205 protein-coding genes, 5 tRNA genes and 1 pseudogene (2 of these 211 cut by a window edge) are annotated in these 226,039 nt (G+C 72.7%); 163 read left to right on the forward strand and 48 right to left on the reverse strand.

Features of this window, described 5'->3' with window-relative positions:
* Together ACIQTO_RS03405 and ACIQTO_RS03410 are read right to left on the reverse strand one after the other, a co-directional pair.
* Position 1, reverse strand: partial view of an MOSC domain-containing protein gene (locus ACIQTO_RS03405; protein ID WP_402382219.1) — a 1-nt sliver only. 707 nt of this gene lie to the left of the window's left edge; only 1 of the gene's 708 nt is visible here; only part of the start codon is in view: it crosses the left edge, with 1 base visible at position 1; its stop codon lies off the left edge, out of view.
* 59 nt (positions 2-60) lie between these two features.
* Positions 61-804: a cyclase family protein gene (locus tag ACIQTO_RS03410; protein WP_402382222.1), complete on the reverse strand. Its 744-nt coding sequence runs from the start codon at positions 802-804 to the stop codon at positions 61-63.
* 68 nt (positions 805-872) lie between these two features.
* Here ACIQTO_RS03410 and ACIQTO_RS03415 point away from each other — a divergent pair, with 68 nt between their 5' ends.
* From ACIQTO_RS03415 to ACIQTO_RS03440, 6 genes are all read left to right on the forward strand, one after another.
* Positions 873-1,526, forward strand: coding sequence for a UbiX family flavin prenyltransferase (locus tag ACIQTO_RS03415; protein ID WP_402382225.1), 654 nt, complete (start codon positions 873-875; stop codon positions 1,524-1,526).
* A gap of 141 nt (positions 1,527-1,667) precedes the next feature.
* Positions 1,668-2,129: an Lrp/AsnC family transcriptional regulator gene (locus ACIQTO_RS03420; RefSeq protein WP_329488232.1), complete on the forward strand. Its 462-nt coding sequence runs from the start codon at positions 1,668-1,670 to the stop codon at positions 2,127-2,129.
* 4 nt (positions 2,130-2,133) lie between these two features.
* Positions 2,134-3,096, forward strand: coding sequence for a threonine/serine dehydratase (locus ACIQTO_RS03425; protein ID WP_402382228.1), 963 nt, complete (start codon positions 2,134-2,136; stop codon positions 3,094-3,096).
* Positions 3,097-3,158: 62 nt separating this feature from the next.
* On the forward strand, positions 3,159-4,322 hold the full coding sequence (gene mqnE / locus ACIQTO_RS03430) for an aminofutalosine synthase MqnE (RefSeq protein WP_402382230.1): 1,164 nt from the start codon (positions 3,159-3,161) through the stop codon (positions 4,320-4,322).
* 125 nt (positions 4,323-4,447) lie between these two features.
* Positions 4,448-5,773 carry a L,D-transpeptidase family protein gene (locus ACIQTO_RS03435; protein WP_402382232.1) on the forward strand — a complete coding sequence of 442 codons (1,326 nt, stop codon included), beginning with the start codon at positions 4,448-4,450 and terminating at the stop codon, positions 5,771-5,773.
* A 118-nt stretch (positions 5,774-5,891) separates the two neighbouring features.
* The gene (locus ACIQTO_RS03440; protein WP_380571710.1) at positions 5,892-6,836 is read left to right on the forward strand and encodes a beta-ketoacyl-ACP synthase III; all 945 of its coding nucleotides are present in this window, start codon (positions 5,892-5,894) and stop codon (positions 6,834-6,836) included.
* A 291-nt stretch (positions 6,837-7,127) separates the two neighbouring features.
* Here ACIQTO_RS03440 and ACIQTO_RS03445 read toward each other — a convergent pair whose 3' ends face one another.
* Positions 7,128-7,775, reverse strand: coding sequence for a TetR family transcriptional regulator (locus tag ACIQTO_RS03445; RefSeq protein ID WP_380571712.1), 648 nt, complete (start codon positions 7,773-7,775; stop codon positions 7,128-7,130).
* A gap of 449 nt (positions 7,776-8,224) precedes the next feature.
* Here ACIQTO_RS03445 and ACIQTO_RS03450 point away from each other — a divergent pair, with 449 nt between their 5' ends.
* The gene (locus ACIQTO_RS03450; RefSeq protein WP_402382235.1) at positions 8,225-10,636 is read left to right on the forward strand and encodes a serine/threonine-protein kinase; all 2,412 of its coding nucleotides are present in this window, start codon (positions 8,225-8,227) and stop codon (positions 10,634-10,636) included.
* Between the two features lie 31 nt (positions 10,637-10,667).
* Here the strand turns inward: ACIQTO_RS03450 and galE are convergent, their stop codons facing one another.
* Positions 10,668-11,669 carry a UDP-glucose 4-epimerase GalE gene (gene galE, locus ACIQTO_RS03455; protein WP_402382238.1) on the reverse strand — a complete coding sequence of 334 codons (1,002 nt, stop codon included), beginning with the start codon at positions 11,667-11,669 and terminating at the stop codon, positions 10,668-10,670.
* 208 nt (positions 11,670-11,877) lie between these two features.
* Between galE and ACIQTO_RS03460 the strand changes: the two genes are divergently transcribed.
* Positions 11,878-13,026: a S1C family serine protease gene (locus ACIQTO_RS03460; protein ID WP_402382241.1), complete on the forward strand. Its 1,149-nt coding sequence runs from the start codon at positions 11,878-11,880 to the stop codon at positions 13,024-13,026.
* 178 nt (positions 13,027-13,204) lie between these two features.
* On the opposite strand, the gene ACIQTO_RS03465 is transcribed toward ACIQTO_RS03460, so the two are convergent.
* Positions 13,205-14,428 (reverse strand): sensor histidine kinase, encoded by a 1,224-nt coding sequence (locus tag ACIQTO_RS03465; RefSeq protein WP_402382244.1) that lies wholly within the window; start codon positions 14,426-14,428, stop codon positions 13,205-13,207.
* Positions 14,429-14,736: 308 nt separating this feature from the next.
* Between ACIQTO_RS03465 and ACIQTO_RS03470 the strand changes: the two genes are divergently transcribed.
* The 11 genes from ACIQTO_RS03470 (at position 14,737) to htpX (ending at position 25,928) form a co-directional block, all read left to right on the forward strand.
* Entirely contained in the window at positions 14,737-15,153 is a 417-nt protein-coding gene (locus ACIQTO_RS03470) for an NADH-quinone oxidoreductase subunit A (protein ID WP_380571722.1), read from the forward strand.
* Positions 15,144-15,788 carry an NADH-quinone oxidoreductase subunit B gene (locus ACIQTO_RS03475; protein WP_402382247.1) on the forward strand — a complete coding sequence of 215 codons (645 nt, stop codon included), beginning with the start codon at positions 15,144-15,146 and terminating at the stop codon, positions 15,786-15,788. Before ACIQTO_RS03470 ends, ACIQTO_RS03475 begins: the two co-directional genes overlap by 10 nt.
* Positions 15,785-16,969, forward strand: a complete 1,185-nt coding sequence (locus ACIQTO_RS03480) for an NADH-quinone oxidoreductase subunit C (RefSeq protein ID WP_402382249.1) — start codon at positions 15,785-15,787, stop codon at positions 16,967-16,969. Before ACIQTO_RS03475 ends, ACIQTO_RS03480 begins: the two co-directional genes overlap by 4 nt.
* Before the next feature lie 2 nt (positions 16,970-16,971).
* Complete coding sequence (gene nuoH, locus ACIQTO_RS03485; RefSeq protein ID WP_402382738.1) at positions 16,972-17,925, forward strand: NADH-quinone oxidoreductase subunit NuoH; 954 nt, start codon at positions 16,972-16,974, stop codon at positions 17,923-17,925.
* Positions 17,926-17,998: 73 nt separating this feature from the next.
* Positions 17,999-18,550, forward strand: a complete 552-nt coding sequence (locus tag ACIQTO_RS03490) for a NuoI/complex I 23 kDa subunit family protein (RefSeq protein ID WP_402382252.1) — start codon at positions 17,999-18,001, stop codon at positions 18,548-18,550.
* Positions 18,547-19,245 carry an NADH-quinone oxidoreductase subunit J gene (locus ACIQTO_RS03495; RefSeq protein WP_402382253.1) on the forward strand — a complete coding sequence of 233 codons (699 nt, stop codon included), beginning with the start codon at positions 18,547-18,549 and terminating at the stop codon, positions 19,243-19,245. The genes ACIQTO_RS03490 and ACIQTO_RS03495 overlap by 4 nt, the downstream gene beginning before the upstream one ends.
* Positions 19,245-19,616, forward strand: coding sequence for an NADH-quinone oxidoreductase subunit NuoK (gene nuoK, locus ACIQTO_RS03500; RefSeq protein WP_402382255.1), 372 nt, complete (start codon positions 19,245-19,247; stop codon positions 19,614-19,616). The genes ACIQTO_RS03495 and nuoK overlap by 1 nt, the downstream gene beginning before the upstream one ends.
* Entirely contained in the window at positions 19,613-21,637 is a 2,025-nt protein-coding gene (locus ACIQTO_RS03505) for an NADH-quinone oxidoreductase subunit L (RefSeq protein WP_402382258.1), read from the forward strand. The genes nuoK and ACIQTO_RS03505 overlap by 4 nt, the downstream gene beginning before the upstream one ends.
* A gap of 75 nt (positions 21,638-21,712) precedes the next feature.
* The gene (locus ACIQTO_RS03510; RefSeq protein WP_402382261.1) at positions 21,713-23,281 is read left to right on the forward strand and encodes a NuoM family protein; all 1,569 of its coding nucleotides are present in this window, start codon (positions 21,713-21,715) and stop codon (positions 23,279-23,281) included.
* Positions 23,282-23,334: 53 nt separating this feature from the next.
* A complete protein-coding gene (locus ACIQTO_RS03515) occupies positions 23,335-24,924 on the forward strand; it encodes an NADH-quinone oxidoreductase subunit N (RefSeq protein ID WP_402382741.1) in 1,590 nt (529 codons plus the stop codon).
* A gap of 140 nt (positions 24,925-25,064) precedes the next feature.
* Positions 25,065-25,928 carry a zinc metalloprotease HtpX gene (gene htpX / locus ACIQTO_RS03520; RefSeq protein ID WP_402382264.1) on the forward strand — a complete coding sequence of 288 codons (864 nt, stop codon included), beginning with the start codon at positions 25,065-25,067 and terminating at the stop codon, positions 25,926-25,928.
* A 27-nt stretch (positions 25,929-25,955) separates the two neighbouring features.
* Here the strand turns inward: htpX and ACIQTO_RS03525 are convergent, their stop codons facing one another.
* Entirely contained in the window at positions 25,956-27,428 is a 1,473-nt protein-coding gene (locus ACIQTO_RS03525; RefSeq protein ID WP_402382267.1) for a PLP-dependent aminotransferase family protein, read from the reverse strand.
* On the opposite strand from ACIQTO_RS03525, the gene ACIQTO_RS03530 reads away from it, so the two are divergent.
* On the forward strand, positions 27,427-28,344 hold the full coding sequence (locus ACIQTO_RS03530; protein WP_402382270.1) for a DMT family transporter: 918 nt from the start codon (positions 27,427-27,429) through the stop codon (positions 28,342-28,344). The two genes, ACIQTO_RS03525 and ACIQTO_RS03530, sit on opposite strands and share 2 nt — an antisense overlap.
* Before the next feature lie 109 nt (positions 28,345-28,453).
* Here the strand turns inward: ACIQTO_RS03530 and ACIQTO_RS03535 are convergent, their stop codons facing one another.
* Positions 28,454-28,927 carry a hypothetical protein gene (locus ACIQTO_RS03535; protein WP_402382273.1) on the reverse strand — a complete coding sequence of 158 codons (474 nt, stop codon included), beginning with the start codon at positions 28,925-28,927 and terminating at the stop codon, positions 28,454-28,456.
* 284 nt (positions 28,928-29,211) lie between these two features.
* Between ACIQTO_RS03535 and ctaD the strand changes: the two genes are divergently transcribed.
* The 4 genes from ctaD to ACIQTO_RS03555 all read left to right on the forward strand — a co-directional run bounded on the left by ctaD (position 29,212) and on the right by ACIQTO_RS03555 (position 32,962).
* Positions 29,212-30,906 carry a cytochrome c oxidase subunit I gene (ctaD, locus tag ACIQTO_RS03540; RefSeq protein WP_402382744.1) on the forward strand — a complete coding sequence of 565 codons (1,695 nt, stop codon included), beginning with the start codon at positions 29,212-29,214 and terminating at the stop codon, positions 30,904-30,906.
* An 89-nt stretch (positions 30,907-30,995) separates the two neighbouring features.
* Positions 30,996-31,421 carry a BlaI/MecI/CopY family transcriptional regulator gene (locus tag ACIQTO_RS03545; protein WP_380576243.1) on the forward strand — a complete coding sequence of 142 codons (426 nt, stop codon included), beginning with the start codon at positions 30,996-30,998 and terminating at the stop codon, positions 31,419-31,421.
* Positions 31,422-31,424: 3 nt separating this feature from the next.
* Complete coding sequence (locus ACIQTO_RS03550; RefSeq protein ID WP_402382276.1) at positions 31,425-32,414, forward strand: M56 family metallopeptidase; 990 nt, start codon at positions 31,425-31,427, stop codon at positions 32,412-32,414.
* A 146-nt stretch (positions 32,415-32,560) separates the two neighbouring features.
* Positions 32,561-32,962 (forward strand): YccF domain-containing protein, encoded by a 402-nt coding sequence (locus ACIQTO_RS03555; RefSeq protein ID WP_402382278.1) that lies wholly within the window; start codon positions 32,561-32,563, stop codon positions 32,960-32,962.
* An 18-nt stretch (positions 32,963-32,980) separates the two neighbouring features.
* On the opposite strand, the gene ACIQTO_RS03560 is transcribed toward ACIQTO_RS03555, so the two are convergent.
* Positions 32,981-33,991 carry an NADP-dependent oxidoreductase gene (locus tag ACIQTO_RS03560; RefSeq protein WP_402382281.1) on the reverse strand — a complete coding sequence of 337 codons (1,011 nt, stop codon included), beginning with the start codon at positions 33,989-33,991 and terminating at the stop codon, positions 32,981-32,983.
* A gap of 138 nt (positions 33,992-34,129) precedes the next feature.
* On the opposite strand from ACIQTO_RS03560, the gene ACIQTO_RS03565 reads away from it, so the two are divergent.
* Positions 34,130-35,095: a LysR family transcriptional regulator gene (locus ACIQTO_RS03565; RefSeq protein WP_402382284.1), complete on the forward strand. Its 966-nt coding sequence runs from the start codon at positions 34,130-34,132 to the stop codon at positions 35,093-35,095.
* On the opposite strand, the gene mug is transcribed toward ACIQTO_RS03565, so the two are convergent.
* The 7 genes from mug to ACIQTO_RS03600 form a co-directional block, all read right to left on the reverse strand.
* Positions 35,092-35,637 carry a G/U mismatch-specific DNA glycosylase gene (mug, locus tag ACIQTO_RS03570; RefSeq protein ID WP_402382747.1) on the reverse strand — a complete coding sequence of 182 codons (546 nt, stop codon included), beginning with the start codon at positions 35,635-35,637 and terminating at the stop codon, positions 35,092-35,094. The two genes, ACIQTO_RS03565 and mug, sit on opposite strands and share 4 nt — an antisense overlap.
* 90 nt (positions 35,638-35,727) lie before the next feature.
* Positions 35,728-36,732 carry a phosphatase PAP2 family protein gene (locus ACIQTO_RS03575; RefSeq protein ID WP_402382287.1) on the reverse strand — a complete coding sequence of 335 codons (1,005 nt, stop codon included), beginning with the start codon at positions 36,730-36,732 and terminating at the stop codon, positions 35,728-35,730.
* Between the two features lie 116 nt (positions 36,733-36,848).
* On the reverse strand, positions 36,849-37,967 hold the full coding sequence (locus tag ACIQTO_RS03580) for an aminopeptidase P family protein (protein ID WP_402382288.1): 1,119 nt from the start codon (positions 37,965-37,967) through the stop codon (positions 36,849-36,851).
* Between the two features lie 109 nt (positions 37,968-38,076).
* Entirely contained in the window at positions 38,077-39,429 is a 1,353-nt protein-coding gene (locus tag ACIQTO_RS03585) for a dipeptidase (RefSeq protein WP_402382291.1), read from the reverse strand.
* A gap of 105 nt (positions 39,430-39,534) precedes the next feature.
* Positions 39,535-39,972 carry a hypothetical protein gene (locus ACIQTO_RS03590; protein ID WP_402382294.1) on the reverse strand — a complete coding sequence of 146 codons (438 nt, stop codon included), beginning with the start codon at positions 39,970-39,972 and terminating at the stop codon, positions 39,535-39,537.
* Complete coding sequence (locus ACIQTO_RS03595) at positions 39,972-41,501, reverse strand: APC family permease (RefSeq protein ID WP_402382297.1); 1,530 nt, start codon at positions 41,499-41,501, stop codon at positions 39,972-39,974. The genes ACIQTO_RS03590 and ACIQTO_RS03595 overlap by 1 nt, the downstream gene beginning before the upstream one ends.
* Positions 41,502-41,738: 237 nt before the next feature.
* Positions 41,739-43,127, reverse strand: a complete 1,389-nt coding sequence (locus ACIQTO_RS03600) for an MFS transporter (protein ID WP_402382299.1) — start codon at positions 43,125-43,127, stop codon at positions 41,739-41,741.
* A gap of 113 nt (positions 43,128-43,240) precedes the next feature.
* On the opposite strand from ACIQTO_RS03600, the gene ACIQTO_RS03605 reads away from it, so the two are divergent.
* The 3 genes from ACIQTO_RS03605 (at position 43,241) to ACIQTO_RS03615 (ending at position 45,243) form a co-directional block, all read left to right on the forward strand.
* The gene (locus ACIQTO_RS03605; protein ID WP_402382301.1) at positions 43,241-43,948 is read left to right on the forward strand and encodes an ArsR/SmtB family transcription factor; all 708 of its coding nucleotides are present in this window, start codon (positions 43,241-43,243) and stop codon (positions 43,946-43,948) included.
* Between the two features lie 113 nt (positions 43,949-44,061).
* On the forward strand, positions 44,062-44,562 hold the full coding sequence (locus tag ACIQTO_RS03610) for a hypothetical protein (protein WP_402382304.1): 501 nt from the start codon (positions 44,062-44,064) through the stop codon (positions 44,560-44,562).
* A gap of 96 nt (positions 44,563-44,658) precedes the next feature.
* Complete coding sequence (locus ACIQTO_RS03615) at positions 44,659-45,243, forward strand: hypothetical protein (RefSeq protein WP_402382306.1); 585 nt, start codon at positions 44,659-44,661, stop codon at positions 45,241-45,243.
* Positions 45,244-45,317: 74 nt separating this feature from the next.
* Here ACIQTO_RS03615 and ACIQTO_RS03620 read toward each other — a convergent pair whose 3' ends face one another.
* Entirely contained in the window at positions 45,318-45,806 is a 489-nt protein-coding gene (locus ACIQTO_RS03620; protein WP_329488198.1) for a YajQ family cyclic di-GMP-binding protein, read from the reverse strand.
* 216 nt (positions 45,807-46,022) lie between these two features.
* On the opposite strand from ACIQTO_RS03620, the gene ACIQTO_RS03625 reads away from it, so the two are divergent.
* Positions 46,023-46,103, forward strand: a tRNA-Tyr gene (locus ACIQTO_RS03625).
* Between the two features lie 105 nt (positions 46,104-46,208).
* On the opposite strand, the gene ACIQTO_RS03630 is transcribed toward ACIQTO_RS03625, so the two are convergent.
* Positions 46,209-46,430, reverse strand: coding sequence for a hypothetical protein (locus ACIQTO_RS03630; RefSeq protein WP_402382308.1), 222 nt, complete (start codon positions 46,428-46,430; stop codon positions 46,209-46,211).
* 55 nt (positions 46,431-46,485) lie between these two features.
* Positions 46,486-47,178, reverse strand: coding sequence for an HAD family hydrolase (locus tag ACIQTO_RS03635; protein ID WP_402382310.1), 693 nt, complete (start codon positions 47,176-47,178; stop codon positions 46,486-46,488).
* Between the two features lie 387 nt (positions 47,179-47,565).
* Between ACIQTO_RS03635 and ACIQTO_RS03640 the strand changes: the two genes are divergently transcribed.
* The 8 genes from ACIQTO_RS03640 to ACIQTO_RS03675 all read left to right on the forward strand — a co-directional run bounded on the left by ACIQTO_RS03640 (position 47,566) and on the right by ACIQTO_RS03675 (position 60,002).
* Positions 47,566-49,398, forward strand: a complete 1,833-nt coding sequence (locus ACIQTO_RS03640) for an APC family permease (RefSeq protein ID WP_402382313.1) — start codon at positions 47,566-47,568, stop codon at positions 49,396-49,398.
* A gap of 367 nt (positions 49,399-49,765) precedes the next feature.
* Positions 49,766-51,760 (forward strand): APC family permease, encoded by a 1,995-nt coding sequence (locus ACIQTO_RS03645; protein WP_402382749.1) that lies wholly within the window; start codon positions 49,766-49,768, stop codon positions 51,758-51,760.
* A 405-nt stretch (positions 51,761-52,165) separates the two neighbouring features.
* Positions 52,166-52,255 (forward strand): K(+)-transporting ATPase subunit F, encoded by a 90-nt coding sequence (gene kdpF, locus ACIQTO_RS03650; protein ID WP_097237446.1) that lies wholly within the window; start codon positions 52,166-52,168, stop codon positions 52,253-52,255.
* 1 nt (position 52,256) lies between these two features.
* Complete coding sequence (gene kdpA, locus ACIQTO_RS03655; protein WP_402382316.1) at positions 52,257-53,918, forward strand: potassium-transporting ATPase subunit KdpA; 1,662 nt, start codon at positions 52,257-52,259, stop codon at positions 53,916-53,918.
* Complete coding sequence (gene kdpB, locus ACIQTO_RS03660; protein ID WP_402382318.1) at positions 53,918-56,032, forward strand: potassium-transporting ATPase subunit KdpB; 2,115 nt, start codon at positions 53,918-53,920, stop codon at positions 56,030-56,032. Before kdpA ends, kdpB begins: the two co-directional genes overlap by 1 nt.
* Positions 56,033-56,047: 15 nt before the next feature.
* Positions 56,048-56,683, forward strand: a complete 636-nt coding sequence (gene kdpC, locus ACIQTO_RS03665; protein ID WP_402382321.1) for a K(+)-transporting ATPase subunit C — start codon at positions 56,048-56,050, stop codon at positions 56,681-56,683.
* Between the two features lie 113 nt (positions 56,684-56,796).
* Complete coding sequence (locus ACIQTO_RS03670; RefSeq protein ID WP_402382323.1) at positions 56,797-59,331, forward strand: ATP-binding protein; 2,535 nt, start codon at positions 56,797-56,799, stop codon at positions 59,329-59,331.
* Positions 59,328-60,002: a response regulator gene (locus ACIQTO_RS03675; RefSeq protein ID WP_402382326.1), complete on the forward strand. Its 675-nt coding sequence runs from the start codon at positions 59,328-59,330 to the stop codon at positions 60,000-60,002. Before ACIQTO_RS03670 ends, ACIQTO_RS03675 begins: the two co-directional genes overlap by 4 nt.
* 307 nt (positions 60,003-60,309) lie before the next feature.
* On the opposite strand, the gene ACIQTO_RS03680 is transcribed toward ACIQTO_RS03675, so the two are convergent.
* The gene (locus tag ACIQTO_RS03680) at positions 60,310-61,581 is read right to left on the reverse strand and encodes a hydrolase (RefSeq protein WP_402382328.1); all 1,272 of its coding nucleotides are present in this window, start codon (positions 61,579-61,581) and stop codon (positions 60,310-60,312) included.
* A gap of 253 nt (positions 61,582-61,834) precedes the next feature.
* Here ACIQTO_RS03680 and ACIQTO_RS03685 point away from each other — a divergent pair.
* The 6 genes from ACIQTO_RS03685 to ACIQTO_RS03710 all read left to right on the forward strand — a co-directional run bounded on the left by ACIQTO_RS03685 (position 61,835) and on the right by ACIQTO_RS03710 (position 64,391).
* A tRNA-Thr gene (locus ACIQTO_RS03685) sits at positions 61,835-61,907 on the forward strand.
* Between the two features lie 43 nt (positions 61,908-61,950).
* Positions 61,951-62,023, forward strand: a tRNA-Met gene (locus ACIQTO_RS03690).
* 83 nt (positions 62,024-62,106) lie between these two features.
* A complete protein-coding gene (rpmG, locus tag ACIQTO_RS03695) occupies positions 62,107-62,271 on the forward strand; it encodes a 50S ribosomal protein L33 (RefSeq protein WP_006604855.1) in 165 nt (54 codons plus the stop codon).
* Positions 62,272-62,386: 115 nt separating this feature from the next.
* A complete protein-coding gene (locus ACIQTO_RS03700) occupies positions 62,387-62,845 on the forward strand; it encodes a MaoC family dehydratase N-terminal domain-containing protein (protein ID WP_402382331.1) in 459 nt (152 codons plus the stop codon).
* A 4-nt stretch (positions 62,846-62,849) separates the two neighbouring features.
* Positions 62,850-63,272, forward strand: coding sequence for a MaoC family dehydratase (locus ACIQTO_RS03705; RefSeq protein WP_402382334.1), 423 nt, complete (start codon positions 62,850-62,852; stop codon positions 63,270-63,272).
* 72 nt (positions 63,273-63,344) lie between these two features.
* Positions 63,345-64,391 (forward strand): UDP-N-acetylmuramate dehydrogenase, encoded by a 1,047-nt coding sequence (locus ACIQTO_RS03710; RefSeq protein ID WP_402382752.1) that lies wholly within the window; start codon positions 63,345-63,347, stop codon positions 64,389-64,391.
* Here ACIQTO_RS03710 and ACIQTO_RS03715 read toward each other — a convergent pair.
* Together ACIQTO_RS03715 and ACIQTO_RS03720 are read right to left on the reverse strand one after the other, a co-directional pair.
* Entirely contained in the window at positions 64,388-65,440 is a 1,053-nt protein-coding gene (locus tag ACIQTO_RS03715) for an adenosine deaminase (RefSeq protein WP_402382337.1), read from the reverse strand. The two genes, ACIQTO_RS03710 and ACIQTO_RS03715, sit on opposite strands and share 4 nt — an antisense overlap.
* A 95-nt stretch (positions 65,441-65,535) precedes the next feature.
* Complete coding sequence (locus ACIQTO_RS03720; protein WP_402382340.1) at positions 65,536-66,783, reverse strand: pyridoxal phosphate-dependent aminotransferase; 1,248 nt, start codon at positions 66,781-66,783, stop codon at positions 65,536-65,538.
* Positions 66,784-67,035: 252 nt separating this feature from the next.
* On the opposite strand from ACIQTO_RS03720, the gene ACIQTO_RS03725 reads away from it, so the two are divergent.
* From ACIQTO_RS03725 to ACIQTO_RS03830, 22 genes are all read left to right on the forward strand, one after another.
* Positions 67,036-67,108 (forward strand) — tRNA-Trp (locus ACIQTO_RS03725).
* A gap of 149 nt (positions 67,109-67,257) precedes the next feature.
* Positions 67,258-67,608: a preprotein translocase subunit SecE gene (secE, locus tag ACIQTO_RS03730; RefSeq protein WP_402382341.1), complete on the forward strand. Its 351-nt coding sequence runs from the start codon at positions 67,258-67,260 to the stop codon at positions 67,606-67,608.
* Between the two features lie 212 nt (positions 67,609-67,820).
* On the forward strand, positions 67,821-68,756 hold the full coding sequence (gene nusG / locus ACIQTO_RS03735) for a transcription termination/antitermination protein NusG (protein ID WP_402382344.1): 936 nt from the start codon (positions 67,821-67,823) through the stop codon (positions 68,754-68,756).
* A gap of 180 nt (positions 68,757-68,936) precedes the next feature.
* Positions 68,937-69,371 (forward strand): 50S ribosomal protein L11, encoded by a 435-nt coding sequence (gene rplK, locus ACIQTO_RS03740; protein WP_148644356.1) that lies wholly within the window; start codon positions 68,937-68,939, stop codon positions 69,369-69,371.
* Between the two features lie 76 nt (positions 69,372-69,447).
* Complete coding sequence (gene rplA, locus ACIQTO_RS03745; protein ID WP_402382347.1) at positions 69,448-70,170, forward strand: 50S ribosomal protein L1; 723 nt, start codon at positions 69,448-69,450, stop codon at positions 70,168-70,170.
* Between the two features lie 204 nt (positions 70,171-70,374).
* Positions 70,375-71,166 (forward strand): hypothetical protein, encoded by a 792-nt coding sequence (locus tag ACIQTO_RS03750; protein ID WP_402382350.1) that lies wholly within the window; start codon positions 70,375-70,377, stop codon positions 71,164-71,166.
* A 91-nt stretch (positions 71,167-71,257) separates the two neighbouring features.
* Positions 71,258-72,097: a hypothetical protein gene (locus tag ACIQTO_RS03755; RefSeq protein ID WP_402382353.1), complete on the forward strand. Its 840-nt coding sequence runs from the start codon at positions 71,258-71,260 to the stop codon at positions 72,095-72,097.
* 74 nt (positions 72,098-72,171) lie between these two features.
* Positions 72,172-73,119 carry a hypothetical protein gene (locus ACIQTO_RS03760; RefSeq protein WP_402382356.1) on the forward strand — a complete coding sequence of 316 codons (948 nt, stop codon included), beginning with the start codon at positions 72,172-72,174 and terminating at the stop codon, positions 73,117-73,119.
* A gap of 100 nt (positions 73,120-73,219) precedes the next feature.
* A complete protein-coding gene (locus ACIQTO_RS03765) occupies positions 73,220-74,080 on the forward strand; it encodes a hypothetical protein (RefSeq protein WP_402382358.1) in 861 nt (286 codons plus the stop codon).
* A gap of 384 nt (positions 74,081-74,464) precedes the next feature.
* The gene (gene rplJ / locus ACIQTO_RS03770) at positions 74,465-75,028 is read left to right on the forward strand and encodes a 50S ribosomal protein L10 (protein WP_359803449.1); all 564 of its coding nucleotides are present in this window, start codon (positions 74,465-74,467) and stop codon (positions 75,026-75,028) included.
* 90 nt (positions 75,029-75,118) lie between these two features.
* Complete coding sequence (rplL, locus tag ACIQTO_RS03775; RefSeq protein ID WP_402382360.1) at positions 75,119-75,499, forward strand: 50S ribosomal protein L7/L12; 381 nt, start codon at positions 75,119-75,121, stop codon at positions 75,497-75,499.
* Between the two features lie 808 nt (positions 75,500-76,307).
* Positions 76,308-79,784, forward strand: coding sequence for a DNA-directed RNA polymerase subunit beta (rpoB, locus tag ACIQTO_RS03780; RefSeq protein WP_380581801.1), 3,477 nt, complete (start codon positions 76,308-76,310; stop codon positions 79,782-79,784).
* A 103-nt stretch (positions 79,785-79,887) separates the two neighbouring features.
* Positions 79,888-83,781, forward strand: coding sequence for a DNA-directed RNA polymerase subunit beta' (locus ACIQTO_RS03785; RefSeq protein WP_402382362.1), 3,894 nt, complete (start codon positions 79,888-79,890; stop codon positions 83,779-83,781).
* Positions 83,782-84,004: 223 nt separating this feature from the next.
* A tRNA-Met gene (locus ACIQTO_RS03790) sits at positions 84,005-84,078 on the forward strand.
* Between the two features lie 171 nt (positions 84,079-84,249).
* Positions 84,250-84,921 carry a DUF4097 family beta strand repeat-containing protein gene (locus ACIQTO_RS03795; RefSeq protein ID WP_402382365.1) on the forward strand — a complete coding sequence of 224 codons (672 nt, stop codon included), beginning with the start codon at positions 84,250-84,252 and terminating at the stop codon, positions 84,919-84,921.
* 76 nt (positions 84,922-84,997) lie between these two features.
* Positions 84,998-86,200 (forward strand): sensor histidine kinase, encoded by a 1,203-nt coding sequence (locus tag ACIQTO_RS03800; protein WP_402382366.1) that lies wholly within the window; start codon positions 84,998-85,000, stop codon positions 86,198-86,200.
* Complete coding sequence (locus ACIQTO_RS03805) at positions 86,197-86,886, forward strand: response regulator (RefSeq protein ID WP_402382368.1); 690 nt, start codon at positions 86,197-86,199, stop codon at positions 86,884-86,886. The genes ACIQTO_RS03800 and ACIQTO_RS03805 overlap by 4 nt, the downstream gene beginning before the upstream one ends.
* A 154-nt stretch (positions 86,887-87,040) precedes the next feature.
* A complete protein-coding gene (locus tag ACIQTO_RS03810) occupies positions 87,041-87,649 on the forward strand; it encodes a hypothetical protein (protein WP_402382370.1) in 609 nt (202 codons plus the stop codon).
* A gap of 113 nt (positions 87,650-87,762) precedes the next feature.
* A complete protein-coding gene (locus tag ACIQTO_RS03815) occupies positions 87,763-88,503 on the forward strand; it encodes an SIR2 family NAD-dependent protein deacylase (RefSeq protein ID WP_402382373.1) in 741 nt (246 codons plus the stop codon).
* Between the two features lie 93 nt (positions 88,504-88,596).
* Positions 88,597-89,811 carry a cytochrome P450 gene (locus ACIQTO_RS03820; protein ID WP_402382376.1) on the forward strand — a complete coding sequence of 405 codons (1,215 nt, stop codon included), beginning with the start codon at positions 88,597-88,599 and terminating at the stop codon, positions 89,809-89,811.
* Between the two features lie 8 nt (positions 89,812-89,819).
* The gene (locus ACIQTO_RS03825; protein WP_402382378.1) at positions 89,820-90,815 is read left to right on the forward strand and encodes an ADP-ribosylglycohydrolase family protein; all 996 of its coding nucleotides are present in this window, start codon (positions 89,820-89,822) and stop codon (positions 90,813-90,815) included.
* Between the two features lie 86 nt (positions 90,816-90,901).
* The gene (locus ACIQTO_RS03830; RefSeq protein ID WP_402382380.1) at positions 90,902-92,239 is read left to right on the forward strand and encodes a serpin family protein; all 1,338 of its coding nucleotides are present in this window, start codon (positions 90,902-90,904) and stop codon (positions 92,237-92,239) included.
* Between the two features lie 46 nt (positions 92,240-92,285).
* Here the strand turns inward: ACIQTO_RS03830 and ACIQTO_RS03835 are convergent, their stop codons facing one another.
* The 4 genes from ACIQTO_RS03835 to ACIQTO_RS03850 form a co-directional block, all read right to left on the reverse strand.
* A complete protein-coding gene (locus ACIQTO_RS03835; protein WP_402382383.1) occupies positions 92,286-93,386 on the reverse strand; it encodes an ADP-ribosylglycohydrolase family protein in 1,101 nt (366 codons plus the stop codon).
* A 97-nt stretch (positions 93,387-93,483) separates the two neighbouring features.
* Positions 93,484-94,797 carry a DUF2786 domain-containing protein gene (locus ACIQTO_RS03840; RefSeq protein ID WP_402382386.1) on the reverse strand — a complete coding sequence of 438 codons (1,314 nt, stop codon included), beginning with the start codon at positions 94,795-94,797 and terminating at the stop codon, positions 93,484-93,486.
* A gap of 121 nt (positions 94,798-94,918) precedes the next feature.
* Entirely contained in the window at positions 94,919-96,565 is a 1,647-nt protein-coding gene (locus ACIQTO_RS03845; protein WP_402382389.1) for a transporter, read from the reverse strand.
* A complete protein-coding gene (locus ACIQTO_RS03850; RefSeq protein WP_380577802.1) occupies positions 96,562-97,368 on the reverse strand; it encodes an ABC transporter ATP-binding protein in 807 nt (268 codons plus the stop codon). Before ACIQTO_RS03850 ends, ACIQTO_RS03845 begins: the two co-directional genes overlap by 4 nt.
* A 239-nt stretch (positions 97,369-97,607) precedes the next feature.
* On the opposite strand from ACIQTO_RS03850, the gene ACIQTO_RS03855 reads away from it, so the two are divergent.
* The 9 genes from ACIQTO_RS03855 to ACIQTO_RS03895 all read left to right on the forward strand — a co-directional run bounded on the left by ACIQTO_RS03855 (position 97,608) and on the right by ACIQTO_RS03895 (position 108,724).
* Positions 97,608-98,207 carry a DUF1707 and DUF4190 domain-containing protein gene (locus ACIQTO_RS03855; protein ID WP_402382393.1) on the forward strand — a complete coding sequence of 200 codons (600 nt, stop codon included), beginning with the start codon at positions 97,608-97,610 and terminating at the stop codon, positions 98,205-98,207.
* Between the two features lie 448 nt (positions 98,208-98,655).
* A complete protein-coding gene (gene rpsL / locus ACIQTO_RS03860) occupies positions 98,656-99,027 on the forward strand; it encodes a 30S ribosomal protein S12 (RefSeq protein WP_014144289.1) in 372 nt (123 codons plus the stop codon).
* A 2-nt stretch (positions 99,028-99,029) separates the two neighbouring features.
* Complete coding sequence (rpsG, locus tag ACIQTO_RS03865) at positions 99,030-99,500, forward strand: 30S ribosomal protein S7 (protein WP_188306747.1); 471 nt, start codon at positions 99,030-99,032, stop codon at positions 99,498-99,500.
* Between the two features lie 39 nt (positions 99,501-99,539).
* Positions 99,540-101,645, forward strand: a complete 2,106-nt coding sequence (gene fusA / locus ACIQTO_RS03870) for an elongation factor G (protein ID WP_402382397.1) — start codon at positions 99,540-99,542, stop codon at positions 101,643-101,645.
* Positions 101,646-101,879: 234 nt separating this feature from the next.
* A complete protein-coding gene (gene tuf, locus ACIQTO_RS03875; protein WP_329885400.1) occupies positions 101,880-103,073 on the forward strand; it encodes an elongation factor Tu in 1,194 nt (397 codons plus the stop codon).
* A gap of 208 nt (positions 103,074-103,281) precedes the next feature.
* Positions 103,282-104,475, forward strand: coding sequence for an acyltransferase family protein (locus ACIQTO_RS03880; RefSeq protein WP_402382400.1), 1,194 nt, complete (start codon positions 103,282-103,284; stop codon positions 104,473-104,475).
* A 204-nt stretch (positions 104,476-104,679) separates the two neighbouring features.
* Complete coding sequence (locus tag ACIQTO_RS03885; protein ID WP_402382403.1) at positions 104,680-105,693, forward strand: glycosyltransferase; 1,014 nt, start codon at positions 104,680-104,682, stop codon at positions 105,691-105,693.
* Positions 105,694-105,788: 95 nt separating this feature from the next.
* Positions 105,789-108,227, forward strand: coding sequence for a hypothetical protein (locus tag ACIQTO_RS03890; RefSeq protein ID WP_402382406.1), 2,439 nt, complete (start codon positions 105,789-105,791; stop codon positions 108,225-108,227).
* A gap of 29 nt (positions 108,228-108,256) precedes the next feature.
* Positions 108,257-108,724, forward strand: a complete 468-nt coding sequence (locus tag ACIQTO_RS03895; protein WP_402382408.1) for a GtrA family protein — start codon at positions 108,257-108,259, stop codon at positions 108,722-108,724.
* On the opposite strand, the gene ACIQTO_RS03900 is transcribed toward ACIQTO_RS03895, so the two are convergent.
* The 5 genes from ACIQTO_RS03900 to rfbA all read right to left on the reverse strand — a co-directional run bounded on the left by ACIQTO_RS03900 (position 108,711) and on the right by rfbA (position 113,581).
* The gene (locus ACIQTO_RS03900) at positions 108,711-109,922 is read right to left on the reverse strand and encodes an acyltransferase family protein (RefSeq protein WP_402382411.1); all 1,212 of its coding nucleotides are present in this window, start codon (positions 109,920-109,922) and stop codon (positions 108,711-108,713) included. The genes ACIQTO_RS03895 and ACIQTO_RS03900 overlap by 14 nt on opposite strands.
* 111 nt (positions 109,923-110,033) lie before the next feature.
* Positions 110,034-110,990: an NAD-dependent epimerase/dehydratase family protein gene (locus tag ACIQTO_RS03905; RefSeq protein ID WP_402382413.1), complete on the reverse strand. Its 957-nt coding sequence runs from the start codon at positions 110,988-110,990 to the stop codon at positions 110,034-110,036.
* A 49-nt stretch (positions 110,991-111,039) separates the two neighbouring features.
* Positions 111,040-111,942: a glycosyltransferase family 2 protein gene (locus ACIQTO_RS03910; RefSeq protein WP_402382416.1), complete on the reverse strand. Its 903-nt coding sequence runs from the start codon at positions 111,940-111,942 to the stop codon at positions 111,040-111,042.
* A gap of 167 nt (positions 111,943-112,109) precedes the next feature.
* Positions 112,110-112,709, reverse strand: coding sequence for a dTDP-4-dehydrorhamnose 3,5-epimerase (rfbC, locus tag ACIQTO_RS03915; RefSeq protein ID WP_402382418.1), 600 nt, complete (start codon positions 112,707-112,709; stop codon positions 112,110-112,112).
* On the reverse strand, positions 112,706-113,581 hold the full coding sequence (gene rfbA, locus ACIQTO_RS03920) for a glucose-1-phosphate thymidylyltransferase RfbA (RefSeq protein WP_402382421.1): 876 nt from the start codon (positions 113,579-113,581) through the stop codon (positions 112,706-112,708). The genes rfbC and rfbA overlap by 4 nt, the downstream gene beginning before the upstream one ends.
* A gap of 81 nt (positions 113,582-113,662) precedes the next feature.
* Here rfbA and rfbB point away from each other — a divergent pair, with 81 nt between their 5' ends.
* The 41 genes from rfbB (at position 113,663) to glmM (ending at position 142,257) form a co-directional block, all read left to right on the forward strand.
* On the forward strand, positions 113,663-114,637 hold the full coding sequence (gene rfbB / locus ACIQTO_RS03925) for a dTDP-glucose 4,6-dehydratase (RefSeq protein WP_402382424.1): 975 nt from the start codon (positions 113,663-113,665) through the stop codon (positions 114,635-114,637).
* Positions 114,634-115,950 carry a hypothetical protein gene (locus ACIQTO_RS03930; RefSeq protein ID WP_402382427.1) on the forward strand — a complete coding sequence of 439 codons (1,317 nt, stop codon included), beginning with the start codon at positions 114,634-114,636 and terminating at the stop codon, positions 115,948-115,950. The genes rfbB and ACIQTO_RS03930 overlap by 4 nt, the downstream gene beginning before the upstream one ends.
* A gap of 110 nt (positions 115,951-116,060) precedes the next feature.
* A complete protein-coding gene (locus tag ACIQTO_RS03935) occupies positions 116,061-116,462 on the forward strand; it encodes a DUF2304 domain-containing protein (protein ID WP_380577787.1) in 402 nt (133 codons plus the stop codon).
* Positions 116,459-117,235 carry a glycosyltransferase family 2 protein gene (locus tag ACIQTO_RS03940; RefSeq protein WP_380577786.1) on the forward strand — a complete coding sequence of 259 codons (777 nt, stop codon included), beginning with the start codon at positions 116,459-116,461 and terminating at the stop codon, positions 117,233-117,235. The genes ACIQTO_RS03935 and ACIQTO_RS03940 overlap by 4 nt, the downstream gene beginning before the upstream one ends.
* A 206-nt stretch (positions 117,236-117,441) precedes the next feature.
* Complete coding sequence (locus ACIQTO_RS03945; protein ID WP_402382431.1) at positions 117,442-119,250, forward strand: hypothetical protein; 1,809 nt, start codon at positions 117,442-117,444, stop codon at positions 119,248-119,250.
* Between the two features lie 495 nt (positions 119,251-119,745).
* Complete coding sequence (rpsJ, locus tag ACIQTO_RS03950; RefSeq protein WP_012785157.1) at positions 119,746-120,054, forward strand: 30S ribosomal protein S10; 309 nt, start codon at positions 119,746-119,748, stop codon at positions 120,052-120,054.
* A 14-nt stretch (positions 120,055-120,068) separates the two neighbouring features.
* A complete protein-coding gene (gene rplC, locus ACIQTO_RS03955; RefSeq protein WP_402382434.1) occupies positions 120,069-120,716 on the forward strand; it encodes a 50S ribosomal protein L3 in 648 nt (215 codons plus the stop codon).
* Positions 120,717-120,720: 4 nt separating this feature from the next.
* On the forward strand, positions 120,721-121,398 hold the full coding sequence (rplD, locus tag ACIQTO_RS03960) for a 50S ribosomal protein L4 (protein WP_402382437.1): 678 nt from the start codon (positions 120,721-120,723) through the stop codon (positions 121,396-121,398).
* Positions 121,398-121,718: a 50S ribosomal protein L23 gene (rplW, locus tag ACIQTO_RS03965; RefSeq protein WP_063348967.1), complete on the forward strand. Its 321-nt coding sequence runs from the start codon at positions 121,398-121,400 to the stop codon at positions 121,716-121,718. The genes rplD and rplW overlap by 1 nt, the downstream gene beginning before the upstream one ends.
* Positions 121,719-121,761: 43 nt before the next feature.
* Entirely contained in the window at positions 121,762-122,598 is an 837-nt protein-coding gene (gene rplB / locus ACIQTO_RS03970) for a 50S ribosomal protein L2 (protein WP_360631633.1), read from the forward strand.
* Between the two features lie 11 nt (positions 122,599-122,609).
* A complete protein-coding gene (gene rpsS / locus ACIQTO_RS03975; RefSeq protein WP_030055821.1) occupies positions 122,610-122,891 on the forward strand; it encodes a 30S ribosomal protein S19 in 282 nt (93 codons plus the stop codon).
* Between the two features lie 50 nt (positions 122,892-122,941).
* Complete coding sequence (gene rplV, locus ACIQTO_RS03980) at positions 122,942-123,289, forward strand: 50S ribosomal protein L22 (RefSeq protein ID WP_360631630.1); 348 nt, start codon at positions 122,942-122,944, stop codon at positions 123,287-123,289.
* Positions 123,289-124,113 carry a 30S ribosomal protein S3 gene (gene rpsC, locus ACIQTO_RS03985; RefSeq protein ID WP_402382441.1) on the forward strand — a complete coding sequence of 275 codons (825 nt, stop codon included), beginning with the start codon at positions 123,289-123,291 and terminating at the stop codon, positions 124,111-124,113. The genes rplV and rpsC overlap by 1 nt, the downstream gene beginning before the upstream one ends.
* Before the next feature lie 5 nt (positions 124,114-124,118).
* Positions 124,119-124,538, forward strand: a complete 420-nt coding sequence (rplP, locus tag ACIQTO_RS03990) for a 50S ribosomal protein L16 (protein ID WP_030055824.1) — start codon at positions 124,119-124,121, stop codon at positions 124,536-124,538.
* The gene (gene rpmC / locus ACIQTO_RS03995) at positions 124,538-124,762 is read left to right on the forward strand and encodes a 50S ribosomal protein L29 (protein WP_063348970.1); all 225 of its coding nucleotides are present in this window, start codon (positions 124,538-124,540) and stop codon (positions 124,760-124,762) included. The genes rplP and rpmC overlap by 1 nt, the downstream gene beginning before the upstream one ends.
* Positions 124,762-125,034 (forward strand): 30S ribosomal protein S17, encoded by a 273-nt coding sequence (gene rpsQ / locus ACIQTO_RS04000; RefSeq protein WP_030055826.1) that lies wholly within the window; start codon positions 124,762-124,764, stop codon positions 125,032-125,034. Before rpmC ends, rpsQ begins: the two co-directional genes overlap by 1 nt.
* Positions 125,035-125,136: 102 nt before the next feature.
* Positions 125,137-125,508 (forward strand): 50S ribosomal protein L14, encoded by a 372-nt coding sequence (gene rplN, locus ACIQTO_RS04005; protein WP_030393301.1) that lies wholly within the window; start codon positions 125,137-125,139, stop codon positions 125,506-125,508.
* A gap of 15 nt (positions 125,509-125,523) precedes the next feature.
* Positions 125,524-125,835, forward strand: coding sequence for a 50S ribosomal protein L24 (gene rplX, locus ACIQTO_RS04010; RefSeq protein WP_402382755.1), 312 nt, complete (start codon positions 125,524-125,526; stop codon positions 125,833-125,835).
* Complete coding sequence (gene rplE / locus ACIQTO_RS04015; RefSeq protein ID WP_030300393.1) at positions 125,835-126,404, forward strand: 50S ribosomal protein L5; 570 nt, start codon at positions 125,835-125,837, stop codon at positions 126,402-126,404. Before rplX ends, rplE begins: the two co-directional genes overlap by 1 nt.
* 4 nt (positions 126,405-126,408) lie before the next feature.
* Positions 126,409-126,594 (forward strand): type Z 30S ribosomal protein S14, encoded by a 186-nt coding sequence (locus tag ACIQTO_RS04020; protein ID WP_030393303.1) that lies wholly within the window; start codon positions 126,409-126,411, stop codon positions 126,592-126,594.
* Between the two features lie 269 nt (positions 126,595-126,863).
* On the forward strand, positions 126,864-127,271 hold the full coding sequence (gene rpsH / locus ACIQTO_RS04025; protein ID WP_030232489.1) for a 30S ribosomal protein S8: 408 nt from the start codon (positions 126,864-126,866) through the stop codon (positions 127,269-127,271).
* Positions 127,272-127,293: 22 nt separating this feature from the next.
* Entirely contained in the window at positions 127,294-127,833 is a 540-nt protein-coding gene (gene rplF, locus ACIQTO_RS04030; protein ID WP_402382445.1) for a 50S ribosomal protein L6, read from the forward strand.
* Between the two features lie 3 nt (positions 127,834-127,836).
* Positions 127,837-128,220: a 50S ribosomal protein L18 gene (rplR, locus tag ACIQTO_RS04035; RefSeq protein WP_360631627.1), complete on the forward strand. Its 384-nt coding sequence runs from the start codon at positions 127,837-127,839 to the stop codon at positions 128,218-128,220.
* Positions 128,221-128,268: 48 nt separating this feature from the next.
* Complete coding sequence (rpsE, locus tag ACIQTO_RS04040; protein ID WP_030055834.1) at positions 128,269-128,892, forward strand: 30S ribosomal protein S5; 624 nt, start codon at positions 128,269-128,271, stop codon at positions 128,890-128,892.
* Positions 128,892-129,074 carry a 50S ribosomal protein L30 gene (gene rpmD, locus ACIQTO_RS04045; protein WP_030300409.1) on the forward strand — a complete coding sequence of 61 codons (183 nt, stop codon included), beginning with the start codon at positions 128,892-128,894 and terminating at the stop codon, positions 129,072-129,074. The genes rpsE and rpmD overlap by 1 nt, the downstream gene beginning before the upstream one ends.
* 2 nt (positions 129,075-129,076) lie before the next feature.
* Positions 129,077-129,529 (forward strand): 50S ribosomal protein L15, encoded by a 453-nt coding sequence (gene rplO / locus ACIQTO_RS04050; protein WP_402382448.1) that lies wholly within the window; start codon positions 129,077-129,079, stop codon positions 129,527-129,529.
* A 319-nt stretch (positions 129,530-129,848) separates the two neighbouring features.
* On the forward strand, positions 129,849-131,159 hold the full coding sequence (gene secY, locus ACIQTO_RS04055) for a preprotein translocase subunit SecY (protein ID WP_380577782.1): 1,311 nt from the start codon (positions 129,849-129,851) through the stop codon (positions 131,157-131,159).
* Positions 131,159-131,812, forward strand: coding sequence for an adenylate kinase (locus ACIQTO_RS04060; RefSeq protein WP_402382451.1), 654 nt, complete (start codon positions 131,159-131,161; stop codon positions 131,810-131,812). Before secY ends, ACIQTO_RS04060 begins: the two co-directional genes overlap by 1 nt.
* Before the next feature lie 131 nt (positions 131,813-131,943).
* Positions 131,944-132,783 (forward strand): type I methionyl aminopeptidase, encoded by an 840-nt coding sequence (gene map, locus ACIQTO_RS04065; RefSeq protein ID WP_402382454.1) that lies wholly within the window; start codon positions 131,944-131,946, stop codon positions 132,781-132,783.
* 138 nt (positions 132,784-132,921) lie between these two features.
* Positions 132,922-133,347 carry a large conductance mechanosensitive channel protein MscL gene (gene mscL, locus ACIQTO_RS04070; RefSeq protein WP_402382457.1) on the forward strand — a complete coding sequence of 142 codons (426 nt, stop codon included), beginning with the start codon at positions 132,922-132,924 and terminating at the stop codon, positions 133,345-133,347.
* A gap of 191 nt (positions 133,348-133,538) precedes the next feature.
* A complete protein-coding gene (gene infA / locus ACIQTO_RS04075) occupies positions 133,539-133,760 on the forward strand; it encodes a translation initiation factor IF-1 (protein WP_003956442.1) in 222 nt (73 codons plus the stop codon).
* Between the two features lie 33 nt (positions 133,761-133,793).
* Positions 133,794-133,907 carry a 50S ribosomal protein L36 gene (rpmJ, locus tag ACIQTO_RS04080; protein ID WP_003956441.1) on the forward strand — a complete coding sequence of 38 codons (114 nt, stop codon included), beginning with the start codon at positions 133,794-133,796 and terminating at the stop codon, positions 133,905-133,907.
* Positions 133,908-134,086: 179 nt separating this feature from the next.
* Entirely contained in the window at positions 134,087-134,467 is a 381-nt protein-coding gene (gene rpsM / locus ACIQTO_RS04085) for a 30S ribosomal protein S13 (protein ID WP_360631611.1), read from the forward strand.
* 72 nt (positions 134,468-134,539) lie between these two features.
* Positions 134,540-134,947, forward strand: a complete 408-nt coding sequence (gene rpsK / locus ACIQTO_RS04090) for a 30S ribosomal protein S11 (protein ID WP_035800872.1) — start codon at positions 134,540-134,542, stop codon at positions 134,945-134,947.
* Between the two features lie 130 nt (positions 134,948-135,077).
* Positions 135,078-136,100: a DNA-directed RNA polymerase subunit alpha gene (locus tag ACIQTO_RS04095; protein ID WP_030232516.1), complete on the forward strand. Its 1,023-nt coding sequence runs from the start codon at positions 135,078-135,080 to the stop codon at positions 136,098-136,100.
* A gap of 156 nt (positions 136,101-136,256) precedes the next feature.
* Positions 136,257-136,745 (forward strand): 50S ribosomal protein L17, encoded by a 489-nt coding sequence (rplQ, locus tag ACIQTO_RS04100; RefSeq protein ID WP_360631608.1) that lies wholly within the window; start codon positions 136,257-136,259, stop codon positions 136,743-136,745.
* 77 nt (positions 136,746-136,822) lie between these two features.
* The gene (gene truA / locus ACIQTO_RS04105; protein WP_402382462.1) at positions 136,823-137,734 is read left to right on the forward strand and encodes a tRNA pseudouridine(38-40) synthase TruA; all 912 of its coding nucleotides are present in this window, start codon (positions 136,823-136,825) and stop codon (positions 137,732-137,734) included.
* A 41-nt stretch (positions 137,735-137,775) separates the two neighbouring features.
* Entirely contained in the window at positions 137,776-139,449 is a 1,674-nt protein-coding gene (locus tag ACIQTO_RS04110; RefSeq protein ID WP_402382465.1) for an ABC-F family ATP-binding cassette domain-containing protein, read from the forward strand.
* Between the two features lie 274 nt (positions 139,450-139,723).
* Positions 139,724-140,167: a 50S ribosomal protein L13 gene (gene rplM, locus ACIQTO_RS04115; protein ID WP_014136251.1), complete on the forward strand. Its 444-nt coding sequence runs from the start codon at positions 139,724-139,726 to the stop codon at positions 140,165-140,167.
* A gap of 46 nt (positions 140,168-140,213) precedes the next feature.
* Positions 140,214-140,714, forward strand: coding sequence for a 30S ribosomal protein S9 (gene rpsI, locus ACIQTO_RS04120; protein WP_402382468.1), 501 nt, complete (start codon positions 140,214-140,216; stop codon positions 140,712-140,714).
* 178 nt (positions 140,715-140,892) lie between these two features.
* Positions 140,893-142,257, forward strand: a complete 1,365-nt coding sequence (gene glmM / locus ACIQTO_RS04125) for a phosphoglucosamine mutase (protein ID WP_402382471.1) — start codon at positions 140,893-140,895, stop codon at positions 142,255-142,257.
* Between the two features lie 71 nt (positions 142,258-142,328).
* Here the strand turns inward: glmM and coaA are convergent, their stop codons facing one another.
* Positions 142,329-143,324, reverse strand: a complete 996-nt coding sequence (gene coaA, locus ACIQTO_RS04130) for a type I pantothenate kinase (protein ID WP_380577774.1) — start codon at positions 143,322-143,324, stop codon at positions 142,329-142,331.
* Positions 143,325-143,423: 99 nt separating this feature from the next.
* On the opposite strand from coaA, the gene glmS reads away from it, so the two are divergent.
* Positions 143,424-145,280, forward strand: coding sequence for a glutamine--fructose-6-phosphate transaminase (isomerizing) (glmS, locus tag ACIQTO_RS04135; protein ID WP_402382474.1), 1,857 nt, complete (start codon positions 143,424-143,426; stop codon positions 145,278-145,280).
* Between the two features lie 37 nt (positions 145,281-145,317).
* Here the strand turns inward: glmS and ACIQTO_RS04140 are convergent, their stop codons facing one another.
* Positions 145,318-145,863, reverse strand: coding sequence for a Uma2 family endonuclease (locus ACIQTO_RS04140; RefSeq protein WP_402382758.1), 546 nt, complete (start codon positions 145,861-145,863; stop codon positions 145,318-145,320).
* Positions 145,864-146,002: 139 nt separating this feature from the next.
* Between ACIQTO_RS04140 and ACIQTO_RS04145 the strand changes: the two genes are divergently transcribed.
* From ACIQTO_RS04145 to ACIQTO_RS04170, 6 genes are all read left to right on the forward strand, one after another.
* Positions 146,003-146,374 carry a holo-ACP synthase gene (locus tag ACIQTO_RS04145; RefSeq protein ID WP_402382761.1) on the forward strand — a complete coding sequence of 124 codons (372 nt, stop codon included), beginning with the start codon at positions 146,003-146,005 and terminating at the stop codon, positions 146,372-146,374.
* Positions 146,375-146,395: 21 nt separating this feature from the next.
* A complete protein-coding gene (locus tag ACIQTO_RS04150; RefSeq protein WP_402382477.1) occupies positions 146,396-147,949 on the forward strand; it encodes an NAD(P)H-hydrate dehydratase in 1,554 nt (517 codons plus the stop codon).
* Between the two features lie 553 nt (positions 147,950-148,502).
* Entirely contained in the window at positions 148,503-149,717 is a 1,215-nt protein-coding gene (gene alr, locus ACIQTO_RS04155) for an alanine racemase (protein WP_402382480.1), read from the forward strand.
* Positions 149,714-151,141 carry an alpha/beta fold hydrolase gene (locus ACIQTO_RS04160; protein ID WP_402382482.1) on the forward strand — a complete coding sequence of 476 codons (1,428 nt, stop codon included), beginning with the start codon at positions 149,714-149,716 and terminating at the stop codon, positions 151,139-151,141. The genes alr and ACIQTO_RS04160 overlap by 4 nt, the downstream gene beginning before the upstream one ends.
* Before the next feature lie 116 nt (positions 151,142-151,257).
* A complete protein-coding gene (gene tsaE / locus ACIQTO_RS04165; protein ID WP_402382485.1) occupies positions 151,258-151,755 on the forward strand; it encodes a tRNA (adenosine(37)-N6)-threonylcarbamoyltransferase complex ATPase subunit type 1 TsaE in 498 nt (165 codons plus the stop codon).
* Positions 151,756-151,856: 101 nt separating this feature from the next.
* A complete protein-coding gene (locus tag ACIQTO_RS04170; protein ID WP_402382488.1) occupies positions 151,857-152,054 on the forward strand; it encodes a hypothetical protein in 198 nt (65 codons plus the stop codon).
* Between the two features lie 104 nt (positions 152,055-152,158).
* Here the strand turns inward: ACIQTO_RS04170 and ACIQTO_RS04175 are convergent, their stop codons facing one another.
* The gene (locus ACIQTO_RS04175) at positions 152,159-152,731 is read right to left on the reverse strand and encodes a hypothetical protein (RefSeq protein WP_402382763.1); all 573 of its coding nucleotides are present in this window, start codon (positions 152,729-152,731) and stop codon (positions 152,159-152,161) included.
* Positions 152,732-152,905: 174 nt separating this feature from the next.
* On the opposite strand from ACIQTO_RS04175, the gene tsaB reads away from it, so the two are divergent.
* From tsaB to ACIQTO_RS04200, 5 genes are all read left to right on the forward strand, one after another.
* On the forward strand, positions 152,906-153,562 hold the full coding sequence (gene tsaB / locus ACIQTO_RS04180; RefSeq protein ID WP_402382491.1) for a tRNA (adenosine(37)-N6)-threonylcarbamoyltransferase complex dimerization subunit type 1 TsaB: 657 nt from the start codon (positions 152,906-152,908) through the stop codon (positions 153,560-153,562).
* Positions 153,563-153,693: 131 nt separating this feature from the next.
* Complete coding sequence (gene rimI / locus ACIQTO_RS04185; protein WP_402382493.1) at positions 153,694-154,173, forward strand: ribosomal protein S18-alanine N-acetyltransferase; 480 nt, start codon at positions 153,694-153,696, stop codon at positions 154,171-154,173.
* Complete coding sequence (gene tsaD, locus ACIQTO_RS04190) at positions 154,166-155,254, forward strand: tRNA (adenosine(37)-N6)-threonylcarbamoyltransferase complex transferase subunit TsaD (protein ID WP_402382496.1); 1,089 nt, start codon at positions 154,166-154,168, stop codon at positions 155,252-155,254. The genes rimI and tsaD overlap by 8 nt, the downstream gene beginning before the upstream one ends.
* Positions 155,251-155,514, forward strand: coding sequence for a hypothetical protein (locus ACIQTO_RS04195; protein WP_380574526.1), 264 nt, complete (start codon positions 155,251-155,253; stop codon positions 155,512-155,514). The genes tsaD and ACIQTO_RS04195 overlap by 4 nt, the downstream gene beginning before the upstream one ends.
* Positions 155,515-155,642: 128 nt before the next feature.
* Positions 155,643-156,509: a polysaccharide deacetylase family protein gene (locus tag ACIQTO_RS04200; protein WP_402382499.1), complete on the forward strand. Its 867-nt coding sequence runs from the start codon at positions 155,643-155,645 to the stop codon at positions 156,507-156,509.
* Positions 156,510-156,518: 9 nt separating this feature from the next.
* Here the strand turns inward: ACIQTO_RS04200 and ACIQTO_RS04205 are convergent, their stop codons facing one another.
* Complete coding sequence (locus ACIQTO_RS04205; protein WP_402382502.1) at positions 156,519-157,694, reverse strand: SAM-dependent methyltransferase; 1,176 nt, start codon at positions 157,692-157,694, stop codon at positions 156,519-156,521.
* A gap of 363 nt (positions 157,695-158,057) precedes the next feature.
* Between ACIQTO_RS04205 and groES the strand changes: the two genes are divergently transcribed.
* The 3 genes from groES (at position 158,058) to ACIQTO_RS04220 (ending at position 161,268) form a co-directional block, all read left to right on the forward strand.
* Positions 158,058-158,363, forward strand: coding sequence for a co-chaperone GroES (gene groES / locus ACIQTO_RS04210; protein ID WP_014136232.1), 306 nt, complete (start codon positions 158,058-158,060; stop codon positions 158,361-158,363).
* Positions 158,364-158,495: 132 nt separating this feature from the next.
* Entirely contained in the window at positions 158,496-160,127 is a 1,632-nt protein-coding gene (gene groL / locus ACIQTO_RS04215) for a chaperonin GroEL (protein WP_402382504.1), read from the forward strand.
* A gap of 133 nt (positions 160,128-160,260) precedes the next feature.
* Positions 160,261-161,268: a LysR family transcriptional regulator gene (locus ACIQTO_RS04220; protein ID WP_402382507.1), complete on the forward strand. Its 1,008-nt coding sequence runs from the start codon at positions 160,261-160,263 to the stop codon at positions 161,266-161,268.
* A 79-nt stretch (positions 161,269-161,347) separates the two neighbouring features.
* Here the strand turns inward: ACIQTO_RS04220 and ACIQTO_RS04225 are convergent, their stop codons facing one another.
* Positions 161,348-161,674, reverse strand: coding sequence for a WhiB family transcriptional regulator (locus tag ACIQTO_RS04225; RefSeq protein WP_380574533.1), 327 nt, complete (start codon positions 161,672-161,674; stop codon positions 161,348-161,350).
* Between the two features lie 561 nt (positions 161,675-162,235).
* On the opposite strand from ACIQTO_RS04225, the gene ACIQTO_RS04230 reads away from it, so the two are divergent.
* The 4 genes from ACIQTO_RS04230 (at position 162,236) to ACIQTO_RS04245 (ending at position 167,086) form a co-directional block, all read left to right on the forward strand.
* Positions 162,236-162,847: a response regulator transcription factor gene (locus ACIQTO_RS04230; protein WP_014136228.1), complete on the forward strand. Its 612-nt coding sequence runs from the start codon at positions 162,236-162,238 to the stop codon at positions 162,845-162,847.
* Positions 162,848-163,335: 488 nt separating this feature from the next.
* Positions 163,336-163,920 carry an RNA polymerase sigma factor ShbA gene (shbA, locus tag ACIQTO_RS04235; protein ID WP_387889239.1) on the forward strand — a complete coding sequence of 195 codons (585 nt, stop codon included), beginning with the start codon at positions 163,336-163,338 and terminating at the stop codon, positions 163,918-163,920.
* A 259-nt stretch (positions 163,921-164,179) separates the two neighbouring features.
* Positions 164,180-165,682 (forward strand): IMP dehydrogenase, encoded by a 1,503-nt coding sequence (guaB, locus tag ACIQTO_RS04240; protein WP_380574534.1) that lies wholly within the window; start codon positions 164,180-164,182, stop codon positions 165,680-165,682.
* Between the two features lie 276 nt (positions 165,683-165,958).
* On the forward strand, positions 165,959-167,086 hold the full coding sequence (locus ACIQTO_RS04245) for a GuaB3 family IMP dehydrogenase-related protein (protein WP_380574535.1): 1,128 nt from the start codon (positions 165,959-165,961) through the stop codon (positions 167,084-167,086).
* 66 nt (positions 167,087-167,152) lie between these two features.
* Here the strand turns inward: ACIQTO_RS04245 and ACIQTO_RS04250 are convergent, their stop codons facing one another.
* The gene (locus ACIQTO_RS04250) at positions 167,153-167,728 is read right to left on the reverse strand and encodes a hypothetical protein (RefSeq protein ID WP_402382511.1); all 576 of its coding nucleotides are present in this window, start codon (positions 167,726-167,728) and stop codon (positions 167,153-167,155) included.
* Between the two features lie 252 nt (positions 167,729-167,980).
* Between ACIQTO_RS04250 and ACIQTO_RS04255 the strand changes: the two genes are divergently transcribed.
* Entirely contained in the window at positions 167,981-169,921 is a 1,941-nt protein-coding gene (locus ACIQTO_RS04255) for a protein kinase (protein WP_402382513.1), read from the forward strand.
* Between the two features lie 44 nt (positions 169,922-169,965).
* On the opposite strand, the gene ACIQTO_RS04260 is transcribed toward ACIQTO_RS04255, so the two are convergent.
* Positions 169,966-170,502 carry an SHOCT domain-containing protein gene (locus ACIQTO_RS04260; protein WP_402382516.1) on the reverse strand — a complete coding sequence of 179 codons (537 nt, stop codon included), beginning with the start codon at positions 170,500-170,502 and terminating at the stop codon, positions 169,966-169,968.
* 112 nt (positions 170,503-170,614) lie between these two features.
* Here ACIQTO_RS04260 and ACIQTO_RS04265 point away from each other — a divergent pair, with 112 nt between their 5' ends.
* The 8 genes and pseudogenes from ACIQTO_RS04265 to ACIQTO_RS04300 all read left to right on the forward strand — a co-directional run bounded on the left by ACIQTO_RS04265 (position 170,615) and on the right by ACIQTO_RS04300 (position 183,185).
* Positions 170,615-171,709 (forward strand): protein kinase, encoded by a 1,095-nt coding sequence (locus ACIQTO_RS04265; RefSeq protein ID WP_402382519.1) that lies wholly within the window; start codon positions 170,615-170,617, stop codon positions 171,707-171,709.
* Between the two features lie 158 nt (positions 171,710-171,867).
* Positions 171,868-173,622 carry a protein kinase gene (locus ACIQTO_RS04270; protein ID WP_402382522.1) on the forward strand — a complete coding sequence of 585 codons (1,755 nt, stop codon included), beginning with the start codon at positions 171,868-171,870 and terminating at the stop codon, positions 173,620-173,622.
* Positions 173,623-173,775: 153 nt separating this feature from the next.
* Positions 173,776-175,413 carry a succinic semialdehyde dehydrogenase gene (locus ACIQTO_RS04275; RefSeq protein WP_402382524.1) on the forward strand — a complete coding sequence of 546 codons (1,638 nt, stop codon included), beginning with the start codon at positions 173,776-173,778 and terminating at the stop codon, positions 175,411-175,413.
* Between the two features lie 111 nt (positions 175,414-175,524).
* Complete coding sequence (locus ACIQTO_RS04280; protein WP_402382527.1) at positions 175,525-177,327, forward strand: GMC oxidoreductase; 1,803 nt, start codon at positions 175,525-175,527, stop codon at positions 177,325-177,327.
* Positions 177,328-177,655: 328 nt separating this feature from the next.
* The gene (locus tag ACIQTO_RS04285) at positions 177,656-179,221 is read left to right on the forward strand and encodes a hypothetical protein (protein ID WP_402382530.1); all 1,566 of its coding nucleotides are present in this window, start codon (positions 177,656-177,658) and stop codon (positions 179,219-179,221) included.
* 1,101 nt (positions 179,222-180,322) lie between these two features.
* Entirely contained in the window at positions 180,323-181,918 is a 1,596-nt protein-coding gene (gene guaA, locus ACIQTO_RS04290) for a glutamine-hydrolyzing GMP synthase (RefSeq protein ID WP_402382533.1), read from the forward strand.
* Between the two features lie 226 nt (positions 181,919-182,144).
* Positions 182,145-182,702: pseudogene (locus ACIQTO_RS04295) on the forward strand (DoxX family protein); the annotation flags it as partial.
* A 204-nt stretch (positions 182,703-182,906) separates the two neighbouring features.
* On the forward strand, positions 182,907-183,185 hold the full coding sequence (locus tag ACIQTO_RS04300) for a Rieske (2Fe-2S) protein (RefSeq protein WP_402382767.1): 279 nt from the start codon (positions 182,907-182,909) through the stop codon (positions 183,183-183,185).
* A gap of 36 nt (positions 183,186-183,221) precedes the next feature.
* Here the strand turns inward: ACIQTO_RS04300 and ACIQTO_RS04305 are convergent, their stop codons facing one another.
* Together ACIQTO_RS04305 and ACIQTO_RS04310 are read right to left on the reverse strand one after the other, a co-directional pair.
* Positions 183,222-183,443: a hypothetical protein gene (locus ACIQTO_RS04305; protein WP_402382536.1), complete on the reverse strand. Its 222-nt coding sequence runs from the start codon at positions 183,441-183,443 to the stop codon at positions 183,222-183,224.
* Positions 183,440-184,879: a PspC domain-containing protein gene (locus ACIQTO_RS04310; protein WP_402382539.1), complete on the reverse strand. Its 1,440-nt coding sequence runs from the start codon at positions 184,877-184,879 to the stop codon at positions 183,440-183,442. Before ACIQTO_RS04310 ends, ACIQTO_RS04305 begins: the two co-directional genes overlap by 4 nt.
* Before the next feature lie 262 nt (positions 184,880-185,141).
* Here ACIQTO_RS04310 and ACIQTO_RS04315 point away from each other — a divergent pair, with 262 nt between their 5' ends.
* The 3 genes from ACIQTO_RS04315 (at position 185,142) to pcrA (ending at position 189,905) form a co-directional block, all read left to right on the forward strand.
* A complete protein-coding gene (locus ACIQTO_RS04315; protein ID WP_402382770.1) occupies positions 185,142-186,494 on the forward strand; it encodes a PspC domain-containing protein in 1,353 nt (450 codons plus the stop codon).
* Entirely contained in the window at positions 186,487-187,185 is a 699-nt protein-coding gene (locus tag ACIQTO_RS04320) for a LuxR C-terminal-related transcriptional regulator (RefSeq protein ID WP_380574549.1), read from the forward strand. The genes ACIQTO_RS04315 and ACIQTO_RS04320 overlap by 8 nt, the downstream gene beginning before the upstream one ends.
* Positions 187,186-187,268: 83 nt before the next feature.
* Positions 187,269-189,905 carry a DNA helicase PcrA gene (pcrA, locus tag ACIQTO_RS04325; RefSeq protein ID WP_402382542.1) on the forward strand — a complete coding sequence of 879 codons (2,637 nt, stop codon included), beginning with the start codon at positions 187,269-187,271 and terminating at the stop codon, positions 189,903-189,905.
* Positions 189,906-189,967: 62 nt separating this feature from the next.
* On the opposite strand, the gene ACIQTO_RS04330 is transcribed toward pcrA, so the two are convergent.
* Complete coding sequence (locus ACIQTO_RS04330) at positions 189,968-190,786, reverse strand: M23 family metallopeptidase (RefSeq protein WP_402382545.1); 819 nt, start codon at positions 190,784-190,786, stop codon at positions 189,968-189,970.
* 355 nt (positions 190,787-191,141) lie between these two features.
* Here ACIQTO_RS04330 and ACIQTO_RS04335 point away from each other — a divergent pair, with 355 nt between their 5' ends.
* Positions 191,142-191,549, forward strand: a complete 408-nt coding sequence (locus ACIQTO_RS04335; RefSeq protein ID WP_380574552.1) for a cobalamin B12-binding domain-containing protein — start codon at positions 191,142-191,144, stop codon at positions 191,547-191,549.
* A 282-nt stretch (positions 191,550-191,831) separates the two neighbouring features.
* On the opposite strand, the gene ACIQTO_RS04340 is transcribed toward ACIQTO_RS04335, so the two are convergent.
* Together ACIQTO_RS04340 and ACIQTO_RS04345 are read right to left on the reverse strand one after the other, a co-directional pair.
* On the reverse strand, positions 191,832-193,505 hold the full coding sequence (locus ACIQTO_RS04340) for a DUF5691 domain-containing protein (RefSeq protein WP_402382549.1): 1,674 nt from the start codon (positions 193,503-193,505) through the stop codon (positions 191,832-191,834).
* A gap of 137 nt (positions 193,506-193,642) precedes the next feature.
* Positions 193,643-194,956 carry an SWIM zinc finger family protein gene (locus ACIQTO_RS04345; RefSeq protein ID WP_402382552.1) on the reverse strand — a complete coding sequence of 438 codons (1,314 nt, stop codon included), beginning with the start codon at positions 194,954-194,956 and terminating at the stop codon, positions 193,643-193,645.
* Between the two features lie 179 nt (positions 194,957-195,135).
* Between ACIQTO_RS04345 and ACIQTO_RS04350 the strand changes: the two genes are divergently transcribed.
* From ACIQTO_RS04350 to sucD, 5 genes are all read left to right on the forward strand, one after another.
* Positions 195,136-196,218, forward strand: a complete 1,083-nt coding sequence (locus tag ACIQTO_RS04350; protein WP_402382555.1) for an AAA family ATPase — start codon at positions 195,136-195,138, stop codon at positions 196,216-196,218.
* A 77-nt stretch (positions 196,219-196,295) separates the two neighbouring features.
* Positions 196,296-198,614 carry a DUF5682 family protein gene (locus ACIQTO_RS04355; protein ID WP_402382558.1) on the forward strand — a complete coding sequence of 773 codons (2,319 nt, stop codon included), beginning with the start codon at positions 196,296-196,298 and terminating at the stop codon, positions 198,612-198,614.
* Between the two features lie 66 nt (positions 198,615-198,680).
* Entirely contained in the window at positions 198,681-199,862 is a 1,182-nt protein-coding gene (locus ACIQTO_RS04360; protein WP_402382561.1) for a VWA domain-containing protein, read from the forward strand.
* 338 nt (positions 199,863-200,200) lie between these two features.
* Positions 200,201-201,373: an ADP-forming succinate--CoA ligase subunit beta gene (gene sucC, locus ACIQTO_RS04365; protein ID WP_402382564.1), complete on the forward strand. Its 1,173-nt coding sequence runs from the start codon at positions 200,201-200,203 to the stop codon at positions 201,371-201,373.
* A 17-nt stretch (positions 201,374-201,390) separates the two neighbouring features.
* A complete protein-coding gene (gene sucD / locus ACIQTO_RS04370; protein ID WP_402382567.1) occupies positions 201,391-202,275 on the forward strand; it encodes a succinate--CoA ligase subunit alpha in 885 nt (294 codons plus the stop codon).
* A gap of 74 nt (positions 202,276-202,349) precedes the next feature.
* Here sucD and ACIQTO_RS04375 read toward each other — a convergent pair whose 3' ends face one another.
* Positions 202,350-204,326, reverse strand: coding sequence for a LuxR C-terminal-related transcriptional regulator (locus tag ACIQTO_RS04375; RefSeq protein ID WP_402382570.1), 1,977 nt, complete (start codon positions 204,324-204,326; stop codon positions 202,350-202,352).
* A gap of 135 nt (positions 204,327-204,461) precedes the next feature.
* Between ACIQTO_RS04375 and ACIQTO_RS04380 the strand changes: the two genes are divergently transcribed.
* Positions 204,462-206,096: a DUF6350 family protein gene (locus ACIQTO_RS04380; RefSeq protein WP_402382573.1), complete on the forward strand. Its 1,635-nt coding sequence runs from the start codon at positions 204,462-204,464 to the stop codon at positions 206,094-206,096.
* A gap of 25 nt (positions 206,097-206,121) precedes the next feature.
* On the opposite strand, the gene ACIQTO_RS04385 is transcribed toward ACIQTO_RS04380, so the two are convergent.
* Positions 206,122-206,793, reverse strand: a complete 672-nt coding sequence (locus tag ACIQTO_RS04385) for a hypothetical protein (protein WP_402382576.1) — start codon at positions 206,791-206,793, stop codon at positions 206,122-206,124.
* Between the two features lie 466 nt (positions 206,794-207,259).
* Here ACIQTO_RS04385 and purN point away from each other — a divergent pair, with 466 nt between their 5' ends.
* Entirely contained in the window at positions 207,260-207,919 is a 660-nt protein-coding gene (purN, locus tag ACIQTO_RS04390) for a phosphoribosylglycinamide formyltransferase (protein ID WP_402382579.1), read from the forward strand.
* Positions 207,916-209,496: a bifunctional phosphoribosylaminoimidazolecarboxamide formyltransferase/IMP cyclohydrolase gene (gene purH, locus ACIQTO_RS04395; RefSeq protein ID WP_402382582.1), complete on the forward strand. Its 1,581-nt coding sequence runs from the start codon at positions 207,916-207,918 to the stop codon at positions 209,494-209,496. The genes purN and purH overlap by 4 nt, the downstream gene beginning before the upstream one ends.
* A gap of 100 nt (positions 209,497-209,596) precedes the next feature.
* Here the strand turns inward: purH and ACIQTO_RS04400 are convergent, their stop codons facing one another.
* On the reverse strand, positions 209,597-210,343 hold the full coding sequence (locus tag ACIQTO_RS04400; protein WP_402382584.1) for an RDD family protein: 747 nt from the start codon (positions 210,341-210,343) through the stop codon (positions 209,597-209,599).
* A gap of 502 nt (positions 210,344-210,845) precedes the next feature.
* Here ACIQTO_RS04400 and ACIQTO_RS04405 point away from each other — a divergent pair.
* The 6 genes from ACIQTO_RS04405 to ACIQTO_RS04430 all read left to right on the forward strand — a co-directional run bounded on the left by ACIQTO_RS04405 (position 210,846) and on the right by ACIQTO_RS04430 (position 216,620).
* Positions 210,846-211,700, forward strand: coding sequence for a bifunctional methylenetetrahydrofolate dehydrogenase/methenyltetrahydrofolate cyclohydrolase (locus ACIQTO_RS04405; protein WP_387892687.1), 855 nt, complete (start codon positions 210,846-210,848; stop codon positions 211,698-211,700).
* Between the two features lie 112 nt (positions 211,701-211,812).
* Positions 211,813-212,238, forward strand: coding sequence for a DUF3017 domain-containing protein (locus ACIQTO_RS04410; protein ID WP_380574571.1), 426 nt, complete (start codon positions 211,813-211,815; stop codon positions 212,236-212,238).
* A 216-nt stretch (positions 212,239-212,454) separates the two neighbouring features.
* Complete coding sequence (locus ACIQTO_RS04415) at positions 212,455-213,447, forward strand: malate dehydrogenase (RefSeq protein WP_402382588.1); 993 nt, start codon at positions 212,455-212,457, stop codon at positions 213,445-213,447.
* A gap of 102 nt (positions 213,448-213,549) precedes the next feature.
* Positions 213,550-214,872: a hemolysin family protein gene (locus tag ACIQTO_RS04420; RefSeq protein ID WP_402382591.1), complete on the forward strand. Its 1,323-nt coding sequence runs from the start codon at positions 213,550-213,552 to the stop codon at positions 214,870-214,872.
* Between the two features lie 30 nt (positions 214,873-214,902).
* Positions 214,903-215,943 carry a tryptophan--tRNA ligase gene (gene trpS, locus ACIQTO_RS04425; protein WP_402382594.1) on the forward strand — a complete coding sequence of 347 codons (1,041 nt, stop codon included), beginning with the start codon at positions 214,903-214,905 and terminating at the stop codon, positions 215,941-215,943.
* Positions 215,940-216,620: a 2'-5' RNA ligase family protein gene (locus tag ACIQTO_RS04430; RefSeq protein ID WP_402382596.1), complete on the forward strand. Its 681-nt coding sequence runs from the start codon at positions 215,940-215,942 to the stop codon at positions 216,618-216,620. The genes trpS and ACIQTO_RS04430 overlap by 4 nt, the downstream gene beginning before the upstream one ends.
* A 61-nt stretch (positions 216,621-216,681) precedes the next feature.
* Here the strand turns inward: ACIQTO_RS04430 and ACIQTO_RS04435 are convergent, their stop codons facing one another.
* Positions 216,682-219,198, reverse strand: a complete 2,517-nt coding sequence (locus ACIQTO_RS04435) for a CDP-glycerol glycerophosphotransferase family protein (protein WP_402382599.1) — start codon at positions 219,196-219,198, stop codon at positions 216,682-216,684.
* 273 nt (positions 219,199-219,471) lie between these two features.
* Complete coding sequence (locus ACIQTO_RS04440) at positions 219,472-223,044, reverse strand: CDP-glycerol glycerophosphotransferase family protein (protein ID WP_402382602.1); 3,573 nt, start codon at positions 223,042-223,044, stop codon at positions 219,472-219,474.
* Positions 223,045-223,229: 185 nt separating this feature from the next.
* Between ACIQTO_RS04440 and ACIQTO_RS04445 the strand changes: the two genes are divergently transcribed.
* Together ACIQTO_RS04445 and ACIQTO_RS04450 are read left to right on the forward strand one after the other, a co-directional pair.
* The gene (locus tag ACIQTO_RS04445; RefSeq protein WP_402382605.1) at positions 223,230-224,228 is read left to right on the forward strand and encodes a glycosyltransferase family 2 protein; all 999 of its coding nucleotides are present in this window, start codon (positions 223,230-223,232) and stop codon (positions 224,226-224,228) included.
* Positions 224,229-224,355: 127 nt separating this feature from the next.
* On the forward strand, positions 224,356-225,315 hold the full coding sequence (locus ACIQTO_RS04450) for a YihY/virulence factor BrkB family protein (protein ID WP_402382608.1): 960 nt from the start codon (positions 224,356-224,358) through the stop codon (positions 225,313-225,315).
* A gap of 23 nt (positions 225,316-225,338) precedes the next feature.
* On the opposite strand, the gene ACIQTO_RS04455 is transcribed toward ACIQTO_RS04450, so the two are convergent.
* Positions 225,339-226,039 carry the 3' portion of a D-alanyl-D-alanine carboxypeptidase family protein gene (locus ACIQTO_RS04455; RefSeq protein WP_402382611.1) on the reverse strand. Its footprint extends 511 nt past the window's final position, so the window shows 701 of its 1,212 coding nt (coding positions 512-1,212); the start codon falls outside the window, past its right edge; it ends in the stop codon at positions 225,339-225,341.

Genomic DNA, 226,039 nt, shown 5'->3' on the forward strand with positions numbered 1-226,039 from the left:
TGGCGCGAAAGCGTAGCGGCGCCCGCCGGGGATGGTCTAGACCAAGTGCCCGACCAGCACTCACCCGAGGCGCGCCACCGCCCGCACCGGCGCGCCGTCGGCGGCCACCAGTCGCAGCGGGAACAGCGACACCTCCACCGGCAGGCCGGCCTGCTGGGCCGCCAGCAGCGCCCGCAGATCGGTCAGGTTCTCGGCGATCACGCCGCCGCCGGGCGCTCCGAGCAGCACCCGGTGCGCGGCCAGCGTCGGCTCCGGGGCCACCGGTTGGTCGTGTTCGTCGGTCAGGTCGGCCAGCAGTGCCGCCACCGCCGGGTCGCCCGGTCCCGGGTCCGGCGTGGGGTCGACGCTGAGCGCGTCCACCCCGACCGTCCGCACCCCGGCGGCGACGATCGCCTCGGCCGCCGCCGGGCTCAGGCTGGGGTGGGCCAGATAGGCGTCGGTGCCCCAGTGCCGGGCCCAGCCGGTGGCCAGCAGCAGGACGGTGCCCTCGCCGGCCCGCTCCAGCGCCGGGGCGAGCCGCTCGGGGGTCACCTCCGCCCGCGGCTCCAGCCCCCGCAGGTCGGCGACGACCGCCGGACCGGTGAACCGCTCCAGCGGCAGGCCGTCCAGGGTGGGCCAGGTGACGTCCACGTGGTACGGCGCGTCCACATGGGTGCCGGACTGCGAGCCGAGGTGCAGGGCCAGCACGTTGACCCCGGCGGTGGCCGTGGTGAGCGCGGGGGTCAGGACGACGGCCGGATCGCCGGGGTAGACCGGCATCGCGGTGGTCACCTGATGGGTGAGGTCGACGAGGGTCGCTGCCATGCCGCCCATCCTCGCAGGGGTGAACGCCGATGGGCCCGCCCCGGGGGCCGCCGTATAGAAAGGGGGCCATGGGAACAGAAAAGCGTCAGCCGTGGGTGGTCGGGGTCTCGGGCGCGTCCGGTACGCCGTACGCCGCCTCCGTGATCCGGGCGCTGCTCGCGGCCGGGGAGTCGGTGGACCTGGTGGTGAGCCGGGCCGCCCGGCTCACCATCCTGGACGAGACCGGCATCTCCTTCCGGGACGCGCACTGGCGCGCCGACCTCGCCGCCTGGCTGGGCGGCGAGGACGGTCTCGACGACGTCCGCCACTGGTCGGCCGGCGACTTCGCGGCCGGGCCGTCCAGCGGCTCGTACCCGGCCAAGGGCATGCTGGTCGTCCCCGCGACCACCGGCGCGGTGGCCGGGATCGCGCTCGGCCTGAGCAAGGACCTGCTCCAGCGGGCCGCCAGCGTCACCCTCAAGGAGCGCCGGCCGCTGGTGGTCTGCGTCCGCGAGGCGCCGCTCAACGGGGTGACGCTGAAGCACCTGGTCGAGCTGGACGCGCAGGGCGCCGTGGTGCTCCCCGCCTCGCCCGGTTTCTACGCCGGCGGCTCCACCGTCCGCGAACTGGTCGATTTCGTGGCCGGCCGGGTCCTGGACGCCGTCGGCGTTCCGCACACGCTGTACCGCCGCTGGGAGGGCGAGTTGGGCGCGGCAGCCCGCCCGGCCGGGCAGGGCGGGTGACGGCGGGAGACGGGGGGAGTGGGGCGACCGGGGGCAGGAGAGTATCTTCTCTGCGATATCCGGGTTGTTCCGCGCATGGCGCCTTTGAATCCGGATAATGATCTGTGGGTCTGGTGAGGTTCGGAAGGACGCGGACGGTATATGGACACGGTGGACAGACAGCTCATCCAGGCGCTCCGGGAGAACGGCCGCGCCTCCTACGCCGAGCTGGGCCGACTGGTGGGCCTCTCCGGCCCGAGCGTCACGGACCGGATCAACCGCCTGGAGCAGGCCGGGGTCATCACCGGCTACCGCGCGACGGTCAATCCGGCCTCGCTCGGCTTCGGCGTCACAGCCCTGATCGGCCTTCAGCTCACCGACGCGGCCGACCACGAGGACGTCGCGTTCCGGCTGAAGGACCTCGGCGAGGTCGAGGACTGCTGGTTCATCGCCGGTGACGACTCGTACATGCTCAAGGTCCGGGTCTCCGACGTGGAAGGCCTGGAATCGGTGGTCAAGCGGATCTCCGGCACGAAAGGCGTGGCCCGGACCCGCACGACCGTCGTACTCTCCACGAAGTGGGAGAACCGGGTGAGCGAACTCCCGATGGTCGAAGGCGAGTAACACGATGGCACTGGTCGGTCTGGAGGAGCTGCGCGCGGCCCGGCAGCGGATCGCCGGGGTGGCGGTGCGCACCCCGCTGGTCCCCGCCCCCTGGGCGGGCGACGGCGAACGCCGGCTCTGGCTCAAGCCGGAGAACCTCCAGCCGACCGGCGCCTTCAAGACCCGCGGTGCCTACAACCGCCTCGCCGCGCTCAGCGACCGGGAGCGGGCCCGCGGCGTGGTCGCCCAGTCCAGCGGCAACCACGCCCAGGCGGTGGCCTACGCGGCCGGACTGCTCGGGATCAAGGCCGTGATCGTGATGCCGGACACCTCGCCGGCGGTCAAGGTCGACGGCACCCGCGCGTTCGGCGCCGAGGTCCTGCTGGTCACGCCGGAGGAGCGGGACACCGTGCCCGCCGAGCTGGCCGAGCGGCACGGCTACGTCTGGGTACCGCCCTACGACGACCCGTTCATCATCGCGGGCCAGGGCACGGTCGGCCTGGAGATCGCCGAGGACGCCCCGGCCGAGCTGGACACCGTCCTGGTGCCGGTCAGCGGCGGCGGCCTGATCGCCGGGACGGCGGCCGCGCTCAAGCTCACCCGCCCGGGCATCCGGGTGGTCGGGGTCGAGCCCGAGCTGGCCGCCGACGCGCAGGCCAGCCTGCGGGCCGGCGAGCGGCTGTCCTGGCCGGTCGCCGACACCTACCGGACCATCGCGGACGGGCTGCGCACCCCCTCCGTCGGTGCGCTGCCCTTCCAGCACCTCACCGCGTACGTCGACGACATCGTCACCGTCACGGAGGACGAGATCCGCGCCACGGTGGCCCTGCTGGCCCGCCGCGGCCGGCTGGTCGCGGAGCCCTCCGGCGCGGTCGCCCCGGCGGCGTACTTCCACCGCGCGGCCGAGATCGGCGGCCAGACGGTCGCCGCCGTGGTCAGTGGCGGGAACATCGACCCGGCGCTGCTCGCGGAGCTGCTCGCGGCGTGACGGCGGCATAGGCGTACGCTCGTTCCGGCAACGATTCGAAGTCGGAGGAGGCGGGGCACCGCATGGACGCAGGGCTCAAGCGCGAGCTGGAGGCGAAGGTCTACGCGGGTGAGCGGCTGACCCGCGAGGACGGGATCGCGCTCTACGAGAGCGACGACCTGGCCTGGCTGGGCGGTCTGGCCCACCACGTGCGGACGCGGAAGAACGGCGATGTCGTTCACTTCAACGTCAACCGCCACCTCAACATGACCAATGTGTGCAACGCGTCCTGCGCGTACTGCTCGTTCCAGCGCAAGCCGGGCGAGAAGGACGCGTACACGATGCGCATCGAGGAGGCCGTCCGCCTGGCCAGGGCGATGGAGGTCGACTCCCTCACCGAGCTGCACATCGTCAACGGGCTGCACCCGACCCTGCCGTGGCGCTACTACCCGCGTTCGCTGCGGGAGCTGAAGGCGGCCCTGCCGAACGTCTCGCTGAAGGCGTTCACCGCGACCGAGATCCACTGGTTCGAGAAGATCAGCGGCCTGCCGGCCGACGAGATCCTGGACGAGCTGATCGACGCCGGCCTGGAGTCGCTGACCGGCGGCGGCGCGGAGATCTTCGACTGGGAGGTCCGTCAGCACATCGTCGACCACGACACCCACTGGGAGGACTGGTCGCGGATCCACCGCCTCGCCCACAGCAAGGGCCTCAAGACGCCGTCCACCATGCTGTACGGCCACATCGAGGAGCCCCGCCACCGGGTCGACCACGTGCTGCGGCTGCGCGAGCTGCAGGACGAGACCGGCGGTTTCCAGGTCTTCATCCCGCTGCGCTACCAGCACGACTTCCACGACTCCAAGGACGGCGTCGTGCGCAACAAGCTGATGGCGCGCACCGAGATGGCCACCGGCGCCGAGGCGCTGAAGACCTTCGCCGTCTCCCGGCTGCTGTTCGACAACGTGCCGCACGTCAAGGTCTTCTGGGTGATGCACGGTGTCACCACCGCGCAGCTGGCGCTCAGCCACGGCGCGGACGACATGGACGGCTCGGTGGTCGAGTACAAGATCACCCACGACGCGGACAACTTCGGCACCCCGAACAAGCTCGGCCGTGACGACCTGCTCGGTCTGATCAGGGACGCCGGTTTCCGCCCAGTGGAGCGCAACACCCGCTACGAGATCATCCGCGAGTACGACGGCCCGGACCTGACGCGCCGCGAGACCCCGCAGGCGATGCGTCTCTGACCGGCGCACGACCGATCGCTCCCGCCCCCCGGGCCGCCCGCCGGCCCGGGGGGCGGCGCTCTTCACCGGGTCCGCACAGCGTTCCGGGTTTCCCAACCGGCCCCGGGTTTGGCAGGATCAGCGCCATGTCCGGTTCCCATCGCGCCACCGCGTACCCGCCGTACGAGCCGATGCACGAGCCGGTGTACGAGGTGCCGCAGCAGTCCTACGGGGTCTACGAGCAGTCGTCGTACCAGGGCTGGGACGCCCCCGCGCCGGCCGGTACCGACCCGAACCAGCCGTTCCACGACGGCTCGGACCTCTACGCGCAGCAGGGCCAGGGCTACTACCCGGCCTACCCGGAGCAGCAGGGCCACCAGGCCCACCCGGACCAGCGGGGCGGCCAGGACTACCCGGCGCACCCGGAGCAGCGGGGCCACGGGAGCCGGCCGGAGGTCTACGCGCCGCAGGGCCACCCCGGGACCGAGGGCTACGACGCGTACGACCAGCCGTTCCGGCCGCTCGCCGAGCCGGCGCCGCCCGCCGCCGTACCGGTCCGGCCCGCGGCCCAGGCGCCCGCGACCGGCCCGGCCGGGTCCCGGGCGGCCGCCCGCGGCCACCGGCGCAAGCCCAAGAAGAAGCGCGGCGGCAAGGCCGTGACCGCCGGTACCGCGCTGCTGCTCGCGGCCGCCGCGGGCTGGTACACCGTCGGCCAGGACGCCGGCCCGGGCCAGGCCAGGGCCGACGGCCCCGGTCCGGAAGGCGTCTCCGCCCCGGACCAGCCCTCCCCGGCCGCCGCCGCGCCGGCCGCCCAGGCCGCGAACGACCGGCACACCGGGGCACCCGCCGCCGACCGCAGCGAGGCCCGCCCGGACGGCTCGGTGGCCGCGATACCGGGCCTGGGTGCCACCTTCACCGCGCAGATACCCGCCGAGACCACCCAGGTCGTGCTCGCCTCCGGGCAGGGCAAGGACGCCAACAAGACCGCCGTCACGCTCTGGACCCGTACCGCCGAGGGCCGCTGGCTGGCCGGCGAGACCTGGCAGGGGCACAACGCCAACAAGGGCTGGACGACCGACCACAACGAGGGCGACCTGCGCAGCCCGATCGGGGTCTTCACGCTCACCGACGCGGGCGGCCGCAAGGCCGACCCCGGCAGCCGGCTCCCGTACGACAAGGACGCCGACTTCGTGGTCTCCGGGAGGGGCTTCGCGGGCGAGCCGCTGGCCGGCTCCTTCGACTACGTGGTCGCGATCAACTACAACCGGGTGCCCGGCAACTCCCCGCTCGACCCGCGCCGTCCCAGCGGCTCGACCAAGGGCGGCGGCATCTGGATCCACGTCGACCACGGCGGCCCGACGCACGGCTGCGTGTCGGTGCCCGAGGACAAGATGGCCCAGCTGATCCGCACCCTGGACCCGGCCGCCCACCCGGTGATCGTGATGGGCGACTCGGACTCACTGGCCGTCTGAGCCGCGTCCACTCCCCAGGCGCCGCAACGGTCCTTGTCGGCCTCCTACAGCTTCCGGGGGCGGATCCTGTAGCCGGTCGCGCCCCGCTGACCAGCGGGTAACCCGGTTGAGTGGCTGTATGAGCGGTTCGCGCATTGTGGCACTCGGCCACTACCAGCCCCCCAAGGTCCTCACCAACGACGACCTGGCGGTGCTGGTCGACACCGACGACGAGTGGATCCGCAGCCGGGTGGGGATCCGGACCCGCCACATCGCCGAGGGCGAGAGCCTGGTCGATCTGGCCACCGAGGCGGCCCAGAAGGCGCTGGCCAACAGCGGCCGCTCGGCCGCCGACATCGACCTGGTCGTGGTCGCCACCTGTACCGCGGTCGAGCGCAGCCCCAACACGGCCGCCGCCGTGGCCGCCCGCCTCGGCGTGCGGGCGCCCGCCGCCTACGACATCAACACGGTCTGCTCGGGCTTCTCGTACGCGCTGGCCACCGCCGACCACGCGATCCGGGCCGGCGCGGCCCGCCGCGCGCTGGTGATCGGCGCGGAGCGGATGTCGGACACCATCGACTGGACCGACCGGACCACCTGTGTGATCTTCGGCGACGGCGCCGGCGCCGCGGTGGTGGAGGCCCAGGAGGAGGGCGCCGAGCCGGGCATCGGCCCGGTGGTCTGGGGCTCGGAGCCGGAGAAGAGCGACGCCGTGGTGATCACCGGCTGGGATCCGGTGATCAGTCAGCAGGGCCAGTCGGTGTTCCGCTGGGCCACCACGCAGATCGCCCCGCTGGCCCGGCAGACCTGCGAGAAGGCCGGAATCGACCCGTCCGAGCTCAAGGGCTTCGTGCCGCACCAGGCGAACCTGCGGATCATCGACGCGATCGCGGCCAAGCTGGGCGCCCCCGACGCGGTGGTCGCCCGGGACGTCGTGGTGTCCGGCAACACCTCGGCCGCCTCCATCCCGCTGGCCTTCTCCAAGATGGTCGAGCGGGGCGAGCTGTCGCCCGGTGACCCGGTGCTGCTGTTCGGCTTCGGCGGCGGTCTGGCGTACGCCGGGCAGGTCGTCCGCTGCCCCTAGCGGTCCCTGGCGGCCTTCAGCGGCCCCTGGGCGCCCCGGTGGCGCCCCCTGGCCCTCCCCGGCCCTCCCTGGCCCTCCCCGGGCCCCCGGGGCCTTCCGGAGGGTCCGGAACCCCCTCACACGCGCATGCCGGTGGGCGGGCACCCCGAACGGGTGCCCGCCCACCGGCATGTCTGGCGCGCTGCGGCACGTCGGCGGACCTCCCCCGAGGACACGGCCGCCGTCCGTCGTTCCCCGGTACAGGAGGCCGGGGCTGCGCGCGGAGCGGATGGGTGGGTAGGCGGGAACGGTCTACTTGGGCGGCTTCTTGCCGGTGACACCCAGGTACACCAGGGGAGCGAGGTTGGGCTTCAGGTCCTTGACCTTGACGCCCCACGAAGTGAACGCCTTCTGGTGCTCGGCCGCCGAGGCGAGCAGCGAGACCAGGGAGCCGGCGACGGCGGCCGGGTCGAGCGACTTGTCGGCCTGACCCTTCGCCTGGAGCTCCTTGACGGCCTCCGTGAGGGGCTTGGCGACCGCGTTGAGGACCGTCATGCGGATCTTGAAGAACCGCTTGTCCCCTTCGGCAGCACCCAGCGTGACCACGCGGAGAATGGCGTCGTTCTTGCGCCAGAAGGCGAGGAATCCGTCGACCAGTTCTTCCGAAGTGGCCGTGCCGGACTTCCCTGCCCAGGACTTTCCGGCCACCAGCTCTTTGAGGGTGTCGGAGTCCTTGGCCATTTCCTCGGCGATTTCGAGGACAGCGCCCTCGACATCCGGGAAGTACTGGTAGAAGGTCGCGGGGGAGGTACCCGCCATACGGGCGACGTCGATGACCTTGACGTCCCGATAGGGCGACGTGCTGAGCATCTCGCGGAGGCAGTCGAGCAGCTTCTGCCGCGTCTCCTGTCCGCGTCGCCCGGCGACGCGACCGTCGACGGTGCGAACTTGTCCTGTCATGCCGTCAGCTTACCGTGGCACGATCTTGGCGCGATTCGGTGATGCGACTATTACTCCGCACGGGGGGTTGCTATAGGGGCGTGAACGACTTCGGACGGATATTCATCGCGCTCCGGAGGCCCCTGTTGAAGCCCCCCCGTGTGCTTATGACCCCACAGCGTGACGGCCCCTCCGCTGAGGGGTGGTCGAGTGACAGAGCGTGACGAATTTGGGTCGGATCCGGGTGGGATCCGGGTGGGATCCGGGTCGGGGTGAGAAAGAGCCGCGGTGGTGCCGTGCGCAAGCCGCAGCCGGAGCGGACGTCAGAATCCGGCCGTTGTGGCGGCACTGACCGGACGGTGAGCCCGAGGAGGCTCTGGGCGGGGGAGGTTGGAGTTGACCGGGGCGGCATTGGAGAATCGGGTCCGGCACCCCGCGGCGGGTGCGGAAAACGGGGAGGTGGCAGCGGAGTGGACCAGCTGACGGCGCACGATCCGAGGCGGATCGGGCCCTTCGAGGTGCTGGGGCGGCTCGGCGCGGGCGGGATGGGCCTGGTCTACCTGGCGCGCTCCGCGTCCGGCCGGCGAGTGGCCATCAAGACCGTCCGGGGGGAGCTGGCCGAGGACGAGCTGTTCCGGGTCCGTTTCGCCCGGGAGATCGCGGCCGCCAAGACGGTCGGCGGCTTCTACACCGCCGCCGTGGTCGACGCCGACGCCGACGCCCGGGTGCCCTGGCTGGCCACCGCGTACGTCCCGGCGCCGTCCCTGGAGGACCTGGTCACCGAGTGCGGGCCGCTGCCGGCGGGGGCGGTGCGCTGGCTGGTGGCCGGCATCGCCGAGGCGCTGCAGTCCATCCACGCCGCCGGGCTGGTCCACCGCGACCTCAAGCCCTCCAACGTGCTGGTGGTCGAGGACGGCCCCCGGGTGATCGACTTCGGGATCGCCGCCGGCGTCTCCAGCACCCGGCTGACCATGACCAACGTCGCGGTCGGCACCCCGGCGTACATGTCGCCCGAGCAGGCCCGGGACAGCCGCGGCGTCACCGGTGCCAGCGACGTCTTCTCGCTCGGCTCGCTGCTGGTCTTCTGCGCCACCGGCCACCCGCCCTACCGGGGCGCCAATCCGGTCGAGACGGTGTTCCAGCTGCTGCGCGACCAGCCCGACCTCTCCGGCCTGCCGGCCGAGCTGGTCGACCTGGTCCGCGCCTGTATGCGGCCCTCCCCCGAGCACCGGCCCTCCCCGGCGCAGATCCAGGCCGAGCTGGCCCCGCACCTCTTCTCCCGGGACGACGCCTCGGGCGAGGCGGGGGACTGGCTGCCGGCCAACGCGCTGGAGCTGATCGAGCGCAAGCGCGGCCGCCGGGTACCGGCTCCGGCCCCGGCACCCGTCCCGGTGCCGCCGGTGCCCGGTCCGAGCGTGCCGCCGCTCTCCGCCCCGCCGCTGCCGGTACCGCACCAGCAGCAGCCCCCGCAGCCGCTCCCGCCGCACCGCCCCGTCGCGGACGACCCGCGCACCCGGCACCCCGCCGAGCGGTACGCGCCGCCCGCGCCGGGGCCGGTGCACGCCCTGCCGCCGGGCCCGTCCGGGCCGGACGCCGAGGCCGCCACCGAGAAGATCTCCGCCCCGCGCCGCCACCGCGCCCCGGTCGCCGGGGAGAGCGCCGCCGAGGTGCGGCTGACCGGGGCCTCGGTGCGGATAGGCCCGGGGCCGCGCGCCGAGGCCGCCGGGCCGGGGGCCGCGCCCGCCGAGACGGACTGGGTCCGCCGGATCACCCCGCCGCCGGTCCAGGCCGCCCGCTGGCGTCCCTGGCGGTTCCGGATGTCCAACGACGTCTGGGGCACCCCGGTGGTCGCCGACGGCACGCTCTTCGTCTCCAGCTTCGAGGTGCACGCCCTCGACGTCGCCTCCGGTCAGCGCCGCTACAAGACCCGGGACGTCGCCTGGGCGCTCGCGGTGGACGCCGGCCGGGTGCACGCCGCCGACGGCCCGCACCTGTACACGGTGGACGTCGCGGACGGCACCGAGCGCTGGCGCCACTCGCTGGACGGCTGGGTCTACTCGCTGGACGCCGCCGACGGCGTGCTCTGCTGCGGCGTCCGGGGCGGTGGGGTGCAGCTGCGCTCGGCGGCCGGCGGCGCCGAGCTGTGGCGCGCGGACGACGCCCAGCAGGACTACGAGAACCCGCAGTCCGGCCCGGCCCTGGTGGGCGGCTACGCGTACTACTACGGCGGCGGGCGGCTGCGGTGCGTCGATCCGCGCGGCGCGGGCCTGCGCTGGTCCGTCCCGGTCGGCGAGGACGTGCCCTCCCGCCCGGCCGAGCGGGCCGGCGTGCTGTACGTGACGGCCGGGACCAGGGTGTACGCGCTGGACGCGGCGAGCGGGGCCGAGCGCTGGCGGTTCGAGGCCCCGGTGGTGCTCTTCACCCCGCCGGCGCTGGACGCGGACGCGGTCTACGTCGCCGACTACCTCGGCACGGTCTACGCGCTGGACGCGGCGACCGGCCGGGACCGCTGGCGCGGCGCCACCGGCAGCCGGCAGGGGGCCGAGCCGGTGGTCGTCAGGGACGGCATGGTGCTGGTCGGCAGCGGCGAGGTGCTGTACGCGTTCGAGGCGGCCACCGGCCGGGAGCGCTGGCGCTACACCGCGCGGGGCGAGATCGTCGGCACCCCGGCGGTCGCCGACGGCCTGGTCCACCTGGGCAGCCGGGACCACTCGCTGCACACCCTGGACCTGGCCAGCGGTCAGCTGCGCTGGGAACTCGGCACCAAGGGCGAGCTGACGGGCTCGCCGGTGGCGGTCGGCGGGCGGGTCTTCGTCGGCAGCAAGGACCGCTGCGTCTACGCGCTGGACGCCTTCTACGGCACGGCGGTGCCCTCGCACTGACGGGCCGGGCCGGGGCGGTCCGCGGGTGGTACTACCGGCCGCGGGCCGGGGGACGGCGGGCCCCCGGGTGCCGGGCGCACCAGCCCTCCCAGGCGGAGGCCACCGTCTCCTCCACCCCGTACCGGGCGGTCCAGCCCAGCTCGCGGTGGATCAGCTCGGCGGAGGCGACCACCCGGGCCGGGTCGCCGGCGCGGCGCGGGGCGACCTCGCCGGTGGTGTCGTAGCCGGTGACCCGGCCGATCACGTCCAGCATCTCCTGGACGCTGACGCCCTCGCCGCGGCCGATGTTGAGGACCAACGAGGTCTCGCCGGGCGGGTCGGCGGCCAGTCGCCGGGCGGCCGCCACATGGGCCGAGGCGATGTCGGAGACGTGGATGAAGTCGCGGACGCAGGTGCCGTCCGGGGTGGGGTAGTCGGCGCCGAAGATCAGCGGGGCGCGGCCGGCGGTGAGCCGTTCGAAGACCATCGGGATCAGGTTGAAGACGCCCTCGTCGGAGAGTTCGGGCGAGGCGGCGCCGGCCACGTTGAAGTAGCGCAGCGAGACGGTGGAGATGCCGTGGGCCCGGCCGGCCGCGGCCACCAGCCACTCACCGGCCAGTTTGGTCTCGCCGTAGGGGTTCATCGGGACGCAGGGGGCCGCCTCGGTGACCAGCTCGACGTCGGGCATGCCGTAGACGGCGGCCGAGGAGGAGAAGAGGAAGCGCTCCACCCCGGCCTCGGTGACGGCCTCCAGCACGTTCTGCAGACCGGTGAGGTTCTCCCGGTAGTAGAAGAACGGCCGCTCCACCGACTCGCCGACCCGTTTCTTCGCGGCGAAGTGCAGCACGCCCCGGACGTCGTGCGAGCGCAGCGCGCCGTCCAGGGCGGCGCGGTCCAGGGTGGAGCCCTCGACCAGGGTGACGTCGTGCGGCAGCCGGGCGCGGTCGCCGGTACTGAGGTCGTCCAGCACCGCCACCCGCTCGCCGGCCTCGACCAGCTGGTGCGCCACGTGCCTGCCGATGTATCCGGCGCCACCGGTGAGCAACCAAGTCATGGCGTGAATCCTAGGCCGTCCCCGGTGACGGCGCGTCGGGGCGGCGATCCGGACATATCGGTGAAATGCTGACAAAGATCTCTGTGGTCCGAGCGCTCCCGCGCGAGGCCCGGTGGTCCCGCACGGATCTCGGGGGTCCCGCACGGATCTGGATGGCCGCACGGACCCCGATCGCCCCGCACGGCCGATGGAACCGGAGGCAGCCCAGGTGAACCGCAAGAAGGAACCCACCCGCCCGCTCCCGGCCGGGCCGCGTCCGACCGGACCCCGGGTGTCCGGCGGGCGGCTGCTCGCGCCCGGGGCGCTCGCCGTGCTGACCGCGCTGGCGGTGGCCGGGTGCAGCAGCGGGTCGTCCTCCTCCTCGTCGACCGCCTCCACCGCGGGCACCTCCTCGCCCTCGTCCTCGTCCAGCCGGCCGGCGAGCGGCAACCAGCTCCAGGACGACTACCAGAAGGTGATCGCCGACGTGCTGCCCTCGGTGGTGCAGATCACCACCGCGTCCGGCCTCGGCTCCGGGATCGTCTACGACGACAAGGGCGACGTCGTCACCAACGCGCACGTGGTGGGCAGTGCCACCACCTTCACCGTCACCCTGGCCAACAGCACCAAGGCCCTGGACGCCACGCTGGTCGCCTCCTACCCGGAGTCCGACCTCGCGGTGATCAGGCTGAGCAACCCGCCGGGCAGCCTCAAGCCGGCCGTCTTCGGGGACTCCGCCAAGGTCGAGCTGGGCCAGATCACCCTGGCGATGGGCAGCCCGCTGGGCCTGTCCAGCAGCGTCACCCAGGGCATCGTCTCGGCCACCGGCCGGACCGTCTCCGAGCCGCAGGGCGGCGGCTCGCCGGGCGCCACCATCGGCAACATGGTGCAGACCTCGGCGGCGATCAACCCGGGCAACAGCGGCGGCGCGCTGGTCAACCTGGACAGTCAGGTGATCGGCATCAACACGCTCGCCGCCACCGAGCCCGAGGCCAACGGCGCCGCCGCACCCGGTATCGGGTTCGCCATCCCGGCCTCCACCATCACCGGCATCGCCGACCAGCTGATCAAGGACGGCAAGGTCACCAACTCCGGCCGGGCCGCGCTCGGGATCAGCGCCCGGACGTACTTCGACCAGAACTTCCGGCCGGCCGGGGCGGTGGTGGTGACCGTCAGCGCCGGCGGTCCGGCCGCGGGGGCGGGGATCCAGCCCGGCGACGTGATCACCAAGGTCGGCGACGCGACCATCGACTCGCTGAACTCGCTCACCACCGCGCTCGCCTCACTCACCCCGGGCACCAAGACGACCGTCACCTACACCCGGGACGGCCAGAGCAAGACCGCCGACGTCACCCTCGGCACCCTGGAAACCCCCTAGCCCGCCGGACCCCCTGGTCTGCCCGGACCCCCGGCGGCGGCCGCCCGTACACCGCGCAAGGGTTCACGGGCGGCCGGCGGACGGGTGCGGGCCGGGACGTCGTCAACTGCCTCGACGACGTCCCGGCCCGCTGGTGCGTCGGGGGTGGCGCGGTGCGGCCGGTGCGGTGGGCCGCCGGTCAGCGGCGGGCGGCGCGGGTGTGCCAGGGGAGCTCGATGGTCACCGTGGTCGGCCCGCCGGCCGGGCTCTCCACCAGGAACACCCCGTCCACGGCCCGGATCCGCTCGGCCAGCCCGGCCAGGCCGCTGCCCGGGTAGGGGGCCGCGCCGCCCTTGCCGTCGTCCCGTACCAGCAGCATCAGCTGGTCGCCGGCCCGCCAGGCGTCCACCGTGGCGGAGCGGGCGCCGGCGTGTTTCGAGATGTTGGTCAGCAGCTCGCTGACGGTGAAGTAGGCGATGCCCTCGACCGCCGAGTCCGGGCGCTCCGCCGTGCCGTCCGCAGCCGTCAACTCGACGTGCACCTTCACCCCGTCCGGCACCGTGCAGCGGGCGGCCACCGCGGAGAGCGCGGCGTCCAGCCCCCGGTCGGTGAGCACCGCCGGGTGGATGCCCCGGGCCAGGTCGCGCAGCTCCTGCAGGGCCAGCTTCACCTCGCCGTGCGCGGCGCCGACCATCCTCGCCGCGGCCGCCACGTCCTCGGGCGTCTCGGTCTCGTTCAGCCGCTCCTTGGCCATGCCGAGGTCCATCGCCAGCGCCACCAGCCGGGCCTGCGCGCCGTCGTGCAGGTCGCGTTCGATCCGGCGCAGGTCGGCGGCGGCGGTGTCGACCACCGTGCCGCGGTCGTCCTCCAGCTCGCGCACCCGCTCGGAGAGCGCGCCCGGGTAGAGCAGGGTCTCCACCAGCATCCGGTCGATCGCCGCCTGGAAGCGGACCACCCAGGGCAGCACCGGCCAGCCGATGATCACGCAGATCAGCGTCACCGCGAAGCTCAGCAGGCCCCAGGGCAGCATCAGCACGTTGTAGAGGGCCGAGCGCCAGCTCAGCGGGTCGGTGAGGTAGGAGATCGCGTAGCCGGTGATACCCGGCCGCAGCCTGCGCACCGGCTCCGGCTCGCGCACCTCGGAACCCAGCACCGAGCGGGCCCGCCGGCGGGCGAACCGGCCGAGGCCCCGGCAGCCGGCCAGCCCGGCCGCCAGCAGCGGCAGGCCGATCACCGTGACGGAGAGCGCCAGGCCGATCGAGAGCAGCGCGACGGTGAAGACGAACCCCGCGATGCCGAGCGGCAGATTGAGCATCAGCTGCCCGGCCTGCCGCCACATCCGCGCGCCGTACAGCGGGGCGCGTTCCGTGCGCGCGTCCTGCTCCTTGATGGCATCCGCGGCGCGGCGGTGCAGAGGCTTCATGTGGATCTACCGTCCCTCGGGTCGAGCTGGTGGTCCAAGCTTCCCTGGTGAGGGGCGGGCGGGGCCATGGGGGTGATACGTCTCCCCGGCCGGGGGTTATCCCCACCCCGGGGCGACGGCGCTCGGGTGCCGGGGTGTCCGGGGGCCGTCCGCGGGTTGTCCATCGGCTGTCTTGCGGATCGGGCGGGATGCGGCACTCCACGGCCGTGCACTTAGACTCACGCATTGGCGATGGTTATGACCGTGTAAAGAGACGTCGTAGAACGGCCCCGAGGGCGGTTCTCACGGACGAGGTGGAGGCGAGGGGCATGGAGGGGCAGCCGGCAGCTGCCGTCGCGGCCGACCCGGCGGTCGGCAGCGGCTACTTCGACGCGTACGCCGCGATGGGCCTGCTCGCCGTCGTCGGCGTGCTCTTCGTCGCCGTGGCGTTCACCGCCAACCGCCTGCTGCGGCCGGTGGTGTACTCGCCGGAGAAACTCCTCGCCTACGAGTGCGGCGTGGACCCGGTGGGGGAGGACTGGGCGCACACCCAGGTCCGCTACTACGTCTACGCCTTCCTGTACGTGATCTTCGCGGTCGACGCGATCTACCTGTTCCCGTGGGCGACCGTCTTCGCCTCCGCCGGATACGGCGCCGGAACGCTGATCGAGATGTTCGTCTTCATCGGCTTCCTCGCGGTCGGGCTGCTCTACGCCTGGAAGAAGGGCGTTCTGGAATGGACGTGACCCCCCACCACTCGCACGCGCACGACGCCGCGGGCCCGGTCCCGCTCGGTCTGCCGGACCCGTCGCGCCCCGGTGCGGCCGTCGAGCGGAGCGGTCTCGGCCCGCTGGCCCGGCTCGCGCCGGACCCGGTCAAGGTCGTGCTCAACTGGGGCCGCCGCTACAGCCTCTGGTGCTTCAACTTCGGCCTGGCCTGCTGTGCGATCGAGTTCATCGCCGCCTCCATGGCCAAGCACGACTTCATCCGGATGGGTGTGATCCCGTTCGCGCCCGGCCCCCGGCAGGCCGATCTGATGATCGTCTCGGGGACGGTGACCGACAAGATGGCGCCCGCCGTGAAGCGCCTCTACGAGCAGATGCCCGAGCCGAAGTACGTCATCTCCTTCGGCGCCTGCTCCAACTCCGGCGGTCCCTACTGGGACTCCTACTCCGTCACCAAGGGCGTCGACCAGATCATCCCGGTCGACGTCTACGTGCCCGGCTGCCCGCCCCGGCCGGAGGCACTGCTCCAGGGCATCCTCAAGCTCCAGGAGAAGATCGCCGCCGAGTCGCTGCCCGACCGGTACGCGGCGCCCGCGAGCGCGCTGCGCCGCCCGCTGGTGGCCGGGCCCGGTCCGGCCGAAGGAGGCGTCTCATGAGCACCGCCGAGCAGGACGCGGCGTCGGTCGGCGAGTGGGCCACCGGCGCCGAGGCGTACGGGCTGGTCACCGTCGACGTGCCCGCCGAGCACTGGGTCGAGGCGCTCACCGCGGCCCGGGACGTGCTGGGCCTGCGGTTCTTCGACTGGCTGAGCGCCGTCGACGAGCTGGCCGAGGGCTTCTCGGTGGTCGCCCACCTGGCCGCCGCGGACGCCCCCGGGGTGCGGCACCTGGTGCTGCGCACCAAGGTGGCGCGGGACGCGGCCGCCCTGCCGACCGCCGTCGAGGTGTACGCGGGCGCCGGGTGGCACGAGCGCGAGACGCACGAGATGTTCGGCATCGACTTCCCCGGGCACCCCTACCTGGCCACCCTGCTGCTGCCGGACGGCTTCGAGGGGCACCCGCTGCGCAAGGAGTTCGTCCTCGCGGCCCGGGTCGCCAAGGCCTGGCCCGGCGCCAAGGAGCCGGGCGAGTCGGACCACGGCGACGGGCCGGCGCGGCGCAAGATGCAGCCGCCCGGGGTACCGGACCCGAACGAGTGGGGCCCGCTCAAGGGCACCCTGCCGCCGGTGGCCGAGCGGCCCGCGCGTGGTGCGCGGGCGGCCGGCGCGGCGGCCCGGACGCCCCGGGCGGGTGCCGCGGCGGCCGAGGGCGGGCCCGCCGTCCGGGCGGACCGGCCGCGGCGGACCAGGTCGGTCGACGCCGGCTCGGCGAGCCAGACGGCGGAGAGCGCGGCCGCTGCCGGGGGAGCGGCCGCCGAGGCCTCCGCCGAGGTGGCCGGGGACGCGCCGGTGACTCCGCCGGTGCGGGTGGACCGGCCGCGGCGGACCAGGTCGGTCACGGACGGTTCGGCGAGCCAGGCGTCCGCCGAGGCCTCCGACGAGCCGAAGACCGACGAGCCGAAGACCGAGCGGGCCGCGCCGGCCCGGACACAGTCCGCGGACGCCCCCTGGCACGCGCCGGTGCCCGCGCGCGGACCGGAGAGCGGACCCGGGGCCGGCGAGGGCGGTGCCCCCGAGGGCGGTGCCCCCGAGGGTGCCGACCGGCCGGAGGAGGCCGCGGGCGCCGGCGCCCCCGAGGAGGCCGCCGCCCCGGGCGGGGCGGCAGCGCCGAAGGACGCGCGGGACGAGGCGAAGGAGACGTCGGCCGGACCGGCCGACCAGGACGGAGACAGCACGTGAACCTGCTCGACACGCTGCTGCGCTGCGTCGCCACGCTGGTCGTCTTCCTCACCTTCCCCCTGGTCATCGGCCAGACCGAGCACAAGGTGATGGCGCACATGCAGGGCCGGCTCGGCCCGATGTACGCCGGCGGCTTCCACGGCTGGGCGCAGCTCGTCGCCGACGGCGTGAAGTTCGCGCAGAAGGAGGACATCGTCCCGGCCGGGGCGGACCGGAGGATCTTCCAGCTGGCGCCCGCCGTCTCGCTGCTGCCCTACCTGTTCGTGCTGCTCGCCATCCCGATCGGGCCGGACGGCTTCGTCGGCCAGGCGGTCGACGCCGGACTGTTCTTCGTGCTGGCCGTGATGGGCGTCGGCGTGATCGGCAAGCTGATGGCCGGCTGGGCCTCGGCGAACAAGTTCTCGCTGCTCGGCGGTCTGCGCACGGCCGCGCAGCTGATGTCCTACGAGCTGCCGATGGTGCTCGCCGCCGCCTCCGTGGCGATGGCGGCCGGGACGCTCTCGCTGCCGGGGATCCTGGACGCCTGGCAGTGGTACTGGATCCCGTGGCAGATCATCGGCGCCTTCGTCTTCTTCACGGCCGGCCTGGCCGAGCTGCAGCGCCCGCCGTTCGACATGCCGGTGGCCGACTCGGAGATCATCTTCGGCGCGTACACCGAGTACACCGGGCTGCGCTTCGCGCTCTTCCTGCTCTCCGAGTACGTCGGGATCCTGGTGGTCTCGGGGCTGACCGCGGTGCTCTTCCTGGGCGGCTGGCACGGCCCGCTGCCGGACCAGCTCGGCTGGCTCTGGACGATCCTGAAGACCTTCGCGCTGGCCTTCGTGGTGATCTGGCTGCGGGTCACCTACCCGCGGCTGCGCGAGGACCAGCTGATGCGCTTCGCGTGGCTCGTGCTGATCCCGCTCGCCCTCGTCCAGCTCGCCCTCACCGGCATCATCAAGGTGGCGATCTCTTGAGCGCGCGAAGCGTGCCCATCACCGAACGGCGCGCACGGGTGAACGCCCCTGCCGAGCGAAGCGAGGCGGGCGTATGAGCTTCCCCGGCTCCGGCCTGGCGAAGGGCCTGGCCGTCACCCTGCGGACGATGACGAAGAAGACCGTCACCGCGCAGTACCCCGAGGTGCAGCCCGCGCTGCCGCCGCGCTCGCGCGGCGTGATCGCGCTGCTGGAGGAGAACTGCACGGTCTGCATGCTCTGCGCCCGCGAGTGCCCGGACTGGTGCATCTACATCGACTCCCACAAGGAGACGCTGCCGGCCGCCGATCCGAACGCCCGCGCCCGCACCCGCAACGTGCTGGACCGGTTCGCGATCGACTTCTCGCTCTGCATGTACTGCGGGATCTGCATCGAGGTGTGCCCGTTCGACGCGTTGTTCTGGTCCCCGGAGTTCGAGTACGCGGAGACCGACATCCTGGAGCTGACCCACGAGCGGGACAAGCTCCGCGAGTGGATGTGGACCGTGCCGGCGCCGCCGGCGCTGGACCCGGCGGCCGAGGAGCCGAAGGAGATCGCCACCGCGCGCAAGGCCGCGGACAAGCTGGCCGCCGCCGCGGCGGCGCCGGAGGAGGGTGACCCGCGATGAGTGCCGCCCTGCTGACCGCGGCCGGGTCGCTGGACCCGGCCGCCCGTTCGTTCCTCTCCCCGACCGGGGTGGAGATCGTCTTCCTGCTGGTCGGTGTCGCCGTGCTGGGGTCGGCCGTGGTGGCCGTCACCACCAAGCAACTGGTGCACGCCGCGCTCTGGCTGGTGGTCGCGCTCGGCGGGCTGGCGGTGGAGTTCCTGCTGCTCACCGCCGAGTTCATCGCCTGGGTGCAGGTGCTGATCTACCTAGGCTCGGTGGTCGTCCTGGTGCTGTTCGGGCTGATGCTCACCCGGGCGCCGATCGGGCGCTCGCCGGACGCCGACTCGGGCAACCGCTGGGTCGCCCTGGTGGTGGCGCTGGCCTCGGCCGGGACCTTGGTGACGCTGGTCGTGGACGCCTTCCGGACTTCCTGGATCGACCTCGGCGCGGGCGGTGGCTCGGCGCGGGCGACCGGCACCAGCCTGTTCCGGACGTGGGTGCTGCCCTTCGAGGCGCTCTCGGTGCTGCTGCTGGCCGCCCTGGTCGGCGCGATCGTGCTGTCCCGCGGGGCCGGGCGGCGGGTGCCGTCGCCCCGGGCCGGCAAGCTGCGCGCGGGCCGGCCGGTGGGCTCCAACGGGACGGTCGCCGCCACCGCGCCGAAGGCCCCGGCGGCCCCCGTCGCTCCCGCTTCGACGACCTCGGCGGAGGAGAGCTGATGCATCTCGCCTACCCCGTCGTGCTCGCCGCGCTGCTGTTCAGCGTCGGTGTGTACGGCGTGCTCGCCCGGCGCAACGTCGTCCTGGTCCTGATGTCCGTCGAGCTGATGCTCAACGCCGTCAACCTCAACCTGGTCGCCTTCGACGCCTGGCTGCGGGACTCCCTGCACGCCGGCCAGGCGCTCACCCTGTTCACCATCACCATCGCCGCCGCCGAGATCGGTCTCGGACTCGCGATCGTCCTGCTGCTCTTCCGGGCCCGGGGCACCGCGGACATCGACCGGGCCACCGCGCTCGGTGATCCCGCCGAGTCCGCCGCCGAGGAGGCGCCGGCCGGTGCCGAGGCACTGAAGGGCCAGGCCGCCGCATGAACCTCGCCCTGCCCACCCTCGTCCCCGTGCTGCCCGCGCTCGGGGCGGCCGCCACGCTGGCCGTCGGCAAGCGCGCCCCGGGCCTGGCCCGGCCGCTGGCGATCGTGCCGGTCGCCGTCTCGGCCGTGCTCGCCCTGGTCGTCGCCCTCCAGCTGGGCACCGGCCAGGTGCTGGAGAGCTTCACCCGGCTCACCCCGACCGGCGGACCGGACATCACGCTCGGCTTCTACCTGGACGGCTACAGCTCGCTGATCTCCGTGCTGGTCGGCCTGGTCGCCACCTGTGTGCAGGTCTACTCGACCGCCTACCTCGAGGAAGACCCGCGCTACCCCTCGTACGCGGCGCTGGTCTCGTTGTTCACGGCGGCGATGTTCCTGGTCGTCTACTCGGGCGACCTGATCGTGCTGCTGGTCGGCTGGGAGGTCATGGGCATCTGCTCGTACTTCCTGATCGGCCACCACTGGGAGAGCGCCGACGCCCGGTCGGCCTCGCTGAAGGCCTTCCTGGTCACCAAGCTCGGCGACGTGCCGTTCCTGTTCGGCATCTTCCTGCTGGGTGCCGACGCCGGCAGCTTCCGCGTCCCGGACGTCCTGTCCGCCGCCACCGACGGGCGGCTCGGCCACCCGACGCTGATCGCGCTGCTGCTGCTGGCCGGCGTGGCCGGCAAGAGCGCGCAGTTCCCGCTGCACACCTGGCTCCCGGACGCGATGGCCGGTCCGACGCCGGTCTCCGCGCTGATCCACGCCGCCACCATGGTCGCGGCGGGCATCTACCTGGTGGCCCGGCTGCTGCCGGTCTTCCTGCTCTCCGGCGCGGCGCTGGTGGCGCTCGCGGTGATGGCCGCCGTGACGATGATCGGCTCGGCGCTCTGCGCGCTCGCCCAGGACGACCTCAAGCGGGTGCTCGCCTACTCGACCGTCGGACAGCTCGGCTACATGGCCGGTGCGCTGGCCGCCGGGGACCGCGAGGCCTCCGTCTTCCACCTGGTCAGCCACGGCGCGTTCAAGGCGCTGCTGTTCCTCGCGGCCGGTGTGGTGATCCACGCCGCGCACACCAACTCGATCTCCGCGATGTCCCGGATGCCGGGGCTGCGCAAGCGGGTGCCGGACGCCTACTGGACGATGGGCATCGCGCTCGTCGCCCTGATCGGGCTGCCGCCGTTCTCCGGCTTCTTCAGCAAGGAGGCGGTGCTGACCGCCGCCGAGCACGCCGCCAACGGCGAGGCGCTGACCAACGGCGTCGGCCCCGCCTCGGCGGTGCCGCAGGCGGCCGGCTGGATCGTGCTGATCTCGGCCGCGCTCACCGCCCTGCTCACCGCGGCGTACGCGGCGCGGCTGTTCCTGGTGGCGTTCCACAGCCCGGCCGTCGCCGGTGCCGCCGCGCTGCCGGACCACGAGGCCGGCGCGCCCTACTCGCCCGAGCCGGACGAGGCCGACCCGGCCACCGCCGAGCCGCCCGCGATGCGCTGGCCGCTCTGGGTGCTGGCGATCCCGACCATGGCCTTCGGCGTGACCAGCCTGCGCTCGGACTGGCTGCCCGCGCTGCTGGACGGCGGCTCGCTGCGGCCCTCGGCCGTCACCGCCGTGACCGGCACCGGCCTCGCCGTGGTCGGCGCGCTGCTGGCCTACGGGGCCTGGCGCTCCGCCACCGCGCGGCTCGGCGCCGGCCGGCCGGCCCCGGCAGCGGAGGGCAGGGTGCCCGAGCAGGCCGGCGCGCCGGCCGCCGAGGTGGTCGTCGCCGACCCCGGGCGCACGCTGCTCGGCCCGCTGTTCGGCCCGGCCCGGCACGGTTTCGGTGTCGACCGGCTCTACAGCGCGGTCTTCGTCCGACCGGTGACCGCCGCCGCGCGACTGGTCCGCTTCCTCGACCGGGAGGTCGTCGAGACGTATGTGCGGGGCGCCGGGACCGGGGCCCAGCTGCTCGGCCGGGTCGTCCGGCTCGCACAGACCGGCAACGCGCAGACCTACCTCAGCGCGCTGCTGGCCGGTGCCGTCCTGCTGGCCGTCCTGGTGGCGGTGTAGCCGGATGGACCAGAACCGGTTGAACCAGCAGAACCGCCGCCCAGCCCCGCCGACCGCAGCCCGTAGGAGCCCCCGATGAACGCAGTCCTCATCGCCCTCCTGGTGCTGCCGCTGGCCGGGGCCGCGCTGACCCTGGCGCCGGTGTTCGGCACCGACCGGGCCGCCGCCGACCGGCGGGCGCTGCGGCTGAACACCGTGGTGACCGGCGTCGGCCTGCTGCTCAGCGCCGCCCTCGCGGCGGGCTTCGACCACGACGAGCCCGGCCGGATGCAGGCCGTCACCGATGTGTCCTGGATCCCGGCCATCGGCGTGCGCTTCCACCTCGGCGTGGACGGCGTCTCGCTCCCGCTGATCGTGCTGACCTCGCTGCTCACCTTCCTCTGCGCGCTGTACTCGGAGAAGCGGCTGCCGTCGGGGGAGGGCGCCGACACCGGCCGCCCCTCGGCGCAGGCCTTCACCGGGCTCTTCCTCCTCCTCGAAGTCGGCATGCTCGCCACCTTCGCGGTGCTGGACCTCCTGCTCTTCTTCCTGGCCTTCGAGATCGTGCTGATCCCGATGTACTTCCTGATCGCCCGCTGGGGGACCGGGGCGAAGGTGCCGGCCGCCAACCGGTTCATCCTCTACACGCTGCTCGGCTCGGCCGTGATGCTGCTCGGCTTCCTGCTCGTCGGGACCAAGGCGGGCACCTTCGACATGCAGGCCCTGGCCGCCGCGCACGGCAGCGGTATGAGCCACACCACCCAGGTGGTCGCCGCCCTGGCGATCATGGTCGGGCTCGCGGTCAAGGCCCCCGCCTGGCCGCTGCACAGCTGGCTCCCGGACGCGCACACGGCGGCCCCGACCGTCGGCTCCGTGCTGCTCGCCGGTGTGCTGCTGAAGATGGGTACGTACGGTCTGGTCCGCGTCCTCCTCCCGGTCGTCCCGGACGGCACCGCGACGCTCGCCCCCTACCTGGGCGCGTTCGCCGCCGTCGGCATCGTCTACGGCTCGCTGGCCTGCCTCGCGCTCGCCCGCCCCGGCGCCAAGGGCGACCTCAAGCGCCTGATCGCCTACTCCTCCGTCGGACACATGGGCTTCGTCCTGCTGGGCATCGCCTCCCTCACCCCGGTGGGCGTCAACGGCGCGCTGTTCGCCAACATCGCGCACGGGCTGATCACCGGTCTGCTCTTCTTCGTGGTCGGTGCCCTGAAGGACCGCTACGGCACGGCGGACCTGGACACCCTGGCCGGTTCCACCGGCGCCGCCCTCTACGGGCGGGCACCGCGGATCGGCGCCCTGCTGGCCTTCGCCGCCGTCGCCAGTCTCGGACTGCCCGGGCTGGCCGGCTTCTGGGGCGAGCTGCTCGCGATGTTCGGCGCGTTCGACCCGGCCGAGGGCCTGTCCCGCCCGGCCTTCCTCACCTACATGGTCCTGGCCGGCCTGGGCACCCTCCTCACCGCCGCCTATCTGCTGATCGTGGTCAAACGCGTCTGCATGGGCGACCCGAAGCAGCCCGCCCCGGTGCCGGAGCTCGCCGACCTGCGCCCGTACGAGGCCGTCAGCTGGACGCCGCTGGCCGCCCTCACCCTGCTCGCCGGCCTCTGGCCCGCGCTCCTGCTCGGTCTCTCCGACCCGGCCGTCAAGTACCTCCTCGGGGGTGGCTGACCATGACCGGCACCGCACTCGGGGTCCAGCAGCTCAGCACGCAGCTCGGGACCATGACCGGCACCGCACTCGGACCTCACCCCACGGGGCAGCCCACTGTGACCTCCCTCGCCGTAGCCGACCCGGGCAGCCTGATCCAGTCCGTGGACTGGGTGGCCATCGCGCCGCCGCTGATCGCCGCGCTGGCCGCGCTGGCGGTGCTGATCACCGACCTCTTCCTGCCCGAGCGGCACAAGAAGCTGCTCGGCGGGCTGACCGTGGCCGGACTCGCCCTCGCCCTCCTCGCTCTCCTCCCGCTCACCGGGGGATCACCCCGCGCCACCTTCTGCGCGCAGAACGTCGCAGGCGTCACCGGCAACGCCGGCTGCTCGTACGTCGCGGACCACTTCGCCCTGGTCTTCCAGCTGCTCGCGCTCGGCGGCGCGCTGGTCGCGGCGCTGCTGTCGACGCACACCGTCGAGCACGAGGGCCTGCCGCGCGGCGAGTACTGGTTCCTGCTGCTCTCCAGCGCCACCGGCGCGGCCCTGCTGCCCGCCTCCCGCGACCTCGCCACCCTGGTGATCGCCCTGGAGGTGGCCTCGCTGCCGGCGTTCGCCCTGGTCGCGCTGCGCCGGGACGGCCGGGGCGCCGAGGCCGCGCTGAAGTTCTTCGTCTCCTCCGTCACCGCGACCGCCGTGATGCTGCTCGGCGTCGGCTTCGTCTACGCCGCGAGCGGCAGCCTGCACCTGGGCGCCGTCGCCGAGGGCCTGGCCCACGCGCCGGCCCAGCTGAAGCCGCTGGCCGAGGCCGGTGCGGTGCTCACCCTGGTCGGCTTCGCCTTCAAGGTCGCCGCCGTCCCGTTCCACTTCTGGGTGCCCGACACCTACGTCGGCGCCCCGCTGCCGGTGGCCGGCTACCTCTCGGTGGTCGGAAAGGCCGCCGGCCTGTCCGGCCTGGCCCTGGTCACCACGATCGCCTTCCGCCCGTACGCGCACACCTGGGGCCTGGTGCTCGCGGTGCTGGCGGCCGTCACCATGACGGCCGGCAACGTGGGCGCGCTGCGCCAGCGGTTCGACACCCGGTACAGCGCGGTGCGGCTGCTCGCCTGGTCCTCGGTGGGCCAGGCCGGGTACCTGCTGGTGCCGCTCGCCGCCGCCGGCTACGCGCCGTCCGGCGCGGACCAGCTCGGCGCGACCGCCGCGTACGCGCTGATCTACGGCGTGGTGAACCTGGGCGCCTTCGGGGTGGTCGCCGCCGTCGGGGGCCGGGCCGGGGCGAGTGTCGACGACTTCCGCGGGCTCTTCGCCCGGCGGCGCTGGACGGCGCTGGCGCTGGCCTTCTTCCTGCTCTGCCTGGCCGGGCTGCCGCCGGGCGTGATCGGCCTGTTCGGCAAGGTGGTGGTGTTCCGCTCCGCCGTGGACGCCGGCCTGGGTTGGCTGGCCGTGGTGATGGCCGCCAATGTGGTCGTCGCGCTGTACTACTACCTGCTCTGGACGGCGCGGTTGTTCGCGCCGGCGCGACCGGAGGGCGCGGTCACCGCCGTCGCCGAGCGCCGGCTGCCGGCCTCGCTGGCGGCCACCCTCGGGCTCACCGCCACCGCGGCCGTGGTGCTCTCGGCGGCCCCGCAGCTGGTCCTCCAGGTGGTCGGCGGCACGCTGTTCTGAGGTCGTCGGCCGGGGTCGGCGGGGGTGCGGTCCGGGTGTCGCGGTGGTCACAAGGGAACAAGGCCGACGGCCTCGCCCGTTGAGCGGGCAGAGGGACGAGGCAGAGAGGGCTTCCCCACCGCACCATTGGAGGGCCTGCCGTGCACCGCCGGCACAACGGACTGAGGACCGCCGCACTGCTCGGCGGCCTCTCGGCGCTGATCCTGGTGATCGGCAGCTTCTTCGGCCGCACCGGCTTCGTGATCGCCCTGCTGGTCGCGCTCGGGACCAACGCCTACGCGTACTGGAACAGCGACAAGCTCGCCCTGCGCGCCATGCGGGCCCGGCCGGTGAGCGAGATCGAGGCGCCGCGGCTGTACCGGATCGTCCGCGAGCTCTCCACCTCGGCCCGCCAGCCGATGCCCCGGCTGTACATCTCCCCGACCCCGGCCCCGAACGCCTTCGCCACCGGCCGCAACCCGCGCAACGCGGCGGTCTGCTGCACCGACGGCATCCTCCAGCTGCTGGACGAGCGGGAGCTGCGCGGCGTGCTGGGGCACGAGCTGAGCCACGTCTACAACCGGGACATCCTGATCTCGTCGGTCGCCGGGGCCCTCGCCTCGGTGGTGATGTTCCTGGTGAACTTCGCCTGGCTGGTGCCGTTCGGCCGGAGCGAGGACGACGACGGGCCGGGGCTCTTCGGGATGCTCGCGATCATGATCCTCGGGCCGTTGGCCGCCTCGCTGATCCAGCTGGCCGTCAGCCGCTCCCGGGAGTACCAGGCCGATGCCGACGGCGCCCGGATCACCGGCGACCCGCTCGCCCTGGCGAGCGCCCTGCGCAAGCTGGAGGCCGGTACCCGGCAGCTGCCGCTGCCGCCGGAGCCGCAGCTCCAGACCGCCAGCCACATGATGATCGCCAGCCCGTTCCGCCCGGGCGAGGCCGGTACCAAGCTGTTCTCGACCCACCCGCCGATGGCCGAGCGGATCGCCCGGCTGGAGCGGATGGCGGGCTACCGGGGCTGACGGCCCGGGGCACGGGCCGTCGGCGGCTCACCCGGTGAGCCCCTCGTAGGCCCGGCGCAGCCGGTGGACGCCCTCGGCGATCCGGGCGGCGCTGTCGACGGCGGCGTAGCTCAGCCGCAGGTGCGGCGCCGGCGGCTCGGCGGCGTAGTACGGGCGCCCGGCGGTGATCAGGACACCGGCGCTCAGCGCGGCGGCGGCCAGCGCGGCCTCGTCGGTGCCGTCCGGCAGCCGCAGCCAGAGGTGGTAGCCGCCGGGCCGGTGCGGGCCGAGCAGACCGGGGAGCTCACGGCGCACCGCGGCCACCGCGGTCGCGCGACGGTCGCGCAGCTCGGCGCCGAGGGTGCGGAGGTGACGCGCCCAGCCCGGGTCGGCGACCAGTTCCAGCGCCGCCTCCTGGAGCGGCCGGGGGACGAAGAAGCTGTCCACCACCTGGGTCGCCCGCAGCCGTTGCAGGGCCGGGCCGCGGGCGGTGAGCGCGCCGACCCGGAGGTTGGGCGAGGTGGCCTTGGTCAGCGAGCGCAGGTGGACCACCACCCCGTCCGGGTCGTCGGCGGCGAGCGGTCGGGGCAGCGCGGGGGCGTCGGTGTGGACCAGGCGGCGGGCGAAGTCGTCCTCGACGACGAACGCGCCGGCCGTCCGGGCGATCCGCAGCACCTCCGCGCGTCGCTCGGGGGAGAGCACCGCACCGGTCGGGTTCTGGAACAGCGGCTGGCAGACGAAGGCCCGGGCCCGGGTGGCGTCGAAGGCCGCCGCCAGCAGGTCGGTGCGCACGCCGTCCCCGTCCACCGGGACGGGGACCACCCGCGCGCCGGCCGCGCGGGCGACCGCGAGGATGCCGGGGTAGGTCGGCGACTCCACCAGGACCGGCGCGCCCGGGGCGACCAGGGAGCGCAGCGCGATCGTGAGCCCGCTCTGCCCGCCGGCCGTGACCAGGACGTCGCCCGCGCCGAGCGGCCCGCCGTTGCCGCCGATGTCCCGGGCGAACCAGGCGCGCAGCGCGGTCAGCCCGTCGACCGGCGGGCGGTCCCAGGCGCCGGGCCGCCGCCCGGCCCGGGCCAGCGCGGCGGCCAGCAGCCGCTCCGGCTGGAGCGTGGCGTGCGGGTAGCCGCCGTTGAGGTCGATCACGTCGGGCGGCGGGACGTTCAGGGTGGCGAACAGCGGGCCCGCGCCCTGGTCGCGCGGGCCGGCGTCGGCGCTCAGCGCGACCTCCTGCCAGGAGAGGTCGCCGGGCCGGGCGGCCGGCGCGGTGAGCGGTGAGCGGCCCGTGAAGCCGGCGCCGCCGTCCGCGAAGGCGGCGGCCCGGAAGACCCCGGCGCCCGGCCGGGAGACCACCAGGCCCTCCGCCGCCAGCACGGCGATCGCCCGGGAGACCGTCACCGGGCTGACCTGGTGGCGCTCCGTCAGGGCCCGGCTCGACGGCAGCTTCCGTCCTTCCGGGTAGCGCTCGACCTCCCGGCGCAGGCTGTCGGCGAGATCGGTCACACTGCTACGCTCGTTCATGACGGCACAAGATAGCGCTACTCGCCCGCTGACGATAGCAGCGCGGCGATCGGTGGCCCCCGGCAGCTCCGGTACCGCCCTGGCGGCCCTCGGCGTCCTCACCTTCTCCTTCAGCTTCCCCGCGACCTCCTGGGCGCTGGGCGGCTTCGGTCCGTGGACGGCGACGGGGCTGCGCGGCGCCCTGGCCGGCCTGCTCGCCGCGCTCTGCCTGGCGGCCGCCCGCGTCCCGCTCCCCGCGCGGCGGCACTGGCCCGGACTGCTGGTGGTCTCGGCCGGCTGCGTCCTGGGCTTCCCGCTGCTGACCACGCTGGCCCTGCGGACCTCCTCGACCGCGCACTCGGCGGTCGTCATCGGTGTGCTGCCGCTCGCCACCGCCGCGGTCTCGGCCCTGCGCACCGGCAAGCGCCCGTCCCGGACGTTCTGGTGCGCGGCGCTTGCCGGGGCGGCGGCGGTGCTCGCCTTCACCCTGCTGCAGAGCCACGGGCGGCCGACCACCGCGGACCTCTACCTCTTCGCCGCGCTGCTGGTCTGCGCCGCCGGGTACGCCGAGGGCGGGCGGATCTCGCGGGAGCTGCCGGGGTGGCAGGTGATCGCCTGGGCGGTGGTCGCGGCGCTGCCGGTCACCGTGCTGACCACCGCGCTGGCGCTGCCGGCCGAGCCGGCGCACCCGGGGGCGAAGGCGCTGGCCGGGCTGGCGTACACGGCGGCGGTGTCGCAGTTCGGCGGGTTCGTGCTCTGGTACCGGGGGATGGCGGCGATCGGGGTGCCGAGGGCCAGTCAGCTCCAGCTCGCCCAGCCGCTGCTGACGCTGGTCTGGGCGGTGCTGCTGCTGGCCGAGGACCTGCCGACGGCGGCGCCGGTCACCGCGGTGGTGGTGCTGGTCTGCATCGCGGTCACCCAGCGCGCCCGGGTCTGAGCGGCACCCCGGCGCGGACCCGGCGCGTACCCCGGCGACCCGCCGCGCCCGTACCGGTCAGGCGGTGCGGGCGCGGCGGCGGGCCGGTGGCCGGCCCGGTACGGCGGGGTCAGGCGACCTCGTCGACCGGCCGGTAGACACAGAGCGCCCAGATGATGAAGACGTCCAGGGCGATCACCACGATCGACCAGAGCGGGTAGTACGGCATGGCCAGGAAGCTGTCGACGGCGCTCACCGCGGTGAGGAACACACCCGCGTAGCGGGCCCAGGCGGCGCCCATCAGGACGAAGGCGCCGACCACCGCGACCAGCACGCCGACGACGATGTGGATCCAGCCCCACCCGGTCAGGTCGAACCGGAACACGTAGCGCGGGGTCGTGACGAAGACGTCGTCGTCGGAGACGGCCATGATGCCCCGCATCGCCTCCATGAAGCCGTTGATGAGCATCAGGACACCCGCGAACATCACCAGTCCGGGAGCCCAGTCGCTGAACTTGTTGACCGACGTCGGCGGTGGCGGCGCCCCGGTGCCGGAACGCCAGGGCGGGGGCTGGTCGGGGGTGGGCGACGACGGGCTGCTCATGGTTCCTCCTGGGCCGTAGCCGGGCCGGCGGCAGGGCGCGGCCGGCAGCCGAACAGGCGTACGGAAAGGGGTACGGACTTCGACCGTCCGCCGGGGCGGGGCGCCGGGCAACCGGGCCGCGCCTGTTCGGGTGACGCTCCCCGCGCGCCCCCGGCGGGCCGGGAGGGCGGCTGGTAGTGGTTGTCCGACTGCTGTCCGGGACCGGGCCGGCCGCCCCGGCGGGCCCGGCCGCGGCCCGCCCCGAGCACGGAAGGCGCCGCGTGACTCTTCTGCCGAAGGACGTCGTGGAGCAGGCCCCGCACCGGTCGCGCACACCGCGGTGGGACCGCCGGCGGGCGGCCGCCCGCCGGCGGCGCGGGCGGGCCCTGGTGGGCTGGCTGACCACCACCGACCACAAGCGGATCGGCACCCTCTACATCACCACCGCGTTCCTGTTCTTCCTGGCCGGCGGGCTGATGGCGATGCTGATGCGGATCGAGCTGGCCCGGCCGGGGCTGCAACTGCTCTCCAACGAGCAGTTCAACCAGCTCTTCACGATGCACGGCACGGTCATGCTGCTGATGTTCGCGACCCCGCTGTTCGCCGGTTTCGCGAACTGGATCATGCCGTTGCAGATCGGCGCGCCCGACGTGGCCTTCCCCCGGCTGAACGCCCTCGCCTACTGGCTGTACCTGTTCGGCTCGCTGATCGCGCTCTTCGCCTTCCTCACCCCGGACGGCGCGGCCGACTTCGGCTGGTTCGCCTACGCGCCGCTGAACAGCGTCGAGCACAGCCCGGGCCTGGGAGCGGACCTGTGGATCATGGGTCTGGCCCTCTCCGGCTTCGGGACGATCCTCGGCTCGGTCAACTTCATCACCACGATCGTCTGCTTCCGCGCCCCCGGGATGACGATGTTCCGGATGCCGATCTTCGTCTGGAACATCCTGCTGACGGCCGTCCTGGTGCTCTTCGCCTTCCCGGTGCTGGCCGCGGCGCTGCTCTGCCTGGAGTCGGACCGCAAGTTCGGCTCGCACGTCTTCGACGCCGCCAACGGCGGGGCGATGCTCTGGCAGCACCTGTTCTGGTTCTTCGGGCACCCGGAGGTCTACATCATCGCGCTGCCGTTCTTCGGCATCGTCACCGAGATCATCCCGGTCTTCAGCCGCAAGCCGGTCTTCGGCTACTCCGGCCTGATCGCCGCCACCATCGCCATCACCGGTCTGTCGATCACGGTCTGGGCGCACCACATGTTCGTCACCGGGCAGGTGCTGCTGCCGTTCTTCTCGATCATGACGATGCTGATCGCCGTCCCGACCGGGGTGAAGTTCTTCAACTGGATCGGCACCATGTGGAAGGGCTCGCTGAGCTTCGAGACCCCGATGCTCTGGACGGTCGGCTTCCTGGTCACCTTCCTCTTCGGCGGGCTGACGGGTGTGCTGCTGGCGGCGCCGCCGATCGACTTCCACGTCTCGGACTCGTACTTCGTCGTCGCCCACTTCCACTACGTGGTGTTCGGGACGGTCGTCTTCGCGATGTTCGCCGGCTTCCACTTCTGGTGGCCCAAGTTCACCGGCCGGATGCTGGACGAGCGGCTCGGCCGGATGCACTTCTGGACGCTCTTCGTCGGCTTCCACGCGACCTTCCTGGTGCAGCACTGGCTGGGCGCCGAGGGCATGCCGCGCCGCTACGCCGACTACCTGGCCTCGGACGGCTTCACCACGCTGAACACCGTCTCCAGCATCGGCTCCTTCCTGCTCGGCATCTCCACCCTGCCGTTCCTCTACAACGTCTGGCACACCGCGCGGTACGGCCGGAAGGTCTCCGAGGACGACCCGTGGGGCTACGGGCGGTCGCTGGAGTGGGCGACCTCCTGCCCGCCGCCCCGGCACAACTTCGTCACGCTGCCCCGGATCCGCTCGGAGTCCCCGGCGTTCGACCTGCACCACCCCGAGATCGCCGCGCTGGACCGGCGGGAGAACGCGCGTGAGCCGCTCGGCTGAGCGGGCCGGTGGGCGGCCGGCGCCCGCTCGTTAGGATGAGAACGCGTCCCGCCGGCTGCGGGGCGCGGCATCCGGAGGGAGTGGCCGTCATGGCAGAGGAGAGGCACGCCCCGGCGGCCGGGGACCCGCGGGCCCGGCGGCGCGGCCAGGGCGAGCTGGAGGCCCAGGTGCTGGCGGTCCTCCAGCGGGCGCCCGGCCCGGCCACCGCGGTGTGGGTGCAGGAGCGGCTGGACGGCGGTCTGGCCTACACCACCGTGATGACCATCCTGTCCCGGCTGCACGCCAAGAAGGCCGTCTCGCGGACCCGTTCGGGCCGCTCCTACCTCTGGCAGGCGTCCTCCGACGCGGCCGGGCTGGCCGCGCTGCGGATGCGCCGGATGCTCGACGGCGAACCGGACCGGGACGCCGTCCTGGCCAGCTTCGTCACCGCGCTGCTCCCGCACGACGAGGAGTTGCTGCGGACGCTGCTCGACAGCGCCGGTGCCGATCCGGCAGTGGCCGACCGCGAGAGCTGAACCGTGGGCGTCTTCGTCTTCCTCCCGCTCATCCTGCCGCTGACGGCGGTGCCGATCGCCCGGCTCGCCGAGCAGCACCTGCATCCGCGCGGGGCGGCCCGGCTGCTGACCGCGATCAGCGCGGTGATGGCGCTGTGCAGCGCCGTCTGCCTCGGCCTGACCGGGGTGGTGGGCACCGCCCAGATCCCGGGCAACCCGCTGCCGGACAGCTGGTCCGACCCGGAGGTGCGGGCGGCGCTGCCGTACCACGAGACGGTCGGGACGGCGGCGATCTGCGTCCTGGTCGTGGTGGCCGGAGCCTGCCTGCGCACGGTGGTGCGGCATCTGCGGATCCGGGCCCGGGCGCGCCGGGCCCTCGGCCGCGAACTGGGGGGCACGGCCGGGTACGGACTCGCCGCGGCGCCCGGGGGCGGGCTCGCGGAGGATCTCGCGGTACTGCCGGACGAGCGGCCGTACGCGTACGCGCTGCCCGGCTCGCCGGGGCGGGTGGTGGTCTCCACCGGGATGCTCGCCGGGCTGGCGGCCGACGAGCGGGAGGCGCTGCTCGCGCACGAGCGGGCGCACCTGGAGCACCGGCACCACCGCTATCTGCTGATCACTCAACTCGCGGGCTGCGTGAACCCCTTCCTGCGGCCGTTGCAGCAGGCGGTGGCGTACGGCGCGGAGCGGTGGGCGGACGAGGAGTCGGCCCAGGCGGTCGGCGACCGGCGGATCACGGCGCGGGCCGTGGCCCGGGCGGCGCTGGTCTCGCACCGGGCGCCGGCCCCCGGGTTCGCCGCCTTCGCCGCGCCGGGGGCCGCGCCCGGCCCGGTGCCGCGCCGGGTGGCCGCGCTGCTCGGCCCGGTGCCGTCCTCGCGGAACTGGCCGCCGGCGCACACCCGGGCGGGCCTCGCGGCGATGGTGGCGGCGATCGGTACGGCGGCGTCGGCGCTCTGCGCGCTCAACGCGGCGGTGGCGCTGCTGCTGGTGCTGAAGGCCGTCACCCCGCTGTAGCGCGCGCGGTTGCGCGGCAGTCCGTCACCGCGGGTACCCGCGCGACCCCGCCCCGCCCCCGGCCCGGCCGGTGCGGCGTAGACACGCCCCCCAGCGGGCATGGCAGGTCATAGGGGCCGGCCGTCCGTCGTGAGAGGGTGCCCACCATGAAGGTGATCGAGTTCGTCCTGAACGCCATCTGGTTGATCTTCTGCGGCATCTGGATGGCGATCGGCTATGTCATCGCCGGCATCATCTGCTGCGTCCTCATCATCACGATCCCCTTCGGCATCGCCTCGTTCCGGATCGCCGGCTTCGTGATCTGGCCGTTCGGGCGGACGACGGTGGAGAAGCCGGACGCCGGGGCGCCGTCCTGCGTCGGCAACGTGATCTGGCTGGTGTTCGCGGGGTGGTGGCTGGCGCTGGCGCACCTGGTCACGAGCATCCCGCTGTTCCTGACGATCATCGGGATCCCGTTCGGCTGGGCCAACCTGAAGATGATCCCGATCTCGCTGATGCCGCTGGGGCGCGAGGTCGTGCCGACGGACGAGCGGTTCGGCGGCCGCTGACCCGTCGCCGGAGGTCCGTCACGGCGCGTCGGTGAGCTGGACGATCATCTTGCCGGTGTTGGCGCCGCGCAGCATGCCCAGGAAGGCGTCGACCACGTTCTCGAAGCCCCGGACGACGGTCTCGTCCGGGACGACGGCGCCGGAGCGCAGGTGGGGGACGAGGAAGTCGTACAGCTCCGGCTTGGCGTCGAGGTGGTCGCGCACCAGGAAGCCCTCCAGACGCAGGCTCTTGCCGACCACGTCGAAGAGGTTGCGCGGCGCGGCCGGCGGCCGGCTCCGGTGGTTGTACTGGGCGACGGCGCCGCACCAGGCGATCCGGCCGTGGTCGCGCAGCGCGCCGATCGCGCCTTCGAGGTGGTCGCCGCCGACGTTGTCGAGGTAGACGTGCAGGCCGTCCGGGGCGGCCTCGTGGAGCCGGTCGGCGATCGGGCCGTCGTGGTAGTCGAACGCGGCGTCGAAGCCGAGCCGGTCGGTGAGGTGCCGCACCTTGGCGGCGGAGCCCGCGCTGCCGACGATCCGGCCGGCCCCGAGCAGCCGGGCGAGCTGTCCGGCCGCGCTGCCGACGCCACCGGCGGCCGCCGAGACGAAGACCGTCTCACCGGGCTGGAGCCGGGCGATCCTGGTCAGGCCGACCCAGGCGGAGAGCCCGGTGCCGCCCAGCACGCTCAGGTGGGCGCTGAGCGGCACGCCGGCGAAGCCGGGCAGGGCGGTGGCCCCGGCCGCGCCGACCACCGAGTGGGTGCGCCAGGCCCGGCGGTGGTGGACCAGCGTGCCGACGGGCAGGGCCGGGGTGCGGGACTCCACGACCCGGCCGAGGGTCCGCCCCTCCAGCGGGGCGTGGAGCTCCCAGCCGCCCTCGTCCATCTCCTCGCGCATGTACGGGTCGACCGACTGGTAGATGTTCTCGACCAGTACCTCGCCCTCGGCGAGCGGCGGGACGCTCTCCTCGACGAAGGCGAAGTCGTCGGCGGTGGGGGCGCCGGCCGGGCGGGCGACCTGGTGGACGGCGAGGGCGGTGGGGCGGGGCATCGGGCGCTCCGGAACGGTCGACGGGGTGGGCGGGATGTGATCACCGTAGGGAGGGCGGTGGTGTGCCGGGCAGGGGTCCGCGTCGATGGAACGGCCGGTTCCATGAGCGGGATCGATGGATGCCGGTAGATTCGCGGGATGACCGCCACCGTGCCGGGCCGCACCCCGGCCGCCGCCCCCGCCCGCGAGCGCGCCGCCGCGCCCGACCTCGCCCCGCAGGAGCTGCGGATCCTGGTCGCCGTCGAGGAGGAGAAGGGCTTCACCGCCGCGGCGACGCGCCTGGACACCACCCAGTCCGCCGTCTCGCACGCGGTCCGGGCCTGTGAGCGCAAGCTCGGCGCGGTGCTCTTCGAACGCGGCCGCCACGGCGCGCGCCCCACGGCCGCCGGCACCCGGGCGGTGGCCTACGCCCGGCGGATCCTGCGGCTGCTGGAGGCGATGGGCCCGGAGGTGCGCGGTGCCGCGGCGGGGGGCGCCGCCGGGGCGGTGACGGGGCCGCTGCGGATCGCCGCCTTCCGCAGCGTCGCCGCCCACCTGCTGCCGCCCGTGCTCGCCCGGCTCACCGCCCGGCACCCCGGGCTGACCCCGCGGGTGCGGATCGTGCGCGAGATCGGCCGCGGCACGGCCGGCGAGGTCGCGGACGGCCGCGCCGACCTGGGGCTCGCCACCCTGGACGCCGGTGGGCCGCCGGCCGTCCCCGGACTGGTCGCGGTCCGCCTGTTCGAGGAGGCGTACGCGCTGGCGCACCCACTGGGACACCCGGCCCCGCACGGCCTGCCGCTGGTCGACTGGGACGAGAACTGCGGCTCCTACACCCGGGACTGGTGGGACCGCCAGGACTGGATCCCGCCCGCGACCATCGACGTCGAGGACGACACCGTCGCCGTCTCGCTGGTCTCCCAGGGACTCGGCATGGCGATCATGCCCCGGACCGCCCTGCTCGGCGCGCCGCCCGGTCTCGCCGTCACCGACCTCGGCCCGCGTCCGCCCAGCCGGCACGTCGGGTACGTCACCACGGCCGAGCTGGCGGGCACCGCGGCCGTCCGGGCGCTGATCCGCGAACTGCGGGAACTGGCGCTGCCGGAGGGGCTGACGGCGGCCTAGGTCCTGTCCAGGGCCTCCCGCAGCTGCCGGAACTCCGCTGCCAGCGCGTCCAGGGTGTAGTGGGCGTTGAGCCCGCTCGGGTTGGGCAGCACCCAGACCTCGGTCTCCCCGAGGCCCTCCGGCTGCCGGCCGACCGCCGCCGTCCGCCGGCCGAAGGCCGTCCGGTAGGCGCCGATGCCGAGCACGGCCAGGGCGCGCGGGCGCAGCGCCAGGACACGCGCGGTGAGCGCCTCGCCGCCCTCGCGCAGTTCGTCGGAGGTGAGCTCGTCCGCCTTGGCGGTGGCGCGCGGGGCGACGTTGGTGATGCCGAGGCCGAGTTCGGGCAACTCGCCCTGCTCGTCCGGGCGGAACAGCCGCGGGGTGAAGCCGGACCGGTGCAGGGCGGGCCAGAACCGGTTGCCCGGCCGGGCGAAGTGATGGCCGGTGGCACCCGACCAGAGTCCGGGGTTGATGCCGCAGAACAGCACCCGCAGCCCGGGGGCGACGATGTCCGCGATGGTGCTGTCGCGGGCGGCGAGCAGCTGGTCCGGGGTGGGCTTCATGGGCGTCTCGGTCACCCGCCCAAGTCTGCCGGTGCGGGCCGCCGGCCCGGTACGGGGGTGGCGGGCGGCCCCCGTGCCGGGCCGGTCCGGCTACCCGGCCGCGGCGGCCGCCAGCAGCCTGGTCCGGCGCCGCTCGCGCAGCCGGGCCACGCCGTAGACCACCGCCGCCGCGTACGCCCAGCCCGCGAAGACGTCGACGATGAAGTGCTCCGCCCCGTAGACCAGGGCGAACGCCATGGCGAGCGGGTACCCGACCAGCAGCACCCGGAGCCACCGGGCGGCCGTCGGCCAGAAGAAGAACAGCAGCATCGCCGGGTAGGCGGAGTGCAACGACGGCATCGCGGCGACGTCGTTGGCGAACCGGCTGCCGTTCTCGAAGACCGACCCGGCCCGCGGCAGCCCGCTCTGGGTCAGCACGTCCGACACCACCCGGGTGAGCGCCGGCATGTGGCCCTCCTGCGCGGTGAGCCACGGCGGGTCGGCCGGAAAGAGGATGTACGTCGCGAAGCCGGCGAAGGTCAGCACGAGGTAGCAGGTGAGCAGGTGCCGGAACCGGTCGTGGCGGCGCCGCCAGAGCACGGCCAGCACCACGAAGATCATGAAGAAGTGCGACATGTAGACGGCGACCGCCGCGTAGTCGTACCAGTGCGGCGAGCCGGGGGTGTAGAGCCCGTACTGCAGCCGGACCGTCAGGGTCTCACCGAAGCCGAGCAGTTCGTCGGCCCACAGCTGCGGCCGCCAGTGCGGGGCCCACGGGGTGTGCGCGCCGTACCCGCGCAGCAGCGAGTACGCCCAGACGACGGCCATCACCGGCACCCAGTCGCGCAGCACCAGCAGGAAGCCGCGCGGCCCGTGGCCGCTGTGCACGGCGGCGGCCAGCAGGGCGCCGATCAGCCAGCAGAAGACCACGTCGTTGGAGTACGGCAGGCCGTAGGCGCGCACGTACCAGAGCAGTGCGACGAGGTAGAGCGGCCACGCCAGCAGCCGCAGCCGGGCCAGTGCGCCGGCGGGCGCTCCGGGCAGCGGCCGGGTCACCGGACGCAGCCGCCCGGCGCTCGCGGGTGGGGGCGGCGCCGGGCGGAGCAGTTTGGTCATGCCAGCCGAAGCTAGCAACGCATTCTTTGAGAACTCTTCACGCGAACGGCCTGTCGTCCAGCAAAGACTCAGAAAGACACCGGACAGCGGAACGCACGGCGGGCTCCGGACCGGATCTAGGAGACGGAACCCAACTCGTGGGGCGTGTTGTTCAGCCGCCGCCCGCCCTGCTCGGTCACCGTCACGATGTCCTCGATCCGCACCCCGAACCGGCCGGGCAGGTAGACGCCGGGCTCGATCGAGAAGCACATCCCGGGGACGAGCGGCTGCTCCTCGCCCTCGACCAGGTAGGGCGGTTCGTGCGTGGTGATGCCGATGCCGTGCCCGGTGCGGTGGATGAAGTACTCGCCGTACCCGGCCTCGGTGATCACCCGGCGGGCGATCCGGTCGATGTCCTGGCAGGTGACCCCGGGCCGGACGGCCTCGAACGCGGTCTGCTGCGCCTCGCGGACCACGTCGTGCACCTTCTGCACCTCGGCGGGGACGTCCGGGCCGACGTGCACGGTCCGGGTGGTGTCGGAGCCGTAGCCGTCCTTGAGACCGCCGAAGTCCAGGACGACGGTGTCACCGGGCCGGATGACCCGCTCGCCCGCCTCGTGGTGCGGGTTGGCGCCGTTCGGGCCGGAGCCGACCACGGTGAAGTCGACCTGGCTGTGCCCGTACTGGATCAGCAGGGCGCTGAGGTCGGCGGCCACGTCGGTCTCCGGCCGCCCGGCGAACCGCACCTCCAGGATGCCCCGGTAGGCGGCGTCGGCGGCCCCGCCGGCCGCGGCCAGGCGCTCCAGTTCGTCGGCGTCCTTGACCGCCCGGAGCATCGGCAGCGCCTCGGTGAGCGAGGTCCAGCCGGTGCCCGGCAGGGCGGCCTGGAGGCCGAGCAGGTGCATGGCCCAGGCGTTGTCCGAGACGCCGTAGCGGCCGGCCGGGTCCAGCAGCGGGACGGCGGTGGCGTACGGGCTCTCGCCGTCGGTCCAGTCGAGCAGTCGCAGGCCGGGGGCGCCGGTGGCCCGTTCGGCGTCCGGGCGCTCCAGCTTGGGGACGATCAGGGCGGGCTCGTTCCCGTCGGTGAGCAGCAGCGCGGTCAGCCGTTCGGTGATCGCGGTCGGTTGGTAGCCGCAGAGGTAGACCAGGTCGGGGCCGGGGGCGACGACCAGGCCGCTCAGTCCGGCGGCGGCCGCGGCGGCGGTGGCCCGGGCCATCCGGGCGGTGTAGTCCTCGGTGGTGAACGGTCGTGGCATGAGGGGTCCTCTCTGCGTCTGTCCCGTACCGGAATCGGTCCCGGTCCGGCGGCCGTCCGGGTCGGGCCGGCCGCCGGGCGCGGGCCGCTGTCGCGTGTTCCGAACTCCATCACGTCCGGGCGGAGTCGGCGTAGTGCCGGAGGAACAACGCCTCGACATGGGCCATGTGCTCGATCTCGCCGGGATCGACGCTCTCGTTGGGCGCGTGGATCAGGCAGCGCGGCTCCTCGACGCCCATCAGGATGATCTCCGCCTCCGGGTAGGTGCGGGCGAACACGTTGCAGAGCGGGATCGAGCCGCCCTGGCCGAGGAAGGAGATCGGCTTGCCGTAGGCCTCCCGCATGGCCTTGTCGAGCGCCGCGTACGCCGGCCCGCCGGTGGAGGCCTGGAACGGCGAACCGACGCTCTCCGGCTCGACCCCGACCTGCGCGCCCCACGGCACGGCGGCCCTCAGGTGCGCGGTGAGCGCGTCCTGGGCGGCCCGCGCGTCGGTGCCGGGCGGCACCCGCAGGCTGACCCGGGCGCGGGCGGTGGCCGGGATGGCGGCGGCCGAGCCGACCACCGGAGGGCAGTCGATGCCGAGCACGGTGACGGCGGGCCTGGCCCAGAGCCGGTCGGCGACGGTGCCGGAACCGGTCAGCCGGACGCCCTCCAGGACCCCGGCGTCGGTGCGGAACTGCTGTTCGTCGTAGCCGACCCCGCTCCAGCCGCCGGTGCAGTCCAGCCCGTCGATCCGGGTGCCGCCGTCGGCGTCGCGCAGCGAGTCGAGGGCGCGGATCAGCGCGGCCAGGGCGTCCGGCGCGGCGCCGCCGAACATGCCGGAGTGCATGTCGCCGGCGAGCGTCGAGACGCTGATCACCACATTGGTGACCCCGCGCAGCGAGGTGGTGGCGGTGGGCACGCCGACGGCGGCGTTCCCGGTGTCGCAGACCAGCAGCGCGTCGGCGTGCAACTCGCCCGCGTGCGGGGGCACGTAGGCCTCCAGTCCGCCGGTGCCCTGCTCCTCCGAACCCTCGGCGACGAACTTGATGCCGACCGGGAGGTCGTCACCGAGCGCCCGCAGCGCGGTGAGGTGCATGACGATGTTGCCCTTGCAGTCGGCGGTGCCGCGCCCGTACCAACGGCCGTCGCGCTCGGTCAGCTCGAACGGCGGGGAGGTCCAGGCGGCGTCGTCGAGCGGGGGCTGGACGTCGTAGTGGCAGTAGAGCAGGACGGTCGGCGCGCCGGGCGGCGGCGGGCGGTGGCCGATCACGGCGTGGCTGCCGTCCGGTGTCTCCTCCAGGTGGACGTCGCGCAGTCCGGCCTGGGTGAAGGCGGCGGCGACCCACTCGGCGGCCTCGCGGCACTTCTCCGGCGGGTACTGGCGGGGGTCGGCGACGGACGGGATGGCGACCAGCTCGGCCAGGTCGGCCTTGGCCCGGGGCATCAGGGCGGCGATCCGGCGGGCGAGTTCGTCGGTCATGGGTACGACTCCTGGGCGGTCGGTCGTTCGGCTGGGGTCGAGGGGGCGTGGGGCGACGGGTGAGGGGCGAGGGGTGGGGCGGTGGGGTGACGGCCGGGCGGGGCGTCAGTTCCGGACGGTGTCGTGGAGCTTGAGGTCGTCGATCTTCTCCTTGATGTCGGCCAGTTTGTCCGGGCAGTACACCGAGAGCACGATCGTCTCCGCGAGCACCACCTCGCGGTCGGAGAGCACCGGCCGCTGCCCGGGCCCGCCCGCGCCGTTGGACATGCCGTACGTCCACTGCGCCTGGGTCAGCGCGTTCGCCGGGTTCGCGCAGACGGCGCCGCCGTCCTCGCCCAGGGTGTGCACGATCTGGCTCTGGCTGGGCACCGGGTAACCGGCGGCGCCCAGGGCCTCGGAGAGCTGTTTGGCCTTGTCGTTGGCCTTGTTGGTGTTGTGCAGCTGGGAGTACGTCAGCAGGCCGGTTATCAGCATCCCGACCAGCAGGACGATCGCACCCAGGTAGATCCAGCGGTGGCGGGAGGCCATCATCGTGCCGGTCATCACGCACCTCCGGTGGCGTCGCGGCGCTCCGCGGCCTCCTGCGCGGCCAGTTCGGCCTGGGCCTCGGGGGAGCGCCAGGAGGGCTTGCGCAGTCGCAGGAACAGGTACGGGATCACCAGGCCGAGCAGCAGCAGGCCGCCGGCGACGATCGCGACGTACGACCAGACGCTGCCGCTGCCGAACTGCGAGGACGGCACGAATCCGATCGCCATCGCCGCCGCCGAGGCCAGGAAACCGGTCACGCAGACCAGGACCAGCGCCGGGGCGCGGTAGCCGCGCGGGTGGTCCGGCTGGGTGCGGCGCAGCCGGATCGCCGCGAGGAACATCAGCAGGTAGACGATCAGGTACACCTGCGTGGTGATCACGGAGAAGATCCAGTAGGCGCTGGAGACGTTCGGGATCAGCGCGTACGCGAGCGCGATGACCGTGGTGATCACACCCTGGGTGACCAGCAGGTTCTGCTGGATGCCCTCCTTGTTCAGCCGTTGCAGGAACGGCGGGAGGTACCCCTCCTGCCGGGAGATCATCAGCAGCCCCTTGGAGGGCCCGGCCAGCCAGGTCAGCATGCCGCCGAGGGCGGCGGCGACCAGCGCCACCGCGATCACCGGGGTGAGCCAGCCGATGTGGAAGTACTGGAAGAAGGCGTCGAAGGCCTGCATCACGCCGGCCGTCAGGCTCAGCTCGCTGGACGGCACCACCCAGCTGATCGCCAGCGCGGGCAGGATGAAGATCAGCAGGACCATCCCGGAGGCCGTGAACATCGACCGCGGGAACTCGCGGGCCGGGTTGCGCAGCGAGGAGACGTGCACCGCGTTCATCTCCATGCCGGAGTAGCTGAGGAAGTTGTTGACGATCAGCACCAGGCTCGCCAGGCCGGTCCACTGCGGGAACAGGTGCGCGGCGTTCATCGGGGCGGCCGAGCTGTTGCCCTGGCCGAGGAAGACCATGCCGAGCACCACCAGCAGCGTGCCGGGGATCAGGGTGCCGATCACCAGGCCCCAGGAGGAGAGACCGGCCACGGCCTTCGTCCCGCGCGAGGTGACCCAGACGCCGGTCCAGTACAGCACCATGATCACCACGGCGGTGTACGGGCCGTTGCTGGCCAGCGCCGGGTTGACCACGTAGGCGATGGTCGAGGCCACGTACGCGAGCAGGGACGGGTAGTAGAAGATCGTCATCGCGAACTGGCACCAGACGGCGAGGAAGCCGAGCGGCTTCGACAGGCCCTCCGACACCCAGCGGTAGACGCCGCCCTCCCAGCCGGAGGCCAGCTCGGCGGAGACCAGCGCGGTCGGCAGCAGGAAGACGATCGCGGGGACGAGGTAGAGGAAGATGCAGGCCAGGCCGTACACCGCCATGGTCGGGGCGGCCCGGAGGCTGGCCACCGAGGCGGTCGTCATCAGTGCCAGGGTCAGCCAGGACATCCGTGGTGCGCTGGCCATCCGCGCCGCGACCGCGCCACCGGTCGTGCGGGCGCCGTCCGCACCCGGGCTTCCCCGGCCGGGCGAGGGTGCCTCCATCGAACTCATGCGTCCTCCTCGGATGCGGCCCCGGGTGCGTTCGTGCCGGGAGATCCCCGGCACGTGGGCCGTACCCGGCCAGTTCACCCGGTTGCCGGGGGCGTCGCATGCGGCGTACGTCCGCCCGGGTGATCGACTGCCGGGGGTGCGCGACGGAGGTTTGGACGGCGCGGTGGTGGAGCGGTCCGCGCGGTGTGGTTCGGTCCGGCGACTGGGGCGCGGTCCGGGTGGGTTCCGCTGGGGGTCTCAGCCCGCGTCCGGCCGGGCCGCCTCCGGCCAGGCCGAGCGGCGCAGTGTCCGGCCGGCCGTCGCGGGCAGCAGGGCGGCGGTGAGCAGTCCGGCGATCGCGGCCAGTGCCGCGCCGGGGGAGAGGTGGTCGAGCAACAGGCCGCTGCCGAGCATCCCGGCGGGCATGCCGAGGGTGAGGAGCGTCATGGTCGCGGCGATCACCCGGCCGCGGAGCGCGTCCTCGACCTGGCGGAACACCAGGATGTCGATCATCACCCGCAGCGTCGGCACCCCCAGACCCACCACGAAGAGCCCGGCGAAGACGACCACCGGGCCGCCCGGCAGCAGCGGCACCAGGGTGACCGGGACGCAGAGCCAGGCCACCGCGAGCAGCAGCACCCCGGGCCCGGCGAGCCGGTGCAGCCGGGAGACCAGGAGGGCGCCGGCCAGGGCCCCGACCGCCTCGCCGGCCAGGGCCAGGCCGATCCCGCCGCTCGACGCGCCGTTGCCGCGCAGCAGGACCATCACCGGCAGCAGCATCGCGGCGCCCGCCAGGTTGGTCACCAGGAAGACGGCGAGGGTGGGCCGCAGCAGGGGGTCGGCGACCAGGTGGCGGAAGCCGGCCAACGCGCCGCCGTCGCCCGCCGGACGCCGCCGGGCGGTGGCCGCGCGGGCCCGGCCGGGTGCGGGAGCTGACGCGTCGCCGGGTGTCCCGCCCCGGCCCGCCGGGTCCTGGGGCCGGCCGGGGAAGCGCACCGTCAGCGCGGCGGCCAGCGACAGCGCCGAGGCGACGACCGTGCCGAGGAAGGGCGCCGCCCGGCCGATGCCGAACAGGTACCCGGCCAGGGGCGGCCCGATCAGCCCGGCGCCGCTCATCCGGGCCTCGTCCTGGGCCAGCGCCTGTCGCAACTGCTCGGGCGGGACGACCGAGCGCACCGCCAGCAGCCGGACCGGCCCGCTGTACGCGATGGTGGCGCCGACCACGACGGCGACCAGCAGCGCGTGCGGCACGGTGAGCCGGTCGAACGCCATCGCCGCCGGGACGCTCGCGGAGGCGAGCAGCCTGGCGGAGTCCGCGGCGATGAGGATCCGGCGGCGGTCGTACCGGTCGGCGACCGAGCCGCCGTGGACGCCGCACAGCACGGCCGTGCCGATCTGCAGGGCCCCGAAGGCGCCGGCGAGGGTGGACGAGCCGGTGAGCGCGAGCAGCAGCAGCGGGTAGGCGGTGTCGGTGATCTGGAGGCCGAGCGTCGCGGAGGCCTGGCCGGCCCAGAGGGCCTGGAAGCGCCAGTTGCGGCGCAGCGGTACCGGCTTCGGCGTCGGTGCCGCGGTGTCCGTTGCCGCCGTGTCCGTCGCGGGCGGCTCCGGTGCTGCCCCCGCCGGTGTCGGTGCCGTGTTCATCGCCATGTCCACCCCTTGCGTTCGCGCAATCATTTACGTCTTCGTGAATGGTTGCGTATGGATGAGCGTTGGCGCAAGGGTGATTGTCGGACCGAGTCCCGATCTGCCAGGGTGGGGGCGTGGTCGAAAACGCTGAGCAGGAGTCCGGTCGTGCCGACGAGTCCCCCGGGGGCGCCGTCGGGGAGTGGGTCAGGGAACGCCGGGTCGACGACGCGGCCACGCTGAAGGCGCTGGCCGACCCGCTGCGGCTGTCCATCCTCGGGGCCCTGATGGCGGCGACGGGCGGCGGACCGCTCACCGCCAAGGAGATCGCGGCCGCCCTCGGCGAGCCGCAGACCAAGCTGTACCGCCACATCAAGCAGCTGGAGAAGGCCGGACTGATCCGGGTCGCCGGCACCCGGCTCGTCTCCGGCATCGTCGAGAGCCGCTACGCCGCCGCGCAGGAGTCGGTGCGGCTCTCCCCGGAGATCTTCTCCGCGGACTCCCCGGCCCGCTCCGAGGCGTATGACGCGATGTTCGCCGCCATGGACAACGTCCGCGGTGACTTCGGCGCCCAACTGCTCGCCGGCCGGATCGACTTCAGTGCCCCGAAGGACGGTTCGGGCGGCCCGCCCGGTCTGTTCGCCCACTCGACGCTGCGGGTCAGCCCGGCCAGGCTGGTCCGGTTGCGCAGTCAACTCGCCGCAGTGTTCGACGAGTTGAACGAGGATGGGGTGAGTGACGCGGAGGACGCGGTGGACATCACCGTCTTCACCCTGCTCTACGGTCTCCGCGGCGGAGCGGGCGGGCCGGGTGAGCCCCTCCCAGGCGGTGCGCCCGCCGGGTGAGGGCCGCCCCCGGGGCCGCCCGGGTGCGGACCGGCACCGTCCGGTGGTACCCGTCCGGGTACGGAATGGTAAATGCCGGGCGCGGTGTCAGTGCGGTGGTTCAGGATGACTGAATGTCGTACGAACTTCAGGCGCTGATCGGTTCGGCGGAGCTGCTCGCGGTGGCCGCCGCCGAGGTCCCGGCCGCCCATCTCAGTCCGCTGGCCCAGGGGTTGGCCCTGATACCGGCCACCCCCGCCTTCCTGTCCGCGCTCCAGTTCGGCCGCGGTGAACCGGGGTTCGGCGGCGAGTCCGGGTTCGACTGGTTCCCGGACGGCCTCGAACGCCGGCTCGCCGCCTGGTCCAAGGCCGGTCCGATCGCCTGCGTCGAGGCCGACTACTTCGGCGGCAGCGGCACCCAGCGCGCCGCCGTCTGGGCCGACGGCCGGCTCGACCTCGGTCCGCTGGTCAGCGGCGAGTTCGAGCCCAGCCCGCCCGAGGGCAGCCCGATCTCCCGCGCCCTGCGGCGGATCGGCGCCCGAGTCGTGGACGCCCACCACCTCGACGAGTTCGAGGCGGTGGGCCTGCCCGCCCACCGCACGACGGACCGCTGGGCCGCCCCCGGCGGGGCCTGAACCGTTCGGCGTACGTGCGGTGGCTGGGTCAACTGGCTTGCCCCAACGTGTGAATCAGGCATCTCGCCTGATTCGCATCGAGAGGAAGCAACACCCATGCGTGCCACCTGGATGGCCGCCGCGCTGACCGGAGCCATCGTGCTGACCCCGGTCGCCACGGCGTCCGCCACCGCCGCCGGCCAAGAGGCAGCGGCCCCCCGAACGTCCCCCTTCTCCGCCGTCGTCCCGGGCCTGCCGGGCTTCCCGCCGGCCGTCGCCGTCCCGGCGGCCCCCGCGCGCCCGGCCGCCGACGCGCCGCTGCCCGTCGCGGTGCCCCCGGTCAGTGCGCCGGTGCCCGGCCTGCCCGCCGCGCCGGCCGCCCCGGACCTGTCCGCCGTCCCCGACCCGGGCGCGGTGCTCGGGACGGTCGGTGACCTCGTCGGCACCGTCACCGGACTGATCCCGTCCCTGCTGTCCGCCCTCCCGGACCACGGCCTCCAGCAGCTGCTCGCCTCGCTGCAGGCCGTCGTGCAGGGCCTGCTCGGCCAGCTGCCGACGCCGCCGGTGACCGTCCCGGCCCCGCCGGCCGCCCCCGGTGGCACCGCCCCGGCCCTGTCGGAGCAACTGGCCTCGCTCACGGCGCAGAGCCAGTCCCTCGCGGACGCCGCGGCCGCCCTGCGGCCCCGCCCCGCCGTCGGCTGACCCGCGTCCGGCCGACGGGAGAGGCCCCGGTCCCGAACCCGGGACCGGGGCCTCGCCGCGCACACCCCGCGGGGTCAGCGGTAGTTCACGTACTGCAGCGCGAAGTCGAGGTCCTTGCCCTTGAGCAGGGCCTGGACGGTCTGCAGGTCGTCGCGGCTCTTCGAGGTCACGCGGAGCTCGTCACCCTGGACCTGGGCCTTCACGCCCTTGGGGCCCTCGTCGCGGATGATCTTCGCGACCTTCTTGGCATCGTCCTGGGAGATGCCCTCCTTCACGTCCGCGAAGATCTTGTACTCCTTGCCGGACAGCTGCGGCTCCTTGGCGTCCAGCGCCTTCAGCGACAGGCCACGCTTGATGAACTTGCTCTGCAGCACGTCCAGAATGGCCTTCACCCGCTCCTCGCCGCTGGCCTTCATCTCGATCGTTTCGCCGGAGCGGCTGATCTCGGCGCCGACGTTCTTGAAGTCGAAGCGGGTGGCGATCTCACGCGAGGTCTGGTTGATCGCGTTGTCGACCTCCTGCCACTCGACCTTCGAGACGATGTCGAAACTGGAGTCGGCCATGGGTGTTGGTCTCCTTGATGCTCTGGCTTCACTGACACGGGCCGTCCCACCGGACGCCCGCTGCCCCAGCCTATCCAGCACCACCCCGCACCCGCCCCCGACAACCACGGCACGTCCCTTGATCATCATGTGACCGGCAAAGTGGCGGAGCACCCCCCGGCATCGGGTATCGTTTACGGAGTCGAACGGGGCAAGCCCCCGCGAGACACCGATCCTGGCTGGTTGCCCGAGCGGCCAAAGGGAGCAGACTGTAAATCTGCCGCGCAAGCTACGCAGGTTCGAACCCTGCACCAGCCACTGGATTACCAGATCGGCCCTGAACTGCGGAAACGCGGTTCGGGGCCGGTTCTGTTTTCCGGGCGCGCACGGCGCGCCGGCCCGGCCCGGGGTGCTGCCGGAGCGTCAGAAGAGCGTGGGTGCCGCCGGGGCGGGGGCGACCCCGGGGAGTGCGTCCTGCCAGGCGGTGGCCTGGGCGAGCGGGAGTGGCCGCATGCTCGCCTCGCAGAGGACGAGGGCACGGCGGTCCCGCTTGTGGTCGTGGATGACGCCGTAGCCGGCCCGGCGGGTGGGCATCAGGGCGACCGGTCGACCGCAGGCGGGGCACTGGACTCGGGGTGCGCGCATGGGGACAGCCTGCCCCAGAGGGCTGACAGCGGCGGACGGGTGGGTCCGGCCCGGCTCAGGGCGTCGCCAGGAGCAGGGCGGTGGCGGCGGGGGTGTCGGGGGCGGTGCGGGTGGGGGTGGGGTGGCCCGGGGGGAGTGGCGGGGGCGGGGTGGGGGTGATCCAGATGGAGCGGATGCCGGCGGCGTGGGCGCCCCGGAGGTCGGTGGCGGGGTTGTTGCCGACCATCCAGGTGTCGGGGGTCAGGGTGCGGCCGAGGCGGGTGGCGGCCAGCCGGAAGATCTCGGGGGCGGGCTTGCGGGCGCCGGCCTCCTGGGAGACGCAGACGGTGTCGACGGCGGGGAGCAGGCCGGTCCGGGCGAGTTTGGCGCGCTGGATGTCGGTGCAGCCGTTGGTGACGACGCCGATGGTCCAGCCGGCCTCGCGCAGGGCGGCGAGCGCGGCGGGGACGCCGGGGATCAGGTGGGTGCGGGCGGCCTCGCCGGCGACGTGCTCCTCCCAGAGGGTGTCGCCGGACCGCGGGAGGCCGTAGCGGGCGGCGATCCGGGCGAAGCCGGCGGGGGAGCGGTCGGCGCGCAGCAGTGTGAAGACGTCGGCGGCGGCGTCGGGCGGGAGGCCGTGGGTGGCGCAGAAGCCGGGGGTCCAGGCGTCCGCGCCGCCGTCACGTTCGACCAGGGTGTGGTCGAGGTCGATGAGGAGGAGCGGACCGGAGCCGGCCGGGCGATCCGGGGGCGGAGGGTGATGGATCATGCGCGGAGCGTAACGCAGGGGGAGGGGGTGCCACTATTGCGCATTGCTTGCAATTGCTGGATCCAGGCAGCAAAGTGGTCTCCGAGGGGTGGGGTGGGCCGTTCAGCCTCCCCGTCGAGAAGTTCCGGGCCCGCTCAGGCGCGCCGGGAGTCCTCCGTCCGAGCTGATCGTCTTCCCAACCGGCGCCCGCCGGGACATCGGCCCACCCACCCCCCGCCATCCCTCTCCGCCGAGCGGCCGCCCCTGACGCGCCGACGAGCGCCGGCGCGGCGTCAGCGAGGCGTCAAGGAGGCCCGGCGGCGCGTCAGGAACGCGTAGGGGGGCCGGTGGCGAGCGGTCCGGGGCCCGCAGGATCGGAGCAGTACCCGACTGCGGAGGTCCCGTCCGATGTCCAGCGCCACCACCCCGGTTGTCACCACCGAGCCCGAGCCCCCGGATACCGGCGCGGCCCCGGAGGACCGTCACCGGTTGACCGCGCTGGGCGGGCTGGCGGCGCTGTCCCTGGACGCGATGGCGTCGGTGGCGTACGGGCCCGAGTCGATCGTGCTGGTGCTCGCGGCGGCCGGGGCGTACGGGCTGGGCTTCACGCTGCCGGTGACGGCGGCGATCGCGGTGCTGCTGGCGGTGCTGGTGGCCTCCTACCGGCAGGTGATCGCGGCGTTCCCGGACGGCGGCGGCTCGTACGCGGTGGCCAAGGCGCACCTGGGGCGGCGGACCGCGCTGACGGCCGCGGCCTCGCTCGTCATCGACTACGTGCTGAACGTGGCGGTGTCGGTGACGGCGGGGGTGGCGGCGCTGACCTCGGCGGTGCCGGGCCTGTACGACGACCGGGTCTGGCTCTGCCTGGGCGTGCTCGCCCTGGTGACCGCGGTGAACCTGCGCGGGATCGCCGAGTCGGCGCGCTGGTTCCTGGCGCCGACCGCGGTGTTCGTGCTGTCGATCCTGGCGATCATCGTGGTCGGCCTGTTCCGGGACGCGCCGGCGAGCACCGTGGCCGCCACCGGGCACGCGTCCGTGCTGGCCGGCAACGCGACGGCGGTGGGCGCGCTGCTGCTGCTCAAGGCCTTCGCGGCCGGCTGCTCGGCGCTGACCGGCGTGGAGGCGGTGGCGAACGCCGTCCCGTCCTTCCGCACGCCGGGCGTGAAGCGCGCGCAGCGCACCGAGGTCGCCCTCGGCGCGCTGCTGGGCGTGATGCTGATCGGACTGGCCGTGCTGATCGGCCGCTTCCACCTCCAGCCGGTCGAGGGCGTCACCGTCCTCGCCCAGCTCGCGGACGCCTCGCTGGGCCACGGCGCGGGCTTCTACCTGGTCCAGTTCGCGACCGTCGTCCTGCTCGGGCTGGCCGCCAACACCTCCTTCGGCGGACTGCCCGTCCTGCTCCACCTGCTCGCCCGGGACAACCACCTGCCGCACGTCTTCGCGCTGCGCGCCGACCGCCAGGTCCACCGGCACGGCGTGCTGTTCCTCGCCGGGGTCTCGGCGGTGCTGCTGGTCGGTTCGGGCGGCGACGTCAACAGCCTGGTCCCGCTGTTCGCGATCGGGGTGTTCGTCGGTTTCACGGTCTGCCAGGTCGGCATGGTCCGCCACTGGTTCCTGGCGAGGCCGGCGCGCTGGCGGGCGAAGGCGGCCCTGAACGGCTTCGGCGCGCTGCTCACCGGGGTCGCCGCCGTGGTCGTCACCGGCACCAAGTTCACCGAGGGCGCCTGGGGCATCTGCCTGGCCCTGCCGTTGCTCGTGCTGCTCTTCGAGGCGATCCACCGCGGCTACGCCCGGATCGGCGAGCGTCTGGAACTCGGACGCGTCCCCGGCCCGCTCACCCCGCAGCGCAGCCTGGTCGTCGTCCCGGTGACCGCGATCACCCGCCTCACCCGGGACGCGCTGTCCGCCGCGCTCTCGCTCGGCGACGAGGTGATGGCCGTCACCGTGGTCCACGAACCCGCCGAGGCCGAGGCGCTGCGCCGGGACTGGGAGCTCTGGCAGCCGGGCGTGCCCCTGGTGGAGATCCCGGACGGCCACCGCCGGCTCGGGCCGCCGATCGCCGGCTTCGTCAACCGGCTCGCCACCGAGCACGCCTACGACCGCCTCACCGTGCTGATCCCCGAGGTCGAGCCGGTCCGGCCCTGGCAGCGCGCGCTGCAGAACCGGCGCGGCGCCGTGATCGACCGGGCCCTGCGCCGGCACACCGACGCGGTGGTCTGCCGGCTGCGGATGCGGATGTAGCGGGCCGCGAGGGCCGTGGCGGCAGCGGGCGGCGGCGGGAGCGGGTGCTGTCGGGAGCGGGCAGTTCGCGGCGATGCCGGATCCGACGCACCTGGCCTATTCGTGGACTATGTCGTAAATGTCCTATCCGATCGTCATATCTTGACGATGTCTTAACGGCCCCCCTTAACGCCCTCGAAACGCCTCCGATTCGCCCGGCACGCGTCGCACATAGCGGCTTCCACCTGCGGGAACATCCCTCCCGAAGGGCGTGTCGGGCGCTCGGGACACTCCGCTCGGGCCCATTGCGGGCCCGTTTCAGGCCCTTACGCTCGCCCATGTGTTCAACGTGCCCCAGGCGCTCAAGCGCCTAGTGATCGGCAAAGCCATGCGCAGCGAGGAGCTGGGCGAGACGCTGCTCCCCAAGCGGCTGGCGCTGCCGATCTTCGCTTCCGACCCGCTCTCCTCGGTCGCCTACGCGACCCAGGAGATCCTGCTGGTGCTCACCGTCGGTGGTACCGCGTTCCTCTACCTGACCCCGTGGGTCGCGGCCGGTGTGGTCGCGCTGATGGCGGTCGTGGTGATGTCGTACCGCCAGGTCGTGCACGCCTACCCGAGCGGCGGCGGCTCCTACGAGGTGGTGTCCCGCAACCTCGGCGCCAACTCGGGCCTGGTGGTGGCGGCTTCGCTGCTGGTCGACTACGTGATGACGGTCGCGGTGTCGGTGGCGTCGGGCGTCGACAACATCATCTCGGCGCTGCCCTCACTGGCCGACTACCGGGTCGAGCTGGCGGTCGGCTTCGTCGTGCTGCTGGCGGCGATGAACCTGCGCGGGGTGCGGGAGTCCGGCAAGGCCTTCGCCGCGCCGACGTACCTGTTCATCGGCGGCATGCTGCTGATGATCGTCACCGGCCTGGTCAAGGCGGTCTTCGGGGACACCCCGGTGGCGGCCAGCGCCTCGTACGGGATCCTGCCGGTGGACGGCAAGGACACCCTCGCCGGCCTCGGGCTGCTGATGCTGGGCCTGCGGGCGTTCGCCTCCGGCTGCACGGCGCTGACCGGCGTGGAGGCGATCTCCAACGGCGTCCCCGCCTTCCGGGCCCCCAAGTCGAGGAACGCCGCCGCCACGATGGCCGTGATGGGCACCACGGCCGTGGTCATGTTCGTCGGCATCACCGCGCTGGCGCTGATGTCCAAGGTCCACATCGCCGACGACGCCTGCACGCTGACCGGCTTCCCCGGGGACTGTCACACCGCGCCGCAGCAGACCGTGATCGCCCAGCTGGCGGCCGCGGTCTTCGGCGGCGACCAGAGCTTCCTCTTCTACTTCATCCAGGCCGTCACCGCGCTGGTGCTGATCCTGGCGGCCAACACCGCCTTCAACGGCTTCCCGCTGCTGGCCTCGATCCTGGCCGAGCACCGCTACCTGCCCCGGCAGATGCACACCCGCGGCGACCGCCTCGCCTTCTCCAACGGCATCATCGCGCTCGCGGTGGTGGCCGGCGGCCTGCTCTGGCTGTACGACGCGGACGTCACCAGCCTGATCCACCTCTACATCCTGGGCGTCTTCACCTCCTTCACGCTCTCCCAGATCGGCATGGTGAAGCACTGGAACCGCGTGCTGCGCACCGAGACCGACCCGGCCGTCCGCGGCTCGGCCCAGCGTTCGCGGGTGATCAACGCCTTCGGCGCGGTCACCACCGCGCTGGTCCTGGTCATCGTGCTGCTCACCAAGTTCACCCAGGGCGCCTGGCTGGCCGTGGTCGCGGCGGTCGTGCTCTGGGTGATGATGCGGGGCATCCGCCGGCACTACGACAGCGTCGCCGAGGAGCTGGCGGTGGACGACCCGCACGCCGATTCGGTGCGGCCCTCCAAGGTGCACGGGATCGTGCTGGTCTCCAAGCTGCACAAGCCCACGCTGCGGGCGCTCGGCTACGCCCAGGCGTTCCGGCCGGACTCGCTGGAGGCGCTGACCGTGGCGGTGGAGCAGGAGGCCACCGGCGAACTGGAGCGGCAGTGGCAGGACCTGGACGTCCAGGTGCCGCTGAAGGTGCTGGACTCGCCGTACCGGGAGATCACCCGGCCGGTGGTGGCGTACGTCCGCGAGTACCGCCGGACCAGCCCCCGGGACGCGGTGGCCGTGTTCATCCCCGAGTACGTGGTCGGGCACTGGTGGGAGCACCTGCTGCACAACCAGTCGGCGCTCTGGTTGAAGAGCAGGCTGCTGTTCACCTCGGGGGTGATGGTGATCAGCGTGCCGTGGCAGCTCACCTCCTCCAGCAAGGCGTACCACCCGTCCCGCCGGGCCCCCGGCGCGGTCCGCCGCGGTGAGCCGGCGGCGCGGTCGGAGTACGAGAAGCTGCCGGCGCCCGAGAACGCCTGAGAGCGCCTGAGGCCGAGCCGCCGAGAGCCCCGGACCCGCACCGGTCCGGGGCTCTCGGCGTACCCCGGCGAGCCGCCCCCGGGAGGCGTCCGGAGCCCGTCCGGCCCCGGCCCGGAGCCCGTCCGGAGCCCGTCCGTCCGCCACTCCGTCGAGCCGCCGTATGGAGCCCGTCAACAATCGAACGGCCGCCGTATGGAGGGCGTCAAGAACGCCGGTAACGGTCCGTAGGGGCGGTTGGCTGGCTCTTGCCGGCCCGCCGCCGGTGCCGCGTCGACCGCCCGTAGGGCCAGGCCGCGGCCACCTCCGAACCACTGTGGTGGAGCCCATGTCCGATCTCATCTACGTCGGTGTCACGGTCGCCGTGTTCGCCGTCATCGCCCTGATCGCGCGGGGGGTGGAGAAGCTGTGAGCGCCGAGAACATCGCAGGTCTCATCGTGGCCGTCGCTCTCGTCGGCTACCTCGTCGTCGCGCTGATCTACCCGGAGAAGTTCTGACATGAGCTCCACTCTCGCGGGCTGGCTGCAGGTCATCGCCCTGGTGGGCGCCCTGGCCCTGTGCTACCGGCCGCTGGGCGACCACATCGCCCGCATCCTGACCACCTCCAAGCACCTGAGAGCCGAGCGCGGCCTGTACAAGGTCATCGGGGTGGACGGTGACGCCGACCAGCGCTGGCCGGTCTACCTGCGCTCGGTGCTGGCCTTCTCGGCCGTCTCGGTGCTCTTCCTCTACGGCCTGATCCGCCTGCAGGGCCACCTGCTGCTGAGCCTCGGGGTCCCGCAGATGTCGGGGCACCAGGCGTGGAACACCGCGATCTCGTTCACCGCCAACACCAACTGGCAGTCCTACAGCGGTGAGTCCGCGATGGGGCACCTGGCGCAGATGGCGGGCCTGGCGGTGCAGAACTTCGTGTCCGCCGCGGTCGGCATCGCGATCGTCGCGGCGCTGATCCGGGGGTTCACCCGCAACCGGACGGACCGGGTGGGCAACTTCTGGGTCGACCTGACCCGGATCGTCCTGCGGCTGCTGCTGCCGATCTCGATCGTGTTCGCCCTGGTCCTGGTGGCGAACGGCGTGGTGCAGAACTTCCACGGCTTCCACGAGGTGGCGACCCTGGCGGGCGACCCGCAGTCGGTCCCGGGCGGGCCGGTGGCCTCGCAGGAGGTCATCAAGCTGCTGGGGACCAACGGCGGCGGCTTCTACAACGCCAACTCGGCGCACCCGTTCGAGAACCCCACCGGGTTCACCAATCTGCTGCAGGTCTTCCTGATCCTGCTGATCCCGTTCGCGCTGCCGCGCGCCTTCGGGAGGATGGTGGGCGACCACCGGCAGGGCTACGCGATCGTCGCGGTGATGGGCCTGTTCTGGATGGCCTCGGTCGCGCTGATCACCTTCTTCGAGTCGCAGCACTCCGGTGCGGCGATGCAGGCGGCCGGCGGGGCGATGGAGGGCAAGGAGCAGCGGTTCGGCATCGCGGCGTCCAGCCTGTTCGCGGCGTCGACGACGCTGACGTCGACGGGCGCGGTGAACTCCTTCCACGACTCGTACTCGCCGTTCGGCGGCGGGCTGACGATGTTCAACATGATGCTGGGCGAGATCGCGCCCGGCGGTACCGGCTCGGGCCTGTACGGGATGCTGGTGCTGGCGATCGTCGCGGTCTTCGTGGCCGGTCTGATGGTCGGCCGCACGCCGGAGTACCTGGGCAAGAAGCTGGGCGGGCGGGAGATGAAGTTCGCCTCCCTCTACATCCTGACCACGCCGACGATCGTGCTGATCGGTACGGGAGTGGCGATGGCGCTGCCCGGTGAGCGGGCCGGGATGCTCAACTCCGGTGCGCACGGCTTCTCCGAGGTCCTGTACGCGTTCACCTCGGCGTCGAACAACAACGGTTCGGCGTTCGCCGGCATCACGGTGAACACCGACTGGTACGACACGGCGCTGGGTCTGGCGATGGTGTTCGGCCGGTTCCTGCCGATGGTCTTCGTCCTGGCGCTGGCCGGCTCGCTCGCGCAGCAGCAGCCCGTCCCCGCCACCCCGGGCACCCTGCCCACCCACAAGCCGCTGTTCGTGGGCCTGCTGTCGGGCGTCGTCCTGATCGTCGTCGGCCTCACCTACTTCCCGGCCCTGGCTCTCGGGCCGATCGCGGAAGGTCTCTCCTGATGTCGTCCACCCTTACCGACAAGCCGGCCACGCAGCCGGAGGCGCCCGCCGCGCCGCACAGAGTCTCCGGCGGGCTGCTGGACCCGAAGCTGATCGTCGCCTCGCTGCCCGACGCGGTGCGGAAGCTCGACCCCCGGGTGATGGTCAAGAACCCGGTGATGTTCGTGGTCGAGGTCGGCTCGGTGGTCACCACCGTGGCCGCGATAGCGGACCCGAGCGTCTTCGCCTGGTCGATCACCGTGTGGCTCTGGCTGACCACGGTCTTCGCCAACCTGGCCGAGGCGGTGGCCGAGGGCCGGGGGAAGGCGCAGGCGGACACCCTGCGCAAGACCAAGACCGACACGATGGCGCGCCGCCTCACCGACTGGCCGAAGGGCCGGGCCGAGGAGGAGGTCGCCGGCACCGCGCTGCGGCTGGGCGACCACGTGGTGGTCGAGGCCGGGCAGACCATCCCCGGCGACGGTGACGTCGTCGAGGGTGTCGCCTCGGTCGACGAGTCGGCGATCACGGGTGAGTCCGCGCCGGTGATCCGCGAGTCGGGCGGTGACCGCAGCGCGGTGACCGGTGGCACCAAGGTGCTCTCGGACCGGATCGTGGTGAAGATCGCGTCGGAGCCCGGCAAGTCCTTCATCGACCGGATGATCGCCCTGGTCGAGGGCGCGGCCCGGCAGAAGACGCCGAACGAGATCGCGCTCAACATCCTGCTGGCCTCGCTGACGATCGTCTTCCTGATCGCGGTCGTCACGCTCCAGCCGATGGCCACCTACGCGGGTGCGCCGCAGTCGATGATCGTGCTGGTCGCCCTGATCGTGGCGCTCATCCCGACCACCATCGGCGCGCTGCTGTCGGCGATCGGCATCGCGGGCATGGACCGGCTGGTCCAGCGCAACGTGCTGGCGATGTCCGGCCGGGCCGTCGAGGCCGCCGGCGACGTCAACACCCTGCTGCTCGACAAGACCGGCACCATCACCCTCGGCAACCGCCAGGCCGCCGAGTTCCTCTCCGCCACCGGCGTCTCCACCGAGGAGCTCGCGGACGCCGCGCAGCTCTCCTCGCTGGCCGACGAGACCCCGGAGGGCCGCTCCATCGTCGTCCTCGCCAAGACCGGGTACGGTCTGCGGGCGCGCGCCCAGGGCGAGTTGGAGCACGCCACCTGGGTGCCGTTCACCGCGCAGACCCGGATGTCCGGTGTCGACCTCGACGAGGCCGACGGCGTGCACCAGGTGCGCAAGGGCGCGGCCGCCGCCGTCACCAACTGGGTCACCGACAACGGCGGCACGGTCACCGACGAGGTCTCCACCCTGGTGGACGGGATCTCCGCGGCCGGCGGCACGCCCCTGGTGGTGGCGACCAGGAAGGCCCCGGAGCCGGCCAAGGTCCTGGGGGTCATCCACCTCAAGGACGTGGTCAAGGAGGGCATGCGGGAGCGGTTCGACGAGCTGCGCCGGATGGGCATCAAGACCATCATGATCACGGGTGACAACCCGCTGACCGCCAGGGCGATCGCGGAGGAGGCGGGCGTGGACGACTTCCTCGCCGAGGCCACCCCCGAGGACAAGATGGCCCTGATCAAGAAGGAGCAGGCCGGCGGCAAGCTGGTCGCGATGACGGGGGACGGCACCAACGACGCCCCGGCGCTGGCCCAGGCCGACGTCGGTGTGGCGATGAACACCGGGACCATGGCGGCCAAGGAGGCCGGCAACATGGTCGACCTGGACTCCAACCCCACCAAGCTGATCGAGATCGTCGAGATCGGCAAGCAGCTCCTGATCACCCGCGGCGCGCTGACCACCTTCTCGATCGCCAACGACGTCGCGAAGTACTTCGCGATCATCCCGGCGATGTTCGCGGCGGTCTACCCGGGCCTGGACAAGCTCAACATCATGGGCCTGCACAGCCCGCAGTCCGCGATCACCTCGGCGATCGTCTTCAACGCCCTGGTCATCGTCGGCCTGATCCCGCTCGCCCTGCGCGGTGTCAAGTACCGTCCTTCCGACGCGAGTTCGCTGCTGCGTCGCAACATCGGGGTCTACGGCTTCGGTGGTCTGATCGTCCCCTTCGTCGGGATCAAGCTGATCGACCTCGTCGTCCAGTTCATCCCCGGCCTGAGCTGAGAGAGGAGAATCCGGATGTCCAAGCCCCTGCCCACCACCGTGCGCACGCACTTCACCGCCCTGCGGATGCTGCTGGTGATGACGGTGATCCTCGGCCTCGCCTACCCGCTGCTGGTCGCCGGCCTCGGCCAGGCCGTGTTCAGTGACAAGGCCAACGGCTCGATCGTGAAGACGGCCGACGGCAAGGAGGTCGGCTCCAGCCTGCTGGGCCAGAGCTACGACCTGCCGAAGAAGAACCCGGACGACGCCGCCGAGGCCGCCCTTCCGGACCCGAAGTGGTTCCAGCCCCGCCCCTCGGCCAACGGCTACGGCGGGACGGTCTCCGGCGCCTCCAACCTGGGGCCGAACAACGAGGACCTCACCACGGCGGTCGAGGACCGCCGCGCCGCCGTCGCCGCGTTCGACGGCGTCGACCCGGCGAGCGTGCCGGTGGACGCGGTCACCGCCTCCGGCTCCGGCCTCGACCCGCACATCTCGGTGGCCTACGCCAAGGAGCAGGTCGACCGGGTCGCCAAGGCCCGCGGAAACGTCTCGGCCGAGCAGCTGAACAAGCTGGTGGCGAAGTACACCGAGGACCGCTCGCTCGGCTTCCTCGGCCAACCGGGCGTCAACGTCGTCCTCCTCAACACCGCCTTGGCAGAGCAGAAGTGACGGCCGACCGGCCGGCTCCGTGAGACAGGCCGACCCGGGCCGGGGTGCCACCCCGTGCCCGGGTCGGCCGCCGTACGTCCCGACCCTCGTACGAAGACGAAAGAGCAGCGCCCATGGCCCGCGACCTCACTCCCGGCACCGGCCCCCGCCGCGGCCGGCTGAGGGTGTACCTCGGTTCCGCCCCCGGTGTCGGCAAGACCTACCGGATGCTGGACGAGGCCGGGCGCAGACAGGCCCGCGGCGCGGACGTCGTGGTCGGCTACATCGAGTGCCACGGCCGCCGCCACACCGAGTCCATGCTCGGCGCGCTGGAGGTCCTCCCCAGGGTCCGGCGCTCCTACCGGGACGCCGAGTTCGAGGAGATGGACCTCGACGCGGTGCTGCGGCGCGGGCCCACGGTGGTCCTGGTGGACGAGCTCGCGCACACCAACGTCCCCGGCGGCCGGCACGCCAAGCGCTGGCAGGACGTCGAGGAACTGCTGGACGCCGGGATCGACGTCATCACCACCGTCAACATCCAGCACCTGGAATCGCTGAACGACGTCGTCCAGAAGATCACCGGCATCCCCCAGCGCGAGACCGTCCCGGACGAGGTGGTCCGCCGGGCCGACCAGATCGAACTCGTCGACATGGCCCCCCAGGCGCTGCGCCGCCGGATGGCCCACGGCAACGTCTACAGGGCGGAGAAGGTGGACGCCGCGCTCTCGAACTACTTCCGGGTCGGCAACCTCACGGCCCTGCGCGAGCTCGCCCTGCTCTGGGTGGCCGGGCGGGTCGACGAGGGGCTGCGCGACTACCGGGCCAGCCACAACATCGACCGCGTCTGGGAGACCCGCGAGCGGGTGGTGGTCGCCCTCACCGGCGGCCCGGAGGGCGAGACGCTGATCCGCCGCGCCGCCCGGATCTCCGACCGCACCGCCGGCGGTGACCTGCTCGCCGTGCACGTCACCCGCAGCGACGGCCTGGCCGGCGCCTCCTCCGGCGCGCTCGCCCAGCAGCGCCAGCTGGTGGAGGCGCTGGGCGGCAGCTACCACGTGGTGGTCGGCGACGACATCCCCACCGCGCTGCTGGCCTTCGCCCGCGCCCACGACGCCACCCAGCTCGTGCTGGGCACCAGCCGGCGCGGCCGGATCACCCGGCTCCTGACCGGCCCGGGCATCGGCGAGACCACCGTGGACGCCTCCGAGGACATCGACGTCCACATGGTCACCCACGCGTTCACCGGACGCGGCCGGCTGCCCTCGCTCGGCCGCCGCCACTCCCGGCGCCGCACGGTCGCCGGGTTCGCCGCCGGGCTGGTGATGCCCTGGCTGCTCACCCTGGTCCTCTCCCAGTTCCACGAGGCGGTGAACCTGACCACCGACGCGCTGATCTTCCAACTCGGCGTGGTGGCGGTGGCGCTGCTCGGCGGCGCCACCTCGGCTTTGCTGGCCTCGCTGGTCGCCTCGGCGCTGCTGAACTACTTCTTCATCCCGCCCGTCCACACCCTGACCATCGGCGAGACCAACAACATCGTCGCCCTGGTGGTCTTCGCGGCCGTCGCCCTCACCGTCTCCACCGTGGTCGACCACGCGAGCCGGCTCACCACGCGGGCCGCCCGGGCCACCGCCGAGGCCGAGACCCTGTCCACCCTCGCCGGCAGCGTGCTGCGCGGCGCCGACGCCCTGCCCGCCCTGCTGGAGAAGTCCCGGACGGCCTTCGGCATGGACTCCGTCGCCCTGCTGGAACGCACCGGCGGCACGGTGCTGGCCCACTGCGACGGCGAGGGCGAGCCCGCCGGACCGGGGGAGACCACCGAGATCCCGGTCGGCGCCGACGCCCTGCTGGCGCTCACCGGTCGCCGGCTGCCCGCCGCCGACCAGCGCGTCCTCACCGCCTTCGCCGCCCACGTCGCCGCCGCCCTGGAACGCGACCGGCTCGCCGTGGTCGCCGCCGAGGTCGAACCGATCAAGGCCGCCGACCGGATGCGCACCGCCCTGCTCGCCGCCGTCAGCCACGACCTGCGCACCCCGCTGGCCGCCGCCCTCGCCTCGGTCGGCTCGCTGCGCAGCCCCGACGTCGAGTTCTCCGCCGAGGACCAGGCCGAACTCCTGGCCACCGCCGACGAGTCCCTGGTCAAACTCACCCGACTGGTGGACAACCTGCTCGACATGAGCCGCCTCCAGGCCGGGGCCCTCACCCTGCACCTCGCCGAGACCCACCTGGACGAGATCCTGCCCCGGGCGCTGGACACCCTCCCCGACCCGTACGCGCCGGTCCAGCCGCTCGACCTGGACACCGTGCCGGCGGTGCTGGTGGACCCACCGCTGCTGGAACGCGTGCTGGCCAACGTCATCGCCAACGCGCTGCGCCACAACGCCCCCGGCGCCCCCGTGCTGGTCGCCGCCAGCCACCACCGGGACCAGGTCGAGATCCGCGTCATCGACCGCGGCCCCGGCATCGCCCCCGGAGACCGCGACCGCGTCTTCCTGCCCTTCCAACGCCTCGGCGACACCGACAACACCACCGGCGTCGGCCTCGGACTCGCCCTCTCCCGCGGCCTCGCCGAGGCCATGGGCGGCAGCCTGGAGGTCGAGGACACCCCCGGCGGCGGCACCACCATGCTGCTCACCCTGCCCGCCGCCCACCCGGGAGGAGCGCCCGCATGAGCGAGATCCTGATCGTCGACGACGAACCGGCGCTGCTGCGCACCCTCCGGATCAATCTGAGCGCCCGCCAGTACGCCGTCCGGACGGCCGCCAGCGGCGGCGAGGCCCTGGACCGGGCCGCCCGCACCTCGCCCGACGCCGTCCTGCTCGACCTGGGGCTGCCCGACCTGGACGGCATGGACGTCATCCGGGGCCTGCGCAGCCATAGCGCGGTGCCGATCATCGTGCTCTCCGGCCGCACCGGCGCCGCCGACAAGGTGGGCGCCCTCGACGCCGGCGCCGACGACTACCTCACCAAGCCGTTCCTGATGGAGGAACTGCTCGCCCGGCTGCGTGCCGTCCTGCGCCGGCCACCGGGCGGCCGCGCCCCGGCCCCGCCGGTGATCGGCGCGCACACCGTGGACATCGCCGCCACCACCGTCACCGGCCCGGACGGGCCGGTCCGGCTCACCCCCACCGAGTGGCGCATCCTCGCCCTGCTGCTCGCCAACCCCGGCCGCCTGGTGCCCGGGCGGCAGATCCTGCGCGAGGTCTGGGGCCCGGCGCAGGAGGAGCGCGGCAACTACCTGCGGGTCTACCTGGCCGGGCTGCGCCGCAAGCTGGAACGCGATCCGGCCCGCCCGCGCCATCTGATCACCGAGCCCGGTATCGGCTACCGGTACGAGCCCTGAAGTCGTGAAGTCGTGAAGTCCTGACGCCCTGGCCTCCTGACCCCCTGGCCTCCCGCCGGGCCGGGCCGGCGTCAACGAGCCGTCAAGGGCGGCCCGCCGGGCGACAGGAGGGCGTCAAGGCCGGCCGGACCGGGCCGTCGGCGGGCGTAGCGTCAGCGGTGAGAGAGCGGCCCTGCTCCATGTGGGGGATGCCGGGGCCGCTCCGCCGCCCCGGCGGCCGACTGGTGGGGGAGGGGCGCGCGACCAACGACGCGCGCCCCTATCACCCGATCGGCCCCGTGCCGGCCCGCGGCCGCGAGCCCGGCGCTCACCCCCCGCCGGTGCTCCCCGACTGCCGCGGCAGCGCCAGCGCCACCGTGTCGGCGAACTCCCGGACGGCACTGGTCCGGCTGACGATCCGCCCGCTGTGCACCACCAGCCGGCTGTGCCCGCCGGCGAGCGCCCCCGCCAGGCTGTCCCCGCGCACCGCCAGCAGCTCCGCCGGGAACCCGGCGTCCACCCGGACCGGCGGCAGCCCGAGCGCCGCCCGGGCCTGGTTGGCCACCGCGTCGTAGGCCGCCTCCACGTCCAGCGCCCCGCTCGCCGCCAGCAGGTAGGCGGCCTCCAGCGGATCGGCCCGGCCCACCGGGTTGGCCGGGTCGCGCAGCGAGCCGCTGCCCGCCGAGAGCGGGACCCCGGCCCGCGCCAGCTCGCGCGCCAGCCCCGGTCGCGTCCCGGTGGCCCGGCCCTCCAGCCCGCTGCAGCAGCCGTTCTGCGGCAGGCAGACCACCCGGACGCCACTGCTGGCCAGCGCCGCCGAACCGCCCGGGGCCAGCGCCCCGCACGGGCCCAGCACCACCCGGGGCCGCAGCGGGGCGAGCGCGCCCGCCAGCCGGGCCAACTGCGCCGGGTCGGCCCCGGTGGTGTGCAGGTCCACCGGGCAGTCCGCCTCCCGGGCGGCCTCCAGCAGCACCTGGACGTACCCGGCCGGGTCCGGGTCCAGCTCCGGGCAGCCGCCGGCCGCGGTGGCGCCGAGCTTGAGCGCGTCGCGCAGCTGGGCCCGGCCGTCCGCGCCGGCCCGGCCGGTGAGCAGCCGCGGCATCGCCACCGCCTGCAGTTCGGCCAGACCGCGCAGCGCCTGCCGGGCGGTGAGCACCGCCTCCAGCCGGCGCAGCCCGTGCACGTCGCCGATCCGCACATGGGTGCGCTGCGCGGTGGCGCCGTACCCGAGCGAGGTGAGCGCGGCCTCGGTGACCCGGCGGGTGAGGTCGGCGGAGGTCTCCGGCGGAGGGGCGGGCAGCGCGGCGGAGAAGGCGACGTCGTAGTGCGCGTGCGCCTCGGCGGGGGCCGGCAGCAGCAGGTAGCCCCTGAGGTCGATCCGGGCGCCGGTGGTGGCCGTGGGGGCGCCGGGCAGGGCGGGCAGCGGGCCGAGGCTGCCGGTGGTGCCGACGGCCTGGATCCGGTCGCCGCTGATCCGCACGTCCACCACCCGGCCGTCGGCGAGCCGGGCGTCGGTGAGCAGCAGGACGGGGCCGTGCCCCAGCGGGTTGGCGGCCGGGCCGGATCCCGGCTGCGGCCCGTCGGAGGGTGCGCTGTCCATCGCCCGGTTCCTCCTCGCGCTGGCCCGTCCAGATCCCCGGCCCGTCCCGATCAATGAGCGACGAGCCTATGGGGCGGGGGCGCGGGGTGCGGGGAGGCGGGCAATAGTCGTATCGGGTCGGGCCGCGCCCCGTACGGGCCGCTCGAACGCCCGGCCTTCGATCGCTCGCCCGTGCACCTCGCCCACCTGCGGTCTTCGCGTCGGGATACGGATTTCACCTCTGGGCGCGGAACGTGTAATCTCTTCCTCGTTCGCCCCTATAGCTCAGTCGGTAGAGCGTCTCCATGGTAAGGAGAAGGTCTGCGGTTCGATTCCGCATGGGGGCTCTGGTGAGAAGGAGTCAGCTTCGGCTGTGCTCCGGATCACTGTGGCGGTGTAGCTCAGTTGGTAGAGCAAGCGGCTCATAATCGCTGTGTCACCGGTTCAAGTCCGGTCACCGCTACCCCGCGTAGTCGGTCGGGAGATCGCACTCCCGGTCGGCTACTCTTGTTGTGTTCTTATTCAATGTCCAAGGAAGGCACTCCCGTGGCTGCCACCGATGTCCGCCCGAAGATCACGCTGGCCTGCGTGGAGTGCAAGGAGCGGAACTACATCACCAAGAAGAACCGGCGTAACGACCCGGACCGTCTTGAGATGAAGAAGCACTGCCCCCGCTGCAACTCGCACACCGCGCACCGCGAGACCCGCTGACCCTGTCGCGTGTCCGCGGACCTGTGTGATCACAGGTCTACGACTCCGGGCCGTACCCCTCACAGGGTGCGGCCCGGAGTCTTTTCGTCATTCACCGTGCTCTTGAGGAGCTGCCATGGCGCTCGACCCCTCCTTCATCGGGCGGACCTACCCGCCCACCGAGCCGTACGAGGTCGGCCGGGAGAAGATCCGCGAGTTCGCCGTCGCCGTGGGTGACGCCAACCCGGCGTACACCGACCCGGAGGCCGCCAAGGCGTTCGGGCACCCGGACGTCATCGCCCCGCCGACCTTCCCCTTCGTCCTCACCTACCGGGCCGCCGGCCAGGTGGTCGAGGACCCGCAGCTGGGCCTGGACTACAGCCGGGTGGTGCACGGCGACCAGAAGTTCGCCTACACCCGCCCGGTGCGGGCCGGTGACCGGCTCTCGGTCGCGGTGAGCATCGACAACATCAAGTCGCTCGCGGGCAACGACGTGCTCACGGTGCGCGGCGAGGTGACGGACCAGAGCGGCGAGCACGTGGTGACGTCGGTCATGACCCTGGTGGCCCGGGCCGCCGACGAGGCGGGGGAGTAACACGATGGCGATCAGCTACGACGAGGTCGAGGTCGGCACCGAGCTCCCGGCACGGTCCTTCCCCGTGACCCGCGCCGCGTTGGTGCAGTACGCGGGCGCCTCCGGCGACTTCAACCCGATCCACTGGAACGAGAAGTTCGCGCTGGAGGTCGGCCTGCCCGACGTCATCGCGCACGGCATGTTCACCATGGCCGAGGCGATCCGGGTGGTCACCGACTGGGTCGGCGACCCGGGCGCGGTGGTCGAGTACGGCGTGCGCTTCACCCGGCCGGTGACGGTGCCCAACGACGGCGTCGGCTCCGTGATCGAGGTCACCGCCAAGGTCGCCAAGCTGCTCGACGACCGCAAGGCGCAGATCGACCTGCTGGCGACCTTCGGCGGCCAGAAGGTGCTGGGCATGTCCCGCGCCGTCGTCCGGCTGGCCTGAGGCCGCCGGGCGGTACCGGTGGAGGGCGGCGGGGAGGGGCGGACCGGCCCCTCCCCGTACGCTGGGGGCGTGCTGGTAGAACTCGACGCCCCCCTCGCCCCGCTGACCACCCTGCGGCTCGGCGGCCCCGCCCGCCGGCTGGTGACCGCGCAGACCGACGAGGACGTGATCGCCACCGTCCGGGAGGCCGACGCGGCCGGCGAGCCGCTGCTGGTCCTCGGCGGTGGCTCCAACCTGGTGATCGGCGACGCGGGCTTCGCCGGGACGGTGCTGCGGATCGCCACCACCGGCTTCGCGCTGGACGGCACCACCCTGGAGCTCGCCGCCGGCGAGGTCTGGGCCGACGCGGTGACCGACACCGTGCTGGAGCACGGCCTGGCCGGGATCGAGTTCCTGGCCGGCATCCCCGGCTCGGCCGGCGCCACGCCGGTCCAGAACGTCGGCGCGTACGGCCAGGAGGTCGCGCAGTCGATCACCGAGGTGGTCGCCTACGACCGCCGGGCCGACGAGGTGGTCACCCTCTCCAACGCCGAGTGCGGCTTCTCCTACCGGCACAGCCGCTTCAAGGCCGACCCGGACCGCTACGTCGTCCTGCGGGTCCGCTTCGGGCTGCGGGACGAGGGAGGGCTCTCCACCCCGGTCGCCTACGCCGAGACGGCCCGCCACCTGGGCGTCGAGCAGGGCGAGCGGGTCGACGTCCGCAGCGCCTGGAACGCCGTGCTGATGCTGCGCGCGGGCAAGGGCATGGTGCTCGACCCGGCCGACCACGACACCTGGTCGGCGGGCTCCTTCTTCACCAACCCGGTGCTGACCGCCGAGCAGTACGCCGCGTTCCTGGCGCTGGCCGCGGAGCGCGAGCTCACCGCCCCCGCCTACCCGGCGGCGGACGGCCGGACCAAGACCTCGGCGGCCTGGCTGATCGACCGGGCCGGCTACGGCAAGGGGTACGGCAGCGGCCCGGCCACCCTCTCCACCAAGCACACCCTGGCCCTGACCAACCGCGGCGCGGCCACCGCCGAGGACCTGCTGGCGCTGGCCCGCGAGATCCGGGACGGTGTCCGGGCGGCGTTCGGCGTGGAGCTGGTCAACGAGCCGGTGATGGTGGGCGTCCAGCTCTAGGCGGTCGCCGCGCCCGGGCCGCCGTCCCCGAGCCAGCCGTCGATGTCCGCCAGCAGTTCCTTCCGCACGCTGTCCGGCGCGCGCGAGCCGCGCACCGACTGCCGGGCCAGCTCGGCGAGTTCGGCGTCGGAGAAGCCGAGCACGTCGCGGGCCAGGTCGTACTGGGCGGCCAGCCGGGAGCCGAACAGCAGCGGGTCGTCGGCGCCCAGCGCCAGCGGGACGCCCGCGTCGAACAGCCGGCGCAGCGGGACGTCCTCGGCCCGCTCGTAGACGCCCAGCGAGACGTTGGAGGACGGGCAGACCTCGCAGGTGATCTGGCGGTCGGCCAGCCGCTGCATCAGCCGGGGGTCCTCGGCGGCGCGGACGCCGTGGCCGATCCGGCCCGCGCCCAGATCGTCCAGGCAGTCCCGGACCGACTCCGGCCCGGCCAGCTCGCCGCCGTGCGGGGCGGCCAGCAGTCCGCCCTTGCGGGCGATGTCGAAGGCCCGGTCGAAGTCCCGGGCGAGGCCGCGCCGCTCGTCGTTGGAGAGGCCGAAGCCGACCACGCCCCGGTCGGCGTAGCGGACGGCGAGCCGGGCCAGCGTCCGGGCGTCCATCGGGGACTTCATCCGGTTGGCCGCGACCAGCACCCGGATCCCCACCCCGGTCGCCTCGGCGGCGTGCTCCACCGCGTCCAGGATCAGTTCCAGGGCGGGGATCAGACCACCGAGCCGGGGCGCGTACGAGGTCGGGTCGACCTGGATCTCCAGCCAGCGCGATCCGTCCCGCCGTTCGTCCTCGGCGGTCTCCAGCACCAGCCGGCGGATGTCGGACTCGTCGTGCAGCACCGAGCGGGCGGTGTCGTAGAGGCGCTGGAAGCGGAACCAGCCGCGTTCGTCGGTCGCCCGCAGTCTGGGCGGCTCGGCGGAGCTCAGCGCCTCCGGCAGCCGGACGCCGTGCTTGTCGGCCAGCTCCAGCAGCGTGGCCGGGCGCATCGAGCCGGTGAAGTGCAGGTGGAGGTGGGCCTTGGGGAGGTCTCTGACGTCTCGCGGGTTCGGCAGGCGTTCCATTCGCCGATACTGCCGTATCGGGCCCCGATACGGGAACCGCCCCCTTCACGTCCCCCGAAGGGGTGAAAAGGGGGCGGTCACGGTGGATCGGGCCGTCAGGCGGCCGCCTCGCCGAGCAGCTTCTGGATCCGGCCGACGCCCTCGGCCAGGTCGGCGTCGCCCAGCGCGTAGGACAACCGCAGGTAGCCCGGGGTGCCGAAGGCCTCGCCGGGGACGACCGCGACCTCGACCTCGTCCAGGATCAGCGCGGCCAGCTCGGCGGAGCTCTGCGGGCGCTTGCCGCGGATCTCCTTGCCCAGCAGGCCCTTGACCGACGGGTAGACGTAGAACGCGCCCTCGGGCTCGGGGCAGATGACGCCCTCGATCTCGTTCAGCATCTTCACGATGGTCCGGCGGCGCCGGTCGAAGGCGGTGCGCATCTCGTGCACGGCGGAGAGGTCACCGCTGACGGCGGCGAGCGCGGCGCGCTGCGCGACGTTGGAGACGTTCGAGGTGGCGTGCGACTGCAGGTTGGTCGCGGCCTTGACGACGTCCTTGGGGCCGATCAGCCAGCCCACCCGCCAGCCGGTCATGGCGTAGGTCTTGGCCACGCCGTTGACCACGATGGTCTTGTCCGCGAGCTCGGGCAGCAGGGCCGGCAGCGAGGTGAACGTCGCGTCGCCGTAGACCAGGTGCTCGTAGATCTCGTCGGTCAGCACCCAGAGGCCGTGCTCCAGCGCCCACTCGCCGATGGCCCGGGCCTCGGCCTCGGTGTAGACCGCGCCGGTCGGGTTGGACGGCGAGACGAACAGCACCACCTTGGTGTTCTCGGTGCGGGCGGCCTCCAGCTGCTCGACCGAGACCTTGTAGCCGGTGGTCTCGTCGGCCACGACCTCCACCGGGACACCGCCGGCCAGCAGCACCGACTCCGGGTAGGTGGTCCAGTACGGGGCCGGGACGATGACCTCGTCGCCCGGGTCGAGGATCGCGGCGAAGGCCTCGTAGATCGCCTGCTTGCCGCCGTTGGTCACCAGCACCTGGGAGGCGTCCACCTGGTAGCCGGAGTCGCGCAGCGTCTTGGCGGCGATCGCGGCCTTCAGCTCCGGCAGGCCGCCGGCCGGGGTGTAGCGGTGGTTCTTGGGGTCGCGGCAGGCCTCGACGGCCGCCTCGACGATGTAGTCCGGGGTGGGGAAGTCCGGCTCGCCGGCGCCGAAGCCGATGACCGGCCGGCCGGCCGCCTTGAGGGCCTTGGCCTTGGCGTCCACGGCGAGGGTCGCGGACTCGGCGATCGCGCCGATCCGGGCGGAGACGCGGCGGTCGGCGGGGCGGACGGAACTGTCGGGCTGCGGGGTGGAAGCGCTCATGCCTGCATGGTCGCAGAACCGGGACGGACCGGGCATGGGGGTTTCACCATATGTACGGGCTCGTCCACATGGCGGCCCGGTGCGGTGCCGGTCTGTGGTCGGTCGTGAAAGAAGAGGTTCGACCAAACGCCCCTCGACCACGTACACTCACTCCTCGACGGCCACCGAGAAGCCACAGCTTCCACCGCCTGTGCAGACAGCGGCGGGAGATGCGGTAGGTTGGTGGTCGCTACAGGGGCCGAAAGGCACCGTAGGGCAATAGCTCAATTGGTAGAGCACCGGTCTCCAAAACCGGCGGTTGGGGGTTCAAGTCCCTCTTGCCCTGCTGCTTGATCCGTATTCAGCCCGTTCGCTCCACAGAGCGAGCGGGCTTGATGCGGAGAGGGCACCGAACAGCACCCTTTTAGCCGGCCGCTCGTGCCCTGTCGGGTACGCAGGTGATGCTCGGCAGGACCCGGATTCAGGTGAGGACGAGTGACGGAGACCACGGGCTCCACCGCAACGCCTGAGAGCGGCAACCCCGAGGGTGCCGACGGCGCCGACGAGGCCACGCCCGCCGAGGGCGGGGACAAGGGATCGCGCCGCGACCGCAAGGCGGGCCGCGCGGACAAGAAGTCCGGCAAGCGCGCCAAGAAGGGCGTCTTCGCCCGGCTCGCGCTCTTCTACCGCCAGATCATCGCGGAACTGCGCAAGGTCGTCTGGCCCTCCCGCAACGAGCTGGTCAACTACACCACCGTCGTGGTCGTGTTCGTCGTGGTCGTGATGGCGTTCGTCGCCGGCCTCGACTACGGATTCTCGAAGCTCAGCCTCTGGGTCTTCGGCTGACCGAGCGGTCCCACCTTCGAAACAGCTTCCCGACCCGGGCCGATTCTTCGGCCCGGGTCGAGCTGTCGGCGCCGGACGTACGAGGCCGCTACCGTTGACTCGGTACTGTTGAAGTCTCCGAGTCATCTCCTGGCGCCCGCGTGAAGCGGAGCGGCGCCGGAGCGGTCCCGGAGCGCGCCACCTTCACCATCTCCAGGAAAGAAGCAGCCACCGTGTCTGACTCCCCCCTGTACGACGCCGACGAGACCGTCCGCGAGGCGGATGTCGCCGCCGAGCTGGACGCGGCCGAGCTGGCTGACGAAGCCGAGGCCGCCGAGCAGATCGTGGACGCCGCGGACAGCGACGAGGACGAGGTCGCGGCGGACGACGAGGCCGAGGCCGGCGAGCCCGCCGAGGAGGCCGCGCTGCACGTGGAGTCCGACGAGGAGCTCGACGCCGAGGCCGCAGAGGACGCCGAGGGCGAGGACGAGGCTGCGGACGACGCCGAGGCTGCGGACGACGCCGAGGCCGCCGAGGCCGAGGAGGCCGAGGAGGCCGTCGAGGTCGACCCGGTCGCCAAGTTCCGCGAGGACCTGCGGTTCATGCCCGGCGAGTGGTACGTGATCCACACCTACGCCGGCTACGAGAACCGGGTGAAGCAGAACCTGGAGCAGCGCGCGGTCTCCCTCAACGTGGAGGAGTACATCTTCCAGGCCGAGGTGCCGCAGGAGGAGGTCGTCCAGATCAAGAACGGCGACCGCAAGACCATCCGCCAGAACAAGCTCCCCGGCTACGTCCTGGTGCGCATGGACCTCACCCCGGAGTCCTGGGGCGTCGTGCGCAACACCCCCGGTGTCACCGGCTTCGTCGGCAACGCCTACGACCCGTACCCGCTGACCCTGGACGAGGTCGTCAAGATGCTCGCCCCGGACGTCGAGCGCCAGGCGGCCAAGGAGGCCGGCAAGCCCTCCCCGGTCAAGCCGAGCGAGATCCAGGTCCTGGACTTCGAGGTCGGCGACTCGGTCACCGTCACCGACGGCCCCTTCGCCACCCTGCAGGCGACCATCAACGAGATCAACCCGGACTCGAAGAAGGTCAAGGGCCTGGTCGAGATCTTCGGTCGCGAGACCCCGGTCGAGCTGTCCTTCGACCAGATCCAGAAGAACTAGTACGGCCGGAAGAACGCGTACGAGTCTTCGACTTCGGGGTGGGGCCGCGGCCCCACCCCGAAGTCGTTTTGGTCCAGCGGCGCATCCGCGTTAGCCTGGTCCGATGTGTGTGTTGACGGTCGGGTGTCGCCCCGGCCCGGCACGCACCAGCAATCACCTCTCGGAAGGACCCGGAGAGAAATGCCTCCCAAGAAGAAGAAGGTCACGGGGCTTATCAAGCTCCAGATCAACGCCGGTGCGGCCAACCCGGCGCCGCCGGTCGGCCCCGCGCTGGGCCAGCACGGCGTCAACATCATGGAGTTCTGCAAGGCCTACAACGCCGCGACCGAGTCGCAGCGCGGCATGATCGTGCCGGTGGAGATCACGGTCTACGACGACCGTTCCTTCACCTTCATCACGAAGACGCCGCCGGCCGCGCGCCTCATCCTGAAGGCCGCGGGCGTGGACAAGGGCTCGGCCGAGCCGCACAAGACCAAGGTCGCCAAGCTCACGGCCGCCCAGGTCCGCGAGATCGCCACGGTCAAGCTCCCCGACCTGAACGCCAACGACCTGGACGCCGCGTCGAAGATCATCGCCGGCACCGCCCGGTCGATGGGCATCACGGTCGAGGGCTGATCACCCTTCTCGTCCATGTGGTAGGGCCTGCGCGGCCCGTCCATACCACGACTCCATTCCCCATTCAGGAGCAGCAGTGAAGCGCAGCAAGGCTCTGAAGGCCGCGGACGCACAGGTCGACCGCGAGCGCCTTTACGCCCCCCTCGAGGCCATCCGCCTCGCCAAGGCGACCAGCACCAGCAAGTTCGACGGCACCGTCGAGGTCGCCATGCGTCTGGGCGTCGACCCGCGCAAGGCCGACCAGATGGTCCGCAGCACCGTGATCCTCCCGCACGGCACCGGTAAGACCGCTCGGGTCCTGGTCTTCGCGACCGGCGAGCGTGCCGAGGCCGCGCGTGCTGCGGGCGCCGACATCGTCGGCTCCGACGAGCTCATCGACGAGGTCGCCAAGGGCCGCCTCGACTTCGACGCCGTCGTCGCCACCCCGGACCTCATGGGCAAGGTCGGCCGCCTGGGCCGCGTGCTCGGTCCCCGTGGCCTGATGCCGAACCCGAAGACCGGCACCGTGACCCCGGACGTGGCCAAGGCCGTGAACGAGATCAAGGGCGGCAAGATCGAGTTCCGCGTCGACAAGCACTCGAACCTGCACTTCATCATCGGTAAGGCCTCCTTCACCGACGAGCAGCTGGTCGAGAACTACGCCGCCGCGCTGGACGAGGTGCTCCGCGCCAAGCCGTCCGCGGCCAAGGGTCGTTACATCAAGAAGACCGCGATCAGCACCACGATCGGCCCCGGCATCCAGGTGGACCCGAACCGCACCCGCAACCTCCTGACCGAGGAGGACCCGGCCGCCTTCTGAGCCCTGAGCTCCGACCGGTAGCCGCGTCCTGGGCGCAGCAGTAGTCCGTACGACGGGCCCGTACCCCCTCACCGGGGGTGCGGGCCCGTCGTCGTGTCCGGATCGAGATCCGGGGGGTGGGGAACTCCCTGGCGGGTCGTCGTACGCTCGGCCGGTCCGATCATCCGATCGAGGCCTGACCGCAGCGACCCGCCGGAGTGTGCCGTGCCGCCCGCCCTTCGCCCCGCCGCCTGGGGGGCGGCCCTCCTGGTGCTCGCCAGCGGCCTCACCGCGTGCAGCCTGCTGGCCGTCTCGGGGGACCGCACCCCGCAGGGCACGCCGGCGACCGTCCGGGCGCCCAAGCAGGTGCTGCTCTCGGCCGTGCAGGCCCTGGACGACACCGGCGGCGCGCGGGTCGAGGTGGTCGAGGAGAGCCCGGCCGGCCGGCGCACCGCCACCGGCAAGGTGTTCTGGGGCGCCCGCGAGGGGGCCGAGCTGACCGTCACCGACGAGCGGGGGACCGGTCTGCTGCACAGCCAGGACGGCACGATCGACCTCGGCTACGAGGGGGCGCCGCCGCTCCGGGCCGAGCGGGCCGAGGCCGAGTCGCTCGACCCGCGCGCCGCGCCGGGCGCCGGCGGCTACGCGGGCGGCTGGATGAGCGGGCTGGTCTCCAACCCGGCCGACTCGGCGCACAGCATGGCGCTGGCCGGCCGGCTCACCTCGCTCGGCGGGGAACAGCTGGCCGGTGCCACGGTGGCGCACTACCGGGGCAGCGCGCCGGTGGCCGAGTTCTTCGGCGCCGACCAGGGCCTCACCCCCGCGCGGCTCGCGGTCGTGCTCGGGTACTACCGCGAACGCGGGGTCACCGCCATCGGCTACGACTTCTGGGTGGCCCCCGGCGACCGGCTGCTCCGGCTGCGGGCCACCGCCGAGGGCAGTGCCGGAACCGTGGTCACCACGACCGACGTCTCCGACCCCGGGACGAGCACCGAGAGCCCGGCTCCGGCCGGGTGACCGGGGCCGCCGATATGCGGTGGGGGAGGGCCCGGCGATCCATTAGAGTCCGCTGGGTATTTCCTGATGATCGGTCAATGGGGGGCTCTTCATGCGCGTTCTGCGCCTTGCATCCGCCGGTGCCGCGGCGGCCGTCCTGGCCGCCGGGCTGACGGCCTGCGGCAGCGGTGGTCACGGTGGTGGCGGGACGGCGGACGTCAAGGCCGTCGGGGACGCGATCGCCGGGAAGGCGGCGGACCTCGACCCCCGGGCGGCGCTGGCCGCGTCGGCCGCGGTGATGCAGCGGGCCGGCAACGGCTCCCTCACGCTGACCACCGACGGCGACACGCTGACCGGCGCCGGCGAGTGGCGGCAGCGGACCGTCGTCGACCTGGCCGGCGCGACCAGGACGAGCACCAAGGCGCGGGTGCTGGGCGACGAGGTCTACCTCGGCGGCGGCTCCGAGACGACGGCGGCCCTGGGCGGGCGGCACTGGGCCAGGATCGGCCCGAAGGACCCGGTCGTCGGCTCGATGTCCGTGATCTTCCTGACCATGGCGCAGCTGACCAACCCGGTCCTCCAGCTGGGCGCGGCCGCCCAGGGCGGCAAGGTCACCAAGATCGGTACCGAGACGGTGGCCGGGGCCCCGGCCACCCACTACCGCGCCGTCGAGGACGTCGCCGGGCTGGCCGACAGCCTGACCGCGCTCGGCGGCGACCAGCGCGCGGCCGTCAAGCAGACCCTCGACTCCGGCGGCAGCACGCTCACCGTGGACTTCTGGATCAACGCCGGTCAGCAGCTCGTCCAGCTCAGGGAGTACGGCGACAAGGCGGGTGAGGCCTCGGCCGTCACCGTCGCCTACACGGGCCTGGGCGCCGCGCCCAAGATCGAGGCGCCGGCTCCGGCCGACGTCGGCACGGGCGCCGACTTCGCCGGGCTCTTCCACAGCTGAGCCCACCGGGCTCCGCGTAGACCGGCTCATCACCCCGGGGCACGCCGTGCCCCGGGACCTTTCGGAGGGGAACCATGGCTGGAACCCGCAGGACCGCCGTCGCCGTCGTCGTGGCCGCGCTGGCACTGACCGCGACGGCCTGCGACAACAACGCGAAGTCCACCGGTGCCGCGTCCGCCGCGCCGACCACGGTCGCGGCCGCGCAGCCGACGTCCGCCGCGCCCAGCGCCACGCCGGAGCCGACCAAGGAGGCGCCGGTCAAGCTGACCCCGGCCGCCTACCTCAAGCTGGTCACCGAGAAGACCGGCGCGGTGAAGTCCGCCAAGGTCGCCGAGGAGATCCTGACCGGGGGTGCGACGATCACCGCGACCGGGACCATCGGCTGGTCCGACGGCCTCCAGGGCGATCTCTCGATGGACATGTCGCAGCTGCCGGTCGGGCAGCAGATGGCCAAGCTGACCGGCAGCAAGACCGTGCCGATCCGCTACCTCAAGGACGGCATGTACCTGCGGCTCGGCGGCGAGGTGGTCGAAGCGGTGGGCGGCCGCCACTGGCTGCACTACAGCTACGCCGACATGGCCGCGATGAACGGCGCCACCGCCGACCAGCTGAAGCAGGCCGACCCGGTCGAGGGCGTCCGGTCCCTGATCGCCTCCGGCAAGGTCGCCGAGGCCGGCCAGGAGACCGTGAACGGCAAGCCGGCGACGCACTACACCGGGCAGCTCGCCGTCGACGAGATGACCGCGGCGGCCGGCAGCGGGGTGACCGACGAGCAGCTCCAGGCGATGAAGAAGAAGCTGAAGACCGCCGGGATCAGCAGCGAGCAGATCGACGTCTGGGTCGACGCGGACAACCTGGTGGTCAAGCGGACCGAGCAGGCCGACACCAAGGCCGGCCCGTTCAAGGTCACCGTCACCTATTCGGACTACGGGACCGCCGTGTCCGCCACCGCGCCCGACCAGGCCGATGTGGTGGAGTTCGCCGAGATCGCCAAGCAGGCCAAGGGGGGCGCCGCCGGCTGACCGGGGTCCTGGTGGCAAGGTGGCCGGTACGGCGCGGCCGAGGACACGGCGGCCGATGACAGGCGGTCCCGCGCGGTGACCGGACGGAAGGGAAGGGGGCATGGCGGTGCGGCAGCGACTGGCGGCCATCACGGCCGCGGTGCTCCTGGCGAGCGGTCTCACGGCCTGCGGCGGTGACGGGGGCGCGGTGCCGGTGGCGTCCGGCAGCCCGGCGCCGACCGCCCTCTCCTCCACCAAGCCGGCCAAGCCCACCGACCGGTCGCCGCACGGCGTCCTGCTCTCCGCCCAGCTCGCCGCGCAGACCGCCCGCCGGGCCAAGGTCAGCTACCGGCTCGGGGCGGACGCCGGCTCCGGCCCGCTGTTCTGGCAGCCGAAGACGGCGCTCCAGGTCAAACGTTCCACCCCGGCCGAGGCCGAGCAGCTGATCGTCGTGGACACCGTGGCCTACCAGGGCGGTGACGCGGCCACCGCGGCCCGGCAGGGTGGCAAGCACTGGGAGCGGTTCTCCGTGCCGCCGGGCGCGGACGGCCACCGGGAGGTCCCGTACGCCGGGCTGATCGACCTGCTCAGCCCGGTCGAGGCGCTGGCCGCGGCGACCGCCGACGGCGTCGAGGCGCGGTACCTCGGCGAGGAGAAGTTCGATGACTCGGCGGTCGAGCACTACCGGGTCACCACCGACGCCGAGCGGTACGCGGCCGCCCAGGCCCAGCTGAGCCAGACCCGCCGGGACGGCCTGCGCGCCGCGCTGGCCCCCGGCGGGTCGGTCTCGCTGACCCTCGACCTGTGGCTCAACGACAAGGACCAGCTGGTCAGGCTGCAGCGGACCGGCACCGGGCCGAGCGGCCGGGTGGACGACGCGGTGCTCTACAGCGACTTCGCCGGCACCCTCTCGGTGCAGGCCCCGGCGGAGGCGGACACCGTCGACGCGGGCACCCGCGACATCTCCCCACTGGCCCGCTGAGGCCCGGCCCGCCGGGCTTCCGGGCCCCGCCCGGCCCGCCGCCGGGGCCCGGCGATGGGCGATTTGCCCCGGACGGCGGAGTCCGGCTAGTGTTACCGAAGCCAAAGACCGCTGGTTGTCACCGTGCGCTCGCAAGGGACGCGGAGGCCGAAGGATCTGCGATTCGTCGCAGGCAGCCCGCGCAGGATTGTTTGGAGCTTGGACTTCCGGGTCCCATGTGTTCGCACGTGGACCTGTCGAGGTCGAACTGAGCCCCGTGCGCCTGCGCACCGGGGCTCATCTGCTTTCCCGCAGGAGCTTTCCTTCCGTCCGGTGGTCCGAGGCTCGAATGGTCGACTTTCGCGGTCGGCCTGACTTCGACATCACGGAAGGAGGCGTAAGCCTATGGCTAGGCCCGACAAGGCTGCCGCCGTCGCCGAGATCACGGAGCAGTTCCGTGCCTCGAACGCGGCCGTGCTGACCGAGTACCGCGGTCTGACGGTGAAGCAGGTTAAGACCCTGCGTCGCTCGCTGGGTGACAACGCCCAGTACGCCGTGGTGAAGAACACGCTGACCAAGATTGCGGCCAACGAGGCCGGGATCACGGAGCTCGACGACCTGTTCGCCGGTCCGACGGCTGTCGCCTTCGTCACCGGTGACCCGGTGGAGTCGGCGAAGGCTCTGCGTGACTTCGCCAAGGAGAACCCCGCTCTCATCATCAAGGGCGGTGTCCTTGACGGTAAGGCGCTGACCGCCGATGAGATCAAGAAGCTCGCGGACCTCGAGTCCCGCGAGGTGCTGCTCGCCAAGCTGGCCGGCGCTCTGAAGGGCAAGCAGTCCCAGGCTGCCGCGCTCTTCCAGGCCCTGCCGTCGAAGCTCGTCCGCACTGTGGACGCGCTGCGCGACAAGGTCGAGCAGGGCGGTGCCGGTACGCCGGCTCCCGCCGCCGAGGACGAGGCCGCGGAGTAATTCCGCAGGCTCACGCCTCGCTGCGGGCCCGTACGCCCGCCAACCCGTACATACGGCACCACCTGCCGAATTAGTGGAAGGACGCCAATCATGGCGAAGCTGACCCAGGACGAGCTGCTCGCGCAGTTCGAGGAGCTCACCCTCATCGAGCTCGCCGCCTTCGTGAAGGCGTTCGAGGAGAAGTTCGACGTCACCGCTGCCGCTCCGGTCGCCGTTGCCGCCGCCGGTGGCCCGGCCGCCGTTGAGGCCGTCGAGGAGCAGGACGAGTTCGACGTCATCCTCGAGGGCGCGGGCGACAAGAAGATCCAGGTCATCAAGGAGGTGCGCACCCTGACCTCCCTCGGCCTGAAGGAGGCCAAGGACCTCGTTGACACCGCTGGTGCCAAGGTCCTGGAGAAGGTTGCCAAGGACGTTGCCGAGAAGGCCAAGGCTGCCCTCGAGGCCGCTGGCGCCAAGGTCACCGTCAAGTGACTCCTCCCCGGCCCTGAGGGCCGGGAGGCAGCCGCACGCCCTCACTGAGGGCGAAGGATGCCACGGGCCGGGCCGATCACCCTCACGGGTGGTCGGCCCGGCCTTTTCGCGTTCCCGGGCGCGGACGCCGGCCCGGGCGGCCCGGGGGGCGGGCCGCGGCAGGCTCCCCGGCGGGCCGGCGGGCCCCGTGGCGCGCCCCGGCCGGCCGGGGCGCGCGGGTATGGCCGAGAGCCCACTCGGCACTGTCGGTGCGGGCGGGTAGGGTGATCGCTGTCATCGAGAGTGGCCCCCACCACGGCTTCTGTAACGCCGGGAGGGCCGGCGGCGATGAACCGATCGAGGCCCGTGCCGGAGGCGGGCCCTTGACGAACCAGGCGCGGCGCGCGATTCTCGTGGCGCGAGTCCGCCCCGGTTGGTTCGCTGGTGGATGCATAACCAGCGGCTCCGGAGGGAAGTGACTCCACGTGAGTCGAAGTGGCCCGGCAGCGTCCGGGCCCGTGCAGTACCCGGTGGGCGTTCGCGTCCGCCGGCTACCGGGAGGAGTCTCCGATTCGGTTTCCGAATCAGAGCTGGACAGCAGTGTGCCGTTTGGCTACACTGTCCCTTTGCGCTGCCTGTTAGCTGCTCCGTGACTCGTCGCCCGGAGTTTGCGTTGCCCTGAAGGGGTCTGGCACCGCCTCCGCAAAACGGCTCTGACCTCGGGTTTCACCCCAGGCGGAGGCCAGTGGCGAGGGAGGTGGGACCAAACCTTTCCAGGCCCGGCCGGTACGCGCGCAGTGAGCTCCGAGCCCTCGGAAGGACCCCCCTCTTGGCCGCGCCGCGCAACGCCTCGAACAATTCCGCCGCATCCACCGCCCCGCTCCGCGTCTCGTTCGCGAAGATCAAGGAGCCCCTCGAGGTCCCGAACCTCCTGGCCCTGCAGACCGAGAGCTTTGACTGGCTGCTCGGCAACGCGGCCTGGAAGTCCCGGGTCGAGGCGGCCCTGGAGAGTGGTCAGGACGTCCCCACCAAGTCCGGTCTGGAGGAGATCTTCGAAGAGATCTCCCCGATCGAGGACTTCAGTGGGTCGATGTCGCTGACCTTCCGCGACCACCGTTTCGAGCCGCCGAAGAACTCCATTGACGAGTGCAAGGACCGCGACTTCACGTTCGCGGCCCCGCTCTTCGTCACGGCCGAGTTCACCAACAACGAGACCGGTGAGATCAAGTCTCAGACGGTCTTCATGGGCGATTTCCCGCTCATGACCCACAAGGGCACGTTCGTGATCAACGGCACCGAGCGTGTCGTCGTCTCGCAGCTCGTCCGCTCCCCGGGTGTGTACTTCGACTCCACCCTGGACAAGGTGTCCGACAAGGACATCTACTCCTGCAAGGTCATCCCCTCGCGTGGTGCCTGGCTGGAGATGGAGATCGACAAGCGCGACATGGTCGGCGTCCGCATCGACCGCAAGCGCAAGCAGTCCGTCACCGTGCTGCTCAAGGCGCTCGGCTGGACCAACGAGATGATTCTCGAGGAGTTCGGCGAGTACGAGTCGATGCGCGCCACCCTGGAGAAGGACCACACCCAGGGCCAGGACGACGCGCTGCTCGACATCTACCGCAAGCTGCGCCCGGGCGAGCCGCCCACGCGCGAGGCCGCGCAGACGCTTCTGGAGAACCTCTACTTCAACCCGAAGCGCTACGACCTCGCCAAGGTCGGCCGTTACAAGGTCAACCGCAAGCTGGGCAACGCCGAGTCGCTGGACTCCGGCGTGCTCACCGAGCCCGACATCATCGGTGCGATCAAGTACCTGGTGAAGCTGCACGCGGGCGAGACCGAGTGGCGTGACACCGAGGGCCGCGACATCGTGGTCGAGGTCGACGACATCGACCACTTCGGCAACCGTCGTCTGCGCAACGTCGGCGAGCTCATCCAGAACCAGGTCCGTACGGGTCTCGCCCGTATGGAGCGCGTCGTGCGCGAGCGCATGACCACCCAGGACGTCGAGGCGATCACGCCGCAGACCCTGATCAACATCCGGCCGGTCGTCGCCTCCATCAAGGAGTTCTTCGGCACCAGCCAGCTGTCGCAGTTCATGGACCAGACGAACCCGCTGTCGGGCCTGACCCACAAGCGTCGTCTGTCCGCCCTCGGCCCCGGTGGTCTCTCCCGTGAGCGCGCCGGCTTCGAGGTCCGTGACGTGCACCCCTCGCACTACGGGCGCATGTGTCCGATCGAGACCCCGGAAGGCCCGAACATCGGTCTGATCGGGTCGCTGGCCTCGTACGGCCGGGTCAACGCGTTCGGCTTCATCGAGACCCCGTACCGCAAGGTCATCGAGGGTGTCGTCACCGAGCAGGTCGACTACCTCACGGCCGACGAGGAGGACCGCTACGTCATCGCGCAGGCCAACGCCCCGCTGACGCCGGAGCTGACCTTCGCCGAGCCGCGTGTCCTGGTCCGCCGCCGTGGCGGCGAGATCGACTACATCCCGGGCACCGAGATCGACTACATGGACGTCTCGCCGCGCCAGATGGTGTCGGTCGCGACCGCCATGATCCCGTTCCTCGAGCACGACGACGCCAACCGCGCGCTCATGGGCTCGAACATGATGCGTCAGGCGGTGCCGCTGCTGAAGAGCGAGGCTCCGCTGGTCGGTACCGGCATGGAGTACCGCTGCGCCGTCGACGCCGCGGACGTCATCACCGCCGAGAAGGCCGGTGTCGTCCAGGAGGTCTCGGCCGACTACGTCACCGTGGCGAACGACGACGGCACGTACACCACGTACCGCGCCGCCAAGTTCACCCGCTCCAACCAGGGCACCGCCTTCAACCAGAAGGTGCTCGTCGACGAGGGCTCCCGGGTCGAGGTCAACCAGGTGCTGGCCGACGGCCCCTGCACCGACGAGGGCGAGATGGCCCTCGGCAAGAACCTGCTCGTGGCGTTCATGTCCTGGGAGGGTCACAACTACGAGGACGCGATCATCCTGTCGCAGCGCCTCGTGCAGGACGACGTCCTCTCCTCGATCCACATCGAGGAGCACGAGGTCGACGCCCGTGACACCAAGCTCGGCCCGGAGGAGATCACCCGGGACATCCCGAACGTCTCCGAGGAGGTCCTCGCGGACCTCGACGAGCGCGGCATCATCCGCATCGGCGCCGACGTCGTCACCGGCGACATCCTGGTCGGCAAGGTCACGCCCAAGGGCGAGACCGAGCTGACCCCGGAGGAGCGCCTGCTCCGCGCGATCTTCGGCGAGAAGGCCCGTGAGGTCCGCGACACCTCGCTGAAGGTGCCGCACGGTGAGTCCGGCAAGGTCATCGGCGTCCGCGTCTTCGACCGCGAAGAGGGCGACGAGCTGCCCCCGGGCGTCAACCAGCTGGTCCGCGTCTACGTGGCCCAGAAGCGCAAGATCACCAACGGTGACAAGCTCGCCGGCCGTCACGGCAACAAGGGCGTCATCTCGAAGATCCTGCCGGTCGAGGACATGCCGTTCCTGGAGGACGGCACCCCGGTCGACATCATCCTCAACCCGCTGGGTGTCCCGTCCCGAATGAACCCGGGACAGGTCCTGGAGATCCACCTCGGGTGGCTCGCCAAGCAGGGCTGGGACGTCTCCGGCCTCGCCGACGAGTGGGCCCAGCGCCTGCAGGCGATCGGCGCCGACACCGTCCAGGGCGGCACCAACCTCGCCACCCCGGTCTTCGACGGCGCCCGCGAGGACGAGATCACCGGCCTGCTGGACAACACCACCCTCACCCGTGACGGTGAGCGCCTGGTGAACTCCACCGGCAAGGCCCGGCTGTTCGACGGCCGCTCCGGCGAGCCGTTCCCCATGCCGGTCTCGGTCGGCTACATGTACATCCTCAAGCTGCACCACCTGGTCGACGACAAGCTGCACGCCCGTTCGACCGGCCCGTACTCGATGATCACCCAGCAGCCGCTCGGTGGTAAGGCGCAGTTCGGTGGTCAGCGCTTCGGTGAGATGGAGGTGTGGGCCCTCGAGGCGTACGGCGCCGCCTACGCCCTGCAGGAACTCCTCACCATCAAGTCCGACGACGTCCTCGGCCGCGTGAAGGTCTACGAGGCCATCGTCAAGGGCGAGAACATCCCCGAGCCCGGCATTCCCGAGTCCTTCAAGGTTCTCATCAAGGAAATGCAGTCGCTCTGCCTCAACGTGGAGGTGCTGTCCTCGGACGGCCAGTCCATCGAGATGCGGGACTCCGACGAGGACGTGTTCCGCGCCGCCGAGGAGCTCGGCATCGACCTGTCCCGGCGCGAGCCGAGCAGCGTCGAAGAGGTCTGACGGAGGCCGGGCCGGCTCTTGACCACGAAGAGCCGGCCCGCCCCCAGGCCCCCCTCAGACCACACGAACGACTCTCGACTTACGAAAGAGGGCTTGACGACCAGTGCTTGACGTCAACTTCTTCGACGAGCTCCGCATCGGCCTGGCCACCGCCGACGACATCCGCCAGTGGTCGCACGGCGAGGTCAAGAAGCCGGAGACCATCAACTACCGCACCCTGAAGCCGGAAAAGGACGGGCTCTTCTGCGAGAAGATCTTCGGCCCCACCCGGGACTGGGAGTGCTACTGCGGCAAGTACAAGCGCGTCCGCTTCAAGGGCATCATCTGTGAGCGCTGCGGCGTCGAGGTGACCCGCGCCAAGGTGCGCCGTGAGCGGATGGGCCACATCGAGCTGGCCGCCCCGGTCACCCACATCTGGTACTTCAAGGGTGTCCCGTCCCGCCTGGGCTACCTGCTCGACCTGGCGCCGAAGGACCTCGAGAAGGTCATCTACTTCGCCGCCTACATGATCACCTGGGTGGACGACGAGCGTCGCCAGCGCGACCTCCCGTCCCTGGAGGCGCACGTCTCGGTCGAGCGTCAGCAGATCGAGAACCGCCGCGACTCCGACCTCGAGGCCCGTGCCAAGAAGGCCGAGACCGACCTGGCCGAGCTGGAGGCCGAGGGCGCCAAGGCCGACGTGCGCCGCAAGGTGCGCGAGGGTGCCGAGCGCGAGATGAAGCAGCTGCGGGACCGTGCGCAGCGCGAGCTCGACCGCCTCGACGAGGTGTGGGCCCGCTTCAAGAACCTCAAGGTCCAGGACCTCGAGGGCGACGAGCTGCTCTACCGCGAGCTGCGCGACCGCTTCGGCACCTACTTCTCCGGCTCGATGGGCGCGGCGGCCCTCAAGGACCGCCTCGAGACCTTCGACCTGGCGGAGGAGTCCGAGCGCCTGCGCGAGATCATCCGCACCGGCAAGGGCCAGAAGAAGACCCGTGCGCTGAAGCGCCTCAAGGTCGTCTCCGCGTTCCTGCAGACCACCAACAAGCCCAACGGCATGGTGCTGGACTGCGTCCCGGTCATCCCGCCGGACCTGCGTCCGATGGTGCAGCTGGACGGTGGCCGCTTCGCGACCTCCGACCTGAACGACCTGTACCGCCGCGTGATCAACCGCAACAACCGCCTGAAGCGCCTTCTCGACCTCGGTGCCCCCGAGATCATCGTGAACAACGAGAAGCGCATGCTCCAGGAGGCCGTCGACGCGCTGTTCGACAACGGCCGTCGTGGTCGCCCGGTCACGGGCCCCGGCAACCGCCCGCTGAAGTCGCTCAGCGACATGCTGAAGGGCAAGCAGGGTCGTTTCCGTCAGAACCTGCTCGGCAAGCGAGTCGACTACTCGGCCCGTTCGGTCATCGTCGTCGGCCCGCAGCTCAAGCTGCACCAGTGCGGTCTGCCGAAGGCCATGGCGCTGGAGCTCTTCAAGCCGTTCGTGATGAAGCGCCTGGTGGACCTGAACCACGCGCAGAACATCAAGTCGGCCAAGCGCATGGTCGAGCGTGCCCGCCCGGTCGTGTGGGACGTGCTCGAAGAGGTCATCGCCGAGCACCCGGTGCTGCTGAACCGTGCGCCCACCCTGCACCGCCTCGGCATCCAGGCCTTCGAGCCGCAGCTGGTCGAGGGCAAGGCCATCCAGATCCACCCGCTCGTCTGCACCGCGTTCAACGCGGACTTCGACGGTGACCAGATGGCCGTCCACCTGCCGCTCTCCGCGGAGGCGCAGGCCGAGGCCCGCATCCTGATGCTGTCCTCGAACAACATCCTGAAGCCGGCCGACGGTCGCCCCGTCACCATGCCGACCCAGGACATGGTGCTCGGTCTGTTCTTCCTCACCTCGGACCGGCCGAAGGTCAAGGGTGACGGTCGCTCCTTCTCCTCGACCGCCGAGGCGGTCATGGCGTTCGACGCCAAGGAGCTGGACGTCCAGGCCGTCATCGACGTCCGCCTGCCGATCGGCACCGTCCCGCCCCGCGGCTGGACCCCGCCGGTCGACGAGGACGGTCAGCCGGCCTGGTTCGAGGGCGAGTCCTTCCGCCTGCGCACCACCCTGGGCCGCGCGCTCTTCAACGAGCTGCTGCCCGAGGACTACCCGTTCGTCGACTACGAGGTGGGCAAGAAGCAGCTCTCCGCGATCGTCAACGACCTGGCGGAGCGCTACCCCAAGGTCGTCGTCGCGGCGACCCTGGACAACCTGAAGGCGTCCGGCTTCCACTGGGCCACCCGCTCGGGTGTCACCGTCTCGATCTCGGACGTCGTCGTCCCGCCGCAGAAGGCCCAGATCCTCGAGGGCTACGAAGCGCAGGCCGAGAAGATCCAGAAGCAGTACGAGCGCGGTCTGATCACCAACGACGAGCGCAAGCAGGAGCTCATCGGCATCTGGACCCGGGCGACCAACGAGGTCGCCGAGGCGATGAACGCCAACTTCGAGAAGACCAACCCCATCTTCATGATGGTGGACTCGGGCGCTCGAGGAAACATGATGCAGATGCGCCAGATCGCCGGTATGCGTGGTCTGGTGTCGAACGCGAAGAACGAGACGATCGCCCGTCCCATCAAGGCGTCGTTCCGTGAGGGCCTCACCGTTCTCGAGTACTTCATCTCGACCCACGGTGCCCGTAAGGGTCTGGCCGACACCGCTCTTCGTACCGCCGACTCCGGCTACCTCACCCGTCGTCTGGTCGACGTCTCCCAGGACGTCATCATTCGCGAGGAGGACTGCGGCACCGAGCGCGGCCTGAAGCTGGCGATCGGCACCGTCGGTGCCGACGGCGTCCTGCGCAAGACGGACGACGTCGAGACCAGCGTCTACGCCCGCATGCTCGCCGAGGACATCACGGTGGACGGCAAGCTCCTCGCCACCGCGAACACCGACCTCGGTGACGTGCTGATCGACGAGCTGATCCGCCACGGCATCAGCGAGGTCAAGACCCGCTCGATCCTGACCTGTGAGTCGGCCGTCGGCACCTGTGCCTTCTGCTACGGCCGTTCGCTGGCCACCGGCAAGCTGGTCGACATCGGTGAGGCGGTCGGCATCATCGCCGCCCAGTCCATCGGTGAGCCCGGTACCCAGCTGACCATGCGTACCTTCCACACCGGTGGTGTGGCCGGTGACGACATCACGCAGGGTCTGCCGCGTGTCGTCGAGCTCTTCGAGGCCCGTACCCCCAAGGGTGTGGCCCCGATCTCGGAGGCGCAGGGCCGGGTCCGCATCGAGGACACCGAGAAGACCCGCAAGCTGGTCGTCACGCCGGACGACGGCACCGACGAGATCGCCTACCCGGTCTCGAAGCGTGTGAAGCTGCTCGTCAGCGAGGGCGAGGCGGTCGCGGTCGGCCAGAAGCTGACCATGGGTGCCACCAACCCGCACGACGTGCTGCGGATCATGGGCCAGCGTGCCGTCCAGATCCACCTGGTCGCCGAGGTCCAGAAGGTCTACAACTCGCAGGGTGTGTCGATCCACGACAAGCACATCGAGATCATCATCCGGCAGATGCTCCGCCGCGTGACGATCATCGAGTCGGGCGACGCCGAGCTGCTCCCGGGCGAGCTCGTCGAGCGCGGCCGCTTCGAGACCGAGAACCGTCGTGTGGTCTCCGAGGGCGGTCACCCCGCCTCCGGCCGTCCGCAGCTGATGGGTATCACCAAGGCCTCGCTGGCCACCGAGTCCTGGCTGTCGGCCGCCTCCTTCCAGGAGACGACCCGGGTCCTCACCGACGCGGCGATCCACGCCAAGTCGGACCCGCTGCTGGGCCTCAAGGAGAACGTCATCCTCGGTAAGCTCATCCCGGCCGGTACGGGTCTGCCCCGTTACCGCAACATCCGGGTCGAGCCGACCGAGGAGGCCAAGGCCGCGATGTACTCGGCCGTCGGCTACGACGACTACGACCTGTCGCCCTTCGGCGCCGGCTCCGGCCAGGCGGTCCCGCTGGACGACTACGACTACGGCCCGTACACCGGCTGAGTCCACGGTCACGAACCGCCGGGCGGTCACCCCTCACGGGGGTGGCCGCCCGGCGGCGTTCCCGGGGGCTCCTGGGCCCCGCAGGGGCCTTCCGGGGTGCCTCGCTGACCTCGGCCGCGCTTCGTCCGTGACCCCCGCCGGGCGGCTCCGCGGGGGTTTCGAGGGGCGGAAGGTCACCGGATTAGGTTCCCCGGCAGAAGTCGCGTAGAGTCGTGTTTACCGACGCGGGGTGGAGCAGCTCGGTAGCTCGCTGGGCTCATAACCCAGAGGTCGCAGGTTCAAATCCTGTCCCCGCTACAAATCGAAGGGCCCGGAGGCATTCAGCCTCCGGGCCCTTCGGCTTTCCCGGATCCTCGGGCTCCCCCGTACGGGGGAGTGGGCCGGACCGCCCGCGCGGGCGAGGCGCCGCCCGGGGTGACGGGGAAGGCTTCTCGGCGTCGGAGGAACGGACGTGGAGGGGAGCCGGCTGTGAAGCGGGTACTGGGTGCGATGGCGGTCACCGGAGCGGTGCTGCTCGGGACGGCCGGCTGTCTGCCGGGCGGGGACGACGAGCGGCGGGACGTCGGCTACGCCGTCGACGAGCCGGTGCGGGTGCTGGTGGTCGAGGCGCGGACCGGTGGGGTCACCGTCCGAGGGGGCGGGGAGGCGGTGAAGGTCACCGAGCACCAGAGCTACCGGGGCGCGGCACCGAGGAGCAGCCACGAGGTCAAGGACGGCACTCTGACGCTGCGCTACGACTGCGAGGACTGCGGGGTCGGCTACGAGGTGGACGTGCCCGCCGGGACGGTGGTGCGGGTCGGCACGGAGACCGGTGGCGTGCGGCTGACCGGGCTGGCGGCCGAGGTGGACGTGCGGGCGGGCACCGGCGGGGTGGAGGCGAGCGGGCTGACCTCGCCGGTAGTGCGGCTGCGCACCGGCACGGGTGGCATCGACGTCTCGTTCGCGGGGAGCCCGGACACGGTGGAGGTCCGGGCGGAGACCGGCGGGGTCCGGGTCCGGGTGCCGGCGGGGGAGGCGTACGCGGTGGACGCGAGCGCCGGGGCGGGCGGCGTCTCGGTGGAGGTGCCCCGCTGGCCGGGCGCGGCGCGCACCATCTCGGCGCGGACGGAGGCCGGCGGCGTGACGGTCAGCGGTGCCTGACGCACCGCTCCCCACGGTGCTGCCGGTAGGGCATGATCTTCTCCGCGGGGGAGGCTTCCCCGGGTACGGGGGGTACGTGGACGGGGACCGGTTCGCACCGGGGCGGGCCTGGCGGGCGCGGTTCGCCGGGGTGAGCCCCTATGTGCTGGACAGCCTGCTGGCGGCCGGTTCGGCCGGGATCTCGCTCTGGGCGGTGTACCACGACGACCGTGCCTGGCCCTGGTGGGTCCCGCTGCTGGCGCTGGGCACCGCGCTGCCGCTGCCCTGGCGGCGCCGGGCCCCGCTCGTCGTGATGGCCGTCAGCGGCGCGGTGTCGGCGGTGGTCTCGGTGGTGGCGCACCCGGTGATGCCGCAACTGCCGCTGTACGCGGTGATCACCGTCTACACGGTGGCCGACCGCGCGCGGGACCGGCAGCGCTGGGCGGTGCTGGCCGTGGTGGTGGCCGCCAACGTGGTGGGGACCCACTCGCCCGACGGCATGCTGTTCTCCCTGCTGACCTCGGTCGGCGCGTTCGTCTTCGGCTCGCTGGTGCGCGAGCTGCGCCGGCTGGCGCGGGCGGAGGCGGAGCGGGCCGAGGAGGCCGGCCGGCGGGCGGCCAGCGACGCGGCGCGCGCGGTGGCGCAGGAGCGGGGCCGGATCGCCCGGGAGATGCACGACATCCTGGCGCACGCGGTGTCGCTGATGGTGATCCAGGCGGAGGCCGGCCCGCTGGTGGTGCGCAAGGACCCGGAGCTGGCGATCAGGACCTTCGACACCATCGCCGACTCCGGCCGTGACGCCATGGTGCAGCTGCGGCGGGTGCTCGGGGTGCTGAAGGAGGACGGCGCTGCGCCGGAGCTGGCACCGCAGCCGCGGCTGGCCGAGCTCGCGGCCCTGGCCGAGCGGGTGCGCGGGGCGGGGCCGCGGGTGGAGCTGGAGCTGGACGACTCACCCGGTCCGGTGCCCGCGGACGTGCAGGCGGCCGCGTACCGGATCGTGCAGGAGGCGCTGACCAACACCGTGAAGCACTCCGGTGCGGACCGGGTGGCGGTGCGGGTGGTCCGCTCGGGCGAGGCGCTGGAGGTCGTGGTGTCCGACAACGGGCGCGGGGTGCGCCGGCGGGCGGACCGGACGGTGAGCGAGTGGTCCGGCGGGCGCGGGCTGGTCGGGATCCGGGAGCGGGCCGCGGCCTGCGGCGGGCGGGCCGAGGCCGGGCCCGGGCCGGAGGGGAAGGGTTTCCTGGTGAGCGCCCGGCTGCCGCTGGGCGAGTCGGTGATGAGGGAGGGGGTGGGCCGGTGAAACCGATCCGGGTGGTCGTCGCGGACGACCAGGAGCTGGTGCGGGCCGGGTTCGGGATGATCCTGGACGCGCAGCCGGACATCGAGGTGGTCGCGGAGGCCCGCGACGGCGCCGAGGCGGTCGAGGCGGTGCGTGAGCACGGTCCGGACGTGCTGCTGCTGGACGTCCGGATGCCGGTGATGGACGGTCTGGAGGCGGCCCGCCGGGTCTGCGCGGAGTACCCGGACACCAAGGTGATCATGCTGACCACCTTCGACATCGACGACTACGTGTTCGACGCGCTCTACGCGGGCGCGAGCGGGTTCCTGCTCAAGGACGTCCGCCGCGACGACCTGGCGCACGGCGTGCGGATGGTCGCCTCGGGCGAGGCGCTGCTGGCGCCCTCGGTGACCCGCCGGCTGATCGGCGAGTTCGCCGCCCGCCGGCCGGGCGGGGCCAGGCCGCCCGCGCAGGGCGTCCGGGCGCCGTCCCGGCTGCTGGAGCAGCTGACCGCCCGGGAGCGGGAGACGCTGCGGCTGCTGGCCCGCGGGCTCTCCAACGCGGAGATCGCCGCCGAGCTGGTGGTGAGCGAGCACACCGTGAAGACCCACGTCAGCAATGTGCTGGGCAAGCTCGGGCTGCGCGACCGGGTGCACGCGGTGGTGTTCGCGTACGAGGCGGGGGCGGTCGTCGCGGGCGAGGGCTGACACCCGGCCGCCCGGGGAGCGCGGCGGGGGCCTTCCGGGGGCCTCCCCCGCGCGGGGGAGGCGCCGGGTTCGCCGGTGCGGGCGATCCGCGACGAGGGCTCCGGTCGACAGCATCTGGGGTGTCGGAACCGCACTCGCAGACCGGAGCACACCCATGAACGCCGGCAAGCTCGACCGCCTCACCCCGTTCGCCGCCGTCGGCGGCCCCGCCCTGATGGCGCTGTACGGCGGCATCAGGCTGCTGGACGGCTCCCGGGAGCCCGGCCCGGGCTGGCTGGTCGGCCACACCCTGATGCTGGCCGGGCTGCTGCTGTTCGGTCCGGTGCTCGCCGCCCTGCGCGGGCTGCTCGCGCCACGGCGTACGGCCGGCCGGATCGCCGCCGACGTGACGACCGGGGTGGCCTTCACGGGCCTGGCGGCCTCGGTGGTCCAGATCTCGATCGACCTGTACGTGGGGGCGGTCGCCGCGGACAAGGCCGACCAGCACCGGATGTTCGAGAGTGTCCAGAGCCGGCCGGGGGTGCTGCCGGCCTTCTACTCGGTGGGGCCGATGCTGTTCTACGTCGGCCTGCTGGCGCTGCTGGTCGCCGCCTCGGCAGGTGCGACGCGGGCGCTGCGCTGGTGGAGCCCGGTGCTGATGCTGGTGGGGACGGCCATGACGGCCGTCGACCTGGCCCTGATCCCGCCGGCCGCCGTGCTCTACCTGGTGGCGCTGGCACCGTTGGCCGGGTTCGGCGGGGCGCGGCGCGCGGTCGCGGTCTGAACGGGCCGGGCCGGCCGCTCCCACGGGGGTGGGGCGGGCGGCCCGCTCGCCGGAGGGCCCGGCGCGGGATATTCGGTGGTGGCGCACCGTCCCGGGCCCGTAGCGTCCGGGGCATGACCGCCAAGCGTCCGCTGATCGCCGTTCTCACCGGTGCCGGTATCTCCACCGACTCCGGCATCCCCGACTACCGGGGGCCGAACGGCCTCTGGCAGCGCGACCCGCGGGCCCAACAACTCGTCACGATCGGCCCGTACCTGGCCGATCCCGAGGTCCGCCGGCAGGCCTGGCTGATGCGCCGGGACGCGGGCGCCCTGGCCGCCGAGCCGAACGCCGGACACCTCGCGCTGGTCGAGCTGGAGCGCAGCGGCCTGCCGGTGCGGGTGCTCACCCAGAACGTCGACGGCCTGCACCAGCGGGCCGGGACGTCCGCCCGCAAGGTGTTCGAACTGCACGGCACCGCGCGGGAGGTGGAGTGTGTGCGCTGTCATGTCGTCGGCCCGATGGCCGAGGCACTGGAGCGCGTCGCCGCCGGCGATCCGGACCCGGCCTGCCGGGAGTGCGACGGGGTGCTCAAGCCCCGCACGGTGATGTTCGGCCAGGCGCTGGACCCGGTGGTGCTCCAGCGGGCCGACGCCGTGGCCAGGGCCTGCGACCTGTTCATCGCCGTCGGCACCAGCCTCCAGGTGTACCCGGTGGCCGCCCTCCCGCAGATCGCGCTGGAGTCCGGTGCCCGGCTCATCGTCGTCAACGGCGAGCCCACGCCGTTCGACGAGGCGGCGGACGAGGTGGTCCGCGAGCCGATCTCCACCGCGCTCCCGGCCCTGGTCCGCCGGCTGGTGGCCGAGCACTCCTAGCCGTCCCGGGCCCGAGCGCCCGCCGACCGGACCGACCGCGTGCGTACGATGATCACCCCGGCTCCCCCTCGCATGGCCAGGAGTGATCGATCGATGACGACGACGGCGAAGTTCGACCCCTGGTCGGCGGCGTTCGTGGCCCACCCCTACGACGCGTACACCGAGCTGCGCGAGCACGCCCCGGTGACGTACTACGAGCCGACCGGCCAGTGGCTGGTCTCGCGCCACGAGGACGTCAGCGCGCTGCTGCGGGACCGGCGGCTGGGGCGGACGTACACCCACCGCTTCACCCACGAGGAGTTCGGCCGGCCCGCGCCCGATCCGGCGCACGAGCCGTTCCACACGCTCAACGACCACGGGCTGCTCGACCTGGAGGCGCCGGACCACACCCGGATCCGGCGGCTGGTCTCCAAGGCCTTCACCCCGCGCATGGTCGAGGGGCTGCGCCCGACCGTCCGGCGGCTCGCCGCGGACCTGGTGGACGGGCTGCTCGCGGCCGGCGGCGGCGACCTGATCGCCGCCGTCGCCGAGCCGCTGCCGGTCGCGGTGATCGCCGAGATGCTGGGCGTGCCCGAGAGCGACCGGCACCTCCTGCGGCCGTGGTCCGCCGACATCACCGGCATGTTCGAGCTCAACCCGACCGAGGAGGCCGCCCGCCGGGCGGTCACCGCGAGCACCGAGTTCTCGGACTACCTGCGCGCCCTGATCCGCGCGCGTCGGGCGCAGCCCGGCGGCGACCTGATCAGCGCGCTGATCCAGGCCCAGGAGGGCGCCGACGCGCTCAGCGAGCAGGAGATGATCTCCACCTGCGTGCTGCTGCTCAACGCCGGCCACGAGGCGACTGTCAACACCACCGGGAACGGCTGGTGGGCGCTGTTCCGCGACCCCGGCGAACTCGCCCGGCTGCGCGGCTCGGTGGACGAACTGCTGCCCACCGCCGTCGAGGAGCTGATGCGCTGGGACACCCCGCTGCAGATGTTCGAACGCTGGGTGCTGGAGGACATCGAGGTCCGCGGCGTCACCGTCCCGCGCGGCTCCGAGATCGCGCTGCTCTTCGGCTCCGCCAACCGGGACCCGGCCCGCTTCGCCGACCCCGACCGGCTCGACCTCGGCCGCACCGACAACCCGCACGTCACCTTCGGTGCCGGAATCCACTTCTGTCTCGGCGCCCCGCTCGCCAGACTGGAACTCACCGAGTCCTACGGCGCGCTGCTGCGCCGGGCGCCCGGCCTGCGGCTGGTCCGCGAGCCCGCGTGGCGTCCGGGGTACGTGATCCGGGGGCTGGAGGAACTGCTGGTCGAGATCTAGGGGGAGTCGTGGGCAAGGCGACGGGGGCACTGCTGGGCCTGGCGATCGGGGACGCGCTGGGCCACCGCACCGAGTTCGACGAGATCGAGCACATCGCCCAGTACTGCGAGGACTGGCGCCGGCTCCCGCTGCCGGAGAAGGCGCTGGTCACCGACGACACCCAGATGACGCTCGCCCTCGCGCGCGGCCTGCGCACCGCCCTGGAGCGCGGCCCGCTCGGCCCGCTGCGCCTGGAGCGGCCGGTGCGGGAGGAGTTCGTCGACTGGTGGCGCTCGCCGGAGAACAACCGGGCGCCCGGGATGACCTGCCTGCGCTCCTGCCGGCGGCTCAGCGACGGCCGCCGCTGGCAGGCGGCGAGCGACGTCGGCTCCAAGGGCTGCGGCGCCAACATGCGGGTCGCCCCGATCGGCCTGGTCAAGGAGCTGACCCCGCGCCAGCTCGCCGGCGCCGCCCAGCTGCAGTCCGCCCTCACCCACGGCCACCCGACCGCGCTCGCGGCCAGTGACCTCACCGCGTACGCCGTCCGCCGGCTCACCGAGGGCCTGGCGCCGTCCGCGCTGACCGCCGAGTTGCGGGCGTACGCGCTGGCCCACCGCACCCGGTACGACGACTTCTGGCTCGGTGACCTCGCGAAGCGCGCCCAGGACCCTTCGCCCGAGCACTTCACCGCCCGCGGCTGGGACGACTGCCTCGGTGTGCTCGACCGGCTGGACGCGGCGCTCGCCGAGCCCGACGTCGAGGCGGACCCGTGCCTGGCCACCGGCGAGGGCTGGATCGCCGAGGAGGCGCTCGCCACCGGCCTGCTCTGCTTCCTGCTGCTGCCGGACGACCCGGTCGCCGCCGTGCGCCGGGCCGCCTACTCCTCCGGGGACTCCGACTCCATCGCCTGCCTGACCGGTGCCTTCGCCGGCGCGCACCTGGGGGCCACGGCCTGGCCGGCGGACTGGGTCGAGCGGATCGAGCACCGGGACGAGCTGCTCGCGTTCGGCGCGCTCTGGGACTGACGGCGCCGCGGCACGGCGGGCGTCCGGCCGGGCGGGGAACCGGTCGGGGCGGGGAACCGGTCGGGAGGGTGCCGCGTCGAACCGCCATGACGAGCCGCACCCGCAGTCGCACCCGCCGCCGTCCGGCGGCCCCGCTCCTCGCCCCGCTCCTCGCCGCCGCGCTCGCCGCCCCGCTGCTCACCGGCTGCGGCAGCACCGGCGCCGCCGACCCGGTCGTCGTCCGGGCCTCCGCGCCCACCTCCGCCCTGCCCGCCGACCCGGCCCAGGTGTCGGCGACCGCCGCCGCGACCAGCGCCTTCGGCCTGGACCTGCTGCACACCCTCACCGCCGCGCCCGAAGGGACCGGCCGCAACCTCGTGCTCTCCCCGTCCGGCCTGGCCACCGTGCTCGCCATGGTGCTGCCCGGTGCCCGCGGCACCACCGCCGACGAACTCGCCAAGGCGCTGCGCACCGGGCTCACCCCGCGGCAGTACGCCCTCGCCACCGGCGCGCTCAACCGCACCGCCGCGCCCACCGACGGTCTGACCCTGCGCCAGGCGGACGACCTCTGGGTCCAGCAGGGCTTCCCGCTCGACCAGGACTACCTGGGCACCCTCGCCGCCGCCTTCGGCACCGGCGTGCACACCGCCGACTTCCGCGCGGACCCGGCGGGCGCCCGCCGGAGCGTCAACGCGTCGGTGGAGAAGGCGACCGAGGGCCGGATCAAGGACCTCTTCGGGGAGAAGGCGGTCAACCGGGACACCCGGCTGGTGCTCACCGACGCGCTCTACCTGAAGGCGAGGTGGGCCACCCCGTTCAAGCCCTCGCAGACCTCCGACCGGCCGTTCCACCTCCTGGACGGCTCGACCCCCGCCGTCCCCACCATGGCCGGCAGCGGCACCCTGCGCTACGCCGACGGCTCCGGCGGCATCCTCGGCCAGCCCTGGCAGGCGGTCGAACTGCCCTACGCGGACGGCGCTGTGGCGATGGACCTGCTGGTGCCCGCGCAGGGCGGGTTCGAAGCCTTCGCCAAGGACCTGGACCAGGCCCGGCTCACGATGATCCTGGACTCGCTCGCCGAGCGGTCGGTCGACCTCACCCTGCCGCGGTTCCACTTCGACACGGCCAACGAGCTGACGCCGGCCCTGCGCGCGCTCGGCGTCAACGCCGCCTTCGACGCCGCCGACCTCGGTGGCATCCCCGGACCGGGGGCGGCCGAGCGGCTGAGGATCAGCACGGTGGTGCAGAAGGCCACCGTCCAGGTGGACGAGGAGGGCACGGTGGCCGCCGCCGGCAGCGGTGTCGCCCTGGAGGCGGCCGCCGCGGCGGCCCCGAAGCGGGCCGTCGAGCTGCACATCGACCGGCCGTTCCTGTTCCTGATCAGGGACACCACGACCGGTCGGCCGCTCTTCCTCGGCCAGGTCACCGACCCGCGGGCGGGCTGACCGACCCGCGGCGGCCGACCCGCGGCGGCCGACCCGCGGCGGCCGGTCACCAGGCCGGGTAGCGCCCGCCGAGGGCGGGGTGGGTCGGCTCGCGGCTGCCGAACAGCACCAGCAGGTCGTCCGCCACCCGGAGCAGCGTCTCCCCGCCCTCGACGGCCTCGGCCCAGGCCGCCGGCAGCGCCGCCGCGCCGTACGCCGCGCCGACCAGGTTGCCGCAGACCGCGCCGGTGGAGTCGCTGTCCCCGGAGTGGTTCACCGACAGCAGCAGCGCCGTGCGGGCCGGGTCCGGCCCGGACGCGGCGGCCAGCAGGCAGTACACCGCGATCGCCAGGCACTCCTCGGCGATCCAGCCCAGCCCGACCCGCTCCACCGCCTCCGCCGAGGGCTCGGCCTCCTCGGCCACCCGCACCGCCCGGTGCAGCGCCAGGACGGTCTCCTTGGAGGCCGGCAGGTCCCGGGTCTGCTCGACGACCTGCCCCACCGCCGTCCACGGCTCGACGCCGTCCACCAGCCGCTCGACCAGCGACGCGAACGCGCCCGCCGCCAGATAGCCGGTCGGGTGCCCGTGGGTGAGCTGCGCGCACTGCGCGGCCAGCCCGAAGGACTGTTCGGCGCCCAGCCGGGCCAGTCCGAACGGTGCCGAGCGCATCACCGTGCCGCACCCCTTGGAGTGCGCGTTGATCGGCCCCGGCTGCCCGAACGGTGCCGGCGCCTGGAACTCCGGGTGGTACGACACCCCGCTCAGACAGGCGTTGCCCGGCGCCCGCCGCGCGTACAGGAACGGCTGCCGCAGCAGCCAGCCGTCGTACGGGCGGGGGAGCGGCCCCTGGTCCGGCGCGCCCTGCTGCTGCGTCAGCAGCCAGCGCCGGTAGGCGCCGTGGACGGCCTCCGGCACCGAGCCGCCACCGCCCGACCAGCCCCGGACGAAGCCGCGGATCAGCCCCTCGGCGGTGAACAGCGTCATCTGGGTGTCGTCGGTCACCTCGGCGATCCGGCCGCCGCCCGGCAGCCCGGTCACTCCGGCCGGGCCGTACCGCTCCCGGATCTGCTGCAGCTGCTGGAACTCCACCGGCCAGCCCAGGGCATCCCCGATGCCCCCGCCGAGCAGTGCCCCGCGCACCCGGTCCGCGTACCCCGACTCCGTCACCGTCGCTCCCCCTCGCTCCTGGGGCCCGTCCGGCCGGTCGGGCCGGGAGCGGCCGGACCGGCCGGACCGGCCCTGACGATGTCCGTTCTATCAGGCCCTAGCGCCTGATCTCCCCGGCCCGGCCGTGCAGCGCGGCCCGGTCGGCGGCCGCCCGGCCCGCCACCCAGCCCTCGCCGTCGCTCACCCGGACCCGCTGCGAGACCAGCTTCGGGAACATCCGCCCGACCTGCTCGTCGACCGCCTCGGTCCGGGCCGCCAGCGCCGGCAGCAGCCGGTCGTCCGGCACCAGCTGCTCCTCGGTGCCGTCCTCGCGCAGGTGCCGGCCGGCCGCCGCGTCGCTGGTGGCCCGCTCGGTCGCGGCGGTCAGCCGCTCACGGATCCGCGCCGCGTACGCGACCAGGAAGGAGTGCCGGAACGCCTTGGTGCGTGAGGCGCCGTCCAGGTGCTGGCGCGAACCGGCCTTGTTCATCGCGTGCGTCGCCTGCACCAGCAGCGAGGTGTACAGCAGCTCGACGCCGTCCAGATCGCCGTCGAAGCCGATGATGGTGCAGAAGCCGAACTCCTTGGCCCAGACCACGCGGCACCGGTTCGCCGCCGCCACCGCGTCCAGCAGCATCGTCTTCGGGACCTCGTAGGGATTGTCGACGCCGATCCGCAGCGCCGCCGGGCCGTCACGGTCCTCGCCGCCGACCGCCAGCAGCGCCTCGTCGATGCTGTGCTGGGCCATCAGCTGCTGGGCCTTGGCGGTCAGCGCCTCGGCCTCCTCCGGGAACTCGGTGGACTCGGCCTTCGCCAGCAGCGCCCGGATCCGGGACAGCATCCGCGGCTCGCCCGGCACCGGGCCCCGCGCCCGGCGCTCCGCACCGGGTGCCTTCCCGGCCTGACCGGGAGCCGGGCCCACCGGGGCGATCGGGGGCAGCCGGCCCCAGCTGCGCAGCAGCTCCAGGACGTTCGTGGCCAGCGCGAACCGGTCCAGCCGGTGCCGGTGGGCGAACGCCCCCAGGTACGCCTCGTCGCCCTCCCACCACACCTCGGTCTCCAGCTCGCGCAGCTGCTCCTGCCAGCGTCGGTCCGTCGCGGCCGCCGGGTGGCGCCGGTTCTCGGCGGCGATCAGGTCCACCGCGAGCGCCTGGTGCACCGGCTTCAGCTCCCGCCGCACCACCCGGGCCAGATCCGCCGGCCGCCAGCCCGCCGACCAGCACCGCCCGACCGCCGTGTCCGCGTACCCGAGCAGCGCCCGGCTCACCGCCGGCCACTGGCCCGGGGAGGCGGCCAGCAGCGAGGCCCCGGTGTCCAGCGCGAGGTCCAGGCCGTCGTCCGGTGCCGTCAGCACCGCCCGCACCGCCTGCTCCAGCAGCGGTCCGGCGCTCCCGTCCGCCCCGTCCCCGCCCTGTTGCCTGCGCTTGCCCACGGTGTCGCCTGCTCTCGTCGTGGCCGTCCCGCGGTCGGGGCGGCCTCCGCCCATGATGCCGGAGCGCCCGGCCCCGAGGACGGGGACCGGGCGCTCGCAGGGCTGCTCGACGGGGTGGCGGTCAGCGTTCGACGGCCTTGGCCAGGATCTCCGGGGCGCGCTCCAGCAGCCGGCCGGCGGCCAGCCGGATGCCGAGGAAGGCGATCAGCGCGCCGTACAGCGGGCCGAGCGGCAGTACCGGCCAGGCCGGACCGTCGGCGAGCAGCGCCCAGCCCAGGTAGCCGGTGACCGGCAGGCTGAGCAGCGCGGCGCCGAACATCGAGCCGAAGCTGTTGAGCACCACCAGCCCGCCCTGGCCGGGGGCGGCGTTGCGCATCGGGCTGTTGTCGGCCGGCATGGTGTACGGCGCCAGCACGCTGAGCACCGCGCCGATCGCGATGCCGCAGCCGAGCAGGCCGAGCGCCAGGCCGAGCGCCGGCGCCAGACCGGCCCAGTCGCCGGTGACCGCGGCCAGGAACAGTGCCAGCACCAGGGTGACCGGAATCGCGTAGGAGAGCACCGCGTACGCCCGGCCGCGCAGTTCCTCCCGGGCGTCGGCGGGGGTGAGCAGGGTGGCGGCGACCATCCAGAACGCCGAGCCGTCCATGCCGAACAGGTTGAGCATCTGCAGGCCGAGGAACATCCCGGTGGCGGCCACCAGGTAGACGCTCGACCAGCCCTGGACCACCGAGAGCACACAGATCACCAGCGTCATCCCGATGCTGGTGAACACGGCGGCCTTGGCCCGCGGCTCCCGCCAGGCGTACCGCAGGTGGCGCTGCATCACCGCGCCGGTCCGGCCCGCGGGCAGGAAGCCCCAGCCGCGCGAGGCCTGCACACCGCGCGCCACCTCCAGGGTGGAGGCGTCCGCGGTGACCATCAGCTGCTGGAGGCTGGCGTGCCACCAGCGCAGCAGCAGCACCAGCAGGGCGGCCGTCGAGGCCAGCTGGAGCAGGGCCAGCGCGTACCGCCCCTCGCCTGCGGTGCGGCCGGCGTCCACCGCGCCGACCGGCGGAACCCAGCGCAGCACCGAGGCGATCGGCTCCAGCGGGCTGAGGTCCAGTCCGTTCTTCCCGGGCTTGCCGAAGACGCTCTGCGAGCCGACGTTGGCGACCTGGATCAGCAGGGCGAAGAGCAGGCCGCCGAAGATCGCGAAGTCCTTGCCGCGCCGGCTGGAGAGCAGCCGGGCGTTGCCCGCCGCGACCGCGCGGGAGAGCGTCACCAGGGTGAGCACCGCCAGCGGGACGCCGATGACCGCGGCCGCCGCCGAGGCGGCGCCGTCGGCGCCCGACAGCGCCGCACCGGTCAGCAGCACCAGGGCGACCAGCGGGCCGGGCCCGAGCAGCGCGGCCAGCACCGAGCCGCGCAGCAGCGGGCCCGGGCGCAGCGGCAGCATGGTGAGCCTGGTCGGGTCGGCGCTCTCGTCGCTGGAGAACAGGAACAGCGGCAGCGCGGCCCAGCCGATGGTGAGGGCCCCGACCAGCATCACACCCGCGTCACCGGCGCCGGGGTGCCCGTTCAGCAGGGCCAGCGCGAGCGCGATCAGCGCGGCGAACAGCAGGCCGAGCACCGCGCCGACGACGTAGAGCACCGCCCGCCCGCGGCTGCGCCGCAGGCCGTTGCGGAGCAGCCGGAGCTTGAGCGACACGAGGGTGCGGACGACGACCCGTCCGTCCGGCACGGGTGTGCGGGCGGCGCGGACCCCGGCGTCGGCGGGGGCGGAGCTCACCGCTCGCCCCCGAGCCAGCCGAGGGCCTGGCCGTCGTCCTCGCGGACGCCGATCAGCTCCAGGAAGGCCTCGTGCAGGCTGCGTCCGCCGCGGACGGTGTCCAGCGGGCCCTGGGCGATCACCCGGCCGGCGTTCACCACGGCGACCCAGTCGCAGAGCTGCTCGACGAGCTCCATCACGTGGCTGGAGAAGATGACGGTGGAGCCGGCCGCGGCGTAGCGCTTGAGGACGCCGCGGATGGTCTGGGCGGAGACCGGGTCGACCCCCTCGAAGGGCTCGTCCAGGAAGAGCACGTCGGGGTTGTGCAGCAGCGCGGCGGCCAGGCCGATCTTCTTGCGCATACCGGTGGAGTAGTCGGCGACCAGCTTGTCGGCGTCGCCGGCGAGGTCCAGGACGGCCAGCAACTCCTCGGCGCGGCGGTCCACCTCGGCGCCGGGCAGGCCGCGCAGCCGGCCGTTGTACTGCAGCAGTTCGCGGCCGCTGAGCCGCTCGAACATCCGCAGGCCCTCGGGCAGGATGCCGATCCGGGCCTTGGCGGTGACCGGGTCGGCCCAGACGTCGGCGCCGTGCACCAGGACGGTGCCCTGGTCGGGCCGGAGCAGGCCGGTGACCATGGACAGCGTGGTGGTCTTGCCGGCGCCGTTCGGACCGACCAGGCCGATGAACGCGCCGGCCGGCAGCTCCAGGCTCAGCCCGGCGACCGCCGCCTGGCTGCCGAAGTGCTTCCAGAGCCCCTGGATGCTGACGGCGGAGGGCACGGGGGACGCGGGGACCGGGGACGGCGGCGGCGCTGACGCCTGCATGGCGGCCTTCTCTGCTGGGGGACGGGTGAATGTCCAGGCCAGCCTGCCACTGCCCGGGGCGGGCTGTCGTCCCCATGGATGATCTTCGATTGATCTGGGCCGAACGGGTGAGGGCGGGCGGGGGCGCGGCGCCGTCGCGGGCGGGTCCGGGAAAGTGGCAACTACTCAGGGCCCCTGTTCGTCCTGCACTATGAAGGCCAGTGAGCGCGCACGGCGCGCCGGGGTGTCGGAGGTGGCGGATGGCCGTTCAACCGTGGGGCGAGCAGGGCCCCGGGTACGGAGGACGGCCGCCCCAGGTACCGGCCAAGCCGTACGCCCAGCCCTACGCCCAGCCGTACCCCCAGCCCGGGCCGATGCCCCAGGCGGCGATGCGGGCGGCGCACACGGACCGGGACCGCACCGTCGACGTGCTGAAGGCCGCGTACGCCGAGGGCCGGCTCTCCGCCGACGAGTACGGTCAGCGCTTCGACGCGGCGAGCGCCGCGCAGACCTACGGCGAGCTGGCCCGGCTGGTGGCCGATCTCCCCTCCGGCCCGATGGTGACGCCGATGGCGCCGATGACGGCGGTCGGCCAGCCGGTGCCGCAGACCTTCCTGGCCCCGCCCCCGCCGCGCCGGACCAACGGTGTCGCGGTCACCTCGCTGGTGCTGGGCCTGCTCAGCCTGCCGACCGGCGGGCTGACCGGGCTGCCGGCCGTGATCACCGGCCATGTCGCCCGGCGGCAGGTGGCCGAGCGGAACGAGGAGGGTGACAGCATGGCCATCACCGGCCTCGTCTTCGGCTGGCTGTCGGTGGCCTTCTGGGCGCTGGTCCTCCTGCTCGCGGTGGTCGCCGGCTGACGGCCGCCGCGTCCGGCCTCCGAAGCCGGGCCGCCGCCCCGCGCCGCCCGTCCGAGTGGCGACGGACCACCGGGTGTGGTAGAGCGGCAGGAGAGCGGTTCGACACCGGGCGGCCGGGCGCGGGACACCCCGGCGACACCCGGCCGACGCCGCGACCTGCGGCGTTGCATTTGTTTTGACCGAGCCCGATGCGCTAGGTACGCTCTGACCTTGTGCCTGGGGTGTCCCCGGGTCCTTGTGCGTGCATGCACACCGGCCGCCGCGCCGAGCCGGAGCGCCTTTCAGCGCTCCGCGCGCTGAGCGCCGTCGCTGTACATCAGCTCATGGGATTCCGTGTCGGAACAAGCCCAACACACCCGACCGCGTGGGTCGACCACGGGGTTGTGTGTGCATGGAGACACCGCAGGTTAGTTTCACCAAGCCTTGGCACACAGAAAACGGAGAAACGGTGCCTACGATCCAGCAGCTGGTCCGAAAGGGCCGGCAGGACAAGGTCGAGAAGAACAAGACTCCCGCGCTGAAGGGTTCGCCCCAGCGTCGCGGCGTCTGCACGCGTGTGTACACGACCACCCCGAAGAAGCCGAACTCGGCGCTTCGTAAGGTCGCCCGTGTGCGCCTCACCAGCGGGATCGAGGTCACCGCTTACATTCCGGGCGAGGGCCACAACCTGCAGGAGCACTCCATCGTGCTGGTGCGCGGTGGTCGTGTGAAGGACCTTCCTGGTGTCCGCTACAAGATCATCCGCGGTTCGCTTGACACCCAGGGTGTCAAGAACCGCAAGCAGGCTCGCAGCCGCTACGGCGCCAAGAAGGAGAAGTAAGAATGCCTCGTAAGGGCCCCGCCCCGAAGCGCCCGGTCATCATCGACCCGGTTTACGGCTCCCCGGTCGTCACCCAGCTGGTCAACAAGATCCTGCTGCACGGCAAGCGTTCCACCGCCGAGCGGATCGTCTACGGCGCCCTCGAGGGCGTTCGCGAGAAGACCGGCGCCGACCCCGTCGTGGCGCTGAAGCGCGCGCTGGAGAACGTCAAGCCGGCCCTCGAGGTCAAGTCCCGCCGTGTCGGTGGCGCGACCTACCAGGTTCCGGTCGAGGTCCGTCCGGGCCGCGCCAGCACCCTGGCGCTGCGCTGGATGGTCGGTTACTCCCGCGCCCGTCGCGAGAAGACCATGACCGAGCGCCTGATGAACGAGATCCTCGACGCCAGCAACGGCCTGGGCGCTTCCGTGAAGCGTCGCGAGGACACCCACAAGATGGCCGAGTCCAACAAGGCCTTCGCGCACTACCGCTGGTAGTCCCAACCCCGTCACTAGACAGAGAGAGAACGAGCCACCATGGCTGCAACCTCCCTTGACCTCGCCAGGGTCCGCAACATCGGGATCATGGCGCACATCGACGCGGGCAAGACCACCACCACCGAGCGGATCCTGTTCTACACCGGTGTCTCGTACAAGATCGGTGAGGTCCACGATGGCGCTGCCACCATGGACTGGATGGAGCAGGAGCAGGAGCGCGGCATCACGATCACGTCGGCCGCGACGACCTGTCACTGGACGCTCGACGGCGTTGACAACACCATCAACATCATCGACACCCCGGGTCACGTCGACTTCACCGTCGAGGTGGAGCGTTCGCTGCGCGTCCTCGACGGTGCCGTCACGGTGTTCGACGGTGTCGCCGGTGTCGAGCCCCAGTCCGAGACCGTGTGGCGGCAGGCTGACCGCTACGGCGTCCCGCGCATCTGCTTCATCAACAAGCTGGACCGCACGGGCGCGAACTTCTTCTTCTGCGTCGACACCATCGTGGAGCGCCTCGGCGCGACCCCGCTGGTGATGCAGCTCCCGATCGGTGCCGAGGCGGACTTCCAGGGCGTCGTCGACCTGGTCCGCATGAAGGCGCTGGTCTGGACGGCCGAGGCCGCCAAGGGCGAGATGTACGACATCGTCGACATCCCGGCCGAGCTGGCCGACCAGGCCGCGGAGTACCGCGAGAAGCTGCTGGACACCGTCTCGAACGTCAGCGACGAGGTGATGGAGCTCGCCATGGAGGGCGAGGACGTCCCCCAGGAGCTGCTGATCTCGGCGATCCGCAAGGGCACGCTGAACTCGGACTTCACGCCGATCTTCTGCGGTACCGCCTTCAAGAACAAGGGCGTTCAGCCCCTGCTCGACGCGGTCGTGAACTACCTCCCGTCGCCGCTGGACATCGAGTCCATCGAGGGCACCAAGCCCGGCGACGACACGGTCAAGATCTCCCGCAAGGCGTCGGACGAGGAGCCGCTCGCGGCTCTCGCGTTCAAGATCATGTCCGACCCGCACCTGGGCAAGCTCACCTTCGTCCGGATCTACTCCGGGCGCCTTGAGGCCGGCACCGCCGTCCTCAACGCGGTGAAGGGCCGCAAGGAGCGGATCGGCAAGATCTACCGCATGCACGCCAACAAGCGTGAGGAGATCGACTCGGTGGGCGCCGGCGACATCGTCGCCGTCATGGGTCTCAAGCAGACCACCACCGGCGAGACCCTGAGCGACGAGAAGCACCCGGTCATCCTGGAGTCCATGGACTTCCCGGCCCCGGTCATCCGCGTCGCGATCGAGCCGAAGTCCAAGGGCGACCAGGAGCGGCTCGGTACCGCCATCCAGCGCCTGGCCGAGGAGGACCCGTCCTTCCAGGTCAACACGGACGAAGAGACCGGCCAGACCATCATCGCGGGTATGGGCGAGCTGCACCTCGAGGTGCTGGTCGACCGTATGAAGCGTGAGTTCAAGGTCGAGGCCAACGTCGGCAAGCCGCAGGTCGCGTACCGCGAGACGATCCGCAAGGCCGTCGAGCGCATCGACTTCACGCACAAGAAGCAGACCGGTGGCTCCGGCCAGTTCGCGAAGATCCAGATCGCGATCGAGCCGATCGAGTCCGGCGAGGGCTACGAGTTCGTCAACAAGGTCACCGGTGGCCGCGTGCCGAAGGAGTACATCCCTTCGGTCGACGCCGGTTGCCAGGAGGCCATGGAGTTCGGCGTGCTCGCCGGCTACCCGCTGCAGGGTGTCCGCGTGACGCTGCTCGACGGTGCCTCGCACGACGTCGACTCCTCCGAGCTCGCGTTCAAGATCGCCGGTTCGATGGCCTTCAAGGAGGGCGCTCGCAAGGCGTCCCCGGCTCTGCTGGAGCCGATGATGGCCGTCGAGGTCACCACGCCCGAGGACTACATGGGCGATGTGATCGGCGACATCAACTCTCGCCGTGGCCAGATCCGGTCCATGGACGAGCGTTACGGCGCCCGCGTCGTCTCGGCGCTGGTGCCCCTCTCCGAGATGTTCGGCTACGTCGGTGACCTGCGCAGCAAGACCTCTGGTCGCGCGAGCTACTCGATGCAGTTCGACTCGTACGCCGAGGTTCCGCGGAACGTGGCGGACGACATCATCGCCAAGGCCAAGGGCGAGTAAGGACCGGCGCGAGCCGAGTCCCTACCCGAGGCCGCAGGACATCCCGACATTCGGGACGATTGCGAACCCTTAGGCTATTAGGAGGCGACCCGGGAGAATCCGGCCGGATTCTCCCGGGGCCTCCGCCCCCACCCGCGGGACGGTGCGGAGCGCTCCAGGGCGCCCCGTGCCCAACCCGATCAAAGACCAACTGACGTCAGCACGGCGTACAGAACTGTCCTCAGGAGGACTGCAGTGGCGAAGGCGAAGTTCGAGCGGACGAAGCCCCACGTCAACATCGGCACCATTGGTCACATCGACCACGGTAAGACGACCCTTACCGCGGCCATCACCAAGGTGCTGCACGACGCTCACCCGGACATCAACCCCTTCACGCCGTTCGACCAGATCGACAAGGCGCCGGAGGAGCGGCAGCGCGGTATCACCATCTCGATCGCGCACGTCGAGTACCAGACCGAGGCGCGTCACTACGCCCACGTCGACTGCCCGGGTCACGCGGACTACATCAAGAACATGATCACCGGTGCGGCCCAGATGGACGGTGCGATCCTCGTCGTCGCCGCCACCGACGGCCCGATGCCGCAGACCAAGGAGCACGTCCTCCTGGCCCGCCAGGTCGGCGTCCCCTACATCGTCGTCGCCCTGAACAAGGCCGACATGGTGGACGACGAGGAGATCCTGGAGCTCGTCGAGCTCGAGGTCCGTGAGCTCCTCTCCGAGTACGAGTTCCCGGGCGACGACCTGCCGGTCGTCCGCGTCTCCGCGCTGAAGGCGCTGGAGGGCGACAAGGAGTGGGGCGAGAAGCTCCTCGGCCTGATGGCCGCGGTCGACGAGGCCATCCCGACCCCGGCCCGTGCCGTGGACCAGCCGTTCCTGATGCCGATCGAGGACGTCTTCACGATCACCGGTCGTGGCACCGTCGTCACCGGTCGTATCGAGCGTGGCATCCTCAAGGTCAACGAGACTGTCGACATCATCGGCATCAAGGAGACCAAGACCACCACCACGGTCACCGGTATCGAGATGTTCCGCAAGCTGCTCGACGAGGGCCAGGCCGGTGAGAACGTCGGTCTGCTCCTCCGTGGCATCAAGCGCGAGGACGTCGAGCGCGGCCAGGTCATCATCAAGCCCGGCTCGGTCACCCCGCACACCGACTTCGAGGCCCAGTCCTACATCCTGTCGAAGGACGAGGGTGGTCGTCACACCCCGTTCTTCAACAACTACCGCCCGCAGTTCTACTTCCGTACCACGGACGTGACCGGCGTCGTGACCCTCCCCGAGGGCACCGAGATGGTCATGCCGGGCGACAACACCGCCATGACGGTCGTGCTGATCCAGCCGATCGCCATGGAGGAGGGCCTGAAGTTCGCCATCCGTGAGGGTGGCCGCACCGTCGGCGCCGGCCAGGTCACCAAGATCCTCAAGTAATCGAGGCTCTTGACCTGCCTGTGTTACACAGGTGATGTCCGACGGGCCCCGCACACCTCGGTGTGCGGGGCCCGTCGGCGTGTCGGGGGGAGGGCGCGGGGTCATGTGTGGAGGGGATTCGGGCTGCGGATAGACTGAGCCACCCGCAGCCGTCGCCAGGGCGAGGCTGACCGAGGTTCTCCGCCCCACTCGCTGAAAGCGCTCCGGAATGACCTCTGCCCCCCTTCTCACGAAGCCCTCGCTCCTTCGGCGCCGTTCGGCCACCCGCGCGGACCGCTCGCCCGACGGACGCGCCAAGCGCCCCCGGCTGTACGCGCTCGACGGGATGCGCCTCTTCGCCGCCCTGAGCGTGCTCTCCTTCCACTGGACGGCCTACGTGGGCATCTCCGGGGTGTGGCAGGGCGTCACGCCGAAGGAGGTGCTGCCGACGGTCAACCGGATGGCGGCCTACGGCTGGCTGGGGGTGGAGCTGTTCTTCGTCATCAGCGGCTTCGTGATCTGCATGAGCTGCTGGGGGAAGCGTCCGGGGGAGTTCTTCGTCTCCCGGGTGGTCCGGCTGTACCCCGGGTACTGGGCGGGCATAGCGCTCACCAGCCTGGTGGTGCTGAACTTCAAGAACTTCGCCCGGCTGGGCGCCGGTGACGGGCTCAACGCCAGCACCATCCTCGGCAACCTGACCATGCTCCAGACCCCGCTCGGGATGCGCCACGTCGACGGCGTCTACTGGACGCTCTGGGTGGAGATGCGGTTCTACCTGCTCTTCGCCATCGTCGTGGCGACCGGCCTCACCTACCGCAAGGTGGTGGCCTTCTGCGGGATCTGGACGATTCTCGCGGTGCTCGCCCCGCAGGCGCAGATTCCGCTGCTGACCACGCTCGCGATGCCGAACGAGTCGCCGTTCTTCATCGCCGGTGTCGGCATGTTCCTGATGTACCGCTTCGGTCAGAACCTGCTGCTCTGGGGAATCGTCGGATTCTCCTGGATCCTCGCGCTGACCCGCCTGGGATCCATCCAGGAGGTCTACGTCAACGTGCTCGGCCACCCCCTTTCGTGGAATGTGATGGCCGGCGTGGTGACGGCGGCCTTCGCCCTGGTGCTGGGTGCCGCGCTGGGTCTGTTCGACTGGGTGCAGTGGAAGTGGCTGACGGTCGCGGGCGCGCTGACCTACCCGCTGTACCTGATCCACCAGGAGATCGGCTGGACGCTGATCCACTTCCTGCTGACCAAGCACTTCGGCGTCGGGGCGGCCCTCGGGACGGCCCTGGTGACGGTGATGGTCGGCGCGTGGCTGATCCACCGCCTGGTCGAGCGGCCGGTGTCGAAGATCCTGAAGAACGCGTTGGACCGTTCGATGGCGACCCTGCGCAAGGTCTCGGACGAGCCCGCCCCGGTGAAGCACTGACGGTGCACGAAGGTCGCGTGCATACGAGGCCTCAAGAACCATTCATGCAATCGCAAAATCCTGCTGCTAGCCTGGCCGCCACCACGGGGCCGGCTCCGGCCCCGCACCTCTCCTTCGCATCCACCAGCTCGGTCGTCCGGGCCACCCGGCCGCTCTCCGGCAGCGATCGATCGTTCTCAAAGACATAGGGACAGGCGACAACTGATGTACAACGCAGCTGTATCGGCAGAGCAGGTGGCCGTCCGGCCGGCGCCGCTGTTGTCGGTCGTGATGCCGATCTACAACGAGCAGGAGGCCCTGCCGCTGACGGTCCAGCGCCTGCGTCCGATCCTGGATGAGCTGGGGGTCGACTACGAGGTCGTCGGCATCGACGACGGCAGCACCGACGCCACCCCGGCGATCATGCAGAAGATCCACCAGGACTGGCCGGAGTTCCGGATCGTCCGCTTCGCGCGCAACTCCGGGCACCAGGCGGCGCTGACCGCCGGTATCCACCGCGCCTACGGCGACTACGTCGTCTCGATCGACGCCGACCTGCAGGACCCGCCGGAGAAGATCACCGAGATGCTCGCGCTCGCCCGCGAGAAGAACCTCGACATCGTCTACGGCGTGCGCGGCGACCGCGGCACCGACACCTTCTTCAAGCGGCGGACCGCCGGCGCCTACTACTGGCTGATGCGCAAGCTCGTCGGCAAGAAGATGCCGAACCAGGCCGGCGACTTCCGCCTGCTCAGCCGGGCCGCCGTGGACGCGCTCAAGGCGATGCCCGAGCACCAGCCGGTCTACCGCCTGCTGGTGCCGTGGCTGGGCTTCCCCAGCGGCGAGGTCGTCTACGTCCGCGAGGAGCGGGTCGCGGGCAGCACGCACTACCCGCTGTCCAAGATGGTCCGCCTCGCCATCGACAGCATCACCAACTTCTCCGCCAGCCCGCTGCGGCTCGCCACCTGGCTCGGCCTGCTGAGCTTCGTGCTCTGCTTCTGCCTGGGCATCTACACCACGGTCGAGTTCGCGCTCGGCAAGACCGTGCCCGGGTGGTCCTCGCTGTTCATCGGCATGCTCTTCCTCGGCGCCGTCCAGCTGGTCTGCATCGGCCTGCTCGGCGAGTACGTCGGCCGGATCTACTCGGCGGCGCAGGCCCGACCGGCCTACTTCGTGGGCTACGACTCGGCCGAGAACAGCGACGCGAAGACGGCGAAGGTCTCCGAGTACGCGGTGTGACCTCCCCGGTCCGTCCTGCGGCGCCGGCCGCCGCGGGACGGACCGGCCGCCGACCGCCAGGAAGCCGACGCACAGCCCGCAGGAGAAGAAGAGCGATGGGCACTACCGACAGCACCGCGCCCGCCCTGGGCACGCCGACCGGGCCCGCCGGGCGGCGGACCGGCAGTTCCGCGCCGGACGCCGACGGTGCCCCGCTCGGCCTCCGGGCCCGGCTGACGGCCTTCCTGCCCGCGGTCGCGGCCTACCTCTTCCTGGTCGTCCTGCTGCTGGCCGCCGACACCTCGGTCAGTGACGTCGCGCGCTACACCTTCTACGTGCTGTGGGGCGTCATGCTCCCGGGCACGCTGGTCTTCCGCCTGCTGCGGCGCCGTCCGCACACGCTGGTGGAGGACCTCGCCTTCGGCGCCGTGGTCGGTCTGGTGCTGGAGCTGGCGGCCTGGGCCGTCCTGGTCGGCCTCGGTCTGCAGTCGGTGGCCACCGCCTGGCCGCTGGCGGTCGTGATCCCGTTCGCCGCCGTGCCCCGGCTGCGGCGGCACTGGCGGCCGCGTGGCTACCGCCGCGTGTCGGCCGGCTGGTCCTGGTCGGTCGCCGGCACGGTCGCGTTCACCAGCGCCTACATGTACGGCGCGGTGCTCAGCCGGAACCCGATCGTGCCGGACAGCGAGACCACCCGGCAGTACATCGACCTGCCGTACCTGTTGTCGCTGGCCGGGAACGCCAAGCACAACTTCCCGCTGACCTTCCCGCAGGCCGCCGGCGAGCCACTGCACTACCACTGGTTCACCTTCGTCCACATGGCGATGACCGACCTGGTCGGCCACATCGACCTGTCCGTCGTCCAGATGCGGCTGATGGTGCCGGCGCTGGCCGCGCTGGCCATGGTGATCACCGCCGTGGTGGCGCACCGGCTGACCGGCCGGCCGTGGGCCGGACCGGTCGCCGCCCTGCTGATCTTCGCCGTGGGCGAGTTCAACGCCATCTACCCCAACAACGTCGGCCACTGGACCTTCGGCGCCCCGGCGGTGCCGCTGATGTCCTGGGCGAGCCTCTCCCTGACGTACAGCCAGCCGCTGCTGATGGCCCTGATCGGCGTGGTCGGCGACGCCCTGCGCGGACGCGGCGCCGGGGAGCGCGCCGAGGGGGAGCCCGCGGACGGGGAGCTCGGCGACGAGGGCCGGGCCGGCCGGATCCCGGCGCTCGGCCGGGGCGCGTTCGTGCTCACCGCGCTGTTCGCGGTGGCCTCCAGCGCGGCCAAGGCGAGTTCGCTGCCGGTGACGCTGGCCGCGCTGGCCTTCGCCGGCGTGATGGTGCTGATCGGGACGCGGCGGATCCCGTGGACCATCGTCGGCCTCGGGGCGGTCATCGCCGGCGCGCAGGTCTTCGCCACCGCCGTGCTGTTCCGCTTCGAGAGCTACGGCCTCGAAGTGGTGCCCTTCGGCAACATCGAGAAGTACTGGGCGGATCCGCAGCAGACCCGGACGGCGGTGACCCAGAGCGTGGTCGTCGCCGCCACGCTGGTCGCGTTCCTGCTGAACCACCAGCTCCGGATGGTCGGCATGATCCCGCTGCTGTGGCGCCGCCGGCTCCGCCTGGAGCAGACCCAGTGGTTCCTGCTCGGCGGGGCGCTCGCCGGTCCGGCCGTCTACCTGGTGGTCAACGGCTTCAACGCCAGCTACTTCACCCTCGCCGGCCTCTCCTTCGGGGTGCTGCTCTCGGCCTGGGGCTACTGCGAGGTCTTCGAGCGCGCCGCGCTGCCCACCCGGGGCAAGGTCGCGCTCGCGGCCGGCACGGTGGCCTTCGTCCTCCTGCTCACCTACGGCATCTACCACTACGCGGCCGACTGGGCGACCTTCGCGCTCAAGGCGGTCGGCGACGCCAAGGGCACCGCGTCCTACACCCCGCTGGTCCCGGCGCTGGCCGCGGCGGCGGCGCTGGCCGGTGTCGCGGCGGTCTGCGGCGTGCTCTGGTGGGTGGCCGGCCGGGCGCTGCCGGCCCTGCGCGGCCGGGGCGGGGTGGTCCTGCTGACCGCGGCGCTCGCGGCCGGCGCGCCCTCGCTGCTGCTCGACGTCCAGCAGTCCCGGCAGGTGCCGTGGGACGGCGCGTGGCCGCTGCCCGCCAGCCAGGTCGAGGCCGCCCGCTGGGTCCGCGCGCACAGCGACCCGACCGATGTGCTGGTCACCAACGGCCACTGCCGCTCGGAGAACGACTACGCCGTCCCCGGGGCGAACTGCTGGAACTCGCTGTCCTTCTACCTGAGCGGCTACTCCGAGCGCTCGGTGCTGGTGGAGGGCTGGGCCTACTCGCCGCGGCTGATGTCGGAGAAGTCCGGCTCCTTCTGGGACCAGCCGCTGCTCCAGCTCAACGAGGACGCCGTCTACCACCCGACGGCCGGTATCCTCGACCAGCTGCGGGAGCGGCACCACGTCCGCTACGTGGTGGTCAACCGCAAGGTGGCGCCGGAGTCCCCGGACCTGAAGACCCTCGCCAAGCTGGTCTTCGACAACGGCCGGATGGCCGTGTACGAGATTTCCTGACCCGACGAACCGATCACATGGGTGCTCACATGGTTTCCATCGACCGGTCGACCGAAGCGGCCGCCGTGCCGCCGGCCGACCAGGGCCCGCAGGCCCCCGGCACCGGGACGGCCAAGCGCCAACTCCCGTCCTTCCTGGTGATCGGGGTCCTGAGCACCCTCTTCTACCTGCTGCTCTACGTGGTGGCCCGGCGCTTCGTCGACCCCCAGGTGGCCAACTTCCTCGCGCTGGCGATCAGCGCGGTCGCCAACACGGCCGCCAACCGCCGGTTCACCTTCGGCATCACCGGCAGTGAGGGCGCGCTGCGGCACCAGCTCCAGGGTGCGGTGGCCTTCCTCATCGGCCTCGGGCTGAGCGCCGGGGCGCTGGCCCTGCTCGACCTGGCCGCGCCGGACGCCTCGAAGGCCGTCGAGGTGGCCGGGCTGATCGCCGCGAACGGTCTGGCCACGGTGGTCCGGTTCCTGCTGATGAAGGTCTGGGTCTTCAGGAAGAAGTGACCTCGGGCGGCTTCGGCTCCTGCGTCGGCCGCGGGGCCGGCCGGGGTTCCCGCCCGGCGGCCGGCCGGGGCGGGCCCGGGGTCCAGGACCGCAGCCGCAGCGCGGGCGCCTCGACGAGGTGCCAGGAGAGCGCCGCCAGCAGCCCGGTCGCGCCGAGGGCGCCGGCCAGGAAGCCGAACGGGCCGTAGCGCGCTCCGCCGACCAGTGCCAGCGCCTGCTCGACCGGGAAGCCGAAGATGTACACGCCGTACGAGTAGTCGCGGCGGCTGCCGACCGCCCGCCAGCGGCGGGGGAGTACGGCCGCGGCCCAGAACAGCAGGTAGACCAGCGCGGGGAGGCCGAACTCCGCGAAGCCGCCCCAGCGGGCCGAGCCGGCCGCGGTGAGGGCGGCGGCCAGCGCCAGGGCGTCGTCGACCGGGATCCGCTCGGCGTACAGCCGCAGCGCGCCGCCGAGCAGGAAGGCGAGGCCGAGGTTCGCGGCGAGGTGGAAGGTGACCTGGCCCAGCAGCGGCAGGGCGACCCCGGGGCCGCCGGCCGGCGGCACCCCGGGCGGGAGGTCCGCGGCGCCGGTGGCGATCAGCAACCAGAGCGCGAGCGCCGCCACGGCGACCGGCAGCCGTCGGCGCAGCAGCCCGAGGGCGGCCAGCAGCCCGGCCACCAGGTAGCAGAGCAGCTCGTACTTCAGCGACCAGAGGGCGCCGTTGAGGCTCCCGTCGAAGTTGGTGCCGGCGCGGACGCCCCCGGCGATCACGCCCGAGACGTCCCAGCCCGTGGTCGGCGTGCCGCTCCCGAGACTGGTCAGATAGCTCAGCGGACCGTCCGGTCGGCTCCAGAAGCCGCCCAGCGTGCCGTGCTGCCACCAGTAGAGGGCGGGCATCAGGACGACGGCCGAGAACAGCAGCGATCCGCAGAGGCCGGGCACGATGCGCAGCGCCCGGTGCCAGACGAAGCGGCCGGGCGGGAGCCGCCGGGCGCTCTCGGTGATCACGAAGCCGGAGAGCGCGAAGAACCCGAGGACGGCGGACTTGCCGAGGTCGGTCTGCCCGCCGCTCCAGTGCCAGAGCGGATCGGGGTGCCCCCAGCCGAGGGGGAAGACGTGCGAGACGACGACGGTGGCGGCCAGCAGGAGCCGCAGCGCGCCGAGCCCGTTGGCCCGGCCGTGGAGGAGCGGCGCGAGAGTGCCGCGCGGGCGGAGCACCGCTGGTCGGCTGATGGCTCCCCCCCGACTGGTTGGGTCGGGCGGCGTCCGCGGTCGTCGCGGACGCCGCCGCGTCATGATGGGCGGTGCTCGTCGGGCGCGGGCCGGGGCCTACGCCTGCGGAGCGGCGGTCTGGGCCTCCCAGAGCTCCCGGACGGCCTCGCGCAGGGTGCGCCGGGGCTCCCAGCCGAGCCGCTCGCGGGCGACGGTGATGTCGAGCTGCTGCCACTCGGTCTCCGGGCCGGTGCCGTCCGGCGCGGGGACCTCGGTGATCTCGGTGGGCACCCCGCTCTCCTCGATCAGCAGCTCGACCAGCAGCCGGGCGGAGGACGCGGCGCCGGTGCCGACGTTGACCACCGGCGGGACGTCGCGCCGGACGGCGGCGAGGAGCACCGCGTCCAGGGTGTCGGTCAGGTCGACGAAGTCGCGCTGGGCGGTGAGCGGCTGGAGCGAGAGCCGCGCGGTCTCGCCGGCCCGGCGGGCGGCGTCCAGCTTGGCGGCCATCACACCGAGCAGGCTGTGACCGGGCTGGCCGGCGCCGACCACGTTGCCGAGCCGCAGCGACACCGCGTCCAGCCGGCCGGCCTCGACGGCCCGGACCAGGGCCTCGGTGGCGGCGAGCTTCAGCTTGCCGTACTCCATCACCGGGGCGGCGGGGTCGCTCTCGCGCTGGCTGGTGCCGACCGGTGCCATGCCGTACTCGTGCACGGTGCCGAGGTGGACCAGCCGGGCGGGGGAGGCCATCGCGGAGACGGCCTCGATCAGCCGGTCCACCAGGACCACGTTGGCCTGGTACATCTGCTCGTCGTTCAGGCCCCACATGCCGCCGGCCGCGTTGACGACCGTGTCGATCCGCTCCCGGTCGAGCAGCGCGGTCAGGTCGGCGGCGGCGTCGGAGGAGATGTCGAAGGCGACGAACCGGCCGGGCGCTGGCACCGCCGGGGCCTTGCGGGCGAGGCTGACGACCTCGGCGCCCTGCTCCAGCAGGCGGGCGCCGAGCACGCGGCCGATGAAGCCGGTGCCGCCGAGGACGGCGACCCGGGCGGGGGCCGGGTGCGGTGCGGTCATGGGGTGACTCCCTGGGACGGTGATGGACCTGGGGCGTTGGCGGGCCGGGTCAGCGGGGGCGGGCGGCGGTACTGGTGGCGTTGCGCAGCAGGGCCTTCGCCCCGTCCCACTGGCCGGCGCGCATCGCGCCCGGGACCAGGGTGAGGGCGTGGATCCGGGCCGAGAGGTGCATCCGGGACGCCTTGGCGGCCCGCGGCCAGCCGTGCGCGTCCAGGCGGTCGGCGGCGTCCAGGAAGTACCGGCGGGCCTCGGCGAAGCGGGTGCCGCTGTAGGCGGACTTCGAGGAGATGCTGACGGCGTGCCGGCGGTACTGGAAGGCCCGGACGTCGTCGACGACCATGTGCTCGCCGGACTGCAGCAGGTCGATGACGAGCGCGAGGTCCTGGATGATCTCCAGGTTGTCGCGGAAGCCGGTGGTCCGCACGGCCTCGGTGCGCCAGCAGATCGACGGGAAGTACAGCCAGTTGCCCTTGAGCAGGCTGACCGCGAGCTCCTCGCCGCCGCGCAGGGTGCGGCCCTGCTGCTTGGGCGCGTAGATCCGGCGCTTGGCCTCGTCGGCGAGCGAGCTGCTGGGGTTCCCGTCGCCGTCGATCACCTGGACGCCCGGCTGGATCATCGCGACGCCGGGGTACTGGGCCAGGATCGACCGGATGGTGGCGACGTAGTTGGGCAGCATGATGTCGTCGGTGCCCATGAACATCATGTACTCGTGCTCGGCCATGCCCAGGCACTTGCGGTAGTTGCCGGTGACGCCGAGGTTCTGCTCGTTGCGGAAGTACCGCACCCGCGGGTCGTCGAGTTCGGCGAACCACTCCGGGACGCCGGGCTCCCGGCCGTCGTCGACGACGGTCAGCCGCCAGTCGGGATCGCTCTGCGCCAGCACGCTGCGGACCGCGGCCTGCATCAGCGCGACGTCGCCGTAGTACGGGAGCAGGATTTCCAGAGTGGTCATGGTGGAGGGCACATCCGCTGGTCTGAGTCGGGGCCGGGAGCGGGGCGAGGACCCCGCGGCGGGCCCATCATACTGAGCCCGCCGGCGGCCCCCGCCGGGCCGCCCGCCGCGCCGACGACGATGCCCGGGCCCGCGCCGGAGGGCGGCGGGCCCGGGCATCGGGCGGGTCAGCGGGTGCGCAGGCTCTCGGTGAAGGCGAGGCACTTCTCGTAGTCCGGCAGCAGGCCGGTGGCGAGCGCCTCGGCCAGCGACGGCGCGGCGTCGTCCCGGGCGGACAGCTGCGGGGCGTCGGTGGGCCACTCGATCCCGAGGTCCGGGTCGAGCGGGTGCACCGCGTGCTCACCGGTCGGGTTGTAGGTCTCCGAGCAGACGTACGACAGCGTGGCGTCGTCGGTCAGCGCGCAGAAGCCGTGGCCGACGCCCTCGGGGATGTAGACCGACCGGCGGTCGGCGTCGTCCAGCCGGACGAACTCCCAGCGGCCGAAGGCGGGGGAGCCGACCCGCAGGTCCACGATCACGTCGAGCACCGCGCCGCGCACACAGCTGACGTACTTGGCCTGGCCGGGCGGGACGTCGGCGAAGTGGATGCCGCGCACGACGTCCTTCGCGGACACCGACAGGTTGCCCTGGGCGAACTTCAGCGGGTGGCCGACCACTTCTTCGAGCCGGTCGAAGCGGTACCACTCCATGAACAGGCCGCGCGGGTCGCCGTGCTGCTGCGGGGTGACCTCGAAGGCACCGGGGATCGAGAGCTCACGGAACTTCACCGGGCCGCCTCCTCGTCGAGCAGCGCGATCAGGTAGTCGCCGTAGCCGCTCTTGCGCAGCGGCTCGGCCAGCTCGCGCAGCTGCCCGGCGTCGATCAGGCCGGCCCGCCAGGCGGCCTCCTCGATGCAGCCGATCTTGAAGCCCTGGCGCTCCTCGATGACCCGGACGAACTCGGAGGCCTGCACCATCGAGACGAACGTGCCGGTGTCGAGCCAGGCGGTACCGCGGTCGAGGATGGTGACGTGCAGCTCACCGGTCTTGAGGTACTCCTCGTTGACCGCGGTGATCTCCAGCTCGCCGCGCGCGCTCGGGCTGAGGCCGGCCGCGATCTCGACCACGCGGTTGTCGTAGAAGTACAGGCCGGGCACCGCGTAGCGCGACTTCGGCTGCGTGGGCTTCTCCTCGATGGAGATGACCTGGCCGTTGTCGTCGAACTCCACCACGCCGTACGCGGTCGGGTCGGCGACCGGGTAGGCGAAGACCATGCCGCCCTGCGGCGCGGTGCGCTGCGCGAGCCGGGTGCCGAGGCCGCTGCCGTGGAAGATGTTGTCGCCGAGGATCAGCGCGACGGGCTCGTCACCGATGAAGTCGGCGCCCAGCACGAAGGCCTGGGCGATGCCCTCCGGCTTCTCCTGGACGGCGTACTCCAGCTTGAGGCCGAACTGGGAGCCGTCGCCGAGCAGGCGCTGGAACTGCTCCTGGTCCTGGGGGGTGGTAATGATCAGGATCTCGCTGATACCGGCCATGACCAGGGTCGACAGCGGGTAGTAGATCATCGGCTTGTCGAAGACGGGGAGGAGCTGCTTCGAGACTGCTCGGGTCAGCGGCCACAGTCGTGACCCGGTGCCGCCCGCCAAGAGGATTCCACGCATGCGCGCAGCTTATGTGAGGTTCGGAGCCCGCCGCTGACCCGGGGCGATGGCCCCGGGGCACACCGGTAGACTGCCCGCACTATGCGCATCCTCGTCACCGGCGGCGCCGGCTTCATCGGTTCAGAGTTCGTCCGGCAGCTGCTCGGCGCCGACGCAACGGATCAGATCACCGTCTTCGACAAGCTCACCTACTCGGGCGTCGAGGCCAACCTGGCGCCCGTCGCCGGTCACAGCGGCTACTCCTTCGTCCGCGGCGACATCTGCGACGAGCAGGCCGTCGACCAGGTCATGCCCGGCCACGACGTGGTCGTCCACTTCGCGGCCGAGTCGCACGTGGACCGCTCCATCGAGGGCGCCGGCCCGTTCGTGGTCACCAACGTGCTGGGCACCCAGGTGCTGCTGGACTCGGCCAAGAAGCACGGTGTCGGCCGCTTCGTCCACGTCTCCACCGACGAGGTCTACGGCTCCATCTCCGAGGGCTCGTGGACCGAGGAGTGGCCGCTGGCGCCCAACTCCCCGTACTCGGCCTCCAAGGCCGGCTCCGACCTGCTCGCGCTCGCCTACCACCGCACCCACGGCATGGACGTGGTGGTCACCCGCTGCTCCAACAACTACGGGCACTACCAGTTCCCGGAGAAGGTCATCCCGCTGTTCACCACCAACCTGCTGGACGGCAGGAAGGTGCCGCTGTACGGCACCGGTGGCAACATCCGTGACTGGCTGCACGTCTCGGACCACTGCCGCGGCATCGAGCTGGCCATGCGCAAGGGCCGCTCCGGCGAGGTCTACAACATCGGTGGCGGCACCGAGATCACCAACAAGGAGCTCACCGAGCTGCTGCTGCAGGCCGCCGGCGCCGACTGGTCGATGGTCGAGCCGGTCGCCGACCGCAAGGGCCACGACCTGCGCTACTCGCTGGACATCACCAAGATCAGCGAGGAGCTCGGCTACAGCCCGCAGGTCCGCTTCGAGGACGGCCTGGCCGCCACCATCGCCTGGTACCGCGAGAACCGTGCCTGGTGGGAGCCGCTGAAGGCCAAGGCCACCCTGCGATGACGAACCCGGTGGCCAAGCTGCTGGGGGCGCTGCCCCCGGGCGTGCGGCTCGTCGCGGGGGGCACCGTGGTCCTCGGTATCTCCTCGTACATCTTCCTGGCCCTGGCCGGGCACAGCTTGGACACCACCCAGGTCGCCGGCGTCTCGATGCTCTGGACCGTGGTCATGTCCGTCGGGTACGGGCTGTTCTCCCCGGTCGAGCTGGAGCTGACCCGCCTGGTGGCCGCCCGCGACGTGGCCGGCCACGGCCCCGGTCCGGCGGTCCGGCGGGTCCTGCTGGTCGCCGCCGGGGTGCTGGTGGCGGTGCTGGCCGTGATCGCGGCCGCCGCCCGCCCGATCGCGGACCGCTTCTTCTCCGGCGACCTCGGCCTGGTGGCCGGCCTGGGCGGCGCCCTGGTCGGCCTGGCCGTGAGCTCGGTGGCCCGCGGGGCGCTGGCCGGCCTGGGCAACTTCGGCGCGTACGGCACGCAGCTCGCCGTCGACGGCGGCCTGCGGATCGGGCTCGCCGCGCTGATCCCGCTGTTCGGCGCGCACTCGGCGTTCGCGTTCGCGCTGATCCTGGTGGTGGCACCGCTCGCCGCCTCGGCGATCGGGATGCGCGGCGTCCTCGCGGACCGGCGCGGCGGGCCGGCGCCGGCCTGGCGCGCCCTGGTCACCGGGCTCGGCCTGCTGACCGGTTCGACGCTGCTGGCGCAGCTGATGGTCAACGCGGCCGTGGTCAGCGTCGGCCTGCTCTCGCCGTCCTCCAAGGCGCTGATCGCCGCCCTGCTGAACGCCGTGGTGCTGGCCCGGGTGCCGCTGTTCGCCTACGCGGCGATCCAGGCCTCGCTGGTCTCCTCGCTCTCCGGCGCCGCCGCGGCCGGCAACCACGCGGAGTTCCGCAAGGTCCTGCTGCGCACCGGCGGCATCGTGGTGCTGATGAGCACCGCCGCCGGGCTGCCGACGGTCTTCCTCGGCCCCTGGGCGATCCGGGTCTTCTTCAAGGCGCAGGACGTGCTGGGCCCGGTGGACTTCCTCTGGCTGGCCCTCGGCACCCTCTGCTACATGCTGGCCACCGTCTTCGGCCAGGCGCTGCTCTCGCTCGGGCGCCACCAGCGGCAGCTGCTCTCCTGGCTGGCCGGTTCCGTGGTGCTGGTGGTCGTCACCCTGCTGCCGGGGGACATCGCCACCCGGGTCGAACTCGCCTACCTGGCTGGTGCCGCGGTCAGCGCTGCTGCCATGCTATGGGCGCTGGCCCGCTCGATGTCCGCCCCGGCCCGGCCCGTGGCGGAACACCGGGCACCACTGGCGGCCCATCAGTCGTCGGAGGTATGACGCCCGTTCGCCGGGTCCCGCACAGCCGGCGGCGGCAGTACGTTCACGCCACGCCTTTAATATGTGATTACCCTTGGCCACGCCACTGCCGCTGAAAGGCGCCTCCAGTCGTGCATCTCACCGTCATCACTTCGATCACCGGCGTGCTGGTGCTCGTCTACATCCTGGAGTTGCTGCGCCGACAGCAACTGCGGGAGAAGTACGCGGCTATCTGGCTCGCGATCGGCGTCGTCGTGGCGCCGCTCGGGTTCTTCCCGACGATCCTGGACTCGACCGCCCGCCGGCTCGGCATCGCCTCCGGTGTGAGCCTGGTGCTGTTCGCGGGCTTCGTGCTGGTCCTGATGGTCTCGCTGCACCTGAGCTGGGAGGCCTCCCGGCTGGAGGCCGAGACCCGGACCCTGGCCGAGGACGTCGCCATGATGCGGGCCCACCTGGCCGAGCACCACGGCTACCCGATCGCACGCAGCAGCAACGACGCCGGCAAGACGACGGACTCCGGGGTGACGGCATGATCGACGGCAAGCGGGTACTGATCATTCTCCCGGCCTGGAACGAGGCCGAGGGTCTGCCCAAGATCCTCCACGAGATCCAGCAGAAGCTCCCCGGCGTCGACACCCTGGTGGTCGACGACGGCTCGGTGGACAACACCGCGGCCGTGGCCGCCGCGGCCGGCTCCCGGGTCGCGCAGCTGCCGTACAACCTCGGTGTCGGCGGCGCCATGCGGTTCGGCTACCGCTACGCGCACCTGCACAACTACGACGTGGCCATCCAGTGCGACGCCGACGGCCAGCACGACCCCGCGTACGTGCCGGCCCTGCTGGAGAAGCTCCAGGAGGCCGACCTGGTCATCGGCGCCCGGTTCGCCGGCCAGGGCAGCTACAAGGTGCGCGGCCCGCGCAGCTGGGCGATGAAGCTGCTGTCCGTGGTGCTGTCGCGGGTCACCCGCACCCGCCTCACCGACACCACCTCGGGCTTCAAGGCCTGCAACAAGCCGATGATCGAGTTCTTCTCGCAGTGGTACCCGGTCGAGTACCTGGGCGACACCATCGAGAGCATGGTCGGCGCCGCCCGCTGCGGCTTCGTCATCCGGCAGGTCCCGGTCGCGATGCGCGAGCGGACCACCGGCACGCCCAGCGCCTCCCCGATCAAGGCGACCATCTACCTGGCCCGCGCGGGCCTGGTGCTGCTGCTCGCGATGATCCGCCGGATGCCCAAGCACCTGAAGACCATCGAGCCCGCCAGCCGGGCCGCTGCCCCGCAGCGCGCACTGGCCGGCCGGAGCTGATCACGGTGAGCGACCGCCCCGGGTGCACCTGGTGATCGATCCGGTGCGCACCGGGGCGTCTTGCTAGCGTGTCGCCCGTGGGCGGGTCGTTCGGGTACGGCGGCCGTCCTGCGCAGAGGGCGCCGGTGGGTGCCCGCCGACTTCGCTCGCACCGGCGAGCCGACCCGACCCCGCGGCAGTCTGCCGCTTCACGGAAGCGAATTGACATGACGGATTTGGCCCCGGACGTCGTCGGTGGCCCCGCCGCGGCGCCCCAGGGAGTGAACGGCACCGCGTCGTCCGGTGACTCGACGGCCGCCCGCCCGGGCGGCCGCTCCCGGTGGACCGAGAAGCGCTGGTTCCTCCCGCTGGCCGAGGTCGTGGTCAGCGTGCTCGCGGGCGTCGGCTTCATGGCGCTCTGCCAGCACATCAGCGTCAACCCGATCAGCCGGGTCGGTCAGGTCAGCGGCCTCGCCAAGATCCAGCAGTACGCGGCCCTGCTCGGCATCCCGGTGCTCGCGGCGCTGCTCTTCCTGGCCTACCGCGGCACGCTGCGCCACTACCAGATCGCCCAGCGGCTGGTCTGCGCGGCGCTCGCGGGCCTGGCCACGGGTGTGGTGGCCGGCGGCATCGCCGTCGCGCTGCACGGCACCCCGTGGGGCCTGGGCGGCCAGGAGGGCGACCCGGGCAACCTCATGGGCATGGCCAACGACATGATGCGGGGCAAGGGCCTGCCGGGTGTCTACCCGCCGCTGTTCCCGGCCCTGCTGGCCGTCTGGGCCAAGCTCTTCCACAACGGCATCCCCGGCGTCGGCCACGCGCTGAAGGACCTCCAGCTGATCCTCAGCGCGCTGGTCGGGCCGATGGCCTACCTCTCCTGGCGGATGCTGCTGCGCCCGTTCTGGGCGATGGCCGTCGCGGTCCCGACCTCGATCGTCTTCCTCGACCCGATCCGCCCGTACAGCCACGGCTCGATGCTGGTGCTGCTGCCGCTGCTGGCCGCCTGCTTCCGGGAGATCCGCCGGGCCGACGAGCTGTCCACCCGTTCGGCGGCGCTGCGCGGGCTGGGCTTCGGCGCCGCGTTCGGCGTGATGTTCCTCTGGTACTCCGGCTGGTACCTCTGGGCCGCGCCCGGCTCGTTCATCCTGGGCCTGATGCTGTTCCCGTGGCGCCGCGGCCGCGCCGCGATCACGCGCGCGCTGGTCTTCCTCGGCGTGATGCTCGCCACCGCCGCGGTGATCGGTGCCCCGCTGCTCTACCAGCTGGCCCGCCTCGGCGCGTCCACCATGGACCGCTACGCGTACATCAACACCTACATCGACCCGGCGTACGTCCTGGGCTGGGCCTCGGACCGCTCCGGCGGGCTGACCTACCACAACTGGCCGGAGTCCGGCGAGCTGGCCGGCCAGAGCGGCTTCGCGGTGCTGCTGCTGCTCGGCGTCGGGATCGGCGTGGGGCTGGGGCTGCGCAACATCATCGTCCGGACGGCCGGCTTCGTGCTGGCCGGCGCCTGGCTGCTGCGCTTCTGGTTCGCCTCGCACATGGAGCACAACCAGGCCGTCCAGCTCTACCCGCGCACCACCTGGATCATCTACTACTGCCTGATCATCCTGGCCGTCCTCGGTGTGATGCTGACCTACCAGCGCGTCTTCGGCTGGGTCCGCGGCACCCTGGAGGCGCTGAGCCCGGCCCGGGCCGTCCGGATCTCGCCGCGCGTCCTGGCCCAGGTGGCGGCCGGCCTGGTCTGCGCCGTCGCCCTGTTCGCGACGATGGGCGGCTCGTGGTCGGCCAACCGGTTCATGCCGTCCACCAACCCCGGTGTCGAGGACATGGGTCTGGACGCCTGGCGGGCGCACATCCAGCAGCTCGACAACGGCGACTGCCCGAAGTACTCGCCGTACAAGGGCGTGAAGGCGTGCAACCCGATCAACATGGGGCTGTCCGAGTACACCTTCGGCCCGGACGAGAACAAGCTGTGGTGCGCCAACAGCGGTAGCGACTACACCGTGGTCTGCGGTCGGCCGCCGAAGAACTGACCGAGTGCGGCGACCACCCCGATCGGGGCCGGCGAGGGAGACCTCACCGGCCCCGATTGGCTTTGTCGCTGCTCCATGTGGCAGTATGTCCAAGTTGCTCGGTTGAGTGCCGATGCTACGCGCCTCCCGCCGGGAGGACTGGAAGCGAGTCCCATGTACTCGTCGTTCCCGTGATGGCCGTTCATGTGTTCACGTGAAATGTGTGAATGCAGTGGTGTGAAGTCGACACCGCGGCAGCTGCGGGGCGGACGTACGGGAATCTTCCGGGAAGCGTGGGCGGGGCCTCGATCCGGCGCCTGGTGGGTGCAAGACCTCACCGATCCAGTGGGAAATCCGCAAGGGGGAGACCTCGTGTCGGATTTTTTGCAGGCGGACGTGCGACACGCCCGACCGCGTGGGTCGGAGGCAACCATCCAGGGGTGCCACCGGACACAGTCCACCCGGACGAATCCGGCCGCAGAAGCAGCAGACGACACAAAGGACTACTGAGTAGCCATGGCGGGACAGAAGATCCGCATCCGGCTCAAGGCCTACGACCACGAGGTGATTGACTCCTCGGCGAAGAAGATCGTCGAGACTGTCATTCGCACTGGTGCGCAGGTCGCGGGCCCGGTGCCGCTGCCCACTGAGAAGAACGTGTACTGCGTCATCCGCTCGCCGCACAAGTACAAGGACTCGCGCGAGCACTTCGAGATGCGCACTCACAAGCGTCTGATCGACATCCTCGACCCCACGCCGAAGACGGTTGACTCGCTGATGCGTCTCGACCTGCCGGCTGGTGTCGACATCGAGATCAAGCTCTGAGAGGCACACCGAAGATGGCTAAGCAGATTAAGGGCATCCTGGGCGAGAAGCTCGGCATGACCCAGGTCTGGGACGAGAACAACCGGATCGTTCCGGTGACCGTCGTCAAGGCTGGGCCCAATGTCGTGACCCAGGTCCACACCGCCGACAGTCCGGCCGGCTACGACGCCGTCCAGATCGGTTTCGGCGAGATCGACCCCCGCAAGGTGAACAAGCCCCTCGCGGGTCACTTCGCCAAGGCCGGCGTCACCCCGCGCCGCCACCTGGTCGAGCTCCGTACGACGGACGCGTCCGAGTACACCCTCGGCCAGGAGATCACCGCGGAGCTGTTCGATGCGGGTGTCAAGGTCGACGTGACCGGCACCTCCAAGGGCAAGGGCTTCGCCGGTGTCATGAAGCGCCACAACTTCCGGGGCCTCGGCGCCGGTCACGGTGTGCAGCGCAAGCACCGCTCGCCCGGCTCGATCGGTGGCTGCGCCACCCCGGGTCGTGTGTTCAAGGGCGTACGGATGGCCGGCCGGATGGGCCACGAGCGCGTGACCACCCAGAACCTGACCATCCATGCCGTTGACGCGGAGAAGGGGCTGCTCCTGATCAAGGGCGCAATCCCGGGCCCGAACGGCGGCCTCGTCCTCGTCCGCACTGCGGCGAAGGGGCTGTGAGGATATGAGCACCATTGACATCCTGTCGCCCTCGGGCGACAAGACCGGCAGCCTCGAGCTTCCGGCCGAGATCTTCGACGCCAAGGTCAGCGTTCCGCTGATGCACCAGGTCGTCGTGGCGCAGCTCGCTGCGGCCCGTCAGGGCACCCACAAGACCAAGACGCGTGGCGAGGTCCGCGGTGGCGGCAAGAAGCCGTACCGTCAGAAGGGCACCGGCCGCGCCCGTCAGGGCTCGACCCGCGCCCCGCAGTTCGCCGGCGGTGGCGTCGTGCACGGTCCCGTGCCGCGTGACTACTCGCAGCGGACCCCGAAGAAGATGATCGCCGCCGCCCTGCGCGGTGCGCTCACCGACCGGGCCCGCCACAACCGCATCCACGTCGTCTCCGACGTGATCGCGGCCGAGGCGCCGTCGACCAAGGCCGCCAAGGGTCTGTTCGGCAAGATCACCGAGCGCAAGAACATCCTCCTCGTCGTCGAGCGTGCCGACGAGGTGGGTCTCAAGAGCGCCCGCAACCTGCCGAACGTGCACATCCTGGACGCCGGCCAGCTGAACACCTACGACGTGCTCGTCTCCGACGATGTGGTCTTCACCCAGGCCGCCTTCGAGCGTTTCGTGGCGGGTCCCGCCGCGTCCGCCAAGGCCGTGGCTGCTGAGGGCGAGCTCGAAGGGAGCGCCGCCTGATGGCTGCAGAGATCACGAGCAAGACGTTCACGGACCCCCGCGACGTCCTGGTGAAGCCGGTCATCTCCGAGAAGAGCTACTCGCTCCTCGACGAGAACAAGTACACGTTCGTCGTGTCGCCCGGTGCCAACAAGACCCAGATCAAGCAGGCCGTCGAGGCGGTCTTCTCGGTCAAGGTCGAGTCCGTCAACACGCTCAACCGTCAGGGCAAGCGCAAGCGCTCCAAGACGGGCTTTGGCAAGCGCAAGGACACCAAGCGCGCCATCGTGACGCTGGCTGAGGGCAACCGCATCGACATCTTCGGTGGTCCGGTCTCCTAACGGGGATCGTGATCGTCGATAAGGACGAGGACGAGAGAGCCAAATGGGCATCCGCAAGTACAAGCCGACTACGCCGGGCCGTCGTGGCTCCAGCGTGGCCGACTTCGTAGAGATCACGCGGTCCACGCCGGAGAAGTCGCTGGTTCGCCCCCTGCACAGCAAGGGCGGCCGTAACAACGCCGGTCGGATCACCGTTCGCCACCAGGGTGGTGGACACAAGCGCGCCTACCGCGTGATCGACTTCCGTCGTCACGACAAGGACGGCGTGCCGGCCAAGGTCGCGCACATCGAGTACGACCCGAACCGCACCGCGCGCATCGCGCTCCTGCACTACGCGGACGGCGAGAAGCGCTACATCATCGCGCCGCGCGGCATCGCGCAGGGTGACCGGGTCGAGAACGGCGCAGGCGCCGACATCAAGCCCGGCAACAACCTGCCGCTTCGCAACATCCCGGTCGGTACGACCATCCACGCGGTGGAGCTGCGTCCCGGTGGCGGTGCCAAGATGGCCCGCTCCGCCGGTGCCGGCATTCAGCTGCTGGCGCGTGAGGGCAAGATGGCGCACCTGCGCATGCCCTCCGGTGAGATCCGCCTGGTCGACGCGCGCTGCCGCGCGACCGTCGGCGAGGTCGGCAACGCCGAGCAGTCGAACATCAACTGGGGCAAGGCCGGCCGTATGCGCTGGAAGGGCGTTCGCCCGACCGTGCGTGGTGTGGCCATGAACCCGATCGACCACCCGCACGGTGGTGGTGAGGGTAAGACCTCCGGTGGTCGCCACCCGGTCTCGCCGTGGGGCCAGAAGGAGGGTCGCACTCGTAGCCCGAAGAAGGCTTCGAACGCCCTCATCGTGCGCCGCCGCAAGACCAACAAGAAGCGCTAGGAGCAGGTCAGATGCCGCGCAGTCTCAAGAAGGGCCCCTTCATTGACGGCCACCTTCTCAAGAAGGTGGACGCGCAGAACGAGGCGGGTACCCAGAACGTCATCAAGACCTGGTCCCGTCGCTCCGTGATCTTCCCGGCCATGCTCGGCCACACGATCGCGGTTCACGATGGCCGTAAGCACGTCCCGGTGTTCGTCACCGAGTCGATGGTCGGCCACAAGCTCGGCGAGTTCGCGCCGACGCGTACCTTCCGCGGTCACGTCAAGGACGACCGCAAGTCGAAGCGTCGCTAGTCGCCAGCGAGATTACCGACTCAATGACTTACACCAGCAAGGGGACAACCATGGAAGCCAGGGCCCAGGCGCGGTACATCCGCGTCACGCCCATGAAGGCCCGCCGCGTGGTGGACCTCATCCGTGGCCTGAACGCCACGGAGGCCCAGGCGGTCCTGCGTTTCGCTCCGCAGGCCGCTACCGTGCCGGTCGGCAAGGTGCTCAACAGCGCCATCGCCAACGCCGCGCACAACTACAACCACTCCAACGTGGACGACCTCGTCATCAGCGAGGCGTACGTTGACGAGGGCCCGACCCTGAAGCGGTTCCGTCCGCGCGCCCAGGGCCGTGCCTACCGGATCCGCAAGCGGACCAGCCACATCACCGTGGTCGTCAGCAGCAAGGAAGGGACCCGGTAATGGGCCAGAAGGTTAACCCGCACGGGTTCCGCCTCGGCATCAGCACGGACTTCAAGTCCCGCTGGTACGCCGACAAGCTGTACAAGGACTACGTCAAGGAAGACGTTGCCATTCGTCGCATGATGACGAAGGGCATGGAGCGCGCCGGCATCTCCAAGGTCGAGATCGAGCGCACCCGCGACCGCGTCCGCGTCGACATCCACACCGCCCGCCCCGGCATCGTCATCGGCCGCCGCGGCACCGAGGCCGACCGCATCCGCGGCGACCTCGAGAAGCTGACCGGCAAGCAGGTCCAGCTGAACATCCTCGAGGTCAAGAACCCCGAGCTGGACGCCCAGCTCGTGGCTCAGGGCGTCGCGGAGCAGCTGTCCTCCCGCGTCTCCTTCCGCCGTGCCATGCGCAAGTCGATGCAGGGCACCATGAAGTCCGGCGCCAAGGGCATCAAGGTCCAGTGCTCCGGTCGTCTCGGCGGCGCCGAGATGAGCCGTTCGGAGTTCTACCGCGAGGGCCGTGTGCCGCTGCACACCCTGCGCGCGAACGTCGACTACGGCTTCTTCGAGGCCAAGACGACCTTCGGCCGCATCGGCGTGAAGGTCTGGATCTACAAGGGCGACGTCAAGAACATCGCCGAGGTCCGCGCTGAGAACGCCGCTGCCCGCTCGGGCAACCGTCCGGCCCGTCCCGAGGGTGGTCGTCCCGCCCGCGGTGGCGAGCGCCGTGGTGGCGAGCGCGGTGGCCGTGGCCGTCGTCCCGCCGGCACCGAGGGCCAGGCCCCGGTCGCCGCCGAGACCCCGGCTGCCGAGAACACCGGAACGGAGGCCTGACCGCAATGCTGATCCCCCGTCGGGTCAAGCACCGCAAGCAGCACCACCCCAAGCGCCGCGGCGCTGCCAAGGGTGGCACCGAGCTCGCCTTCGGCGAGTACGGCATCCAGGCCGTCACCCCGGCCTACGTGACGAACCGGCAGATCGAGTCCGCTCGTATCGCCGTCACCCGTCACATCAAGCGTGGCGGCAAGGTCTGGATCAACATCTACCCGGACCGTCCGCTCACCAAGAAGCCGGCCGAGACCCGCATGGGTTCCGGTAAGGGTTCGCCCGAGTGGTGGATCGCGAACGTGCACCCGGGTCGGGTCATGTTCGAGCTGTCGTACCCCAACGAGAAGGTGGCTCGTGAGGCGCTGACCCGCGCAGCTCACAAGCTCCCGATGAAGTGCCGGATCATCCGGCGCGAGGCAGGTGAGAGCTGATGTCGGCCGGCACCAAGGCTGCTGACCTCCGCGAGCTGGACAACGAGGGTCTCGTTGCCAAGCTCCGTGAGGCCAAGGAGGAGCTGTTCAACCTCCGCTTCCAGGCGGCGACCGGGCAGCTCGACAACCACGGACGGCTCAAGCTCGTCCGTAAGGACATCGCGCGGATCTACACCCTGATGCGCGAGCGCGAGCTGGGCATCGAGACGGTGGAGAACGCCTGATGACTGAGAACACCAACGAGACGCGCGGTTTCCGCAAGACCCGTGAGGGCCTCGTCGTCAGCGACAAGATGGACAAGACCGTCGTCGTCGCCGTCGAGGACCGCGTCAAGCACGCGCTGTACGGCAAGGTCATCCGCCGTACGAACAAGCTGAAGGCGCACGACGAGGCGAACGCCTGCGGCATCGGCGACCGGGTCCTCCTCGCGGAGACCCGCCCGCTGTCCGCGACGAAGCGCTGGCGCGTCGTCGAGATCCTCGAGAAGGCCAAGTAACGAAGTTGATGCGGTACGGCCGTATGTGCACCAGGCCCCTCGTGGGCGCTGGTGTGAGCAGCGGCCGGCCCGTCAGCTCTCGTTGACGATCAGGAGAAAGCTGTGATCCAGCAGGAGTCGCGACTGCGTGTCGCCGACAACACGGGCGCGAAGGAAATCCTTTGCATCCGCGTTCTCGGTGGTTCCGGTCGCCGCTACGCCGGTATCGGGGACGTCATCGTCGCCACCGTCAAGGACGCGATCCCCGGCGGTTCGGTGAAGAAGGGTGACGTCGTCAAGTGCGTCGTCGTCCGTACCGTGAAGTCGCGCCGTCGTCCCGACGGTTCGTACATCCGGTTCGACGAGAACGCCGCTGTCGTTCTCAAGAACACCGACGGTGACCCCCGCGGTACCCGCATCTTCGGCCCGGTGGGCCGCGAGCTGCGCGACAAGAAGTTCATGAAGATCATCTCGCTTGCGCCGGAGGTGCTCTAACCCATGGCGAACAGCATGAAGATCAAGAAGGGTGACCTGGTCCAGGTCATCACCGGCAAGGACCGCGGCAAGCAGGGCAAGGTCATCAAGGCCATGCCCGCCGAGAACAAGGTCCTCGTCGAGGGTGTGAACCGGGTCAAGAAGCACACCAAGCCGGGTCCGGGTACTCAGGGTGGCATTGTCACCGTCGAGGCCCCGGTGCACGTCTCCAACGTCCAGCTGGTCGTGGAGAAGGACGGCAAGAAGGTCGTCACCCGCGTGGGCTACCGCTTCGATGACGAGGGCAACAAGATCCGCGTTGCCAAGCGAACCGGTGAGGACATCTGATGTCTGAGACGTCTGTTGAGAAGGTGACCCCCCGTCTCAAGGAGCGTTACAACTCCGAGATCAAGGGTCAGCTGCAGGAGCAGTTCTCGTACGAGAACGTCATGCTGACGCCCGGCCTGGTCAAGGTCGTCGTCAACATGGGTGTCGGCGAGGCCGCCCGTGACAGCAAGCTGATCGAGGGCGCGATCCGCGACCTGACCGCGATCACCGGTCAGAAGCCGGCCGTGACCAAGGCTCGCAAGTCCATCGCGCAGTTCAAGCTGCGCGAGGGCCAGCCGATCGGCACCCACGTCACCCTCCGTGGTGACCGCATGTGGGAGTTCCTGGACCGTCTGGTGTCGCTGGCCCTGCCGCGTATCCGTGACTTCCGTGGTCTCTCCCCCAAGCAGTTCGACGGCCGTGGCAACTACACGTTCGGTCTGACCGAGCAGGTCATGTTCCACGAGATCGACCAGGACAAGGTCGACCGTCAGCGCGGTATGGACATCACCGTCGTGACCACCGCTCAGACCGACGACGAGGGCCGGGCGCTCCTGCGCGCTCTGGGCTTCCCGTTCAAGGAGGCGTGAGCCAATGGCGAAGAAGTCCCTCATCGCGAAGGCCGAGCGGAAGCCGAAGTTCGGCGTCCGGGCCTACACCCGGTGCCAGCGCTGCGGTCGTCCGCACTCGGTGTACCGCAAGTTCGGCCTCTGCCGTGTGTGCCTCCGTGAGATGGCCCACCGCGGCGAGCTGCCGGGCGTCACCAAGAGCTCCTGGTAATCAGGACCTCGCGGTAACGCCATAGCGAAGCAGGTGTGCCCGATCCCACAGCGCCCCTTTTTTGGGGCTACGTACGGGAATCCCGTAAGGTAGTGAGGTCGGGCCCCCTGTCGCGGGAGCTCCATAGCTGCCGTCGACCCTCTTCGAGGGCTCGCACCCAGTCTTACGACGCCGCAGGTCCCCTGCGTCTGTGCCCCTGCCGCACTCCTCGGAGTGCGGCGGGGGGACCTGGCGCGGAGAAACCACGGCGAGAGAGGCCTGAGGCCATCATGACCATGACCGACCCCATCGCAGACATGCTCACGCGTCTGCGTAACGCGAACTCGGCGTACCACGACACCGTGGCGATGCCGGCTAGCAAGATCAAGGCGCACGTCGCCCAGATCCTGCAGCAGGAGGGGTACATCTCCTCCTACAAGGTTGAGGAGCCCGTTGAGGGCGAGGTCGGCAAGAAGCTGACCATCGAGCTCAAGTTCGGTCCCAACCGTGAGCGCTCGATCGCTGGCATCAAGCGGATCAGCAAGCCGGGCCTGCGGGTCTACGCAAAGTCCACCAACCTGCCGAAGGTGCTCGGCGGCCTGGGCGTGGCGATCATCTCCACGTCTTCCGGTCTCCTCACCGACAAGCAGGCTGCCAAGAAGGGCGTAGGCGGAGAAGTTCTCGCCTACGTCTGGTAATTCGGGAAACGGAGGTACAGCAATGTCGCGCATTGGACGGCTGCCCATCCCGGTTCCCGCCGGCGTGGACGTCACCATCGATGGCCAGGCGGTCTCGGTGAAGGGCCCGAAGGGCTCCCTCACCCACCTCGTCGCCGCGCCGATCGAGATCGGCAAGGGCGAGGACGGCACGCTGCTCGTCACCCGCCCCAACGACGAGCGTATGTCGAAGGCCCTGCACGGCCTTTCCCGCACGCTGGTGGCGAACATGATCACCGGCGTGACCGCGGGCTACCGCAAGTCGCTGGAGATCAGCGGTGTTGGCTATCGAGTCCTGGCGAAGGGCTCCAACATGGAGTTCCAGCTCGGCTACAGCCACCCGATCCTGGTCGAGGCCCCGGAGGGCATCACCTTCGTCGTCGAGTCGGCCACCAAGTTCCACGTGGACGGCATCGACAAGCAGAAGGTCGGCGAGGTCGCCGCGAAGATCCGCAAGCTGCGCAAGCCCGACCCGTACAAGGCCAAGGGCGTCAAGTACGCGGGCGAGGTCATCCGCCGCAAGGTCGGAAAGAGTGGTAAGTAAGCGATGAGCGTCTCTGTCAAGATCGGCAAGGGCAACGCCTACAAGAGCGCCGCTCGCAAGCGCCGCGCCATCCGTGTTCGCAAGCGCGTCACCGGCACCGAGGTGCGTCCGCGCCTCGTGGTGACCCGCTCGAACCGCCACATGGTCGCCCAGGTCATCGACGACGCCAAGGGTCACACCCTGGCGTCGGCGTCCACCCTCGACGTGTCCATCAAGGGCGTCGAGGGCGACAAGACCGAGCTGGCCAAGAAGGTCGGGAGCCTGGTCGCCGAGCGCGCCAAGGCCGCCGGCATCGAGTCGGTCGTCTTCGACCGCGCGGGCAACCGGTACGCAGGCCGCATCGCCGCTCTGGCCGATGCTGCCCGTGAGGCCGGGCTCGACTTCTAAGCCGCTCGTCGGCTCAGTCGACGGACGTAATCGAGAGAGGTAATTCCAATGGCTGGACCCCAGCGCCGCGGTAGCGGCGCCGGCGGCGGCACCGGCGGTGGCGAGCGGCGTGACCGTAAGCGTGACGACCGGGGCAACGCCCCCGCCGTCGAGAAGACCGCTTACGTCGAGCGTGTTGTCGCGATCAACCGTGTCGCCAAGGTTGTCAAGGGTGGTCGTCGTTTCAGCTTCACCGCGCTGGTCGTGGTGGGCGACGGTGACGGCACCGTAGGTGTCGGCTACGGGAAGGCGAAGGAGGTTCCGGCCGCCATCGCCAAGGGTGTTGAGGAGGCCAAGAAGAACTTCTTCAAGGTCCCCCGTATCCAGGGCACCATCCCGCACCCGATCCAGGGCGAGAAGGCTGCCGGCGTCGTGCTCCTGAAGCCGGCTGCCCCCGGTACCGGTGTTATCGCCGGTGGCCCGGTGCGTGCCGTGCTGGAGTGCGCCGGTATTCACGACATCCTGTCGAAGTCGCTCGGCTCCGACAACGCGATCAACATCGTGCACGCCACGGTGGCCGCTCTGAAGGGCCTCGTGCGCCCCGAGGAGATCGCCGCCCGTCGTGGCCTGCCGCTGGAGGACGTGGCTCCCGCCGCTCTGCTGCGGGCTCGTGCTGCAGGGGTGAGCGCCTGATGGCTCGCCTGAAGATCACGCAGACCAAGTCCTACATCGGCAGCAAGCAGAACCACCGCGAGACGCTGCGCTCGCTGGGTCTGAAGCGCATGCACGATGTGGTCGTCAAGGAGGACCGTCCCGAGATCCGCGGGATGGCCCAGACCGTGCGTCACCTCGTCACGGTCGAGGAGGTGGACTGATTATGGGCGACTCGCCGATCAAGGTTCACAACCTGCGTCCCGCCCCGGGTGCCAAGACCGCCAAGACCCGTGTCGGTCGTGGTGAGGGCTCCAAGGGTAAGACCGCCGGTCGTGGCACCAAGGGCACCAAGGCCCGCTACCAGGTTCCGCAGCGCTTCGAGGGTGGCCAGATGCCGCTCCACATGCGCCTGCCGAAGCTGAAGGGCTTCAAGAACCCGTTCAAGATCACGTTCCAGGTTGTCAACCTCGACAAGCTGGCCGAGCTCTACCCGCAGGGTGGCGAGGTCACTGTCGAGGACCTGGTCGCCAAGGGCGCGGTTCGCAAGAACTCCCTCGTCAAGGTGCTCGGCACCGGCGAGATCTCGGTCGCGCTGCAGGTGACGGTCGACGCCGTCTCCGGCTCCGCCGCCGAGAAGATCACCGCCGCCGGCGGTACCGTCACCGAGCTCGTCTGAGCCCGCTGACTCTCCACGAGCCCCGCGCCTCCTTCACGGAGGTGCGGGGCTCGTGCGTTGTCGAAGTGGTCCGTCGCCGCCCCCAGGTGGATACGGGCCTCGTTCTTTTGTGTGGCAAAACCGGGCATCCCGTACCTCGTGAGTGGGGGAGGGGCCGTACGCGCTTCTTTCGAGTGGCCGTGCACTGTTAGAGTCCGTGGAGTTCCCTTGTAGGCTGCGCGTAGGCTCGCCTATGCCGTCTGTACGGGGGCCCGAACCGCAAACTCCCCATTAGGACCGACCCTCCCGCCGACGACGCGCGGGAGGCGCAGGAGGCACCGTGCTCAGTGCGTTCGCGCGGGCGTTCCAGACGCCCGACCTGCGCAAGAAGCTGCTGTTCACGCTGGGCATCATGGTGCTGTTCCGGCTGGGCTCGCACATTCCCGTACCGGGGGTCGATTTTCAGGCCGTCAACGAGTGTGTGAAGCAGACAAAGACGAACGGTCTGTTCGGGCTCGTCAACCTGTTCAGCGGTGGAGCGCTCCTCCAGCTGACCATCTTCGCGCTCGGCATCATGCCGTACATCACGGCCAGCATCATCCTGCAGCTCCTCACCGTCGTGATCCCGCGACTCGAGGCGTTGAAGAAGGAGGGTCAGGCCGGCACCGCGAAGATCACCCAGTACACGCGCTACCTGACGATCGCGCTCGCCGTGCTCCAGGGCACCGGCATCGTGGCCACGGCCTCCAGCGGCGCGCTGTTCTCGAACTGCTCGCTGGCCAACCAGATCGTCCCGAACCAGTCGGTGTTCCGGATCGCCGTCATGGTGATCACGATGACCGCCGGCACCACGTTCATCATGTGGCTGGGCGAGCTGATCACCGACCGCGGCATCGGCAACGGCATGTCGATCCTCATCTTCACCTCCATCGCCTCGGGCTTCCCGGGCTCGATGTGGGCGATCAAGCAGTCCGGCACCATCGGTGACGGCTGGGTCGAGTTCCTCTCCGTGGTCGCGGTCGGCGTCATCGTTGTGATGCTGGTCATCTTCGTGGAGCAGGCGCAGCGGCGGATCCCCGTCCAGTACGCGAAGCGGATGATCGGGCGCCGTGCCTTCGGCGGCACCTCGACCTACATCCCGCTCAAGGTGAACCAGGCCGGTGTCATCCCGGTCATCTTCGCCTCGTCGCTGCTGTACATCCCGGCCCTGGTGGTCCAGCTGACCAGCAGTAAGGCCGACTGGGCGGTCTGGATCAGCAACCACTTCGTCAAGGGTGACCACCCCGTCTACATGGCCACCTACTTCCTGCTGATCGTCTTCTTCGCCTTCTTCTACGTCGCCATCTCCTTCAACCCCGAAGAAGTTGCCGACAATATGAAGAAGTATGGTGGGTTCATCCCGGGCATCCGGGCCGGCCGGCCGACGGCCGAGTACCTGAACTACGTGCTCACCCGCATCACGTGGCCGGGTTCGCTCTACCTGGGCCTGATCGCGTTGATCCCGATGATCGCCCTGGTCGCCTTCGGACAGCAGACCAACTTCCCGTTCGGCGGCACCAGCGTTCTCATCGTCGTCGGCGTCGGACTCGAAACTGTGAAGCAGATCGAGAGCCAGCTCCAGCAGCGCAATTACGAAGGGTTCCTCCGCTGATGCGTATCGTCCTCGTCGGGCCTCCCGGGGCCGGGAAGGGTACTCAGGCGCACGTGCTCGCCAAGACCCTGTCCATCCCCCACATCTCCACCGGCGACCTGTTCCGCGCCAACATTGGTCAGGGCACCCCGCTGGGGCTCGAGGCCAAGAGCTACATGGACGCGGGTCGCCTGGTGCCGGATGAGGTCACCATCGGGATGGCCAAGGACCGCATGCTCCAGCCCGATGCCGCCAACGGCTTCCTGCTCGACGGCTTCCCGCGCAACCTTGGCCAGGCCAAGGCGCTGGACGAGTTCCTGGCCGAGCAGGGCATCGTGCTGGACGGCGTGCTGGACCTGGAGGTCCCCGAGGACGAGGTCGTCCGCCGGATCGCCGGCCGTCGCCTGTGCCGCAACGACGGGGGCCACGTCTTCCACGTGGACTACAACCCGCCGAAGGCCGAGGGCGTCTGCGACGAGTGCGGCGGCGAGCTGTACCAGCGCTCGGACGACACCGAGGAGAAGGTGCGGACGCGGCTGGAGGTCTACCACACGGAGACCGAGCCGATCATCGACTACTACGCCCAGCAGGGCCTGGTGGCGACGATCCCCGCGCTCGGCAAGGTGGACGAGGTCACCCAGCGCGCGATCGAGGCGCTGAAGCAGGACAACTGACAGTACCGAGCGACGCCGTACGGCCGCGCCGCCCCTCGCCGGGGCGGCGCGGCCGTACGGCGTCGTACGGTGGAACGAGTGCACGGCCGCCCGGCAAGGACCGGGCGGGAATCCAAGGAAGGCGTGACCAGATGGTGGAGATCAAGACCCCCGAGCAGATCGCGAAGATGCGGGTGGCCGGGCTGGTCGTCGCCGAGGCGCTGAAGGCCTGCCGGGAGGCGGTCGCTCCGGGGGTGAGCACCCAGGAGCTGAACGACATCGCCGACAAGGTCATCACCGGCCACGGCGCCACCTCGAACTTCCGCGCCGACCACGGCGGGCTCTGGTTCCCCGGGGTGATCTGCGCCTCGGTGAACGACGAGGTCGTCCACGGCATCCCCGGTGACCGGGTGCTGCGGGAGGGCGACGTCATCTCGATCGACTGCGGCGCCATCGTGGACGGCTGGCACGGCGACGCGGCGATCACCGTGGCGGTCGGCGAGGTCCGGCCCGAGGTGGAGATGCTCAGCCGGGTCACCGAGGGCTCGATGTGGGCCGGCATCGCCCAGATGAAGAAGGGCAACCGCCTGGCGGACGTCTCCAAGGCGATCGAGGGCTTCATCCGCCGCCAGCCGCTGCCGCCCAAGGGCAAGTGGGGCATCACCGAGGGCTACGGCGGCCACGGCATCGGCACCGCGATGCACATGGAGCCGCACGTGCTGAACTACGTCGAGCGGGGCCGGGGCAAGGGCCCCAGGCTGATCCCCGGCACCGTGCTGGCGATCGAGCCGATGGTGTCGCTGGGCACCCCGCACACCAAGGTGCTGGAGGACGACTGGACCGTCGTGACCACCGACGGCACCTGGGCCTCGCACTGGGAGCACTCGGTGGCCGTGACCGAGCAGGGCCCGCTGGTGCTGACGTCCTTCGACGGCGGCCGCGCCGAACTCGCGAAGCTGGGCATCACCGCAGCTCCGGACCCCCTCGGGTAGTCCCGGAGGCGGTCAACTGCCGCGTCCGGGAAGGGATCGGAGCCCTGGAGGTTTGGACCTCCAGGGCTTTTGTCCTATTTTTATCGGCTGGCGGTGGTCTCAGTGGCCGCAGCGGCTTCGATCAAGCAGGAGAGTGCAGTGCTCAAGGGATTCCGCGACTTCATGATGCGCGGCAACGTGGTCGACATGGCCGTCGGTGTGGTCATCGGTGCGGCCTTCACCGGGGTGGTGACCGGCTTCGTGTCGGCGTTCCTCACCCCGCTGGTGGGCGTCGTGGTCGGCGCCGCCGGCGACTTCAGCTCGTACAAGGCCAACCTCGGCGGGGTCATCTTCCCGTGGGGGCAGTTCCTCAACGTGCTGATCGCGTTCCTGATGACCGCCGCGGTGCTGTACTTCTGCGTCGTGCTGCCGGTGACCAAGGCCACCGCCCGGTACCTGCCGAAGAAGCCGAAGGCCCCGAAGCGCCCCTGCCCCGAGTGCCTGACCGAGATCCCCCAGGCGGCGCGCCGCTGCGCGGCCTGCACCGCCCACGTCGAGCCGCTGGTGGTCACCGCGGGCCTGTGACGCCGGCCCCGCGGCGCGGCGCCGGCCGGCCTCGTTTTGGCCCATCGGACGCGCTGGCGTAGGATGGACCGTCGGCTCACTCGTAGCGTGCTCCAGCACGCCCTCTTCCCCCTCGGGGGATGGGGTGGACCCAGGTTCGCACGAGCGTTCCGCATACGGTAGCCGGTCCCGGAAGGTGGATCTCGCAGTTCATGGCTAAGAAGCAAGGCGCCATTGAGATCGAGGGCACCGTGATCGAGTCTCTTCCGAACGCGATGTTCAAGGTCGAGCTGCAGAACGGTCACAAGGTCCTCGCGCACATCAGTGGCAAGATGCGCATGCACTACATCCGCATCCTGCCGGACGACCGGGTCGTGGTGGAGCTCAGCCCCTACGACCTGACGCGTGGCCGGATCGTCTACCGCTACAAGTAAGAACGTCAGATCTAGACCCGGAGAACCTGAAGCATGAAGGTCAAGCCGAGCGTCAAGAAGATCTGCGACAAGTGCAAGGTGATCCGCCGTCACGGCCGGGTCATGGTGATCTGCGACAACCTGCGCCACAAGCAGCGCCAGGGCTGATCAGTTCTCCCCAGCATTTCTCGTAGTACTTCGCGCGACGCGAAAACGTCATAAGCGGGCTACCCGATCCGTCCTTCGCGGGACGGACTGCCACCCCCGGTCAGAGGCCGGGGCTCCCACACCGTGAGGTGTCGGAGTAGGTAGCGCGCAAGACCTCTGAAAAAGCACAGGAGCCTTGAATGGCACGCCTCGCCGGCGTTGATCTCCCCCGTGAGAAGCGGATCGAGATCGCCCTTACCTACGTGTACGGCATCGGTCGTACCCGCGCCCAGCACACCCTCGCCGAGACCGGTGTCAACCCGGATGTCCGCGTTCGCGACATCTCCGAGGAAGACCTCGTGAAGCTGGGTCAGTACATCGACGCCAACTTCACGGTCGAGGGTGACCTCCGCCGTGAGGTGGCCGCCGACATCCGCCGCAAGGTCGAGATCGGTTGCTACGAGGGTCTGCGTCACCGCCGCGGCCTGCCGGTCCGCGGTCAGCGCACCCACACCAACGCGCGTACCCGCAAGGGCCCGCGTCGCGCGATCGCCGGTAAGAAGAAGCCGGGCAAGAAGTAGTCCGTCCCGTCACCGGACATCCCTCCGGCCCGCGGGTCAGCGGACCGACCACCTCAGTAGGAGAACAGACTTATGCCCCCCAAGGGTCGTCAGGCTGCCGGCGCCAAGAAGGTGCGCCGCAAGGAGAAGAAGAACGTCGCTCACGGGCACGCCCACATCAAGAGCACGTTCAACAACACCATCGTTTCGATCACCGACCCTGCGGGCAACGTGATCTCCTGGGCCTCCGCCGGCCACGTCGGCTTCAAGGGCTCGCGCAAGTCCACCCCGTTCGCCGCGCAGATGGCCGCCGAGGCCGCTGCCCGTCGCGCGCAGGAGCACGGCATGCGCAAGGTTGACGTCTTCGTGAAGGGTCCGGGCTCCGGCCGCGAGACCGCGATCCGTTCGCTCCAGGCCACCGGCCTGGAGGTCGGCTCGATCCAGGACGTCACCCCCACCCCGCACAACGGCTGCCGTCCGCCGAAGCGCCGCCGCGTCTGACGCAGCGCCCTTCGGGCACTGGTGTTCGCTTGACACCGCGTACGGGGTCCCGGTTCGTCCGGGACCCCGTACGCTGGTTCTGTTCGGCATCAAATAGTGGGTGCCGAAGACAACTGGAGGATCTGAAAACATGCTGATCGCTCAGCGCCCCTCGCTGACCGAAGAGGTCGTCGACGAATTCCGCTCGCGGTTCGTGATCGAGCCGCTGGAGCCGGGCTTCGGCTACACCCTCGGCAACTCCCTTCGCCGCACGCTCCTCTCCTCGATCCCCGGTGCCGCTGTCACCAGCATCCGGGTCGACGGCGTCCTGCACGAGTTCACCACCGTGCCGGGCGTCAAGGAGGACGTCACCGACCTCATCCTCAACATCAAGCAGCTGGTCGTCTCCTCGGAGCACGACGAGCCGGTCGTGATGTACCTGCGCAAGCAGGGCCCGGGTGTCGTCACCGCCGCCGACATCGCGCCGCCGGCCGGTGTCGAGGTGCACAACCCCGAGCTGGTCCTCGCCACGCTGAACGGCAAGGGCAAGCTGGAGATGGAGCTGACCGTCGAGCGCGGTCGCGGCTACGTCTCCGCCGTGCAGAACAAGGCTTCCGGCCAGGAGATCGGCCGCATCCCGGTCGACTCGATCTACAGCCCCGTGCTGAAGGTCACCTACAAGGTCGAGGCCACCCGTGTCGAGCAGCGGACCGACTTCGACAAGCTGATCGTCGACGTCGAGACCAAGCCCGCCATGCGCCCCCGTGACGCCATGGCCTCGGCCGGCAAGACCCTGGTGGAGCTGTTCGGTCTCGCCCGCGAGCTGAACATCGACGCCGAGGGCATCGACATGGGCCCGTCCCCGACGGACGCCGCCCTGGCCGCCGACCTGGCGCTGCCGATCGAGGAGCTCGAGCTCACCGTTCGGTCGTACAACTGCCTCAAGCGCGAGGGCATCCACACCGTGGGTGAGCTCGTCGCCCGCTCCGAGGCCGACCTGCTCGACATCCGCAACTTCGGTGCGAAGTCGATCGACGAGGTCAAGGCGAAGCTGGCCGGCATGGGCCTGGCCCTCAAGGACAGCCCGCCCGGGTTCGACCCGACCGCCGCCGCCGACGCCTTCGGCGCCGACGACCTGGACGACGCGGGTTACGCGGAGACCGAGCAGTACTGAGTGCGTTCCGGGGGATTCCCCCCGGACCCCTGTTTTGCTGACGGGGGCGGTTCCCCGGAGTCGCCCCCGCCATCATGAAAGTCGTGCGGACACCGTGTCCGTACGCCCGCCGCGGTACCTGGTACGGCCGTGGTCGGAGATCCAAGGAGTCATTCCATGCCGCGTCCCACCAAGGGTGCCCGCCTCGGCGGCGGCCCGCACCACGAGCCGCTGCTGCTCGCCGGTCTGTGCCGGGAGCTGTTCCAGTACGGCCGCATCACCACGACCGAGGCCAAGGCCCGTCGGATGCGCCCGCTGGCGGAGAAGCTGATCACCAAGGCGAAGAAGGGCGACATCCACAACCGTCGCCTGGTTCGCAAGACGATCACCGACATCTCGGTGCTGCACACCCTCTTCACCGAGATCGCGCCGCGCTACGAGAACCGCCCGGGTGGCTACACCCGCATCACCAAGATCGGTGGCCGCCGCGGCGACAACGCCCCGATGGCCGTGATCGAGCTGGTCGAGGCGCTGACCGTCGCGCAGACCGCCGTCGGCGAGGCCGAGGGCGCCACCAAGCGCGCCGTCAAGGAGGCCGAGGCCAAGGTCGAGGAGACCAAGGTCGAGGACACCAAGGCCGACGAGGCCGAGGCCGAGCAGGCCTGACACCTTTGGGTGCAGTGCGGGCCCGCTCTCCCATTCCGTGGGGGAGCGGGCCCGTTCCTTCTGTCTGGAGTGAAGCAGTGGTCAACGATTGCGCCGAGCGGCCGCCGGTGAAGGACGGCCCGGCGGACGGGTACGTCCGGGTCCGGCTCGACCTCGCCTACCAGGGCGCGGAGTTCTCCGGCTGGGCCCGCCAGCGTGGCGGCCGCCGCACGGTGCAGGAGGAGATCGAGACCGCGCTGCAGATCGTCACCCGCAGCACGGAGCTCCACCCGCTGACGGTCGCCGGCCGGACCGACGCCGGTGTGCACGCCCGCGGCCAGGTCGCCCACGTCGACCTGCCCGCCGAGCTGTGGGCCGCGCACCGGGAGAAGCTGCTGCGCCGGCTGGCCGGACGGCTGCCCGGGGACGTGCGGATCTACCGGCTCGGCGAGGCGCCGGCCGGCTTCGACGCCCGTTTCTCCGCGATCTGGCGCCGCTACGCCTACCGGGTCGCCGACCACCCCGGCGGGGTCGACCCGCTGCTGCGCGGGCACGTGCTCTGGCACGACCGGCCGCTGGACGTCGAGCGGATGAACGCGGCCGCGGCGCTGCTGCTGGGGGAGCACGACTTCGCCGCGTACTGCAAGAAGCGCGAGGGCGCGACGACCATCCGCACCCTGCTGGAGCTGCGCTGGGACCGCGTCCCGGTCGACTCCTACGCCGCGCAGGAGGGCTCGCTGGCGGTCGCCACCGTCCGCGCCGACGCCTTCTGCCACAACATGGTCCGGGCCCTGGTGGGCGCGATGCTGCTGGTCGGCGACGGGCACCGGCCGGTGGAGTTCCCCGGCGAGGTGCTGGCCGGCGGGGTGCGCAACTCCGCGGTCAACGTGATCCGGCCGTACGGGCTGACGCTGGAGGAGGTCGGCTACCCGGCCGACGACCTGCTCGCCGAGCGCAGCCGGCTGGCCCGCCGGATCAGGACGCTGCCCGGGCAGCCGGCCGTCGGGTAATCCGTTTTGGTCCTGGGCGGCGGCTTGGGAGAATCGTCCCCATGGGACACGTCGAGATTTCGCACCTTGAGTACTACCTGCCGGACGGGCGGGTGCTTTTCGACGACGCGTCCTTCCGGGTCGGCGAGGGCACCGCGGTCGCGCTGGTGGGCGCCAACGGCGCCGGCAAGACCACGCTGCTGCGCATGATCGCGGGCGACCTCCAGCCGCACGGCGGCTCGGTGACGATCAGTGGCGGCCTCGGCGTGATGCGCCAGTTCGTCGGGACGACCGGCCGCGAGGCCAAGCAGGACGACGAGGACCGCCCGGGCCCGGCCCCGCTGGCCGCCGACGCCTCCGTCCGCGACCTGCTGGTCTCGGTGGCCCCCGCGCGGATCGCCGTCGCGGCCCGCGCGGTCGACGCCGCCGAGCTGGCGATGATCGCCCAGGACGACGAGAAGACGCAGATGGCGTACGCCCAGGCGCTCTCCGACTGGGCGGACGTCGGCGGGTACGACTACGAGACCGACTGGGACGTCTGCACCACCGCGGCCCTCGGGATGCCCTTCGACAAGGCCCAGTGGCGCGGGCTGAACACGCTCTCCGGCGGTGAGCAGAAGCGCCTCGTGCTGGAGGCACTGCTGCGCGGCCCCGAGGAGGTGCTGCTGCTGGACGAGCCGGACAACTACCTGGACGTCCCCGGCAAGCGCTGGCTGGAGGAGGCGATCAAGGCCACCTCCAAGACCGTGCTCTACATCTCGCACGACCGCGAGCTGCTCTCCCGGACCGCCGAGAAGATCATCAGCGTCGAGTCCGGCGCGGCCGGCAGCAGCGTCTGGGTGCACGGCGGCGGCTTCGACTCCTTCCACGAGGCCCGCAAGGACCGTTTCGCCCGGTTCGAGGAGCTCGGCCGGCGCTGGGACGAGGAGCACGCCAAGCTCAAGAAGCTGGTGGTCACCCTGCGCCAGGCCGCCTCGGTCAGCCACGCGCTGGCCACCCGCTACGCGGCCGCGCAGACCAGGCTGAAGAAGTTCGAGGAGGCGGGCCGCCCGGAGGAGCCGCCGCGCGAGCAGAACATCACCATGCGGCTCAAGGGCGGCCGGACCGGCGTGCGGGCCTTCACCATGGAGCGGCTGGAGCTCTCCGGCCTGATGAAGCCGTTCGACCTGGAGGTCTTCTACGGCGAGCGGATCGGCGTGCTGGGCTCCAACGGCTCGGGCAAGTCGCACTTCCTGCGGCTGCTCGCGGGGGACACGACGGTCGCCCACACGGGCCAGTGGAAGCTCGGCGCCCGCGTCGTACCGGGGCACTTCCGGCAGACCCACGCCCACCCGGAGCTGTTCGGCCGCACGGTGCGCTCGATCGTCGAGGAGGAGCACGCGCTCAGCCGCGGCGCCGCGATGGGGGCGCTTCGCCGGTACGAGCTGGACCGCCAGGAGGAGCAGAAGTTCGAGTCGCTGTCCGGTGGTCAGCAGGCCCGGCTGATGATCCTCAAGCTCGAACTGGACGGGGTGACGGCGCTGTTGCTCGACGAGCCGACCGACAACCTGGACCTGGAGAGCGCCGAGGCGCTGCAGGCCGGCCTGGAGGCCTTCGACGGCACCGTGCTGTGCGTCACACACGACCGCTGGTTCGCCAAGACCTTCGACCGGTTCCTGGTGTTCGGCGCGGACGGCCAGGTGTACGCGTCCGACGAGCCGGTCTGGGACGTCACCCGGGTCGAGCGCGAGCGCTGACCGGGCCTGGCCGGGGTGGGTGCGAGCGCCGGTCCGGGCCGCTTTCCGGCCCGGCCGGCGCGGGGGGATTTTGACCCACCCCGGCGCGCCCAGTAGGCTGGGGGCTTGTTGTGCGTATTGGCTCGCTCTATCTCACGTGAGAGGTCGGTACGCCGGAGATATCAGGTCGACCACCCAGCGGCTCCCCTTGAATTGCGTCCAAGGCAGCCAGGCTGACGCGCTCGACCGGGTGCTCCTGTCAGGACTCACTCACTGAAAAGCAGAGGCTACGACCGTGCGTACGTACAGCCCCAAGCCCGGCGACGTCCAGCGTCAGTGGCACGTCATCGACGCGACCGACGTCGTGCTCGGCCGCCTGGCCTCCCAGGCCGCCAACCTCCTCCGGGGTAAGCACAAGGCGATCTACGCGCCGCACGTTGACACCGGTGACTTCGTCATCATCATCAACGCGGACAAGGTGCACCTGTCGGGTAACAAGAAGACCCAGAAGCTGGCGTACCGCCACAGCGGTTTCCCGGGCGGTCTCCGCTCGGTCCGCTACGACGACCTCCTGGCGAACAACCCGGAGAAGGCCGTCGAGAAGGCCATCAAGGGTATGGTCCCCAAGAACTCCCTGGGTCGCCAGATGCTCTCGAAGCTGAAGGTTTACTCGGGCGACCAGCACCCCCACGCTGCCCAGCAGCCGGTGCCGTTCGAGATCACCCAGGTCGCGCAGTAACTCCGGCCACCTAGCCCCCCAACACTGAAAAGAGCTGAGGAACACCGTGGCCGAGACCACTGAAACCCTTGAGGTCGACTTCGACGAGACCGTCGTCGAGGGCGAGTACACCTCCGAGGAGTACACCTCCGAGTCGCTGGCCGGTCGCTTCGGCGAGGCCATCCCCGGCGCCGGCCTTGGCCGCCGCAAGGAGGCGATCGCCCGCGTGCGCATCGTCCCGGGCACCGGCGTGTGGAAGATCAACGGTCGCACCCTGGAGAACTACTTCCCCAACAAGGTGCACCAGCAGACCGTGAACGAGCCCTTCAAGCTGCTGGAGCTCGACGGTCGTTACGACGTCGTCGCCCGCATCTCGGGTGGCGGCACCTCCGGTCAGGCCTACGCGCTGCGCCTCGGTGTGGCCCGCGCCCTGAACGAGGCCGACGTGGACAACAACCGCGCCGCCCTCAAGAAGGCCGGCTTCCTCATGCGTGACGCCCGCGCCGTCGAGCGCAAGAAGGCCGGTCTGAAGAAGGCCCGTAAGGCCCCGCAGTACAGCAAGCGCTAGTCGCGCCCGAGGGGTGTGCGCCGCCCTGGTGGTGCACACCCCTGGTTGCGCTCTCACGCCCCGGAGTACCCCGTGTACTCCGGGGCGTCGTGCTCCCCGGCCATGGTGCGCGGGCCGGGGATTCGATCGAATGGACTGCCGGGTTTACCTGCCAGCAGCGGTGATGGAGGACGGGACAGTGGGACGACTCTTCGGTACGGACGGCGTACGCGGTGTGGCCAACCAGGGGCTGACGGCAGAGCTCGCGCTCGGGCTGTCCGTCGCGGCGGCGCACGTGCTCGGTGAGGCGGGGGCCTTCGACGGCCACCGGCCGGTCGCGGTGGTCGGCCGCGACCCGCGCGCCTCGGGCGAGTTCCTGGAGGCCGCGGTCATCGCCGGCCTGGCCAGTGCGGGCGTCGACGTGCTGCGGGTCGGCGTGCTGCCCACCCCGGCGGTGGCCTACCTCACCGGCGCCCTGGGCGCCGACTTCGGCGTGATGCTCTCCGCCAGCCACAACGCGATGCCGGACAACGGCATCAAGTTCCTCGCCCGGGGCGGCCACAAGCTGGACGACCGGATCGAGGACGCCATCGAGGCGCACTACCGCACCCACACCCTCGGCGGTGAGGAGTGGAAGCGTCCGACCGGTGAGGCCGTCGGCCGGGTCCGCGAGTACAACGAGGGCTTCGACAAGTACGTCGCCCACCTGATCGGCGTGCTGCCCAACCGGCTGGACGGCATCCGGGTCGTCATCGACGGCGCGCACGGCGCGGCCGCCTACGTCGCCCCCGAGGCGTTCGCCCGGGCCGGCGCCGAGGTCGTCCACACCCTGGGGGCCGAGCCCACCGGTCTCAACATCAACGACGGCGTCGGCTCCACCCACCTGGACCGGCTGCGCACCGCGATGGAGGAGTACCGGGCCGACCTCGGCATCGCGCTCGACGGCGACGCCGACCGCTGCCTGGCCGCCGACGCGGACGGCAACGAGGTCGACGGCGACCAGATCATCGCGATCCTGGCCGTCGCCATGAAGGAGGCCGGCACCCTGCGCCGCAACACGGCCGTCGCCACCGTGATGTCCAACCTGGGCTTCAAGCTGGCGATGGAGCGCGAGGGCGTGGAACTGGTGCAGACCGCGGTCGGCGACCGCTACGTGCTGGAGGCGATGAAGGAGCACGGCTTCGCGCTCGGCGGCGAGCAGTCCGGCCACGTCATCCTGCTGGACCACGCCACCACCGGCGACGGCACCCTGACCGGTCTCATGCTGGGTGCCCGGCTGGCCGCCACCAAGCAGCCGCTGGCCGACCTGGCCGCCGTGATGACCCGGCTGCCGCAGCTGCTGATCAACGTCAAGGGCGTGGACAGGAGCCGGGTGAACACCAGCCTCGAACTTGCCGCGGCGGTCGCCGAGGCCGAGGCCGAGCTGGGCTCCACCGGCCGGGTGCTGCTGCGCCCCTCCGGCACCGAGCCGCTGGTCCGGGTGATGGTCGAGGCCGCCGACCAGGTGCAGGCGAAGGCCGTCGCCGAGCGGCTGGCCGAGGCGGTCCGCACGCACCTGGGCTGACGCCCGCGCACCGCGAGACGAGCAGGGCCCCCGCCGTACGAACGGTGGGGGCCCTGCGGTGTGTCGGGGGATCAGAGTTTGCGCAGCAGCGCGCGGCGGACCTTGTGGTCCTGGCCCTTCTGCAGGACCAGGGTGGCGCGGCCTCGGGTGGGCAGCACGTTCTCCAGCAGGTTCGGCTTGTTGATGGTGCGCCAGACCTGACGGCCGTACTCCATCGCCTCCTCCTCCGGCACTTCGGTGAAGCGGCGGAAGTAGGAGTTCGGGTCCTGGAAGGCGGTCTGCCGCAGCTTGCGGAAGCGGTCCAGGTACCAGCTCTCGATGTCGTCGGTGCGGGCGTCGACGTAGATGGAGAAGTCGAAGTAGTCGGTGACCGCGAGCCTGGTCCGGCCGTCCGTCCCGGGCAGGGCCGGCTGGAGCACGTTCAGGCCCTCGACGATGAGGATGTCCGGGCGCTCCACGGTGAGCCGCTCGCCGGGCACGATATCGTACACCAGGTGCGAGTAGACGGGGGCGGTGACCCGCTCCTTGCCGGCCTTCACGTCCGCCACGAAGCGCATCAGCGCGCGGCGGTCGTACGACTCCGGGAAGCCCTTGCGGGCCATCAGGCCGCGTCGGCGCAGTTCGGCGTTGGGCAGCAGGAAGCCGTCGGTGGTGACCAGTTCGACCCGGGGGTGCTCGGGCCAGCGGGCCAGCAGCGCCTGGAGCAGGCGGGCGGTGGTGGACTTGCCGACGGCGACCGAGCCGGCCACGCCGATGATGAACGGCGTGCGGGTGCGCTCGGTGTCCGGGGTGTCCAGGAAGGTGCCCAGCGCGCCGCGCAGGTCGTGCGTGGCGTGGATGTAGAGGTTCAGCAGGCGGGACAGCGGCAGATAGACGTCACGGACCTCGTCCAGGTCGAGGGCGGTACCGAGGCCGCGCAGCCGTTCCACCTCCTCGGCGGTCAGCGGCAGCGGCGTACGCTCGCGCAGCGCGCTCCACTCGGCCCGGCTGAGGTCCACATAGGGCGACGGCGACGGGCCGGGCGTGGCGGCGCCCCGCGTACAGAGTTCGGTCAGCACATGCTCCATTGTGGGCCGTAGCGGCGTTCGCGGTGGCTGTGGTGTCGGTCACGCGCTGTGGGCGAAGCGTGCGAATGGGGCGTCTTGGGCGCCCTTATGCTGGCACGCATGTGCGGAATTGTTGGATACGTGGGCTCGCAGCCCGCCCTTGATGTAGTAATCGCAGGCCTGCAGCGACTCGAGTACCGGGGCTACGACTCGGCCGGTGTCGCCGTGCAGGTGCAGGGCTCCGACGGGCAGTGGAGCCTGGCCACCGACAAGCGGGCGGGCAAGCTCGCCAACCTGGAGAAGTCGCTCGCCGAGACCCCTCTTCCCGGCGGCACCACCGGCATCGGCCACACCCGCTGGGCCACCCACGGCGGCCCCACGGACGCCAACGCCCACCCCCACCTGGACGACGCCGTCCGGGTGGCCGTGGTCCACAACGGCATCATCGAGAACTTCGCCCAGCTCCGGGCCGAGCTGGCCGAGCGCGGCCACACGCTGCGCTCGGAGACCGACACCGAGGTCGTCGCGCACCTGCTGGCCGAGGTGTACGAGGGCGACCTCGCGGAGGCGATGCGGATCGTCTGCCGCCGGCTGGACGGCGCCTTCACCCTCGTCGCCGTGCACGCCGACGCGCCGGACGTCGTGGTCGGCGCGCGCCGCAACTCGCCGCTGGTGGTCGGGCGCGGCGAGGGCGAGAACTTCCTCGCCTCGGACGTGGCCGCGTTCATCGCGCACACCCGTGAGGCGATCGAGCTGGGGCAGGACCAGGTCGTCGAGCTGCGCCACGAGGGCGTCACGGTGACCAACTTCGACGGCAGCCCGGCGGACGTGCGCGAGTACCACGTCGACTGGGACGCCTCGGCCGCCGAGAAGGGCGGCTACGACTACTTCATGCTCAAGGAGATCGCCGAGCAGCCGAAGGCCGTCGCCGACACCCTCCTCGGCCGGATCGGCACCGACGGTCGGCTCACCCTCGACGAGCTGCGGATCTCCGACACCGACCTGCGCTCGGTGGACAAGGTCGTCATCGTCGCCTGCGGCACGGCCTTCCACGCCGGCATGATCGCCAAGTACGCGATCGAGCACTGGACCCGCATCCCGTGCGAGGTCGAGGTCGCCTCGGAGTTCCGCTACCGCGACCCGATCATGGGTCCGGGCACGCTGGTCATCGCGATCTCGCAGTCCGGCGAGACCATGGACACCCTGATGGCGCTGCGGCACGCGCGTGAGCAGGGCGCCAAGGTGCTGGCGATCTGCAACACCAACGGCTCGACCATCCCGCGCGAGTCGGACGCGGTGCTCTACACGCACGCCGGCCCGGAGGTGGCGGTCGCCTCCACCAAGGCGTTCCTGACCCAGCTGGTCGCCTGCTACCTGGTCGCGCTCTACCTGGGCCAGGTGCGCGGCACCAAGTGGGGCGACGAGATCTCCGCCGTCATCAAGGAGCTCGGCGACGCGCCCCGGCAGGTCGAGCAGGTGCTGGAGACCATGGAGCCGGTGCGCGAGCTGGCGCGTTCGCTCGCCGACGCCAAGTCGGTGCTGTTCCTCGGTCGCCACGTCGGCTTCCCGGTGGCCCTGGAGGGCGCGCTCAAGCTCAAGGAGCTGGCGTACATGCACGCCGAGGGCTTCGCGGCGGGCGAGTTGAAGCACGGGCCGATCGCGCTGATCGAGGAGGGGCTGCCGGTCGTGGTGGTCGTGCCGTCGCCGCGCGGGCGCTCGATCCTGCACGACAAGATCGTCTCCAACATCCAGGAGATCCGGGCCCGCGGTGCGCGCACCATCGTCATCGCGGAGGAGGGCGACGAGGCGGTCGTCCCGTACGCGGACCACCTGATCCGCATCCCCGTGACGCCGACCCTGCTGCAGCCGCTGGTCTCCACCGTGCCGTTGCAGGTCTTCGCCTGCGAGCTGGCGACGGCGAAGGGCCACGAGGTCGACCAGCCGCGCAACCTGGCGAAGTCGGTCACCGTCGAGTAGTACCCCGTCCGGCCGGTGCCCCTGCGGTGGCTGCGTCCTACCGCAGGGGCACCGTGTCGAGCGTGAACGAGAACGGGGCGGGGAGGTCGAGCGGCTTGCCGAAGTCGACCTGGCTGTGGGCGGTGTAGTCCTCGCCCTCGGGGTCGGTGAAGAGGGTGACCTTGCCCTCGCTGCGGTCGACCAGCAGGTAGCAGGGGATGCCGGCGGCCGCGTAGCCGCGGCGCTTGGGACCGCGGTCCTTGACCGGGTTGGTCGACGTCACCTCGAAGACCAGCAGGACTCCGGAGGCGTCCGCCCAGGAGCCGGAGTTCTCGAAGTGGCCGACCGGGGCGACCGTTCCGTCGGGGATGAACCGGCCCTTGGGGGTGACCAGCCCTCTGTTCCCCGACAGGTCGAATTCGACCTCGGCCTTGCGCATGAGCTGCCTGTTGAGCAGCGAGAACGCGGTCTCGTGCGATCCGTCCGGTGGCGGCGTCACGACGATCTCCCCTTCGATGAGCTCGGCCTTGAACCCCGGCGGTGTGTCCAGCTCCAGGAATGCCTGGAGGATGTCCTGCTGCAGCGGGTGCTCGACTGCCGGCATGGCGACCATGGCCCTTCTCCCTCCTGCTGGTCCGTGCGCCTGTCTGCCTTGCGAACGACACGGTAGGCGTACGGACCGACACCGGTGGGGGATCGAAGTGGTTGTCACTCGAAAGTGTCCCGCAAAGGTGGAGGAACAGCTGGTGATCATCGGGGTCGGGATCGACGTGGCGGGGATCGACCGGTTCGGCGCCGCGCTGGAGCGCACGCCGGGGCTGGCGGAGCGGCTGTTCACGCCGGGCGAGCGGCGGCTGCCGTCGGGGGAGCCGCGCGGTACGGCGTCACTCGCGGCGCGGTTCGCGGCGAAGGAGGCGCTGGCCAAGGCGCTCGGCGCGCCGGGCGGACCGCACTGGACGGACGTCGAGGTGGTGACGGAGGCGTCCGGGCGGCCGGAGCTCTGGGTGCGGGGGACGGTGGCCGCACTGGCGGCCGAGCTGGGCGTCGTCTCGTGGCACGTGTCGCTCGGCCACGACGCGGGCGTAGCGTCGGTGGTAGTCATCGCCGAGGGTTAGCCGAAGGGTAGGGGCTTGCGCATGCGCCGTGCTCACCGTGTCGAACAGGTCCGGTCCGCCGAGGCCGAACTGATGGCCCGACTGCCCGAGGGCACCCTGATGCAGCGGGCTGCCGCAGGCCTCGCCGCCACCTGCGCCCGGCTGCTGACCCGCCGTCGCGGTCGGGTGTACGGGAGCCGGGTGGTGGTGCTCGCGGGCAGCGGGGACAACGGGGGTGACGCGCTGTACGCCGGCGCGGCGCTGGCCCGGCGCGGCGCGCGGGTGACGGCGGTGCTGCTCGCGCCCGGGCGTGCCCACGTACAGGGGCTGGCGGCGCTGCGTGCCGCGCACGGTCGGGTGGTGCTGGAGCAGGAAGTCGGCCTGGCCGACTTCTCGTGCGCCGACCTGGTGCTGGACGGCATCGTCGGGATCGGCGGCCGGGGCGGGCTGCGCCCGGAGGCGGAACCGTACGCGCGGGCCGGGCGGCGCGGTGTGGTGGTGGCGGTGGACGTGCCCAGCGGGGTGGACGCCGACACCGGAGAGGTGGCGGGCTCGGCGCTGCGGGCGGACGTCACGGTCTGCTTCGGCACGTACAAGCCGGGGCTGCTGATCGACCCGGGCGCCTCGTACGCCGGCGCGGTCCAGCTGGTGGAGATCGGGCTGGCACTGCCGACCGCCGAGGTGGAGGCCCTGCAGCACGCCGAGGTGGCCGCGCTGCTGCCGGTCCCGGGAGCGGAGAGCGACAAGTACCGGCGCGGCGTGGTCGGGGTGGCGGCCGGTTCGGTGACGTACCCGGGGGCGGCGCTGCTGGCGGTCGCCGGCGCGCTGCGCGGTGGTGCGGGCGCGGTGCGGTACGTCGGGACGGCGGCCGAGGAGGTGGTGCGGCGGTTCCCGGAGGTGCTGGTCACCGAGGGCGGGCCGGCCGGCGCCGGCCGGGTGCAGGCCTGGGTGGTCGGTCCGGGGGGAGGGGACGGAGCCCGGCAGGCGCTCGGCGAGGCGCTGGCGAGCGACGTACCCGTCCTGGTGGACGCGGACGGACTCACCGAACTGGGTCGACTCGGCCCGCAGGCCCTGACCGGGCGGACGGCGCCCACGCTGCTCACCCCGCACACCGGCGAGGCGGCCCGGCTGCTGGCGGGGGCGGGGGTGGTTGGGGCGGGGGGCACCACACCGCCGGCTGCCGACGAGTTGGCCGCCGCCCGATTGGTCACCGCACGCCGGCTGGCTGCCGCGTACCGGGCGACGGTGCTGCTGAAGGGCTCCACCACGGTGATCGCCGACCCGGGGGGCGCGGTGCGGGTCAATCCGACCGGTACGCCGTGGCTGGCGACGGCCGGGAGCGGCGACGTGCTCGCCGGCCTGGCCGGCTCCCTGCTGGCGGCGGGTCTGCCCGTGCTGGACGCCGCCTCGGTGGCCGCGTATCTGCACGGCCTGGCCGGGCGCCACGCTGCGAGTGCGGTGGGTGCGGCGGGCCTGCCGGGTGTGTTGGGCGCGGCGGGTACGCCAGGTGCGCCGGTTATGGCGTTGCAGGTGGCCGCTGCCCTGTCGGCGGTCTGGCGCGATGTGCGGGGGTCGGCAGGGCCGGCGGCAGAATAGACCGACCGGTCTACATAGTGGTGGATGCGCTCGTCCGGGGTGGAGCAGGAAGTCGGACAGGCCGACTTCCTGTGCGTGTGGGGCGTTGGGCGCGGGCTGGAATGTAGACCGGTCTACATATTCGACCTGCGGGTGTGGGGTGGATCCCAAGGGAGAGATGGGTGCCGGCGCGGGAAGTCGGGCGGGCCGACTTCTCGTGCGGTGATCCGGTGAAGCGGTGGTGCAGGGGTGCGGGTCTGGGGGTGTTGCGAAGGTAGACCGGTCTACATATTCCTGGCTCAGGATCGTCCAGCGGGGAGGGGCCCGCCCGGCAGCGCTCGCCGGGGTGGGGTGGGAAGTCGGACGGGCCGACTTCTCGCGCGGGGCAGGGTGCGGCGCGGGGTGGCGCGGGGTGGCCCGGAGTGGTCCGGAGTGGTCCGGGGAACCGGTGGTGCTTCGGGGGCGTCCCGGACGAGGTGGCGGGGCATACGGGCCGGTCGGCGGGCCGGGGCCGGTCCGCCGCGCCGACGGGCCGTTCGGCGAGGACCATGAGACGTCTGGGAGACTGACCCTGATGACAACTGCGAACACGACCGGCACGGCCACCCTCACCGACGGCGTACGGGCCGAGGCGACCATCGATCTGGCCGCCCTGCGCGGCAACCTCGCCGCGCTGCGCGAGCGCGTCGGCGCCGCCACGGTGATGGCCACGGTCAAGGCGGACGCCTACGGCCACGGCGCGGTCCGCTGTGCCCGCGAGGCGGTCGCCGCAGGCATCGGCTGGCTCGGCACGGCGCTCCCGCAGGAGGCGCTCGCCCTGCGCGCCGCCGGAATCCGCCCCGACCAGGCCCGCGTCCTCTGCTGGCTCTGGACGCCGGGCGGCCCCTGGCGCGAGGCGCTGCTCGCCGACATCGACGTCTCCGTCAGCGGCGAGTGGGCACTGGACGAGGTGCTCGCCGCCGTCCGCGCGACCGGCGTTCCGGCCCGGGTGCACCTGAAGGCCGACACCGGCCTCGGCCGCAACGGCTGCCAGCCCCACGACTGGCCCGAGCTGGTCGCCGCAGCCCGGCGTGCCGAGGTCGAGGGCCTGCTCACGGTGGTCGGCGTCTGGTCGCACTTCGCGGCGGCGGACGAGCCCGGCCACCCCTCCATCCAGGCCCAGCTGGACGCCTTCCGCGAGGCGCTGGCGCACGCCGAGGCGGCCGGGCTGCGCCCTGTGGTCCGCCACCTCGCCAACTCGCCGGCCACCCTGCTGCTCCCGCAGTCGCACTACGACATGGTCCGTACCGGCCTGGCGATGTACGGGCTCTCGCCCGTCCCGGAGGTCGGCTCGCCGGCCGATTTCGGGCTGCGCCCGGTGATGGCGTTGACCGCCCGGTTGGCACTGGTCAAGCACGTTCCCGGTGGCCACGGCGTCAGCTACGGACACCACTACACCACGCCGGGCCCGACCACCCTGGGCCTGGTGCCGGTCGGCTACGGCGACGGTGTCCCCCGGCATGCCAGCGGCACCGGTCCGGTGCAGATCGCGGGCAAGTGGCGCACGGTGGCCGGCCGGGTGGCGATGGACCAGTTCGTGGTCGACCTCGGCGGGGACACCCCCGCGATCGGCGACGAGGTGCTGCTGTTCGGCAACGGCGAGCAGGGTGAGCCGACCGCCGAGGACTGGGGCCGGGCCTGCGGCACCATCTCCTACGAGATCGTGACCCGGATCGGCGCCCGGGTGCCGCGGCGCTACCTCGGCGCGAGCGCGGACACCACGGACAGCGCCGAGGGCCCGGTCGCATGAGCGAGGAGGCCGGCTCCGGTCCGGTCGCGGCGGTGGCCAAGGCGGCGGGCGCGGCCTCCGGGGTGAGCCGGGCCGGCCTGATCGGGATCTCGGTCGGCGTGGTCGCGGCCGGTGCGGCCGCCGGTGTGGCGATCGAGCGGCTGACCGTCGGCCGGGCGACCCGCCGCCGGGCCCGCGCGGAGCTGGACGCCAACGCCCCGTACGGCTCGCTGCGCGGGCACCCGTGCACGGTGGCGGCCCCGGACGGCACCGAGCTCTACGTGGAGCTGGACGGCACCGGTTGGCCCGAGCCCGTCCGGGTGCGCGCCGAACACCCGCCGCACCACGAGGCCGGGACGGACGGCGGTGCCGGGACGGACGCCGGTGACGATGCCGGGGCCGGCCGTCGCGGCTGGTTCGTCCGCCGCCGGGCGGGCGGCCCCGGGAGCGGCGAGGGACCGGTCGACCGGAGCGGCCTGCCCGGTCTGCTGGGCGGCTCCGGCGCGCTGGTGCGGGCCGGGCGGCGCTCCGGCCCCGGGCCCGCCGCCGCGGACGACGACGGACGCGAGCCGTTGACCGTGATCTTCTGCCACGGTTACTGCCTCAACCAGGACAGCTGGCATTTCCAGCGGGCCGCGCTGCGCGAGGGCATGCGGCTGGTCTTCTGGGACCAGCGCAGCCACGGCCGGTCCGAGCGCTCCCGCTCCTTCCTGGCCGGCGAGCCCGCGAGCATCGACCAGCTGGGCGGGGACCTCAGGACGGTGATCGAAGCCGTCGCGCCGACCGGGCCCCTGGTCCTGGTCGGTCACTCGATGGGTGGCATGACGGTGATGGCGCTGGCCGACCAGGACCCGGACCTGTTTCGGGAGCGGGTCGCCGGGGTCGCGCTGATCGGCACGCTGGCGGGGGACTGGGAGGCCGTGACCCTCGGTCTGCCGGCGGTCGGCGCCAAGCTGTTCAAGAAGGTCGCGCCCGGCGTGATGAAGCTGCTCGGCCGGCAGGTCGAGCTGGTGGAGGCGACCCGGCGGCTGGGCGCCGACGTCAGTGCCGTCTTCTACCGGAAGTTCTCCTTCGGCGGGAAGGACGTCGACCCGGGCGTGGTGCGGTTCGCCGAACAGCTGTTGGACGCCACCCCGATCGACGTGGTGGCCGAGTTCTACCCGGTGTTCGGCGCGCACGAGAAGACCTCCGCGCTGGCGGCCCTGCGAGGCATCCCCACCCTGGTGCTCGCGGGTACCAAGGACCTGCTGACCCCGCCCGCGCACAGCGAGGCGATGGCCGAACAACTGCCCGGCGCCGAGCTGCTCCTGGTGGAGGACGCCGGGCACCTGGTGATGCTGGAGCGCCCCGACCTCGTCGACCGGTGCCTGGCCGCCCTGCTCAAGCGGGCGGTGGACTACCGGGGCGCGGCGCCGCTGCCGCCCTCGGTGGGGGAGACGGAGTAGCCCGACCGATCACCTCGGACCGGGCCGGGCGCGGGGCCGGGCGGGGATGTGGCACCGTAGCGGAGGCGCCCGGAGGTCGGTGCGCCGCAGTACGGATCGAAGGGCTTGAATCGCGCATGGGCTCGCACGCCACTCTCACCGTCGCCACTCCCCAGCGGATGGGCCGGCTCGGCCGGGAACTGGCCGCGCTGCTGCGGCCGGGGGACCTGGTGCTGCTCTCCGGGGAGCTGGGGGCCGGCAAGACCACGCTCACCCGGGGTCTGGGGGAGGGGCTCCAGGTGCGCGGGGCGGTCACCTCGCCGACCTTCGTGATCGCCCGGGTGCACCCGTCGCTGGTCGGCGGGCCGGCGCTGGTGCACGTGGACGCGTACCGGCTGGGCGGGGACCTGGACGAGATGGAGGACCTCGACCTGGACGTCTCGCTGCCGGAGTCGGTGGTGGTGGTCGAGTGGGGCGAGGGCAAGGTCGAGCGGTTGGCCGAGGACCGCCTGGAGGTCCGGATCGAGCGTGCCATCGGTGGCGCGGCGGACGGGGACGACCTGGACCCGCGCCAGGTGCGGCTGACCGGGATCGGCCCGCGCTGGACCGGGGTGGAGCTGGACGCGCTGGCCTGAGCCGGCCGATGCCGACAGACTGTCGGGAAAGTGTTGCGGGCGGGGTGCCGGGCGTGATGGGATAGGTGCTGCGGTTAGGTCTGCCTAACTAGGGAGGCGCCATGTCGAGCACCACCCCCGCCCCGGAGCGCGCGCCGCGCGGTACCGGGGCCGGAGAGCCCGCCCGCAGCGTTCAGGGCGGGCCGATGCGGGCCCTGCTGGCCGCGTGTGCGGCCGCGGAGGCGGTCTCCACCCCGCCGGAGCGTCGGACGACCGCGGCACCCGCCGAACCCCTGGCCGACACCCCTCGCGCGGCCTGACCTCCGCGGCCTGACGTCCCCCTGACCTCCCCCGGACCGGCCCGCCGGCACGACGGGGGCCCGCGAACCACGGCCCGCGGGCCGTACCCGCAGGCCCCGGAGCCTCAGGCGATCACGACGACCTTGGTGCCGTTCGGCGCGAAGTCCCAGATCAGCTGACCTTCCGGTCGCCCGCTGCGGATGCCGCCGGTCTTGGCCTTCGGGTCGGTGGTCGGGGTGGCGCCGTCCACGGCCGCGCTGAAGCCGAACACCACGCCGTTCTGCTGGGCGAAGCGCACCACGTGCTCGATCTGGCGGCCGTCGGTACCGGTGGTGGTGGGTGTGCGGCTGTACACCGGGTAGCTGCCGGGGGTCGGTTCCACCGAGCCCGGAGTGACCGCGAAGGTGGCCACCACCTGCGGGTTCTTCTTGGGGTCGATCAGCCAGACGTAGTGGCTGCCGACCGAGTAGACGATCCGCAGCCCGCTGCCCGAGCCGACCGGCAGCGCCGGGGCGGTCGGGGTGGCCGAAGCGGACGGGCTGGCCGAGGCGGACGGGCCGCTCGACGAGGTGGTCGGGCTCGCACTCGGCCGGGTGGCTCCCGCGCGGTCCTGCGCGCCGTTGGCCTGGAAGGCCAGCAGGCTCACCACCGCCAGGGCCCCCAGGGTCAGCCCGGTGACCACCACTCCAGGACCCATCTTCGCCACGTGTCGCTCCCACCGCCGTCCCAAAACCCGTCGGCCCCATCGTGCCAGGTCGACTCCTCCGCGCCCGCACCCCGTAGGACGTGTGTTCCGAACCCGGACGCCTTGTCGATCGGGCGGACCAAGACCGGCGGTGGGCCACGGCTCCGACCGGTCTAACCTTGACCCGTGCTGCTGCTCGCGTTCGACACCGCTACCCCCGCCGTCACCGCCGCCGTCCACGACGGCGCGGCCGTCCTCGCCGAGACCGACCAGGTCGACGCCAGGCGCCACGGTGAACTGCTCCTCCCCGCCATCGACCGGGTGCTGCGGGAGGCCGGCGTCGACAAGCACCGGCTGACCGGCATCGCGGTGGGCGTCGGCCCGGGCCCCTACACCGGCCTGCGGGTCGGCCTGGTGACGGCCGCCGCGCTCGGCCACGCGCTGGGCGTGCCGGTGCACGGCGTCTGCACCCTGGACGCGATCGCCCACGCGGCGCGCGCCGGCGGCCTCGCCGGGCAGCCGTTCACGGTGGCCACCGACGCGCGCCGCAAGGAGGTCTACTGGGCCTCGTACGACGCGGACGGCCGCCGTGCCGAGGGCCCCGCCGTGGACCGCCCGGCCGAGCTGACACCGCGGCCGCTGGCCGTCGGCGCCGGCGCGCTGCTGTACCCGGAGGCCTTCCCGGGCGCGCACGGGCCCGAGCACGTCTCGGCCGGCGCGCTGGCCGACTTCGCCGCCGCCGAACTCGCCGCCGGCCGTGAGCTGCTGCCCAACGTGCCGCTGTACCTGCGGCGCCCGGACGCCCAGGTGCCCGCCGGCTACAAGGCGGTGCTCCCGGCGTGACCGGCCCGAACGGCGTAACCGTTCCGAGCGGCCCGAGTGTTCCGAGCCTTCCGAGCGGCCCGAGCCTTCCGAACGGCCGGACCGGACCGGGCACCGCGGCCGCCCCGAGCGGCCCCGCCGCCCTGCGCCCGATGCGCTGGTGGGACATCGCGCCGGTGATGGAGCTGGAGCTGGACCTCTTCCCGGAGGACGCCTGGTCCACCGGGATGTACTGGTCCGAGCTGGCCGAGACCCACCCCGGCGGCACCCGCCACTACACGGTGGCCACCGCCGCCGACGGCGCGATCGTCGGCTACGCCGGGCTGATGGCGGTGGCCGGCGAGGGCGACGTGCAGACCATCGCCGTCGACCGGCGGCACCAGGGCACCGGCCTCGGCGCGGTGCTGCTCGCGGACCTGATCCGGGAGGCGGCCCGGCGCGACTGCGCCGAGCTGCTGCTGGAGGTGCGGGTGGACAACCCGCGCGCCCAGCGGCTGTACGAGCGCTTCGGCTTCGAAGCGGTCGGCATCCGGCGCGGCTACTACCAGCCGGCCGGCATCGACGCGCTGGTGATGCGCCTCGATCACCCCAGTACCGAACCGAAGGACCTGAAGGAAGACCGCCATGGCTGACGAACCGCTCGTCCTCGGCATCGAGACCTCCTGCGACGAGACCGGCGTCGGCATCGTGCGCGGCACCACGCTGCTCGCCGACGCGGTGGCCTCCAGCGTCAACGACCACGCCCGGTTCGGCGGTGTGGTGCCCGAGATCGCCAGCCGCGCGCACCTGGAGGCGATGGTCCCGACCATCCAGCGCGCCCTGGACACCGCTGGCATCAAGGCGAGCGACCTGGACGGCATCGCCGTGACGGCCGGCCCCGGCCTGGCGGGCGCGCTGCTGGTCGGCGTGAGCGCCGCCAAGGCCTACGCCTGGGCGCTGGACAAGCCGCTCTACGGGGTCAACCACCTGGCCTCGCACATCTGCGTGGACCAGTTGGAGCACGGCCGGCTGCCCTCGCCGACGATGGCCCTGCTGGTCTCCGGCGGGCACTCCTCGCTGCTGCTCAGCGAGGACATCACCAGCGACGTCCGGCCGCTCGGCGCGACCATCGACGACGCGGCCGGCGAGGCCTTCGACAAGGTCGCCCGGGTGCTCGGCCTCGGCTTCCCCGGCGGCCCGGTGGTGGACCGCACCGCCCGCGAGGGCGACCCCAAGGCGATCGCCTTCCCGCGCGGTCTGAGCGGCCCGAAGGACCCGGCGTACGACTTCTCGTTCTCGGGGCTGAAGACCGCCGTCGCCCGCTGGGTGGAGGCCAAGCGCCGGGCCGGAGAGGAGGTGCCGATCGCGGATGTCGCGGCCTCGTTCCAGGAGGCGGTCACCGATGTCCTGACCCGCAAGGCGGTCAAGGCCTGCAAGGACAGCGGCGTCGACCACCTGATGATCGGCGGCGGGGTGGCGGCCAACTCGCGACTGCGCGAGATGGCCCAGCAGCGCTGCGACAAGGCGGGCATCCGGCTGCGGGTCCCGCGTCCGGGGCTGTGCACCGACAACGGCGCGATGGTCGCCGCGCTGGGGGCCGAGATGGTCTGGCGCGACCGCACGCCCTCGGCCTTCGACCTCTCGGCCGACTCCTCGCTGCCGGTCACCGAGGTCCACGTGCCGCACACCGACGTGCACGGCCAGGCGTACCGGGCGCTGGGCGGCGGGCGGTGACCACCACCGCCGCGATGTGGGAGGCGCGGGCCGCCGACGGCCGGGGCGCCGAGCTGTCCGCCTGGGTCCGCGAGGTCGCGCTGCCCGCGCTGCGCGGTTCGGCCGGCCTGGTCCGCGCCGAGCTGTTCGGCGCCGCGGGCGACCGGGTGCTGCTGATCACCTGGTGGACGGCCGAGCCGTTGCCGCTCGCCGAGCCGCCCGCCGGGCTGATCGGCCGTCCGGTGCACCGCTGGTCCTTCGTCAGCGAGCATGTGGAGTAGCCGTTCGTCAGCCTGTCCTGGAACCGAACAGCTGACCGTTACCGTGCATAGCTGAGGAACAGCTGGACGGTACCGGGGAGCGCGGCGCGGTGAAGTGGCACGGGCGGGGCAGGACGAGGACGTACACGGTGGGGGCGCTGGCCCTGTTGGCCGCCGCCACGGGCTGTGGCGGCGGCGGGTCGGGCACCGCGGCGGGCGCCGCCGCGACCACGCCGGCGGCCGCGCAGCGGCCCTCGACGGCCGCGAGCCCGGCGCCCGCGACGACGCCCGCCGCGGTGCCCGCGGCCGGGGACGCGGCGGCCTGGGCGAAGTGGAACCTCAAGCCGCTGCCGCCCGCCCCCGCGGCGCCCGCCGACAAGCCGGTCAAGCTCGAACGGACCGGCACCGTGCCGGTGTTCAGCGAGGTGAAGACCACCGACAAGGTCGTCTTCCTCACCATCGACGACGGCGCCGAGAAGGACCCGAAGTTCGTCGAGATGCTGACCGACCTCAAGGTGCCGGTCTCGATGTTCCTGACCCGGGACATCGTCAAGGACAACTACGGCTACTTCAAGCCGCTCCAGGCACTCGGCAACCACATCCACAACCACACCGTGGACCACGCCCAGATGAGCAAGGTCCCGCCGGAGAAGCAGAAGTCCGAGATCTGTGACGCCCAGTCCGCGCTGACCCAGCAGTACGGCAGCGCGCCGCTGCTGTTCCGGCCGCCCTACGGGGACGGTGCCAACACCCCGGCGCTGAACACCGCGGTGCAGCAGTGCGGGCCGCGCGCGATCGTGCTCTGGCGCGAGTCGATGCAGATCCACGACATGCAGTACCAGGCGGCGGACAAGAAGCTGCGGCCCGGCGACATCGTCCTCGCCCACTTCCGGGGTCCGAAGGACCTCAAGGGCGAGACGATGACGCAGATGTTCGGGGAGCTGCTGGCCCGCGTCCAGGAGCAGGGCTTCGCGGTGGCCCGGCTGGAGGACTACATCCAGGCGCCCGCCTCCTGACCGGGGGCGCTAGGGGAGCGTCACCGGCCGGCCGAGCATCATCAGCGGGCCCCGGTCGGTGCGGCTGAGGATCACCGTGACGCTGTTCGGCCCGCTCGGCTTCAGCTGGCGGCGCAGCTCCTCCGGGGTGATCGCCATCCCCCGCTTCTTGATCACCACGGTGCCGACGGCCCGTTCGCGCAGCAGCGCCTTCAGCTTCTTGATGTGGAACGGCAGCACGTCGGTCAGCTCGAAGGCGTGCGCGTACGGGGTGGCGACCAGGTGGTCCGAGGTGACGTAGGCGATCTTCGGGTCGATCAGCCGGCCGCGCACCTGCCCGGCGACCTCGGCGACCAGATGGGCCCGGATCACCGCGCCGTCCGGCTCGTAGAGGTAGCGGCCGACCGGTCCGGCCGGCGGGTCGGGCAGGTCGCCGCCGGTCAGCGAGGCGCCGTGCGGCAGCAGGGTGGCGCGGTGCGGGCGGTCGGCCCCGGTGCCGAACCAGAGCACCGCCTCCTTGACGTCGCCGTGGTCGGAGACCCACTCGGCCTCGGCGTCGGCCGGTACGGCCTCGTGCGGGATGCCCGGAGCCACCTTGAGCGCGCCGACCGGGGTGCGCCGGCCGGCCTCGATCGCCCAGGAGAGCGGCGGGGCGTACGCCTCGGGGTCGAACACCCGGCCGCGCGCGGTGCGGCGGGCCGGGTCGGTGAAGACCGCGTCGTACCCGGTGACGTCGATGTCGGCGACGTCGGCGCACCGCACCTCGACCAGGTCCGCCAGGCCCAGCGCGGTGGCGTTGGCGGCGGTGGCCGCGCAGGCCGCCGGGTCCTTGTCGACGGCGAGCACCTCGATGCCGGCCCGGGCCAGCGCGAGGACGTCCCCGCCGATGCCGCAGCAGAGGTCGGCCAGCCGGCGCACGCCCAGGTCGGCGAAGCGCCGCGCCCGCCACTCGGCGACGACGCGCCGGGTGGACTGCTCGACGCCGTTGGGCGTGAAGTACATCAGGTCGGCGTCCGTGCCGAACTTCGCGCGGGCCCGTTGCCGCAGCCGGGCCTGTCCGAAGGCCGCCGAGACCAGCTCCGCCGGGTGCTCCCGGCGCAGCCTGGTCGCCAGCGCGAGCTCCTCCTCGGGCGCGAACTCGCGCAGTTCGGCGAGCAGGGACTGTCCCTCGGGGGTCAGCAGGGGCTGCAGGTTCTCGGTCTCCACGCGCTCATTCTCCCCGGTCGGGCCGCGGCGGTGCCGGGGTGCCGTGGTGCCGTGGCGACGGGGTGCGGTGGTGCCGGGGCCGCCGAACCGCCGGGGGCCGTCGGCCCACCGGGGGCACGCGTGTGCGGTGCGGTGGCGGCATCGCACAGGAGTACGACCGGAGATCCGCCCGCCCGAACCGTTCGGGCGCGCCGTTGGCACTCTGGTTGACTGAGTGCTAACCGCCGCCTATGGTCGTCCTTGGCACTCTCCCCATGGTGAGTGCTAACGCGACGACGTGTGTCTGACCCCCGCGACGGCAGGCCCGCAGGTTCGCCACCTACCTGTTAGAAAACCCCGTAATCTCCGAAGGGGAGCTCGGACGTGACCACCAGCAGCAAGGTTGCCATCAAGCCGCTCGAGGACCGCATCGTGGTCCAGCCGCTCGACGCCGAGACCACCACGGCCTCCGGCCTGGTCATCCCGGACACGGCCAAGGAGAAGCCCCAGGAGGGCGTCGTCCTGGCTGTCGGCCCGGGCCGCTTCGAGGACGGCCAGCGTCTGCCGCTCGACGTCGCCGTCGGTGACATCGTCCTGTACTCGAAGTACGGCGGCACCGAGGTGAAGTACCAGGGCGAGGAGTACCTCGTCCTCTCGGCGCGCGACGTTCTCGCCATCATCGAGAAGTAAGCAGCACCGAGAAGTAAGTCGTTCCAGCCCGCCCCGGATCCGTGTCCCAGTGACAGGGGCCCGGGGCGTGGTTGTTGGTTCACGTAGTCCGGTGGCCGGCGTGCCGGCCGCAGCCCCGAGGGAATAGGGAACATGGCGAAGATCCTGCAGTTCGACGAGGACGCCCGCCGCTCGCTGGAGCGCGGTGTCAACAAGCTGGCCGACACCGTCAAGGTGACCATCGGCCCCAAGGGCCGCAACGTCGTCATCGACAAGAAGTTCGGCGCCCCGACCATCACCAACGACGGTGTCACCATCGCCCGCGAGGTCGAGCTGGACGACCCGTACGAGAACCTTGGCGCGCAGCTCGTCAAGGAGGTCGCCACCAAGACCAACGACGTCGCGGGCGACGGCACCACCACCGCCACCGTGCTGGCCCAGGCCCTGGTCAACGAGGGTCTGCGCAACGTCGCCGCCGGTGCCGGCCCGGCCGCCCTGAAGAAGGGCATCGACAAGGCCGTCGCCGCCGTCTCCGAGCACCTCCTCTCCATCGCCCGCGAGATCGAGGGCAAGGACGACGTCGCCGCCGTCGCGTCCCTCTCGGCGCAGGACACCCAGGTCGGCGAGCTGATCGCCGAGGCGATCGACAAGGTCGGCAAGGACGGTGTCATCACCGTCGAGGAGTCGAACACCTTCGGCGTGGAGCTGGACTTCACCGAGGGCATGCAGTTCGACAAGGGCTACCTGTCGCCGTACTTCGTCACCGACGCGGAGCGGCAGGAGGCGGTCCTGGAGGACCCGTACATCCTGATCAACCAGGGCAAGATCTCCTCCATCCAGGAGCTGCTGCCGCTGCTGGAGAAGATCCTGCAGGGCGGTGCCTCCAAGCCGCTGCTGATCATCGCCGAGGACGTCGACGGCGAGGCGCTGTCCACCCTCGTGGTGAACAAGATCCGCGGCACCTTCAACGCGGTCGCCGTCAAGGCCCCGGGCTTCGGTGACCGCCGCAAGGCGATCCTGGGCGACCTGGCCACCCTGACCGGTGCCACCGTCATCTCCGAGGAGGTCGGCCTCAAGCTCGACCAGGCCGGTGTGGACGTGCTGGGCACCGCCCGCCGCGTGACCATCACCAAGGACGAGACCACCGTCGTCGACGGCGCCGGTGACAGCGAGGCCGTGGCCGGCCGCGTCGCCCAGATCAAGGGCGAGATCGCCAACACGGACTCCGACTGGGACCGCGAGAAGCTGCAGGAGCGCCTGGCCAAGCTGGCCGGCGGCGTCTGCGTCATCAAGGTCGGCGCCGCCACCGAGGTGGAGCTGAAGGAGCGCAAGCACCGCCTGGAGGACGCCATCTCGGCGACCCGTGCCGCGGTCGAGGAGGGCATCGTCGCCGGTGGTGGCGCCTCCCTGGTGCACGCCGCCAAGGTGCTGGACGGCGGCCTGGGCCTGTCGGGCGACGAGGCGACCGGTGTCGCGGTCGTCCGCAAGGCGCTCGCCGAGCCGCTGCGCTGGATCGCCCAGAACGCCGGCCTCGAGGGCTACGTCATCACCCACAAGGTCGCCGAGCTGGAGGCCGGTCACGGCTTCAACGCCGCCACCGGTGAGTACGGCGACCTGCTGAAGGCCGGCGTCATCGACCCGGTCAAGGTCACCCGCTCCGCCCTGGAGAACGCCGCGTCGATCGCCTCCCTGCTGCTCACCACCGAGACCCTCGTGGTGGAGAAGCCCGCCGACGAGGAGGCCGGCAACGGCCACTCGCACGGTGGTCACGGGCACTCCCACTGACGCCTGATCAGTGACCGCAGGCCCGGTCCGCACCCCTCGGGGTACGGGCCGGGCCTGCGGCGTGTCCGCGCGCTTCATTCTTCAACTATCAGTTGAATTTTGCATAACGCAAAGATTGCCTTATAACTGAGGCATGATCGAGGCCCGCCATCTGCGCGTACTGCGTGCCGTCGCCCGCACCGGCTCCTTCTCCGCCGCCGCGCGTGAACTGGGCTGTACGCAGCCCGCCATCAGCCAGCAGATGAAGGCCCTGGAGAAGTCCGTGGACACCCCGCTGGTGGTCCGCTCGGGGCGCGGCATGCAGCTGAGCGAGGCCGGGCGGGTGCTGCTCAAGCATGCCACCGGCATCCTGGCCGGGCTCTCCGCCGCCGAGGAGGAGGTCGCGGCGATCGCCGGGCTGCGGGCCGGGCGGGTCCGGTTGGTCTCCTTCCCCACCGCGAGTTCCACCCTGGTGCCGCCGGCCGTCGCCCGGCTGCGGGACAGCCATCCGGGGGTGCGCGTGTCGCTGGTCGAGGCCGAACCGCCGGAGTCGCTGGCGATGCTGCGCGGCGGCGAGTGCGAGATCGCGCTGGCCTTCCGCTATCCGCAGGCCCCCGGCGGCGCCCCGGCGCCCGCCCCCGCGCACGGCACGCCGCGCGAGGCGCGGGCCGAGGCCAACCTGGAGGCCCAGCAGCTCAGCGCCACCACCGACTGGTCCGACCTGGTGGTCACCCCGCTGCTGGACGACCCGCTGGTCGGCCTGCTGCCCGCCGCGCACCCGTTGGCGGGGCGCGACGGCGGGCGCGGGCCGGTGGAGCTCGCCGAGCTGGCGGGGGAGCAGTGGATCGCCGGCTGCCCGCAGTGCCGGGGGCACCTGGTGGAACTCTGCGCGGGCGTGGGCTTCGAGCCCCGGATCGACTTCGCGACCGACGACTACCCGGCGGTGGTCGGCCTGGTGGCGGCCGGGCTCGGGGTGGCGGTGCTGCCGGGGCTGGCACTGGAGTCGGTGCGCCCCGACGGCGTGTCGGCGGTGTCGGTGCGGACCGCCTCGGGAGCGCCCGCGGTGCGGCAGGTGGTCGCCCTGACCCTGTCGGACCTCGCCGAGGTGCCGGCGGTGGCGCTGATGCTGGAGCGGCTGGCGGGCGCGGCGGCCGGGCGCTGACCGGACCCCCACGCGGGCGGACCGGCGGCTCACAGCGCTGCGAAGAAACGTTTCTTCGCGGCGCGGGCCGGGTGGGTGCCTAGCGCGGCAGCCCCGTCGGCGCGACCAGCGGTACTTCCATCAGGCGGTTGCGCGAGCGGCCCATCATCTCCTCGCGCTCGTCCTCGGTCAGTCCTCCCCAGACGCCGTACGGCTCGCGGACGGCCAGAGCGTGCGCCGCGCATTCGGTGCGTACCGGGCAGCGCATGCAGACCTCCTTGGCGCTCGCCTCGCGCGAGCTGCGCGCGGCGCCGCGCTCTCCCTCGGGGTGGAAGAAGAGCGAGCTGTCCACGCCGCGGCAGGCCGCGGAGAGCTGCCAGTCCCAGAGATCGGCGTTGGGGCCGGGGAGGCGTGAGAAATCTGCCATGGCTCATTCCCTTCAGAGGCTCGGCGGCCGCGGACCGGCCATCGGCGGGCTGGGCTGCGCGGCACGGCGAGGCTTCGATGCGCTGGTGTGGACACCTGGAAATATGACTTACGGCAACTCCATGGACAAGTCACCCACAGAGTGGCACAACAGTCAATGACCATACAAAAGCTATAAAAACGGGCAAAGTGGGCATGGAGTTCGGCAGGCGCAGACGTGGCAATCGGGTGGCCGGGGGGCGTGCGACCTCCCGCACCGGTGTGCGGGTCGTACGCCCACCGCGCGCGAGCTGCACAAAAGTGCGGCGTGTGCACCGCGAGGTGGCTGATCGGTAACGGGTCGGCCACGTACAGTGGTGGAGATGGCCCTGAAAGCCGTAACTCATTCGAGTGACGGTCGTTGGAAGTGCGGAGGCGGTCAGCGGGCGCCGGACGTCGGGAACGATCGCGGGGAAGTTCGGGCGATCGGCACGGAGTCTGTCGCCGGGTCGGCCGTGTCGGAGAGATTCGTACCAGCCAGGAGGCTCAACGTGACGCGGATCAGCTGCGGAGGACGACGGTCATGACTTCCGTTCTCGTTTGCGACGATTCCCCCCTCGCCCGCGAGGCGCTTCGCCGCGCGGTCGCGACCGTACCCGGCGTCGACCGGGTCACCACCGCGACGAACGGGGAGGAGGTCCTCCGCCGCTGGGTGGCAGACCGCTCCGATCTCGTTCTGATGGACGTCCGGATGCCCGGCCTCGGCGGGGTCGAGACGGTCCGGCGACTGCTGTCCGCCGACCCGGGCGCGCGGATCATCATGCTCACCGTCGCCGAGGACCTCGATGGCGTCGCCCTCGCGGTGGCCGCCGGTGCCCGCGGGTACCTGCACAAGGACGCCTCGCGCGCCGAGCTGCGGGCCACCGTCACCCAGGCCCTCGCCGACCCGACCTGGCGGCTCGCCCCGCGCCGGCTGCGCAGCCCCGACATGGGCGCCGCGCCGACGCTGACGGCACGTGAGATCCAGGTGCTGGAGGGCATGAGCCACGGCCGCAGCAACGCCGAGATCGGCCGCGAGCTCTTCCTCTCCGAGGACACCGTGAAGACCCACGCCCGACGGCTGTTCAAGAAGCTCGGCGCCTCGGACCGCGCGCACGCGGTGGCCCTGGGCTTCCGGTGGGGCCTGGTCCGCTGACCACCGCCGGCTCCGCCGGCCGCGGCGCGCTGGTCGAGGTTCCCTTCGCAGGGGCGTATGACGTTACGGTCCCGAGGTTGCACCATGGAGGTGTGGAGCACCTCGGGGACCAGCGGACAGGCACTGCGGCGAACCACGGAGTCGCAGGACATTCGGCGGACGGCGCGACGGACGGAACCACCGACGGCGGCGGGGCGGGAGGTGGCACGGTGCAGGAGGGGCCGGTGGTGCGCGGCGGCCCGGTGCCCGGTGCCGCACCGCATAACGTTCCGGTGCACAACTCCGGACGCGGTGCCGCGTTTTCCCGTTCGACCAGGCACCATGGACCGATGCGTGACGACGTTGCCGGTAGTTCCGGCGAGGCTGACCCGGTGGAGGCCGAGCCCTCCGGACCGGGTCGGGATCCGTCGTACGCGGATCCCGGTGACGGCGGGCCCGGTCACGACCCCGGGCAGGGTGCCGACGAGGCCGGCTCCGGCCGGGCCCCGGTGCTCGGCACCGGCGGCTCCCCGTTGGTCGGCGAGCTGGTCGCGGCCGCCGTCCGGGGCGAGGGCCCGGCGATCGACGCGCTGCTCGCCTACGTCCACCCGCTGGCACTGCGCTACTGCCGGGGCCGGCTGGTCCGGCTGCCGGGCGGGGCCCGGCACCACGTGGACGACGTCGCCCAGGAGGTCTGTGTCGCGGTGCTCTGTGCGCTGCCGCGCTACCGGGACCAGGGCCGCCCGTTCGAGGCCTTCGTCTACGGCATCGCCGCGCACAAGATCGCCGATCTGCAGCGGGCCGCGATGCGCGGTCCCGGCTCGACGGTGGTCCCGCAGGACGACCTGCCGGAGGTGCCGGACGAGGCGCTCGGTCCCGAGGAGCGGGCGCTGCTCAGCAGCGACGCGGCCTGGGCCAAGGAGCTGCTCTCCAATCTGCCGGCCCGTCAGCGCGAGCTGGTGCTGCTGCGGGTGGCCGCCGGACTGTCGGCGGAGGAGACCGGCGAGGTGCTCGGGATGTCGCCCGGCGCGGTCCGGGTCGCCCAGCACCGGGCGCTGAGCCGGCTGCGGGCGCTCGCGGAGGAATCCTCCTGATCGTCCGCCTTTGGCGGGGTCGGAATGGCCCATGGGCGGTCGGTGTTGTCAAGGGCACACGAGGACACATTCGCGGTGCCAGTACCATGGGGTATCGGCGCCTGGGCGGGTCGCCAAAGTTCCGTGGGTGCGAGCGGGGTTTCCCTGGAGGTTCCTCCAATGGCACCGAGCTTTCGGCGGCCTGAGCGAGTGAGCGATGGAGAGCGCCCCCACCCTCAGGGCGCGAGCGGATTAGGCCGGCCACGGAAGGTACCCCCAAATGTCCTACAACGCCGCAGGCGTACCCGAGAAGTTCGCGATGCTCGGGCTCACGTACGACGACGTGCTGCTGTTGCCCGGGGCCTCCGAGGTGCTGCCGAACCAGGTCGACACCTCCTCGCGGGTCTCCCGGAACGTGCGCGTCAACATCCCGCTGCTGTCCGCGGCGATGGACAAGGTCACCGAGGCGCGGATGGCGATCGCGATGGCCCGCCAGGGCGGCGTCGGCGTCCTGCACCGCAACCTCTCGGTCGAGGACCAGGCCAACCAGGTCGACCTGGTGAAGCGGTCCGAGTCCGGCATGGTCACCGACCCGATCACGGTCGGCCCGGAGACCACCCTGGCCGAGGCGGACGCGCTCTGTGCCAAGTTCCGGATCAGCGGCGTGCCGATCGCGGACGAGGCGGGCAAGCTGCTGGGCATCGTCACCAACCGTGACATGGCCTTCGAGTCGGACCGCAGCCGCCAGGTCCGCGAGATCATGACGCCGATGCCGCTGATCACCGGCAAGGTCGGGATCTCCGGCGAGGACGCCATCGCGCTGCTGCGCCGCCACAAGATCGAGAAGCTTCCGCTGGTCGACGACGAGGGCCGGATCAAGGGCCTGATCACCGTCAAGGACTTCGTCAAGGCGGAGAAGTACCCGAACGCGGCCAAGGACGCCGAGGGCCGGCTGCTGGTCGGCGCCGCCGTCGGCGCCAGCGCCGAGGCGTTCGACCGGGCCCAGGCCCTGGTCGAGGCGGGCGTCGACTTCCTGGTCGTGGACACCTCGCACGGCCACAGCCACAACGCGCTGGCCTGGATCGCCAAGATCAAGGCCGCCGTCGGCGTCGACGTGGTCGGCGGCAACGTCGCCACCCGGGACGGTGCCCAGGCGCTGATCGACGCCGGCGTGGACGGCGTCAAGGTCGGCGTCGGCCCCGGCTCCATCTGCACCACCCGCGTGGTCGCCGGCATCGGCGTCCCGCAGGTCACCGCGATCTACGAGGCCGCGCTCGCCTGCCAGGCGGCCGGCGTGCCGGTCATCGGCGACGGCGGCCTGCAGTACTCCGGCGACATCGGCAAGGCGCTCGCCGCCGGCGCCGACACCGTGATGCTGGGCTCGCTGCTGGCCGGCTGCGAGGAGTCGCCCGGTGAGCTGCTGTTCATCAACGGCAAGCAGTTCAAGTCCTACCGCGGCATGGGCTCGCTGGGTGCGATGCAGACCCGCGGGCAGGCCAGGTCCTTCTCCAAGGACCGGTACTTCCAGGGCGAGGTCACCTCGGACGAGAAGCTGATCGCCGAGGGCATCGAGGGCCAGGTCCCGTACCGCGGCCCGCTGTCCGCCGTGCTGTACCAGCTGGTCGGCGGCCTGCGGCAGACCATGGGCTACGTCGGCGCGGCCACCGTGGCGGAGATGGAGAGCAAGGGCCGGTTCGTCCGGATCACCTCGGCGGGCCTCAAGGAGAGCCACCCGCACGACATCCAGATGACCGTCGAGGCGCCGAACTACACCAGCCGCTGACCCGGCCGCTGACACCGAGAACACCGAGGGGCCCGCGATCGCGGGCCCCTCGCGCGTGTCCGCGCCCCGTCGGCCCGGCCCGGGCCGACGGGGCGCGCCGCCGCAGGGCGGGGGAGCGCGGGCGGGCCCCGGGGAGCGAGGGCCGCGGCGGGACGGCCGCCGGCCTCCCGTCCGGCAGCCGGAGGCGAGCGCGCGCGCCGCGGCAGGTGCGGGATACTGGGGGCGGCCGGGGTGACCCGGCGGGTATGAGCAACAAACCAGAAGGGCTCGAACGAAGTGACTGAGATCGAGATCGGGCGAGGTAAGCGCGGCCGCCGGGCGTACGCATTCGACGACATCGCCGTCGTCCCCAGCCGCCGCACCCGGGACCCGAAGGAGGTCTCGATCGCCTGGCAGATCGACGCCTACCGCTTCGAGCTGCCGTTCCTGGCCGCCCCGATGGACAGCGTGGTCTCCCCGCAGCAGGCCATCGCCATCGGCCGCCTCGGCGGTCTGGGCGTGCTCAACCTGGAAGGCCTCTGGACCCGCTACGAGGACCCGCAGCCGCTGCTGGACGAGATCGCCACGATCACCGACGAGGCCGCCGCCACCCGCCGCCTGCAGGAGATCTACGCCGCGCCGATCCGGGCCGAGCTGATCAAGCAGCGGATCCAGGAGGTCCGCGACTCCGGCGTGGTCACCGCCGCCGCGCTCTCCCCGCAGCGCACCGCCGAGTTCTCCAAGGCCGTCGTGGACGCCGGCGTCGACGTCTTCGTCATCCGCGGCACCACCGTCTCCGCGGAGCACGTCTCCAGCGGCGCCGAGCCGCTCAACCTCAAGCAGTTCATCTACGAGCTGGACGTCCCGGTCATCGTCGGCGGCTGCGCCACCTACACCGCCGCGCTGCACCTGATGCGCACCGGCGCGGCCGGTGTGCTGGTCGGCTTCGGCGGCGGCGCCGCCCACACCACCCGCAACGTCCTCGGCATCCAGGTGCCGATGGCCACCGCCGTCGCCGACGTCGCCGCCGCCCGCCGTGACTACATGGACGAGTCCGGCGGCCGCTACGTGCACGTGATCGCGGACGGCGGCGTCGGCTACAGCGGCGACATCCCGAAGGCCGTCGCCTGCGGCGCGGACGCGGTGATGATCGGCGCGGCGCTGGCCCGTGCCACCGACGCCCCGGGCAAGGGCTTCCACTGGGGCATGGAGGCCGTCCACGAGGAGCTGCCGCGCGGCAAGCGGGTGAACCTCGGCACCGTCGGTTCCACCGAGGAGATCCTCACCGGCCCGTCGCACACCCCCGACGGCACCATGAACCTGTTCGGCGCGCTGCGCCGCGCGATGGCCACCACCGGCTACACGGAGCTCAAGGAGTTCCAGCGGGTCGAGGTCACGGTCAACCCGGCGCTCCACCACCGCTGAGCCGCCCGTGCGGAAGGCCCCTCACCGGACGACGTCCGGTGAGGGGCCTTCCGCGTGCCGGTCCGGCTAGTCCCGGGTGGCCGTGCGGCGGGTGAGCAGGAAGCCGCCGATCACGGCGATGCCGTAGAAGACGACGTCCAGCAGGCGGCGGTCCGCGCGCCAGACGGTCAGGGCGTCGCGCAGCAGTTCGCCGTACGCGGTGCCGGCCAGCTCGTGCAGGCGGCGGGTCTGGCCGATCAGCTGGCCGAGGAAGAGCGCGCCGGCCGAGAGCAGCGCGCCCAGCGGCGGCAGGGCACGGCCGCGGCCGCCGAGCCGGCCGAGCGGCCAGGCGACGGCGGCGGCCGGGGCGATGGCCAGCCAGCCGACCGTGCCGGTGGCCCGGTCCGGCGCGAGTCCGTACGCCAGCGCGCCGGCCAGCATCGCGCCGACGGCGAGGCCGACCGCGACGGCGGTGCGGCCGTTGCGCCGGCCCCGGTCGGGCGTGGCGGCCTCGTCGGCGGGGTGGTAACCGGCCACCGGTGCGCCGGGCATGCCCGGGGCCACATAGCCCTCGGGGGTCACCGGCTGCGGTGCGACGGAGTAGTGCGTGGCCGTACGCGGCCGGTCCGACCGGCCGTCAGCGCCCGGTACGGGTGCGGTCATGGGCGTCGAATCCCCCCGGGAAAGACGGTGAGCTGCCGAACGCTAGCAGCGCCCGGGGGCGGCCGGACAGAGTTTTCGATCACAGATCGGGCACGGAGCGCCGTGCCCGGCCGGGTCCGGCACCAGGGTGGCCGGGGGCCGGGTGGTCGTGGGCCCTCCGGACAGGGGATGATGGAGGCTTGGCGTCCGGGCCCGCGCCGGGCCGACACGCCGTCACCTCGACCGCCGGCAGCACATGGGGGAACGTTCCGAATGACCCAGGCGCAGGGTTCCACCGGCCGCCTCCTGGCCGGCCGCTACCGGCTGGACGCGGTGCTCGGACGCGGCGGCATGGGCACCGTCTGGCGTGCCGAGGACGAGATGCTGGGCCGCATCGTCGCGGTCAAGGAACTGCGGATGAACGGCAGCGTCGACGAGGACGAGAAGCACCGGCTGATCGTCCGGACGCTGCGCGAGGCCAAGGCGACCGCCCGGATCCGGCACAGCTCGGCCGTCACCGTCTTCGACGTGGTCGAGGAGGACGACCGGCCGTGGATCGTCATGGAGCTGGTCGAGTCCCGCTCACTGGCGGACGTGATCAAGGAGGACGGGCCGCTGTCGCCCGGCCGGGCCGCCGAGATCGCGCTCGACGTGCTGGGCGTGCTGGTCGCCGCGCACGCGCACGGCATCCTGCACCGTGACGTGAAGCCGTCCAATGTGCTGATCGGCGAGGACGGCCGGGTGGTGCTCACCGACTTCGGCATCGCCAGCGTCGAGGGGGACGCCTCGGTGACCTCCACCGGCATGCTGGTCGGCGCGCCCTCGTACATATCCCCGGAGCGGGCCCGCGGGCAGAAGCCCGGTCCGCCGGCCGACCTCTGGTCGCTGGGCGGCACGCTGTACGCGATGGTCGAGGGCCGCCCGCCCTACGACCGGGGCTCCGCGCTCGCCACCCTGACGGCGGTGATGACGGAGGACCTCGGCACCCCGCTGAACGCCGGGCCGCTGGGCCCGGTCATCGAGGGACTGCTGACGAAGGACCCGGCCGAGCGGCTGGACGCCTCGCAGACCCGCTCGCTGCTCAAGCGGGTGGCGGCCGAGGCCACCACCCGGGCGGAGTCGACCACCGAGCACGCGATGCCGGTGAAGCCGGCCGCCGGGGACACCCGGGAGAGCGAGGCCGGCGAGGCCGGGGACGACGCCGGGAAGAAGTCCGCGGGCGGGGGCGCCGGCCGGCGCCCGATCGGCGGGCTGCTCGGCACCGTCCGGGTGGGGAGCCGGGCCAAGGACGCCAAGGCCGCCGCCGAGGAGCCGGAGAAGCCCGCGGCCGGGGCCACCGCCGCCGGGGCCGGGTCCGAGCCGATCCGGCCGGTGACCAGCGAGTGGACCCTCGGGGCGACCCAGGCCGCCGGCGCCGACCCGCACAAGGGCCGGCGGCGGCTGGCCGTGGTCACCGTCGTGGTGGTGCTGCTGCTGATCGCCGGGGCGGTGGCGATGGTGCGCGCCTTCGGCGACTCCGACGGCGGGTCGGCCAACGGCGCCGGCGCGACCTCCCCGGCGGCGTCCGGCGCCGGCGACCCGGGGGCGGGCACCGAGACGCCCGGGACCGAGACGCCCGGGACCCCGCCCGCCGTGGGCCCGGGAACGCCGGCCGGGACGGTCCCGGCCGGTGGCGGGGCCGGTGCGGCCGAGACCTCCCCGGCCGGCGCGCCCCCCGCCGCGACCCACCCCGTCACCGCGCCGCCCACCCCGGCGGCGACCGGCGCGGTGGTCCCGGCCGGGTACCACGAGTACAAGGACCCGGCCGGCTTCTCGATCGTCCTGCCGGACTGGCTCCAGCCCGCCGGTTCGGAGTCCATCCGCCGGGTCTTCAAGGGCAACGGGAGCACCCTGCGGATCGAGTGGACCACCACCCCGGGCCCGAGCGCGGTCGACGACTGGCAGGCCTCCGAGCCCGGGCTGCGCGGTCAGGTCAGCAACTACCAGCGGGTCCAGCTGCAGGCCATCACCTACCGGGAGTGGGCCAACTCCGCCGACTGGGAGTGGACCAACGGCACTCCCCGGATGCACTCGCTCAACCGGGGCTTCGTCACCGGCTCGCCGGCCAAGTACGGGTACTCGATCTACTGGATCACCCCGGACGCGGACTGGAGTACGCCGGCGAGCACGCAGGCCCGCCAGGTCGCCTTCGACACCTTCCAGCCCGCGCCGTAGGCCGGTCCGGCCGCCCGGCCCGGTGGCTGCCCGGCGGCCGGGCGTCAGCCGATCAGGCGCTGCTTGGCGCGGCTGAACTCCTCGGCGGTGAGCGCCCCCGCCGCGTGCAGGGCGGCCAGCCGCTCCAACTGGTCCAGCAGCTCGGCGCCGGAGGCGGCCGGCGCGGCGGCGGGCAGCCCGGGGGACTTCGGCGCGGCGTCGCGGACCAGCCGGGCGGCCGCCCGGACCTGCTCGGCGAACACCTCGGCCTTGACCACGTCCTCGAACCGGTGCGAGCCGGTGAGCGCGACCACCAGCAGCACCTCGCCGTTGAACCTGGTCCTGGTGACGGTCGCGTCCGTCACCGCGGTGAGCGGAACCGGGACCGGCGGCTTGCCGTCCTTCAGGAAGAGCAGCCGCTGGGTGGTCAGGACCAGCACGCCCTTCCGGAAGTGCTCGGGATGACGCCCCGCCGTGGAGGCGACCGGCTTCTCGTTGGGCACGACGTTCGCCTCGACGGTGCGCAGGGCTTCGGCCCGGTTGTCACGGTTGCTGTTGCCGGCCACGTCGAAGGCCGCGTCGATCAGATCGCTCCAGTCCATGGCACCGAGCGTAGTGCGGCGGCCGGCGGGCTCCCGTTCGGCCGGACGCCGCGCACCCGGCGAGGATCGGCGGGGCAGGGCCTAGGCTGGGCGTTGAGCGAGAGGAACACCCATGCGAGCGGGTCCGGGTCAGGTATTGGCGGGGCGTTACCGACTGACGGACCGTCCGGAGGCGTTGCGCGCCTTCGCCGTGGACGAGCGGACGGGAGCCGTCGTCCTCCTGCGCGCCCTGGAGCTGCCGGCGCTGCTGACCGGCGGTCACGACCCGGACGACCCGGTGCCCGAACAGGGCGACCGGATGGTCCGCCGGGTGGCCGCGGTGGGCTCGGCCGCGCCGGTGCACCCGAGGTTGCTGCAGGGCGTCGGCGCGTTCGTCGAGGGTGAGTCGCTCTGGACGGTCGAGGAGCGGCCGGCCGGTGTGCCGCTGGCCGATCTGGCCGCGACGGGGCCGATCACGCCGTACCGGGCGGCCGAGTTGGCGGCGGACCTGGCCGGCGCGCTGCGGGCGCTGCACGAGGCCGGGCTCACGCACGGCAATCTGACCACCGGGTCGGTGCTGGTCTGCGAGGACGGCGCGGCACTGCTGGGCGGGCTGCTCCCGGGGGTGGCCGAGGAGGCGTTGGCCGAGGAGTTGGGCGGGCCCGGCGGGCGCCGCCGGTACGAGGTCCGGGCCACCCTGGTCGGGCCGGCGGCGGAGCGCTGGCCGTTGGACGGCGGCCCGGCCGGCGACTGCTGGGCGCTCGGCGTGCTGCTGCACCGGCTGGTGACGGGCCGTTCGCCGTACCCCGACCAGGGGGTGCCGGAGTTGGTGACGGCGGTGCGGGACGGGCGGCGGGAGCCGTCGACGGTGTGCGGGCCGCTGGCGCCGCTGGTCGAGCGGCTGCTGCAGCCCGATCCGGCACTGCGGCCGGCGGCGGAGGCCATCCGGCGGGAGCTGGCGGACCTGCTGGCGGGCGCCCCGGAGCCGGTCGACGAGGAGCGGGCGGCGCGTGCGGTCGAGCTGCGCCCGGACGGCCCGTTGGTGCCGCTGAGTCCGCGTCGGCGCGGCCGCGGCGCGCCGTCCCCGGTGGCGGTGACGGCGGACGCCGGCCCGCTGCCCGTTCGGGCACCGTTGCTGCCGCCGGCCCTGCTGGGCCCGGTCCTGGTCGGTGCGGTGTTCCTGCTGCTGGTGCTCGGGGTGGCGGCCGTGGTGATGTTCGCAGGCTGACGGTGCCCGCCGGGCGCTTGCCGTCCCTCCCACGGGCGGGGGAGATTACCGGTGCCCGGGCGGTGCGCCTAGGGTGTGCCTGAGATCTGTTCGAAAACTGGTCTGTACCGGGCCCTCCGTCGCGGTGACGGCAGGTGGAGGAGGGGGAGCGGTCGCCGATGGGCGTGCAGAACCGGCCGGAGGCGGCCGAGGCGGAGCGGTTGCTGGCCGGGCGCTACGAACTGGGCGACCGGCTCGGCCGGGGCGGCATGGGCACGGTCTGGCGGGCCTGGGACCGGATGCTGGACCGCGAGGTCGCGGTCAAGGAGCTGACCGTCAGCCACCTCCCCGAGGAGGAACTGCAGATCCTGTACGCCCGGATGAAGCGCGAGGCCAGCGCGGCCGCCCGGATCAAGCACCCCGGGGTGATCACCGTCCATGACGTGCTGGAGCAGGACGGCCGGCCCTGGATCGTGATGGAACTGGTCGACGGCCGCTCGCTGGCCGATGTGATCAGCCAGGACGGCACCCTCCAGCCGCGCGCCGCCGCCGAGGTCGGCAGCCAGGTGCTGGCCGCGCTGCACCGGGGGCACCAACTGGGCGTGCTGCACCGGGACGTGAAGCCGGCCAACGTCCTGCTGGAGCGCGGCACCGGGCGGGTGGTGCTGCTGGACTTCGGCATCGCGACGTACGAGGGCTCCGCCGAACTGACCCGGCCGGGCGACCTGGTCGGCTCGCCGGACTACCTGGCACCGGAGCGTGCCCAGGGCGAGCGGCCCGGCCCCGCCTCCGACCTGTGGGGTCTCGGGGCGACGCTGTACGCGGCGGTGGAGGGCGAGTCGCCGTTCCGCCGGACCTCGCCGCTGACCACGCTGGCCGCGGTGGTCGGCGAGCCGCTGCCGGAGCCGCGGCGGGCCGGGGCGCTGGGGCCGGTCCTGGCCGCGCTGATGGCCAAGGACCCGGCGGAGCGGCCGGGCGCGGACGAGGCGGCTCGGATGCTGGCCGAGGTGAAGGCCGGGCACACCGTCGGCTTCAAGCCCGTCGCGCCGGTCAAGATGCCGACCCAGTCGGTTCCCGTGGTCGACCGGACCGACGCGTCGGCCGGTCCGGCACCGGGCGCGGCCTCCGAGGGCCCGACCGTGCCGCAGCCTCCGGCGGGGGTCGCCGGGGTCGCGGGGAACGCCGGGACCGCGGACACACCGCCGGTGGCGCTCGGCGGCGGGGCGCTCGGCGCCTCATCCGCGCCGGGGGCGCACCCCACCCCATTGACGCCGGGGGCGCACCCTGGTTCGCCCGCGCGTGGCCCGGCCAGGCGCCGGGGTGTGCTTCAGCTCGCCGCGATCGGGCTGGCCGTCGGGGTGGTGGCCGCCGGCGCGACCTTCCTGGCGACCCGGGGCGGCGGCGCGACCCCGGTGGTCGGCCCCACGGCGACCGGCTCCGGAACGCCGCAGCCCAGTGCGTCCGGCGATGCCGATCCCCCGCCCACCGGCTACCGCTGGGTGAACGACCCGGCGGGCTTCCGCTTCCCGCTGCCGGTGGCGACCCCGGCCTGGCAGCGCAGCACCGACACCGCCAACCAGATCTTCTACAGCCCGGACAACAAGACGCACTACCTCCAGTTCGCCGTCACCGTCGGCCAGTCGGTCAAGCCGCTGGAGCACCTGCGGCAGATGGAGACCACGGTCTCGAAGCTGAAGGAGTACCGCCAGCACAAGCTGACCAGCGTCCTGGTGAACGGCCACGACGCGGCGGTCTGGGAGTTCAGCTACGCGGCCAAGGAGGGCGGCCGGCGGCGGGCGATAGAGGCGGAGTTCATCGACGCGGACGGGACCGGCTACGCCATCTACCTGTCCAGCCCGGACACGGACAAGGACTGGCCGGAGGGGGAGCAGCGGTTCAACGCGGTGCTCAGGGACTTCACGCCGACCCGCTGAGCGGTCGGCTCGCTGAGGGGCCGGCTCGCCGAACGGCCGGCCCGGTGAGCCGGCGGCCCGCCGAGCGGTCGGCCCGCCGGTGGGGCGCGGCGCGCCGACATTGTTGTTACCGACGGGTACCGAACCGGCTTCCGAGCGCCTAGGCTGCGCCCCATGACGGACCTCACAGCAGATGCCACGGTCTCCGGACAGCCCGGCGCCGCGGACCGCAACCCCGCCGCCCCCGGTGGCGGCCGCACCGTCGCCGCGGCCGTTCCGCCCTCCCTGGTCGGCCGCCTCTCCGCCGGGGTCACCGCGGCCGGCGAGCCGGACCTGGTGGAGACCGTCGCCCCACTGACCGGTGAGCGGCTGGCCGGTCTGCCGCGCTCGACCCCCGCCGACGTCGAGGTCGCCTACGAGCTGGCCCGGCGCGCCCAACCGGCCTGGGCCGCGCTGCCGGTCCGCCGCCGTGCCGCCGTCCTGCTGCGCTTCCACGACCTGCTGCTCAAGCGCCAGGACGAAGTGCTGGACCTCATCCAGGCCGAGACCGGCAAGGCCCGGCTGCACGCCTTCGAGGAGGTGCTGGCCGTCGCGATGGCGGCCCGGCACTACGGGCGCGCGGCGCACGGCTACCTGCGTGACAAGCGGCACGGCGGGGCCCTGCCGCTGCTCACCCACGCGGTCGAGGCCCGCCGCCCCAAGGGCGTGATCGGACACATCTCGCCCTGGAACTACCCGTTGGAACTGTCCATCGGTGACGCCCTGCCCGCCTTCGTGGCCGGCAACGCGGTGGTCAACAAGCCGGACACGCAGACCGCGCTGACCGCGCTCTGGGCCCGCGAGCTGCTGATCGAGGCCGGTCTGCCGGCCGACCTCTGGCAGATCGTGATCGGCGACGGCCCGGTGGTCGGACCGGCCGTGGTCGAGCACGCCGACTACGTCTCGTTCACCGGCTCCACCCGTACCGGCCGCGAGGTCGCCCAGCGCGCCGCCGCCCGGCTGGTCGGCGCCTCACTCGAACTCGGCGGCAAGAACGCCATGCTGGTGCTCGCCGACGCGGACCTCGACCGGGCCGCCGAGGGCGCCGTCCGGGCCTGCTTCTCCTCCGCCGGTCAGCTCTGCATCTCCATCGAGCGGCTGCTGGTGCACCGCGCGGTGGCCGACGAGTTCCTGGCGAAGTTCGCCGCGCGCACCCGCGCGCTGCGCCTCGGCGGCGGCCTCGCCTACGGCGCGGACATGGGGTCGCTGGTCTCCGTACGGCAGTTGGACGCCACCACCCGCCATGTGGAGGAGGCGGTCAAGGCCGGTGCCACCGTGGTGGCCGGCGGCCGCGCCCGGCCGGACCTCGGCCCGTTCTTCCACGAGCCGACCATCCTGGACGGGGTCACCCCGGAGATGGCGGTCTGCACCGAGGAGACGTTCGGCCCGGTGGTCTCGGTGTACCGCTTCGACACCGAGGACGAGGCGGTGGCCGTCGCCAACTCCACGCCGTACGGCCTCAACTCCAGCGTCTGGACGAAGGAGCTCCGGCGCGGCCGGGCGATCGCGGCCCGGCTGCGCACCGGCACGGTCAACGTCAACGAGGCCTACGCGGCGGCGTACGGCTCGGTCGGCTCGCCGATGGGTGGCATGGGCGAGTCCGGGCTCGGCCGGCGGCACGGCGCCGAGGGCATCCTGCGGTTCACCGAGGCGCAGACCATCGCCAGCCAGCGGGTGATGCCGCTCGCGCCGTCCTTCGGCCTGGACGACCGGCAGTTCGCCGCGGTCTTCACCGGCGGGCTGCGGGTGCTGAAGGCCCTGCGCTTCAAGTAGCCCCGGTCCGTCCGTCCGTCCGTCCGTCCGTCTGTCCGTCGGACCGGCAGGCCCGGTCCGACGACCGGGCCGGTCCTGATGTCCGTTCGTTTCTCGAAGGAGCAGTGGCACATGGTGGGGTCCCGCGACGAGGCGGACTTCGACTACGACGTGGTCGTGATCGGCTCGGGCTTCGGTGGTTCGGTCGCCGCGCTGCGGCTGACCGAGAAGGGGTACCGGGTCGCCGTCCTGGAGGCCGGGCGGCGCTTCGAGCGCGACGAACTGCCCAAGAACTCCTGGGACCTCGCCAAGTACTTGTGGGCGCCCAGGCTCGGTCTGTACGGCATCCAGCGGATCCACCTGCTGGCCAATGTGATGATCCTGGCCGGCGCCGGGGTCGGTGGCGGCTCGCTGAACTACGCCAACACCCTGTACGTGCCGCCGAAGGCGTTCTTCGAGGACCGCCAGTGGCGCCACATCACGGACTGGCAGGAGGAGTTGGCGCCGTTCTACGACCAGGCGCAGCGGATGCTCGGGGTCCGGCTCAACCCGACCGTCACCCCGTCCGACGTCCATCTGCGGGCGGCCGCCGAGAAGATGGGCGTCGGGGACACCTTCCACCTCGCGCCGGTCGGGGTCTTCTTCGGCGACGGGAGGGACTCCGACCACACGGCCAAGGCGGCTCCCGGCGAGGAGATCGCCGACCCGTACTTCGGCGGGGCCGGCCCCGCGCGGCGGGCCTGCGTGGAGTGCGGCGAGTGCATGACCGGGTGCCGGCACGGCGCCAAGAACATGCTCACCGAGAACTACCTGTACCTGGCCGAGCGCGGCGGCGCCGAGATCCACCCGCTCACCACGGTGGCCCGGATCCGCGCGCGCGGCGAGGGTTTCGCGGTGGACGTCCGCCGGACCGACGCCCGCTCCACGACCGATCCGGTGAAGGCGGGGGCGCGGACGATCACCGCCGCCCGGGTGGTGGTCGCGGCCGGCACCTACGGGACCCAGCGGCTGCTGCACCGGATGCGCGACGGCGGTCACCTGCCCCGGATCTCCGGCCGGCTCGGCGAGCTGACCCGGACGAACTCCGAGGCGCTGGTCGGCGCGCAGACCACCGACCGGCGCTACGGCAGCCGGGCGGACTTCACCAAGGGTGTCGCGATCACCTCCTCGATCCACCCGGACGAGAACACCCACATCGAGCCGGTGCGCTACGGCAAGGGCTCCAACGCCATGGGCGCCTTGTCGGTCATGCAGGTGAAGGGCGGCGGGAAGGGTCCCCGCTGGCTGCGCTACCTGGGAACGGCCGCCCGGCACCCGGTGACCTTCGCGCGGTCGATGAACCAGCACCGCTGGTCGGAGAAGACCATCATCGGCCTCGTGATGCAGTCGCTGGACAACTCGATCACCGTCTCGCTGAAGACGAAGGGCTTCGGCAAGGGGCAGCTGACCTCCACCCAGGGCCACGGCGCGCCCAACCCGAGCTGGATCCCGGCGGCGGAGGAGGGGGCCCAGGCGCTGGCCGCCGAGATCAACGGCTTCGCGGGCAGCACCGTCGGCGAGATCTTCGACATCCCGATGACCGCCCACTTCCTCGGCGGCTGCCCGATCGGCGACTCCGCGGAGACCGGCGTGGTCGACCCGTACCACCGGCTCCACGGGCACCCGGGGATCAGTGTGGTGGACGGTTCGGCGGTCTCCGCCAACCTCGGGGTGAACCCCTCGCTGACGATCACCGCGCAGGCCGAGCGGGCCATGTCGATGTGGCCCAACAAGGGCGAGACGGACGGCCGACCGGAGCCGGGGGAGGCGTACCGCCGGGTCGGGGCGGTGGCGCCGGTGCGTCCGGCCGTGCCGGCGGAGGCCTTCGGGGCGCTGCGACTGCCGCTGCTGGCCGTGCCGAAGGTGCCCAAGAAGCAGGGCGGAACGGCCTCCTGACTCCCTGCCGGGCCCGGCGGCCGCCGTGTCCCGGGCCGGTTGACAGCCGTCCGGGCACGATGGGATAAACGGGGCTCCCTGGGGGGACCAGGGGGCACCGTTCTTGGGGGGATCGCGGTCCATGGCCATCTGCGCATCGTGCGGCGCGGCTTCGGGGGAAGGGGCGCTCGGCTGCGCCTCCTGTGGGCGGCCGCTGACGCCGCCACCACCCCTGCCGCCGCCCGCTCCACCCACCGCTCCACCCGCTCCACCCGCTCCACCCGCTCCACCCGCTCCACCCGCGCCACCCGCGCCACCCGCGCCACCCGCGCCGCCCGCGCCGCCCTCGGTGCCCGCCCCACCCGCCCCACCCGTCTTCGCGCCGCCGGCGCCGGGCGGTTGGGGCGCCGGCCGGCCCTACGACCCGGCCGCCGCGCGGCCGGCCGTCCTGCGCGGGCTCACCGGCGACTGGAGGCCGGCGTTCACGGTGCTGATCGCGCCGACCGCGGTGCTGTTCCTGGCGGCGCTGATCGCCGCGGTCCCGGACGGCTACACCTTCTTCTACCTCTTCGAGGCGCCGTCCTTCGGCAAGCGGTTCGGTGCCGCCCTGACGCTGGCCCTGGCCGCCCTCGGCGCGCCGTTCGAGCTGGGCTTCTCCGGCGGGGGCCGCTACTCGGACGGCGGCGGGGAGGCGATCGTCCGGGCGGTGCCGATGACGGTCACCGCGCTCTGGCTGGGCGCGCTCTGGCTCGGCCTGCGGGCCGAGGCGCGCCGGCGGCAGGCCCGTACCGGTGAGCAGCCGACCAGGCGGCAGGCGGCCGGTGAGGCGCTGCGCACCGCGCTGGCCGCGGCGGCGGTGACCCTGCTGATCGGGCTCGTCGCCGGTGCCTCGTGGCGGCCCCGGGCCGCGCGCGGCGGGTTCGACGCGGGTGACTACTACGGCGAGGCCGGCGGTGTGACGTACACGGCCGGCTCCGGCTGGCTCCAGGCCGCCTGCTGGGCGGCGCTGCTCGCCGGACTGGCGGCGTTCACCGTGCACGGTACGGACGCGTTGCGCTGGGCGGCCTGGCGCAACCGCGCGGTGCGCGGCTGGGCGGTGGCCGCGCTGGCGGCGGGCCGCGCGCTGGCGATGACGACCGGCCTCGCCGCACTGGTCGGCTTCCTGCTGATCCTCGTCCAGGGCGCGGACGGGCAGACCGGCGCCGCGCTGGCCGTCCTGCCGAACGTCGCCCTGCTGCTGCTCGGCCTGGGCTCGGGGGCGACGCTCAAGGCGACCAGCGACGCGAGCGGTCCGCGTGCGGACTGGGAGGGCGACGGCTCCGACAACGGGTTCTCCTTCTTCGACCTGCACCACGAGAGCGCCGACTGGCGGTGGACCGGTCTGCTCGCGCTGGTCGGGGCGGCCCTCCTCGGGTGGACGGCGTACCGGCGCCGGCTGGACGCGGCGGACCGGCTCCGGTTGGCGGTGGTGTACGCGGCCGCGCTCAGTCTGCTGATGCCGATCGCCGGCGCGGTGCTCTCGACGAGTTCGGCCGCGACGTACCTCGGCCGCCGGCAGGAGCTCGGCCACGAGTACGCGGTCGGCCTGGTCTTCCCCACCCTGCTGCTGGCCAACGTGGTCTGGGCGGCGATCGGCGCGCTGGCGGTGCCGCCGCTGCTGGCGGCCGCCGGCAACCGCCCGGTGGCCGGCCCGCCCGGGGCGCCGCAGCGGCTGCCGCACCAGGGGGCGCCGTCCCCGGCCGGTGTGCCGTGGGAGGCCGGGGCCGGGCCGGAGCCCGCCGCGCCGCCGGGGGTCGGCGAGGTGATCGGCTCGCACGAGGAGCCGCCGTCGTTCCCGGGCGGCGGGGTGCCGGCCGCCCGGCCGCCGGGGGAGGACGATCCGGTCGACCCGAGCGTCTGGCGCAAGCAGCAGTAGCGGCCGAGGGGCGCGCGGCCAATGGCCCGCGCCCCTCGCCCGTACCGGCCGGGCCCGCGGCTTCGCCCGCCGCGGCGGGCCCCGGCCCCGAGCCGGGCGCACGGTCCCGAACAGGGCAAAGGGCCCCGCGGGGGAACGGGGCCCTTTGTCGCTCAGCACGCGGCGTCAGGGCTGCGCCGGTGCTGGGGTGACGGCGCCGGGGGAGGAGCGCCGTCGCGTCGGATGGCTCGTGGGTCGTGCCGCCGCGGTGCCGGCATGAGGTGGGCCGGTCGCGCGTGGCGTGTCCACACGCGGCGGGGCGGGCCGGCGCGCATGCCTGCGCCGAGCATTCGCTCACGGAGCGTGAGGTGATAATCGTTGCCACCGTGGGTCTCGGTGGCAACGGGACGGCACTCCGCAGTGGGCCTTCGGCCGCCGGGAGAACCTCTTCCCACCAGCATCGTGATGGACGAAGGGCTTGCTCTGCAACCGATTCGGCATGATTCGGCACAGTCCATTTTCGGCCGGGCCGGTGCGCGGCGGTGCGTCCGCGGCGGCTCGGCGGCCCGCCGGGAGATCGCGGGCGGGTGCGATCGATGATCACCGTGCGTAGTGGTGGCGCCGGAGCGCACAGGGACGCGCGTAGCGGCGCGGGACGATGAACGGTGCGCGCCCGGGTCGCGCCGGGGTGCGGCGGCCGGTACCCGGGCGTCCCCGGGGCCGGCCGCCCCACCTCCTTGGGTCCAGTCGCGGCCGGGGTCGCTGTCCCCTGCTGGCCGGCCGCTGCACCCGCGCACGGTCCCACGGCGCACCGCTCCCGGCCGGGCCGGGACAGCGGCGGCGCCACGCGCGCCGGTGGACTGGGATGAGCTCCACGCGTGGTCCTGCAAGCCCGCACGGCGGCGCCCCTGCCGGGGCGGAGGCGGCGCACCTGGCGGGCGCGGCGCGGTCGTGCGGTCGTCAGATGCAACGAAGCGGCGGCCCGGCCGGTCACGGCCTCTTGGACGTGCAGACGAGTGAAACCGGCCAGCCCGGTAGACTCGTGCCCAGACCCCCGCCCGTCGCCGCCCTCCCGGGGCGTGCGCCGCGACACCTCTAGATACCGCTGCCGGAAGGCCGTCCGTGTCCTCTGCTATTCCCGACCAGTCCGCGCCTGAGACCGACACCGTCCTGGTGGTCGACTTCGGCGCCCAGTACGCCCAGCTCATCGCCCGTCGGGTGCGTGAGGCCCGGGTCTACAGCGAGATCGTGCCGAGCAGCATGCCGGTCGCCGAGATGCTCGCCAAGAACCCGAAGGCGATCATCCTCTCCGGCGGCCCCTCGTCGGTCTACGAGCAGGGCGCGCCGCAGCTCGACCGCGCGATCTTCGAGGCCGGTGTGCCGGTCTTCGGCATGTGCTACGGCTTCCAGCTGATGGCCAAGACGCTCGGCGGCACCGTCGACAACAGCGGCGCCCGTGAGTACGGCCGCACCCCGCTGGTCGTCTCCCGCACCGGCTCGACCCTGTTCGAGGGCGTCCCGGCGGAGCACTCGGTGTGGATGTCGCACGGCGACGCCTGCTCGGCCGCGCCCGAGGGCTTCACGGTCACCGCCTCCACCGGCGTGGTGCCGGTCGCGGCCTTCGAGAACGACGAGGCCCGCCTCTACGGTGTGCAGTACCACCCCGAGGTGCTGCACTCCGACCACGGTCAGCAGATCCTGGAGCACTTCCTCTACCGCGGCGCCGGCATCGCGCCGACCTGGACCACCGGCAACGTGGTCGACGAGCAGGTCGCGCTGATCCGCGCCCAGGTCGGCGACAAGCGCGCGATCTGCGGGCTCTCCGGCGGCGTGGACTCCGCGGTCGCGGCGGCCCTGGTCAACAAGGCCATCGGCACCAAGCTGACCTGCGTCTACGTCGACCACGGTCTGATGCGCAAGGGCGAGACCGAGCAGGTCGAGAAGGACTTCGTCGCGGCCACCGGCGTGCAGCTGAAGGTCGTCGACGCGCAGGAGCGCTTCCTGAACGCGCTGAAGGGCGTCAGCGACCCGGAGGAGAAGCGCAAGATCATCGGCCGGGAGTTCATCCGGGTCTTCGAGCAGGCCCAGGCCGAGATCGTGGCCGAGGCCGGCGAGCACGGCGAGTCCGTGGACTTCCTGGTCCAGGGCACCCTGTACCCGGACGTGGTGGAGTCCGGCGGCGGCACCGGCACCGCCAACATCAAGTCGCACCACAACGTCGGCGGCCTGCCCGAGGACCTGCAGTTCCAGCTGGTCGAGCCGCTGCGCAAGCTCTTCAAGGACGAGGTCCGGATGGTCGGCCAGGAGCTCGGCCTGCCGGAGGAGATCGTCCAGCGCCAGCCGTTCCCGGGCCCGGGCCTGGGGATCCGGATCGTCGGCGAGGTCACCAAGGAGCGTCTCGACCTGCTCCGCGAGGCCGACGCGATCGCCCGCGAGGAGCTGACCGCGGCCGGTCTGGACCGCGAGATCTGGCAGTGCCCGGTGGTGCTGCTCGCGGACGTCCGCAGCGTCGGCGTCCAGGGCGACGGCCGGACGTACGGCCACCCGATCGTGCTGCGCCCGGTCTCCTCCGAGGACGCCATGACGGCCGACTGGTCGCGCCTGCCGTACGAGGTGCTGGCGAAGATCTCCACCCGGATCACCAACGAGGTCCCCGATGTGAACCGCGTGGTGCTGGACTGCACCAGCAAGCCGCCGGGCACCATCGAGTGGGAGTAGGCACTCCCCGCCGGCGGTGAACCGGCATTGAACGGCCGCGCCGTCGTTCCCGTATACAAGGGAGCGGCGGCGCGGCCGTTCGCGGTGGACGGCCGGGGCGCCGGGCGCCCATCGGAGGGGATCTCCCACCGAATGCGCTCACGAGCGTGCAGAATGCGGACCGGACCTGTCAGGTGATGGCAGGCCGTGAAGGAAGGTGTGAGGGATGTCGGAGGCCAGCGGCTCCGTGGAGACCAGCGGTTCCACGACGGGCGGCGACTTCACGGCGGCCGGCGACTCCGCGGCGACCGGCGCGGCGGGCGGCGGCGGGGCGGACCGGCTCGCCCTGCTCAGGGCGACCGCCTCCCGGTACGCGCTGCTGCCGCTGCGGATCTTCCTGGGCGTCACCTTCGTCTACGCGGCGCTGGACAAGCTCGCCGACGCGCACTACCTGGCCGGCGCGGGCGACCCGGCGTCCTTCGTGTCGCAGACCCAGGCGGCCAGGAGCTCCAGCCCGATCTCGTTCCTGCTCGGCGCCCCGCTCCACGCCCCGACCCTGTTCGCGCTCGCCATCGCCTTCGGCGAACTGGCGGTCGGCCTGGGCACCCTGTTCGGCCTCTGGGGCCGGGTCGCGGCCGTCGGCGGCGCACTGATCAACCTGAGCCTCTGGCTGACCGTCAGCTGGAACGTCTCGCCGTACTACCTCGGCAACGACCTCGCCTACCTGATGGCGTGGACCCCGCTGGTGCTGGCCGGCACCCCGTACCTCTCGCTGGACGGCTACCTGGCCGGGCGGGCCGCCCGGGACCGCGGGCGCGGGCTGCGCGAGCGGCTCGTCCGGCGGCGGGCGCTGGTGGACGGCGGGATCGCGGCCGTCGCGATCGGCGGTGCCGGGCTGCTCACCGGCTCGCTGACCGCCACCTTCGGCCGGGACGGGAAGGCCGTCGGGCCGTCGGCCGCGCCGGCGCCCGCCGGGCCGGCCGTGTCGGTGGACGCCGCGAGCGTCCCGGTGGGCGGCTCGGCCCAGGTCAAGGACCCGGCGACGGGTGACGCGGTCTACATCGTCCAGCCCAAGGCCGGCCAGTACTGCGCGTTCTCCTCGGCCTGCACGCACTCCGGCTGCGCGGTCGACGCCCCGAAGAACGGCCAGCTGTACTGCCCCTGCCACGGCTCCCGGTTCGACGCGGCCACCGGCGCGGTGGTGAACGGCCCGGCCACCAAGCCGCTGCCCCGGTACAGCGTCACCAAGGACGGCGAGAAGCTGAACCTCGGGCCGCTGCAGAGCTGAGCGGCGCCGGGACGCGCTCGGGCCCCGTCCGGGGACTCAGGGCGCGTCCCGGTCCCGCCGGTCCGCGCCGCCGCGCCGGACCGCCGCCGCGACGGCCCCGGCCAGCCCGCCGAGACCGAGCACGATGAAGGTCACCGGGATGACGATCCGGCCGTTCACGGAGATGTCGTTCAGCGCCGCCACCAGGTAGAGCACCGCTATCACGGTGAACAGCCCTCCCGCGATCAGCGAGAACAGGTCGAGCTGGTGCTTCCTCACGACTGGACCACCTTGATGTCGCCGAGCCCGACCCGCAGCCTGAGGTCGAGCGTGCCCTTGGATGTCTGACCGTTCACCGGGTGCAGCTGGAAGCTGTGGGAACTGTTGCCGCCCGCCTCGTCCGTCCCGGGCACACCGACGTGGCCCATCCCGACCCTGACGTCCAGGTTCACCGTCACGTCCGGCGGCACCAGGACGGTCAGCTGCCCGGCACCGAGTTCGACGGTGCTGCTCAGGGTGGCGCCGGCCGGGTCGAGCCCCGAGAGGTCCAACCGGGCGTCGCCGAGCCCGAGCGTGTACCGCTCCTCCAGGCCGTCCGCCGAGACGACCCGCCACTCCCGGTCGCCGACCGCGTTCTGGACCGAGAACGCCGACCCGTGGGAGAACGCGAGCGCCAGGGTCAGCAGCAGGCCCGGCACGACCAGCTTGCGGGCCCGGCCGAACTTGGCGGCGACCAGCAGGGTCAGCCCGATGACCAGCAGCGCGGCGGCCAGCACCGTGCCGGTGACCAGCTCGGTGTCACCGTGGGCGGAGGCCGACCAGACCGCACTGGCCGCGCCGACCGCCAGGAGCAGCCCGATCAGGCCGAGCGGCGAGCGCTCGGGCCGGTGGCGCACCACGGCCGGCCGCGGCGGCGGGACGGCCGGGCCGCCCTTGCGCAGCGGGTCGCCCTCGGGCAGGTCGGGGCGCTGCCACCACGGCTGCGCCGGGCCGCCGGGCGGCGGGGTGGCGGTACCGCCGTACGGGTTGCGCTCGGGGTGGCGGGGGTCCCACAGGTAGCCGCTCGGGCCCACGAGCGGGGTGTCGGTCGGCACCGTGCCGGCCGCCCGGTCCCGGGCGTGCTGCTCGCGGGCCCGCTCGCCCTCGTCGGTGCCCGACCAGGCGTGGTCGGCGGCCGACGGCTCCGGTGCGGGGAACCAGCGGTCGCACGGGCCGTGCCCGTGCTCCCGGCCGCGACGGCGCCCGCGCAGCCGGCCGCCGCGGCGCCGCTCCGGGTCGTAGCGGACCGCCAGGAAGGCCAGCGCCCCGAGCAGCAGCAGCGGGAACATGGTGTCCCCGTCGCCCATCGAGGCGAAGAAGACGCCGGTGCCGATCACGGTCAGCAGCACCGCGCCGATCGACTGGCCGTCCACCCGGCCGGTGAGCACCCGCTGGAGCTCCGTGCGGCCCGCCCTGCTGCCGCCCCGGCCGTCCGGTACCGGCTCGGTGGGGATGATCAGCCATGCCAGCCCGTACAGGAACAGGCCGAGGCCGCCGGAGAGGCAGAGCACCACCGTCACCACCCGGAAGACCACCGGGTCGATGTCCAGGTGCCGGCCCAGGCCGCCGCAGACACCGGCCACCACGCGGTGGTGCTCGGTGCGGTTCAGCGGCGGGCGTTCCGGTACCGGCGGGGCGCCCGGCCCGGTCTCCTGGATGCGGTGGTCTTCGGTCATGTGCACCATCCTGGGGGCTGGCGCGGCGGCGCCCAACCGGTGCGAGCCCTGTCCGTACCCTGACTTGTCCCTGAGAGGGTTGGGGGTTCCACCCTGATGCGCCCGGGCCCGCGTGCGTGGAACCATCGGTGCCGTGGCAGCACCCGGTACCGATCCCCGCCCCCTCGTCCCCGACGCCGCGTCGGCGGCGAGTGCCGACCCGGCCGTGCCCGGCGGCGAGCGCCCGCCGTACCGGCGGCTCTACCGGAGCCCGCAGGGCCGGATGCTCGGTGGCGTCGCGCACGGGCTCGCCGTGCACCTCGGGTTGCCGGTCACCTGGGTCCGGGTCTCCTTCGTGCTGCTCTTCTTCGCCCAGGGGATCGGCGCGCTGCTGTACGCGGCGTTCTGGTTCGTGGTGCCGATCGGCATCGGCGAGCCCGCGCAGCGCGGCGGCGCGCACTGGGTCTACGTCAACGGCGCCTTCGTGCCGTCGGGCTCCTGGCAGGCCTCCGGGGTCTCCGGGGCGGAGCTGAGCAAGAGCCGGCGCGGCTGGATCGGCCGGCTGCGCGAGCTGCTCCAGCACGCGTTGCAGGGCGAGCCGGCCGCGGTCGCGGCCGAACCCGGCGAGGAGGCGGGCCCGGCCCGGTCCGCCGCCGGGCGGCGCCAGGGCGGCCTGGGCCAGCTCGCCGCGCTGGTCATGCTGGTGATCGGTCTGATCGCCCTGCTCAACGCGCTCGGCGTGCAGACCGCCCGCCCGTACACCTGGCCGCTGCTGGCGATCGGGGTCGGGGTCGCGCTGGTCTGGCGGCAGGCCGACGACTCCCGCTGGCAGCGCTGGTTCGGCCTGGAGGAGGGCGAGAAGCGGCGCGGCGCCTACACCCGGGTCGGCGGCGGCGTGCTGCTCGTGGTGGCCGGCACCATCGCCTTCCTCGCCACGCAGGGCAGCGGCTCCACGCTCGGCTCGGTGGTCGAGGCCTCGCTGGCGGTGCTGGCCGGCGTCCTGGTGCTGGTGGGCCCGTACGCGCTGCGGATGTGGCAGGACCTGGGCGCCGAGCGGACCGCCCGCATCCGCGCCCAGGAGCGCGCCGAGATCGCGGCGCACGTCCACGACTCGGTGCTGCACACCCTGACCCTGATCCAGCGCCGGGCCGAGGACCCGCGGGAGGTGCTGCGGCTCGCCCGGGCCCAGGAGCGCGAGCTGCGGCTCTGGCTCTACCGCCCGGAGGCGGTCGCCGAGGACGCGCCGGACACCATGGCGGAGAGCCTGCGCGCGGTGGTCGCCGAGGTCGAGGACCGGCACGGGGTCCCGGTCGAGCTGGTCATGGTCGGGGACTGCCCGATGGACGAGCGGATCGTGGCGCAGATGCAGGCCGCGAGGGAGGCGACGGTCAACGCGGCCAAGTACGGTGGCGGAGGACCGGTCCAGGTCTACGCCGAGGTGGAGGGGAGGACGGTGTCGGTGTTCGTTCGCGACCACGGCCCCGGCTTCGACCCCGACACGGTGCCCGAGGACCGGATGGGTGTCCGCGAGTCGATCATCGGCCGGATGAAGCGCAACGGCGGCACCGCACGGGTGCGGCCCGCGCCGGACGGCGGCACCGAGGTCGAGCTGGAGATGGAGAGAACGAATGACTGACGCAGCGCCGATGGGGGGGACCCCGGCCGAAGGCGGGGGAAGGGTCGCGCGGGTCGTGCTGGTCGACGACCACCGGATGTTCCGGACGGGCGTGCGCGCGGAGATCGGACGCACCGAGGTCACCGGCATCGACGTGGTCGGCGAGGCCGACGACGTGGAGTCGGCGGTCCGCGTGGTCGCCGAGACCAGGCCCGACGTGGTGCTGCTCGACGTCCACCTGCCGGGTGGCGGCGGGGTCGAGGTGCTGCGCCGCTCGGCCGGGCTGATGGGCGAGCAGGTGAAGTTCCTGGCGCTGTCCGTCTCCGACGCCGCCGAGGACGTCATCGGGGTGATCCGCGGCGGTGCCCGCGGCTACGTCACCAAGACGATCACCGGGACCGACCTGGTCAACGCGGTCTTCCGGATCGCCGACGGCGACGCGGTGTTCTCACCGCGGCTGGCCGGCTTCGTGCTGGACGCCTTCGCGGCCACGGACACCCCGCCGGTGGACGAGGACCTCGACCGGCTGACCCAGCGCGAGCGCGAGGTGCTGCGGCTGATCGCGCGCGGCTACGCGTACAAGGAGATCGCGAAGCAGCTGTTCATCTCGGTGAAGACGGTGGAGAGCCACGTCTCGGCCGTGCTGCGCAAGCTCCAGCTGAGCAACCGGCACGAGCTGACCCGCTGGGCCACCGCCCGCCGCCTGGTCTGACGGGCCCCGCGACGCCGCCCGCCCGGCCGGATTCCCTCCGGCCGGGCGGGCTTGTCAGTGGGGGGCCATAGACTCGGAGTGCCATGAGTAGCCTCTTTGACGACCTCCCGCTCCCCGGTTTCGAGGCCCCCGCCGCCGGGTCGAAGCAGCAGCCCGCCGCCACCCCGATGGCGCAGGAGCCGCCGCCGTTCGAGGACGACGTCCCGTACGACGCCTACGAGGAAGCGATCCCGGAGGGGCTCTTCCACACCGACCACGCGGCCGAGGCCGAGCGGGACTCCTACTACCGCAACGGCGCCGCCCGGCCGGTGGTGGACCCGGCCCAGCTGCTGGAGGGGATGAACGACCCGCAGCGCGAGGCGGTGCTGCACGCCGGCTCGCCGCTGCTCATCGTGGCCGGCGCCGGCTCCGGCAAGACCCGCGTGCTGACCCACCGGATCGCCCACCTGCTGGGCGCCCGCGGGGTGCAGCCGGGCGAGATCCTGGCGATCACCTTCACCAACAAGGCGGCCGGCGAGATGCGCGAGCGCGTCGAGCAGCTGGTCGGGCCGCGGGCCCGGGCGATGTGGGTCTCCACCTTCCACAGCGCGTGCGTGCGGATCCTGCGCCGGGAGAGCAAGCTGCTCGGCTTCACCTCGTCGTTCTCGATCTACGACTCGGCCGACTCGCAGCGGCTGATGTCCCTGGTCTGCCGGGACCTCGACCTGGACCCGAAGCAGTTCCCGCCGAAGTCCTTCACGGCGAAGGTCAGCAACCTCAAGAACGAGCTGATCGACGAGGAGACGTACGCCGACCAGGCCGCCAACCCGACGGAGAAGAAGCTGGCCGAGGCCTACTTCCTCTACCAGCGGCGGCTGCGCGAGGCCAACGCGCTCGACTTCGACGACATCATCATGACGACGGTGAACCTGCTCCAGGCGTTCCCCGACGTCGCCGAGCACTACCGGCGGCGGTTCCGCCACATCCTGGTCGACGAGTACCAGGACACCAACCACGCCCAGTACATGCTGGTCCGGGAGCTCAGCGGGGGCTCCGCCGCGGCCGCGCCGAAGCGCACCGTGGACGGCGACTTCGTGGACCCGGCGGCCGGGCGCCTGGCCGAGGTGCCGCCGGCCGAGCTGTGCGTGGTCGGTGACGCGGACCAGTCGATCTACGCCTTCCGCGGCGCGACGATCCGCAACATCCTCCAGTTCGAGGAGGACTACCCGAACGCGACCACCATCCTGCTGGAGCAGAACTACCGCTCCACGCAGACCATCCTGAGCGCCGCCAACGCCGTCATCGAGCGGAACACCAGCCGGCGGGAGAAGAAGCTCTGGACGGCCGGCGACCACGGCGAGAAGGTCGTCGGCTACGTCGCGGACGACGAGCACGGCGAGGCCCAGTTCATCGCCGACGAGATCGACCGGCTGACCGACCGGGGCGAGGCCAAGCCCGGCGACGTCGCGATCTTCTACCGGACCAACGCCCAGTCGCGCGTGTTCGAGGAGGTGTTCATCCGGGTCGGCCTGCCGTACAAGGTGGTCGGCGGGGTGCGCTTCTACGAGCGCAAGGAGGTCCGGGACGTCCTGGCCTACCTGCGGGTGCTGTCCAACCCGGAGGACACCGTGCCGCTGCGCCGGATCCTCAACGTGCCCAAGCGCGGGATCGGCGAGCGGGCCGAGGCGATGATCGACGCGCTCGCCGGGCGCGAGCGGATCTCCTTCGCGCAGGCGCTGCAGCGGGTCGACGAGGCGTACGGGATGGCCGCCCGGTCGGCGAACGCGGTGAAGAAGTTCAACGCGCTGATGGCCGGGCTGCGGCAGGTCGTCGAGTCGGGCGCCGGGCCGGCCGCGGTGCTGGAGGCGGTGCTGGAGGAGACGGGGTACCTCGCCGAGCTGCAGTCCTCCACGGACCCGCAGGACGAGACGCGGGTGGAGAACCTCCAGGAGCTCGCCTCCGTCGCCCTGGAGTACGAGCAGGACCCGGGCGAGCGGCCCGACGCGGGGGAGGACGGGGCACCGCCGGTCGGCTCGCTGCCCGACTTCCTGGAGCGGGTCGCGCTCGTCGCGGACTCCGACCAGATCCCCGACGACGACGAGGAGGGCCGGGGCGTCATCACGATGATGACCCTGCACACCGCCAAGGGGCTGGAGTTCCCGGTGGTCTTCCTGACCGGCATGGAGGACGGCATCTTCCCGCACATGCGGGCGCTCAACCAGGTCAAGGAGCTGGAGGAGGAGCGGCGGCTCGCGTACGTCGGGCTCACCCGGGCCCGGGAGCGGCTCTACCTGACCCGTTCGGTGCTGCGCAGCGCCTGGGGGCAGCCCTCGTACAACCCGGCCTCGCGGTTCCTGGAGGAGATCCCGGACACGCTGGTGGAGTGGAAGCGCACGGGGGCCTCGGCGGTGCCGGCCTCGCGCGGGTACTCCTCCGGGTCCTCCTGGGGCGGGAAGTCCGCCGGCGGGTCGGGGGGCTCCTCCCGGGGCGCGTCCCGGGGCGCGGCGGCGGCGGCCTCGCCGAAGGCGGGCTGGGGGCAGTCGGCGCGGCGGTCCGGCGCGGCGGTCGAGCGCGAGGTCGTGGCACTGGCGGTCGGGGACCGCGTCACCCATGACACCTTCGGTCTGGGCACGGTGGTGGCCACCGCCGGTGTGGGCGAGAAGGCCCAGGCCACGGTGGACTTCGGGACGGAGGGGCGCAAGCAGCTGCTGCTGCGGTACGCGCCGGTGGAGAAGCTGTAGGGCTTGGCGCGCGGGCCCGGGTGCACCGGGCCCGCACGGCGCCGGCCGCCGCCGGGTGGGGCTCAGCGCGGGTCGACGCCCTGGGCGAGGAACCACGGCAGCGGGTCGACGGGCGCGCCGCCGCCGGCCGGGCGGATCTCGAAGTGCAGGTGCGGCCCGGTGCTGTTGCCGCTGGTGCCGACGAAGGCGATGACGTCGCCCGCCTTCACGGTGCCCTTGCGGATCTTGTACGACCGCAGGTGGCAGTACCAGGCCTCGGTGCCGTCGGCCATCTTCAGGACCGACATGTAGCCGTACGACGGGTTCCACTGCGTGCGGATCGTGCCGTCGGTCACCGCCAGGACCTGGGTGCCGCCGTCGACGGGGAAGTCGATGCCGGTGTGCCGGGCGGCCCAGTGCGTGCCGGACGCTCCGAACATCTCGCCGAGGCCCCGCTGGGCGACCGGGAGGGAGACCTTCGGGAGCACCGGCTCCGGGGCCGGTGCGGGGGCCGGGGCGGCGTCCACCGCGGGACCGTCGGCCGTGCTCGCGGGCTGGGTGCCGGACAGCGGGCCGCGGGCGGCGCCGCGCGAGGCCTGGTCGGTCCCGCCCGCGGTGAGGACCTGCTGGGCGGCGGCCCGGGCGGGTGAGTCGCCCGGCACCTCGGCGGCCTGCTCGGGAGCCCGGCCGGCCGCCTGCGCGCGCTGCTCGTCGGCCTCGCCCTGGACGGTCACGGCGGCCACCCCGGCCACGCCGAGGGCGGCCATCGACGGCAGCGCGACGCGCAGCAGCGCCGTCCGGGTGGCCGCCTTGGCGGCGCCGCGGCGCTGTGCGCGCGACTGCTCGCGGGCGGTTACCCGCAACTCCGCGCGGGTCGGGCGGGCGGCTGCGTCGGGAGCCATCGGGGGCTGCCTCCTCGGTGGGCCTCTGGCACGTCGTCGGGCGAGGGGAAGGGCGAGGGGAAGGGCGGGCGGAAAGACGAGGGGAAAACAGCCGAGACTGTAGCCGTATCGCCGACATCCGGACAAAAGTCCGGATGTCAAGAGGGGAGTTGGCGGGATGTGCGCGGATCCGGCGGGGTATACCGACCGGTAGCAAGAGAGGTGGGCCTGTGATTTTCCCCTCCTCTTGAGGGGCGGCACGGCCAGCCCGGCCGGGTGACGCTAACCTCCCCTCAGGTTGGTTATTGCTGGTTAACCGCGCCCGTGCCCGACGAGGTCCGGTGGGGTGGTGGACGACGAGGTCCAGGAGGCAGTGATGGGTGTGTCAGGCCCGATCCGTGTGGTGGTCGCCAAGCCCGGGCTCGACGGTCACGACCGCGGTGCCAAGGTCATCGCGCGGGCCCTGCGTGACGCCGGTATGGAGGTCATCTACACCGGCCTGCACCAGACGCCCGAGCAGATCGTCGACACCGCGATCCAGGAGGACGCGGACGGCATCGGGCTGTCGGTCCTCTCCGGGGCGCACATGACGCTCTGCGCGCGGGTGCTGGAGCTGCTGAGGGAGCGCGAGGCGGAGGACATCAAGGTCTTCTGCGGCGGCATCATCCCCGAGGAGGACATCGTCGAGCTCAAGGCGATGGGCGTCGCGGACATCTTCACGCCGGGGACGCCGACCCGCGACGTGGTGGCCTGGGTCGAGGCGAACCTGCGGGTCGCGAGCTGAGGCCTCCGGCGGAGGTCCGCCGCCGGGTGCGCGCCGGTCGCGCGCGCCGTCGCGGCAGGCGGCTCCCCGGGGCGCCGCGTCGGGGCCCGGAGCCGTCGCTTCGGCTCCTGAGGGCCCCGTTTCGGGCGGCCGCCCGCCGAGGCGTCGTCGAGTTCTGAGCGGAGCCGGTACGGGGGTGCCCCGTACCGGCTCCGCCGTTCCCGGCGGCGGGCGGTCAGGCGCCCTCCGCCGTTCCCGGCGGCGGGCGGTCAGGCGCCCTCCGCCGTTCCCGGCGGCGGGCGGTCAGGCGCCGAGCTCGGCGAGCATGGCCTCCCGGAAGCGCAGGGTGCCGGCCAGCCGGGCGAAGGTCTCGGCCCAGGCCCCGGCGGGTGCGGACCCGGCCGCCAACTCCTCGACGGCGGCGGCCGTCCCGGGGGAGAGCGCGCGCTCCGTCATGCCCAGCACCCCGCTGTGGCTCCACGGGTAGGCGCCGGAGGCGGCCGCTCGGGCGAGGGCCGCGACGACGGCGGTGGACAGCGGCGGCGTCCACGGCGTCGCGCAGGCGCCCAGCAACTGGAAGGCCTCACCGAGGCCGTGCACCTCGATGAACGCGGCCGTCCAGGCGGCGCGTTCGGCGGGCGGCAGGACCGCGAGCAGCTTGGCGGGGGCGCCGGTGCTCCGCGGCGCCCGGACGCCGCGGCCGGTGCGGCCGCCCGGGGCGGGGGCCGGCGCCGGGCCCAGCAGCGCCCGGGCCCAGTCGGCGTCCTGCTGGCGGACGGCGGCCCGGGCCCAGGCCTCGCGCAGGTCGTCGGCCCAGCTGCTGTTGGTCTCGTCGATGCTGTCGCCCACCCGGAGGCCGAGCAGCCGTCCCGGCGTCAGACCGGTGGACTCCGACCAGAGCGGGAGCGGCGCGGCGGCGATCACCTCGCCGAACCACCAGGCCCGCTCGCCGCGCCCGGTGGGCGACTTGAGCGGTATGCCGTCCCGCTGCATCGCGGCGTCGCACGCGGTGGGCGGGGTGACGAGCAGGTGCGTGCCGCGCTCGGAGAGGCGGACGGCGGCGCGGGCGCGCTCGGCCATCCGGTGGGCGAGGGTGGAGCCGGGGAGGGTCGAGAGCAGCTCGGCGGCGGTGGCGCGGACGTTCTTGCTCCGGTCGCCCAGCGCGCTTTCGAGGAAGGGCTCGTCGGCGAGCGAGAGGCCGTCCTGGAGGGCGTCCAGGAAGAGTAGGCGGTCCTCGGCGCGCTCGGTGGGCCAGGTGCTCACGAGCAGGGCGAGGCCGGCGACGGGGTCGGTGCGGCGCAGCGCGGTGAGGTGGGTGACGCGCTCGGCGAAGAGGCCCTCGTGCCAGAGGTGGTCGCCCCCGGGGGCGACCGCCGGTCCGGCGGCTCCGGCGGCTCCGACGGGCCCGGCGGAGTCGTCGGCCGGGTCCGCGGTGGTGCGCAGGACGAACCGCCAGTCGGGGTTCCGGGCGGCGAGCCAGCGGCCCAGGGGGCCGGCCAGCGCCACCGCGTCGGGGCGCAGCTCGGTCCGGCCGCGGGCGGCGTCCAGCAGGGCCGGGACGGCGGCGGCGGGCGGGCGCAAGCCCCGGGCCCGGGCCGTGGCGAGCCACTGCGGGAGCAGTTCGGTGAGGTTGGCGAGGCTGCCGGCGGAGCCGGTGCCCCGGCCGCCGAGCAGGAGGGTGAGCCGGCGGGCGGCCGGGGCGGGCAGCTCGGGCCGGTGGTCCTCGGGGGCCGGGGTGGTGAGCGGCGCGGTGACGGCCTCGGTGGCGGGGGCCGGACGGGCGCCGGCGCGGCGGCGGACCGTCTCCAGGGCGGCGAGTTCGAGCAGGGCGGTGGCCGGGTCGGTGCGGTCGACGGCCCGGTGGGCGGGGGAGTCGCCGGCTGCGGGGAGTGGCAACGGGCGGCGGTCGGTGCCGAGGAGGGCGGTGGTCCGGAGGGTCTCCCAGGGGTCGGCCGGGGTCGGGGTGGAGAGCGGCACGCGGGGCTCCTGCGGGTCGGTGGGCGTTGTTCGGAGGCGCTCGGAGGGGGCTGCGCGGCCTCCTCGGGGCGCCGCGCGCGGGCGTGCGGGCCGGGCTGCGCGCCCGCCCGGGGGTCGGACCGGGGATCGGACCGGGCCTACGGGGCGGTCAGGTCGATCGGGCGGTGGTCCGCTCCCCAGGCGGTGACCGGGGCGAAGCCCCGGTGGCCGTGCTCGCCGAAGACGGTGAGGGGGCGGCCGGTGGAGACGGCCGCGAGGCGCCAGAGGGCGGACTCGGGGGCGGCGCCGCGGTGGACCGGGAGCGTGTGCCGGCCGTCGGTGAGGTGCCAGCCGTCGGGGGTGAGGACGGGGACGACGTCGGCCAGGACGGTGGGCCAGGCGTCGAGCCACGGATCGTCGGCGACCGCGGTGCCGTAGCCGGCGACGGCCTCGGCGGGCGTGAGGCCCGGCGGCGGGGTGGCGGGGCCCGGCCCGGGGGCGCCGTAGCGGGTGCCGAGGGCGGCGCGCAGCGGGCGGGCGCCGGGGTGGAAGGCGAGCTCGGCCTCCAGCAGCCGGCCGGTGGGGAGGGCGAGTTCGGGGGCCCGGCCGGGGCGGCCGAAGGCGAGGAGCAGGGCGTGGCGGCCGGTCTTGGCGCCGCGCAGCCACAGCCGGCGGGTGGTGAGGCGCTCGTCGGCGCCGCCCTCCAGCGGCGCGGTGCGGCTGCCGAGGACGTACCAGCGGTCGCGGACGGTGGGGCCGGCCAGCACGTCGGCGGTGTCGGCGGGGTAGCCGACCCGGGCCCGGACGGTGGCGGCGAGCGGGGCGGGCAGCTCGTCGATCCGGGTGGCGGCGGTGGCGAGCAGATGGAGCATGGCGTACTCCTCCAGGAGGTCGGAGCCGGGCGCGGTGTCGAGTTCGCGGACGCGGGTGGCGAGGCCGGGGGCCTGGGCGTCGACCATCCGGGCGGCGACCTCCTCCCAGGGGCCGGTGGCGGACCGGTCGGCCAGGCCGTGCCGGATCCGGTCGGCCAGCCGCAGGCGCAGTTCGCCGGCCCCGGCGGCCACCCGGGCGTGGCGCTTCTCGGCCCGGCGGCGGGCGGCGGCCGGGTCCGCCGGGGCGGCGGCGCGCCGCCCGGCACGGTCGCGGCGCTCCGCCAGCCAGTCGGACGCCCAGTCGGCCGGTTCGCCGGCCGGGACGGCCTCGGGGGTGCCGCTCCAGAGCAGCAGCAGCCCGAGCGCGTGTTTGCACGGGAACTTCCGGCTCGGGCAGGTGCACGAGTAGGCGGGCACGGCCAGTTCGACGGCGGTGCGGTACGGCGTCCGGCCGCTGCCCTCGCACTCGCCCCAGAGCGCGGCGCCGTCGGTGCCCGTGGCCGACCAGGGCGCGGGCGAGGAGAGCTTGCCCGCGGCCTTCTGCGAGCTCGCGTCGGGTGCCAGCGACAGGATGTGTTCGGTGCTCCAGCGTTCCTCCATGCCCACGACGGTAGGCGGGGGGACTGACAGGCCGGGTGGCCGAACTGAGGTCCGGTCAGGATTGTCAGTGGTCCGGTGCAGGGTTGTTCCCGCAGGCCGGGACGCCGGTCTGGCTCCCCCCGATCACCCCGCCGCCTGCCACCGGTGTGTCCGGCGGCCGACCCGAAGGAGCCCCCCCTATGACCGACGTTCTGCGCCAGCACGCGGAGGACGCCTTCGCCGCGGAGCTGGCCGCGCTGGCCGCGCAGGACGACCGACCGCGGCCCGAGCGCTGGAGGCTGTCGCCGTGGGCGGTCGCCACGTACCTGCTCGGCGGCGAGCTGCCGGACGGCACCGTCGTCACCCCGAAGTACATCGGGCCGCGGCGGATCGTCGAGGTCGCCGTGACGACGCTGGCCACGGATCGGGCGCTGTTGCTGCTCGGCGTGCCGGGTACCGCGAAGACCTGGGTGTCGGAGCATCTCGCGGCCGCGATCAGCGGTGATTCGACCCTGCTGGTGCAGGGCACGGCCGGCACGCCGGAGGAGGCCGTCCGGTACGGGTGGAACTACGCCCGGCTGTTGACGGAGGGCCCGAGCCGGGACGCGCTGGTGCCGTCGCCGCTGATGCGGGCGATGGCGGACGGGAAGGTCGCCCGGGTCGAGGAGCTGACCCGGATCCCGGCGGACGTGCAGGACAGTCTGATCACCATCCTGTCGGAGAAGACGCTGCCGATACCGGAGTTGGGCGGCGAGACGCAGGCCGTGCGCGGCTTCAACCTGATCGCCACGGCGAACGACCGGGACCGCGGTGTCAACGAGCTGTCGAGCGCCCTGCGCCGGCGGTTCAACACCGTGGTGCTGCCGCTGCCCGGTTCGCTGGACGAGGAGGTGGACATCGTCACCCGGCGGGTCGACCAGCTCGGCCGCTCCTTGGAGCTGGCGCAACTGCCCGGTGGCGCCGAGGAGATCAGGCGGGTGGTGACCGTCTTCCGCGAGCTGCGGGCCGGTCTCACGGTGGACGGCCGGACGAAGGTCAAGACGCCGAGCGGCACGCTGTCGACGGCCGAGGCGATCTCGGTGGTGACCAACGGCCTGGCCCTGGCCACCCACTTCGGGGACGGCGTGCTGCGGGCCGGGGACGTCACGGCCGGCATCCTCGGCGCCGTCGTCCGGGATCCGGTGGCCGACCAGGTGGTGTGGCGCGAGTACGTCGAGGGCGTGCTGCGCGAGCGGGACGGCTGGAAGGACTTCTACCGCGCCGCCCGCGAACACACCCGCTGAGGCCGGAGCGGGCTGGAGCACTTCGGTGCGGGCCGAGGCGGTTCGAGGCAGTTCGAGGTACGAGGAGGGAGGGCGCGATGAGCGCAGAGGTGACGCTGCTGGGCGTACGGCACCACGGCCCGGGCTCGGCCCGCGCGGTGGCCGCCGTGCTGGAGCGGCTGCGGCCGGACGCGGTGCTGATCGAGGGGCCGCCGGAGGCCGACCCGATCGTCGGACTGGCGGCCGAGAAGGACATGGTGCCACCGGTCGCCCTGCTCGCCCACGCCGTGGACGACCCGGCCAGGGCCGCCTTCTGGCCGTTCGCCGAGTTCTCCCCGGAGTGGGTGGCGATCCGGTACGGACTCGACGCCGGCGTACCGGTGCGTTTCATCGACCTCCCGGCGGCCTACAGCCTGGCCGACGGGCCCGGTGAGCCGGACGGGCCGGGTGCGCGGCCCGACGAACGGGCGGGGGACCCGATCGGGCTGCTCGCCGGGGCCGCCGGCTGCGACGACCCGGAGCGCTGGTGGGAGGACGTGATCGAGCACCGCTCGCCCGGCACGGACCCGCTGGCCCCGTTCGCCGCGGTCGCCGAGGCGATGGCGGCGCTGCGGGAGGGCGGGGCGGCCGACGGTCCGGCCCGGCGCGACGACCTGCGGGAGGCGTACATGCGCCGGCAGATCCGGGCCGCCGAGCGGGCCGGACACCGGCGGATCGCGGTGGTCTGCGGGGCGTTCCACGTACCGGCGCTGGCCTCCCGGCCGACCGTCGCCCATGACCGGGCGGTGCTGGCGGGCCTGCCGAAGAAGGTGCGCACCGACATCACCTGGGTGCCGTGGACGCACCGCCGGCTCTCCCAGCGGAGCGGCTACGGCGCCGGGATCGTCTCGCCGGGCTGGTACCACCACCTGTTCACCACCGCGGGCGATCCGCTGCCGCGCTGGTTGACCAGGGCCGCCGAACTGCTGCGGGCCGAGGACCACCCGGTGTCCTCCGCGCACGTGATCGAGGCCGTCCGGCTGGCCCGGACCCTGGCGGTGCTGCGCGGCCGCCCGCTCGCCGGGCTGACCGAGACCCTGGACGCCGTCCGCGCGGTGCTGTGCGACGGCTCGGACGTCGCGCTGGCGCTGGTGCACGACCGCCTGGTCACCGGCGACGCGCTCGGCCAGGTGCCGGACGGCGCGCCGGCGGTCCCGCTGCAGCGGGACCTGGACCGGCTGCGGCGCTCGCTGCGGCTGAAGCCGGCGGTGGAGCCGCGGGAGCTTGACCTGGACCTGCGCGAGGAGACCGACGCGGCGCGCTCCCGGCTGCTGCACCGGCTGCGGCTGCTCGGCGTCGACTGGGGTGTGCCGAGCCGCTCCGCCGTCACCTCGACCGGCACCTTCCGGGAGAGCTGGCGGCTCTGCTGGCAGCCCGAGTTCGCCGTCCGGATCGTCGAGGCCGCCCAGTGGGGCACCACCGTCGAGGACGCGGCGGTCGGCCGGGCCGTCGGCGCGGCGCGGGCCGCGGTGGAGCTCGCCGAGCTGACCGCCCTGGTCGAGACCTGCCTGCTGGCCGGCCTGCCCGGGGCGCTGCCCGCCGTGATGCGGGTGCTCGCCGACTGCGCCGCGCTGGACACCGACGTCGCCCATCTCGCGGGCGCCCTGCCCGCGCTGGTCCGCGCGCTGCGCTACGGCGACGTCCGCGGCACCGACCACGGCGCGCTCGGCGAGGTCGCGGCGGGCCTCGCCGAGCGGATCTGCGTCGGTCTGCCGGCCGGCTGCACCGGGCTGGACGCGGCCGGCGCGGAGGCGATGCGCGGCCACCTCGACGAGGTGCACGGCGCCATCGGCCTGCTGGAGCCGGCCGGCGGGCTCGCCGACCGGTGGGCCGCGACCCTGCGGGCGCTCGCCCGCCGCGAACCGGTCGGCGGCCTCGCCACGGGCGTGCCCGGCCTGCTGCGCGGCCGCGCCGTCCGGCTGCTGCTGGACGACGAACGGCTCGACTCCGAGGAGGCCGGCCGCCGGATGGGCCTCGTCCTCTCCCCGGCCAACGCCCCGGCGGACGCGGCCGGCTGGATCGAGGGCTTCCTCTCCGGCGGCGGCGCCCTGCTGCTGCACGACCCCCGACTGCTGGGCCTGCTCGACGCGTGGCTGACGGGGGTGCCGGCCGAGGCCTTCACCGATGTGCTGCCGCTGCTGCGCCGCACCTTCTCCGCCCTGGAGGCGGGCGTGCGCACCACCGTCGGCAGCCGGGTCGCGGCCGGCCCGCTCGACGCCGAGCCGGCGGCGACGGCGGGCACCGGCCCCGGGCTCGACCCGGCCCGCGCCGACGCGGCGGTCCCCGTGGTCGCCCTGCTGCTCGGCCTGCCCGGCTGCCCGGTCCACCCCGGCGGACCGGCGCGGATCCCCCGGCAGGCCGAGGGCCGCAACACCTGACCCGCCACACCACCTGACCCGCCGCACCACCCGACCCCGTACCGGACGTACCGGAAGGAGCACCTGATGGCAGAGCCGACCACGACCGCCACCCTCGCCGCCGAGGAGCGGCTGCGCCGCTGGCGCCTGGTGCTCGGCGGTGAGGCGGACGGCACCGGCCGCGTGCTGCGCGGCCGGGACGCCGCGATGGACGGCGCGCTCGCCGCGCTGTACCGGGGCGCGCCGCAGGAGGGCCGGGCCGGGCGGTCCGGCCGGCGCGCCGCCGGACTGGGCGGGTCGGCTCCGCAGGTGGCGCGCTGGCTGGGGGACATCCGCGCGTACTTCCCCACCTCGGTCGTCCAGCTGATGCAGCAGGACGCCATCACCCGGCTCGGCCTGGACCGGCTGTTGCTGGAGCCGGAGATGCTGGCGGCGGTCGAGCCCGACGTCCACCTGGTCGCCACCCTGCTCTCGCTGAAGGACGCGCTGCCCGAGACCACCCGGGAGACCGCCCGCGCGGTGGTCGGCACGGTGGTCGCGGAGCTGGAGCGCCGGCTCGCCGACCGGGCCCGGGCCACCCTGGGCGGCGCGCTGGACCGCGGTGCCAAGGTGAACCGTCCGCGCCACCGCGACATCGACTGGGACCGCACCGTCCGGGCCAACCTGAGGAACTACCTGACCGAGTACGGCACCGTCGTCCCCGAGCGGCTGGTCGGCCACGCGCGGGCGCGGCGCGCGGTGCGCAAGGACGTCATCCTCTGCGTCGACCAGTCCGGTTCGATGGCCCCCTCGGTGGTGCACTCGGCGGTGTTCGGCGCGGTGCTGGCCTCGATGAGGACGCTGGACACCCGGCTGGTGGTCTTCGACACCTCGGTGGTCGACCTCACCGAGCAGCTCAGCGACCCGGTGGAGGTCCTGTTCGCGACGCGGCTCGGCGGCGGCACCGACATCAACCGCGCGCTGGCCTACTGCCAGTCGAAGATCACCCGACCGTCCGAGACGGTGGTGGTGCTGATCAGCGACCTCTACGAGGGCGGCATCCGGGACGGGATGCTCCGGCGGGTGGCGGCGATGAAGGCGGCCGGCGTCCAGTTCGTCGCCCTGCTCGCGCTCTCCGACGAAGGTGCGCCCGCGTACGACCACGCCCACGCGGCCGCCCTGGCCGCGCTCGGCGCCCCGGCGTTCGCCTGCACCCCCGACGCCTTCCCGGACGTCATGGCGGCGGCGATCGAGAAGCGGCCGGTCCCGGTACCGAGGCCGGGCGGGTAGGGCCGGGGTGCGCGGGTTCACCCGGACGAGCGAACCCGGGCCCGGCCGGACCGCTGATCTGCGGACCTGCCGACCAGGGCACACGGCAGTCGGTCGCGGCCCTCGCTGTGACGGTTCTCACCCAAGCCGGGCCGGTCCCGGGCGAAACACGCCCGTCGTCCGGGGATAACCTGCCAGACGGACGTGACGCGCGTGTTGATTGACGTGTGCGCCCGTGGCTGTGTGGGCCGCAAGGCCGTACCTCTGCGTACCCGCACCGCCCCGACGACCCGCAGCGAAGATCCTGCCGTGGCACGCTCGTAGAGACACAATCCGCGACCACGAACAAGGACAAACACGTGGACCTGTTCGAGTACCAGGCGAGGGACCTCTTCGCCAAGCACGGGGTTCCCGTGCTTGACGGTGATGTCATCGAGACCGCCGCAGACGCTGCCGCCATCGCGGAGCGCTTCGGCGGCCGCGCCGTCGTCAAGGCTCAGGTGAAGGTGGGTGGCCGAGGCAAGGCCGGTGGCGTGAAGCTCGCCGCCGACCCGGCGGACGCCGTCGCCAAGGCCGAGGCGATCCTCGGGATGGACATCAAGGGCCACACCGTGCACAAGGTGATGCTGGCCCAGACCGCGGACATCAAGGAGGAGTACTACGTCTCCTTCCTGCTGGACCGCACCAACCGCACCTTCCTGGCCATGGCCAGCGTGGAGGGCGGTGTGGAGATCGAGGTCGTCGCGGAGGAGAACCCCGAGGCGCTCGCCAAGATCCCGGTCGACGCCAACGAGGGTTGCACCCCGGAGAAGGCCGCCGAGATCGTCGCCGCCGCGAAGTTCCCGGCGGAGATCGCCGACCAGGTCGCCGATGTCCTGCAGAAGCTCTGGGTCGTCTTCATCAAGGAGGACGCCCTCCTCGTCGAGGTCAACCCGCTGATCAAGTCCGGCGACGGCAAGATCATCGCGCTCGACGGCAAGGTCTCCCTGGACGAGAACGCCGAGTTCCGCCAGCCCGAGCACGAGGCGCTCGAGGACAAGGCCGCCGCCAACCCGCTCGAGGCGGCGGCCAAGGCCAAGGGCCTGAACTACGTCAAGCTCGACGGCCAGGTCGGCATCATCGGCAACGGCGCGGGTCTCGTCATGAGCACCCTCGACGTGGTCGCCTACGCGGGCGAGCAGCACGGCGGCGTCAAGCCGGCCAACTTCCTCGACATCGGCGGCGGCGCCTCGGCCGAGGTCATGGCGAACGGCCTGGAGATCATCCTGGGCGACCCCGACGTCAAGTCGGTCTTCGTCAACGTCTTCGGTGGCATCACCGCGTGCGACGCCGTCGCGAACGGCATCGTGCAGGCCCTGGAGCTGCTGAAGAGCAAGGGCGACGAGGTCACCAAGCCGCTGGTCGTCCGCCTGGACGGCAACAACGCCGAGCTGGGTCGCAAGATCCTGACCGACGCCAACCACCCGCTGGTTCAGCAGGTGGACACCATGGACGGTGCGGCCGACCGCGCCGCCGAGCTGGCCAACAAGTAAGGAAGGGAACTCTCACCATGGCTATCTTCCTTACCAAGGACAGCAAGGTCATCGTCCAGGGCATGACCGGCTCCGAGGGCATGAAGCACACCCGCCGCATGCTCGCCTCCGGCACCCAGATCGTCGGCGGTGTGAACCCGCGCAAGGCCGGCACCACGGTCGACGTCGACGGCACCGAGGTGCCCGTCTTCGGCTCCGTCGCCGAGGCCATCGAGAAGACCGGTGCCGATGTCACCGTCATCTTCGTGCCGCCGAAGTTCACCAAGGACGCCGTCGTCGAGGCCATCGACGCCGAGATCGGCCTGGCCGTCGTCATCACCGAGGGCGTCCCGGTGCACGACACCGCCGCCTTCTGGGCGTACGCGGGCTCGAAGGGCAACCAGACCCGGATCATCGGCCCGAACTGCCCCGGCCTGATCAGCCCCGGACAGTCGAACGCCGGCATCATCCCGGCCGACATCACCAGCTCCGGCAAGATCGGCCTGGTCTCGAAGTCGGGCACCCTGACCTACCAGCTCATGTACGAGCTGCGGGACATCGGCTTCTCCTCGGCCGTGGGCATCGGTGGCGACCCGGTCATCGGGACCACGCACATCGACGCTCTCAAGGCCTTCCAGGAGGACCCGGAGACCGAGCTCATCGTCATGATCGGTGAGATCGGTGGCGACGCCGAGGAGCGTGCCGCGGCCTACATCGCCGAGCACGTCACCAAGCCGGTCGTCGGCTACGTCGCGGGCTTCACCGCCCCCGAGGGCAAGACCATGGGCCACGCCGGCGCCATCGTCTCCGGCTCCTCGGGCACCGCGCAGGCGAAGAAGGAGGCCCTGGAGGCCGCCGGTGTCAAGGTCGGCAAGACGCCGTCCGAGACCGCCCGCCTGGCGCGTGAGCTGATCAACGGCTGACGCTCCCCGCGTGTCGAGCGCCCCCGTCCGGACCTCCGGGCGGGGGCGCTCGCCGTTGTAGGGGGCTGCCCCGGCTAGTGGTCCCCCGGGCAGGGGCGGAGCGCCCAGCGGGTGCAGGCCGACGGCCCCACCGCCGGTCCGGGCGGGGGCAGGGCCGCCGGGGCGCGGCCGGCGGCCGGCAGCTCCCACCGGGGGGCCCGGGGCGGCGGCGGGTCCAGCACGACCGGTTCCACGCCCGGGGTCGGACTGCACCAGAGGCTGCGGATGCCGGTCAGCGGGCCGTCGGGGACGAGGGGGACGGCGGAGCCGTTGACCGCGCCGCAGACCGACTGTTCCACGGCCTCGGGGGGCCGGTGGAACAGCGACCCCGGGCCGTTGCCGGCCAGTGTCGCCGCCGCCGCGCCGCCGACCGCCAGCGTGATCAGTACCGCCGCCCCGGTCCGGGTGGCGTCGGCCAGGCCGTGCCGGGCGCGCAGCAGCGGGACCGGTGGCCGGTGCGCCTGCGGGCAGCCGCGGACGGCGGCCCGGTGCAGCAGCCCGGCGAGCCGGTCGGCGAAGCCCGCCGCGGCCGGGTCGGACCCGACCAGCTCCGGCACCCAGTGCGCCAGCGCCGCGCGGGCCGCCCAGACCCGGCCCTCGGCCGCCGCCACGGTCGACTCCACCTCGACGGCCACGGCGCCGGCGGGCAGCCCCAGGCCGTCGTGCAGCACCAGGGCGCGGCGCTGGGGGCGGGAGAGCCGTTTGAGCGCTTTGAGCAGCGCGCGGTCGCGGTCGGTGAGCCGGTCGTGGTCCGGCAGCACGGCCTGCGACTCGTCGGCGGGGCGGACCTTGATCCGCCGGTGCGGCAGCCGCCAGACGTGTGCCCGGCGCGGACCGCCCCGGTGCCACGGTGAGAGCGCCGCCTCGCAGGCCCGGGCCCGTACCCACCCCTCCGGATCGGCCCCGGCCGCCACCTCGTCCCAGCGCCGCCGGGCCTCGCCGAAGGCCAGCCGTACGCAGTGCACGGCGCGGTGCTTGCAGGAGGTGAGCAGGAACACCTGTTGGACCAGCCGGGTGTGGGCGGCCTCGTACAGCTCCTCGAAGGAGCGGACGGGCGCGGGCGGCGGGGCGGCGGCGGGGACGGCTGCGGCGGCCACGGGGGCGGCGGGTGCGGGCCGGGTGGTGCCTGCCGTGCCCTGGCCGGTGGCGGCGGGTTCGCGGCCGTTCGGCCGCGCGGTGCCCCCGGGGGCCGGGGCGTGGCCGGTGGTGGTGCCGCCGCCGGTACGGGGGCGCTCGGTGCCCCCGGCGGCCGGACCGGCCGCCCCGGTGGTGTCAGCCGCGGTGGTGTCCGGCCGGACGGGGGCCTTCGTGGTGTCCGGTCGCGGTGGGGTGCCGTCCCCGGCGCTCGGTGTCCGGGGGGAAGCGGCGGGGTCGGGGCTGTTCGGGGCGGCCGGCCGGGCCTTGCCGTGCCCGCGCCGGTCCCGCCCGGCCGGTTGACCCGCCGGGGCGTCGCGCCGGGGGCCGTCCGGCGGGCCCGTGGTGCCCGTGGACGCGTTCCGACCCGTGGACGGGTCCTGCTGCGTGGCCGCGCTCTGAGCGGGGCTCAGCAGGGCGGCGAAGGCGGCGATCTCGGCGTGGGTGCGCGTGCCGAGCTTGCGCATGGCCCGGTGCTGGTAGCTGCGCGCGGTGGCCGGGGTGACACCGAGCGCGGCCGCCGACTGGGCGAGGTCCCGGCCGGCCGCGAGCTGGGCCAGGGCCTGGGCTTCACGTGGCGTCAGCTGCCGCAGCAGCCGGAGCGCCTCGTCCTGGCGGCCGCCGGATTCGGCGGTCGGTCCGTCGCCGGGTCCGTCGCCGGGTGCGTCGGCCGTCGCGCCGGTCTCGGTGGTGCGCGCCGCTCCGGCGGTGGTGGGAGCCGTCGCGCCCTTCCCGGCCTTCGCGCCCCGGCCGCGTCCGGCCCGGCCCTTTCCGGGGCGCCCCTGCGGTGCGGGCGGGTCGGCGGAGGCGGTGGGCCGGGTGGTGGAGTGGGTGGCGGGGGCGCCGGGTGGGCGCTCGGCGGTCGGCGGCGTGGTCATCAGACGCTCCGGGCCGGAGCGGGGGCGACGGCATGAGGGCAGGGTCTGAAAATGCGCATAAGCCAATAATCTGGGACACGACGGTGGTTTGCCTCTTCACGGAGCATGGCGAGTCGCCTTGGCACCATGAGGCGCATGACGCAGCTGATGGGCCGTCCGATCCTGGAAGTGCCGGGCGAACTGGGGGCCAGGCCCGTCCTGGCCGATGTGCTCACCGGGGTGCGGACGGCGCTGCTCGGCCTGGCGGTGGTCGCCGTGCCGGTGCTCGGACTCTGGGTGGTGACCCCGTACGCGGACGACGGCGCGGCCGGCGCCGTTCGGCTGGCCGGGGTGCTCTGGCTGCTCGGGCACGGCGCGCCGGTGCTGCGCGGCGCGCTGGACGCCCCGTTGACCGTGACTCCGCTGCTGCTCGGCCTGCTGGCGGTGGCCCAGCTCCACCGCGCGGGTGCCCGGGCGGCGGCCCGGCGTCGGCTGCGACCGCGGTGGAGCGGCCCGTTGGCGGTGTGGTGCGGCTACTGCGCGGTCGCCGTGGCGGTGGTCGCGCAGTGTTCGGGGGCCGGCTGGTTCCGGGCGCGGGCGGTGCCGGACCTCCTGGTGGTGGCGCTGCTGGCGGGCGCCGCGACGGCCGCCGGCGCCCGGACGGCCCACCGGGCACCGGGGCGTGACGGGGCGGCCGGTGACCCCCGGCCGACGTCTTGGCCGACGCCCCTGCCGACGTCTTGGCCGACGTCGCCGTCCTGGCAGGCACTGCGGCAGCGGGTGCTGGACCGGGTACCCGCCTGGGCCTTCTTCGACGGGGGAGCGGCGGTGGTCCGGACGGCGGTGCCGGCGGCCGGGGCGGGGCTGGTGGCGGCGGGCGCGGTGGTGGTCGGGGTGGCGGCGGTGCTGGACGCGGTGACCGGTGGCGGCCACGGTGCGGCGGCGCTCGCGCAGGGCCCGGCCGCGGCGGCCGGACTGCTGCTGCTCAGTGTGGTGCTGCTGCCGAACGCGGTGCTCTGGGGTACCGCCTACGCGCTCGGCCCCGGGTTCGCGGCCGGGACGGGGACGGTGGTGGCGCCGGCCGGCACGGTGCTGGGGCCGGTACCGGAGTTTCCGCTGTTCGCCCTGATGGCGGAGCCCGGGGCGGGCGGGTGGCGGCTGCTGGTCTGTCTGCTGCCCGCGCTGGCCGGGGTGGTCCCGGCCCTGCTGCTGGGCCGGGCGGCGGCGAACGGCGCCCGGCGCCCGGCCGGCCCGGACCGGGCGGACCGCTACCCGGACCGGTGTCCGCCGTACCCGGACGAGCTGGATGAGCTGGACGAGCGGGACGACCTGGACCGGCCGGAGGTCGCGGAGCCCGCTGCCGGGTGGCACCCGGCGGGGACGACCGTCGCCGTGCTGACGGTGGCCCTGCTGACGGGTGCGGCCGCCGCGGTGCTCGGCTGGCTCTCCGGCGGGGCGCTGGCCGGCGGCCGGATGGCGGAGCTGGGCCCGGTGCCGTGGCGGACGGGGCTGGCGGCGGCGGGCTGGATCGCCGTGGTGGCCGTCCCGGGCGCCCTGCTGACGCGGGCCCGGATGCTGGGCGCCGGGGCGGGCGGCACCTTCCGGGCGGGCGGCGCCTTCGGAACGGGAGCCGGCGGGGACGCGGGCGGTGGTGGCGGGCCCGTCGGCTTCGCCCGCCGGGGCGCGCTGCTGCTGCGCTCCCGTGCGTACGCGGTGGTGCTGCGGCTGGGCCGGTCGGCCGACGGCGCGGCGGGCGCGGACCGTGTGGACGGTCCGGGCGGGGCGGACTGACCGGCTCCGCCGCCCCGCTACCCGCTCACTCGCTCTTCGTGGTGATGTCCACGTACCACTTCGGCGCGAGCCGCTCGCAGTTGTCCGCGCCGGTCGAGGTGAGCGAGTCCCGTACGCAGGTCACGTAGTCGTCGTAGTAGAGGCTGAGGCCGATCACCGAGGAGACGAAGACCACCGTCATCGCGCCGGTGAGCACCCCGGCGAGGGCCGCCGGAGTCAGCGGGTTCGGGGCGGCGCTCTCCCCGGCGGCGGGCGCCGACGGGCCGCTCCCGGTGGTGTCGCCGGTGGCGGCGGGCTTGGCGGCGGCCGGCTTGGGGGCCCGCATCGCGGTGACGCCCCAGACGATGGCCAGCGCGCCGACGAACAGCGCCACGTAGTGCAGCGAGGCGAACGCGCACACCAGCGCGCCCATGCCGGCCAGGGCGGCGTTGCGCGCCTTGCGCTGCGCCGGGTCGTTCGGGTCGAGCTTGGGCGGCTGCGGGGCCGGCGGCCGGGGGTGCCAGCCACCGCCCTGGTGGCCGGGGCTCCACGGGTGCGGCGGCGGGACCTGCGGGCGTTCGTCCGGGTTCCCTTCGCCGTCGGGAGCGCCGGAACCCTCGGTGGGGCCGGGGTTGCGCGGCTGCCACGGCTGGTCCGGGGCATCCGCCGGCGGCGGCGCGAAGGGATTGCGCTCGCCGGTGTTGTCACCGCTGCTCATGGTTCAGCCATTCCTTCTCGGTCGGTGGGGCGGACGCCCGCGCCACCCTATGATCCCGCAGCCGCCCGTGGGGCCTTCGGCGGCCTGCTTTCGGGGTGGGTCGCGCCGCACCGGCGAACGCGCGACCGGGCGGCCGCCCCGGCCGCCCCCCCCCGGCGGCACCCCCGCCGCCGGCCGCCCGCACCCCCACCCCGTCCTGCCCGCAGGCGGCCGGCGGGCGGCCGGCGGGTGAACGGCACCCGATGGAGATCCCCGTCTCAACTACGCGCGTAGCGCCGTCAGGGCGTTTCAGGGGCCGTCCGACCAGCCGTTATCGTGGTGACGGTCAGCAGCTCGGATAGGTTCCCCGGGGCCCGCGTCGCGGCGGGTTCTCCGGTGTCCCCTCTCGCTCGACCTGCCGTTCGTAGTGGCCCCACCGCCGGTGGATGTACCAGCGGGCGGCGCCCGACCTACGGAGAATCGCGCAGTGGCCGCCGCCCCCGCCCAGCTCTTCCCGCCCCGCACGCCCGGCCCGGCCCGCCTGGTGGTGCTGGTCTCCGGCTCCGGTACCAATCTGCAGGCGCTGATCGACGCGGCGGCCGACCCGGCCTTCGGCGCGGAGATCGTCGCCGTCGGCGCCGACCGTGACGGCATCGCCGGCCTGGAGCGCGCCGAGCGCGCCGCGCTGCCGGTCTTCGTGCACCGGCTGAAGGACTTCGCCGACCGTGCCGACTGGGACCGCGCGCTGACCGCCTCCGTCGCGGCCCACGAGCCCGACCTCGTGGTCACGGCCGGTTTCATGAAGATCCTCGGCTCCGGGTTCGTCGCCGCCTTCGCCGGGCGGATCATCAACACCCACCCCGCGCTGCTGCCCTCCTTCCCCGGCGCCCACGGCGTCACCGACGCGCTCGCGTACGGGGTCAAGGTCACCGGCTGCACCGTCCACCTGGTCGACGCCGGTGTGGACACCGGGCCGATCATCGCGCAGGGCGTCGTCGAGGTCACCGACGCCGACCACGCCGATGGCGGCGAAGCGCTGCACGAGCGCATCAAGACTGTCGAGCGAAAGCTGCTCGTCGACATCGTGGGCCGGCTGGCCCGCGAGGGTCACCGCATCGAGGACCGAAAGGTATGGATCCCGGCATGAGCGCCGCCCCCACCACGCCCGTTGTCTCCGAGAACGTCCGTCCGATCCGCCGCGCGCTGATCAGCGTGTACGACAAGACCGGTCTGGAGGAGCTGGCCCAGGGCCTGCACGCCGCCGGGGTCGTCATCGTCTCCACCGGCTCCACCGCCGGCCGGATCGCCGCCGCGGGCGTCCCGGTGACCGAGGTCTCCGAGCTGACCGGCTTCCCCGAGTGTCTCGACGGGCGCGTGAAGACGCTGCACCCGCGCGTGCACGCCGGCGTCCTCGCCGACCTGCGCCTGGAGTCGCACCGCGCGCAGCTGGCCGAGCTGGGCGTCGAGCCCTTCGAGCTGGTCGTGGTGAACCTCTACCCGTTCAAGGCCACCGTCGCCTCCGGCGCCACCCCGGACGAGTGCGTCGAGCAGATCGACATCGGCGGCCCGAGCATGGTCCGCGCCGCGGCCAAGAACCACCCGTCGGTCGCCGTCGTGGTCGACCCGGCCCGCTACGGCGACGTGCTGAAGGCCGTCCAGGAGGGCGGCTTCGACCTGGCCACCCGCAAGCGTCTGGCCGGCGCCGCGTTCGCGCACACCGCCGCGTACGACGTCGCGGTGGCCTCCTGGTTCGAGGCCGGCTACGCGGCCGGCGACGTCGAGGGCTTCCCGGAGTTCCTGGGCGCCACCTACGAGCGCCAGAACGTGCTGCGCTACGGCGAGAACCCGCACCAGGGCGCCGCGCTGTACAGCGACGGCACCGGCGGCCTGGCCGGCGCCGAGCAGCTGCACGGCAAGGAGATGTCGTACAACAACTACGTCGACACCGATGCCGCCCGCCGTGCCGCGTACGACCACGCCGAGCCGGCCGTCGCGATCATCAAGCACGCCAACCCGTGCGGCATCGCGACCGGCGCCGACGTCGCCGAGGCGCACCGCAAGGCGCACGAGTGCGACCCGGTCTCCGCGTACGGCGGCGTGATCGCGGTCAACCGCCCGGTCACCGTCGAGCTGGCCGAGCAGATCGCCCCGATCTTCACCGAGGTCGTCGTCGCCCCCGGCTACGAGGACGGCGCCGTCGAGGTGCTCGCCCGCAAGAAGAACCTGCGGGTGCTGGTCGCCCCCGAGGCGCCGGCCAACCGCCAGGAGGTGCGCCCGATCTCCGGCGGCGTGCTGCTCCAGGACGCCGACCGGATCCACGCCGCGGGCGACGACCCGGCGAGCTGGACGCTGGCCACCGGTGAGGCGCTCTCCGAGGCCGAGCTGGCCGAGCTGGCCTTCGCCTGGCGGGCCTGCCGGGCCGTCAAGTCCAACGCGATCCTGCTGGCCAAGGGCGGTGCCTCGGTGGGCGTCGGCATGGGCCAGGTCAACCGGGTCGACTCGGCGAAGCTCGCGGTGGAGCGGGCCGGCGAGCGGGCCCGCGGCTCGTACGCGGCCTCCGACGCCTTCTTCCCGTTCGCGGACGGCCTGCAGATCCTGCTCGACGGCGGCGTCAAGGCCGTGGTGCAGCCCGGCGGTTCGATCCGGGACGAGGAGGTCGTCGCCGCCGCCGCCCAGGCCGGCGTGACCATGTACTTCACCGGTACCCGCCACTTCTTCCACTGACGCGGAAGGCCGGCGGCGACGCCGGCGAGGTGACGACGTGACAGAGCGGCCCGGCCCCCGCGAAGGGGGCCGGGCCGCTCTGCCGTTCGTCCGGTGCGCGCTACTTCTTGATCACCAGGGTGCCGGCGGCACGGTCGTGCCAGCCCTGCAGCTTCCCGGAGTTGTCGAAGAACGGGGACAGGTAGACCAGCGCCGCGCCGATGTAGCAGAGGAAGGCGCCGACGATCGGGATGATGAAGCGGATGAAGCCGCCGCCCAGGCCGGGGACCTGGCCGTTGCTCTCCTTGACGACGCGCAGGCCCAGGGCCAGCTTGCCGAGGGTGGCTCCCGCGAAGGAGACCATCAGCCACTCGTAGAGCAGGTTGAACACCGACAGCACGCCGACCATGATCATCATGGTGACGAAGAAGCCGGCGGCCGCGTCGTTGTTGGCGTTCAGGCAGTCGTAGTACGCGGAGTTGGAGCCGCCGTAGGTGTACTTGGCGCTGCAGTCCTGGCTGTCCTTGGCGATTCCGAGCGCGCTGGCCAGGCCGAGCGCCATCACCAGCGCGACGACCGCGCCGATCGCGAGGCCGTCGATCAGCCGGGCCAGGAACCGCTGGCCCATGGTGGCGATCTTCACCGTGCCCAGCTGGGCGATGTTGATGTAGCCGTTGTTGGCCTGGATGGTGCCCGGCATCGGCGCGTACCCGTAGGCCGGCTGCTGCGGCACGCCGTACTGCGGGGCCTGCGGCGGCTGCTGCGGGTAGCCGTACCCGGCGGCCGGCGGGGCCTGCTGCGGGTAGCCGTACCCCTGCGGCGGGGGCTGCTGGCCGTACGGGTTGTTCGGGTCGGGCGGGTAACTCATCGATGCCTCCGGGCAGGATGTGGGGACGTGGGACAGGGCAGCGCAGGGCCCGGAACGCACCGGCGGGCCGACCTTGCCGGGCGGACGGGACGATAGCGGAGCGCGGTGACAACGGGGGCGTGAACGGTCCGACGCCCGCCGGCACGGCTCAGGAGCGTGGGTGGCGCCGGTCCGGCGCGAACGGGAGCATCGACGGCTGCGGTCCTGGCAGCACGCGGCCGTGGCGGTCGGGCGGCACGGTGTGGTGTGGTCGGCTCACTCTGTTCTTCCCCCGGGTACGCCCCGCCGCTGGTCCGTCGGCCCGTCACCGGGCCGGAGGCGGCAGGGAATGCCCGCTCATCGTCAACCGGACGGCCCGGCGCTGTCCAGCCGCGCCCGCGTGGCGGACCGGACTGTGGCGCAACCGCAACGTGGTCCGAACGCTTTCGCACCGTCGGACGTCCCGGGGGCGGTGCCACCGGGGCTGGCGCGGTCCGCCTCCGGGATCCGGGAGAATGGGGTCATGACTGCCCAGATTCTCGATGGCAAGGCCACCGCCGCCGCGATCAAGTCCGAACTCGCCGCCCGTGTGGCGGCCCTTCGCGCCAAGGGCGTCACGCCCGGTCTCGGCACTGTCCTGGTCGGTGACGACCCCGGCAGCCGCTGGTACGTGAACGGCAAGCACAAGGACTGCGCCGAGGTCGGCATCGCCTCGATCCAGCGCGAACTGCCCGCCACCGCCACCCAGGAGGACGTCGAGAACGTCGTCCGCGAGCTCAACGCCGACCCGGCCTGCACCGGCTACATCGTCCAGCTCCCGCTGCCCAAGGGCCTGGACCAGAACCCCGTTCTGGAGCTGATGGACCCGGACAAGGACGCCGACGGCCTGCACCCCACCTCGCTCGGCCGCCTCGCGCTGGGCATCGAGGGCCCGCTGCCCTGCACCCCGCTCGGCATCGTCGAGCTGCTGCGCCGCCACGGCGTGGAGATCAACGGCGCCGAGGTCGTCGTGATCGGCCGCGGCGTCACCGTCGGCCGTTCGATCGGCCTGCTGCTCACCCGCCGCAGCGAGAACGCCACCGTCACCCTGTGCCACACCGGCACCCGGGACCTCGCCTACCACCTGCGCAAGGCCGACATCGTGGTGGCGGCCGCCGGTGTGCCGCACCTGGTCAAGCCGGAGGACATCAAGCCCGGCGCGGCCGTGCTGGACGTCGGTGTCAGCCGCAGCGAGGGCAAGATCGTCGGCGATGTCCACCCGGGCGTGGCCGAGGTGGCCGGCTGGATCTCCCCGAACCCGGGCGGCGTCGGCCCGATGACCCGCGCCATGCTGCTGAACAACATCGTCGAGGCGGCCGAGCGCCGCGCCGGCATCTGAGCACCAGCGATCCGACACCAGAGGGACGGCGAGCTATGAACGGGCGGACCGAGCGAACGCCGGGGAGCCGCGCGCTCCGCGACGCGGCGGCCGAGCGCGGCGAGGTGGGCGCATGAGCGAGCCACGGCCGGTGCGCTCCCGGCGCAGGCCGGTGAAGACCACCGGGACGCTGCCCCCCGAGGGTTCGGCGGCGGCGCTGGGGCGTGAGCACGCCCTGCCGGTGCGCCAGTGGCCGATAACCGTCGTGCTGCTGATGGTCGGCGCAGGGCTGGCCGTCACCTGGTTCGCCGACTTCAAGGACGGCTTCAAGTACGGGCTGCTGATCCTCGGCGGCGGCGTGCTGCTCGGCGCGCTCCTGCGGCTGGTCCTGCCCGAGGTCGGCATGCTGGCGGTGCGCAGCCGGTTCACCGACGTGATCGTGCTGACCTTCCTCGGGCTCTCGATCGTGCTGCTGACGCTGATGGCCCAGCCCAACCCGTGGTTGGAGATCCCGCTGCTGGACAACATCGGCCAGTTGATCGGGCGTCCCAAGCACTGAGCGGCCGGGCCCCGACCGCCCGAGCCGTCCCGGCGACCCCCGCCCGCACCGGGCGGGGGTCGTCATCGTCTGTGACCAATCAGCCACCACCGCACCCGCGGCGTACGCTTCGCTTTGCGATAACCTGACGCCGGTCTCTCGATGTCGAGAGATCATCCTCGGCTCCAGTGCGCCGGTGTGCCTGGGGCGCCTGGCGATTTGCTGGAGAAGGTAGAAATGACCCGCACCCCCGTCAACGTCACCATCACCGGAGCGGCCGGCCAGATCGGCTACGCGCTGCTCTTCCGCATCGCCTCGGGCCACCTGCTCGGCGCCGACGTGCCGGTGAACCTGCGCCTCCTGGAGATCCCGCAGGGTCTGAAGGCCGCCGAGGGCACCGCGATGGAGCTTGTCGACTGCGCCTTCCCGCTGCTGCGCGACATCAAGATCACCGCCAGCGCCGACGAGGCCTTCGACGGTGCCAACGTGGCCCTGCTGGTCGGCGCCCGTCCGCGCACCGCGGGCATGGAGCGCGGCGACCTGCTGCAGGCCAACGGCGGCATCTTCGGCCCGCAGGGCAAGGCCATCAACGACCACGCCGCGGACGACATCAAGGTCCTGGTCGTCGGCAACCCGGCCAACACCAACGCCCTGATCGCCCAGCGCAACGCCCCGGACGTGCCGGCCTCGCGCTTCACCGCGATGACCCGCCTGGACCACAACCGGGCGCTCGGCCAGTTGGCCGTCAAGACCGGTGCCGCCGTGTCGGAGATCAAGAAGGTCACCATCTGGGGCAACCACTCGGCCACCCAGTACCCGGACATCTTCCAGGCCGAGATCGCCGGCAAGCCGGCCTTCGAGGCCGTCGGCGCCGACCAGGCCTGGCTGGAGGGCGACTTCATCCCGACCGTCGCCAAGCGTGGCGCGGCCATCATCGAGGCCCGCGGCGCCTCCTCGGCCGCCTCGGCCGCCAACGCCGCCATCGACCACGTGCACACCTGGGTCAACGGCACCGCCGAGGGCGACTGGACCTCGATGGGTGTCGTCTCCGACGGCTCCTACGGCGTCCCGGCCGGTCTGATCTCCTCCTTCCCGGTCACCACCAAGGACGGCTCCTTCGAGATCGTCCAGGGTCTGGAGATCTCCGACTTCTCCCGCGGTCGCATCGACGCCTCGGTCCAGGAGCTGGTCGAGGAGCGCGACGCCGTCGCGGAGCTCGGCCTCATCTGAGCCCTCCGGGCCCGGCAATCGGGCCCGGCCCCGGCAGGACCTCCGACGGCCCGCCGCCTCCTTCACCGGAGACGGCGGGCCGTCGCCCTACACTGACCCGCTGTGAACGAAACCCTGGAGGACGCGGCACTCGTCCTCGTCTTCATCATGCTGGGTGGCCTGTTCAACGTCGCCGAGATCTCGCTGATCTCGCTGCGCGAGGGCCAGATCAGGTCGCTGGAGGCGCGCGGGACCCGGCGCGCGGCCCGGGCCGCACACCTCGCGGCCGACCCGAACCGCTTCCTGGCCGCCGTACAGGTCGGGGTGACCTGCATGGGCTTCCTCTCCGCCGCCTTCGGCGCGGACACCCTGGCCGGCAAGGTGGCACCGCTGTTCGTCCGGGCCGGGCTCTCCGTGGGCCTCGCCGACGCGCTCGCCCTGGTAAGCCTCACCCTGCTGATCAGCTACGCCTCGCTGGTGCTCGGTGAGCTCACCCCCAAGCGGATCGGCCTGCAGCGCGCCGACTCCATCGCCGTGCTGGCCGCCCCGGTGGTGGACGTGATGTCGGTGGCGCTGCGCCCGGTGATCTGGCTGCTCGGCCACTCCACCAACCTGATGGTCCGCCTGCTCGGCGGCGACCCGGCGGCCGGCCGCGGCTCGATGAGCTCCGAGGAGCTCCGCGGCCTGGTCGCGACCAACACCGAACTCGGCAGCGACGAACGGGCGTTGATCGCCGATGTGTTCGCGGCCGGGGAGCGCCAGCTGCGCGAGGTGATGGTCCCGCGCACCGAGGTGACCTTCCTGGACGCCGAACGCCCGCTCGCCGAGGTCCGCGAGCAGGCGGACTCCTCGCCGCACTCGCGCTACCCGGTGGTCGAAGGCAGCTACGACGCGGTCACCGGTTTCGTCCACGTCCGCGACCTGTACGGCGCCCGCGGCGAGCAGGCGGTGAAGGTGCGCGACCTGGCCCGCCCGATCAAGCTGCTGCCCGGCACCAAACGGGTGCTGGCGGCGATGGGCGAGATGCGCCGCGAGGGCCACCACCTGGCCATCGTGGTGGACGAGTACGGCGGCACCGCCGGCATCGTCACCCTGGAGGACCTGGTCGAGGAGGTGATCGGCGAGATCCGCGACGAGTACGACTCCCAGGAGCCGAGCACCACCCGCCGGCTGGCCGGCGGGGCCATGGAGCTGGACGGCCTGCTGAACCTCGGCGACTTCACCGAGGAGACCGGCGTCACACTGCCCGAGGGCCCCTACGAGACGGTGGCGGGCTGCCTGGTGGCGGCGCTCGGCCGGCTCCCCGTCGACGGTGACCAGGTCCGGATCCCGATCGGGGCCGAGGAGGTCCGGCTGACGGTGACGAAGCTGGAGGGCCGTCGGATCGCCCGGGTCGGGGTGAGTGCGGTCACACTGTCGGAACCTCCCGGGGCAGAGGTTTCCTGACCGGTCGGTGGAACTGGAACAATGGCCCGCATGGTCAACGCAGCGGTCACTGGTCCGGTCAAGGACCGTCCCCGGGTACTCTCCGGCATCCAGCCCACCTCCGGCTCGTTCCACCTGGGCAACTATCTCGGTGCGGTCCGCCAGTGGGTCGATCTCCAGGAGGCCAACGACGCCTTCTACATGGTGGTCGACCTGCACGCGATCACCGTGGAGCAGGATCCGGCGACGCTGCGCCAGAACACCCGGATCTCCGCCGCCCAGCTGCTCGGCGCGGGCCTGGACCCGGAGCGCTGCACCCTGTTCATCCAGTCCCACGTGCCCGAGCACGCGCAGCTCGGCTGGGTGATGAACTGCCTGACCGGCTTCGGCGAGGCCGCCCGGATGACCCAGTTCAAGGACAAGTCCGCCAAGCAGGGCAGCGACCGCACCTCGGTCGGCCTGTTCACCTACCCGGTCCTGCAGATCGCCGACATCCTGCTCTACCAGGCGGACGCGGTGCCGGTCGGCGAGGACCAGCGCCAGCACCTGGAGCTCACCCGGGACCTCGCGGAGCGCTTCAACACCCGCTACAGCCCGACCTTCACCATGCCCAAGCCGTACATCCTCAAGGAGACGGCGAAGATCCTGGACCTCCAGGACCCGGGCGCCAAGATGAGCAAGTCCGCCTCCTCGGCCAAGGGCCTGGTCAACCTGCTCGACGAGCCGAAGATCAGCGCCAAGAAGTTCAAGAGCGCCGTCACCGACACCGGCACCGTCGTCTCCTACGACGAGCAGGAGAAGGCCGGCGTCTCCAACCTGCTGCGCATCCACTCCGCGCTCAGCGGCCAGTCGATCGACCAGCTGGTCGCGCACTTCGAGGGCCGGATGTACGGCGCCCTGAAGACCGAGCTGGCGGACCTGTTCACCGAGTGGGTGACGCCCTTCCAGGAGCGCACCCGCACCTTCCTGGACGACCCGGCCGAGCTGGACCGGGTGCTGGCGATCGGTGCGGAGAAGGCCCGCGCGGTGGCGTCGCAGACGCTGGAGACGGTGTACGACCGGATCGGCTTCCTCCAGGCCGCCAAGCGGTGACGCGGGAGACGAGCCTGCCCGACGGTGGCGGCGACGCGCCCTTCGCCTCCGGGCGTCCGGACCCGGTGCCGGCGTCCGGCACCGGGGCGTGCCCCGCCCCGTCGGCCGCTTGTCGCTCCTCGCTCTCCGCGCCGGCGGGCTCCGCGGCCCTGGGCGACGTCCCCGGGATCGTCACCATCGGCGTGTCCGTGAGCGTCCCGGATCCGTACGGCACGGCGGTCCAGGACGCCCGGGCCGGGTTCGGCGATCCGCTGGCCCGGTCGATACCCACGCACGTCACCCTGCTGCCGCCGACCGAGGTGGCGGCGGCGGACCTGCCGAAGATCGAGGAGCACCTGGCGGCGGTGGCCCGCGCGCACCGGCCGTTCCGGATGCTGCTGCGCGGCAGCGGTACCTTCCGCCCGGTCTCGCCGGTGGTCTTCGTCCGGGTCGAGGAGGGCGCCCAGGAGTGCCGGCTGCTGGAGGCGGACATCCGCTCCGGTCCGCTGGCCCGGGAGCTGGCCTTCCCGTACCACCCGCACGTCACGGTGGCGCACGGGCTGTCGGAGGACGTGCTGGACCAGGCGTACGAGCAGGTCCGGGGCTTCCGGGCGGCGTTCGCGGTGCCGGGCTTCGGCCTCTCCCGGTTCGACGCCGACGAGGTCTGGCGGCCCTGGCGCTCCTACACCTTCGGCTGAGCCGTACCTCCGGCCGGCGGCGCGCCCGCGCCCGGCCGACCGCCCCGGGCCCGTCGCCGGGCTACGGCGTCGGCCGGGCGCCCGCCCGGCCGAGGTCGAGCATCCGGTCGACCGCCCGGCGGGCGGCGCCGCCGTCCTCCAGCCCGCAGTGCGTCGCCCGGAAGGCGCGGTAGCGCTCCCGGTACCCGGCCGGCGGGCCCGAGCCGTCGTCGTCGGCGAGCCCGCGCAGCGCGTCCAGCAGACCGGCCGAGGTGGGGATGAGCGGGCCGGGGGCCCGCGCCTCGAAGTCGAAGGAGAAGCCGCGCAGCGTGTCGCGGTAGTGCTCCAGGTCGTAGGTGAAGAAGAGCACCGGGCGGCCGGTGATCGCGAAGTCGAACATGATCGACGAGTAGTCGGTGACCAACACGTCCGCGATCAGCAGCAGTTCCTGCACGTCGGGGTAGTCCCCGCAGTCGAACACGAAGCCGTCCCCGGCGCCCGGCAGCGGCTCGCGGACGTGCGCGTGCGGGCGGATCAGCAGGACGTGGTCGCGGCCGAGGGCGCGCCGGGCGTGGTCGAGGTCGATCCGCAGGTCGAGGCGGAACCCGTCGCCGTCGCCGCGCTGCTGGTCCTCGCGCCAGGTCGGGGCGTAGAGCACGACGCGCTTGCCGTCGGGGATGCCGAGCCGGCGCCGGACGGCCGCGGCCCGCCCGGCGTCCGGCCGGGCCAGCACGTCGTTGCGCGGGTAGCCGGACTCCAGGATCTCGCCCCCGTAGCGGAACGCCCGGCGCAGGATCGGGGTGGCGAACGGGCTGGGGGAGAGCAGCAGGCTCCACTGCGGGGTCTCGCGGTCGAGTGCCTCCAGGTAGCCGTGGTCGGCGAGCCAGGGGTTCTCGACGTCGTGGGCGATCCGCTTGAGCAGTGAGCCGTGCCAGGTCTGGACGACCACCTGGCCGTCCCGGCGCTCCAGGAAGTCGGGGAAGTGCGTGTTGCCGACCAGGTACCGGCTGGTGGCCAGCGCGCGGTACCACTCGGGGCTCCAGATCCGCACCGCGCGGACCCCGGCGGGCAGCTCGGCCTGGGCGTCGTCGACCACCCAGAGGTGCTCCAGCGGTTCGCCGCGCCGGGCGAGTTCGGCGTGCACGGCGCGTGGTGAGTCGGCGTAGCCGCGACCGCCGAACACGTCGTACAGCACGGCTTCGCGCAGCGGCTCCCGGCGGGCGGCCGGGTACGCGCCGGCGCGCTGGCGGGCCTGGGTCCAGGCGCTGCGCTCGGCCGGGGAGAGGACCGGGGTGGAGTCCACCAGCAGGGTGTCGTGCCAGCGTCGTTGGAGCAGGATCCGCTTTCCGCCGGCGGCGGTGGCGGCGGGGAGCGCGGGGAGCACCGCGGGCGCGGCGATCAGCGGCCGGGCCGGGCCGGGCCGGCCGGCCGGGTGCAGCGAGGCCTCCCAGACGCCCTTGCGCAGGGGCAGGGGGGTGCCGTCGGAGCCGGTGCGGGTGGCGGGCAGCCGGACCCGGAAGCGGCCGTCGGCGCCGCGGTCGACCCGGTGGCGGATCTCGCCGGCCGTCCCGGTGTGCCGGAGCACGAGGTCGAGCGGCTCGCCGCCGGGGCAGTGCCCGGTGAGGTCGAAGCCGCCGGCCCGGACGGCGATCCGCTCGACGTACCCGGCGGCGGGCTGGACGCAGAGCTGGAGCCGGCCGTCGGCGAGGTGCTTCAGGTAGAGCGCCCGGTCCGGGGCGCCGGGCAGCGCGTGCTGGCCGGCCACCGGGCCGCCGCGCTCGTCCAGGGTGAGCTGCTCGGTGGAGCCGTCCGGGCGCAGCAGTTCGGCGTCCCAGTGCTCCAGCGGGCCGGTGCCGCGCCCGTCGGCGGTGAACGGCCGGTACGGCAGGTGGACGGCGAAGGTGTCGCCCTCCCGGGCGACCGGGCGCAGCAGGACGGTGTCGCTCTCCCGGTGGCGCAGCCGCAGCGCGGTGCCGGGCGGGCAGTGCTGGGCGGTGCCGCGCAGGTCGAGGCCGTCCGCGTCGGGGGCGGCGTGGGTGAGCCGGACGCCGGGGCGTTCGAGCCGCAGTCGCAGCCGGCCGTCGTCGAAGTGCGGCTGGAGGCGGACGTCGCGGTCGACCCAGCGGGCCGGCGGGTACTCGCCGGAGCCGCACCAGTGCGGGGCGAGGGCGCCGTACTGGCGGCGCAGCCGGGTGGGCCGGGGGCGGGTGAAGAGGGTGGCGCCGATCTGCCAGTCGCCGAGCAGCCACTCCTCGCCGCGCCGCAGCCGGCGCGGTTCGACCAGGGCGGTGAAGCCGGACCAGTCGTGGTTGTGGTCGGGCTGGGCGCTGTCGTCGGTGACCTCGGGCAGCCGGCGGGGCCGGGAGCGGAGGTGGACGGGCGGCTCGTCCTCGTCGCGCAGCAGGGTCAGCCAGGTCCAGGCGGAGCCGGGGCGGGCGGTGTCCAGGTCGTCGGGGCGGGCGAAGCCGGTGAGTTCGAGGCCGCGGGGCGTCCAGCGGGCGCGCAGCAGGCCGAAGGCGACGCCCTCGTCGGCGGCGGGCAGTTCGTCCGGCGGGTGGGCGGTGGCGTGCGGGAGGACGAACCGCGTGAGGACAGGCATGGGGTGGCCCTTCGGAACGGGATCCCGATCCATGGCGGTGGTCCGGGGGCCTTCGTACCGAGGGAAATCGGACGGGGGCCGGTTCGATATCGAATACCGAAAGGACACCCGGGGTCAACTGTACGGTCCGGCAGAAATTGCTGAGAGATTCGTTTGCAAAACATGTGTTCGAGTGCAATGTACGCGTAAAGGTCGGGTTGCCTCCCAGGCAACTCCCGGGAAACGCGAAGGCGCCCGACGCGGATCGCGTCGGGCGCCCCGGGGCGGTGCCGGTTACTGCTGGCGGAGCATGCCGTCCACCACGCGGGCCGCGGCCTGGCCGTCGTCCAGGTCGCAGTACGCCTCGCGGAACGCCGTGTACTTCTCGGCGTACGTGTCGGCCAGCGTGTCCACCCGGCCCAGCGCGGTGACCAGCTCCTCGGAGGTGGCCAGCAACGGGCCGGGCACCTCCGCCTCGTAGTCGAGGCTGAAGCCGCGCAGGTTGTCGCGGTAGTGCTCCAGGTCGTGCGTGAAGAACAGCACCGGCTTGCCGGTGGCCGCGAAGTCGAACAGCGTCGCCGAGTAGTCGGTCACCAGGACGTCCGCGATCAGCAGCAGCTCGGCCATGTCGGGGTAGCTGCCGACGTCCCAGACGTAGCCGTTGCCGGCGCCGGGGATCTGGCCGCACATCACGCTGTGCCGGCGGACCAGCAGCACCTGGTCGTCCCCGAGCGCCGCCTTGGCCGCCTCCAGGTCGATCCGCAGGTCGATCTGGTAGCCGCCGTTGGGGCGGCGGCGGTCCTCACGGAAGGTCGGCGCGTAGAGCACGACCTTCTTGCCCTCGGGCAGGCCGAGCCGCTCGCGGACCTGCTCGGCGGTCTTCTCCCGGTCGGGGGCGAACAGCAGGTCGTTGCGCGGCGCGCCGCTCTCCAGGATCTCGCCCTTGAAGTCGAACGCGCGGCGCAGCACCGGGGCCGACCAGGTGTTGCCGGCCACCAGCAGGCTCCAGTTCGGGACCTCCTTGACGACGCCCTTCAGGTAGTTGGCGTCGGTGAACCAGACCTTCTCGAAGTCGTACCCGATCTGCTTCAGCGGGGTGCCGTGCCAGGTCTGCACGACCACCTGGCCGGGGCGGCGGACGAAGAAGTCCGGCAGGTGCGCGCTGGTGACGATGTACTTGGCGGTGGCCAGCGTCTCGAACCACTCGGGGCTCCAGAGCCGGATCGCGCCCGCCGACTGCGGCAGGTCGGCCTGCAGGTCGTCGCTGCCCCACAGGTGCTCCAGCGGCAGGCCGCGGCGGACCAGCTCCTCGTGGATCGCCCGCGGCGAGTCCGCGTAGAGGCCGCCGAGCGCGACGTTGTAGAGCACGGTGTCGCGCAGCGGGAGCCGGCGGGCCGACGGGTAGTCGACGGTGCGCTGCTGGCGCTGCCGGTAGCCGCTGCGCTCCTCGGGCAGCAGCGCGGAGTGCGACTCCAGCGAGAGGCCGTCGTAGTGGCGGCGCTCCAGCACGATCCGCTTGCCGCGCGACTCCACCTCCAGCGGCAGGGCGCCGAAGCAACCCGGCGCGATCAGCGCGTACCGGGTCGCGAGGGTGTCGACCGGCTCGCCGAGCGGGCGGAAGAAGACGTCCCAGGTGCCCTGCGCGAGCGGCACCCGGCCGGCGAAGGAGGCCGTCGGCACCGCCGGCAGCGCGGCCCGGAACCCGCCGTCCGCGATCTCCACCGGGTAGACGTGCTCCTCCTCGCGCCAGTTGTGCCGCACGACCAGCTCCCAGCGGTGCGTACCGGGCAGCGGGAAGGTGCCGGTGAGCAGGAAGCCGTCCGCGCCGCGCGAGGCGACCTCGGTCACCACCGGCTGCAGCAGCTGGTCGGAGAGCTGGAGGTAGCCGCTGGGGGAGGGCTTCGAGTACAGCGCGCGGCGGTCGTCGACCGGGGCGTCCGGGTTCAGGGCCAGGTGCAGCTGCTCGGGCGCGTTGCGGTCGTCCCAGGCCACCGGCACGGTGGTGCCGTCGGCGAGCAGTATGGCGGTGTCCCAGCGGTCACGGGCCCGCTCCGGGGCGATCGGGTCGAGCTCGGCCCAGGCCTCGCGGACGGCGGTCAGCTCGTCGACCGGGCAGGAGACGGTGAACGGCTGGAGCGTGCCGACCGGGGCGGTCAGCTCCATCGGGTACACCAGTTCGCGGTCCGACTCGACGTGGGTCAGCTTGAAGCGGGCCCCGGCGAGGTTCGGGCCGGGGCGGGCCGCGCCGGCGATCTCCACCCGGCCGTCCCGCACGGCCAGCCCGGTCACCCGGGTCCGGACCGTCTCCACCCGCAGGTAGACGCTGCCGTCGCGGACCCACGGCACGATCCGCACGTCCGGCTCGACCCAGTGCGCGGGGAGGTACTGGGCGGTGTCGCTCCAGCCCGCCCAGATCCGGCCCTTGTAGACGCCGCCCTTGCCGGCGCCGGCCACCAGGACGCGCCAGTTGCCGTCCTTCCACTGGCCGCGGTGCTTGAGCCGCTTCGGGTCGATGGCGGCGGTGAAGCCGGCCCAGTCGCAGTTGTACAGGTCGTGGTGGCAGCTGGCGGTGGCCTCGGGGCTGTACTGCGTCCTGGTCGGCACGGCCAGCACGCGGCGGCCCTTGGCCTCGCGCAGCACCAGCACCCGGACCATGTCGTGCCGGTTCTCGGCGCCCAGCTGCTCCGGGTACGCGTGCCCGGTCAGGTGCAGCTTGCCGTCCTCCCAGACCGACTCGTACAGCCGGCTGCGCATCACCAGCGAGTTGTCCAGCTTGAGGATGCCGGCCGGCACGCTCTTGCGCCCGCCGCGCAGGAACGGGTAGTCGGCGTAGGGGCGCAGCAGGCCGCGGGCGGCGACACCGCCGTTGCTCTCGCCCTCGTACTTGATCTGCTCGACGAACTCGTCGATCCGGCCCGCGAGGGTCAGGTGGTACTTCAGCCGCAGCGGCGCGCGCAGCTTGCGGACCTGGTCGGGGCCGATCGCCCGGAGCAGCCGGCCGACGTTCTTCTGGTAGGCGTCCCGGTACTCCTTGTCGCCGTCCACGACGGACCAGAAGAACATCGGGATCTCCTCGACGAGGGTGTTCTCGTCGTAGGAGTGCAGGTACTCGGCGAAGCGCGGGTCGGTCTGCTTCTTCAGCCAGGTGCGGACCAGCTCCACCGAGGTGACACGGTCGACCAGGCCCTTGGGGTTGGTCCGCATCTGCGTGATCGACATCTCGCCGACCTCGCGCTCGCGCCAGTGGTAGATCGGCTCGGAGAGCACGTCCACGCTCGTGGCGAGGTAGTGGTGCGGCACGCTGACCGGGGCGTCCTCGTACAGGATGCCCTCGGGGTAGAGCAGGCCGGCCGCGTCGAAGAAGGAGCGGCGGTACACCTTGTTCCACGCCGTGCGGTCGGTGACCAGCGCGGGGATCTCGGTGACGTGGGTCTTGAGCCTGGTCTCCTTGAACGGCCGCGAGTGCCCGCCGGACTGGTAGTAGCCCACCGCGCGGAACCGCAGCACGTTGCCGGTGGCGAAGTCCGAGCCGGTCTCGTCGAGCGTGTTGATCATCAGCTCGTAGGCGCTCGGCGGCATCGAGTCGTCGGAGTCGACGAAGCAGAGGAACTCGGCGTCCGGGTCGATGTGGCGGATGCCGGTGTTGCGGGCCGCGCCGAGGCCCTTGTTCACCTGGCGGACCAGCCGGAACCGGGAGTCCTGGGCAGCGTACGCCTCGGCGAGTGCCGCGCTGCCGTCCTTCGAACCGTCGTCGACCATGACGCACTCGAAGTCCGTGAAGGTCTGGGCGGCGATCGAGTCGAGGCATTCCACGAGGTAGCGCTCGACGTTGTAGATCGGAACGACGATGGAGAGGCGGGGAGCCATCGGCTACGCAGGCCTTTCTGGGGAAGGTGCGTGGCAGCCCGGTCGGGGTCTGGCCGCACTTTGAACCGGTGCGTACGTGCCCACCGATCCTACCGTCCGGCCCCGGCGGTCCTCCGGGGCGTCCGGGGCACTGCGGGCCCCCGGGCCCGTGGGTCCGGCCGACCGGGGGCCACTACTCTGTGCCCATGCCCCGCTTCAGTGTCATCGTCCCCGTTCACAAGGTCGAGGAGTACCTTCCCGAGTGCCTCGACTCGGTGCTCGGCCAGGGCGGTCCGGACGTCGAACTGATCGCGGTGGACGACCGCTCCCCGGACGGCTGCGGCGCGATCCTCGACGGGGCGGCCGCCCGCGACCCGCGCGTGCGGGTGCTGCACCTGGCGGAGAACGTCGGCCTCGGTCGGGCCCGCAACGCCGGCCTGGCGGTCGCCACCGGCGAGTACGTGATCTTCCTGGACAGCGACGACACGCTGACGCCCGGCCTGCTCAAGGCCGTCGACGACCGGCTGGCGGCCGGCGGCGACCCGGACATCCTGGTCTACGACTACGCCCGCACCTACGCCGACGGCCGGATCACCCGGGCCGCCTCGGCGCACGTCTTCGGCGCCGACTCCCCGGACGTCTTCGACCTCGACCGCCGCCCCGACCTGCTGGACCTGCTGCAGGTCGTCTGGAACAAGGCCTACCGCCGCGACTTCGTCACCGAGCAGGGCCTCACCTTCCCCGCCGGGTACTACGAGGACACCCCCTGGACGTACCCGGCGCTGCTCGCCGCGGCGAGCATCACCCTGCTCGACCGGGTCGGCGTGCACTACCGCCAGCGCCAGGAGGGCGGCAACATCCTCGCCACCGCCTCGCGCAAGCACTTCGACGTCTTCGCCCAGTACGACCTGGTCTTCGCCTTCCTGGACGGCCGCCCGGACCTCGACCGCTGGCGCCCGGTGGTCTACGGCCGGATGCTGCACCACCTCAACACCGTGGTCTCCAGGCCCGGCCGGGTCCCGCCCGGCGACCGCCGCGCGTACTTCCGGCAGGCGGCCGGGCACTGCGCCCGGCTGCGCCCGGCCGGCTACACGCCGCCCGCCGGGGTGGCGGGCGTGCGCACCGAGCTGCTGAGCCGCGGCCGCTACGGCGCCTACCGGACGGTCCGCGCGCTGGCCGGGGCCCGCCGGCTGCTCAAGCGCTGACCCGGCCACGGGGCTGGCGGAGCCGGCGGGGCCAGTGTCGCCGGTGTCGCCACCTGCCGGTGCCGACTGCCGTGCCGCCCGCCGAGCCTGACGGCCATTCGGGCGAACGGCCGGTATAACCGGACAGGTGGACTTCCTCACCCGCCTCCCGGTCATCGGCCCGCTCGTGGCGTGGGTCCTGCGCAGCCGTCCGTACCGCGCGTACGAACACTTCACCGCCGCGCGCGGCAACCGGCTGGCCGGCGCGGTCACCTTCTTCGGCTTCCTCGCGCTCTTCCCGCTGCTCACCGTGGCGCTGGCGATCGCGGTCGCCACCCTGACCGACTCCCGGGTCGCCGAACTCCAGAAGCGCATCTCCGACCAGCTGCCGGGGATCTCGGACGCGCTCAACCTGTCCTCGCTGGTGGCCAACGCCGGCACGGTCGGACTGGTCAGCGGCGTGCTGCTGCTGATCTCCGGCCTCGGCTGGGTGGACACCATGCGCACCTCGATCCGGGACGTCTGGCAGCTGCCGGAGGAGGACGGCAACCCGGTGCTGCGCAAGGTCTGGGACTGCGTGGTGCTGGGCGGCCTGGGTCTGGTCTCGCTCTTCTCGCTGGCCGCCTCCGCCGCCGGGACGACGCTGGCCGGCCGGATCGCCGGCTGGATCGGCCTGGGGACGGGCGGTCCCGGCGGCTACCTGCTGACCGGTGTCGGCCTGCTGATCGCGGTCGGCTCCGACATGGTGCTCTTCGCCTACCTGCTGGCGCCCTTCCCCCGGATCCGCGGCCAGCACCGGCGGGACGTGCTGCTGGGCGCGCTGATCGGCGGGGTCGGCTTCGAACTGCTGAAGATCCTGCTCGCCTCCTACCTCGGCTCGGTCGCCGGGAAGAGCCTCTACGGGGCCTTCGGCGTCCCGGTGGCGTTGCTGCTCTGGATCAACTTCGTCTCCCGGCTGCTGATGTACTGCGTCGCCTGGACGGCGACGGCCGACCCGGCCGCCGCCCGCGACCGGGCCCGTGCGCGGGCGGCGGCCATGGTGCGGGCCGCCGACGAGGCGGAGGCGGCGGAGCGGGAGGGCACACCGAAGGCCCGGCCCCAGGAGTGAGGCCGGGCCCGGGGCGGCGCCCGTCAGCCGGCGGAGGGCCGGCCGCGCCGCCGCAGCAGGAACCGCGCACCGGCGCCGCCCGCCGTGAGGGCGAGCGCGATGGCCACCCAGCCGACCGGGCCGAGCCCGGCGGCACCGTCGCGGGCCGGGGCGGCCTGGGCGGGCGCCGAGGCCGCCACTGACGGGTGCGGCGGGGGCGCGGGCACGCCGGCGGTGCCGCCCGCCTGTCCGGTCGGTGTCGGCTCACCGGCCGGCGCCTCGTCCACCAGCTTGCCGACCGGGGTGACCTTGTCGGCCGCCGCGAACCCCCAGTCCAGCAGCGCCGCCGTCTCGTCGTAGACCTTCTGGTAGGTCGTCGGGTGCATCACGGTCACCAGCAGGGTGCGGCCGTTCCGCTCGGCGGCTCCGACGAAGGTCGAGCCGGCCTCGGTGGTGAAACCGTTCTTCACGCCGATCAGGCCCGGGTACTTGCCGAGCAACCGGTCGGTGTTGGCGATCCCGAAGCTGCCGCGCTGGCCGCTGTTCTTGTCCACCGCGCCGGGGAACAGGGCGTCCCGGGTGGCGCAGTACATCCGGAAGTCGGGATTGCGCAGCCCGGCCCGGGCGAACAGGGTGAGGTCGTAGGCCGAGGAGACCTGGCCGTCCATGTCGTAGCCGTCCGGGGAGACCACCCGGGTGTCCCGGGCCTGCAGCGCGTTCGCGCGGGCCTGCATCTCGGTGACGG

Origin of the sequence: Kitasatospora sp. NPDC091207, from assembly GCF_044768625.1 — a bacterium.
GTDB lineage: Bacteria > Actinomycetota > Actinomycetes > Streptomycetales > Streptomycetaceae > Kitasatospora.

Coding starts and splice junctions, on each gene's coding strand:
- tsaE (WP_402382485.1), top strand. CDS start 151,258: ATGGGCTCGCACGCCACTCTCACCGTCGCCACTCCCCAGCGGATGGGC.
- ACIQTO_RS03855 (WP_402382393.1), top strand. CDS start 97,608: ATGGCCGTTCAACCGTGGGGCGAGCAGGGCCCCGGGTACGGAGGACGG.
- ACIQTO_RS03635 (WP_402382310.1), bottom strand. CDS start 47,178: ATGATCCATCACCCTCCGCCCCCGGATCGCCCGGCCGGCTCCGGTCCG.
- rplB (WP_360631633.1), top strand. CDS start 121,762: ATGGGCATCCGCAAGTACAAGCCGACTACGCCGGGCCGTCGTGGCTCC.
- pcrA (WP_402382542.1), top strand. CDS start 187,269: ATGAGTAGCCTCTTTGACGACCTCCCGCTCCCCGGTTTCGAGGCCCCC.
- ACIQTO_RS03680 (WP_402382328.1), bottom strand. CDS start 61,581: ATGGACAGCGCACCCTCCGACGGGCCGCAGCCGGGATCCGGCCCGGCC.
- ACIQTO_RS04140 (WP_402382758.1), bottom strand. CDS start 145,863: ATGCCGGCAGTCGAGCACCCGCTGCAGCAGGACATCCTCCAGGCATTC.
- ACIQTO_RS03530 (WP_402382270.1), top strand. CDS start 27,427: ATGACGGCACAAGATAGCGCTACTCGCCCGCTGACGATAGCAGCGCGG.
- rplQ (WP_360631608.1), top strand. CDS start 136,257: ATGCCGCGTCCCACCAAGGGTGCCCGCCTCGGCGGCGGCCCGCACCAC.
- ACIQTO_RS03820 (WP_402382376.1), top strand. CDS start 88,597: ATGACGACGACGGCGAAGTTCGACCCCTGGTCGGCGGCGTTCGTGGCC.
- infA (WP_003956442.1), top strand. CDS start 133,539: ATGGCTAAGAAGCAAGGCGCCATTGAGATCGAGGGCACCGTGATCGAG.
- ACIQTO_RS03705 (WP_402382334.1), top strand. CDS start 62,850: ATGGCGATCAGCTACGACGAGGTCGAGGTCGGCACCGAGCTCCCGGCA.
- ACIQTO_RS03490 (WP_402382252.1), top strand. CDS start 17,999: ATGAGCTTCCCCGGCTCCGGCCTGGCGAAGGGCCTGGCCGTCACCCTG.
- rplF (WP_402382445.1), top strand. CDS start 127,294: ATGTCGCGCATTGGACGGCTGCCCATCCCGGTTCCCGCCGGCGTGGAC.
- ACIQTO_RS04435 (WP_402382599.1), bottom strand. CDS start 219,198: ATGCCTGTCCTCACGCGGTTCGTCCTCCCGCACGCCACCGCCCACCCG.
- kdpA (WP_402382316.1), top strand. CDS start 52,257: ATGAGCTCCACTCTCGCGGGCTGGCTGCAGGTCATCGCCCTGGTGGGC.
- ACIQTO_RS03630 (WP_402382308.1), bottom strand. CDS start 46,430: ATGCGCGCACCCCGAGTCCAGTGCCCCGCCTGCGGTCGACCGGTCGCC.
- ACIQTO_RS03615 (WP_402382306.1), top strand. CDS start 44,659: ATGCGTGCCACCTGGATGGCCGCCGCGCTGACCGGAGCCATCGTGCTG.
- ACIQTO_RS03425 (WP_402382228.1), top strand. CDS start 2,134: ATGGCACTGGTCGGTCTGGAGGAGCTGCGCGCGGCCCGGCAGCGGATC.
- ACIQTO_RS04280 (WP_402382527.1), top strand. CDS start 175,525: ATGGTGGGGTCCCGCGACGAGGCGGACTTCGACTACGACGTGGTCGTG.
- ACIQTO_RS04265 (WP_402382519.1), top strand. CDS start 170,615: ATGCGAGCGGGTCCGGGTCAGGTATTGGCGGGGCGTTACCGACTGACG.
- ACIQTO_RS04095 (WP_030232516.1), top strand. CDS start 135,078: ATGCTGATCGCTCAGCGCCCCTCGCTGACCGAAGAGGTCGTCGACGAA.
- ACIQTO_RS04260 (WP_402382516.1), bottom strand. CDS start 170,502: ATGGACTGGAGCGATCTGATCGACGCGGCCTTCGACGTGGCCGGCAAC.
- rplR (WP_360631627.1), top strand. CDS start 127,837: ATGAGCGTCTCTGTCAAGATCGGCAAGGGCAACGCCTACAAGAGCGCC.
- map (WP_402382454.1), top strand. CDS start 131,944: ATGGTGGAGATCAAGACCCCCGAGCAGATCGCGAAGATGCGGGTGGCC.
- rpsE (WP_030055834.1), top strand. CDS start 128,269: ATGGCTGGACCCCAGCGCCGCGGTAGCGGCGCCGGCGGCGGCACCGGC.
- ACIQTO_RS03700 (WP_402382331.1), top strand. CDS start 62,387: ATGGCGCTCGACCCCTCCTTCATCGGGCGGACCTACCCGCCCACCGAG.
- ACIQTO_RS04270 (WP_402382522.1), top strand. CDS start 171,868: ATGGGCGTGCAGAACCGGCCGGAGGCGGCCGAGGCGGAGCGGTTGCTG.
- ACIQTO_RS03815 (WP_402382373.1), top strand. CDS start 87,763: ATGACCGCCAAGCGTCCGCTGATCGCCGTTCTCACCGGTGCCGGTATC.
- ACIQTO_RS03575 (WP_402382287.1), bottom strand. CDS start 36,732: ATGACCAAACTGCTCCGCCCGGCGCCGCCCCCACCCGCGAGCGCCGGG.
- ACIQTO_RS04310 (WP_402382539.1), bottom strand. CDS start 184,879: ATGACCGAAGACCACCGCATCCAGGAGACCGGGCCGGGCGCCCCGCCG.
- rplO (WP_402382448.1), top strand. CDS start 129,077: ATGGGCGACTCGCCGATCAAGGTTCACAACCTGCGTCCCGCCCCGGGT.
- sucD (WP_402382567.1), top strand. CDS start 201,391: ATGGCTATCTTCCTTACCAAGGACAGCAAGGTCATCGTCCAGGGCATG.
- ACIQTO_RS03715 (WP_402382337.1), bottom strand. CDS start 65,440: ATGGAACGCCTGCCGAACCCGCGAGACGTCAGAGACCTCCCCAAGGCC.
- groL (WP_402382504.1), top strand. CDS start 158,496: ATGGCGAAGATCCTGCAGTTCGACGAGGACGCCCGCCGCTCGCTGGAG.
- ACIQTO_RS04160 (WP_402382482.1), top strand. CDS start 149,714: ATGAGCGAGGAGGCCGGCTCCGGTCCGGTCGCGGCGGTGGCCAAGGCG.
- mqnE (WP_402382230.1), top strand. CDS start 3,159: ATGGACGCAGGGCTCAAGCGCGAGCTGGAGGCGAAGGTCTACGCGGGT.
- ACIQTO_RS03645 (WP_402382749.1), top strand. CDS start 49,766: ATGCGCAGCGAGGAGCTGGGCGAGACGCTGCTCCCCAAGCGGCTGGCG.
- ACIQTO_RS03890 (WP_402382406.1), top strand. CDS start 105,789: ATGGGCACTACCGACAGCACCGCGCCCGCCCTGGGCACGCCGACCGGG.
- ACIQTO_RS04335 (WP_380574552.1), top strand. CDS start 191,142: ATGGGTGTGTCAGGCCCGATCCGTGTGGTGGTCGCCAAGCCCGGGCTC.
- ACIQTO_RS03765 (WP_402382358.1), top strand. CDS start 73,220: ATGGCGGTGCGGCAGCGACTGGCGGCCATCACGGCCGCGGTGCTCCTG.
- ACIQTO_RS03555 (WP_402382278.1), top strand. CDS start 32,561: ATGAAGGTGATCGAGTTCGTCCTGAACGCCATCTGGTTGATCTTCTGC.
- ACIQTO_RS04375 (WP_402382570.1), bottom strand. CDS start 204,326: ATGACCACGCCGCCGACCGCCGAGCGCCCACCCGGCGCCCCCGCCACC.
- galE (WP_402382238.1), bottom strand. CDS start 11,669: ATGACTTGGTTGCTCACCGGTGGCGCCGGATACATCGGCAGGCACGTG.
- rplE (WP_030300393.1), top strand. CDS start 125,835: ATGTCTGAGACGTCTGTTGAGAAGGTGACCCCCCGTCTCAAGGAGCGT.
- ACIQTO_RS03565 (WP_402382284.1), top strand. CDS start 34,130: ATGACCGCCACCGTGCCGGGCCGCACCCCGGCCGCCGCCCCCGCCCGC.
- ACIQTO_RS03525 (WP_402382267.1), bottom strand. CDS start 27,428: ATGAACGAGCGTAGCAGTGTGACCGATCTCGCCGACAGCCTGCGCCGG.
- ACIQTO_RS03670 (WP_402382323.1), top strand. CDS start 56,797: ATGGCCCGCGACCTCACTCCCGGCACCGGCCCCCGCCGCGGCCGGCTG.
- rpmJ (WP_003956441.1), top strand. CDS start 133,794: ATGAAGGTCAAGCCGAGCGTCAAGAAGATCTGCGACAAGTGCAAGGTG.
- ACIQTO_RS04360 (WP_402382561.1), top strand. CDS start 198,681: ATGGCAGAGCCGACCACGACCGCCACCCTCGCCGCCGAGGAGCGGCTG.
- rplV (WP_360631630.1), top strand. CDS start 122,942: ATGGAAGCCAGGGCCCAGGCGCGGTACATCCGCGTCACGCCCATGAAG.
- rplC (WP_402382434.1), top strand. CDS start 120,069: ATGGCTAAGCAGATTAAGGGCATCCTGGGCGAGAAGCTCGGCATGACC.
- rpsS (WP_030055821.1), top strand. CDS start 122,610: ATGCCGCGCAGTCTCAAGAAGGGCCCCTTCATTGACGGCCACCTTCTC.
- ACIQTO_RS03945 (WP_402382431.1), top strand. CDS start 117,442: ATGACGGATTTGGCCCCGGACGTCGTCGGTGGCCCCGCCGCGGCGCCC.
- rfbB (WP_402382424.1), top strand. CDS start 113,663: ATGCGCATCCTCGTCACCGGCGGCGCCGGCTTCATCGGTTCAGAGTTC.
- glmS (WP_402382474.1), top strand. CDS start 143,424: ATGTGCGGAATTGTTGGATACGTGGGCTCGCAGCCCGCCCTTGATGTA.
- ACIQTO_RS04405 (WP_387892687.1), top strand. CDS start 210,846: ATGACTGCCCAGATTCTCGATGGCAAGGCCACCGCCGCCGCGATCAAG.
- ACIQTO_RS04415 (WP_402382588.1), top strand. CDS start 212,455: ATGACCCGCACCCCCGTCAACGTCACCATCACCGGAGCGGCCGGCCAG.
- ACIQTO_RS03930 (WP_402382427.1), top strand. CDS start 114,634: ATGACGAACCCGGTGGCCAAGCTGCTGGGGGCGCTGCCCCCGGGCGTG.
- ACIQTO_RS04250 (WP_402382511.1), bottom strand. CDS start 167,728: ATGACCGCACCCGTACCGGGCGCTGACGGCCGGTCGGACCGGCCGCGT.
- ACIQTO_RS04400 (WP_402382584.1), bottom strand. CDS start 210,343: ATGAGTTACCCGCCCGACCCGAACAACCCGTACGGCCAGCAGCCCCCG.
- rpsQ (WP_030055826.1), top strand. CDS start 124,762: ATGACTGAGAACACCAACGAGACGCGCGGTTTCCGCAAGACCCGTGAG.
- ACIQTO_RS03885 (WP_402382403.1), top strand. CDS start 104,680: ATGTACAACGCAGCTGTATCGGCAGAGCAGGTGGCCGTCCGGCCGGCG.
- ACIQTO_RS03445 (WP_380571712.1), bottom strand. CDS start 7,775: ATGACAGGACAAGTTCGCACCGTCGACGGTCGCGTCGCCGGGCGACGC.
- ACIQTO_RS03440 (WP_380571710.1), top strand. CDS start 5,892: ATGAGCGGTTCGCGCATTGTGGCACTCGGCCACTACCAGCCCCCCAAG.
- rplJ (WP_359803449.1), top strand. CDS start 74,465: ATGGCTAGGCCCGACAAGGCTGCCGCCGTCGCCGAGATCACGGAGCAG.
- rpsH (WP_030232489.1), top strand. CDS start 126,864: ATGACCATGACCGACCCCATCGCAGACATGCTCACGCGTCTGCGTAAC.
- ACIQTO_RS03515 (WP_402382741.1), top strand. CDS start 23,335: ATGACCGGCACCGCACTCGGACCTCACCCCACGGGGCAGCCCACTGTG.
- ACIQTO_RS03435 (WP_402382232.1), top strand. CDS start 4,448: ATGTCCGGTTCCCATCGCGCCACCGCGTACCCGCCGTACGAGCCGATG.
- tsaD (WP_402382496.1), top strand. CDS start 154,166: ATGGCTGACGAACCGCTCGTCCTCGGCATCGAGACCTCCTGCGACGAG.
- nuoK (WP_402382255.1), top strand. CDS start 19,245: ATGCATCTCGCCTACCCCGTCGTGCTCGCCGCGCTGCTGTTCAGCGTC.
- rplL (WP_402382360.1), top strand. CDS start 75,119: ATGGCGAAGCTGACCCAGGACGAGCTGCTCGCGCAGTTCGAGGAGCTC.
- ACIQTO_RS04355 (WP_402382558.1), top strand. CDS start 196,296: ATGAGCGCAGAGGTGACGCTGCTGGGCGTACGGCACCACGGCCCGGGC.
- trpS (WP_402382594.1), top strand. CDS start 214,903: ATGGTCAACGCAGCGGTCACTGGTCCGGTCAAGGACCGTCCCCGGGTA.
- ACIQTO_RS03640 (WP_402382313.1), top strand. CDS start 47,566: ATGTCCAGCGCCACCACCCCGGTTGTCACCACCGAGCCCGAGCCCCCG.
- alr (WP_402382480.1), top strand. CDS start 148,503: ATGACAACTGCGAACACGACCGGCACGGCCACCCTCACCGACGGCGTA.
- ACIQTO_RS03510 (WP_402382261.1), top strand. CDS start 21,713: ATGAACGCAGTCCTCATCGCCCTCCTGGTGCTGCCGCTGGCCGGGGCC.
- ACIQTO_RS04410 (WP_380574571.1), top strand. CDS start 211,813: ATGAGCGAGCCACGGCCGGTGCGCTCCCGGCGCAGGCCGGTGAAGACC.
- ACIQTO_RS03675 (WP_402382326.1), top strand. CDS start 59,328: ATGAGCGAGATCCTGATCGTCGACGACGAACCGGCGCTGCTGCGCACC.
- ACIQTO_RS03880 (WP_402382400.1), top strand. CDS start 103,282: ATGACCTCTGCCCCCCTTCTCACGAAGCCCTCGCTCCTTCGGCGCCGT.
- ACIQTO_RS03595 (WP_402382297.1), bottom strand. CDS start 41,501: ATGAGTTCGATGGAGGCACCCTCGCCCGGCCGGGGAAGCCCGGGTGCG.
- rplP (WP_030055824.1), top strand. CDS start 124,119: ATGCTGATCCCCCGTCGGGTCAAGCACCGCAAGCAGCACCACCCCAAG.
- ACIQTO_RS04255 (WP_402382513.1), top strand. CDS start 167,981: ATGACCCAGGCGCAGGGTTCCACCGGCCGCCTCCTGGCCGGCCGCTAC.
- fusA (WP_402382397.1), top strand. CDS start 99,540: ATGGCTGCAACCTCCCTTGACCTCGCCAGGGTCCGCAACATCGGGATC.
- ACIQTO_RS03410 (WP_402382222.1), bottom strand. CDS start 804: ATGGCAGCGACCCTCGTCGACCTCACCCATCAGGTGACCACCGCGATG.
- ACIQTO_RS03905 (WP_402382413.1), bottom strand. CDS start 110,990: ATGACCGCACCGCACCCGGCCCCCGCCCGGGTCGCCGTCCTCGGCGGC.
- ACIQTO_RS03545 (WP_380576243.1), top strand. CDS start 30,996: ATGGCAGAGGAGAGGCACGCCCCGGCGGCCGGGGACCCGCGGGCCCGG.
- ACIQTO_RS03475 (WP_402382247.1), top strand. CDS start 15,144: ATGGACGTGACCCCCCACCACTCGCACGCGCACGACGCCGCGGGCCCG.
- rfbA (WP_402382421.1), bottom strand. CDS start 113,581: ATGCGTGGAATCCTCTTGGCGGGCGGCACCGGGTCACGACTGTGGCCG.
- rpmC (WP_063348970.1), top strand. CDS start 124,538: ATGTCGGCCGGCACCAAGGCTGCTGACCTCCGCGAGCTGGACAACGAG.
- ACIQTO_RS04275 (WP_402382524.1), top strand. CDS start 173,776: ATGACGGACCTCACAGCAGATGCCACGGTCTCCGGACAGCCCGGCGCC.
- ACIQTO_RS03620 (WP_329488198.1), bottom strand. CDS start 45,806: ATGGCCGACTCCAGTTTCGACATCGTCTCGAAGGTCGAGTGGCAGGAG.
- ACIQTO_RS04220 (WP_402382507.1), top strand. CDS start 160,261: ATGATCGAGGCCCGCCATCTGCGCGTACTGCGTGCCGTCGCCCGCACC.
- ACIQTO_RS03895 (WP_402382408.1), top strand. CDS start 108,257: ATGGTTTCCATCGACCGGTCGACCGAAGCGGCCGCCGTGCCGCCGGCC.
- ACIQTO_RS03610 (WP_402382304.1), top strand. CDS start 44,062: ATGTCGTACGAACTTCAGGCGCTGATCGGTTCGGCGGAGCTGCTCGCG.
- ACIQTO_RS04060 (WP_402382451.1), top strand. CDS start 131,159: ATGCGTATCGTCCTCGTCGGGCCTCCCGGGGCCGGGAAGGGTACTCAG.
- rpmD (WP_030300409.1), top strand. CDS start 128,892: ATGGCTCGCCTGAAGATCACGCAGACCAAGTCCTACATCGGCAGCAAG.
- rplD (WP_402382437.1), top strand. CDS start 120,721: ATGAGCACCATTGACATCCTGTCGCCCTCGGGCGACAAGACCGGCAGC.
- ACIQTO_RS04020 (WP_030393303.1), top strand. CDS start 126,409: ATGGCGAAGAAGTCCCTCATCGCGAAGGCCGAGCGGAAGCCGAAGTTC.
- guaB (WP_380574534.1), top strand. CDS start 164,180: ATGTCCTACAACGCCGCAGGCGTACCCGAGAAGTTCGCGATGCTCGGG.
- ACIQTO_RS04320 (WP_380574549.1), top strand. CDS start 186,487: ATGACTGACGCAGCGCCGATGGGGGGGACCCCGGCCGAAGGCGGGGGA.
- rplX (WP_402382755.1), top strand. CDS start 125,524: ATGAAGATCAAGAAGGGTGACCTGGTCCAGGTCATCACCGGCAAGGAC.
- rplK (WP_148644356.1), top strand. CDS start 68,937: ATGCCTCCCAAGAAGAAGAAGGTCACGGGGCTTATCAAGCTCCAGATC.
- ACIQTO_RS04150 (WP_402382477.1), top strand. CDS start 146,396: ATGCGCCGTGCTCACCGTGTCGAACAGGTCCGGTCCGCCGAGGCCGAA.
- ACIQTO_RS04380 (WP_402382573.1), top strand. CDS start 204,462: ATGACGCAGCTGATGGGCCGTCCGATCCTGGAAGTGCCGGGCGAACTG.
- ACIQTO_RS04110 (WP_402382465.1), top strand. CDS start 137,776: ATGGGACACGTCGAGATTTCGCACCTTGAGTACTACCTGCCGGACGGG.
- rpsM (WP_360631611.1), top strand. CDS start 134,087: ATGGCACGCCTCGCCGGCGTTGATCTCCCCCGTGAGAAGCGGATCGAG.
- ACIQTO_RS03850 (WP_380577802.1), bottom strand. CDS start 97,368: ATGCAGGCGTCAGCGCCGCCGCCGTCCCCGGTCCCCGCGTCCCCCGTG.
- ACIQTO_RS04315 (WP_402382770.1), top strand. CDS start 185,142: ATGCTCGGTGGCGTCGCGCACGGGCTCGCCGTGCACCTCGGGTTGCCG.
- ACIQTO_RS03755 (WP_402382353.1), top strand. CDS start 71,258: ATGCGCGTTCTGCGCCTTGCATCCGCCGGTGCCGCGGCGGCCGTCCTG.
- ACIQTO_RS03495 (WP_402382253.1), top strand. CDS start 18,547: ATGAGTGCCGCCCTGCTGACCGCGGCCGGGTCGCTGGACCCGGCCGCC.
- ACIQTO_RS04330 (WP_402382545.1), bottom strand. CDS start 190,786: ATGGCTCCCGACGCAGCCGCCCGCCCGACCCGCGCGGAGTTGCGGGTA.
- ACIQTO_RS04350 (WP_402382555.1), top strand. CDS start 195,136: ATGACCGACGTTCTGCGCCAGCACGCGGAGGACGCCTTCGCCGCGGAG.
- ACIQTO_RS03465 (WP_402382244.1), bottom strand. CDS start 14,428: ATGAAGCCTCTGCACCGCCGCGCCGCGGATGCCATCAAGGAGCAGGAC.
- ACIQTO_RS03940 (WP_380577786.1), top strand. CDS start 116,459: ATGATCGACGGCAAGCGGGTACTGATCATTCTCCCGGCCTGGAACGAG.
- kdpC (WP_402382321.1), top strand. CDS start 56,048: ATGTCCAAGCCCCTGCCCACCACCGTGCGCACGCACTTCACCGCCCTG.
- ACIQTO_RS03760 (WP_402382356.1), top strand. CDS start 72,172: ATGGCTGGAACCCGCAGGACCGCCGTCGCCGTCGTCGTGGCCGCGCTG.
- ACIQTO_RS03590 (WP_402382294.1), bottom strand. CDS start 39,972: ATGACCGGCACGATGATGGCCTCCCGCCACCGCTGGATCTACCTGGGT.
- ACIQTO_RS04170 (WP_402382488.1), top strand. CDS start 151,857: ATGTCGAGCACCACCCCCGCCCCGGAGCGCGCGCCGCGCGGTACCGGG.
- rpsG (WP_188306747.1), top strand. CDS start 99,030: ATGCCTCGTAAGGGCCCCGCCCCGAAGCGCCCGGTCATCATCGACCCG.
- ACIQTO_RS03720 (WP_402382340.1), bottom strand. CDS start 66,783: ATGAGCGCTTCCACCCCGCAGCCCGACAGTTCCGTCCGCCCCGCCGAC.
- kdpB (WP_402382318.1), top strand. CDS start 53,918: ATGTCGTCCACCCTTACCGACAAGCCGGCCACGCAGCCGGAGGCGCCC.
- ACIQTO_RS03810 (WP_402382370.1), top strand. CDS start 87,041: ATGAACGCCGGCAAGCTCGACCGCCTCACCCCGTTCGCCGCCGTCGGC.
- purH (WP_402382582.1), top strand. CDS start 207,916: ATGAGCGCCGCCCCCACCACGCCCGTTGTCTCCGAGAACGTCCGTCCG.
- ACIQTO_RS04445 (WP_402382605.1), top strand. CDS start 223,230: ATGCCCCGCTTCAGTGTCATCGTCCCCGTTCACAAGGTCGAGGAGTAC.
- ACIQTO_RS04230 (WP_014136228.1), top strand. CDS start 162,236: ATGACTTCCGTTCTCGTTTGCGACGATTCCCCCCTCGCCCGCGAGGCG.
- ACIQTO_RS03600 (WP_402382299.1), bottom strand. CDS start 43,127: ATGGCGATGAACACGGCACCGACACCGGCGGGGGCAGCACCGGAGCCG.
- rpsJ (WP_012785157.1), top strand. CDS start 119,746: ATGGCGGGACAGAAGATCCGCATCCGGCTCAAGGCCTACGACCACGAG.
- ACIQTO_RS03470 (WP_380571722.1), top strand. CDS start 14,737: ATGGAGGGGCAGCCGGCAGCTGCCGTCGCGGCCGACCCGGCGGTCGGC.
- ACIQTO_RS03415 (WP_402382225.1), top strand. CDS start 873: ATGGGAACAGAAAAGCGTCAGCCGTGGGTGGTCGGGGTCTCGGGCGCG.
- ACIQTO_RS03560 (WP_402382281.1), bottom strand. CDS start 33,991: ATGCCCCGCCCCACCGCCCTCGCCGTCCACCAGGTCGCCCGCCCGGCC.
- rpsK (WP_035800872.1), top strand. CDS start 134,540: ATGCCCCCCAAGGGTCGTCAGGCTGCCGGCGCCAAGAAGGTGCGCCGC.
- ACIQTO_RS04175 (WP_402382763.1), bottom strand. CDS start 152,731: ATGGGTCCTGGAGTGGTGGTCACCGGGCTGACCCTGGGGGCCCTGGCG.
- rplW (WP_063348967.1), top strand. CDS start 121,398: ATGGCTGCAGAGATCACGAGCAAGACGTTCACGGACCCCCGCGACGTC.
- ACIQTO_RS04345 (WP_402382552.1), bottom strand. CDS start 194,956: ATGGAGGAACGCTGGAGCACCGAACACATCCTGTCGCTGGCACCCGAC.
- ACIQTO_RS03585 (WP_402382291.1), bottom strand. CDS start 39,429: ATGACCGACGAACTCGCCCGCCGGATCGCCGCCCTGATGCCCCGGGCC.
- ACIQTO_RS03420 (WP_329488232.1), top strand. CDS start 1,668: ATGGACACGGTGGACAGACAGCTCATCCAGGCGCTCCGGGAGAACGGC.
- rimI (WP_402382493.1), top strand. CDS start 153,694: ATGCGCTGGTGGGACATCGCGCCGGTGATGGAGCTGGAGCTGGACCTC.
- ACIQTO_RS03580 (WP_402382288.1), bottom strand. CDS start 37,967: ATGCCACGACCGTTCACCACCGAGGACTACACCGCCCGGATGGCCCGG.
- coaA (WP_380577774.1), bottom strand. CDS start 143,324: ATGGAGCATGTGCTGACCGAACTCTGTACGCGGGGCGCCGCCACGCCC.
- ACIQTO_RS03535 (WP_402382273.1), bottom strand. CDS start 28,927: ATGAGCAGCCCGTCGTCGCCCACCCCCGACCAGCCCCCGCCCTGGCGT.
- mug (WP_402382747.1), bottom strand. CDS start 35,637: ATGAAGCCCACCCCGGACCAGCTGCTCGCCGCCCGCGACAGCACCATC.
- ACIQTO_RS03910 (WP_402382416.1), bottom strand. CDS start 111,942: ATGACCACTCTGGAAATCCTGCTCCCGTACTACGGCGACGTCGCGCTG.
- ACIQTO_RS04385 (WP_402382576.1), bottom strand. CDS start 206,793: ATGAGCAGCGGTGACAACACCGGCGAGCGCAATCCCTTCGCGCCGCCG.
- ACIQTO_RS03830 (WP_402382380.1), top strand. CDS start 90,902: ATGACGAGCCGCACCCGCAGTCGCACCCGCCGCCGTCCGGCGGCCCCG.
- rpsC (WP_402382441.1), top strand. CDS start 123,289: ATGGGCCAGAAGGTTAACCCGCACGGGTTCCGCCTCGGCATCAGCACG.
- ACIQTO_RS03480 (WP_402382249.1), top strand. CDS start 15,785: ATGAGCACCGCCGAGCAGGACGCGGCGTCGGTCGGCGAGTGGGCCACC.
- ACIQTO_RS03505 (WP_402382258.1), top strand. CDS start 19,613: ATGAACCTCGCCCTGCCCACCCTCGTCCCCGTGCTGCCCGCGCTCGGG.
- ACIQTO_RS04440 (WP_402382602.1), bottom strand. CDS start 223,044: ATGGCTCCCCGCCTCTCCATCGTCGTTCCGATCTACAACGTCGAGCGC.
- ACIQTO_RS04225 (WP_380574533.1), bottom strand. CDS start 161,674: ATGGCAGATTTCTCACGCCTCCCCGGCCCCAACGCCGATCTCTGGGAC.